Annotated in this window: 186 protein-coding genes, 2 pseudogenes and 2 riboswitches (1 of these 190 cut by a window edge); of the genes and pseudogenes, 92 read left to right on the plus strand and 96 right to left on the minus strand. The window is 69.7% G+C overall.

The features are described 5' to 3' along the window. The first annotated feature begins 20 nt into the window (after positions 1-20). The 8 genes from ACLQ28_RS16855 (at position 21) to ACLQ28_RS16890 (ending at position 17,771) form a co-directional block, all read left to right on the plus strand. The gene (locus ACLQ28_RS16855) at positions 21-4,925 is read left to right on the plus strand and encodes a hypothetical protein (protein ID WP_425687209.1); all 4,905 of its coding nucleotides are present in this window, start codon (positions 21-23) and stop codon (positions 4,923-4,925) included. Between the two features lie 149 nt (positions 4,926-5,074). Then, positions 5,075-6,220: a hypothetical protein gene (locus ACLQ28_RS16860; RefSeq protein ID WP_425687210.1), complete on the plus strand. Its 1,146-nt coding sequence runs from the start codon at positions 5,075-5,077 to the stop codon at positions 6,218-6,220. Positions 6,221-6,303: 83 nt separating this feature from the next. Continuing rightward, positions 6,304-7,977 (plus strand): hypothetical protein, encoded by a 1,674-nt coding sequence (locus ACLQ28_RS16865; RefSeq protein WP_425687211.1) that lies wholly within the window; start codon positions 6,304-6,306, stop codon positions 7,975-7,977. Between the two features lie 59 nt (positions 7,978-8,036). After that, positions 8,037-10,841 carry a hypothetical protein gene (locus tag ACLQ28_RS16870; RefSeq protein ID WP_425687212.1) on the plus strand — a complete coding sequence of 935 codons (2,805 nt, stop codon included), beginning with the start codon at positions 8,037-8,039 and terminating at the stop codon, positions 10,839-10,841. Continuing rightward, on the plus strand, positions 10,838-14,173 hold the full coding sequence (locus tag ACLQ28_RS16875; protein WP_425687213.1) for a right-handed parallel beta-helix repeat-containing protein: 3,336 nt from the start codon (positions 10,838-10,840) through the stop codon (positions 14,171-14,173). The genes ACLQ28_RS16870 and ACLQ28_RS16875 overlap by 4 nt, the downstream gene beginning before the upstream one ends. Positions 14,174-14,291: 118 nt before the next feature. Then, complete coding sequence (locus ACLQ28_RS16880; RefSeq protein ID WP_425687214.1) at positions 14,292-14,921, plus strand: sigma-70 family RNA polymerase sigma factor; 630 nt, start codon at positions 14,292-14,294, stop codon at positions 14,919-14,921. Between the two features lie 157 nt (positions 14,922-15,078). After that, a complete protein-coding gene (locus ACLQ28_RS16885) occupies positions 15,079-15,594 on the plus strand; it encodes a zf-HC2 domain-containing protein (protein ID WP_425687215.1) in 516 nt (171 codons plus the stop codon). A gap of 101 nt (positions 15,595-15,695) precedes the next feature. Then, on the plus strand, positions 15,696-17,771 hold the full coding sequence (locus tag ACLQ28_RS16890; RefSeq protein ID WP_425687216.1) for a hypothetical protein: 2,076 nt from the start codon (positions 15,696-15,698) through the stop codon (positions 17,769-17,771). On the opposite strand, the gene ACLQ28_RS16895 is transcribed toward ACLQ28_RS16890, so the two are convergent. Together ACLQ28_RS16895 and ACLQ28_RS16900 are read right to left on the minus strand one after the other, a co-directional pair. Next, positions 17,737-18,879 (minus strand): MinD/ParA family ATP-binding protein, encoded by a 1,143-nt coding sequence (locus tag ACLQ28_RS16895; protein ID WP_425687217.1) that lies wholly within the window; start codon positions 18,877-18,879, stop codon positions 17,737-17,739. The genes ACLQ28_RS16890 and ACLQ28_RS16895 overlap by 35 nt on opposite strands. A 72-nt stretch (positions 18,880-18,951) precedes the next feature. Further along, positions 18,952-20,784, minus strand: coding sequence for a ricin-type beta-trefoil lectin domain protein (locus ACLQ28_RS16900; RefSeq protein ID WP_425687218.1), 1,833 nt, complete (start codon positions 20,782-20,784; stop codon positions 18,952-18,954). Between the two features lie 282 nt (positions 20,785-21,066). Between ACLQ28_RS16900 and ACLQ28_RS16905 the strand changes: the two genes are divergently transcribed. Next, positions 21,067-30,312, plus strand: a complete 9,246-nt coding sequence (locus ACLQ28_RS16905; protein ID WP_425687219.1) for a hypothetical protein — start codon at positions 21,067-21,069, stop codon at positions 30,310-30,312. A 94-nt stretch (positions 30,313-30,406) separates the two neighbouring features. On the opposite strand, the gene ACLQ28_RS16910 is transcribed toward ACLQ28_RS16905, so the two are convergent. Next, positions 30,407-30,571 (minus strand): hypothetical protein, encoded by a 165-nt coding sequence (locus ACLQ28_RS16910; RefSeq protein WP_425687220.1) that lies wholly within the window; start codon positions 30,569-30,571, stop codon positions 30,407-30,409. A 652-nt stretch (positions 30,572-31,223) separates the two neighbouring features. Here ACLQ28_RS16910 and ACLQ28_RS16915 point away from each other — a divergent pair. Beyond that, complete coding sequence (locus ACLQ28_RS16915; protein WP_425687221.1) at positions 31,224-32,132, plus strand: alpha/beta fold hydrolase; 909 nt, start codon at positions 31,224-31,226, stop codon at positions 32,130-32,132. A gap of 224 nt (positions 32,133-32,356) precedes the next feature. After that, on the plus strand, positions 32,357-32,773 hold the full coding sequence (locus tag ACLQ28_RS16920; protein WP_425687222.1) for a glutaredoxin domain-containing protein: 417 nt from the start codon (positions 32,357-32,359) through the stop codon (positions 32,771-32,773). 30 nt (positions 32,774-32,803) lie between these two features. Here the strand turns inward: ACLQ28_RS16920 and ACLQ28_RS16925 are convergent, their stop codons facing one another. After that, positions 32,804-34,981 carry a HelD family protein gene (locus tag ACLQ28_RS16925; RefSeq protein WP_425687223.1) on the minus strand — a complete coding sequence of 726 codons (2,178 nt, stop codon included), beginning with the start codon at positions 34,979-34,981 and terminating at the stop codon, positions 32,804-32,806. A 324-nt stretch (positions 34,982-35,305) separates the two neighbouring features. Between ACLQ28_RS16925 and ACLQ28_RS16930 the strand changes: the two genes are divergently transcribed. The 4 genes and pseudogenes from ACLQ28_RS16930 (at position 35,306) to ACLQ28_RS16945 (ending at position 37,849) form a co-directional block, all read left to right on the plus strand. Then, complete coding sequence (locus ACLQ28_RS16930; protein WP_425687224.1) at positions 35,306-35,698, plus strand: YybH family protein; 393 nt, start codon at positions 35,306-35,308, stop codon at positions 35,696-35,698. Positions 35,699-35,764: 66 nt separating this feature from the next. Continuing rightward, the gene (locus tag ACLQ28_RS16935; protein WP_425687225.1) at positions 35,765-36,124 is read left to right on the plus strand and encodes an SDR family oxidoreductase; all 360 of its coding nucleotides are present in this window, start codon (positions 35,765-35,767) and stop codon (positions 36,122-36,124) included. A gap of 397 nt (positions 36,125-36,521) precedes the next feature. Next, positions 36,522-36,860: pseudogene (locus tag ACLQ28_RS16940) on the plus strand (transposase); the annotation flags it as partial. A gap of 59 nt (positions 36,861-36,919) precedes the next feature. Beyond that, a complete protein-coding gene (locus ACLQ28_RS16945) occupies positions 36,920-37,849 on the plus strand; it encodes a transposase (protein WP_425687226.1) in 930 nt (309 codons plus the stop codon). Positions 37,850-37,919: 70 nt separating this feature from the next. Here the strand turns inward: ACLQ28_RS16945 and ACLQ28_RS16950 are convergent, their stop codons facing one another. The 19 genes from ACLQ28_RS16950 to ACLQ28_RS17040 all read right to left on the minus strand — a co-directional run bounded on the left by ACLQ28_RS16950 (position 37,920) and on the right by ACLQ28_RS17040 (position 62,986). Then, positions 37,920-38,726 carry an MFS transporter gene (locus ACLQ28_RS16950; RefSeq protein ID WP_425687227.1) on the minus strand — a complete coding sequence of 269 codons (807 nt, stop codon included), beginning with the start codon at positions 38,724-38,726 and terminating at the stop codon, positions 37,920-37,922. A gap of 3 nt (positions 38,727-38,729) precedes the next feature. Continuing rightward, entirely contained in the window at positions 38,730-39,710 is a 981-nt protein-coding gene (locus ACLQ28_RS16955; protein WP_425687228.1) for a quinone oxidoreductase family protein, read from the minus strand. 44 nt (positions 39,711-39,754) lie between these two features. Continuing rightward, entirely contained in the window at positions 39,755-40,615 is an 861-nt protein-coding gene (locus ACLQ28_RS16960; protein WP_425687229.1) for a helix-turn-helix transcriptional regulator, read from the minus strand. 99 nt (positions 40,616-40,714) lie between these two features. After that, a complete protein-coding gene (locus tag ACLQ28_RS16965) occupies positions 40,715-41,722 on the minus strand; it encodes a zinc-dependent alcohol dehydrogenase family protein (protein ID WP_425687230.1) in 1,008 nt (335 codons plus the stop codon). A 126-nt stretch (positions 41,723-41,848) separates the two neighbouring features. Continuing rightward, positions 41,849-42,169 carry an ArsR/SmtB family transcription factor gene (locus ACLQ28_RS16970; RefSeq protein ID WP_425687231.1) on the minus strand — a complete coding sequence of 107 codons (321 nt, stop codon included), beginning with the start codon at positions 42,167-42,169 and terminating at the stop codon, positions 41,849-41,851. A 227-nt stretch (positions 42,170-42,396) separates the two neighbouring features. Beyond that, entirely contained in the window at positions 42,397-42,846 is a 450-nt protein-coding gene (locus tag ACLQ28_RS16975) for an NAD(P)-dependent oxidoreductase (protein WP_425687232.1), read from the minus strand. A gap of 119 nt (positions 42,847-42,965) precedes the next feature. Beyond that, the gene (locus tag ACLQ28_RS16980) at positions 42,966-43,988 is read right to left on the minus strand and encodes an SMP-30/gluconolactonase/LRE family protein (RefSeq protein ID WP_425687233.1); all 1,023 of its coding nucleotides are present in this window, start codon (positions 43,986-43,988) and stop codon (positions 42,966-42,968) included. 213 nt (positions 43,989-44,201) lie between these two features. After that, positions 44,202-45,245 carry an NAD-dependent epimerase/dehydratase family protein gene (locus ACLQ28_RS16985; RefSeq protein ID WP_425687234.1) on the minus strand — a complete coding sequence of 348 codons (1,044 nt, stop codon included), beginning with the start codon at positions 45,243-45,245 and terminating at the stop codon, positions 44,202-44,204. Continuing rightward, on the minus strand, positions 45,242-47,212 hold the full coding sequence (gene asnB / locus ACLQ28_RS16990; protein ID WP_425687235.1) for an asparagine synthase (glutamine-hydrolyzing): 1,971 nt from the start codon (positions 47,210-47,212) through the stop codon (positions 45,242-45,244). Before asnB ends, ACLQ28_RS16985 begins: the two co-directional genes overlap by 4 nt. 11 nt (positions 47,213-47,223) lie before the next feature. Continuing rightward, on the minus strand, positions 47,224-49,248 hold the full coding sequence (locus tag ACLQ28_RS16995) for a 3-oxoacyl-[acyl-carrier-protein] synthase III C-terminal domain-containing protein (RefSeq protein ID WP_425687236.1): 2,025 nt from the start codon (positions 49,246-49,248) through the stop codon (positions 47,224-47,226). A gap of 38 nt (positions 49,249-49,286) precedes the next feature. Continuing rightward, positions 49,287-50,558 (minus strand): beta-ketoacyl-[acyl-carrier-protein] synthase family protein, encoded by a 1,272-nt coding sequence (locus ACLQ28_RS17000; protein WP_425687237.1) that lies wholly within the window; start codon positions 50,556-50,558, stop codon positions 49,287-49,289. After that, entirely contained in the window at positions 50,558-50,854 is a 297-nt protein-coding gene (locus ACLQ28_RS17005; protein WP_425687238.1) for an acyl carrier protein, read from the minus strand. Before ACLQ28_RS17005 ends, ACLQ28_RS17000 begins: the two co-directional genes overlap by 1 nt. Before the next feature lie 338 nt (positions 50,855-51,192). Then, entirely contained in the window at positions 51,193-52,521 is a 1,329-nt protein-coding gene (locus ACLQ28_RS17010) for a M1 family metallopeptidase (RefSeq protein ID WP_425687239.1), read from the minus strand. A gap of 64 nt (positions 52,522-52,585) precedes the next feature. Beyond that, positions 52,586-56,515, minus strand: coding sequence for a Pls/PosA family non-ribosomal peptide synthetase (locus tag ACLQ28_RS17015; RefSeq protein ID WP_425687406.1), 3,930 nt, complete (start codon positions 56,513-56,515; stop codon positions 52,586-52,588). 149 nt (positions 56,516-56,664) lie between these two features. Beyond that, positions 56,665-57,903, minus strand: a complete 1,239-nt coding sequence (locus ACLQ28_RS17020) for an MFS transporter (protein WP_425687240.1) — start codon at positions 57,901-57,903, stop codon at positions 56,665-56,667. A 176-nt stretch (positions 57,904-58,079) separates the two neighbouring features. Beyond that, positions 58,080-58,364 (minus strand): hypothetical protein, encoded by a 285-nt coding sequence (locus ACLQ28_RS17025; RefSeq protein WP_425687241.1) that lies wholly within the window; start codon positions 58,362-58,364, stop codon positions 58,080-58,082. A 1,083-nt stretch (positions 58,365-59,447) separates the two neighbouring features. Next, positions 59,448-60,077, minus strand: coding sequence for a GyrI-like domain-containing protein (locus ACLQ28_RS17030; protein WP_425687242.1), 630 nt, complete (start codon positions 60,075-60,077; stop codon positions 59,448-59,450). Then, positions 60,074-61,141, minus strand: coding sequence for a glycosyltransferase family 2 protein (locus ACLQ28_RS17035; RefSeq protein WP_425687243.1), 1,068 nt, complete (start codon positions 61,139-61,141; stop codon positions 60,074-60,076). The genes ACLQ28_RS17030 and ACLQ28_RS17035 overlap by 4 nt, the downstream gene beginning before the upstream one ends. Before the next feature lie 60 nt (positions 61,142-61,201). After that, positions 61,202-62,986, minus strand: a complete 1,785-nt coding sequence (locus tag ACLQ28_RS17040) for a hypothetical protein (RefSeq protein ID WP_425687244.1) — start codon at positions 62,984-62,986, stop codon at positions 61,202-61,204. A 187-nt stretch (positions 62,987-63,173) separates the two neighbouring features. Between ACLQ28_RS17040 and ACLQ28_RS17045 the strand changes: the two genes are divergently transcribed. Then, entirely contained in the window at positions 63,174-63,842 is a 669-nt protein-coding gene (locus tag ACLQ28_RS17045) for a hypothetical protein (RefSeq protein ID WP_425687245.1), read from the plus strand. Here ACLQ28_RS17045 and ACLQ28_RS17050 read toward each other — a convergent pair. Further along, positions 63,790-64,419, minus strand: a complete 630-nt coding sequence (locus tag ACLQ28_RS17050; RefSeq protein ID WP_425687246.1) for a haloacid dehalogenase-like hydrolase — start codon at positions 64,417-64,419, stop codon at positions 63,790-63,792. The genes ACLQ28_RS17045 and ACLQ28_RS17050 overlap by 53 nt on opposite strands. Positions 64,420-64,493: 74 nt before the next feature. On the opposite strand from ACLQ28_RS17050, the gene ACLQ28_RS17055 reads away from it, so the two are divergent. The 5 genes from ACLQ28_RS17055 (at position 64,494) to trpA (ending at position 67,988) form a co-directional block, all read left to right on the plus strand. Next, a complete protein-coding gene (locus ACLQ28_RS17055) occupies positions 64,494-64,685 on the plus strand; it encodes a DUF1737 domain-containing protein (protein ID WP_425687247.1) in 192 nt (63 codons plus the stop codon). Continuing rightward, positions 64,675-64,917 carry a DUF4287 domain-containing protein gene (locus ACLQ28_RS17060; RefSeq protein WP_425687248.1) on the plus strand — a complete coding sequence of 81 codons (243 nt, stop codon included), beginning with the start codon at positions 64,675-64,677 and terminating at the stop codon, positions 64,915-64,917. Before ACLQ28_RS17055 ends, ACLQ28_RS17060 begins: the two co-directional genes overlap by 11 nt. Positions 64,918-65,096: 179 nt before the next feature. Then, positions 65,097-65,876: a GntR family transcriptional regulator gene (locus ACLQ28_RS17065; RefSeq protein WP_425687249.1), complete on the plus strand. Its 780-nt coding sequence runs from the start codon at positions 65,097-65,099 to the stop codon at positions 65,874-65,876. A gap of 124 nt (positions 65,877-66,000) precedes the next feature. Continuing rightward, entirely contained in the window at positions 66,001-67,209 is a 1,209-nt protein-coding gene (gene trpB, locus ACLQ28_RS17070) for a tryptophan synthase subunit beta (RefSeq protein ID WP_425687250.1), read from the plus strand. Then, a complete protein-coding gene (gene trpA, locus ACLQ28_RS17075; RefSeq protein ID WP_425687251.1) occupies positions 67,206-67,988 on the plus strand; it encodes a tryptophan synthase subunit alpha in 783 nt (260 codons plus the stop codon). The genes trpB and trpA overlap by 4 nt, the downstream gene beginning before the upstream one ends. A gap of 27 nt (positions 67,989-68,015) precedes the next feature. Here the strand turns inward: trpA and ACLQ28_RS17080 are convergent, their stop codons facing one another. Next, entirely contained in the window at positions 68,016-68,486 is a 471-nt protein-coding gene (locus ACLQ28_RS17080) for a DUF1453 domain-containing protein (protein ID WP_425687252.1), read from the minus strand. Positions 68,487-68,554: 68 nt separating this feature from the next. Here ACLQ28_RS17080 and ACLQ28_RS17085 point away from each other — a divergent pair, with 68 nt between their 5' ends. From ACLQ28_RS17085 to ACLQ28_RS17100, 4 genes are all read left to right on the plus strand, one after another. Continuing rightward, positions 68,555-69,193, plus strand: a complete 639-nt coding sequence (locus ACLQ28_RS17085) for a TetR/AcrR family transcriptional regulator (protein WP_425687253.1) — start codon at positions 68,555-68,557, stop codon at positions 69,191-69,193. A gap of 81 nt (positions 69,194-69,274) precedes the next feature. Continuing rightward, positions 69,275-69,844: a hypothetical protein gene (locus tag ACLQ28_RS17090; protein WP_425687254.1), complete on the plus strand. Its 570-nt coding sequence runs from the start codon at positions 69,275-69,277 to the stop codon at positions 69,842-69,844. A gap of 251 nt (positions 69,845-70,095) precedes the next feature. Then, on the plus strand, positions 70,096-71,133 hold the full coding sequence (locus ACLQ28_RS17095; RefSeq protein ID WP_425687255.1) for a fatty acid desaturase family protein: 1,038 nt from the start codon (positions 70,096-70,098) through the stop codon (positions 71,131-71,133). 574 nt (positions 71,134-71,707) lie between these two features. Continuing rightward, positions 71,708-74,707, plus strand: a complete 3,000-nt coding sequence (locus ACLQ28_RS17100; RefSeq protein WP_425687256.1) for a glycoside hydrolase family 95 protein — start codon at positions 71,708-71,710, stop codon at positions 74,705-74,707. Between the two features lie 74 nt (positions 74,708-74,781). Here the strand turns inward: ACLQ28_RS17100 and ACLQ28_RS17105 are convergent, their stop codons facing one another. From ACLQ28_RS17105 to ACLQ28_RS17115, 3 genes are read right to left on the minus strand one after another with little or no spacing between them, the layout of a single operon-like run. Then, a complete protein-coding gene (locus tag ACLQ28_RS17105; protein WP_425687257.1) occupies positions 74,782-75,681 on the minus strand; it encodes an aminoglycoside phosphotransferase family protein in 900 nt (299 codons plus the stop codon). A gap of 60 nt (positions 75,682-75,741) precedes the next feature. After that, the gene (locus tag ACLQ28_RS17110) at positions 75,742-76,941 is read right to left on the minus strand and encodes an MFS transporter (RefSeq protein ID WP_425687258.1); all 1,200 of its coding nucleotides are present in this window, start codon (positions 76,939-76,941) and stop codon (positions 75,742-75,744) included. Positions 76,942-76,974: 33 nt separating this feature from the next. Further along, positions 76,975-77,757, minus strand: a complete 783-nt coding sequence (locus tag ACLQ28_RS17115; RefSeq protein ID WP_425687259.1) for an SDR family NAD(P)-dependent oxidoreductase — start codon at positions 77,755-77,757, stop codon at positions 76,975-76,977. Positions 77,758-77,814: 57 nt separating this feature from the next. On the opposite strand from ACLQ28_RS17115, the gene ACLQ28_RS17120 reads away from it, so the two are divergent. Next, positions 77,815-78,804 carry an ArsR family transcriptional regulator gene (locus tag ACLQ28_RS17120; RefSeq protein ID WP_425687260.1) on the plus strand — a complete coding sequence of 330 codons (990 nt, stop codon included), beginning with the start codon at positions 77,815-77,817 and terminating at the stop codon, positions 78,802-78,804. 83 nt (positions 78,805-78,887) lie between these two features. Further along, positions 78,888-79,826, plus strand: a complete 939-nt coding sequence (locus ACLQ28_RS17125) for a GNAT family N-acetyltransferase (RefSeq protein ID WP_363722184.1) — start codon at positions 78,888-78,890, stop codon at positions 79,824-79,826. A 338-nt stretch (positions 79,827-80,164) separates the two neighbouring features. Here ACLQ28_RS17125 and ACLQ28_RS17130 read toward each other — a convergent pair whose 3' ends face one another. The 3 genes from ACLQ28_RS17130 to ACLQ28_RS17140 all read right to left on the minus strand — a co-directional run bounded on the left by ACLQ28_RS17130 (position 80,165) and on the right by ACLQ28_RS17140 (position 85,323). Beyond that, on the minus strand, positions 80,165-80,326 hold the full coding sequence (locus tag ACLQ28_RS17130) for a hypothetical protein (protein ID WP_425687261.1): 162 nt from the start codon (positions 80,324-80,326) through the stop codon (positions 80,165-80,167). 309 nt (positions 80,327-80,635) lie between these two features. Next, on the minus strand, positions 80,636-84,091 hold the full coding sequence (locus tag ACLQ28_RS17135; protein WP_425687262.1) for an alpha-glucuronidase family glycosyl hydrolase: 3,456 nt from the start codon (positions 84,089-84,091) through the stop codon (positions 80,636-80,638). A 149-nt stretch (positions 84,092-84,240) separates the two neighbouring features. Continuing rightward, a complete protein-coding gene (locus ACLQ28_RS17140; RefSeq protein WP_425687263.1) occupies positions 84,241-85,323 on the minus strand; it encodes a LacI family DNA-binding transcriptional regulator in 1,083 nt (360 codons plus the stop codon). A gap of 240 nt (positions 85,324-85,563) precedes the next feature. On the opposite strand from ACLQ28_RS17140, the gene ACLQ28_RS17145 reads away from it, so the two are divergent. The 4 genes from ACLQ28_RS17145 to ACLQ28_RS17160 are packed head-to-tail and all read left to right on the plus strand — an operon-like array spanning position 85,564 to position 89,685. Then, positions 85,564-86,784, plus strand: coding sequence for an extracellular solute-binding protein (locus ACLQ28_RS17145; protein WP_425687264.1), 1,221 nt, complete (start codon positions 85,564-85,566; stop codon positions 86,782-86,784). Beyond that, positions 86,781-87,905 (plus strand): ABC transporter ATP-binding protein, encoded by a 1,125-nt coding sequence (locus ACLQ28_RS17150; RefSeq protein WP_425687265.1) that lies wholly within the window; start codon positions 86,781-86,783, stop codon positions 87,903-87,905. Before ACLQ28_RS17145 ends, ACLQ28_RS17150 begins: the two co-directional genes overlap by 4 nt. Next, on the plus strand, positions 87,902-88,801 hold the full coding sequence (locus tag ACLQ28_RS17155; RefSeq protein ID WP_425687266.1) for an ABC transporter permease: 900 nt from the start codon (positions 87,902-87,904) through the stop codon (positions 88,799-88,801). The genes ACLQ28_RS17150 and ACLQ28_RS17155 overlap by 4 nt, the downstream gene beginning before the upstream one ends. After that, entirely contained in the window at positions 88,801-89,685 is an 885-nt protein-coding gene (locus tag ACLQ28_RS17160) for an ABC transporter permease (RefSeq protein WP_425687267.1), read from the plus strand. The genes ACLQ28_RS17155 and ACLQ28_RS17160 overlap by 1 nt, the downstream gene beginning before the upstream one ends. A gap of 66 nt (positions 89,686-89,751) precedes the next feature. Here the strand turns inward: ACLQ28_RS17160 and ACLQ28_RS17165 are convergent, their stop codons facing one another. The 4 genes from ACLQ28_RS17165 to ACLQ28_RS17180 form a co-directional block, all read right to left on the minus strand. Further along, positions 89,752-91,296: a gluconokinase gene (locus ACLQ28_RS17165; protein ID WP_425687268.1), complete on the minus strand. Its 1,545-nt coding sequence runs from the start codon at positions 91,294-91,296 to the stop codon at positions 89,752-89,754. Between the two features lie 75 nt (positions 91,297-91,371). Further along, positions 91,372-92,085 (minus strand): hypothetical protein, encoded by a 714-nt coding sequence (locus tag ACLQ28_RS17170; protein ID WP_425687269.1) that lies wholly within the window; start codon positions 92,083-92,085, stop codon positions 91,372-91,374. Between the two features lie 108 nt (positions 92,086-92,193). Then, positions 92,194-92,856 (minus strand): response regulator, encoded by a 663-nt coding sequence (locus tag ACLQ28_RS17175; protein ID WP_425687270.1) that lies wholly within the window; start codon positions 92,854-92,856, stop codon positions 92,194-92,196. Positions 92,857-92,893: 37 nt separating this feature from the next. Beyond that, positions 92,894-94,024 (minus strand): sensor histidine kinase, encoded by a 1,131-nt coding sequence (locus ACLQ28_RS17180; RefSeq protein WP_425687271.1) that lies wholly within the window; start codon positions 94,022-94,024, stop codon positions 92,894-92,896. A 143-nt stretch (positions 94,025-94,167) separates the two neighbouring features. On the opposite strand from ACLQ28_RS17180, the gene ACLQ28_RS17185 reads away from it, so the two are divergent. From ACLQ28_RS17185 to ACLQ28_RS17225, 9 genes are all read left to right on the plus strand, one after another. Continuing rightward, positions 94,168-95,157, plus strand: coding sequence for a carboxymuconolactone decarboxylase family protein (locus tag ACLQ28_RS17185; RefSeq protein ID WP_425687272.1), 990 nt, complete (start codon positions 94,168-94,170; stop codon positions 95,155-95,157). Between the two features lie 9 nt (positions 95,158-95,166). Beyond that, on the plus strand, positions 95,167-95,619 hold the full coding sequence (locus ACLQ28_RS17190) for a DUF6220 domain-containing protein (protein ID WP_425687273.1): 453 nt from the start codon (positions 95,167-95,169) through the stop codon (positions 95,617-95,619). Further along, complete coding sequence (locus ACLQ28_RS17195; protein WP_425687274.1) at positions 95,616-97,361, plus strand: multicopper oxidase family protein; 1,746 nt, start codon at positions 95,616-95,618, stop codon at positions 97,359-97,361. Before ACLQ28_RS17190 ends, ACLQ28_RS17195 begins: the two co-directional genes overlap by 4 nt. A 122-nt stretch (positions 97,362-97,483) precedes the next feature. Continuing rightward, positions 97,484-98,929, plus strand: a complete 1,446-nt coding sequence (locus ACLQ28_RS17200; RefSeq protein ID WP_425687275.1) for a non-reducing end alpha-L-arabinofuranosidase family hydrolase — start codon at positions 97,484-97,486, stop codon at positions 98,927-98,929. A gap of 168 nt (positions 98,930-99,097) precedes the next feature. Beyond that, entirely contained in the window at positions 99,098-99,481 is a 384-nt protein-coding gene (locus ACLQ28_RS17205; protein ID WP_425687276.1) for a hypothetical protein, read from the plus strand. A gap of 165 nt (positions 99,482-99,646) precedes the next feature. Continuing rightward, positions 99,647-100,261, plus strand: coding sequence for a dihydrofolate reductase family protein (locus ACLQ28_RS17210; RefSeq protein ID WP_425687277.1), 615 nt, complete (start codon positions 99,647-99,649; stop codon positions 100,259-100,261). A 101-nt stretch (positions 100,262-100,362) separates the two neighbouring features. Beyond that, positions 100,363-101,688 carry an IS701 family transposase gene (locus ACLQ28_RS17215; RefSeq protein WP_425687278.1) on the plus strand — a complete coding sequence of 442 codons (1,326 nt, stop codon included), beginning with the start codon at positions 100,363-100,365 and terminating at the stop codon, positions 101,686-101,688. A 151-nt stretch (positions 101,689-101,839) separates the two neighbouring features. Continuing rightward, entirely contained in the window at positions 101,840-102,733 is an 894-nt protein-coding gene (locus ACLQ28_RS17220; protein WP_425687279.1) for an SGNH/GDSL hydrolase family protein, read from the plus strand. Positions 102,734-102,831: 98 nt separating this feature from the next. Next, positions 102,832-104,235 (plus strand): protein kinase domain-containing protein, encoded by a 1,404-nt coding sequence (locus ACLQ28_RS17225; RefSeq protein ID WP_425687280.1) that lies wholly within the window; start codon positions 102,832-102,834, stop codon positions 104,233-104,235. A 16-nt stretch (positions 104,236-104,251) separates the two neighbouring features. On the opposite strand, the gene ACLQ28_RS17230 is transcribed toward ACLQ28_RS17225, so the two are convergent. Next, positions 104,252-105,238, minus strand: coding sequence for a glycoside hydrolase family 11 protein (locus ACLQ28_RS17230; protein WP_425687281.1), 987 nt, complete (start codon positions 105,236-105,238; stop codon positions 104,252-104,254). A gap of 540 nt (positions 105,239-105,778) precedes the next feature. Here ACLQ28_RS17230 and ACLQ28_RS17235 point away from each other — a divergent pair. Next, positions 105,779-106,462 (plus strand): GNAT family N-acetyltransferase, encoded by a 684-nt coding sequence (locus ACLQ28_RS17235; RefSeq protein ID WP_425687282.1) that lies wholly within the window; start codon positions 105,779-105,781, stop codon positions 106,460-106,462. A 234-nt stretch (positions 106,463-106,696) separates the two neighbouring features. Here the strand turns inward: ACLQ28_RS17235 and ACLQ28_RS17240 are convergent, their stop codons facing one another. Next, the gene (locus tag ACLQ28_RS17240) at positions 106,697-107,125 is read right to left on the minus strand and encodes a GNAT family N-acetyltransferase (RefSeq protein ID WP_425687283.1); all 429 of its coding nucleotides are present in this window, start codon (positions 107,123-107,125) and stop codon (positions 106,697-106,699) included. A 206-nt stretch (positions 107,126-107,331) separates the two neighbouring features. Here ACLQ28_RS17240 and ACLQ28_RS17245 point away from each other — a divergent pair, with 206 nt between their 5' ends. The 4 genes from ACLQ28_RS17245 to ACLQ28_RS17260 all read left to right on the plus strand — a co-directional run bounded on the left by ACLQ28_RS17245 (position 107,332) and on the right by ACLQ28_RS17260 (position 111,584). After that, positions 107,332-108,099 carry an ABC transporter permease gene (locus ACLQ28_RS17245; protein ID WP_425687284.1) on the plus strand — a complete coding sequence of 256 codons (768 nt, stop codon included), beginning with the start codon at positions 107,332-107,334 and terminating at the stop codon, positions 108,097-108,099. A gap of 192 nt (positions 108,100-108,291) precedes the next feature. Next, on the plus strand, positions 108,292-109,401 hold the full coding sequence (locus ACLQ28_RS17250) for a sensor histidine kinase (RefSeq protein ID WP_425687285.1): 1,110 nt from the start codon (positions 108,292-108,294) through the stop codon (positions 109,399-109,401). Then, positions 109,398-110,063, plus strand: a complete 666-nt coding sequence (locus tag ACLQ28_RS17255) for a response regulator (protein WP_425687286.1) — start codon at positions 109,398-109,400, stop codon at positions 110,061-110,063. Before ACLQ28_RS17250 ends, ACLQ28_RS17255 begins: the two co-directional genes overlap by 4 nt. Positions 110,064-110,129: 66 nt before the next feature. Continuing rightward, positions 110,130-111,584: a hypothetical protein gene (locus ACLQ28_RS17260; protein ID WP_425687287.1), complete on the plus strand. Its 1,455-nt coding sequence runs from the start codon at positions 110,130-110,132 to the stop codon at positions 111,582-111,584. Between the two features lie 77 nt (positions 111,585-111,661). Here the strand turns inward: ACLQ28_RS17260 and ACLQ28_RS17265 are convergent, their stop codons facing one another. Beyond that, positions 111,662-112,030, minus strand: coding sequence for a YciI family protein (locus ACLQ28_RS17265; RefSeq protein ID WP_425687288.1), 369 nt, complete (start codon positions 112,028-112,030; stop codon positions 111,662-111,664). A gap of 327 nt (positions 112,031-112,357) precedes the next feature. Between ACLQ28_RS17265 and wrbA the strand changes: the two genes are divergently transcribed. Next, positions 112,358-112,957: an NAD(P)H:quinone oxidoreductase gene (gene wrbA / locus ACLQ28_RS17270; RefSeq protein WP_425687289.1), complete on the plus strand. Its 600-nt coding sequence runs from the start codon at positions 112,358-112,360 to the stop codon at positions 112,955-112,957. A gap of 198 nt (positions 112,958-113,155) precedes the next feature. On the opposite strand, the gene ACLQ28_RS17275 is transcribed toward wrbA, so the two are convergent. Then, the gene (locus ACLQ28_RS17275) at positions 113,156-113,683 is read right to left on the minus strand and encodes a helix-turn-helix transcriptional regulator (protein WP_425687290.1); all 528 of its coding nucleotides are present in this window, start codon (positions 113,681-113,683) and stop codon (positions 113,156-113,158) included. 62 nt (positions 113,684-113,745) lie between these two features. On the opposite strand from ACLQ28_RS17275, the gene ACLQ28_RS17280 reads away from it, so the two are divergent. Beyond that, entirely contained in the window at positions 113,746-114,498 is a 753-nt protein-coding gene (locus tag ACLQ28_RS17280; RefSeq protein ID WP_425687291.1) for an alpha/beta fold hydrolase, read from the plus strand. Between the two features lie 46 nt (positions 114,499-114,544). On the opposite strand, the gene ACLQ28_RS17285 is transcribed toward ACLQ28_RS17280, so the two are convergent. After that, positions 114,545-114,994, minus strand: a complete 450-nt coding sequence (locus ACLQ28_RS17285) for a pyridoxamine 5'-phosphate oxidase family protein (protein WP_425687407.1) — start codon at positions 114,992-114,994, stop codon at positions 114,545-114,547. Positions 114,995-115,169: 175 nt separating this feature from the next. Here ACLQ28_RS17285 and ACLQ28_RS17290 point away from each other — a divergent pair, with 175 nt between their 5' ends. From ACLQ28_RS17290 to ACLQ28_RS17345, 12 genes are all read left to right on the plus strand, one after another. Further along, positions 115,170-115,427: a hypothetical protein gene (locus ACLQ28_RS17290; RefSeq protein ID WP_425687292.1), complete on the plus strand. Its 258-nt coding sequence runs from the start codon at positions 115,170-115,172 to the stop codon at positions 115,425-115,427. 411 nt (positions 115,428-115,838) lie between these two features. Continuing rightward, on the plus strand, positions 115,839-116,294 hold the full coding sequence (locus ACLQ28_RS17295; RefSeq protein WP_425687293.1) for a Fur family transcriptional regulator: 456 nt from the start codon (positions 115,839-115,841) through the stop codon (positions 116,292-116,294). Further along, positions 116,291-118,567: a catalase/peroxidase HPI gene (gene katG, locus ACLQ28_RS17300; RefSeq protein WP_425687294.1), complete on the plus strand. Its 2,277-nt coding sequence runs from the start codon at positions 116,291-116,293 to the stop codon at positions 118,565-118,567. The genes ACLQ28_RS17295 and katG overlap by 4 nt, the downstream gene beginning before the upstream one ends. A 229-nt stretch (positions 118,568-118,796) precedes the next feature. Next, positions 118,797-119,615 carry a basic amino acid ABC transporter substrate-binding protein gene (locus ACLQ28_RS17305; RefSeq protein ID WP_425687295.1) on the plus strand — a complete coding sequence of 273 codons (819 nt, stop codon included), beginning with the start codon at positions 118,797-118,799 and terminating at the stop codon, positions 119,613-119,615. 76 nt (positions 119,616-119,691) lie between these two features. Next, entirely contained in the window at positions 119,692-120,486 is a 795-nt protein-coding gene (locus ACLQ28_RS17310; RefSeq protein WP_425687296.1) for an amino acid ABC transporter permease, read from the plus strand. 5 nt (positions 120,487-120,491) lie between these two features. Beyond that, positions 120,492-121,331 carry an amino acid ABC transporter ATP-binding protein gene (locus ACLQ28_RS17315; RefSeq protein ID WP_425687297.1) on the plus strand — a complete coding sequence of 280 codons (840 nt, stop codon included), beginning with the start codon at positions 120,492-120,494 and terminating at the stop codon, positions 121,329-121,331. 370 nt (positions 121,332-121,701) lie between these two features. Further along, entirely contained in the window at positions 121,702-122,706 is a 1,005-nt protein-coding gene (locus ACLQ28_RS17320; protein WP_425687298.1) for a multicopper oxidase domain-containing protein, read from the plus strand. 22 nt (positions 122,707-122,728) lie between these two features. Beyond that, positions 122,729-126,673: a ThuA domain-containing protein gene (locus tag ACLQ28_RS17325; RefSeq protein ID WP_425687299.1), complete on the plus strand. Its 3,945-nt coding sequence runs from the start codon at positions 122,729-122,731 to the stop codon at positions 126,671-126,673. An 8-nt stretch (positions 126,674-126,681) separates the two neighbouring features. After that, positions 126,682-128,211: an OmpL47-type beta-barrel domain-containing protein gene (locus ACLQ28_RS17330; protein WP_425687300.1), complete on the plus strand. Its 1,530-nt coding sequence runs from the start codon at positions 126,682-126,684 to the stop codon at positions 128,209-128,211. Positions 128,212-128,243: 32 nt separating this feature from the next. Next, positions 128,244-129,221 (plus strand): hypothetical protein, encoded by a 978-nt coding sequence (locus ACLQ28_RS17335; protein ID WP_425687301.1) that lies wholly within the window; start codon positions 128,244-128,246, stop codon positions 129,219-129,221. Positions 129,222-129,337: 116 nt separating this feature from the next. Beyond that, positions 129,338-129,970: a hypothetical protein gene (locus ACLQ28_RS17340; protein WP_425687302.1), complete on the plus strand. Its 633-nt coding sequence runs from the start codon at positions 129,338-129,340 to the stop codon at positions 129,968-129,970. A gap of 102 nt (positions 129,971-130,072) precedes the next feature. Continuing rightward, positions 130,073-130,606 (plus strand): GNAT family N-acetyltransferase, encoded by a 534-nt coding sequence (locus ACLQ28_RS17345; protein ID WP_425687303.1) that lies wholly within the window; start codon positions 130,073-130,075, stop codon positions 130,604-130,606. A gap of 244 nt (positions 130,607-130,850) precedes the next feature. On the opposite strand, the gene ACLQ28_RS17350 is transcribed toward ACLQ28_RS17345, so the two are convergent. After that, positions 130,851-132,293 carry an MFS transporter gene (locus ACLQ28_RS17350; RefSeq protein WP_425687304.1) on the minus strand — a complete coding sequence of 481 codons (1,443 nt, stop codon included), beginning with the start codon at positions 132,291-132,293 and terminating at the stop codon, positions 130,851-130,853. Between the two features lie 149 nt (positions 132,294-132,442). Between ACLQ28_RS17350 and ACLQ28_RS17355 the strand changes: the two genes are divergently transcribed. Further along, on the plus strand, positions 132,443-133,045 hold the full coding sequence (locus tag ACLQ28_RS17355; RefSeq protein ID WP_425687305.1) for a TetR/AcrR family transcriptional regulator: 603 nt from the start codon (positions 132,443-132,445) through the stop codon (positions 133,043-133,045). 112 nt (positions 133,046-133,157) lie between these two features. Here the strand turns inward: ACLQ28_RS17355 and ACLQ28_RS17360 are convergent, their stop codons facing one another. Further along, the gene (locus ACLQ28_RS17360) at positions 133,158-134,255 is read right to left on the minus strand and encodes an ROK family protein (RefSeq protein WP_425687306.1); all 1,098 of its coding nucleotides are present in this window, start codon (positions 134,253-134,255) and stop codon (positions 133,158-133,160) included. Positions 134,256-134,296: 41 nt separating this feature from the next. Here ACLQ28_RS17360 and ACLQ28_RS17365 point away from each other — a divergent pair, with 41 nt between their 5' ends. Beyond that, the gene (locus ACLQ28_RS17365; protein ID WP_425687307.1) at positions 134,297-135,523 is read left to right on the plus strand and encodes an MFS transporter; all 1,227 of its coding nucleotides are present in this window, start codon (positions 134,297-134,299) and stop codon (positions 135,521-135,523) included. Positions 135,524-135,547: 24 nt separating this feature from the next. Here ACLQ28_RS17365 and ACLQ28_RS17370 read toward each other — a convergent pair whose 3' ends face one another. Beyond that, on the minus strand, positions 135,548-136,933 hold the full coding sequence (locus tag ACLQ28_RS17370) for a serine hydrolase domain-containing protein (RefSeq protein ID WP_425687308.1): 1,386 nt from the start codon (positions 136,931-136,933) through the stop codon (positions 135,548-135,550). Positions 136,934-137,112: 179 nt separating this feature from the next. Here ACLQ28_RS17370 and ACLQ28_RS17375 point away from each other — a divergent pair, with 179 nt between their 5' ends. After that, positions 137,113-138,489: an FAD-dependent oxidoreductase gene (locus tag ACLQ28_RS17375; protein WP_425687309.1), complete on the plus strand. Its 1,377-nt coding sequence runs from the start codon at positions 137,113-137,115 to the stop codon at positions 138,487-138,489. Positions 138,490-138,557: 68 nt separating this feature from the next. Here the strand turns inward: ACLQ28_RS17375 and ACLQ28_RS17380 are convergent, their stop codons facing one another. Continuing rightward, the gene (locus ACLQ28_RS17380; protein WP_425687408.1) at positions 138,558-138,812 is read right to left on the minus strand and encodes a DUF7161 family protein; all 255 of its coding nucleotides are present in this window, start codon (positions 138,810-138,812) and stop codon (positions 138,558-138,560) included. Positions 138,813-138,912: 100 nt separating this feature from the next. Further along, positions 138,913-139,578: a GAD-like domain-containing protein gene (locus ACLQ28_RS17385; protein ID WP_425687310.1), complete on the minus strand. Its 666-nt coding sequence runs from the start codon at positions 139,576-139,578 to the stop codon at positions 138,913-138,915. 215 nt (positions 139,579-139,793) lie between these two features. Between ACLQ28_RS17385 and ACLQ28_RS17390 the strand changes: the two genes are divergently transcribed. Next, positions 139,794-141,362, plus strand: coding sequence for a mucoidy inhibitor MuiA family protein (locus ACLQ28_RS17390; protein WP_425687311.1), 1,569 nt, complete (start codon positions 139,794-139,796; stop codon positions 141,360-141,362). Positions 141,363-141,389: 27 nt separating this feature from the next. Here ACLQ28_RS17390 and ACLQ28_RS17395 read toward each other — a convergent pair whose 3' ends face one another. From ACLQ28_RS17395 to ACLQ28_RS17405, 3 genes and pseudogenes are all read right to left on the minus strand, one after another. Continuing rightward, entirely contained in the window at positions 141,390-141,866 is a 477-nt protein-coding gene (locus ACLQ28_RS17395; RefSeq protein WP_425687312.1) for a heme-degrading domain-containing protein, read from the minus strand. A gap of 33 nt (positions 141,867-141,899) precedes the next feature. Beyond that, on the minus strand, positions 141,900-143,360 hold the full coding sequence (locus tag ACLQ28_RS17400; RefSeq protein ID WP_425687313.1) for an SDR family NAD(P)-dependent oxidoreductase: 1,461 nt from the start codon (positions 143,358-143,360) through the stop codon (positions 141,900-141,902). A 140-nt stretch (positions 143,361-143,500) separates the two neighbouring features. After that, positions 143,501-143,989: pseudogene (locus ACLQ28_RS17405) on the minus strand (siderophore-interacting protein); the annotation flags it as partial. 53 nt (positions 143,990-144,042) lie between these two features. Between ACLQ28_RS17405 and ACLQ28_RS17410 the strand changes: the two are divergent. After that, a complete protein-coding gene (locus tag ACLQ28_RS17410) occupies positions 144,043-147,222 on the plus strand; it encodes a BTAD domain-containing putative transcriptional regulator (protein WP_425687314.1) in 3,180 nt (1,059 codons plus the stop codon). Between the two features lies 1 nt (position 147,223). On the opposite strand, the gene ACLQ28_RS17415 is transcribed toward ACLQ28_RS17410, so the two are convergent. The 3 genes from ACLQ28_RS17415 to ACLQ28_RS17425 all read right to left on the minus strand — a co-directional run bounded on the left by ACLQ28_RS17415 (position 147,224) and on the right by ACLQ28_RS17425 (position 150,884). Continuing rightward, positions 147,224-148,051 carry an ABC transporter permease gene (locus tag ACLQ28_RS17415; RefSeq protein WP_425687315.1) on the minus strand — a complete coding sequence of 276 codons (828 nt, stop codon included), beginning with the start codon at positions 148,049-148,051 and terminating at the stop codon, positions 147,224-147,226. After that, a complete protein-coding gene (locus ACLQ28_RS17420) occupies positions 148,048-149,028 on the minus strand; it encodes an ATP-binding cassette domain-containing protein (protein ID WP_425687316.1) in 981 nt (326 codons plus the stop codon). Before ACLQ28_RS17420 ends, ACLQ28_RS17415 begins: the two co-directional genes overlap by 4 nt. A gap of 233 nt (positions 149,029-149,261) precedes the next feature. Continuing rightward, positions 149,262-150,884 (minus strand): alkaline phosphatase D family protein, encoded by a 1,623-nt coding sequence (locus ACLQ28_RS17425; RefSeq protein ID WP_425687317.1) that lies wholly within the window; start codon positions 150,882-150,884, stop codon positions 149,262-149,264. Positions 150,885-151,187: 303 nt separating this feature from the next. On the opposite strand from ACLQ28_RS17425, the gene ACLQ28_RS17430 reads away from it, so the two are divergent. Further along, a complete protein-coding gene (locus ACLQ28_RS17430; RefSeq protein ID WP_425687318.1) occupies positions 151,188-151,778 on the plus strand; it encodes a dihydrofolate reductase family protein in 591 nt (196 codons plus the stop codon). Positions 151,779-151,950: 172 nt separating this feature from the next. Here ACLQ28_RS17430 and ACLQ28_RS17435 read toward each other — a convergent pair whose 3' ends face one another. The 10 genes from ACLQ28_RS17435 to ACLQ28_RS17480 form a co-directional block, all read right to left on the minus strand. Beyond that, a complete protein-coding gene (locus tag ACLQ28_RS17435; protein ID WP_425687319.1) occupies positions 151,951-152,754 on the minus strand; it encodes a class I SAM-dependent methyltransferase in 804 nt (267 codons plus the stop codon). A 32-nt stretch (positions 152,755-152,786) separates the two neighbouring features. Beyond that, a complete protein-coding gene (locus ACLQ28_RS17440) occupies positions 152,787-153,557 on the minus strand; it encodes an ABC transporter ATP-binding protein (RefSeq protein ID WP_425687320.1) in 771 nt (256 codons plus the stop codon). Then, entirely contained in the window at positions 153,557-154,300 is a 744-nt protein-coding gene (locus ACLQ28_RS17445) for an ABC transporter ATP-binding protein (protein ID WP_425687321.1), read from the minus strand. Before ACLQ28_RS17445 ends, ACLQ28_RS17440 begins: the two co-directional genes overlap by 1 nt. Continuing rightward, on the minus strand, positions 154,297-155,316 hold the full coding sequence (locus ACLQ28_RS17450) for a branched-chain amino acid ABC transporter permease (protein WP_425687322.1): 1,020 nt from the start codon (positions 155,314-155,316) through the stop codon (positions 154,297-154,299). The genes ACLQ28_RS17445 and ACLQ28_RS17450 overlap by 4 nt, the downstream gene beginning before the upstream one ends. Continuing rightward, complete coding sequence (locus ACLQ28_RS17455; protein ID WP_425687323.1) at positions 155,313-156,209, minus strand: branched-chain amino acid ABC transporter permease; 897 nt, start codon at positions 156,207-156,209, stop codon at positions 155,313-155,315. Before ACLQ28_RS17455 ends, ACLQ28_RS17450 begins: the two co-directional genes overlap by 4 nt. Continuing rightward, a complete protein-coding gene (locus tag ACLQ28_RS17460; protein ID WP_425687324.1) occupies positions 156,206-157,399 on the minus strand; it encodes an ABC transporter substrate-binding protein in 1,194 nt (397 codons plus the stop codon). The genes ACLQ28_RS17455 and ACLQ28_RS17460 overlap by 4 nt, the downstream gene beginning before the upstream one ends. A 52-nt stretch (positions 157,400-157,451) precedes the next feature. Continuing rightward, positions 157,452-157,856, minus strand: coding sequence for a roadblock/LC7 domain-containing protein (locus ACLQ28_RS17465; protein ID WP_184185936.1), 405 nt, complete (start codon positions 157,854-157,856; stop codon positions 157,452-157,454). A 16-nt stretch (positions 157,857-157,872) separates the two neighbouring features. Further along, on the minus strand, positions 157,873-160,254 hold the full coding sequence (locus tag ACLQ28_RS17470; protein WP_425687325.1) for a sensor histidine kinase: 2,382 nt from the start codon (positions 160,252-160,254) through the stop codon (positions 157,873-157,875). A 252-nt stretch (positions 160,255-160,506) separates the two neighbouring features. Next, positions 160,507-161,097 carry a helix-turn-helix transcriptional regulator gene (locus tag ACLQ28_RS17475; protein ID WP_425687326.1) on the minus strand — a complete coding sequence of 197 codons (591 nt, stop codon included), beginning with the start codon at positions 161,095-161,097 and terminating at the stop codon, positions 160,507-160,509. Between the two features lie 138 nt (positions 161,098-161,235). Beyond that, positions 161,236-162,528 carry a cytochrome P450 gene (locus tag ACLQ28_RS17480; RefSeq protein ID WP_425687327.1) on the minus strand — a complete coding sequence of 431 codons (1,293 nt, stop codon included), beginning with the start codon at positions 162,526-162,528 and terminating at the stop codon, positions 161,236-161,238. A gap of 885 nt (positions 162,529-163,413) precedes the next feature. Between ACLQ28_RS17480 and ACLQ28_RS17485 the strand changes: the two genes are divergently transcribed. From ACLQ28_RS17485 to pdxY, 3 genes are all read left to right on the plus strand, one after another. Then, positions 163,414-163,572, plus strand: a complete 159-nt coding sequence (locus ACLQ28_RS17485) for a hypothetical protein (RefSeq protein ID WP_425687328.1) — start codon at positions 163,414-163,416, stop codon at positions 163,570-163,572. Between the two features lie 422 nt (positions 163,573-163,994). After that, the gene (locus tag ACLQ28_RS17490; protein WP_425687329.1) at positions 163,995-164,789 is read left to right on the plus strand and encodes a S1 family peptidase; all 795 of its coding nucleotides are present in this window, start codon (positions 163,995-163,997) and stop codon (positions 164,787-164,789) included. A 143-nt stretch (positions 164,790-164,932) separates the two neighbouring features. Then, entirely contained in the window at positions 164,933-165,784 is an 852-nt protein-coding gene (pdxY, locus tag ACLQ28_RS17495) for a pyridoxal kinase PdxY (RefSeq protein ID WP_425687330.1), read from the plus strand. A 72-nt stretch (positions 165,785-165,856) separates the two neighbouring features. Here the strand turns inward: pdxY and ACLQ28_RS17500 are convergent, their stop codons facing one another. The 7 genes from ACLQ28_RS17500 to ACLQ28_RS17530 all read right to left on the minus strand — a co-directional run bounded on the left by ACLQ28_RS17500 (position 165,857) and on the right by ACLQ28_RS17530 (position 174,891). Further along, entirely contained in the window at positions 165,857-166,189 is a 333-nt protein-coding gene (locus ACLQ28_RS17500; RefSeq protein ID WP_425687331.1) for a putative quinol monooxygenase, read from the minus strand. A gap of 37 nt (positions 166,190-166,226) precedes the next feature. Continuing rightward, a complete protein-coding gene (locus ACLQ28_RS17505) occupies positions 166,227-169,463 on the minus strand; it encodes a helicase HerA domain-containing protein (protein WP_425687332.1) in 3,237 nt (1,078 codons plus the stop codon). Beyond that, on the minus strand, positions 169,460-170,137 hold the full coding sequence (locus ACLQ28_RS17510; protein ID WP_425687333.1) for a hypothetical protein: 678 nt from the start codon (positions 170,135-170,137) through the stop codon (positions 169,460-169,462). The genes ACLQ28_RS17505 and ACLQ28_RS17510 overlap by 4 nt, the downstream gene beginning before the upstream one ends. Continuing rightward, on the minus strand, positions 170,134-171,237 hold the full coding sequence (locus ACLQ28_RS17515; protein ID WP_425687334.1) for an endonuclease domain-containing protein: 1,104 nt from the start codon (positions 171,235-171,237) through the stop codon (positions 170,134-170,136). The genes ACLQ28_RS17510 and ACLQ28_RS17515 overlap by 4 nt, the downstream gene beginning before the upstream one ends. Positions 171,238-171,301: 64 nt before the next feature. Continuing rightward, complete coding sequence (locus tag ACLQ28_RS17520; protein ID WP_425687335.1) at positions 171,302-172,720, minus strand: PQQ-binding-like beta-propeller repeat protein; 1,419 nt, start codon at positions 172,718-172,720, stop codon at positions 171,302-171,304. Positions 172,721-172,829: 109 nt separating this feature from the next. Continuing rightward, the gene (locus tag ACLQ28_RS17525) at positions 172,830-173,768 is read right to left on the minus strand and encodes an acetamidase/formamidase family protein (RefSeq protein WP_425687336.1); all 939 of its coding nucleotides are present in this window, start codon (positions 173,766-173,768) and stop codon (positions 172,830-172,832) included. A gap of 94 nt (positions 173,769-173,862) precedes the next feature. Continuing rightward, positions 173,863-174,891, minus strand: a complete 1,029-nt coding sequence (locus ACLQ28_RS17530; protein WP_425687337.1) for a polysaccharide deacetylase family protein — start codon at positions 174,889-174,891, stop codon at positions 173,863-173,865. A gap of 692 nt (positions 174,892-175,583) precedes the next feature. Here ACLQ28_RS17530 and ACLQ28_RS17535 point away from each other — a divergent pair. Beyond that, positions 175,584-181,190: a GH92 family glycosyl hydrolase gene (locus ACLQ28_RS17535; RefSeq protein ID WP_425687338.1), complete on the plus strand. Its 5,607-nt coding sequence runs from the start codon at positions 175,584-175,586 to the stop codon at positions 181,188-181,190. 94 nt (positions 181,191-181,284) lie between these two features. After that, positions 181,285-181,944 (plus strand): phosphotransferase, encoded by a 660-nt coding sequence (locus ACLQ28_RS17540; RefSeq protein ID WP_425687339.1) that lies wholly within the window; start codon positions 181,285-181,287, stop codon positions 181,942-181,944. Between the two features lie 15 nt (positions 181,945-181,959). On the opposite strand, the gene ACLQ28_RS17545 is transcribed toward ACLQ28_RS17540, so the two are convergent. The 3 genes from ACLQ28_RS17545 to ACLQ28_RS17555 are packed head-to-tail and all read right to left on the minus strand — an operon-like array spanning position 181,960 to position 183,520. After that, positions 181,960-182,556, minus strand: a complete 597-nt coding sequence (locus ACLQ28_RS17545; protein WP_425687340.1) for a histidine phosphatase family protein — start codon at positions 182,554-182,556, stop codon at positions 181,960-181,962. Further along, the gene (locus ACLQ28_RS17550; RefSeq protein ID WP_425687341.1) at positions 182,553-183,326 is read right to left on the minus strand and encodes a CbtA family protein; all 774 of its coding nucleotides are present in this window, start codon (positions 183,324-183,326) and stop codon (positions 182,553-182,555) included. The genes ACLQ28_RS17545 and ACLQ28_RS17550 overlap by 4 nt, the downstream gene beginning before the upstream one ends. Then, positions 183,317-183,520 (minus strand): CbtB domain-containing protein, encoded by a 204-nt coding sequence (locus ACLQ28_RS17555; RefSeq protein WP_425687342.1) that lies wholly within the window; start codon positions 183,518-183,520, stop codon positions 183,317-183,319. Before ACLQ28_RS17555 ends, ACLQ28_RS17550 begins: the two co-directional genes overlap by 10 nt. Positions 183,521-183,553: 33 nt before the next feature. Further along, positions 183,554-183,706, minus strand: a riboswitch (cobalamin riboswitch). 232 nt (positions 183,707-183,938) lie between these two features. Between ACLQ28_RS17555 and ACLQ28_RS17560 the strand changes: the two genes are divergently transcribed. The 4 genes from ACLQ28_RS17560 (at position 183,939) to ACLQ28_RS17575 (ending at position 187,999) form a co-directional block, all read left to right on the plus strand. Continuing rightward, on the plus strand, positions 183,939-184,817 hold the full coding sequence (locus ACLQ28_RS17560) for an amidohydrolase family protein (protein WP_425687343.1): 879 nt from the start codon (positions 183,939-183,941) through the stop codon (positions 184,815-184,817). A gap of 263 nt (positions 184,818-185,080) precedes the next feature. Continuing rightward, complete coding sequence (locus ACLQ28_RS17565; protein ID WP_425687344.1) at positions 185,081-186,088, plus strand: ABC transporter permease; 1,008 nt, start codon at positions 185,081-185,083, stop codon at positions 186,086-186,088. 40 nt (positions 186,089-186,128) lie between these two features. Beyond that, complete coding sequence (locus ACLQ28_RS17570) at positions 186,129-187,181, plus strand: ABC transporter substrate-binding protein (RefSeq protein WP_425687345.1); 1,053 nt, start codon at positions 186,129-186,131, stop codon at positions 187,179-187,181. Continuing rightward, positions 187,181-187,999 carry an ATP-binding cassette domain-containing protein gene (locus ACLQ28_RS17575; RefSeq protein WP_425687346.1) on the plus strand — a complete coding sequence of 273 codons (819 nt, stop codon included), beginning with the start codon at positions 187,181-187,183 and terminating at the stop codon, positions 187,997-187,999. Before ACLQ28_RS17570 ends, ACLQ28_RS17575 begins: the two co-directional genes overlap by 1 nt. A gap of 7 nt (positions 188,000-188,006) precedes the next feature. Here the strand turns inward: ACLQ28_RS17575 and ACLQ28_RS17580 are convergent, their stop codons facing one another. Together ACLQ28_RS17580 and ACLQ28_RS17585 are read right to left on the minus strand one after the other, a co-directional pair. After that, positions 188,007-188,729, minus strand: a complete 723-nt coding sequence (locus ACLQ28_RS17580) for a FadR/GntR family transcriptional regulator (protein WP_425687347.1) — start codon at positions 188,727-188,729, stop codon at positions 188,007-188,009. Positions 188,730-188,737: 8 nt separating this feature from the next. Then, entirely contained in the window at positions 188,738-190,132 is a 1,395-nt protein-coding gene (locus ACLQ28_RS17585; RefSeq protein ID WP_425687348.1) for an enolase C-terminal domain-like protein, read from the minus strand. A 338-nt stretch (positions 190,133-190,470) separates the two neighbouring features. Beyond that, a riboswitch (cobalamin riboswitch) is annotated at positions 190,471-190,687 on the plus strand. Between the two features lie 196 nt (positions 190,688-190,883). Here ACLQ28_RS17585 and ACLQ28_RS17590 point away from each other — a divergent pair. Together ACLQ28_RS17590 and ACLQ28_RS17595 are read left to right on the plus strand one after the other, a co-directional pair. Next, positions 190,884-193,202 carry a ribonucleoside-diphosphate reductase subunit alpha gene (locus tag ACLQ28_RS17590; RefSeq protein WP_425687409.1) on the plus strand — a complete coding sequence of 773 codons (2,319 nt, stop codon included), beginning with the start codon at positions 190,884-190,886 and terminating at the stop codon, positions 193,200-193,202. Between the two features lie 47 nt (positions 193,203-193,249). Next, complete coding sequence (locus ACLQ28_RS17595) at positions 193,250-194,245, plus strand: ribonucleotide-diphosphate reductase subunit beta (protein WP_425687410.1); 996 nt, start codon at positions 193,250-193,252, stop codon at positions 194,243-194,245. Between the two features lie 219 nt (positions 194,246-194,464). Here the strand turns inward: ACLQ28_RS17595 and ACLQ28_RS17600 are convergent, their stop codons facing one another. Beyond that, on the minus strand, positions 194,465-195,379 hold the full coding sequence (locus ACLQ28_RS17600) for a MerR family transcriptional regulator (RefSeq protein ID WP_425687349.1): 915 nt from the start codon (positions 195,377-195,379) through the stop codon (positions 194,465-194,467). Between the two features lie 118 nt (positions 195,380-195,497). On the opposite strand from ACLQ28_RS17600, the gene eno reads away from it, so the two are divergent. Beyond that, positions 195,498-196,763 carry a phosphopyruvate hydratase gene (eno, locus tag ACLQ28_RS17605; RefSeq protein WP_425687350.1) on the plus strand — a complete coding sequence of 422 codons (1,266 nt, stop codon included), beginning with the start codon at positions 195,498-195,500 and terminating at the stop codon, positions 196,761-196,763. 32 nt (positions 196,764-196,795) lie between these two features. Here the strand turns inward: eno and ACLQ28_RS17610 are convergent, their stop codons facing one another. From ACLQ28_RS17610 to ACLQ28_RS17620, 3 genes are read right to left on the minus strand one after another with little or no spacing between them, the layout of a single operon-like run. Beyond that, positions 196,796-197,203, minus strand: coding sequence for an arsenate reductase ArsC (locus ACLQ28_RS17610; protein WP_425687351.1), 408 nt, complete (start codon positions 197,201-197,203; stop codon positions 196,796-196,798). Between the two features lie 15 nt (positions 197,204-197,218). Then, on the minus strand, positions 197,219-198,295 hold the full coding sequence (gene arsB, locus ACLQ28_RS17615) for an ACR3 family arsenite efflux transporter (protein ID WP_425687352.1): 1,077 nt from the start codon (positions 198,293-198,295) through the stop codon (positions 197,219-197,221). Next, a complete protein-coding gene (locus ACLQ28_RS17620; protein WP_425687353.1) occupies positions 198,292-198,639 on the minus strand; it encodes an ArsR/SmtB family transcription factor in 348 nt (115 codons plus the stop codon). The genes arsB and ACLQ28_RS17620 overlap by 4 nt, the downstream gene beginning before the upstream one ends. A 95-nt stretch (positions 198,640-198,734) precedes the next feature. On the opposite strand from ACLQ28_RS17620, the gene ACLQ28_RS17625 reads away from it, so the two are divergent. Further along, positions 198,735-199,232, plus strand: coding sequence for a GNAT family N-acetyltransferase (locus ACLQ28_RS17625; protein WP_425687354.1), 498 nt, complete (start codon positions 198,735-198,737; stop codon positions 199,230-199,232). Positions 199,233-199,306: 74 nt separating this feature from the next. Beyond that, a complete protein-coding gene (locus ACLQ28_RS17630) occupies positions 199,307-200,713 on the plus strand; it encodes an FAD-dependent oxidoreductase (RefSeq protein ID WP_425687355.1) in 1,407 nt (468 codons plus the stop codon). A gap of 41 nt (positions 200,714-200,754) precedes the next feature. Here ACLQ28_RS17630 and ACLQ28_RS17635 read toward each other — a convergent pair whose 3' ends face one another. After that, complete coding sequence (locus ACLQ28_RS17635) at positions 200,755-201,108, minus strand: TraR/DksA family transcriptional regulator (protein WP_425687356.1); 354 nt, start codon at positions 201,106-201,108, stop codon at positions 200,755-200,757. A gap of 117 nt (positions 201,109-201,225) precedes the next feature. Between ACLQ28_RS17635 and ACLQ28_RS17640 the strand changes: the two genes are divergently transcribed. Together ACLQ28_RS17640 and ACLQ28_RS17645 are read left to right on the plus strand one after the other, a co-directional pair. Continuing rightward, positions 201,226-201,816, plus strand: coding sequence for a TetR/AcrR family transcriptional regulator (locus ACLQ28_RS17640; RefSeq protein ID WP_425687357.1), 591 nt, complete (start codon positions 201,226-201,228; stop codon positions 201,814-201,816). Positions 201,817-201,936: 120 nt separating this feature from the next. Next, positions 201,937-202,287, plus strand: a complete 351-nt coding sequence (locus ACLQ28_RS17645) for a DUF1330 domain-containing protein (RefSeq protein ID WP_110562332.1) — start codon at positions 201,937-201,939, stop codon at positions 202,285-202,287. A 64-nt stretch (positions 202,288-202,351) separates the two neighbouring features. On the opposite strand, the gene ACLQ28_RS17650 is transcribed toward ACLQ28_RS17645, so the two are convergent. The 6 genes from ACLQ28_RS17650 to ACLQ28_RS17675 form a co-directional block, all read right to left on the minus strand. Continuing rightward, the gene (locus ACLQ28_RS17650) at positions 202,352-203,569 is read right to left on the minus strand and encodes a ferritin-like domain-containing protein (RefSeq protein WP_425687358.1); all 1,218 of its coding nucleotides are present in this window, start codon (positions 203,567-203,569) and stop codon (positions 202,352-202,354) included. After that, positions 203,566-204,411 (minus strand): phosphate/phosphite/phosphonate ABC transporter substrate-binding protein, encoded by an 846-nt coding sequence (locus tag ACLQ28_RS17655; protein ID WP_425687359.1) that lies wholly within the window; start codon positions 204,409-204,411, stop codon positions 203,566-203,568. Before ACLQ28_RS17655 ends, ACLQ28_RS17650 begins: the two co-directional genes overlap by 4 nt. Further along, positions 204,411-205,580 carry an acyl-CoA dehydrogenase family protein gene (locus tag ACLQ28_RS17660; protein ID WP_425687360.1) on the minus strand — a complete coding sequence of 390 codons (1,170 nt, stop codon included), beginning with the start codon at positions 205,578-205,580 and terminating at the stop codon, positions 204,411-204,413. The genes ACLQ28_RS17655 and ACLQ28_RS17660 overlap by 1 nt, the downstream gene beginning before the upstream one ends. A 78-nt stretch (positions 205,581-205,658) precedes the next feature. Beyond that, positions 205,659-206,606, minus strand: a complete 948-nt coding sequence (locus tag ACLQ28_RS17665; RefSeq protein ID WP_425687361.1) for an ion transporter — start codon at positions 206,604-206,606, stop codon at positions 205,659-205,661. 126 nt (positions 206,607-206,732) lie between these two features. Continuing rightward, positions 206,733-207,170 carry a DsbA family oxidoreductase gene (locus tag ACLQ28_RS17670; RefSeq protein WP_425687362.1) on the minus strand — a complete coding sequence of 146 codons (438 nt, stop codon included), beginning with the start codon at positions 207,168-207,170 and terminating at the stop codon, positions 206,733-206,735. 131 nt (positions 207,171-207,301) lie between these two features. Continuing rightward, positions 207,302-207,664 carry an antibiotic biosynthesis monooxygenase gene (locus ACLQ28_RS17675; protein ID WP_425687363.1) on the minus strand — a complete coding sequence of 121 codons (363 nt, stop codon included), beginning with the start codon at positions 207,662-207,664 and terminating at the stop codon, positions 207,302-207,304. A 474-nt stretch (positions 207,665-208,138) separates the two neighbouring features. On the opposite strand from ACLQ28_RS17675, the gene ACLQ28_RS17680 reads away from it, so the two are divergent. Beyond that, the gene (locus ACLQ28_RS17680) at positions 208,139-208,501 is read left to right on the plus strand and encodes a hypothetical protein (protein WP_425687364.1); all 363 of its coding nucleotides are present in this window, start codon (positions 208,139-208,141) and stop codon (positions 208,499-208,501) included. Between the two features lie 84 nt (positions 208,502-208,585). Here the strand turns inward: ACLQ28_RS17680 and ACLQ28_RS17685 are convergent, their stop codons facing one another. After that, entirely contained in the window at positions 208,586-209,443 is an 858-nt protein-coding gene (locus ACLQ28_RS17685) for an SDR family oxidoreductase (RefSeq protein WP_425687365.1), read from the minus strand. A 98-nt stretch (positions 209,444-209,541) separates the two neighbouring features. On the opposite strand from ACLQ28_RS17685, the gene ACLQ28_RS17690 reads away from it, so the two are divergent. Continuing rightward, positions 209,542-209,934 (plus strand): winged helix-turn-helix transcriptional regulator, encoded by a 393-nt coding sequence (locus ACLQ28_RS17690; RefSeq protein ID WP_425687411.1) that lies wholly within the window; start codon positions 209,542-209,544, stop codon positions 209,932-209,934. A gap of 57 nt (positions 209,935-209,991) precedes the next feature. On the opposite strand, the gene ACLQ28_RS17695 is transcribed toward ACLQ28_RS17690, so the two are convergent. Continuing rightward, the gene (locus ACLQ28_RS17695; protein ID WP_425687366.1) at positions 209,992-210,906 is read right to left on the minus strand and encodes a phosphotransferase; all 915 of its coding nucleotides are present in this window, start codon (positions 210,904-210,906) and stop codon (positions 209,992-209,994) included. Between the two features lie 225 nt (positions 210,907-211,131). Beyond that, the gene (locus ACLQ28_RS17700) at positions 211,132-212,094 is read right to left on the minus strand and encodes a helix-turn-helix transcriptional regulator (RefSeq protein WP_425687367.1); all 963 of its coding nucleotides are present in this window, start codon (positions 212,092-212,094) and stop codon (positions 211,132-211,134) included. A gap of 468 nt (positions 212,095-212,562) precedes the next feature. Here ACLQ28_RS17700 and ACLQ28_RS17705 point away from each other — a divergent pair, with 468 nt between their 5' ends. The 3 genes from ACLQ28_RS17705 to ACLQ28_RS17715 all read left to right on the plus strand — a co-directional run bounded on the left by ACLQ28_RS17705 (position 212,563) and on the right by ACLQ28_RS17715 (position 217,008). Beyond that, on the plus strand, positions 212,563-213,186 hold the full coding sequence (locus ACLQ28_RS17705; RefSeq protein WP_425687368.1) for a hypothetical protein: 624 nt from the start codon (positions 212,563-212,565) through the stop codon (positions 213,184-213,186). Positions 213,187-213,304: 118 nt separating this feature from the next. Continuing rightward, positions 213,305-215,302 carry a Xaa-Pro dipeptidyl-peptidase gene (locus ACLQ28_RS17710; RefSeq protein WP_425687369.1) on the plus strand — a complete coding sequence of 666 codons (1,998 nt, stop codon included), beginning with the start codon at positions 213,305-213,307 and terminating at the stop codon, positions 215,300-215,302. Positions 215,303-215,508: 206 nt separating this feature from the next. Continuing rightward, complete coding sequence (locus ACLQ28_RS17715) at positions 215,509-217,008, plus strand: phosphoesterase (protein ID WP_425687370.1); 1,500 nt, start codon at positions 215,509-215,511, stop codon at positions 217,006-217,008. Between the two features lie 113 nt (positions 217,009-217,121). On the opposite strand, the gene ACLQ28_RS17720 is transcribed toward ACLQ28_RS17715, so the two are convergent. Next, the gene (locus tag ACLQ28_RS17720) at positions 217,122-217,730 is read right to left on the minus strand and encodes a MarR family winged helix-turn-helix transcriptional regulator (protein ID WP_425687371.1); all 609 of its coding nucleotides are present in this window, start codon (positions 217,728-217,730) and stop codon (positions 217,122-217,124) included. Positions 217,731-217,844: 114 nt separating this feature from the next. On the opposite strand from ACLQ28_RS17720, the gene ACLQ28_RS17725 reads away from it, so the two are divergent. The 3 genes from ACLQ28_RS17725 to ACLQ28_RS17735 all read left to right on the plus strand — a co-directional run bounded on the left by ACLQ28_RS17725 (position 217,845) and on the right by ACLQ28_RS17735 (position 221,354). Further along, positions 217,845-219,440: an LLM class flavin-dependent oxidoreductase gene (locus ACLQ28_RS17725; RefSeq protein WP_425687372.1), complete on the plus strand. Its 1,596-nt coding sequence runs from the start codon at positions 217,845-217,847 to the stop codon at positions 219,438-219,440. A 64-nt stretch (positions 219,441-219,504) separates the two neighbouring features. Then, positions 219,505-220,101 carry an ArsR/SmtB family transcription factor gene (locus ACLQ28_RS17730; RefSeq protein ID WP_425687373.1) on the plus strand — a complete coding sequence of 199 codons (597 nt, stop codon included), beginning with the start codon at positions 219,505-219,507 and terminating at the stop codon, positions 220,099-220,101. After that, a complete protein-coding gene (locus ACLQ28_RS17735) occupies positions 220,098-221,354 on the plus strand; it encodes an MFS transporter (RefSeq protein ID WP_425687374.1) in 1,257 nt (418 codons plus the stop codon). Before ACLQ28_RS17730 ends, ACLQ28_RS17735 begins: the two co-directional genes overlap by 4 nt. Positions 221,355-221,400: 46 nt before the next feature. Here ACLQ28_RS17735 and ACLQ28_RS17740 read toward each other — a convergent pair whose 3' ends face one another. After that, positions 221,401-222,093, minus strand: a complete 693-nt coding sequence (locus tag ACLQ28_RS17740) for an alpha/beta fold hydrolase (protein ID WP_425687375.1) — start codon at positions 222,091-222,093, stop codon at positions 221,401-221,403. Positions 222,094-222,322: 229 nt separating this feature from the next. Here ACLQ28_RS17740 and ACLQ28_RS17745 point away from each other — a divergent pair, with 229 nt between their 5' ends. Continuing rightward, positions 222,323-222,550 carry a hypothetical protein gene (locus tag ACLQ28_RS17745; protein WP_425687376.1) on the plus strand — a complete coding sequence of 76 codons (228 nt, stop codon included), beginning with the start codon at positions 222,323-222,325 and terminating at the stop codon, positions 222,548-222,550. 28 nt (positions 222,551-222,578) lie between these two features. On the opposite strand, the gene ACLQ28_RS17750 is transcribed toward ACLQ28_RS17745, so the two are convergent. Both ACLQ28_RS17750 and ACLQ28_RS17755 read right to left on the minus strand, forming a co-directional pair. Further along, the gene (locus ACLQ28_RS17750; protein WP_425687377.1) at positions 222,579-223,001 is read right to left on the minus strand and encodes an MmcQ/YjbR family DNA-binding protein; all 423 of its coding nucleotides are present in this window, start codon (positions 222,999-223,001) and stop codon (positions 222,579-222,581) included. 97 nt (positions 223,002-223,098) lie between these two features. After that, positions 223,099-223,698, minus strand: a complete 600-nt coding sequence (locus tag ACLQ28_RS17755; RefSeq protein ID WP_425687378.1) for a DUF4291 domain-containing protein — start codon at positions 223,696-223,698, stop codon at positions 223,099-223,101. Positions 223,699-223,897: 199 nt separating this feature from the next. Here ACLQ28_RS17755 and ACLQ28_RS17760 point away from each other — a divergent pair, with 199 nt between their 5' ends. After that, a complete protein-coding gene (locus tag ACLQ28_RS17760) occupies positions 223,898-225,700 on the plus strand; it encodes an acyl-CoA dehydrogenase (protein ID WP_425687379.1) in 1,803 nt (600 codons plus the stop codon). A 12-nt stretch (positions 225,701-225,712) separates the two neighbouring features. On the opposite strand, the gene ACLQ28_RS17765 is transcribed toward ACLQ28_RS17760, so the two are convergent. Together ACLQ28_RS17765 and ACLQ28_RS17770 are read right to left on the minus strand one after the other, a co-directional pair. Further along, on the minus strand, positions 225,713-225,889 hold the full coding sequence (locus ACLQ28_RS17765; RefSeq protein WP_425687380.1) for a hypothetical protein: 177 nt from the start codon (positions 225,887-225,889) through the stop codon (positions 225,713-225,715). 108 nt (positions 225,890-225,997) lie between these two features. Further along, entirely contained in the window at positions 225,998-226,717 is a 720-nt protein-coding gene (locus tag ACLQ28_RS17770) for a spermidine synthase (protein ID WP_425687381.1), read from the minus strand. Positions 226,718-226,846: 129 nt separating this feature from the next. Between ACLQ28_RS17770 and eccB the strand changes: the two genes are divergently transcribed. Beyond that, the gene (gene eccB / locus ACLQ28_RS17775; RefSeq protein ID WP_425687382.1) at positions 226,847-228,232 is read left to right on the plus strand and encodes a type VII secretion protein EccB; all 1,386 of its coding nucleotides are present in this window, start codon (positions 226,847-226,849) and stop codon (positions 228,230-228,232) included. 22 nt (positions 228,233-228,254) lie between these two features. Here the strand turns inward: eccB and ACLQ28_RS17780 are convergent, their stop codons facing one another. The 3 genes in view from ACLQ28_RS17780 to ACLQ28_RS17790 are tightly spaced (at most 54 nt apart) and all read right to left on the minus strand, a layout consistent with a single transcriptional unit that may run on beyond the window. Beyond that, on the minus strand, positions 228,255-228,860 hold the full coding sequence (locus ACLQ28_RS17780; RefSeq protein WP_425687383.1) for a class I SAM-dependent methyltransferase: 606 nt from the start codon (positions 228,858-228,860) through the stop codon (positions 228,255-228,257). Between the two features lie 54 nt (positions 228,861-228,914). Beyond that, positions 228,915-229,781, minus strand: a complete 867-nt coding sequence (locus tag ACLQ28_RS17785; RefSeq protein WP_425687384.1) for a carbohydrate ABC transporter permease — start codon at positions 229,779-229,781, stop codon at positions 228,915-228,917. Then, positions 229,781-230,686, minus strand: partial view of a carbohydrate ABC transporter permease gene (locus ACLQ28_RS17790; RefSeq protein ID WP_425687385.1) — the 3' portion only. It continues 54 nt past the right edge of the window; 906 of the gene's 960 nt are visible here — the last part of the coding sequence; its start codon lies beyond the right edge, outside the window; it ends in the stop codon at positions 229,781-229,783. The genes ACLQ28_RS17785 and ACLQ28_RS17790 overlap by 1 nt, the downstream gene beginning before the upstream one ends.

The following is a 230,686-nucleotide window of genomic DNA, read 5'->3' on the forward strand; positions in this document are numbered from 1 at the left end:
CCACCGCTGGCGGCCCGCGATTGGCTGCCGGGGCGTCCGGCCGGGCGGGCACTGTCGCCGCGGCGATAGACCCGCAGCTCGACGAACGTCTGAAGGCAGCAGCACAACGCGTGGTTTCGCGTTGGGACATCGAAGAAAACAAAAAGGAGACTTACAGGCGGGAAGCCTACCAATGGTTGCGAAACACCTATGCCGAAGATGATCGGTTTTCGATCGACGATCGGGCAAGCATTGCCTCAGGGCTCCCGGAAGCATATTCCCGGATGCGTCGGAGGATGGGCCTCGCGGCGATAATGGGCCATCTGACCCGGCGTGAGGCGGAGGGAGGGCTGTCGCCCGATCAGTTTGCCATGCTTATCAAGGAGCCGAGGCTGCTCGGTCTGATGTTGGTACGGCCGAAGCTCGCGGTGACCTACGCCGAGAACTTCCCCAACCTTCTCGACAAGCTACTGCACTTCGAGGGGTACGAGCCAATCGACCTTGATCTGCTGCAGCATTTCGTCGATCGAAAAGGCGATATTGTCAATAGGCTTGAGAATAACTATCACCTTCGCCAGTTGTTCTTCTGGCCTGCCGGGCTGGAGGCCATGAGGCGTCTGGGTGACTGGTCGCACCTGGTCTTCCCTTATCGTGTGTCCTTCGAACTCTCGAGGCTGCTTGCGAAGTCGTCCCTCGCTGAGGCGATTATCAGTTCACCCGATCCGGCTGTGGCGCTCCGTGGTGTTACCCGCTCGCCCGGCCTGGTTGAAGAACTATCCGCCGCGTACGAGTCGGCGCCGTCTTCTTGGTCCAAAGAACAGTTTGGTCTTCTTTTCCAGGACCCTCGGTTTCTGGATGTGTTGCGGCGAAACCCGGCGGCGGTGGGGGCCGTTGTGCGAGTGCCGGGGATGCTTGCGGCGGCGGTCGCCAATCTTGATGTTGTTTCAGTGTTGAACGGGGACCCAGATCTTGCTGATGTGTTGATCGACAGCAGCCCGGTATTCGGCGAGCGTCTTGCGGGTTCGATTGAGCTGCTTCGCGAGGCTGCTGGGAACCGGTGGGTGGCCGCGCGGCTGTCGAGAAACCCGGCATACTTCGACACCAGGTCCTCCAAAGAACTGTTGGTCGCGTTGCGGGGCGCAACCGCCCCCCCTCAGGTCGCTCCACTGAAGAGGGAGGCCTCGTCTGCCGAGACCAAGGCGCTGGCCCAGAATTCGGTGCTGCGGGCTGCGGTGTTGGATCCGGAGTTGGCCGGGGAGGTCCGAAAGCGCCGGTGGAGTCTGTTGAAGGACAAGCCCGACCTTGCGAACTTCCTCGCCGCTAACCCGGACCTCTTGAGCCACCCTCATGAGTACGGGCGGTTGCTGGATGCCACCGACGGGCTGTGGCAGAAACTGCTGGACAAGCCGGACACAACGCGACCCCTGCTTCCCATTCTGCTGCGTAGTCGCTCCATGAGACGGCGTATCACTAATGCTGGAGTTGAGGATCTGTTCCTGCCGGTGGCCCAGGGGGTCAGGGATAATCCGGCATATCGGAGGGCGCTCCTGCTGAGCAGCGGCCTGCGCTTTCTGACGGCGGAATACCTCCGCCCGCTGGGTCTGCTGGTCCTCGAGATGCCGGCGCTGGTCGAATCGTTGGCGCGCGATGAGGGGTTGCTCGCTGTTGCGTCACTCGGCTACTCGGACGTCTGGCGGACACTGTTCCAAGACACGAAGCTTGGGTCAGTGGTTGCCAATGACGAGGGCATGCTGCGGCTGCTGGTGCAGAACCTTCCGCTTGCCCTGCTGGTTGCTGAAGTAACCAATCGTTTACGGGTCTCTGAGATGCTGCTCAGGAACCTGCAGGGGCGTGGCGAGCTTTCGGGGGTGCTCGCGACGAACTCGGATCTGCTGCCGACGAAGGCCCACTGGGAGGTCCTGCTGTCGGCGCCGGCGTTCTTTGACTATCTTGACTCCGATTCAGAGTTGCGGCTGGCTGGCATGCTCGTCGCGGCACCCGAGTTGTTGATCGAGATCGCGAGTCGACCCATCCCGCAGACGATGGTCGAGGTGGCGGCGAAGTTCGACGGGCCGATAAAGGAGAGCGCGGCGCTGCGTCGCGATGGGTCGAAGGACTGGTCCGTTCCGCTGCGGGTAGTTATTGAAGGTTTGGGTGCGCGGTTGGTGTCGCCGGAAGGCGTCTTCGTGAAACCCGAGGCCGTGCCGTTGGCTGACATTCTGCGGGAGCCCGCCGATGAGACGGCTGGGCAGGCGGCGACCAGGGCTGGCCTCTCGCCGGAGAAGTCGGCAGAGATTCTGGCCCAACGCACGAGGGTGCGGCAGCATCCTCGGTTGGTCGCCTCGATAGAACGTCACCCTGCTCTTGCGGCGATCTTGGTGGAAAATCCGCTGATGGTCGACGTGCTGGGGAAGTTGCCCGGGTTGCTTGGCCTCTTGGACGGGCCGGACGCGCTCGTCGTGTTCCGTAGTTTGCAGGCTGCGCCCAAATTCTTCGAAGCCATGCTCAAGTCCGACCCCTTGTACCACTTCTACCTGTCCGACGGAAACGTGCGCGGGGAAGTGTCCAGCGAGGGCGACAGAATGGCACGGCAAACGTCGATCTTCCAGATTCGGCGGAACTATAACGAATTCTCCCTAGAAATCGGCTCAAAAACGGCTGTCTACAAATTGATGTTCGATTTCCCGTCGGTGGCGGAGGTGCTTCTGGTTCATCGGAAGGGGGCGCTTGAGCTTTTGGCGCGGGAGGGTTTTGCTGGTGTGTTGGCTGCGCAGGGGGAGAGGGTTGTTGATGCGGCGGTGAGTCATCTGTCGTTGCTGCGTTTCCTGTCGGCTAATCCTGGTGAAGTGTCGACGCTTGGGTCGGTGCCGGCGTTGGCGGAGGCGTTCCTTGCGCACCGTTATGACTTGACTGATGGTGAGTTGGAGAGCATTTTCCGGGGTCCGTTGAAGGGTTTGTTGGTTGCGGATCCCGGGTTGGTGGAGGGGGTTTTCTCGTCGGTTGACGTGTTGCGTGTGGTGGTTGCGGCTCCGGTGTTGGCGTCGGCGTTGGCGGATCCGGCGGTGCACGAGTTGGTGCGGGATAGGAAGGACGTTCGGCGGTTGATCCGGCGGCAGCCTGCGGTGGCCGGCGTGCTGGCGGAGCGTCCCGGTGACTGGGTGCCGGCGTTGCGTGGCCGGGAGTTGGTGCGGGTCCTGACCGGGGAGCCGGCGGTGAGTGACCTGTTCCGTCAGCATCCGTTCCTCTTGTCTGCTGTCCGGGATAACCGTGCGCTCCTGCCGGCCGTTGCTGCTGACTCGCAGTTGCGGGAGGCGTTGGGTCGTAATGAGGTTCTGACGGGTGAGCTCGGATCCGGTAGGTTGAACCAACTTCGGGTGCGCCCTGGCCTGGTGGGCGTGTTGGCGGGGACGACGGCCGTGTTGGATTCCGGCACGTGGTCGAGGGTCTTGTCGGACGCCAACTTGCTGCAGCTGTTGAATGCGTGGCCGGGCTTTGCGCGGAGGTTCCTGACTGAGCCTCAGTTCGTGGAGTCGTATCGGAACGACTCGGACCGCTCAGACCGTTTTGTGGAGACCGCGCGGCGGTTGCAGTCGCTGGGGCGGGATGTTTCGACGCTGACGGTGCAGGATTTGGCGCCGGTGGTGGTGCCGGGTGCGCCGCCGCGGCCGGTGGTGGCGGGGGTGGGCACGTCACGGCCGGTGGAATCGGTGGGGGGCCCTGCTGGTCGGGGGTCGGTGGCGGGCGATGGTGGACCACGGGTTGCTGGGGCGTCGCCGGTGGGTTGGTTGGCGGGGCGGTTGAACGGGTCTGTGCAGGTGGGGAAGTTGTTGCGGGCTTCGGACCCCGTTCTGCTGGAGGTGGTGCTGGCGGATGAGTCGGTGGTGCCGTTGTTGCTGGCCCGGCCTGACGTCGCTGAGATGTTGGCGGAGCGCCCCGATGTGGTGGGTGACTATTCGTTCCGTACGTTCCTGACGTCGGTTGATGGTGTGCGTGATGTGCGGCAGTCTCGTCGGCTGCGCCCGTTCGCGCAGGAGTTTGAGCATTGGTTGGAGGCCACCGACCTGTGGTTCGACGAGGAGTCGAGGGCCGGGGTGCGGGCTGCGGCTCGTGCGGTGTGGTCGCGGTTGGATGCCGAGCAGGGTGAGCGGGATCGGCAGGTGGAGGCGGCACGTCGGGAGCGGTTGGCGCGGCTGGTGCCGAATGAGATGGGCACGTGGCAGTTCGCTGGGCGGGTGGAGTACGCCCGTTCGCTGGAGAATCATCCGTTCTCGGCGGACGACGTGGCGGTCCTGGAGCGTGCCGCTGAGGGCGGAGTCGGTATCCGGGAGGATCGTCCTCAGTTGCATGTCCCTCTGCATGTCCATCTCGCTGGTGGCAGCGGGGGTGCTGCACTCGTCCTCCTGGTGGACGAGAACGGGGAGGTCTTCCCGCTCGTTTATGCGGTCAGTGCGAGTCGGTCGGCTAACGCCTATCGGTGGTTCGGCGCTGGCAGTAGCTACATGAACGGTCCGCCGCCGATCGGGCCCGCGATCCGGGAGCACCCCGCCTTCGGCACCTCCGAGCGGGTGGTCGCGTCAGGGTCCGACGCCGTTGCTGCTGCCGAGCAGCGCGGGTCCGGGGCTGTGCCGGTGCGGCCGGGCCCGGAGGCCCGTTCCGGGGATCCCGACGCGGTGTTGCGGGCGGCGATCGGTGACTACTTCCAGGCCAAGCGGGCGTTCGATGAGCTCGCATCGGCCAACCCGCCCGCACCGCCCGTTGCCGGTAGTAAGAAGAGCAAGAAGAAGAACAAGGCCAAGAGCGGTCTGGTCCAGGCACAACCCGACGACGGGCGGATCGAAGACGCGCAGGGGCTGCGGACCGAACGCGAGCAGAGGCTGCAGGACGCGCGGAGAAAACTTGAGGACCTCGGCGTACGCCTGGACAACAAGGAGACCGATCACCGCTGATCGTGGTTGGTTGTGCGCAGACCGCGCAGGTCCGCCCAAGCTCGTCCGAGAGCGGTCACCGGCAATTTTGAACCGGATGGGCGCCCCAACCGTCGTCTGGACGACCACCCGAACAGCGGGACGGGCACGTGTACCAGGAGGGCGAGGTCATGACCCAGGCGGTAGCTGCGTCCAGTGATCAACTTGCCGCCTTCCATCACCTGCTGCTGCGGATGTCCGGTCGGCTGCCGGACGAGTTGATCACCGCCTGCCGCCGCTGGCTGGCCGACGGCGAACTCGTGGAGATCGCCCAGGCCGTGGTCTTCGCCGCGCTCGCCGGGCGGGTGCCGATGACCGACACCGACGCACTCCTGCTGGCGGACACCCTCGCCGACGCCGAAGAGGACACCGACGCGCTCTCCGAGATCGAGCGCGCGGACACCGACCCGCAACCGATGTACGGGCTGGCTCCGGTCAGCCCGCAGGAACTGGCCGAACACGGCGACACGGTGCCGTACAGCATCGACCTGACCGTGCCGTACGACGGACCCGGCGCCGCCGACGAGATCGACCAGGCGGCGGTTGCAGCGGTACGGGCACAGCGTGACGAAGGGGCACCGGTCAGGGCACTCTGGCGAGCCTGGCGGTTCCCGGCGCTGGACACGCAATGGCCGCCGCCGCGCCGGCTCTACCTGCTCCAAGCCGACGACGAGTCGGCGCTGCCCGCCCTGGGAGTCCGGGTGCAGGAGGCACTGGAGGACGCCGGAGAAACGGATCCACAGGTCGAGGCGTTCCTCGACACCGACGACCTGCCGGCGTACCAGCGCACCGCGCTCGGGTTCTCCACTCTGCTCTGGACCGCGGCCCCCGCGGTAGCCCCGCTCGTCGCCAGCGTGTACGACACCTTCGACCCGGAGCATGGACCAGGTTTCGACCCGGCTCATCCCCGGCTGGAGGGGGAGGAACGCGACCGGGTGCTGAGCTACCTGGCCGAGGGGGCGCCGCTACTGATCACGGCGACCCGCAGCCAGGACGTGGTTGATCCGGCCGCCGGCGAGGTGGTGCCGACCGGGTTCTTCACCGACGGCCAGTGGATCTGGACCGAGGCGGTCGCGTACTACCTGCGCGTACACGGGCTGGCCCCGGACCCGGACCTGCTGGACGCCATCCGCGCCCATGACTTCCTGCCGCCCGAGGTGGACACGGTGGCCATGCACCGCGCGTTGTCAGTTCTGTACGCGCCGCTCACCGAAAGTGCTGAGGCGGTCGACACGGACGGTGACGGTGACGCCGCCCTGGACAAAATTCGCCACTAATCGGCGGATTCGTTGAACCAGGCGGGCTCGGCGGCCGTCGTGTAACCGGACACGGCAGTTGAGGGAGATCAAAGGTGGCAACGATGCCCGGTGGTAGTGCCATGCAACGGTTGCGAGGCAGGATCACCGCATCGAAGTTCCTGCGCCGTTTGCGGCACGTTCCCCGGCATGCCCTCGACCGGTTGGACAGTCCGCTGCGGCGTTGGGTCGCCGCCGCCGTCCTCTTCGTGCTGCTGACCGCGGCCGGCGTCACCGCCAGCGCCGGGTTCGGGACCGCCACCGCCGAGGACAGCGGGCTCGCCGGACGACCGGTCCCCGCCGGCCAGGTGGAACTCATCGCGGCGGCGGCGCGCTCGTGTCCAGTTCTCACCCCGGCGCGGCTCTCCGGGCAGTTGATGGCCGCGTCCGGCTTCGACCTCAACGGCAAGTCCGACAGCGGCGGCTCGGGTCTGGCCGGGTTGACCGACGCCGCGTGGGACAAGTGGAAGCCAAGTCCGTCCTCCCAGCGCAACGACCCGGCCGCGAACATCACCGCCCTTGCTCACCTCACCTGCGATCAGGTGGGCCAGGTCCGTCAGGCCGGCCTCGGCGGCGACCTGTGGCGGCTCGCGCTGGCCGCCCACCACTCCGGCATCGCCGCGGTCACCTCCGCCAAGGGCATACCAGGGCCGGCGCGGGGATACGTCAACCGAGTCTCCGCCTACGCCACCTGGTACGCCCGCCAAGCCAGTGGCGGCTCCGAATCGGCCGAACCGACCGGACCGAGCGGTGTCGTGCCGGGCCGGGGGACCACCGCGAAGCCGGTGCCCGACGAGTACGTAGCAGCCGTGCTCGCAGCCGGCCGCACCTGCCCGGCGCTCTCGCCGGCCCGGGTCGCGGCACAGTTGATGGCCTCCTCCGGGTTCAACCCGAACCTGATCGGCCCCCACCGGGCACAGGGAATCGCCCAGTTCACCCCCCAGATCTGGGCCCGGTACGCCCCGTCGGCCGCCGCTACCTCACCCTGGGATCCAAGCTCGGCCGTGCCGGCTCTGGGACGGACGATGTGCACCCTGCTCGGCGAGGTGGCTGGGCTGGGCAAGGACCCGTACCCGGTGGCGTTGGCCGCGTTCCGGGACGGACCTGAGGCGGTACAGCAGGCGGGCGGCGTGCCGAACAGCGCCGAGCTGCGTGACTACATCAGCCTGGTGAACGGGTACGTCGCCTACTACGAGCAGGATGTGCGGCTGGGCGGCAAACCCACCACGCCGAAGCCGACCGGCACGCCGCAGCCGACCGCGACGTCAGCTCCGAGTGCCCAACCGACCAAGCCGGCGCCGCACACTTCGTCCGCCCCGCCACCGGCCGGGGGCAAGCCGACGGCCGGATCGTCCTCGCCGCCCCGACCCCAGCAGACCAAGCCCGCCGCGCCGTCGAAGCCGGACTGGCAGACCCGGGTGGTGGAGGGCACGTCGGTGCTGGAGCTCGGCCAGGCGTGGACCACCAACCGGCTGCAGCTCAAGCTGACCAACGACGGCAACGTGGTCCTCTACGACCAGGGCCGGCTGGTCTGGCAGACCGGCACCGGGGGCAAGGGCGGTCATTACCTGGTCTTCCAGGGCGACGGTCACCTGGTGCTCTACACCAAGCGCGAGGCCACCCTGTGGAGTTCGGGCACGGCCGGCAACAACGGGGCGATCCTGGTGTTGCAGGCCGACGGCAACGTGACCATTTCGTTGGGGGGCCGTGGGCTCTGGCACACCGGCACGGCGAGCTGAATATCGGTGTCCATCCGGGAAGTCGCGCATCACAGCACAGTGGGAACGAGGCCGAGCTGATGTCCTCCACGGGGACCGACCAATCGGTCCCGGGCCTCATCGTGGAGTCCTTCGGTGACGCGCTGGCTCTGCGTACGGAGGTGGACGGGGCCGCCCCAGTGTCGGCGCTGGTCACCGGCCTACTCACGGAGGCGGGACCGACGGTGGTGTTGAGTACACCCTCGGTCACCGCCAGGCCGGACCTTTTCGAGGTGCTGCCGACGGTGCTGTCCGAGCACCTGGGCGGTGCCGCGACCGGCATTCGGCTGGTGCCGCTCGGGCGGTACGCCCGGTCCGTCGATCCGGGGGTCGAGTTGCGACAACTGGCCGAGTGGATCGGCCAGGAAGTAACGTTCCCGATGGAGGAGCTCTTCGTTTCGGCTGATGCCGCGCTGCGTACCGCGCCGTGGGCGGTGTCGGCCACGAACGGCCAGGTCCGTCCCGACCGGCGATGGCCACAGCTCCCGGCGCCGTCCCCGATCACGGTCCCGGCACCGACGGCGGACACGCTGCCGCCGCCGGTGGTGGCGGCGGCGCAGATCGAGCCGATCGAGGCGGCCGCACCGATTGCGGTCGCGGCGACGCCGGTCGCGCTTGCGGGCGCGCCGACCCCAGCCCTGTTGCCCACGCCGGTCGCCGGTCAGCCAGCCCCGACCACGAACGACGCCGATCGCCCAGTTGTTCCGAGCGTGCCGGTTGTTCCGAGCGTGCCGGTTGTTCCGAGCGTGCCGGTTGCCCCCGGCGGGCCAGCCGCAGCGCAATGGCCGAACCTGGTGTCGCATCCGCTCCGCGGTTTCGTCGACCTGCCGGCGCAGCGCCCGCCCATCGCCTGGCGACCGAGCCCACCCATCGCCTGGCGACCGAATCGGCCCGCACCAGACCCGGCCCGCGCCGGGCTGCGGGCCCAGCCAGCTCCCGCTGCCCGGCCGACGGTCGCGGTGCCGGGAGTACGGACGCCGGCGGGCTGGTCGTTCCTGGACGCACCGGGGGTCGGCACCGAATCGATGCTGGCCGGGTTCGTGGTCGAGATCCGGGTGGACGTCACCGGCTTCCGGGTGGGCGGTCGGCTGGTCTCGGCCCGCGCACTGGCGAAGCTGATCCACGCCTGTCGCGAGGACGACGACACCCAGCCGGTGGTGTTCGTCGTGCACGGCGCGCCGGTCAGGGGAGCCGCCGCCGACGTGCTCTTCGGCGGTCTCGCCGACGCCCTGAAGGTGCCGGTGCACGCGGCCGACGCGGACGTGTCCCGTACCGCCACCGGGCTGCTCCAGACCTCCGGTGCGTTCCGTCGTTGGACCCCTCGCCAGCAGGGCGCGACACCCCGAACACGTCGGGTCCGGGTCCTCGGCCGGATGCTGCCGGCACTGCCCTCCGTATCCGTTCGCCGAGGCAGCCGCCCCGGCAGCAGAACGGTCCCACCGGCGACTCCCGAGCCGCCCACGGTCGGTCAGCGGGCTCCGGTCGGCCAGGTAGACGAGGAGCTGTCGCCCGCTCCGCTCGATGCTCAGGTTGCCGTTCTGCTCTCACCGGTTCGTTGGGCAGCGGCGTCGCGGGTGGCGCGGCTCGAAATGCCACCACTTCCGGTGTTGTTCGTTCCGCCGCCCGGCACCGGTACCAACCCGCCGGTCAGCGACCAGGGCATCGACGTACCGAGGCCGGCCGAGGAGCTGACCGGTCGGCAGCAGCGCCCAGGCGAGGCTCTCCCGTTCCCCGCCATGACCTCTCCCGCCGGTCCGGTCGACGGCGCGGGCGTTGCCGTGCTCGACGACCCCGACGCGGTGACGGTGGCCGCAGCCGGGCCGGAAGACCGGGACGAGGAAATCCCGCTGGTCATCTCGGGGTGGCGTCCGACGCCGTCCGCGCAGGCCGACGCCGTTGCCGGCGTGCCCGCGCTGTCGACGGCACCGCCGCTGCCCGATCCCACCTCCCCGGCCGGTCCGGCCCAGCCGGCTGCCACGGCCACCGACGGGCCCGGCCCGGTCCGGGCACCGCAGCCGGTCCTACCGCCCGGCCCGGAACCCCGCTGGCTTGCCGAGGCCGACATCGAGCGGGCGGTCGTGGACCGCACGGGGTTGCGGAACGCGCTCAGCGGCCGGTACGACGCACACGCCCGGGTGGTCGCCCGAACCCTGGCGCAGTCACCCGGACTGCGCGCCACGGCTGGAGCGTTCACGGAGCTGGCGACGGGGCTGGTCGCGATCCGGGCGTACTGCGACGGTGAACGTGAGCTGATGAACCAGGTTCTGCGCGGTGATGGTCCGGACTCTGACGTGGATCGCGCCTCGGTGGTGGCGTGCTGCGCCGCGTACGGGCTGCGTCGGTTGCCGTCGGTACTGGGTCCGGTCTTCCGGGCCGGGCCCGCCGATGTGCGCTTGGTCGACGGCTATCGGGCCGGTGACGTCCTGATCGAGCCCGCCTTCGTCGACGTCGACCTGGGCCCCGCGCCGGTCGACGAGAACCACGTGCGGTTCGCCATCTGGTCGGTCAGCGCGCACCGGCTGGACGGCCTGGACGGCACCAAACGAGCCTCCGCGATCTTCCCGCCGGGGAGTCGCTTCCAGGTGCTCGCCGTGGACGAGCAGACGGCGGACGAGCCGAGCCGGGTCTTCCTGCGCGACCTCGCCGGCTCGTACCAGGGTGGGCGCGACAGTGCCGACCGGATCCTGTCTCAACTGCGGACGGCCGACCGGGGTGCGACCTCGTTCGGTGGTACGGGCGGTTCCGTACCGATGGCCTTCGCACCCGGTCTGGACGACGCGGGCCGGCCTTTCCCGTTGCCGGCGGTTGCCGGTGCTGTGGCAGTCAACGAGGGTGGACGAGCGTGATCAAGAGCATGCTGTCGGTGTCCCAGACCGAACCGGGGTGCCTGCCGACCATCACCGCGGCGTTGGCGGCGGCCGCTCCCGGTGCCACGGTCGTCGTGCAGCCGGGGACGTACCCGGAGCAGTTGCGGCTGGCCGGGAATGTGACGGTGGTGGCCGAGGACGGGCCGGGCACGGTCACCATCGATGGTGGGGACGGCGTGGCCGTCTTCATTGCCGGCGGCAACGTGACGCTGCATGGGCTGACCGTGCGGGGCGGGGGCACCAACCTGCCCGCGATGCAGATCGGGCGCGGCACGTTGCAAGCGGCCGAGTGCACGGTCACCGGGCACGGGATCGTCGCGGTGCACGTGCCCGGCGGACGGCTGGAGATGCGTGACTGTGAGGTCAGCAACCCGGGCGGGGCCGGCTTGATGTTCGACGGGGGTGCGGCCGGCACGGTCACCGGCACCATGGTCCGGGACACGAGCAGCGCCGGGGCGGTGATCATGGGCGGTGCCGACCCGGTCCTGCGTGGCTGCACGTTCACCGACATCCGGGGCAGCGGGGTGCTGTCCACCCGGGGCGGGCGGGGCACCGTCGAGGGGTGCGACATCAGCGCCGTCGACGGCCCAGCGGTGGCGGTGGAGGAGGACGGCGCGATCCGGGTCCTCCGCAGCCAACTGCACGACCTGCCCGGCGCCGGGGTGGTCGTCACGGGTGGGCGACCGACGGTGGAGGAGTGCGAGATCCGGACCGTCGGGGGGCACGCGGTGGTGTTCTCCGGCACCGCCGACCCGGTGCTACGCGGTTGCCGCGTCCACGGGGCGGCGGGTCACGGGCTGCTCGTGCTCGACCAGGCCACCGGGCTGTTCGCCGACGGTGACATCGACGGTGCCGAGGCGGCCGCGGTTGCCGTCACCGGCTCGGCCGCGCCGGTGATCGAGGGCGGCCGGATCACCGCCGGGCCGGCCGGGGCGCTGCTGTTCCAGGCCGAGGCGACCGGCACGGTACGCGGAGTGACCGTGCACGGCGGGCCGACCGGGGTGGTGGTCGGTGGCTCGGCGGCCCCGTTGATCGAGGACTGCGTCATCGAGGACTCCCTTGAATACGGGGTACGCCTGCTCGACGAGGCCCGGCCCACCGTCCGGCATGCGCGGATCGAGCGTTGCGCGGCCGGGGGCTTCCTGGTCGAGACCGGTGCGTCCCTGACGGCGGAGCAGTCCACCGTGCAAGGCGGCGGCGTGGGCCTGCTCCTCAACGTCGGCGCTACGGCCATGGTCAGCGGTTGCGACCTCGGTGGCGCCCGGACGGCCGGTGTCCTGGTGCAGCGGGAGGCGAACCTGACCCTGCTGCGTACCCGGGTGCACGGCAGCGGCGGGCCGGGGGTGCGCTTCGCGGCCGGCTCGTCCGGGCGGGTGGACGGCTGTGAGCTGTTCGAGAACGTTGGGGAGGGTCTGCTTCGGGAGACGGTCGAGCCGGTCCAGGTGGAGGCGACGACCATGGCTGGCAACGGCGGCGGCTCGCTCCGTCCGGCCGCCAAGGGCGGCAACCAGCCGACCCGTACCGGCCCAGCGGCGCCTGCCGTCCCCGCTGCGAGAGTCGCCCCGGCAAAGGGTGATCAGGCACCGCCGTTCCGAGAGTTGGTGCCCGCCGGCGGTGGTCCGCCGGGTGAAGGTCCCTCCGACCTCGCCGCCCCGCTCCTGGCCGACCTCGACGCGCTGGTCGGGCTCGCCGGAGTCAAGCACGAGGTGGCGACCCTTGTCGGTCTGCACCGGGTCAGCCAGCGGCGGGCCGCGGCCGGCCTGCCGGCGCCGCCGATGTCCCGACACATGGTGTTCGCCGGCGCCCCGGGCACGGGCAAGACGACCGTGGCCCGGTTGTACGGGCGGATCCTCGCCGCGCTCGGCGTACTGAAGACCGGGCAGTTGGTCGAGGTTGCCCGGGCCGACCTGGTCGCCGAACACGTCGGTGGTACGGCGGTGAAGACCACCGAGAAGTTCAACGAGGCCCGGGGCGGAGTGCTCTTCGTCGATGAAGCGTATGCTCTGTCTCCTGTGGACAGTGGTGGGGGCGGGCACGACTTCGGTCGGGAGGCGATCGACACGCTGGTGAAGCTGATGGAGGATCACCGGGACGAGATCGTGGTTATCGTCGCCGGTTATTCGGCGCAGATGCGCGCGTTCCTGAGTTCCAACCCGGGTCTCGCCTCCCGGTTCTCCAAGACCGTGGAGTTCGAGAGCTACGCCACCGAGGAACTGGTCACCATTGTCGAACGGATGTGCAGCACGCACCACTATTCACTGGAGTACGACACCCGACTGGCACTGACCGAGTTGTTCGACGGGATGGCCCGGGACGCAAATTTCGGCAACGCACGAGTCGCTCGGAAGGTGTTCGAGGAGATGATCGGGCGGCAGGCGTTCCGGCTCTCGCAGGCGACCTCGTCGGACGGGGTGGAGCTGGCCCAGTTGCTGCCGCAGGATCTTGGCGTCCCGGCGGCGAGCGGCGTGCGCGCCGGCGAGGCCCGGGTCGACGAGGTCGACCAGTTGCTCGGCCGGCTGCACGGCATGATCGGGCTGAGTGGGGTGAAGCGCGAGGTGGCCGACATGATCGATCTCCTGGCGACGATTCGGACCCGGGTTCGGGCCGGGCTTCCCGCTCCGGTGATCTCCCGACACCTGGTCTTCTCCGGGCCGCCAGGTACGGGTAAGACCACCGTCGCCCGGCTGTACGGGCAGTTGTTGACCGCGCTCGGCGTACTCGCCGGGGGGCAGTTGGTCGAGGTGGCGCGGGCGGACCTGGTCGGGGAGTACATCGGCCACACCGCGCAGCGCACCCGGGAGGCGTTCGAACGGGCCCGTGGCGGGGTGCTGTTCATCGATGAGGCCTACACTCTGGCGCCGCCGGATGCCCGGCAGGACTTCGGTCGGGAGGCCATCGACACATTGGTCAAGCTGATGGAGGATCACCGGGACGAGGTGGTGGTGATCGCTGCCGGATACGAGAAGGAGATCGAAACGTTCCTCGCCGCGAACGCCGGTCTGGCCTCCCGCTTCTCCCGCCGGATCCACTTCGGGAACTACAGCGCCGACGAACTTGTCGCGATCTTCCAGGGAATCGCCTCGGCAAGCGGCTACGAGTGCCCGGGTGGCACGCTGATTGCGTTGCGGGAGCATTTCGAGCGCGTACCGAAGGGTCGCTCCTTTGGCAATGGGCGGTATGCCCGGCAACTGTTGGAGGACTCGATTACACGTCAGGCGGGCCGGCTGCGGACATTGAGCGCTCCAAACGTCGACCAATTGCGGACACTCTCGGTGGAGGACGTGTCACCGACAGTGGCCGCTGTGAGCTGATGTCCAGTCAACCTCCACCCGTTATGCCAAAAGTTGTTCCTCCTGGTTGCTTGATTGGTCTTGTCGCAACCGTATGCTTCACCGAGCCGTCGGCATGTGCGCACGGTGCTGTGCGCGCATGCTCGTCGACGAGGAACACGAAGCAGTCGGGTGGAGGCGTTCGATGCTCTTGGTGCCCAGGGTGGTCCTTGCGCAATGGCCCACTCTGGCGGTTGCCGATGGCATGCAGGAGTTAGCCAGGTCCGCGGCCAGCGCCCGGATGCGGGCGCTGCACGCCGACCACGCGGAACCGCTATCCCGTTTCCTGCTGCGCCTTACCTGGGGTGAGCGTCACCTGGCCGAGGACCTGTTGCAGGACACCATGCTGCAGGCGTGGCGTCACCTGGACCGGCTGCCGACCGAACCCGAGGCGGTGCGGCGGTGGCTGTTCACGGTCGCCCGGCGGATCGCTATCGACGCGGCGCGGGCACGGCAGGCCCGGCCGACCGAGGTGGGTATCGCCGACATTACGCAACTGCCGGAGGGCGCCGACACTGCGGAGGGTGTGGTGGCGGCGCAGACCGTCCGACGTGCTCTGCCCAAACTGACGCCGGCCCACCGGGCGGTGCTGATCGAGCTGTATTTCCTGGGCCGCTCCACCGACGAAGCCGCCGCCCGACTCGGCATTCCGGAAGGGACAGTCAAATCCCGTGCATTCTACGCATTGCGGGCGCTGCGTGCGGCGATCGGGCCGACCGACGCGGGCTGACCGACGGGGGTGGCGTCTTGGACCGCGAATGCTTGCGGTGAAATGGTGAACCATCCTCAGGTCCGACACGTCATACGAGTAAGGCTTGTTGCCTGGCCACTACGAGGCACACCCGATCGTTGGACGAGTCATGCCCTTTAGTAGATCTGACGCGACGATGAATGACGACGACGAACGCCGCCGTGCCGGGTGCGGGGACTGCGCGCCGTACCTTCTGGGTGCCCTCGACCAACAGCGGGCCGAAGCCTTCGAAGCGCACCTTGCCGGCTGCCCCAACTGCCAGGACGACTGTGATGACATCGGCCCGTCCGCGAGCGCCCTGGGCGGCCTGTCCGCCGCCGATATACGCGAGCTGCTCGACGAGACTGACCGGCTCGATCCGCCGACGGCACCACGTCTGCTGAGCAACCGGCTCTGGCCGCGCCGACCCGGGGCTCGGCTGCCGGCGACCGTGGCCGGGTCCGGACCGCCCGGCCGTGACCGCCGACGGCTTTGTCCAAGCAGGCTGGGCCGCGCTTCTGCCGCCGGTGAGAAACCGTCACTCCCGTGCCTGCTGATCCGGTGCTTGGCGCGGTTGGGTGGGCTGCTGCGGCTGCGGGTTCTCGCCACGCTGTACATGCTCGTCGTATTCCGCGCCGGTGCCGCCGTCGCACCCGCGTTCGACGGCGAGTAGCGACCGTCGCCCGACGTGCCAACTGCACCATCGTCGCCTACCCGTTGGACGAAGGCTGGCCCACCTCGCAGCCCGTCGGGGCCGTGCGTGAGGATGGCGTGATGCGCAACCGGATCGAGCAGCCGCGGGTTCATGGGTACGACCGGGTCACCCTCATCGTCCGAGGCGACGCGCTGCCACCCGAGCTCGCGCTCGCCCAGCTGCCCCGTGAGCAGGACCGGCACACCGTTGTCGTGGCCGCGGACCCACCACTGGACCTGCCGACCCTGATCGCGCTGCTCGGCCGCCACCTGCCCGTCAGCTGTGCGTCGATCAGGCTCGTGCTTTCCGAGGCTGGCAGACCAGATATCGGCCAGGTCATCGCGGACGAGCTGTGCTTCGAGGTGCTCGCCCCGGCCGGACCGGTGATGCTGCTGCCCAGCGGGTTGCTGTTCGTCACCAGCGGCCAATGGTGGCGGTTCCGGCCGGGCCATGCGGCGGAGCGGCAAGTTGCCCGGCAGCCCGCACCCGACTGGGAACGTCTGCTCCCGCTCAGCCTCCGGGCGCTGCCGCCCGAGGTGGGGGTGACCGCCGTACCGGCCGGGCTGTGGCTGCACGACACCAAACCGCCCGTGCCGTCGCTGACCGCCGAGGTGCTGGCCGTGCCGGTGGACCCGGAGCGGTTGACCGTGGTGATCGGCCGCCCTGCCGGTTCGCCACTGCCACCCGAGCCCGTCTACGCCATGCTCGAGGCGCTGCCCCGGACATTGCGGCGCCGGCTGCTCCTGGTCAGGCACGGCGTCGCGGACGGCACCGCTGACACCGTCGGGGAATGGCTGGCCGCGCGTACCGGCGGCACCGTCGAGGTGGTCACCGAGGCGGGCGACGCCGCTGAAGCGGAAGCCGACCTGGCCGTCCCCGACGAGCGGCGCGGCTGGCGCCCGTTCGTGCAGCGGCTGGTCTACCGCGCTGGTGCCGCACCGCAGGTGACGCAGTGGCGTGACCCGCTCTCAGGTGGTGCTCCTGGCACGGACGGATCGCAGCAGGTCGACCCGGACTGGGCGGTCGAGGTGATCCGGTCCGGGCTGTGGCTGCGGTCGGTGAGCGACGACTCCGAGCAGGACCTGGTCCGCCGGCTACCGATTGACGACCGTCATCCGCTACTGGTGCTCAGCGCGACGGCTGTCGCACAACCGGCCAGGGCGGCTGAGGTGCTCGCCACCGTGGTGAGCCGACTGCCGGTCGACACCGCCAGCGCGCTGCGCATAGTGGTGACCCGTCCACCGGCCGAGGCCGACGCCGGATTGTGGGAACCGCTGGTCGAACGGCACGGTCCGCTGCTTGCCGTGGTCGGCCCCGGCCACCTGGTCGAACTACCCGGCCGAGCAGCCGCCGAGCCCGAGCCCGCGCCGGTACGCGAGCCTGAGCCTGAGCCGGTACGTGAGCCTGAGCCTGAGCCGGCCCGTGAGCCTGAGCCTGAGCCGGCCCGTGAGCCTGAGCCTGAGCCGGCCCGTGAGCCTGAGCCTGAGCCGGCCCGCGAGCCTGAGCCCGCGCCGGCCCGCGAATCGGAGCCTGAGCTGGTAAGCGAGCCGGAGTCCGTGCCTGAGCTGGCGCCGGAACCCACATCCGTATCCGTGCCAAGGCCCCGCCCCAGCCTGGACCCGGAGCTGCCGTCCGGTCCTGAGGACGCGCACCAGCCGCTGGTGCCGGCCCGGCCTGCCGCTGGTGGGCGTTACCCGGGCGTCGTGTTCGCCGACTGGCGCTTCGAACCGACGCCGGACTGGCGAGCGGGACAGGAGGTGCGCGTGCCCGAGCCGCTCACCGGGACCACCGCGCCGTCCGAACCTGAAAGGTCCAGCGTGGACGGGCCGGTGCTGGTGATCTGGTCGGTCACCGGTCGGCGGACGGGCGACCCCGGCCCGTCGGTGGGGGAACGGGTACGGTTCGCGCCCGGCAGCCAACTGCGGGTGGTCGACGTCGAGCATCTCGGTCGCGACGAGCCGGTGCTGGTGCTGTTGCGCGACACCGCCCCGGAACGGGGTGACTCGCCCGCCACGGACGGGGACGCGGGGCGCGACGACGCCTTGGACCGGCGGGCCCGCACGACGTTGCGTCGGACGGTCGATGCGGTTCGGCGTACGAGCGCGACCGGTTCCTGGCCGCTCAGTCCTGGTCGCGGATACCGAGTGAGTCGATGATCGAGCTGCAGGCCATCAGCCACGCCCGGCGGGTCGGGAGTGCGAGTTGGTCGTACTCGATCCGGCCGCCGGACCGGACGAGCCGGTCGTATGGAATGACCGCCACGTCCCGGACCACCTGGCGGTAACGTTCGACGATGTCGTCGAGGAGCGCCGTGTCCGGCTTCGGGTCGGCGCAGGAGACGACCGCGACCGCGTTCTTGGCCAGGTCGGCCCGGCCGGTGCGGATCAGGTGGTCGAGCATCCAGAGCCCACTGTCGGCCACGTCCCGCTGCACCGTGGTCGGGACCACCAGACAGTCGGCGACCGCGGTCGCCGACTGCCAGTTCGCCGCGCGGACGTTGTTCCCGGTGTCGATCACGATGAGTCGGTAGAAGCGGCACAGGGCGGTCCAGAGTTTGCGGAACGCCTCGTCGTCGATGATTTCCATGCTGCCCGCCGCGTCGTCCGACGCGAGCACATCGAACCGGGCGCTCTGCGGGCGCAGGTACGCGGAGAGTTGCCCCACGCTGCCGGTGGTGGCCAGGAAGTCATCGATCTGATGCAGCAGGTCGACCACGGTCTGCTGGTGGGTGGACGCCTCCGCGCGCATCCCGAGGGTGCCTCGCGTCTCGTTGTTGTCCCAGGCCAGCGTGTATCCGCCACGGTAGAAGCCGAGCGTCGCCGCGGCGATCAACGCGGTCGGGGTCTTCGCGGCACCGCCTTTCGGATTCGCCACCACGACCGACATGGTTCGGCTGAACGAGCGCAGTAGCCGTCGTCGCGCCGCTCGGTGGACCAACTCCTCCCGGGTGGCGGTGAGCGTCAGCGTCCTGCCGGTGAGCCGGTTGGCCCGACCACGCCAGCCCCACTCCGCGGCCTCCTGCCCCGGGCCGCCCACCGGCTCGTCCACACCGGCCGGAGCGGACAGTTCGGCCGGGGCCGCCGCGGCGTCGCCCTCGGGGCTGGCCGGTTGACCGGTGATCTGTCGGGCCGGGCCGGCCGAGGGCAGCACGACCGGAACAGGTACGGGCGGCCCGTCGTTGCCGGTTCCCTGGCGGGACTCGGCGTTGGCGGTGCCGTTGGCGGGGGCCGCCGGGGCGGCCTTCTGCCCGGGGTGCGCGGTCATGATGGTTCTACTCCTGTCGACTAACGGCCGCCGTAGAGGGTACTGGGCGCGGCCGGGTCTCCGGCTTCGGCTTCACCGATGCCATTTCTGGTTGGGCGTGCCCCCGCAGTCCCACAGCTGCAACCGGGTGCCACTGCTGGTCTGCTCGTCCAGCGCGTCGACGCACTTGTCCGCACGCCGGTTGACCAGGTCGTGTGCCTTGTTCAGGTTAAACAGCTGGGAGCTGCTGCCCGAGCAGGTGCTCAGCACGATCTTCGCGCCGTTCGCGGTGGAGCCGCCCGCGACGGTCATGCACTTGCCGAACGCCCGGACCGTACCGTCGTTGTAGATCGTCCACTGCTGGTTGGGGCCGCCGTTGCAGGTCCAGATCTGCAACCGGGGATTGCTCTGATAGGCGCCGTCGGTCACGTCGATGCAGCGGCTGCTGCCGTACCCGATGATCGGCCCGGCCCCGCCGACCGGCTGCGGCTGCGGGTTCGCCGGGGGTTGCTGTGGCGGTGCTGCGCTGGTGGGAGCAGGCGCCGGAGCTGGTTGCCCCCCGGTGGCCGGTTGTCCCCCGGTGGCCGGTTGGCCCCCGGTGGCGGGTTGCCCACCGGCTGCTGGGGTCGAGCCCTGGTCTGCACCGGCACCCGGGCTGGCCGGCACGCCGGGCGTCGCGCTGCCGGACGGTGCGCGCGGCGGATCGCTGCGGCCAGGGCTGGGCTGCGGGGTGCCGCCGAGGCGCGGGTCGTGCTCGTAGACGGCGGTGTAGTTCTGCACCAGGCCGATGAAGTCGCGCATCGCCGGCGCGTCCGGGACGCCGCCGGCACGCTGCACCGCCTCCGGCCCCCACTGGAAGGCGGCGAGCGCCGCCGGGTACGGGTCGCCCTGCCCCACCCGGCTCTGCTCCTCCACCAGCGTGCACATCACGACGGCCAGCGCGGAGATGGCCTGCTGCGGATCCCAGGGTGATCCGGTGGCGGCGTCCGGTGCGTACTGGGCCCAGACCGTCGGGTTGAACTGGGCGATTCCCTGGGCGCCGCTGGTACCGCGCAGATTCGGGTTGAACGCCGACGAGGCCATCAACTGCGCGGCGATCCGGCCCGCCGGCACCGCCGGGCAGGTCTTCCCGGCCGCCAGGATCGCGGCCAGGTATTCGGCGGGTACCGGAGTGGCCGGGGTACCCGGGCGCGGTTCCACCCCGCCCACCGGTCCGGCTGACGCAGTCGGGCCAGTGGGGGAGAACTCGGGTCGGCGGGCGTACCAGGCCGCGTAGCCGGCCACGGTGGAGACGTACCGATCCGCGCTGGACGGCACCCGTTTGGCATCGCGTACGGCGTCCAGTCCGGAGTGGTACGTGGCCAGCGTCAGCCGCCACTGATCACCGCCCATTCCGGCCTTCCGGACCTGCCCGGACAGGTCACACATGTGGTGTGCCAGCGCGACGATGTTGGCCGTCGGGTCGCTGCGCTTCGCCGCCGAACCGGGCTTCCAGGTGTTCCACACACTCTCGGTCAAGCCGGCCAGGCCCTCGCCGCCGTTGTCCGAGCGTGCGGTCGGGTTGAAGCCGGAGGCGGCCATCAGTTGCCCGGCGAGCCGGGCCGGAGTGAGGATCGGGCAGGAGAGCGCGGCGGCGGCGATCGTCTGCACCTGACCGGGCGGGACCGGGCGGCCGGTGCGGATCGCGTCGTCGGCGGTGGCGATGCCGAGCCCGGATGCCGCCAGCACACCGCTCGCGCCGAGCAGGACCAGCAGGACTCCGGCTGCGACAGCCCGCCGCAGGGGACTGTCGAGTCGGTCCAGGCCCGCGCGGCGCAGGGACGCGACCCGGCGCAGCAGGGGGGACCGGCGTTGGGCCTGGGCGGACAGGTCGACGAGTCGCCTGCGCAGCTCCGACGCGGCACCGTGGCCGAACTTGAGTCGCATTCTGATTTTCTCCCTTGCGCACCGTCTCCGAAGTAGCACGACGGGCCACGACGGTCGCCGGTTCACCCGCTGGCCGGTTTCTTGACCGGTTCGCGACCGAAAGCCGACCGGCTTCGCGTGCAGGGGTGGTTCGGTGCTGGGTGCAACTCACTTTTTTACCGGCTCTTGCGCTCTCGTTCACTTTCGGACATGTAGTTGTTTTCCTCGCTCCGGTCAGCTTTCGGTCATGACCGTTGCCGGTTCCTCCCTCCGTTCGTACCGGGCGGGAGGTGGGCCCGGACCATGGCGATTCAGGTGTCGGACGACGTCGCGACGTTCCTGAAATGGCTCACCGGCGAGGAGTTGCCCGGGACGGACGAGGACCGGCTCCGTAACCTGGCGCAGGCGCAGATCGTGGCCGCGGACGGTTTGGACGACGTCGTGCCGATCCTCGTCAGCGCGGTCAACAGCATTCGTGACGGGGTGCAGGGCGCGTCCGAGAAGGCTTTCGTCGACGCGATGGGGGCCTACCTGCACGACCCCGGCTACATCACCCTCGCCGGCCGGTACGTCCGCCGCCTGGGGTCCGACCTTGAGGACACGGCGACCCAGGTCGAGTACACCAAGCTGATGATCATTGCGACGGTCATCGAATTGATGATCGAGCTTGCGATCGCGCTGGCCGTGGCATGGTTCTTCCCGGGTGCGTTGGACGCGGTGGCGATGCGGCTGACGACCGGCCAGATCAAGATCGCGCTCTGGCTGGCCCGGCTGATCGTCAATGTGGTGCTGGGTCAGGTCGTGGGTATCGGGATGCAGGTCCTGATGGACTTCATCGTCCAGGCAATCCAGATCCACAACGGCACCCGGGACCACTTCGACACGAAGCTGACCGCCGACGCGGCGGCCATCGGAGCCTGGGGCGGCGCGGTGGGTGTCGTGCTCGGTGCGGGCGCCGGGCCGGCGACCGGGCTGCTCAGGCGCGCGCGGGGCGCATTCCACGGAGCCGGAGCGGACGTGGCCACCGGTATCACCGGAGCTGGTGGCAAGAATGCTGCCGGGGCCGGGGGTAAGAGCAGCACTGGTGCGGGGGGCCGTGCGATCGCGCCGGACGAGCCGCCGACCATCGACGGATTCGTCAAGGATCTGGGCCACGAGGCGGTCAGCGAAGTGGTGACCGAGGGCACCTACGGGATGATGACCGGGACGGGCTGGCAGTGGGGTGCGATGCCCGCCACCGCGGTCTCCGGTGCGCTCTCCGGTGCCGCCGAGGGCGGCGGTTCGGCTCTCGGATACAGGCTGCGCCACCGTAACGACGGCATCAACGGTCCGGCCAACGGCCCGGACGACGATTTGCTGCCGACCAGATCGAACACGTCCGACTCCCCACCGCCGTCGGACTACGGACCCGCGCCGCCGTCCGAGGTGGGGGGAGGCACACCATCCGGTACGACCGGTCCCGCGCAACCCTCGACGAATACGGGTACCCCGGCCGTCGGGGCTTCCGAACCGGTCACCGGTGGTGGGGTAGGGGGTAGCGGCGGCGAAGCAACCAGCGGCGGTGGTGCGAATCCGGCCCGGCCGCCCCTCGGACCGGGGCACTGGTCCTCGCCTGCACCGGGCATCGCCCCTCATCCGGGAGCCTCGTCCGGTCCGGGCCCGGGCATTGCGCCTCATCCGGGAGCCTCGTCCGGTCCAGGACCGGGAACTGCGAATGCACAGGTGTCGCAGGCCCCGTCAACCCCACCCGGGTCGCCGCTCGCGCCGGATCACACGGCAGCGTTCCCCAACCAGGACCTGCTGGCGACGCCGTCCACCCCGCAACCGTTCACGGCCACCGGACCGGCACCGGTCCCGACCATTTCGCTCGGCCCGGCTGACCCGGTCACCCCGACCGTGCCGACCCCGAGTACGTCGGTCCCGACGCACACGCCGTCGCCGTCGCCGTCGCCGTCGCCGTCATCGTCGCCGTCGCCGTCGCCGTCGCCGTCGCCGTCGCCGTCGCCGTCGCCGTCGGCCGCGTCGAACGCCGCCCCCGGGCCGATCGTTCCGCGCACCGGTCCGACGCCGATCACCTCGGTGCCGGGAACCACGCCGGCCACTCCGTCGACCGGCCAACCTGTGGTGACGGGCCAGGACCGCTCTGGCGAGCCGACATCGCGTGGCGGGGCCGAATCGGGGCCGGTACGCCGGGACGCACAGGTCGGAGCAGACCGACCGACCCGGCCGGAGCCGGTGCACAACATGCCCGACGGCCGCCGATCCGACGGCCAGCGCCTGGACGGGAACCGCATCGACGGCCAGCGCCTGGACGGGAACCGCATCGACGGCCAGCGTCCGGACACCGGCCCGGAGCAGGTGCGGCGGGTGCCCACGACGCAGGACGCCCGGGTGACACCGCAGGATTCAGTCACGCTGCGGAAGGTGGCATCGGACCTCAGACGGGAGGAGGCCCTCGGAGAGGGGGGCCTGTTCGGGCGGGGCGACGCGCCGGTGTCCCGGACGGCACATGACGTGAGCGCCGGCCTGGGGTGGCTGCTCGCGGATTCCCGCCGACCGGTCTGGACCGGCGAGCCGGACTGCTACCCCGGCCTGCTCGCCTCGTACCTGGCCAAACACCGCCGGCTCGCCCGGCGCACGGTGGACGAGACGTTGTTGGGTCGGGGCGACCCCCGGGAGTTCGCGCACGCCGTCGACGGCTCATGGGAGCAGTTCGGGGGCGACGCTGACGCACTTCGGACCCTGTTGACCGATGCCGACGGCACACGGCGGGACGGCTGGAGCGCGTACGTGTGGGTGCGCCCTCCGGGTGGCGACGCGCACATGTTCGAGCTGCACGCGGACGCGACCGTACCGGCCGGGCAGCCGGGTGGACTGAAGTGGGTCGACCTTCAGCGTCCTACGGGCTGGCTGGACGCGACGTCTGACCAGGGACTCGCGGAGAACCTGCCACTGGCCAGGGTCATGCTGACCGACGCCGCTGGCCGCTGGGTGCCGCTGGCCGAGGCGGCCGGACTCCGGAACCGGCCGAGCAGGTCGCCCCTCGTCGAGGCGTTGGTGGACTCGCCGCGCAACCCCGGGCCCGGCATGCTCCGCCGGGCCGCTCTGGCGTCGAGTTCCCGGGCCAAGAACGACCGTTTCAACGAGGCGTCCGCGTCAACCGTCGTGCCGAAGCCGAGCGGCTCGCTCTACCAGGACCAGCCCGACCTGCTGTACGAGGTGGACGGTGCCACCGACCTCGACAAGCTGGTCGATGACCTGCGGACCGATGTCGAGGAACGGGTACGTGCCCGGATCGGGTCGATCGTGCACCGGCTCACCCGGGGCGGCCGGCAGGCGATCAGCGTCGACTTCAGCCGCATCGAGAGCGCGCTCCGCAATGACCTGCAGTCGTTCTTCACCAGTGGTGGGCGGACGTTCGACGTCCGCGACGGCACCGGCCGTTGGCACAGCGTCACCGTCTCCACGACCCGGCTGACCGACCAGCAGCAACGGCTGGACCAGAGTCATGACAAGGCCAAGTACGACACGAGGAACGACTTCAGTACGGCACTGAAGGAGACCGAGAGCTCCGGCGACAGCCTCGCCATCGGTGCCGGCTTCATTATCGGCGGTCGGGTCGGACCGGGCGGCGGGGTGTCGGGCGAGATGGCCCTGGCCCAGGCGGCGCAGACCAGCGAGAGCGGCGCAACCCTCTTCGACTCGCACAACATCCGCAGCGGCGGAGTGTCCCACCTGGTGTTGGCGCCGGTCCGGTTCACCGTGCACGTGGGCAAACCGGGGTCGGTGCTGCCCACCCCACCACCGGCGCACCAGTCGACGGCAGACGATGCGGACGCGGCACCGAACGTGGTCACCGCCCAGGTTGGTTTCCGTACGCTGGACGACATCGCCAGGGCGACCCCACGTACCGACGGTATGCAGCAGGGCAGCTTCGACGTGTCGACGCTGGTCCAGAACCTGAACGTGGTCCGGATCCTGGACGCCCGGACGGTGGCCGTCGCCCAGCCGGGCACCTTTGCCTCGAACGATGGAGCCGCGGGTGCCCTGACCACAGTGGAGGACGACGACACCACGGATTCGCAGACCTGGAACGAGGTCGTTGAGGACATTCTGCGCCAGTTCCAGCCGACCGGCACCGCCGACCAGGGCAGCCTCAGTCGGGAGCAGCTCCGGGCGCTGCTGAGTGAGCCCAGCGTGCTGGGGCAACTGCTCCCGGCGTTGGAGGGCGACGTGAACTCGCCGTTGATCGTCAGTCCGTCCCGTCGTCAGGCGGTGGCCCTCCAACTCAACGCGGAGGTCACCGGGATGCAGGTGGTCGCGGACGTCAAGAAGTCCTCGTTCCGATGGCAGCCCGGCTACACCGTCAACGGTCGGGAGCAGCACATCAGCGCGGTCGGCGGTAGCGGGAGTGTGGTGCCGATTCGCTGGGGCTTCGGGTGGGCGTACGTGCAACTGCGACTCAGCGCGGGTTTCCGGCGCAACACCACCACCAGTGCCCGGCAGAGCAGCACCACCCGGACCGGCACCGAGTTCAAGGACATCGAAAACGTTCTGGCCAAGGTGAACGTACGGCTCACCATCAACACCGCTACCCGGGTCAACGCCTTCCAGCAGCCGTTCCGCACCGGTGTACGCCCGATCGTGCTGGATCTGAGCGTGCTGTCCCGCCTGCCGAAGGCCAAGGCCGAGGAATTGGTCCGCGACGTGCGTCCGCCCGTGCTGCGAAGGGCCGGCACGCTGCCCCCGAGGACCAGCACCGGGTCGGCGAGGGAACACGGCACAACCAGCACCGATTCCGGCTCAGCGACCAGGGCGCAGCGTAGGACAAGCGCCACGTCGCCGGAACGGCCGAGGGCGTACCGCAGAACCAGCACGGTGTCCATCGAGCGGAACACCGATGGCGGAGAGCGCGATCCTCAGCAGGAGAGAGAGTTCCGCAGGACAAGCACTGTATCGATCGACCCGAACACCGTAGGCAAGATCCGTGAGCTGGGCTCGGAGCAGGGGCCGGGGAAGCATCCACCGCCGTTCGCCGAAAAGGGCGGGCATGCGATGCCGTACCAGATGAGCCAGTTCGCCGATCTGCAGCAGCAGACCGCGCGCCTGGTCCGGCGGTTCGGCGGTGGTTTCCTGCCCCGGTTCCGCCGCGAGGGCGTGGCCCAGCGGATGGCCTTCGCCAGCTCCGCCAGCGAACGCCAGCGCAACCAGGCGGCGTTGGACCGGGCGCTGTCGGTGCCGGCGCTGCGACAGAACTACACCACCCTGCTCAACGGCGGAATCGCGGTCCGGCTGACGCGGACCACGTGGTTCTCCAGCCGCCACGTGGTGGTTCACGTGACCGCCCGGCACCCGCAGGAGCTGGTGCACGCCGGTGTGGAACGCAACGTCGCCGTCCGCAATTTCCAGAGCCGAGGTGAGCAGGACAGCGCCGCCGGCGGTGCCCAGTGGCGGGCCGCGGTGGCCGTCGAGGGTGGGCCCATCCTCCGGTTCAACGACGCTGCGGTGAACACGGGTGTCAGCCCAGGGGTCTCGGCCGAGTTGCAGGGGCGCTGGGCGCAGCAGGGTGGTGTGGACGTGACCGGGCAGGACACCGCGCTGCACGGCGGCACGCCGAACTCGGAGCGTTACCACGGCGACCTGGAGCTGGTCGTGAGCATCTACCCGTACCAGGTGGGGATCGGCCGCGACCAGGGCTCCCGGATCGGCTTGGGCGTCCGGGCCAAGACCCTGCGGTACGTCGACGGCACGTCGTTCACGCGTAGCGACAACGCGGTGCAGGTCGGTGGGAAGGCGCTGCCCCGGTACAGCCTGCGCCAGAGGCACCCGGTCGACGTCCTCTACTCGGCCAGCGCCGCACCGAAGGAGCAGGTCAAACTCCCGGTGAATGTGACCAAGGGGCCGCGGGAGCCACTGGCCCGGCGAACCAGAACCGACCTCAACACCCTGCGTACGTTCGTCGACTATTCCCCAGCGCCCTCCGGTTCTCCCTCGGCCTCGGCCGAGGGAGAAGTCAAGGAGTGGCAGTTCGTCGAGTCGATGCCGGGCAGTGCCGATCTGCTCAAACTCGCCCGGGAAACGATCCAGGAGACGCAGCAGTACGAGGGCCGCGCGTCCCGGCGTCATCTCGGCGGTCTGCGTGGTGAGACGAGCCTGAAGGAGGGCATGCCGCTCTGGGCTGACCTCACCGACAGTCTCACCGCCGGTCAGCAGGCCACCAACCTCGGCGCCATGACCGAGAAGCAGTGGGATCTCGACCCGCTCACCACGGACATCGACGGTGGCCGGCTCGACGTGTCGATCGCCGGGAGGCTGGTCAATCCGCGCCTGGTGCCGGTCCAGGCAGAGATCACCACCGAGCACGCGCCGAGCGGCGGGGTGCAGGTGTGGAGCAGCCGTACCCGGGAGACCCAGCTCCTGGCCCGGGGCCAGGTCGGAGTCTCGCTGCGGGAGTCGGTGCGCCCCGGGGACAACTACGGCGGCGGTGGCACCGGGGCAGCCGGCTACCAGCGGACGTTGATGTACCGGATGACCCGTAAGCGGAGCAAGGTCAGCGGCGCCATCGAGCGCAACGTCAACAACCGCAAGGGGAAGAAGCGGACCTACCTGGTGGTGGCCGACCTGCGGGCGACGGTGGCCGCCGAGGTGACGAACTCCGCCGATCTACCCATGGCGCTGGTACCCAGACCGTTCCAACCGGACAGCTGGGAGCACCACAAGTCGGTGCGCCACAGTGCGGTCATCGAGAACGCTGTCTACCTGCGGGTCAGTGAGGAACAGGCGGTGGCGATGGGCCTGTTCGGTGACGTGCGGCCACCGATGGCGTCCGCCCTGGCCGGGCCGGCGTCCAACGGCGCTCCGGTTACCGACGGGGCGCGCAACGTCAAGCTGACCCTGCGGCCGGGCGGGTCAGCCGGGTTGGGACTGCAGACCTTCCATGACGTCCCCTCGCTGGTGGACCCGGCGATCGTGGCACTGCGTAACGCGGTGAACGGACCGAATCCGCAGCCGCTGGCCCAGCCGATCCTGAACGCGCTGACCGGTCGCGGGCTGGCGGACCCGATGCTCAACCGGCGCCGGATGCTGCACGCGCTGTCCCGCCCCGGGGTACGGCGGAACTGGGCGGCGCTGTTCGACGGCGGTGTTTCCCTGATCCACGCCGACATCGGGATCTTCAGCCAACGGCTCTACGACGTACGCCTCGAAGCGGTCCTCGACAAGGGGATCACGTTCGACCAGTTCGTCGCCAACCACGACGACATCGACGTGCGTACCGTTGGCATGCAGGGCCAGACCGACCTGCTCCGGACCGCCCACGGCGGGGGCCTCTACGTCAACACCGCCGCGTCGGCGGTGCTCAACCCGCAGGGTCAGCAGGCCGCGGTCGGCGGTGGCTACCAGTACAACACCAACAGCCTGACCTCGACCTCGACCACGACCGAGTCGGAGCAGCGGACCACCGAGATCAGTTCCGGCCGAGGGGTGAAGGCGCGGGTCACGCTCGATCTCCAGTTCCAGATCCGGATCTACCACCGGGGAGAGGCCGTGCCGAATGGCACGATCACCTTCCGGGCGCCGGTGACCGTCGACCGGTGGGCCGGCGACCTGCGACTTCCACCGCCGCGCCAGGGTGCCGTGCACCCGCCGAAGGCGTACCGGCCCGACCCGACGCCCGGCCCGGAACCGGGCTGGCAGGTGCGCAACGGTCTGCTGTTGCCGCCCCGGTACGCGCCGGAGGACCTCAGCGGCGCGGCCCACCTCCAGACGGCGGCCCAGGCGTTGTTGACCGGCGCCGCGGACCGTCTGCATGTCTCCGGTTACGTCGGGGCGCACCAGGTGCACCAGGGGTTGACCCCGGAATTGTTGCTTCCGAACATCAGGCAGGCCTTCGACCCAGACGGGCTGGAACTGCCGCCGGTACCGAGCGCCACCGTGTCGATGGCGGAGGCACTGATCACCCTTGGGCTCAAGCCGACGGCGGCCAGGCTTGGTGGCGTCGATTCGGCTGTGTACCGGGAGCACGCCGCGCAGCAGGCGGCCACCATCAGCAGCGGGTCGAACAAGCTCACCCAGTCGCTGCACGCTCCCCGGCTGCTGCTCGGCCGAGGCTACCTGGGCGACCCGTACCAGGCGTTGGAGAACAGCAACAGTGGTCCGAGCAGTGGCGAGACGGTCGCGTTGGCGGCAGGTGGGGAGGATTCGTCGGCCCGCTTCGGCAACGTCAAACCGGAGGGTCGGTCGGCCCTGATCGAGTACGTCTGCGAGCCGACCGTCGCGGTCACCCTGCCCCGCGCGGCGCAGGCCGACAGGCAGCACCGCGATGACCAGGTCCAGCCGGTGATCGTGGCGGTGCGGATGGGGCTGGACGACGCGCGCCGGGTGCTCGGCATCAACAGCGGCGCCCCGGACGACGTACGCCGCGAGTTCGAGGCGATCGTGACGCACGAGCAGCAGCTGGCCCGCCTCGGCGACGAGTTCGTCGCGATGGGGGAGGCGGAGGCGGCGGCGAAGTACGCGGCCCTGGGCAGCCAGATAACCAACCCGTCTCAGCCTGGGCCAGCGGGGTCACCGGGCAGCAGGCCAATCGACCCGGTCTTGCGCGAGCAGTGGCAGAAGGCGATCGGAAAGCGGGAGTTGGCCGAGGCCGCGTGGTGGAAGTCGATGCAGGACCACTACCGCCAGCTCGACGAGTTCAGTGCCAAGTACGAGGCCAGGCCGGACGCGCCGGTCAACCCGCCGCTGCTCACGGTGCCCGCGGTCAGTGTGCTTCCGGACAACGATCCGCCACCGGAGCAGAAGCGAGCGTCGATCAGGGAGCCGCTCGCGGCCGAGTCGCATCTGCGGCGGATCACCGAGGAGGCCGAGCACGGGGAGCCGGAGGGCAGGAGGGCACGTGCGGCCGTGACGACGGTGGTGCCGCCGCTGTCGTCGCGACGCGAGTGGGATCTGCCGGTGGTCGACCACGACGTGGTGGAGGAGGAACTGGCCCGTCGTACGGCGGCCGAGCGGCAGCGGATTCGGCGGTACGCCGACGCGCTCGAACGTTCGTCCCCGGTCCAGCTGCCGGCACCCACCCACGAGGTGCTCGACACGCGTTCCCGGACGACCGCGGCACTGCTCGGTGGTGCCGCCCCGTATGCCCTGGCGACGACTTCTGGCAGGGGTCGGCCGGCGGGTCCGCGCGAGGTGACTGTTCCGGCCGTTCCGGCACCCACCCCGCCGGTCCCGCAACAGCGCTCCGCCCCGCCGGTCCCACCGGCACCGGTGGTGGAGTCGACACGGTCGGTCCCCTCGCTGGCCGGGCCCGGGTCGACGAGTGGCACCCAGTCGGCTCAGTCCAACATGTTCCTGGTCGCTGAGGCTCTGGTCCGCCCGTACCGGGTGTTGCCGATCCGACCCTCGGATCCGGTGATCGACCGGCTCTGGCGGGTCGCGATCGCGGCGCTGTCCGGCGGTGCCGACCCTGCGGACGTTGCCCGGCGGGTGACCGACTTGGCGGCGTCGCTCGGCCGTACTGCCGCACCCCAACAGCCGCACCTGCCTCGCTGACCGACAGGCCGGGCGCCTGTCGCGGCACGGCTCGGGACCGTGCCGCGACCCGTCAGGAGGCGTGCGCCCCGGGAGGGGAACCGCCGCCACTGCGTCACGCCGTTGGGCTGCTGCCACCCGACGTGCCGAGGTGGATGTCGACGTCGGCGGGCTCCGTCATCTGGTCGTACGCCTTGGTTCTGAGCCGGTTGGTCTGCAGCTCGCCGTCGAGCAGCGCCGCCCGCAGCGCCTCCGCGTCCGCGATTCCATTGCTGGTCACCGAGTCGGCGACGTTCCATAGGCAGAATCCCCGTGCGCCCCGACCGTGCTCGGCTACCAACACGTCACCGCCGCTCGGCTCGCCGCAGAGACCCCGGCACCACCTGGTCCAATTACGCCCCCAGGCGACCACAGAGGATGAGATTCGGGCCTGCTCGTCAGATAACGTTGGTCCACTCGTGATCCGGGCTCAAGATCCGGCTCTTCCAGGACAACACCCCCGGTCGCGTCCGGATCGTCAGTTACGAGGAGCAGCTCGATCGTCTCGTGTCGACCGTAGGAGCGCAGGACCTCCTGGCGTCGGGGAACCCGGTGGAGCCACCCGACAGGAACGGGTAACCGCGGAGCTCGCCGTGGCCGTCCGCGTCACTGCCGTTGGCCGGGTTATGGCGTGAGGGCAACCGGGAAGTTGGGCCGATCGGCAACAGCGAGCCTTTGCTCTTGAGCTGGTCGACGATCTCCCGGCAGTGACACGGCTGGGGAACTCTTGTGCTGGCCGTCGTGGGCTTGTGCTGGGCGGATGTCGTTGATCGGCCGTCGCCGCGCGGGGCCCGCAGGCGCCCTCGGCCTCCCTCCATTATCTCATGAGTTCGATTTTCGGCTACAGCCGGTAGTGGGTTGTCGCTGATCCGGTGATCGCTACGGTGTCCGGCATGCTTAGTAGTGACGAGAAGTTCGTTCGTTCCGGGCGAGTGCGGCTGTGGGCACAGCGTTTCGGCCGGCCTGCTGACCCCACCGTTCTGCTGGTCATGGGCACGTCTACACAGGGCATCGGCTGGCCCGATGAGCTAGTGGAGGCGCTGGTGACCAGTGGCCGGCAGGTGATCCGGTTCGATCACCGCGACACCGGCCGTTCCGATTCCGTTGAGTTCGCCGCGCATCCGTATACGCTCGCCGACATGGCAGCCGACACGGTCGCCGTTCTAGATGGTTACGACGTCACAGCCGCGCACCTCGTGGGGATATCGCTGGGCGGGGCAGTCGGGCAGTGGCTTGCCGTGCATCAGGCAGCTCGGTTGCATACACTGACCTTGATGGCGTCGTCTCCGATGGGCAACAACCCCGGCCCGGCGTGGGCACGAGCCATGGCAGGAAAATCGGCTTTGACCGGCGAACTCCCGCCCCCGAGTGCACGGTTCCTCGACCACTTGATGTCGTCGGCGAAGGCGCCCCGGACGACGCCGTCGCAGCGCATGGACGCCGACGTTCAGACCTGGCGAGTGCTCAACGGTGATGTCCTGCCCTTCGACGAACCCGCCGCGCAGCGGTTCGTCGAACAGTGTTACGCCCGGGCCCACAACATTGCTGCTGCCTCGAATCACGATCTCGCCGGGCGGCGATGGGACGACGACCGGCGGGCCTCCTTGTCCGCCATCACCGCGCCGACCTTGGTCCTGCACGGAAGCGATGACCCGCTGTTCCCCCCAGCTCACGGCGAAGCGCTCGCGGCGCAGATCCCGGCGGCGCAGCTGGAGATCGTGCCTGGCATGGGCCACCACCCGTTCTTCTCGCCAGGGCTCACCGAGCGGATCGCCGACTTGATCATCCGCCACACGAGCTGACCTCGGGCCGCCCGGACCCGGGCCATAGCCGAGCACGAATCGCGCTCAACTGGCTATGGCCCGGCCGTGCGGCATCAGCGCCGGTGAGCCGAGCTCAGCATTGACGCGAGGCTGGCCGGGACGGTAGTTGGCCTGCGGATTGGTCGCCAGTTCCGGTCCCACCCCGATCGGGTGGATTCGAAGGTAGGCGCGGTAGTGTCCCCGGCGTGCTGCGGCGGTGGAGTATGACGATCCTGATGGCGACGTGTGGCGTGTTGGTGGCGGCGGCACAACTGCGCGCCGATTTGCCCGCCGTCGGCGCCATCGAGTTGCTGATCTTCTTGGCGCTGGCACTGTTGCTGTCGCCGTGGGCCTTTCCCCGCTCGGTGCAAGCCGCTGAAGCGCAGCGGGCCAGCGCGGTGGACGGCCGGCCGATCGTGTACTGGCGTCCTGGCTGTCGCTACTGCCTTCAGCTCAGGTTTAGCCTCGGCCGGCTCGCGCGGCGGGCGCACTGGGTTGACATTTGGCACGACCCGACGGGCGCTGCCGCCGTCCGAGCGGTAGCCGACGGCAACGAGACCGTTCCTACCGTCGTGCTCGGCGGTCAGGCTGTGGTGAACCCCGAACGGGCCTGGTTCCGCGAGCAACTCCGCTCATCCTGAAAGCGCCCGCTTTAGGCAACCGTATGAGCCTCAACGCGTGAGTATCAGCTGGCCGAGTTCCTGGGTGCATCGGGTGAGCGCGACGTAGAGGCCGTTCCAGCCGCGCGGCTCAGCGGCAATGCCCTGGGGGTCGATGAGTAGGGTTGCGTCCCACTCCAATCCCTTGGACTGGGTGGCGGTCAGCACCGCCACATCGCTCAGTACAGCTAGGAGTTCGGGGATGCGGCCGGCGGGGGCGACGACGCCGACCGTGCCACCTTGCCACCGTCGCCGCAGTTGGCGCACAGCCTGGGCTGCGGCGTCGGCAAGCTCGGCAGAGGTGACCGTGAGCTCCCAGGGGGCGATGCCGGCGGAGCGTACCGCCCGTGGCGGCGCGTTGTGGCTGCCAGCTGCTTTCAAGACCGGCCCGGTGAGGTCCATGACCTCGCGGGGGGTCCGGTAGCAGATGGTCAGTTCCGCGGCGGTCCAGCGGTCTCCGAAAACAGCGTGTACCGCCTGCGCCCAGCTGGTGTGTCGGTGCGCTGCCTCCGCCTGGTCGATGTCGCCGACCGCGGTGATGGAGCGACTGGGACAGCGACGCAGGACCATGTGCCACTGCATCTCGGACAGCTCCTGTGCCTCGTCGACAACGACGTGGCCGTACACCCAGCTGCGCTGCCGGCGCGCGCGGTCGGCGACGAACTCGCCCTGCGGTTGTGGGGCTTCGACTTCGCCGAGCAGATCGGCGAGGGCGTCGAGCAGGGGGATGTCGCTCGATGCCCACGGGGCGGGTTCGGCCGAGACGGCCGTGATTTCCTCTGGAGACAGCTGCGGGGCGATCCGGGCCAGCAGGGTGCGGTCGGTCAGGAGATCACGTAGCAGGGTTTCGGCGTCAACGGTGGGCCACCATGCCTCGATGAACCGGGCGATGGTGGCGTTCTCGGCAATACGGCAACGGAGGTCTTCGATCTCTTCGTCGGAGAACAATCCGTTGATGTCGCTGCCGGTGGGCGTCCTACCGGCGTGCTGGTCATGGCCCATGCTCTTGTCGACGCGGGCGAGGATGTCCTCGAAGCCCTCCTCCATCTCGTCCATCAGCGCCTCGCGCTGCTCGACGACGACTTCGGCAAGGAGGTGGTGCAGTTGCTCGGCGAACGCCGCGCGGGCGCGATGGTACGAGCGGCCCTGCACCGCCGAGGCGAATGCCTGTGCCACTGCTGCGGCCGTGATGACGTAGAACTCGCCCTCCCAGCGCAGCTTCAGCTCACGGGGCCGGGGGAGCAGCGACGTGACGTAGTTTTCGAGCGCGGGTTGCCAGAGGGCGCGGCCCTTGATTTCGGCGAGGAGCCGGCTCTCGTCGCGGCCTACCTGGATCTCGGCCAGCAGAGTGTCGCAGGTCGCCGAGACGACGGCGGTCTCACCGAGCGCGGGCAGCACCTGGGCGATGTATTCGAGGAACCGCGGGGAGGGGCCGAGGAGCAGGACCGCTTGGTCGGCCATGTTCCGGTGGGCGAACAGCAGGTAGGCGACGCGATGCAGCGCAACCACGGTCTTGCCGGTGCCGGGACCGCCCTGAACGATCAGCGGGCCAGTCGCCTCGGCCCGGATGATGTCGTCCTGTTCGCGTTGCAGTGTGGAGATCGCCGTCGACATGTGGCCGGTGCGTCGCTGGTCGAGGGCGGCCAGTAGAGCGCCTTCACCGACGAGCTCCGCCGTCATGGTCCCGTCAAGTGGCTCGTCGTCCACGCCGACGACGGTCGACCCCGTCGTGCGGATGTGACGGCGCCGCGCCTGACCTTGCGGGTCGACGGCCGTCGCGGTGTAGAACGGCCGAGCTGCGGGAGCGCGCCAGTCCACCAGCAGTGGCTCACTGTCCTCGCCGTCGTTGCGCAGACCGATACGGCCTACGTGTCGCACGGTGCCATCAAGGCCGTCGAGGCGGCCGAAGACCAACCCTTCCCGAGCCTGCCGTAGCTCTTCGTACTGCTGGCGGAGCATGCGCAGCCGGGCCCGTTCCAGCGCGTCCAGGGCTTCTGCCGAAAGCTCGGCCTGTAGGTGCTCGGCCAGCCTGTCGCGCCGAGCCGTGGCCAGGTCGAGAAACTCCTGTTCCTCGGCGACCGCGGATCGGCGCGCGACGCTCTCTGCGGTAGACGACGGTGGTTCGCCGTGTGGTGTTACGTCGCTGACGCCAGCAGTGCCGTTGTTGTTCAGGGCAGAATTCCGACGCATACGCAAATCCTTGTATTGCTGATTCCCCCAGCCCGGATGAGCCGTGGTCGATTCGGCGGCAAGCATAGAGTTGATTCCTCCTCATCGGCCAGCAACTTCGTGGGCAGAGATGGGAATCTCAATGCCTTGCAGTTCCCGTTCAACTGTGGCCCCACTAATCTTGTTCGCTTATTGACAGCTCGGTCCCTTGTCTGATCTGAATGCCGACAGTGGCACTGCCCGCGGCAGCGTACGGTGACCTGCGGCGCCGACGGGCAGGTTGTCTACCCCCGAGGCTGGCCGGTTCCCGCCGCCGGCCGCCCGTCGAATGGCAAGGTGATGCCCATGGACAGGAAGCACGTCGCCGATTGGCTCGCCGCCTACGAGCAGGTTTGGCGGACACCGGGCACGGACGGCCTGGTCACGCTCTTCACTGAGGATGCGAGCTACCAGCAGGGGCCGTACTGGACACCGGTCGTCGGCTTGCCAGCCATCGCCCGGATGTGGGAAAAGCAGCGCAAGGGCCCGGACGAGGTGTTCCAGATGACCAGCGAGATCGTCGCGGTCGAGGGCGACACGGCGGTGTCGCGCCAGGAGGTCCGCTACGGCGACCCGGTCGACCAGGAGTACCGCGACCTGTGGATTATGCGATTCGCCGACGATGGACGTTGTCGGTCGTTCGAGGAGTGGCCGTTCTGGCCGGGACAACAACCGGCCAACCCTCCGGACGGCTCCTGACGTCAGTACCACCCATCGGTTGTGTGGATGATGGCGCTGTGACCCACGTGCACTCCATGCGCTGCGGTGCTGCGCGACAACGGCCGCATCATCAACGTCTCCACCCTCAACACGGTGGTGCCGGCGCCCAGCCACTCCGTCTACTGCGCCAGCAAAGCAGCCCTCGAACAGTTCACTGCGGTCGCCGTACGTGAATTCGGTGGCCGTGGCATCACCGTGAACACGATCTCACCGGGTGCCACCGACACCGACCTGCTGCGCGCTGTCAATTGCCCGGAGGCCCTGGCCCGAACCGCCGCCTTGACCGCGTTGCAACGGCTCGGCCAGCCCGACGACATTGCCGCCGTGGTCGCCCTGTTCGTCGGGCCGGACGCCCAGTGGATCACTGGCCAGAACATCCGCGCAACCGGGGGCCTGCTCCTCTAAGCGTGGCGTCGACATGAGCCGGCGCACGCCGGGCCCGCGGCGAGTCCGTCACCTCATCGCCGCCGTGCCGTCCTCTGGACGGGGTAAGTCCTAACTCAAGACGGGGCTGCGAGCACAGCCAAGGACGCTCGCCATCCGTTTTGTCTGCCTGCCATGTCGATGTGCTGTTGAGCGATATACCTCAGAGGTATGAATACTTGCGTTTTAACGTGCGGGATTCGTTGGTGTGATGATCGTCGGCGTGTCGGCGTGACGTGAAGCGGCCACCGTCTCAATCTCGGTTCTGCGAAGAAATCGACAAGAGGCGGTGGCCGTGTCTGTGATTGTGCCTGGTTCGGTGGTGCTCTCGTGCGCCGCCATCCCGACGGTTGAGGATCTCTGGCGGTTTCGCGCTGCCGTGTACGGGTGTTTCACTCGCCGCGCAGACGCCTTGTTCGGGCTGGTGGACGCGGTGTTGTGTGCTCCTGGGCGGGTTCATACGCTGGCTGAGTTGAGTCTGGTGCCGGTGTTCGGCAGGGGGCACGGGTCGGCCTACGCGGCGCTTGCGGACGGTGTCATCGACGCCGACGCGGTCCAGGACGCGGTGATCAGGTGCCGGCCGCGGGACTGGCCGTTGTGGTTCGCGCTGGATTTGAGTTCGTGGGCGCGTCCGTATGCGAAGACCAGTCCGCAGCGGGGGTGGGTGCATCACAGCATGCGACACACCAACGGCAGGCCGTTCGTGCCTGGATGGCAGTACCAGTGGCTGGTGCAACTCAGTGGGCAACCGGACTCCGGACCGCACCGTTGCAGGCCATGCGGGTCCCGCCGGACGCGGACGTGGCCACCCAGGCGAGCGAGCAGATCCGCTCCTGCATCGACCGGCTCGGCCCCACCGACACGCCACCGCTGTTCGTTCTCGACGCGGGCTATGACCCGGTCGCGTTGTCCTGGCTGCTGTGGCAGCAGGACAACCCCGGCCCCCGAGCCACGCTGTTGGTCCGGCTACGCGGCGACCGGGTCTTCTACCGCGACCCGGGACCCCGCCCGCCCGGTAAACGCGGACCCACCGCCCGCCACGGTGCCAAGTTCACCCTCGCCGATCCCACCACCTGGGGTCCGCCCGACGCCGAACACCACACCCACGACCCGCACCACGGCCACGTGCGGGTCACCGCCTGGCACCGACTCCACCCCGCCCTCTACAGCCAGTCCGCCGGCGGACGCTACAAACACCTGCCCCGCACCCCGATCGTCGAAGCCACCATCATCCGCGTCGACATCGAGAACCCACCTCGGCGCAACGGCGCCACCAACACCCACACCCTCTGGCTCTGGCACACCGGACAACCCACCGACCTCGATACCTGCTGGCGGGCCTACCTACGCCGCTTCGACATCGAACACACCTTCAAACACGCCAAAACCCACCTCGGCTGGCTCGCCCCCACCATCCGCCACCCCGAACAAGCCGACCGCTGGACCTGGCTGATCCTCACCGCACTCACCCAACTACGCCTAGCCAAACCCCACACCACCGGCGCACGCCTACCCTGGCAACCCCACCAACCACCCCACCGACTCACCCCCAGCCGCGTCCGCAGCGGATTTCCTCACCTCCACGCGATCATCGGCACACCCGCCCAACCCAGGAAAAACACCCACCCCGGCCCCGGCCGCCCCAAAGGCACACCACGAGGCCCCGCACCACGACACCCCGTGATCAAAAAACCCCAAAAACGTTAAAACGCAAGTGAATATGACTCTGAGGTATATCGCTCAGCACCGCGTCCGCCCTGACGGAGGTGACCGACGGTCACCGCCGGCTGCGCTCACGGTCCGGGCCAGGGTTAGGACTTACTCGTCCAGGCCGTCGGGTGTGCTGCGGCGCTGACCCACCGGCGCGGCGCCGCCACGCGTCCACGGCGAGCAGCGTGAGGGCGATCAGCGTCAGTAGTCCGCCGACGAGTGCCAGCGGGCGTGCCCTCGAGGTGGGCAGGAGGGCACCGCCGAGCAGTGATCCGCCCGCAATGCCGGCGTTGAAAGCGGTGCTGACGCCGGCCGACGCGACGTCGGTGCTGCCCGGAGCCAGGTGCATTGTCCGGCTCTGCACGGCAGAGCCGAATGGCGCGTACGCGAGGCCGATCCCGGCGAGGAGTGCGACCGCGCCGGGCTGGAGCGCGCCGAGCGCGTACAGGCCGAACAGCAGCGGCGCCAGCACCGCGTCGGCGAAGCCGCTGACGTCGAGGAGGAACGGTGTGACGTAGGTCTGCAGGGTCATGAAGCCGCCGATGGCGAAGGCGGTCGCGATCAGCAACAGGGCGAAACGCCGCGCGTCTGGTGCGGTGCCCCGGGCGGCGCCGCCGGTGGCCGGGGGATAGGAAGGAAGGAGGACGAGCACCGCGGCGGCGATCGCCAGACCGACCCCGGCCAGCACCGCGAACGCCGCGCGCCAACCGGCCTCCTGCCCGAGCCAGGTGCCGAGGGGCACGCCGAACACCGGGGCGAGCGTCGCCCCCGTCGCGAACAGCGCCACCACCCGGCCGCGCACCGCGAGCGGGAAGTGCGCGGTCACCGTCGCCGTCGCGATGGACCAGAACAGCGCCTGGGCGAGGGCGGTCACGGCTCAACTCGCCACCTGAAGGACGAGCTTGCCGGTGGTCGTCCCGGACTCGATGCGGCGGTGGGCGTCGGCGACCCGGTCGAGGGGGAGCGTCTCTACCCGTACTCGTAGGTCGCCCTTCGCCGCGGCGACGACCGCGCGGCGCAGCGCCCGACCGACCTCATGGGGGTACGCGGCGGCGAAGGCGGCGAGATTGAAGCCGGAGACGGTCTTGTTGGTGAACCACAGTTCGTTCGCGGGGATCCCGACGTCGTCACCGCCGGAGGCGTTGCCCATGACGACCAGGCGTCCCATCGGAGCCAGTCGGTCCAGGCTGGCTCTGCGGGTAGCGCCGCCGACCATGTCGACCACGATGTCGAACTCGCCGACATCGCTGAGCCGGTCGCGGGGGATCACCTCGTCGTAACCGAAGCCCATGGCGGTTTCGATCTTGGCCGTGCTGCCGACCGTACCCACCACCCGGCCGGCGCCCAGCAGTCGCGCGACCTGGCCGAGTTGGCTGCCCACGCCGCCGGCGGCGGCGTGCACCAGCACCCGTTCGCCGGGCGCGATCCGGGCGACGCGGTCGAGCACCAGGAATGCGGTGGTGCTGTTGGACGGCAACGCCGCCGCGAGGTCAAGCCCGAGATTCAGGCCGTCCAGTGGGGCGACCAGTGCGGCGGCGGTCACGGCCACCTCGGCGTAGCCGCCGCTGTTGACGATCGTGAGCGCCGCCACCGGCTGGCCCACCGCCACGCTGTCCACGCCCTCGCCGACGGCCCGAATCCGGCCGGCGACCTCGATACCGGGCACGAACGGGAGTCGCACGTCGACCACGCCCCGCCGGTAGAGGACTTCGGCGAAGTTGGCACCCGCGTACGCCACGTCGATGCTCACCTCGCCCGGTCCTGGCTCGGGAACCGTCATTTCGTCGCGACGAAGTACGTCAGCCGTACCGAAACTGGGGATCGTCACTGCCGTCATTCGCATGGTGTCGCTGTTCATGACGACCATCCTGGGTTGCCGGCGCAGGGTCAGACAGTGTCGGCTTATCCGGGGTGTGCCACCACCAGGCTGCGCTCGCGCATCAGCTGTTCCAGCCGCTCCTCGGTGCCGCTGCCTGGGCGTGGATTGTGCAGGATCAGGTTATTTCCGGGGTGTTCAGGCAGCGGCAGCAGCGTGGCGTCGAACAGGAGCGTGCCTGCCTCGGGGTGGTCGACCGCCTTGACCGCGCTGGTGTGCTCGGCAACGTCGTGGCGCGCCCACAACTCGGCGAACTCCGGGCTCACCGTGGCCAGGTCGGCGGCGACGCGGGCGAACTCCGGATCGTCCGGGTAACGCGCGGCGTCGGCGCGGAAGCCGGCGGCCACCTCGGGTGCCGTCTGCGCCCAGTGCCGGTGCATCACCCGGTAGCGGTTGTTGGTGAAGAAGGAGACCAGGCAGTTGTGGTCGGTCTCGCCGTAGCCGAACACCGCCCGCGCCGCGTCGTTCACCGCGGTGAAGTTCCAGTGTCGGTCGCGGACGTAGGCGGGGCGCGGCGACCAGGCGTGCAGCAGCCGTAGCAGCTCGGGCGATGCGGGCACCGCCGGAGTGGGCGGCGTCTCGGGCGGATTGAGCCCAGCCAGACGGTAGAGGTGCGCGCGCTCGATCGCCTCCAGCCGCAGCGTGCGCCCGATCGCGTCGAGGACGTCCTCGGAAACCTTGATGTCGCGGCCCTGCTCCAGCCAGGTGTACCAGGACACCCCGACGCCGGCCAGCACGGCGACCTCCTCCCGGCGCAGCCCTGGCGTGCGTCGCCGGCCGCCACTTGGCATGCCGACGTCGGCGGGCGAGACCCGCTCTCGGCGGCTGCGCAGGAAGTCGCGCAACTCGGCGCGGCGGTAGTCGGCGGACGCGGACGCACTGGCCATGGCCGCAATCCTACGGAGCGCTAGCTCCGTGGCCGGAGTGGTGCGCGGGCAACGAGGGCGTCGACCAACTCGCCGACGCCCTCGCCGACCTGGTACGGGTCAGGCTGCGGCGTCGTCGTGGGTGACGGTGACGACGATCTTGCCGACGTGGCCGTTGGCCTCCATGTAGCGGTGGGCCTCGGCGATTTCGGTGAGGTCGAAGGTGCGGTCGACCACCGGGGTGAAGGCGCCTGAGGCGACTCCGGCGTTGACGAACGCGACGGCGCGGCGCAGGCGCTCCGGGTTCGAGGTGATCTCAAAGAGGGTGTAGGTGCTGGTGTTCAGCGCCGGGTAGGACTGGGCGTTGGGCAGCGGGGTGGTGCGCGGGTCGAGGGCTCCGTAGACCACCAGGAAACCGTCGGCGGCGATGCCCAGGGCGAGGGTCTCGACGCCAGGGCCAGCGATCGGGTCGAAGGCCAGGCGGACGCCTTCTCCGCCGGTGATCTCCTTGACCCGGGCCGGGAGGTCCTCGTCGCCGGTGACGATGACATGGGCCGCGCCGGCGTCCAGCAGGCGCTGCTTCTTGTCGGAGCCGCGCGTGGTGGCGATCGGGATCGCACCGATGTGGTTGGCGAGCTGGATGGCGGCCAGGCCGACGCTGCTGGAGGCTGCCGTGATCAGCACGTAGTCGCCGGGACGTACCTTTCCGGACTCGACCAGGGCGCCGTAGGCGGTGATGTAGGCCATCCAGACCGCTGCCGCCTTGGCGGGCTCGATGTGGGCGGGGCGAGGCACGACAGCCGAGGCCGGAACGATGACGTTGGTGCCGTACGTGCCGTACTTGCTCTGCAGGAACGCCGGTACGACTGCGACCGTGTCACCCTCGGCGAGGCCGTCCACGCCCTGACCGACCGCCTCGATCACGCCAGCGGCTTCGTAGCCGAGCGTGGAGGGGAACACGGGCTGGTCGAAGTAGACGCCGGCGCGGTACATGATTTCGGCCCGGTTCATGCCGATGGCGTCGACGCGGATCCGGACCTCGCCCGCACCCGGTGCGGGAACCTCGACGTCGCGCAGGGTCAGAACCTCGGCGCCACCGAGCCGGTCGAACTGTACGAGCTTTGCCATAGTGCATCATTCCTAGCAATAGGGATCACGGGAACGGCGCCGAACCGACTCGGCGCCGCCAATCACGCTACCCCCAATTTCGATTACGCTCAAACTTCGACCGGCATCGGAATAGTGGCCATGGACTCAGGCCGAACCTGCGCCCGTCTCGGTGTCAGCGGCGGCCACCACCGCCGAGAGCAGGCCCGGAAAACGGCGCTCGATCTCGTCCGCGCGTAGCGCGTTCATCTTGGTCGTCCCCACGTAGTACTGGCGGATCACGCCAGCCTCGCGCAGCGTATTGAAATGGTGTGTCAGCGTCGAAACCGACACGGGCGCCTCGAACGCGCCACACCTCATGTCCTCGCCCTTGCCGGCCAACTGGGACACCACCGCCCGTCGTACCGGATCCGCCAGCGCCTCCATGACCTGCTGCAAGGAAACGTCAGACACGTCGGGGTGCTCCACGGTCCGAGCTGCACTACGAGGGCGAGGCACGGCAACTCCTTGGAACGGGCGCATCACAACCCACCCATCGTACGACGCTGATCAAAGTTGACGCGGTCGGCAGAGGTCACACCATCCGTGTCGGGATCCCCCGCCAGGCCCCGCTCGCAATCTCCTCGGCGAGCGGGGCCCGGCCGACGCCGGTGGTCGGCGTGGTACGACGACAACAAGCGGTCTGGACGACCTGCTCAGTGGCCGAGGTTGACCTGTGCCCGGTGATGATCGTCTTTCTCGATCAGGTCGACGAACCCGAGCGCGTAGTCCGCGGCGGAGATTGCGCCGCCGTCCTCGGGCTGGACCGCGACATCGTCGCCGAGTCGATAACGGCCAAGTCGTTCGGCGGGCATACGTGCGCCGAACCTGAGCGCAGGGCTCACAAAGACCCAGTCGAGTGTCGGGGGCGTGGCCGGGAGGTCTTCGATGATGAGTGCCGCCCCGGCACGGATCTCGTCGTGGAGGTTCGCGGGGATGTGGCTGAGGTCGGAGACGAAACGATCTGCCCCGGGCGCAGGGCGCAGCGACGAGTAGCCGCCGACGACGAACAGGGGTACGCCGGCGGCATCGGCCAGACGCGCGATGGAGCGGTAGACGTCGCGGAAGGCGCCGGCCAGCGGGCCGCGTGGGGCGAGTGCGGCCACGACCGCGCGAATCGGCCACCTCCTGACGCGACGGATCGCGACAACTGAAGGTGCGGTTCGCGGCGACCCGCGCGCTCGGAAGCCCACGACACCGCGGACCGCCTCTTCAAGGCTCCTGATCAGTACGGGTAGCCAGGAATGTTGAGCCGCACGCTGTACAGGCCGGAGTCGTTCCTCGGGCCCGAGGTGATGTAGAGAGTCTGCCGGTCGGGACCGCCGAACGCCACGTTGGTCGTACCGGAGGTGCCGGCCCGGATCGTGCCGAGCTGGGTGCCCGTGGGGGAGTAGACGTGGACCAGCGCGTCCGAGCCCGACGCCCAGTACACGTTGCCGGCGCAGTCGATCGTGACGCCGTCTGGCCCGCCGAGGTAGCTCACGAAGACGCTGCGGGCGCCGGTGCTGCCGTCGGGCTGGACGGCGTACTTGTAAATCTTGTTCTCGGAGTAGGCGCCCACGTACAGCGCGGTCCCGTCCGGCGAGAGCGCGATGCCGTTGGGTTGGCGCAGCCGGTCGTCCACAAGTGACACCTGACCACCGGAGACGCGGAAGACGCTGGTGCGTCCGCTCATCTGGTCCGAGCGGTTGCCGCGCTGGAAGTTGGGGTCGGTGAAGTAGGCAACGCCATCCGAGCGGACCGCGACGTCGTTGGGCGAGTTGAACGCCCGGCCCTGATAGTTCGCTGCGACGGTGCTGCGGGCCAGATCGCTCAGCCGGTACGCAGACAGGCTTCGCTGGTCGTGAGTGGCCGCGATGATCTGCTGGGCGTCGGCGCTGAGCGCCAGGCCGTTGCTGCCAGCGTTGGCGAGGAACGTGTCGAAGGTCGCCGGCGGGGTGAACCGGCGGATTGTGGACGGCTGGACGTTGTACGGCCCGGTGCCGGCGGCCATGTCGGACATCAGCAGGTAGCCGCCGTCGGCGACCCAGACCGGCCCTTCGAGGAATGAGAAACCACTCCGGATTTTTGTGGCCAGCACCGAACTGCCCGGCAGTGGTGGCCCGTACCCGGCCCCCGCCGGACAGACGCCGGGCGGTGTGCCGGGCGGACCCGCGAGCACGCCACCGGCGGCACCGGCGGGGAATGTTGCGGTGCTCAGGGCGAGGCACATGCCGGCCAGCGCGGCAATGGTTGGACGCCACCTCATCGGATGCTCCAATCGGCGTCGGCGTTTGCGAAGACCGGCGGTCCTGCCCGGATGATTTCATCATGGATCCGGATGACATGCAAAGACGTCAATCGATATTTGAGCGTCCGACGAATTGGATCCGCGAGCCACCGCGGTCTCGCTCAGTGTGTCCAGCCGGCGGCGTGCAGACTGTTGTGCGGGGGGCGACCAGGGCGACGCCGCGTGAGGTCGTCAGGGGAGCAGGCCTTGGCTGCGGTACCACGCCACGGCGTTGGCCAGGCCGTCCGGCAAGCGGTATGCCGGTGTGAAGCCGAGGTCCGCCTGTGCACGATCGGTAGCGCACGTCCACGCCAGCTGCCGGATCTCGTGAGCGCGGTCCCGGTTCATCGTCAGCACCGGGCCGCGGCGGACCGGGCTCAGGTCGCACAGCCATCCGGTCGCCTGGACGAGCGGACCTGGCACCGGGATGAAGCGCGGGCGGGGGCGGCCGATCGCGGTGGCGAGCTGGCGGCAGAAGTCGCTCCAGCCGTACACCTGACCGTCGCTGATGAGGTACACGCCCGCGTCCCCGCCGTCCGGGGGCAGTGTCTCGCCGCGGACGACGGCCGCGATCAGGGCGGCGCAGAGGTCGTCCACATGGACGAACGAGTATTCGCGTTCCGGGCGGGCTGGACGCAGGTGGGTGCCCAGGCGGGCCATCGGCAGGAACGACGGCAGGAAATCGTGGTCGCCCGGGCCGTACACGATGGTCGGGCGGAGGACCACCGTGGGAACACCAGCGGCGCGGGCGATCTCCTCGGCGGCGAGCTTGCTGCGACCGTACTCGGAGACCGGCGCGACCGGCGTGGACTCGTCACGTGGCCGGCCAGGGCGGGATGGTCCGGCGGCGGCCAGGGACGAGCACAGCACCAGCCGGGGGACCGGGTCGGTGTCGGCGATGGCCGCGACCAGCCGGCCCGTGGAGTCGGTGTTTCCGCGCCGGAAGGCGCTCGGGCGGCGGGCCTTCACCTGGCCGGCCAGGTGCACGACGGTGTCGACGCCCGCGACGGCCGCTGGCACGCCCTCGCCGGTGTCGAGGTCGGCGACGGTGAAGCGCAGCCCGGGGATGCCGGCCAGGGCCGTGCGGTTGGAGGTCCGGCGGACCATCGCGATGACGGTGCAGCGCATCTCCGACAGCCGCCGGACGAGCCGGGCCCCGATGAAGCCGGTTGCCCCGGTGACCAGGATGGTGCGCGATTCGATGCCGGGCCAGGGATTCGTGTCGGTGGTCGTCATTGCCGCTCGGCGCGTTGCAGGGCTCTGGCGAGCTGCGCCGGAAGCGCGGCCGGTGCGGGCGCGGCGGCCGCGTTGTGGAACACCTCCAACAGCAGGTGGGTGGTGAGGACGGCCATGCTGGCCCATTCGGCGACCGTGCCCTCCCACGTGCGTCCGGCGCCCCGCAGTGCCGCTTGGTGCAGCGCGGTCACCTGTGCCGGGTCGAACAGCCCGCTGGCGCGTACCGCCGCCGGCCCGAGATAGGTCGCCGCGAGGTCCTCGCCCGGGCCGGTGAGGTACCACGGCGTGATGGGCGTGAAGAACGGCTTCTTCCGGCGGCGCCGGATCGGTGCTGGGAGCACGTCGCGAAGGGCCTCCTTGAGGATGTGCTTTTCGCTGGTACCCCGCATGAGCGCGCGAGGATCCAGGCGCGCCGACAGGTCCAGCAGAGCCCGGTCCATGAACGGCACGCGCACCTCGACGCCGTTGGCCATCGACAGTCGGTCGCTGAGCATCAGAACCCAGCTGGGCAGCCGGGTCTGGTACTCGTAGTGCAATGAGCGGTGCAGTGCCGTGTGCACCGGCGGGGCCGGCAGCGGCGACGGGGCGAGGGCACCGCTGGACGGGCGCAGCAGCGCGGGCGCGACCGCGTCCATCGCGGACCACAGGTAGAACCAGGCGGGTGCCCCGCCGCCGAAGCGATCCGCGGTGTCCGCGAGTTGCCTCGGCACGCTGGCCATGTGGGCGGCCGCGCCGGCGGGGGCGCCATTGTGGGCGAGCACCCGAGCCAGGATCAGCCGGCGCAGCGGATCCAGGCCCGCCCGGGTCAGCCGGCCGAGCCGCTGCTCCAGCCGCTGCAGGACATACCAGGAGTAGCCGCCGAGCAGCTCGTCGGCACCGTCGCCGGTCAGCGCGACCTTGGCGCCCTGGTCGGCCGCGATCTGGGTTACCTTCATGAACGGCGTGGCGACGCCGAACCACTGCGGCGACTCCAGGTGCCACAGCGTCTTCGCCAGGTGCTCGCACGCCTCGGCGCCGCTGAACTCGATCTCGACGTTGTCGACCCGCAATGCCTTTGCGGCGAGCCGGGAGTAGCGGCCCTCGTCGAGGTCCGAGCCGGGCAGCCGGATGCTGGCGGTCTGTACCGGTGTGCCGAGGACGGCCGAGATCGTCGCGACGACGGCGGTGCTGTCCAGGCCGCCGCTCAGCGTCGCGCCGAAGCCGACCTCGTCCGGCAGCCGTTTGCGGACCGCCTCGATGAACGTCGAGCGGAACTGTTCGACGGCGACTCGCCCGCTCAGCAGGTCGTGCGGGTCGCCGCTCAACGGGGTGAAGTACCGGCGCAGGTTGACCTCGGCCCCGTCGGCCACGAGCAGGTGCCCAGGCGGCAGGTCGTGAACGCCGGCCCAGAAGGTGCCCGGCGCGGTCGGCTGGCCGTAGCCGAAGACGTCGCGGAGCCCCTGCGGGTCGACGCGCGCCACGCACAACCCGGACGCGAACAGGGCCTTCACCTCGCTGGCGAACTGGAGCCGGCCGCCGGCGACGTGGTAATACAACGGCTTGACACCGACCGGGTCCCGGGCGAGCGCGAGCCGGCGAAGCCGGCCGTCCCACAGGGCGATGGCGAAGTCACCGTCGAGGTGGTCGACGAAGCCGAGGCCGTACTCCTCGTAGAGGTGAGCGATCACCGCACCGTCGCTGCCACTGGTGAGGGTGTGGCCGCGCTCGACGAGTCGCGCCCGCAGGGCACGATGGTTGTAGATCTCGCCGTTGAAGATGACCTGGATGTCGCCGCGCTCGTCGCTCAGTGGTTGCTGCCCACCGGCCACGTCGACGATCGCGAGCCGCCGGTACGCCAGCCCGATCCCCGCAGCGATGAAGTAGCCCTCGCCGTCGGGGCCGCGATGCGCCAGCGAATGTGCCATCCGGGCAAGCCGGTGCGGCTCGACAGCGGCGTCGAAGTCGAAGATGCCGGCGATCCCACACATACGCGCTCCCTTCAGATGCGGTACAGCGCGGCGCCGATCTCCATGCCGGTGCTCGCGCCGACGACCACCACGAGGTCGCCCGGCGAAACGCCGCCGCCAGCGGTCACGGCGCGCAGGCCGACCGGCATGGCCGAGGTGAACAGGTCCGTGCCGTCCGATGTCGACGGCAGCGTGGCCAGCCGTGCGCCGAGCACCGGCCAGGTGCCTCGCAGTCGGCGTTCGACCGGCGTTGGCAGCCAGGGCGGCACGACCGTGCGGATCGCGTCGGGCCGCACCTGCATGCGGTCCAGCAGTTCGGCGACGACCGCGGGCACGTGCTCGGCGTACGCCGAGGCGGACTCGGTGCGGCCGGTGGCGCGAATGAAGTTGAGCCCGCCGTCCTGCATGGCCCACGCACCCCGGTCGGGGGCGGGTACCGCGACGGAGCGGCTGTGGAAGCCCAGGAAGCCACTGGTCCGGTGCGGGTCGAGGCGCAGCAGCACCGCCGAGCCGTATCTGGCCACCGCAGGCCCGGTGGCGCCGGGTTCGCGCTGCTCGACCTCGGAGGCGACCACGACGGCGGTGCCGGCCGCGCCGGCCCGGATGAGTTCGGCGGCGATCCGGCAGCCGTCGAGCATGCCCAACGCGCCATTGGTGACGTCGAAGGCGAGGACTTCCCCGGTGGCGGTAGCGCTGCCGTCGAAGCCCAACTCGCCCGCGGCGATCGCCGCGATCGCCGGCTCGGCGATCATGCCGGTGCGGTACACGCCGGTGTGGATGAGCAGGTCGACGTCGGATGCGCGGGCGCCCGCCCGGCGCAGGCAGTCGCCGGTGGCGGCACCGATGAGCTCAAGGGTCGTCGCGCCGGCTGCGGCGCCGGCCTCCGTCCCGGGTTCGGCGAGGCCGATCGCGACGGCGCGCACCGGGTGCGGCCATGGCGTCGGGCGGCGGCGCGGGGGTGCGGTCCGCTGTGACCGAATTCCGCTGGCCAGCCGGTCCGGTAGCCCGTCCAACCGGTACGCGGCGGTGCCGACGTTGACGCCCGACGCGGCGACCTCGAAGAGCACCCGGTCGCCGGTCCGGATCCGCCCGTCGAGGCTCGCGTCACGTAACGCGACAGTGTGCGACGTGGTGGCGGTGTTGCCGCGCCTCGGCAGGTTGTTGATGACGTCGCGTTCGTCCAGGACCACACGGCCGTAGACCTTGTTCGTGCGGCGGACGGCGGCCTGGATCGCCAGCGCCGACGTCTGGTGCGGGATGAACCTGTCGAAGTCGACCGGTGACAGGCCCATCGCCTTGAGGGCCTGCTGGGTGTGCGCCACCATCTCTCGGATGCCGGCGGCAGCCAGACCCATCATGTCGGTCTTCATGATCACGCCGCCGTGCGGCCGATCAGTTGGCCCGGCCACGCACAGGGTGTGGTAGCGCCCGACGGTGCGGATGCCGATGTGATCGAAGCCCCCCGGTCCATCGTCGGCCCTGGTCAGCAGGACCGCCGCACCGGCATCGCCGAGCGTCAGGCAGGCGATGCGGGCGTCGAGCTCGTCGGCGATCTCCAGCTGAGCGGTGCGCATCAGATGGGAGATGTACTCGCCGCTGACGATCAGCGCCGAATCGATCTCGCCGGCCCGGATGAGTGCGTCGGCGAAGTAGATGCCGGTGAACTGGCCGGCGCACGCGTTTGTCACGTCGAACGCCCACGCCCGGTCACAGCCGAGCCGGTGCCGCAGCCCGGTGGCGGCCGCCGGCTCGTAGGTCGACCGGTCCGGGCTGTCGACCCGCGAGATGCTGGCGCTGATGAGCAGGTCGACGTCGCCAAGCCCGATCGACGAGCGGGATATGCAGTCCTCGGCGGCGCGGGTGGCCAGGTCGAGGGCGTACTCGACGTCACCAGCGACGCGCCGCGAGACGATGCCGGTGGTCTGCTCCAGTGGCAGTTCCAGTCGGCTCCGGCAGCCGTCAAGCACCTCGCGGGTGGTCATGACCCGGTCGGGCAGCGCGACGCCGATGCTGTCGATGACGCTGCCGGCTCCCGCCGTGGCGGCCTGGATGCTCACCCTCGACCACCTTGTCTCAGTTGGACGGTTCGACTGCTTCAGTTGGACCTGACGGCGTCCCCGCCGTCGTCGACGGAGGCGAGCACCAGCGAGGCGTTGTGCCCGCCGAAACCGAACGAGTTCGTCAGGATGGGGCCGGGACGGCCGGTGCGGGGGGCACCGGCGACGACGTCGATGGGAATGTCGGACCCGCGGGTGCGCAGGTTGGCGGTGGGCGGGATCTCGCCGTGCCGCAGAGCGAGCAGCGATGCGACGACCTCGACCGCTCCGGCGGCCCCGACCAGGTGCCCCAGCGAGCCCTTCGCCGAGGTGGTCGGCGGTGCGGCGCCACCGAACACGGTGTGGATGGCCTGGGCCTCGGCGGCGTCGTTGAGCATCGTCGAGGTGCCGTGCGCGTTGATGTGGCCGACGTCGGTCGGGTCGACGCCGGCGTCGCGCAGCGCCAGGCGCATGCAGTCGACGGCGCCGCGCCCCTCCGGGTGCGGCATCGTGGAGTGGTACGCGTCGCTGTTGAACCCGTAGCCAACGACCTCGCCGTGGATGCGGGCGCCCCGGGCCAGCGCTCGGTCGAGGCGCTCCAGCAGCACGAAGGCCGAGCCCTCGGCGAGGACGAAGCCGTCCCGTTCGCCGTCAAACGGGCGCGAGGCGGTCTCGGGCTCGGCGTTGCGGGTGCTCAGCGCGTGCATCCGAGCGAACCCGGCAACGACGATGGGGTTGACCGCCGCCTCAGCGCCGCCCGCCAGGACGACGTCGGCACTACCGTCGCGGATGAGCCGGACGCCTTCGCCGATCGCGTTCGCACCGGCGGTGCAAGCCGTGGAGATGCAGAAGTTGGGCCCTCGCCAGTGGAGTTGCCGCGCGATGAGGGACGCCGCCGCGTTCGGCATGATCATCGGGATCGCCCACGGGCTGATTCGGTCCGGTCCGTTCTCGATGAACGCGCGGACCTGCGTGTAGAAGCTCTCCGATCCGCCCATGCCGGTGCCGACCACGACCGCACACCGGTCCGGGTCGAGGTGGCCGGAATCGGCGTCGGTGAACGCGTCCATCGCCGCGGCGAAGGCGAGCTGGCAGACGCGATCGGTCTGCCGGACCATCTTCGCGCCGAGGTAGGCGGTCGGGTCGAAGCCCTGGATCTCGCCGGCGAAGCGGGTCGCCAACCCGGAGGCATCGAAGCTGCGGATCGGGCCGATGACCGAACGCCCGGACCGCAGCACCTGCCACAGCGCGTCGGGGGTGTCGCCGGCTGGCGTCCTGGCGCTCAGCCCGGTGACGGCAACCCGGTGCCGGACGGGACTGACACCCTCCATCAGGCGGGCGTCTTTCGCTCGGCCTCCACCGCCGCGGCGTCCTCGGCGACATCGGTGCCCCCGCCATCGAGCACCATGTCGAGCGCCTGCCCGACGGTGTTGATCCCGCGCAGCCCGTCCTCCGGGAGTCGGATCCCGAACCGGTCCTCCAGCGCCATCAGCAGCTCAACCAGGTCGAGACTTTCGGCGTTGAGATCCTTGCGAAAGTCGGCGTCCTCGGTCACCGCCTCCGGCTCAACCATCAGCACCTCGACCGCGACCTCACGTAAAACCGTAAGAGCCTGCAGTCTGTCCATGTGCCCTCCAACAATCACACGAGGCAATCGGTGCCGAACGGGGCTTCACCTGCAAGAAGTTGAGGCAGGCTAGCACGCAGAGTCGTTGGCCAGAAAGGTCTTCGTGACGCCTGCGTCGCGAATCCGACTCGGCTGCGCCATCGGTGGCGTGGCGGTCCAATTTCGACTCCCTCCATAACCGAGCATGAACGGAGGCTGGCCTTTAGTAGATCATTTTGGGTAAGTGCCGATACCGCTGCAAATGAGATAAGAATTCTCACGACAACGAGAGGCGGCCGATCATGACAAGTCGACATGCACGGCGGTCTGTGCTCAGCGCAGTTGGCGAAGTCGCGTCTTCAACGAGGTAGCGGGGGCAGCGCCGGGCTGTCGAGCCAGTCGGCGAACAGGCCGTCCAGAGGCTCGCGGGTAAAGCGTTGGGCGTGCAACCGGAACTGCTCGGTCGTCACGGTCGCGTGCTGGTGCTCAGCAACCCAAGCCCGCAGGAGCGCGAAGAACGACTCGTCGCCGATCCTCTTCCGCACGGCATGCACCGTGAGTGCACCACGCTTGTAGACCAGCGGGTCGAACATCCGGTCGATGCCGGGGTCCGCGACGATGACGTCTCTCGGGCGGGTCGCGATCTGTGCGTACCATTGCGCGGCCCGAGCGTCCGCCGGCAGATCGCCGGAGACGCCGGACCACAACCACTCGGCGTACGTGGCGAAGCCCTCGTTGAGCCAGATGTGCCGCCAATCCGCCACCGTGAGGCTGTTGCCGAACCACTGGTGGGCCAGTTCGTGCACGACAAGCCGCTCGTGCGTTCGCCGCCCGTCGACGTGGTTCCTGCCGAAGATGGCCATGCCCTGCGCTTCGACCGGATCGTCAAGATCGTCGTCGGCGACCACGACGACGTACTCCCGGAACGGGTACGGCCCGAAGAACCGCTGCAGCGCCGACATGATCTGCCCGTGCCGGCCGAAGTCGTGGGCGACGTCCCTGCGCAGTGCGGGCGGGATCGCGGCGCGCTGCACCACTGCGCCGACAGTCAGGTCCACCAACTCGTAGCGTCCGATCTGGACGCTCATCAGGTACGGCGAGGTGGGCTCGAGCCGCTCGTACACCCAGGTCGTGCTGCCCGCGCCCCGCTGCCGGAGAACGGGATCACCAGTCACCAGGACGGCGTACGGGGAGGAAGTCGTGACCGCCACCCGGAAGGTGGCCTTGGCGCTGGGCTGGTCATCGCACGGGAACCACGACGGTGCTCCATTTGGCTGGCTGGCCACGAGCGCCCCGTCGGTGAGCTCCTCCCACCCGAGGTCGCCCCAACGGCCGGAGATGGGCACCGGCTTCCCCGCGTACCGGATCTCCACCCGGAAGGTGTCCCCGGCGCCGATCGGTCGCTCGGGCTTGATCTGCAGTTTGTCTGGCCGGTGGAGGTATTTCGCTGGGCGCCCGTCCACCCGGACGTCCTGAACGCGAAGCCGACCGAGGTCGAGAGTGAACCGCGACAACGGCTGTACGGCCACTGCGGTGATGTCCGCCCGACCGCCGAGACGGTTCGACACGACCCGATAGTCGAGGTCGAGGTCGTAGTGCAGCACCCGATAGCCGCCGTTGCCGTGCTCGGGAAGGTACGAGTCACCCGAGTGGTCGGCACCGGGCGACGCTGACGGTTTCGGAGTCATGCCGGGACGGCCACGCCTGCGGCGGCGCGAGAACGTTCCGGCGTGTGCCGATCGGTGTGGGCGATCATGCTGGCCGCGAGACCGACGCCGGCCAGGTGGCGATCGGGTTGCCCAGCCACCGGCTGTCGCCCGGGACGGCGTCGCCACGGGTCACCAGCGAACCGGGCCCGACGGTGGTCCGCGCTCCGATGCTCGCGCCCGGCAGAACGATGCCATGCGGGCCAAGCGTGGCTCCCGCGCCCAGTGTCACCTCGTCCATGCTCATTACCCGATCATGGAACAGGTGGGTCTGCACCACACATCCGCGGTTCACCGTGGCACCGTCGCCGAGCCGCACCAGGTCGTACTCGGGTAGCCAGTAGGTGTCCAGCCAGACGCCCCGGCCAATCTTCGCACCGAGCGTACGCAGCCACGCCGTGAGCAGCGGGGTGCCGGTCGCGAAGCGGATCAGCCACGGCGCGGCGAGGACCTCGACGAACGTGTCGGCGAGCTCGTTGCGCCACACGAAGGAGGTCCACAGGGCGCGTTCGGTGACCCGGAACCGCCCGACCAGCAGCCACTTCGCAGCCGTGGCGATGGCGGCCGCGACGATCGCCGCAGTCAGCAGCACCGGCCCGGAGGCGAGCACCACTGCCCCCATCCCGGCGGTCCGCCACACCAACGCGAGCACAGCCAGGACGCCGACCGCCAACGCCGCGGCGAACATCACCGGGACGATCCGGCACAGCTCTATCGCTGCCCGGGCCAACTTCAGCCCGACCGGCGGGTCGAAGGTGCGGCTGGTGTCCGCCGTTTCCACGGTGCGGCGCAAGGGCATCGGCGGCGCGCCGAGCCACGACGAGTCCTTCTTCGCCTTGCGCGGCGCCGACGACAGCACACCCACGAGCCCACGTTTGGGCACCGACCTGCCGGGTGCCGCCATGCCGGAATTGCCGAGGAATGCCTGCTTGCCAATGCGGGCCGGAGCCACACGCAACCACCCGTGGCTCAGCTCGTAGGTGGCGACCATGGTGTCGTCGGCCAGGAAAGCCCCGTCGGCCACCGTGGTCATGGCGGGCAGGGCGAGAACCGTGGAGGCTTCCACCCCGCGCCCCACCTTGGCGCCCAGCAGTCGCAGCCACACCGGTGTGAAGAGGCTGGCGTAGAGCGGGAACAGCCCGACCCGCGCCATCCCCATCAGCCGTTCGGTCGTCCAGACCTGCCACGCCACCCGCCCCTGCACCGGGTGGTACCCGGCGCGCATGCCGATGCTGAGCGCCCGGACTGCCCCGAGCACCAGCAGCGCATAGCCCATGACGTAGGCGACGGCCGCCGCCGCGACGGCGGCCAGTACAGCGCCGACCGTCGGTCGGACGACGAGCGCCCAGCCGAGCAGAGCGAGGGCCGGGAGAGCGGCGGCGACCGGCACCAGCCCCAGCAACTGTGAGGTCACCCCGTACGCGATCGGCCAGAGGCGCGCCCCCACCCGCGATCGCGGGGGACGCTGCCCGGGCCACCCGGCCGAATCCTTGGCAGCGGGTGCGGCCGGGGAACCGGCCCAGAGCTGGTTCGCCGGTACGGCGCCGGCCACGGTCGAGCCGGCGGCGATACGTGCGCCCTTGCCGATCCGAGCGCCCGGCATCAGCGTGCTGCGGGACCCGACCCGGGCGCCGGCGCCGACGCGTACCTTGCCGATGCGGACGACATCGCCGTCGACCCAGTGCCCGGACAGATCGACCTCCGGCTCGATCGCCGCGCCGCGGCCGAGCTTCAGCAGACCGGTGACCGGTGGCGCGGAGTGCAGGTCGACGTCGGCGCCGATCTGCGCGCCGAGCGCCCTGGCGTAGGTGAGCATCCAGGATGCTCCGGCGACGCTTGTGGCGCCGGTCAGGTCGGCGAGCCGCTCGGCGGCCCACAGCCGCAGGTGCACGCTGCCTCCGCGCGGGTAGCTGCCCGGGCGTACCCCGCGAAGCAGCAGTCGCGCTCCTCCGGCGGCCAGGGCGATCCGGCCGAGCGGGCTGAACAGCAACGCCCAGCCCAGCGCCACCCACCACCAGGACACGGCCGGCGCCCAGGGTGCCGGGGCGAACAGATGCAGGACGTTGCCGAGGGCGGCCAGGACAGTCAGCCAGCGGAGCCCGACCAGCGCGAGCATCGGCACCATCAGTACGGCCTGGATCAGCCCGGCGCGACGTGGCGTCGGCCGGACCTCCCGGCGCGTCGCCGCCGTGGCGTCGAGCGCGTCGATCACGGCTGCGAGCCGCGACAGCCTCGGGTGCAGGTAGATGTCAGCCACCGAGACCTGCGGGTGCTGGCGTCGGATCCACGCCACCAGTTGCGCCGCGTTCAGGCTGCCGCCGCCGTTGTTGAAGAAGTCCGCGTCCGCCTCGGTGGGGCGTACGCCCAGAACCTCCGCCCAGCCGCCAGCGAGCCAGTCCTCGGTCGCGGTCAGCTCACCCGCCGCATCGTCGGCGGTGGCTAGCGGCCATGGCAGCGCCGCCCGGTCCACCTTGCCGGACGTCCGGGTGGGCAGCGCATCCACCACGGCCAGCATCGGGACGAGCGCGGCCGGCAGTTGCTCACGGATCCGCAGCGCCGCCGTGGCGGCGTCGAACGCGACGCCGTCGTGCGGGACCACGTACCCCACCAGCAGTTGGTTGCCCGCAGCGGTCCGCTGCACCGCGGCGGCAGCGCCGGCGACCCCGGGCAGTGCCTGCAGTGCGGCGTCGATCTCACCCAGCTCGATCCGGCGTCCGCCGAGCTTGACCTGCTCGTCGCCGCGACCGATGAACAACAGTCCCTCGGGCTCGGCCCGGACGATGTCCCCGCTGCGGTAGGCCCGCTGCCAGCCGAGCGCCGGCAGCGTGGCGAACTTCTCTGCGTCCTTGACCGGGTCCAGGTAGCGAGCGAGTCCCACCCCACCGATCACCAGCTCGCCGGTCTCGCCCATCGCGACCGGGACGCCGGAGCCGTCGACCACCGCGAGCTCCCAGCCGGCCAGCGGCAACCCGATGCGTACCGGCCCAACGCCCGTCATCTGCGCCGCGCAGGCGACCACGGTCGCCTCGGTCGGCCCGTAGGTGTTCCAGACCTCGCGGCCCTCGACGGCCAGGCGCTGCGCAAGCTCCGGCGGGCAGGCCTCCCCGCCGAAAATCAGCAGCCGGACCTCCTCCAGCGCCTCGACCGGCCACAACGCGGCTAGCGTCGGCACGGTCGACACCACGGAGATGCGCTGCTCGGCCAGCCACGGACCGAGGTCGACGCCGCTGCGGACGAGCGACCGCGCGGCCGGCACCAGACAGGCGCCGTGCCGCCACGCCAGCCACATCTCTTCGCAGGACGCGTCGAACGCCACCGACAGCCCGGCCAGGACCCGGTCCTGCGGGCCGATCGCCTCGTTGGCCTCGCTGGCGAGAAACAGTTGCGCCTCGGCGTCCACGAAAGCCGCCGCCGCGCCGTGGCTGACCGCGACGCCCTTCGGGGTGCCCGTCGAGCCGGAGGTGAAGATGATCCAGGCGTCGTCGTCCGGGCCGGGCCGGCCGGTCTCGGACGCGGGGGTACGGCGCAGCGACACCGTCAGCCCGTCACCGAGCACCGCGGCGACGCCAGCCTCGGCGAAGACGAGTTCGGCGCGTTCCTCGGGATCGTCGGCGTCGACCGGCACGTAGGCGGCGCCCGCCGCCAGTACACCGAGGATCGCCAGGTACAGCTCGGCCGTACCCGAGGAGATCCGTACGCCCACCCGGTCGCCGCGGCCGATCCCGTGCTGGGCGAGCGACATCCGTACGGCCTCGACCTCGTCGGCCAACTCGCGGTACGTCAGCGTCGTGGCACCGTTGTCGAGAGCACCGGCGGCAGGGTGTGCGCGCACGGTGTCGTCGAGAATGTCGATCAGCGTGCGGCGGGCCGGGGTCGAGGAGGAGCGGAAAACCGCGGCGACCGTCGGCGTGGTGACCAGCGGCGGAAGCGCACCCGGCCGCAGATCAGTCGTCCTGGTCGCCGGGGCGTGCACCATCTTCACCTCACGGGTCAGCGTCAACCAGGCGTGCGGCATGCGGACCCGCCCTGGGCAGCCCTCAACGCTACGTCGCACCATCGGGAAATCGACGGCATCACAGCGGATTCGTGTCCACCACCACACTCAAACCGCTTGGGAATACCGGCTCACACCCGGGCTTCTGCGGGCTTCGGAGCGGCGTCGAGCGGCAGGTCGCGCATCCGGCGGATCGGGGTCGACAGATAGATGATGGGCGACAGCGCGGTGAGCGCGCCGAAGATCAGCAGGGTGGTGCGAGCACCGATCGCCCCGGCCAGGACGCCGCCAAGCAGGCCGCCGAGCGGGATGGCGCCCCAGGAGACGAACTTGACCGTGGCGATCACCCGCGACAGGAGGTCTGGCGGGCTGACGAGCATCCGGTACGTGCGGGTGGTCACGCTGAGCACCACCGTGGAGCCGGCGAAGATGAGGTTGCCGGCGGCGAAGGCGAAAAAGGCGGCGGTGCCGGTGCCCAGCGGGATGATGAGCGCGCCGGCCACGCCGACGAAGGCCGCGATGATCAGACCACGTGCGGTGCCCACCCGATCGGTGAAGCGGGTTGTCAGCGCGGCGCCAATGATCGTGCCGAGGCCGTCGGCGGCGAACAGCAGCCCGCCCAGGAGCGGCGATGCGTGCAGCTCGCGGAACAGATAGAACGGGAAGAGCGCCAGCATCGCGCCGCAGACGAAGTTCGTCGCGGTGGCGTCCCACATGGAGGGCCCGATGACTGGGTGCCGGACAACGAAGTGCCAGCCCTCGCGGATCATCGTGACCATCGGTGGCCGCTCGTCCGGTCGCTGCACCCGCCGGGCGGGCAGGGTGCGCAGCAGCACGGCGGAGGCCAGATAGCTGACGGCTTCCACGAGCAGCGTCGGCACCGCACCCAACAGTTGCACCGCGAGGCCGCCCAGGGACGGCCCGCCCAGTTGGGTGGCGGCATAGGTGCCGGAGTTGAGACTGTTGCGGGCCTGCAACTGCGCGGCCGGCACGATCTCCGGGAGGAAGGTCTGGTTCGCCACGTCGAACAGCACGTTGGCGAAGCTCACCACCAGGGCGACCGCGGCCAGTTGGGCCACCGTCAGGGTGTCGTACCACCACGCCAGGGGGACGGACGCGATGGCGAGGGCCCGGATCAGATCCAGGGCGACCTGCATGCCGCGCAGCGGCACGCGCTGCACGATCACCCCCGCCGGCAGGCTGATCAGAAGGTACGCGAGATAGCCGGCCGCCGTGATCAGGCCCATCTCGAAGGCCGATGCCTCCAGCACGTTCAGCGCGGTTAGCGGCAGGGCCAGTCCGCCGATCGCCGAGCCGAGGTGACTGGTCGTGCCGGCAGCCCACCAGCGCCAGAAGGCAGTAAGTCTCATAATGGAACTGACTGTAGTGATGGGTGCGAGAAAAGTCGACCTCGCCGAGCGCCTCGCCGCTCCCATCGAGCACGGCGTGCCACACCGCCGGTCTCCCTGACGAACTGCTCGATGTCCGGAGAGCGGGCCAGATCGACGAAGCGCCCCGTCCGCAATGGACGGGGCGCTGGGTCATGTCAGTCGAATTGTGCTTCGGGAACCGCTCGGTTCTCGTCAGCCGTCGATGCCGGGGCGGTGGCTACCTCGATCCGGGGTGACCGGTCCGGCGGAAGGTGGGCGAGATCAGCGATCACGACCACGTCCACCTCGCCGTCGATCATTGTCTGCTCGATTGTCTCCCACGGTGCCCGGACGATTCCTCCCAATCGATAGGCGTGTCGGCGAAGGTGGGTAAGACACACCGCGACGGCGGGCTCCGACGGCTCAATGTCGGCGGGAATCCAGATGACGGCTATCTCCATGAGTTCTCCTGATCAACGTCGTGGACGCGGGTGGGTGATCAGGAGTTGCCGTGGCGGCGGAGGGCCCCGCTCTACCGGCCGGCTGGCAATGCGCATGTCGACGACGGTGACTGTGAGCCCTCGGCGCAGCGGCGAGATGAGCGGCGGACCTTCCGCTGCGGACGTCGGCGGATCGACACCGCCGGTGCCGGCGCCGGAAGGTGCGGACGCGAGTGCCAGCACGAGCACCGGTAGCCCCGACACGGGACGGGCGGGCTGGCTGGGCGTCGGCGCTGTGACAGGGGTTGTCTCCGCCTGCGCCCGATCCGATGCCCGGCCGTCGGTAGCGCCGTGGAAGTCGTCACGAGACGCCGTCACCGGCACGGGGCTCGACGGTGATGGCCGCGACGGCACGATCGTAAGGCGTGCGGCCGGGGAAGCCGAGGCGGGTGCGGAGGGCGACGAGGACGGCGGCCGCGTACGCGGGGGCCGAGTTGGCGCGGCAGTGGAAGGTTTGGCCGACGGCAAAGGCAGGAGGATGGCCGACGGCAGCGGCAGGGGGATGGCCGACGGCAGGGGCAGGGGGATGGCCGACGACAGGGGCAGAGGGATGGCCGACGGCACCTCGACCACGTCGGGCAGCAGAGCCTCAATGGTCTTCGGCGACCTGCCAGTTTCCAGCGGCTGGTGACTGGTTGGCGACGGCGACGGCGGGTCGGCGCGGGCGGGGTCAACGCCGAGGGCTGCGCCGAGCGCCACCGCCCCGAGTGCCACCGCGGGCAGCATGTGCCTCAGCCGCATCGCACCGGGATTGCCGACAGTCGGGTCGCCAGCCTGGCCCGGTCCGATTCACCAGTCCGCTGTCGTTGGCGGGGTGGATGCTCCTTGCCCCCTGCTGTCCCTTTCATGTGCCGGTTCTTGCCCCTGGGAGACTCGGGCTACACCTTCCGTCGATATCTCAGTGGGCGACGCGACAGCCGAGGTCCCACTCGTAGAGCCCCACCCACTCGTCGTGAAGGATGCTCGACGGTGTTCGGCACCGGGTGGACCGTAGGTCGTTCAGCTCACCTGCCGCTGCCCTCGGTGAAAGCCAGCCGCTCACGCTCAGCTCTCGCTGGTGATCGGCTGCCGGAGGATGGTGCGCCGCCTGTCGGGTGCGACCTTCCGAAAGTCGCTGAGATAGATCTCGTGGTGGGTGCCGGCCATGCGAAGGCAGTGTCCAGGGATGAACTCTTGATGCAGCCGTGCGAGCACGTCGGCCTCCTCGTCGAAGGAACCGACGTGCAGCGTCTGCACACACCGCCCCTCGGTCAGCGTCTGGAGGCGGACGTCGTCCAGGCGCGCTGGTCGGTGCTTCGCCCCGGTCTGCTCGACGGCGGCGGCGAACATGGTCTGGTCGATCCAGACCGGAACCATGAGCATCAGCGTCCAGTCCCACTGGGACTTGTCCCGGGCCGTGGTGAAGGAGGCCATGTCCTCGGCCCACCACAGGCCCTCCAACGGCGGGACGACGTAGTCCCGCATAAGGGTGCGCTTGCTGGCAAACTTCAGCTTGTACGCCACCGGGTAGAGCGCCTCGATCGCCTCGGTGAAGGCGGGCGAGGTATTCGGATCGCCGTGGCCGTCGACCATGAGGTATTGCAGATCGGGTACGTCGACCATCCGGAACTGGCCTCGATGCGCTTGGTAGGCGTCGAGAGTCCTCCTGAAGTCGATCTTCTCGTCGCTGGTCACGAGGTCTCCGGCCGCCGGGCGCCGGGGGGACGCCGGGGTGGGTCCTCCCGGGTTGGCACCGCCTGCTGGCCCCGCTCGGTCGATCGTGCCCCGGGCCGGGTCGGCATCGGTGGCGCCTCGCCGGTCTCCGTGGCCAGGTGCTCGGTCTCCTGTACCAGATAGTGCGGTCGGCGCTTGGTCTCGTAGTAGATCCGGCCGATGTACTCCCCGATCACTCCCAGGATCGTCATCTGGATGCCGCCGAGCCCGATGACGCTGACGATGATGGTGGTGTAGCCGGGAACGTCGATGCCTTTTTCGATGGCGTCCGCGACAACCCAGGCCATGTAGACCAGGGCGATGAGGGTGAGGAACAGGCCGCCGTAGATCGCCAAACGCAGTGGCCGGTTGTTGAACGACAGCAGGCCGTCGAACGCGTAGTTGAAGAGCTTGCTGAAACTCCACCGGCTCTGCCCCGTCTGCCGGGTCTCGTTGTGGTGGGCCACCACCACCGTCCGGAAGCCGATCCAGGAGAACAATCCCTTGGAGAACCGGTTGTATTCCGGCATCGCCAGGATCGCGTCCACCGCGAGTCGGGACAGCAGCCGGAAGTCACCTGCCCCGTCCAGCAGGCGCACGTCGATCCACCAGTTGATCATTCGGTAGAAGGACCGCGAAGCGATCATCCGTACGAACCGGTCACCACGGCGGTCCCGGCGGGCGATCACCTGGTCGAAGCCCTGCCGGTACAGCGTCACCATCTCGGGCAGCATCCGCGGTGGGTGCTGCAGGTCGGCGTCCATGATGACGACAGCGTCGCCGGTGGCCCGCTGCAGACCCGCGAGCATCGCCGCCTCCTTGCCGAAGTTGCGGCTCAGCGACGTGTAGCAGACAGTGGGGTCGGCGGCGGCGAGCCGGCGCAGCGCTGCGAGGGTGCCGTCCTCACTGCCGTCGTCGACGTACACCACCTCGACGTCCACGTCGGGCAGCTCTGCGAGCGCGGCGCTCACGGTCTCGTGCAACCGCTCTACCGACGCTTCCTCGTTGTAGCAGGGCACCACGACGGACAATCGCACTGTCGTCACCCCGCCCGGCCCGGACCCGGGCATCCGCCGCTGACGCCGGCACGCCCGGCGCACCCCTGGTCAGAGGTGGTAGACCAGCACGCCATCGAGATCCTCCCGGGTGATGCCCAGTCCGTCGATGGGCCGGGCCGCGATGCCCTCCCACGGCGTCCCCGCGGCGCGGTCCGGCACGGCAACCACCGACCGCACGCCGATCCCACGCAGGTAGGCCACGCTGCCCGGGTCCGGGAACGACGCGATGGCGGTCCGGGTCTGCGCCTGGCTGACCGGCTCGAAACCGGCCAGCCCGTTGGTCACCCGTGGGAACCCGTCGGTCGTCCACAGCATGTACGTCAGGTCGCCCACCCCGCCGGCGGGCAGCACCAGCATCGGTTCCTGCGCCGCCCGCATCGCAGCCGGTGGCGGTGGCACGGTCGGGTGGGGTGTCCGATTGACGCCCTCCAGAGTGACCATGGTCAGCGGCACCAGCAGGACCAGCGGCATGATGATCCGCGTCCAGCGGCGGGTCGGGCTCTGGCCCGACGATTCGGCAAGCGCCGTCACCGCTCCGGCGGCCAGCAACGCCAGCAGCAGGCTGGTCCAGTGCATCATCCGGCCCGGCGTGCGCAACGCGTCCCAGCCCGGCAGGTGCATCGACAGTGTCAGATAGCCGGGATCCCCGTCACCACCGAGGGTGGCACCCAGGCCCAGCAGCACCGTGCCGAGCACGCCGAGCCCCAGCGCGACCCGGTGCCGGAGCGCGAACACCGTGAAGAACAGCCCCGCCGCGGCCAGGCCGATCAGCGTCATCCCTGGCAACAGCGCCATCTCCGGCGGCCAGGACAGCTGCTCGCGTGCGGCGGCGTGCGGCTCGCCCCACAACCACGAGTCCGCCGGCGCGGTGACGAACCCGATCAGCGGAGGGGAGAACATCTTCGTCCAGTCCAGCGTCCGCTCGGCCTGCGGGTTGAGGTCGACAACGCGCAGGTAGATCAGGCCGAGTAGCAGCGTCACCGCGCCGAACACGGCCCCACCGGCCAGATCCGCGAGCAGTAGCCGCCGCCCGAAGGGTGGGCGTTCCCGCCGCCGCCACCAGGACCAGCCGTAGCAACCGGCTGCCACCAGCACCGCCGCCAGCAGGAAATACACCAGCGGCAATCCGATGCCGAAGCCGAGGGTGATCTGCCAGGCGGCGACAAGCCACCCGGCCAACGCCCAGCCGGGCCGCCCTCGCTCCGGCCGGTATCCGTGGCGCAGCGACCAGCCATGCCCACGGGCCAGCATCGCCAGGGACAGCGCGATTCCTGCGCTGGACAGGATGTTCAGGTGACCGGAGTGCGCCAACCGCCAGGGCGCGTACGCCCACGCGATTCCTGCGAGCGCCCCGCCCCACCGGTTCGCGCCGAGTTGCCGGGCCAGCGCGTACGCCCCGAAGGCCGCCAGCGCGTGCAGCAGCACGTACAGCACGTTGTATCGGACCACGGCGGCCTCGAAGCCGGAACCGATCATCCCGATCGGGGCGTAGCCGAGAAGTGTGTCGCTGTAGGCGTACGTGTATTTCTCGGGGTAGAACGTGTTCGAGTGCCAGAGGTCGAGCGGATTGCTGAGGAGAGCGTGCCCCGACCAGGCGACCTGCCACGCCTGCAACGTCGGGTCGCCGAGGTCGCCGGGGATCGTGCTCGCCGGGTGCCGCAGCGTCGGCCAGGTCAGCAGCACCGCCAGCAGGAGGCTGGCAAGTGCTGCCAAGGTCCATTCGTGAAGCGCCCAGCGCCACCAACCCCGCCCGGCCGGTGTCCGGTCGTCGGAGGTCTGTTCGGGACTCGCGCTTTCAGCGGTTCGCCCAGCGGCGGTCGAGCGGGTATTCACGGAATAGATCTTCCCGAATTCTTTAGGCCTTGTCCAACAGCTGTCCGAAGTGTGTTGACGTTACCCGCCAGAGCCGAGACGTCCGCCCGCGGGGGAGTCGCCGTGGCCTCCGCCGGCCCTGATCCTGATCGCCGACCCCGGCATTGTGGCCCTGACCGTTGCCGCAGCGAAGCGGCCCAATCTCCTCTTGCTCGACGAGCCGGTGGCGGCACTCGACCCGCTCGCCCGGCGCACCTTCCTGCAGGGGCTGATGGAGCTGGCCGCCGAGCAGGGCATGAGCATCGTGATGTCCTCGCACCTGGTCGCCGACCTGGAACGGGTCTGCGACTACCTGATCGTGCTGGTCGCCTCTCGGGTACGGGTGGCCGGCGACGTCGACGACCTGCTCGCCGCCCACCACCGCTTGGTCGGGCATCGGCGCGACACCACCGACCTGGGCGCGGGGCGAGCCCTGGTGGACCAGAGCCACACCGACGTGCAGTCGACCCTGGTGGTGCGCAGCACCGCGCCGATCGACGACCCCTCCTGGCAAGTCGGCCGGCTGGACCTGGAGGACATCGTGCTGGCGTACATGAGCGGAATTGCCGGAAATGGCTCCCCGGCACCGCGAGACGTGCCCGAAGTGGCTGGAGAAGCAGAATCTCAGTCAGGAGGTGACCTACGTGCCCGGTTCGAAATTCTGGCTCCTGCAATGGCGCGAGTTCGGCGTGCTGTTCGCGTTGACCGCCGTATGGTCCCTGTTCTCCCTCTGGTGGATCAGGCGTCGGCTGGTCTGAGGTGGCCACCGATCCAGGTCACGGTGGTCAGCCGGGCACCGAGCAGCCGTTGTGCCCGGCCTGACGCGCGCTCGCGTTGACCAGCACCGCCTGCTCCGCAGTGGCCAGGACGGGCAGATCCGACAGCGAGTCGCTGTAGGCCATCCGCCAGGGCGGCGTCACCCCCTGGGCGGCGAGCCGCACCATCTTGGTCGCACCGTAGTTGTGCACGATCAGCCTCGTACCCTGGATGTGCGAGGCCACGAGTTCGACCTCACCGAGGCCGACCGCGTCGAGCACCGCCCGCGCCAGGGTGTGCTCGCACGCGGTGGCCACGACGACCCGGTCGCCCTCGTCGAGGTGGGCACGGATCACCCGCAGGCCAGGCGCGATGATCCGCTCGGGCTCTGCACCGAGGTCCGCGCCGAAACGCCCGAGCTCCGCCTGCAACTGTTCCGCGCTTCGGCCCAACAGGCCGATCCGGCTCATCCACCGCGCCGCCCGCGGACGGAAGGCGGGAATGACGACCAAAGGGGCGAGGAAAACCGCCAGGACGACGGCGAGTGGCAGCCGAGTGCCCGCGAAAACACTGCGTCGCATGAAGAGCCCGAAGGCATCCCCGCGCAGCAGTACGCCGTCGAAATCGAAGATGACGGTGTCGGCGGACCGCGCGCTCATGGGTCTAACGGTTCCGGTGCCACAGGCGGTCCGACATGATGCGACTGTACGGGGGCCCTGGGCACAATGGGACGGTGTCAGACCTTCGTGAACCTCTCGGCTACCGGCTCATTACCGGACCCGATGACGCCGACTTCTGCGCCCGCATCAGTGGCCTCCTCGACCAGGGCTATCGGCTGTACGGATCCCCAGCGCTGACCTTCAACGGTGAGCGGGTCATCGCCGCTCAGGCGTTGGTGCTGCCAAACTCGCCCGGTGAGCAATGAGCATCGAGCCGTTGCCTGCCGTACGACCGGCTACGGTCCGCAGACCAAGGCCGCAATCGTGGTGGACTGGCTCAAGGAGGAGTACGGCGTCGGCCGTGGACACGCCATGGCCTTCTACGGCGTACTGAAGAACGGGTCGACCATTTCCGAGAAGCATGTGGGATCGTCGGGCAGTCATCGCGACGAGTCGCAGACGTTGTGCCTGGACGGTGTCGCGAGTCGCTCCTCCTGAAAACCAGGGCCCGGCTGCGGGTTGAGGCCGTCCGACGGCAAACTGCCTGCGCCACGACACCCGTGCGTAGGTCGGGGCGGAGGCCAGCCATACGCTGGCACCCAGAAGAAGGACGTGGAGCTCCGCACTCATCGGGCGGCGCGACCCGCTCCGTTCCGACTCTCAGGGCTGGGCCGAGCATGCGCGACATTCCGGGCAGGACTCCGAAGTACATGGTCATCCGCGACGACCTGATCAGACGGATCAGGAGTGGCGAGTTCGCTCCCGGTGACGCGCTGCCCGGCCAGCGGCACCTGAGCGAGGAGTACGGCGTCAGCCTCATGACGCTGCGGCAGGCCCTGGACGAGCTCTGTGGTCGGGGAGTGGTCGAGCAGCTTCCCGGCAGGGGCACCTACGTCCGGGCGGTGCCGGTCCCATACTCGATGGGTAACCTGCGCAGCCTGGCCGACGACCTGCGCGCGCATGGCATCGAGGTGCTGACCCGGGTGCTCAGCCACGAGATCATTCCCGTGCCCGAGGATCTCGTCATGCGGTTGGGGATCCCCTCGGACGCCGAAGTGCTCAAGCTGGAGCGGATCCGGGTCGTCCGGGGCACACCGTTGATCCACCAGCTGTCGTACCTTCCGCAGCCCTTCGCTGGCCTGCTCAGGGACGTCGACTTCGAGAAGCAGGAGCTGTACGCCCTGCTTGCCGAGCGGGCGGACGCGGTGGCCGTACAGGCTGAGGAGAGGATCTCGCCGGTGCTCATGCCCGAGCACATCGGCGACCTGCTCGGACTGCCCGCAGGCGTTCCGGCGATGCGTAGCGAGCGGATCACCCGCGACGCGAACCGGCGCACGCTTGTCGTCGACGTCGCCATCCTGGCCGGAAACAGCGTCGTGATCATGAATACCCGCGAGGTCAGCGGCCATCAGGTCAGCTATGCGATGGGCGACGGCACCGGGCTGTCGCCCGGCTGACGTCAGCGCGTCGTGTCGGCCCGCCGCTGGATGGAGACTGTTCTAGAACTTTTTTCTCGGAGGTCTAGAACTCCGTCTGCCTGCCCTGCTATAAAAGCCTTGCCGTTATAGAACTGTGGGAGGAATGCCCGTGGATCAGCTGCAGCGCACCGGCTACCAAGCCGGCCCGGTCGACTCTCGCCGGCCCTCGGGGCTCGGCAGGTTCGGCGAATACGGCGGACGCTTCGTTCCGGAATCGCTGGTTCCGGCCTGTGAGGAGGTCGAGCGCGCCTTCGTCGAGGCGTGGGACGACCCGCTGTTCCGGGCCGAACTGAACCACCTGCTCTCCGTGTATGTCGGCCGGCCTACACCGTTGACTCCCACGGCGCGACTGTCCGCGGAACTGGGCATCAACCTGCTGCTCAAGCGGGAGGACCTCGCCCACACCGGCTCCCACAAGATCAACAATGTGCTGGGGCAGGCCCTGCTGGCGCGGCGGATGGGCAAACGGCGGCTGCTCGCCGAGACCGGTGCGGGCCAGCACGGCGTTGCGACCGCAACCGCCGGGGCCCTGCTCGGCATGGCGACCACCGTCCTGATGGGCGAGAAGGACATCGAGCGGCAGCAGCTCAATGTCTTCCGGATGAAGATGCTCGGTGCCGAGGTGATACCGGTGACCTCTGGCAGCCGCACCCTCAAGGACGCCTGCAATGAGGCCCAGCGCCACTGGGTCACCTCCGTCGACGACACCTACTACTGCCTCGGCTCGGTGATGGGCCCGCACCCGTACCCCTGGATGGTCCGCCAGTTCCAGCGGGTGATCGGTGACGAGGCCCGCGTGCAGTGCGCGGCCGACCTCGTCACCGGCACGCCCGACTACGTCGTAGCCTGCGTCGGCGGCGGATCCAACGCGGCCGGCACGTTCGCCGGCTTCGTCGACACGCCGGCCCGGTTGGTCGGCGTCGAGGCGGCCGGTGGCGCCGCGATCAGCGCCGGCACAACCGGCGTGCTGCACGGCTTCCGTTCCAAGGTCCTCCAGGACGAGCACGGGCAGATCAGCGAGGCCCACTCGATCGCCGCCGGCCTGGACTACCCGGGCGTCGGCCCGGAGCACGCGTACCTGGCCGAGTCGGGCCGGGCCACCTACGTGACAGTGGACGATGCCGAGGTGCTGGCCGCGACCCACCGACTGGCCAGCACCGAGGGCATCCTCTGCGCGCTGGAATCCGCCCACGCGGTCGCCTGGGTGATCTGCGCTGCCGGCGACGGCACGATCCCCCCGGGCTCGACGGTGATGCTGACGCTTTCCGGCCGGGGCGACAAGGACATGGCGACCCTGATGGAGATGTCGTGAACACAGTGGAAACCCGGGCCCGTGCGGCCAAGGCCGCCGGCCGCAAGGTGCTCGTGCCGTACGTGACAGGCGGTGTCACCGAGAACTGGACCGACCTGTTGCGAGCCGCCGTGGACGCGGGTGCCGACGCCATCGAGGTCGGTCTCCCGTTCTCCGACCCCACCATGGACGGGCCGGTCGTGCAGCAGTCGTCACACCAGGCGTTGAGCCGGGGTGCCACCACCCGGCAGATCCTCGACGAGGTCTCCCGGCTCGGACTGCCCGTGCCACTGATCGCGTTCACCTATGCCAATCTGGTCCTGCACGGTGGCGCCGATCGGTTCTGCGCCGCGCTCGCCGACGCCGGGATGGACGGCCTGATCGTGCCGGACATGCCGGTCGACGAGGTGGAGCCGGTCGGCACCGCGGCGGCGGACACCATGCTCGACCTCGTGCTGCTCGCATCCCCGGCAACTACGCCGCACCGCCGCGTCGAGATCGCCGAGCGCAGCCGAGGCTTCATCTACGCCGTCAGCGTCATGGCGACCACCGGCGAGCAGTCGCAGTTGGGGAAGGCCGGTCAGCAATTGGTGACGTCGCTGCGGCAGGCCACGGACCTGCCCGTGGTTCTCGGTTTCGGGATCTCCGGTCCTCAGCAGGCCGCCGAGGCCTGTGGGTATGCCGACGGCGTCGCGGTGGGCTCGGCGCTCATGCGTCGCGTGCTGGACGGGGCCGGGGCGGCGGAACTCGGCGGCTTCCTGGCACAGCTGCGAAAGGTGCTGGACGCGACCGCCCGGTGACGGCCCGCGGCGTCCGCTCTGCCGCCATCAACGTTGGGGTGCGAACGGCACCCGCAGGGCGAGCCCCTGGCGCGTCACGGCCAGGGCCTCGCCGAGAAAGCTGATGCCGATCGAGAGCTGGATCGGGCGTGCGCCCGGCTGCATGCCGAGCTTGTCGACGAGCAGACCGTAGCCGAACATCACGACCAGCGTGCCGACGACGGCCGCGAAGGTCCGCCCGCGGTAGCGCTGCCACAGGAAGCCGCGCTTCTCGTAGACCACGACGAGCGAGCCGCGCAGATAGCCGAGGGCGAGGCCCAGCACGGCACCGCCCACCAGCCAGCCGTAGTCGCGGGCGTGCAGACCGCCGCTCTTGCTCAGGCTGTAGAGGCCGATGGCGGTGAGGACGACCGGTGGTGCCCACAGGTCGCGCCTGTTCAGTGGCTCGCCGATCAGCCGCTTCACCACGACGACGATCAGCACGAGGGCGATGAGTGCCGCCAGGAACCACTTGTTCACGGCCGTACCTCCCGTATTTAGCATTGCTGTGTCAAATTATCATGGCATCTCTGTGCTATAAAAGCTGTGTGCCAAAGATCGTCGATCCCCAGGAGCGGCGTCGTGCGGTGGCCGACGCCGTGCACGCCGTCGTCGCGCGCCACGGCCTGGAAGCAGCCACGCTGCGCAATGTGGCCGACGAAGCGGGGCTGGCCGTCGGGTCGGTTCGGCACTACTTCACCGACCACGACGAGCTGATGATCTTCGTCGTGCAGGAGCTCGGGCGCCGAGTCGGCGAGAGGGTCTGGGCGCACGCCGAGCGCCTGCTCAGCGAGTCCGGTGGCAGCCGTGAGGATCGGCGCCACCGCACCGAGGAGTTGCTGGCCGAATTCCTGCCGCTCGACGACGTACGCCGCGACGAGGTGCTCCTCCGGCACACGTTCACCATGGCCGCCCGAGTTCGTCCGCCACTGCTCCCGCACGCCGAGGCGATCCAGCAGACCCTGTACGACCTGGTCCATCGCACGCTGCAGGGCGCTCAGGCGGCCGGCGGCCTGCCAGCGGAGGTCAACGTCGAGGTGGAGAGCGTCCGCCTCCGCGCCCTGCTCGACGGGCTGGGGCTGCAGGCGGTGATGTTCCCGCGGCGTTTCCCGCCGGACCTGCTGCGCGAGGTCCTGCACCGCCACCTGGACTCGCTGGTCGCCGCGCTGGATCGCGATCCGGGGTAGACATCCGGCTTCGGCGTGGTACCGGCCCGCGATGATGGGAAGCCGAGATGGTGCGAGCCGGCGAAGGTGGATCTTGTCGTGATGGCAGCCGCGGATGACATGAGCGACGCCGACAACTGGACGGGCGGGTTCTACGAGGTGATCCTCGTCCTTGGCGCAGCCGACGATGCCAGACTCGACCGAGCCGTGCGTTCTCTGTGGCGAGCCGCCGGTGTCCGCGAGTGCCGCGTAGGGCCCGGACTTGTCGACGTCGAGCCCGGTGCGGCCGCGTTCGAGGTGGATGGGCATCTGCTCGGGACGCTGACCCTGCCGTCCGGCGAGCGCGTGGTCTGTGGCGGCTACTCAATGCGGTACGAGGACGTCGTCACCCTGGAGCTCTACCTACCGCTCGGTGCGCTGGCCCGGCTCGACGAGAGGATCGGCGGGTATCCCTTCGACAAACGCAGCGGTGTCGAGTCACTCGTCTGGCGAGCGCCGCTCGATCGGTGGCTCGCCGAGGTTGCCGTCGCCGTGCACGCTGACGTGCCCTTCCAGCGTGCCGTCATCGGCTTCGAGGTCGATGAGGACACCGACATCGCCGCCGAGGTGAGGTGGGCCGCTGTCCTGCTGCCCGGTCCGGAAGGCATGGACTACCGGCCGGCAACCCGATGACCATCTGACCAGCCCGCCCAGCCGTGATCCAGTGAGGCTGCACGGCCACGCTCTGGCGGCGCAGCTGTTCGCAGGGTGGCCATGAGCCGCCGTTTCCTCCTGCGAGGACCCCGGCCGTGAGGAAGACTGGAACTGTCAGCGGCGGTCCGCGTTCGATCTCCGTGGTAGCACGATCGGATCGCGCGCCTCTCGGTTCAGGGCTGACGGCAGAGGCAGCGAGCTGATCGGCGGGCTTACAGGGAGTGTCGAGGGTGAGCAATACGGATCTTGGCGCACGCAGCGACCGGGGCAGTGAATACGCCGACCTTTCCCGCTTGGTCCGAGCCGCGGGCCTCCTCGACCGACGACCCCGCCACTACGCGGCGCGGGTGACGGTGGTGCTGGGATGCCTCGGGATCATGGGTGTGGTGTTCGTTCGGCTCGGACCGTCGTGGTGGCAGACGGCTACCGCCGCCGCGGTCGCGGTGCTGTTCGCGCAACTGGCGTTTCTCGGCCACGACGCCGGACATCGGCAGATCTTCCGGTCCCGCCGGGCGAACGACGCGCTTGGCCTGGTCTGTGGAAACCTGCTGACTGGGATCAGTTACGGCTGGTGGGTCGACAAGCACAACCGCCACCACGCACATCCGAACACCGAAGGCCGAGACCCCGATATCAAGGTGGTCCCGCTCTCCTTCACCCCCGGTCAAGCCGCGACGCAGCGTGGCCTGCGAGCGTTGTTCGTCCGCCACCAGGCGGCGCTGTTCTTTCCCCTGCTGATGGTCGAGGGTCTGCATCTGCACGCCGCGAGCGTCCGGGCGATCGTCACCCGCAGCGGGCTCAGGCACCGATCAGCCGAGGCGGGCCTGCTCGTCCTGCACCTCGCCGGCTACCTCACGGCCGTCTTCCTGTTCCTGAGCGTTCCGCAGGCGATCGTGTTCATCCTGGTCAATCAGGCTCTCTTCGGCCTCTACCTGGGCAGCTCCTTCGCCCCGAACCACAAGGGGATGCCCATCCTGACCGAGGCCGACGACCTGGACTACCTCCGCCGACAGGTCCTCACCTCCCGCAACGTACGCGGCGGCCGGCTTGTCGACGCCCTGCTCGGTGGGCTCAACTACCAGATTGAACACCACCTCTTCCCCAGCATGCCGCGGCCGAACCTGCGCGACGCCCAACCGCTGATCCGCCAGTTCTGCGCCGAACACGGCATCGCCTACCACGAAACCACCCTGATCCAGTCCTGGGCGCAGGGTCTGGCACACCTGCGGGCGGTCGGGACCGGAGCGCCCCGACCAGGTGACGACTGACTGCGACGCGATCATCGGGTCCGGTCCGCAAGGGGCGGCTCGGCGGCTTCCTGCACGTACCCGAGGGTGGCGTGCACGGCTTCCGTACGACAGCGACGCCGAGGCCGTGATGCTGATCCTGGTCGCACCGGGCATCCCGCGCGAGGCCTACTTCCGCGAGCGCTCCCTCCCTCGGGTCTCCTGACGGCCTGGTAGGTGGAGCAGGCCATCGTCTGCCGCGCGCCGACCTCGCCTGCCCGACGCCGTACATCTGATGTTTGTGAATCTGGGCCGGTGCCGGCCGGCTGTTCTCCTGCGCGCCGCCCTGCTGGTCCGCGCCGGTCCACTGCCGACTTCCTGTCGATGATCTCCGCCGATCGGGCCAGATGGTGCGGATTCCGCCCATCGATCGATCATTGCCTATTCTGAGGCCCCGGAGTAACCTTCCCGAAACACATCGGATGTCTGACTGATTCAGGGCCGCGCGACGGCCCGCGCAGCGAGGGTCCCGGATGGCCCACCACGCGGATCCCATGTCGAGTTCCGTAGTTGTCACGCTTCGGGGTGGCCGGATCGGTCACCGTTTGGAGGATCGATGTCAGACCTGACCCGACGGCAAGCCCTCAAGATCGGCGCAGCCGGCGCGGGCGGTGCTCTCCTGCCGCTGCCTTGGACGGCCGTGGCCCGAGCAGACTCGGTGGCGCCGCCGCAGGTACTGGCCGCCGGGGACCTTGCGCTCTGGTACGACGAGGCTGCCGGCACCGACTGGCTACGGGCGCTGCCGATCGGCAACGGGCGACTCGGTGCCATGGTCTTCGGCAACGTCGACACCGAGCGCCTGCAGCTCAATGAGGACACCGTGTGGGCGGGCGGTCCCCACGATCCCAGCAACACCAGAGGCGCGGGAGCTCTGGCGGAGATCCGGCGGCTCGTCAACGCGAACCAGTGGACTCAGGCCCAGGATCTGATCAACCAGACCATGATGGGCAACCCCGGCGGCCAGTTGGCCTACCAGACTGTCGGCAACCTCCGGCTCGCCTTCGGTTCTGCCAGCGGAGCGTCTCAGTACAACCGGACGCTCGACCTCACCACCGCCACCGCCACCACGACGTACGTGCTGAACGGCGTTCGACACCAGCGGGAGGTGTTCGCCAGCGCACCGGACCAGGTCATCGCGATCCGGCTGACCGCCGACCGGACCGGCTCGATCAGCTTCACCGCCACCTTCGACAGCCCGCAGCGCACCACGGTGTCCAGCCCGGACGGCACCACGATCGGCCTCGACGGCGTCTCCGGAAACATGGAGGGCGTCACCGGCGCGGTCCGCTTCCTCGCCCTGGCCAACGCGACCGTCAGCGGCGGCAGCGTGTCCAGCTCCGGCGGCACCCTGCGGGTCACCAACGCCACCAGCGTGACCCTGCTGATCTCCATCGGCTCCAGCTACGTCAACTACCGCAACGTTGGCGGCGACTACCAGGGCATCGCCCGACAGCGCCTCTCCGCCGCGCGGGCCAGGAGCTATGACCAGCTGCGCAGCCGGCACGTGGCCGACTACCAGGCGTTGTTCGGTCGGGTCAGCCTCGACCTGGGCCGCACCTCCGCCGCCGACCAGACGACCGACGTCCGGATCGCCCAGCACAACAGCGTCGACGACCCACAGTTCTCGGCTCTGCTGTTCCAGTTCGGGCGATACCTGCTGATCTCGTCCTCGCGGCCCGGCACGCAGCCGGCCAACCTCCAAGGCATCTGGAACGACTCGCTGACCCCATCCTGGGACTCGAAGTACACGATCAACGCCAACCTGCCGATGAACTACTGGCCGGCCAACACCACAAACCTGGCCGAGTGCCACAACCCGGTCTTCGACCTGGTCCGGGACCTTGCCGTCACCGGAACGCGGACCGCCCAGGTGCAGTACGGTGCCGCCAGTGGCTGGGTCACCCACCACAACACCGACGCGTGGCGGGCCACCGCGGTGGTGGACGGCGCGTTCTGGGGCATGTGGCAGACCGGCGGCGCCTGGCTGTCCACGTTGATCTGGGACCACTACCTGTTCAACGGTGACATCGAGTTCCTGCAGACGAACTACCCGGCCATGAAGGGTGCCGCGCAGTTCTTCCTCAACACCCTGGTGACCGAACCGACCCTCGGTTACCTGGTGACAAACCCGTCGAACTCGCCGGAGCTCAGCCACCACGCGAACGCCAGCGTGTGCGCCGGCCCCACGATGGACAACCAGATCCTGCGGGACCTCTTCGACGCCTGCGCCCGGGCGAGCGAGATCCTCGACGTGGACAGCACCTTCCGGGCTCAGGTTCGCGCCACCCGGGATCGCCTCCCACCCATGAAGATCGGCTCGCGCGGCAACATCATGGAGTGGCTCTACGACTGGGTGGAGACCGAGCCCAACCACCGGCACATCTCGCACCTGTACGGCCTGGCCCCCAGCAACCAGATCACCAAGCGCGGCACCCCGCAGCTGTTCGAGGCGGCCCGCCGGACCCTGGCGCTGCGCGGCGACGACGGCACGGGCTGGTCGCTGGCCTGGAAAATCAACTTCTGGGCTCGGATGGAGGAGGGTAAGCGGGCCCACGACCTGATCCGCTACCTCGCCACCACCGCACGGCTCGCGCCCAACATGTTCGACCTGCACCCGCCGTTCCAGATCGACGGCAACTTCGGCGCCACCGCCGGCATCGCCGAGATGCTGTTGCAGAGCCACGCTGGCGAGCTGCACATCCTGCCCGCGCTGCCGCCGGCCTGGCCGAGCGGTCGGGTGACCGGCCTGCGCGGTCGGGGTGGGCACACGGTCGGCATCACGTGGGCGAGCGGTCAGGCCATCGAGGTGCTCATCCGACCGGACCGCGCCGGCACCGTCCGCCTGCGCGCCCGGATCCTCACCGGCACTGTCACCGTGGTCGACACCACCGACGGTACGGCTGCCCGGACCACCCGGATCGAGTCCGACCTGATCGAGGTCACCGTGCAGGCCGGACGCACCTACCGGGTCACCAGCACGGGCGTCGCCCTACCGACGCTGGAGCAGAGCTTCAGCAACGTCGGCATCACCAGCGACAGCAACACCAACGTCGGAAACTTCGACGGCGGCGGAGCGTCGCTCTCCGCGCAGGCCCTGGCGGCGGCCGGCGCGAGCCCAGGCGGCACGGTGAGCCGCAACGGAGTCAACTTCCGGTGGCCCAGCGTCAGCTCGGGCGCCGCCGACAACGCCATCGCCTCGGGCCAGACGATAAGCGTGACCGGCACGGGCCGGACCCTCGGCTTCCTCCTGACCGGTACCTACGGCGCCCCGTCGGGCACCGGCACGGTGGTCTACGCCGACGGCACCCGCCAGACGTTCACGCTGAGCACGCCCGACTGGTACGGCGGGCCGAGCTCCGCGGGGACCGCGGCCATCGTGTCCGCGTACCAGAACCGGCCCAACAACCAGCGGCAGAACACCGCGGCCTGCGTCTACTACGTGGGTGTCGCGTTGCAGAGCAAGGCGGTGGCCTCGGTCGTGTTGCCCAACATCAGCGCCCGGCCGGCGACGAACGTGTCGACGATGCACATCTTCGCCATCGCCATCGGGGGCTGACGGCGACAGATCCCGCTCGGGGGAGCGCGACCGGGCCCGTCCCACCTGGGGACGGGCCCGGTCGCGGTGCAGGCTCAGGCTGATGGCGGGTCGGCAATGATGCGCGCGAGAGTGCGTCGGCCCATCCGACTCATGGCGGCGTTGGTCTGGTGGTAGTACCACACCACCCCCATTGCCTGCTGGAAGGCCCACGCTTTGCCACGCTCCCATTCGAGAACGTCGCAGCCGAGTTGCTGCCGAAATGTCTGACGTGGCTCGCGTTCCAGCAGGTGCCAGGCGCTGACGAGGTCAAGGGCAGGGTCGGCAGGCCCCAGCCCGCCCACGTCGAGAACCCCGGCCAGCCGCCCGCCGGAGACGAGGACGTTTCCCGGAATGAGATCACCATGGTTCATCCTGTCCGGGGCCTCGCCCCGCGGCAGTTCCCTCATGACCTCCCAGATCCGGCGGAGCAGCGGGACGTCCAGCAGCGTCTCGCTGCGCCCGAAGCAGGTTTCCATCCACCCGTCGTGCGCTGGTAGCTCGCCACCGCGACCCTCGCCTGTGAACGTGCGTCCCCGTGTGTCGATGGCTCGCACGCCACTGACGAACTCGGCCAGATCGTGCGCGAACGCGACGGAGTTGCCTGGGTCCTCATCGGTGGCTACGACGCCGGGTACCCACGTCTGTACCGACCACGGAAGCGGGTAGCCGGCGCCGGGTTCACCGATGGCGACCGGCTCGGGGGTGGGAAATCGCGTACGACCCATCAGTTCTCGGGCCGCTTCCGCTTCGCGTTCCAGCCAGCCCTGCGCCGCGTCGACCTCACGAGGCTGAAGGGGGAACCGGGCCGTGAACCCTCTCCCGATACGGAAGATGGCATTGACCGTCCCCTGCGAAGCGACGCGACTGAGAGGCAGGCTCTGCCACTCGGGGAACTGCCCGTCCACCAGCTCACGCACCGCGTTGAGTGAGACTGTGAGCTGGCCGTCATGCATCGGCACATCCGGCGATGGGGATGGGCGGTGGGTAGAGGCTGGCACGACAATCATCCTTAGTCAGGTGTTCTGGGCGGCGACTGTGGTTCGAGGGTGACTGGTGGCAGGGCTTGACGCCAGGTGGCGGGCAAGAGCGATCGCGGCGAGGAGCGCCAAGACCGCGCATACGCCCAACCACCCGAAGTGGGCGTAGGCGCGGGCTCCGAGCCAGGAGCCGAGGCCGCCGCCGAGGTAGGCGCAGGTCATGTAGGCGGTGTTGAGTCTGCTCCGGGCTTCGGGCCGCAGGGCGTAGATGCGTACCTGGTTGGCGACCATGCCGGACTGCATCCCGACGTCGAGCAGTAATGTGCCGAGCGCCAGTGCCGCGAGGCCTCCCGCCCCGCCGAGACTCGCGAACGCGAGAACGACGGCCGAGGCGATGACCCCGAGCAGGCAGGCCAGATTCACCGCGTCGCTGCCCCTACGGTCCACCTGCCGTCCAGCGACCGGGGTGCACAGCATTGTCGCCGCGTTGACCAGTGCGAGCGTTCCGACCGCCGGTGCGCCCAAGTCGTATGTGGGGCCGGTAAGCAGCAGCGCGACGGCGGTCCAGACCGCGGAGAAACCGGCGAAGACCGTCGCCTGGTAGAAGCAGGAGCGGCGCAGGTCGGCCTCGGTGCGCAGCAGTCGCAGCGACTCGGCCAGCAGCGCCGGGTATCGGTGTCCGGACGGCGGTCGTGTCGTCGGCAGTACGCGGGCCATGACCACGGCGATGAACAGCACGGACGCCGCCGCCGTCAGGTAGGGGGCCCGCCATCCGAACCAGTCGCCGATGGTGCCCGCGACGGTGCGGGACAGCAGCATGCCAGCGATGGAGCCGCTCAGCAGGGTGCCGCTGACCACGCCGCGCTGGTCGTCGGCAACGAGGCCGGCTGCCATGGGGCCGATGATCGGCGCGACAACGGTCGTGACCCCGACGAGGGCGCTCGCGCCGACGAACGGCGGCAGCGCGGGTGCGGCGCCCGCGGCGAGCAGCCCCAGCCCGGTGAGGCCGAGCAGGGTGACGATCAGCGGGCGATGCGGGAGCCGGTCGCCGAGGGGCACCAACAGGAAGATCCCGGCGGCATAGCCGAACTGCACCGCGGTCACCACCAGGGCGGCCGAGTCAGCGCTGACGTGCAGGCTGGCGGCGACCAGCGGGCTGATCGTCTGGGGGAAGTAGATGTTTCCGACGGCGACCCCGCAGGTGAGGGCGAGGAGCACCAGCAGCCTGCGACTCATCTGCGAACCGGCTGTGCGAGAGCGTCGATCACGTCAGTCCACCGGCCCGCCGGCGACGTAGATGACCTGGCCGGAGACGAACCCGGCTTCGGGGCTGACCAGGTACGACGCGGTGTGCGCGATGTCCTCGGGCTGGCCGACCCGGCGCACCGGGATGGTCTGCGCCACGATCCGCTGGTGCTCCTCGAAGCTGCGGCCCCGCCGCTGGGCCCCGACCCTGGTCATGTCACTGACCACGAAGCCCGGCCCGATGGCGTTCGCCGTCACGCCGTGCTGCCCGAGCCGCAGCGCGAGCGATTTGGTGAAGCCGATCAGACCGGCCTTCGCGGCGGCGTAGTCAACGCGGCCGGAATCGCCGAGCGCGGAAATGCTCGACATGTTGACGATCCGTCCCCAGCCGGCCGCCATCATGTAGGGGGTCACGGCCCGGGTGAGGAAGAACGCGCCGCGCAGGCTGACCCCGGTGACCGCGTCCCACTGCTCGGTGCTCGTCTCCTCGACGCCGGCGTTGGGGCCGCCGATGCCGGCGTTGTTGATCAGCACCGTCGGTGATCCCAACTCGGTCGCGATCCGAGCGACAGCGGCGGTCACGGCCGACTCGTCGTTGACGTCGGCGGCGAACGCCGCCGCTGTTCCGCCGTCGCGGGTGATGGCATCCACGGTGCCGGCGCAGTCTTCCTCGACCAGGTCGACCACGGCAACCGCGAGGCCATCGCGCGCCAAACGCCCGGCCACCCCGGCGCCGATGCCGCGTGCCGCGCCCGTGACGATCGCCGTGCGCCGAATGGCCTGGTTTGTCATGTTGATCGGTGTCATGCCGGATAGTCCACGGCACGTTGGCGGCGATCCCCAAGCGATGTAGCGTGCAGCTTAATGATCAGCTTCATGCTCAGCGTCGAGGACCTCGCGGACACCCGCTTCGCGATCTCACCGATCTACCAGACCGTGCTCAGCCTGCGGGTGTTGCGCGAGCCCGGCTTGTACGCGCTGCACCTGCCGTGGCGCAGGTCGGTTCTCGGCAGACTCGATGCGCCCGGTGCCGACCTGCTGATGTCCCTGGTCGGGCCAGACCGCGCCGTTGCGGATTTCCTGACGCCCCGCCCGACGGAATTCGCCGTGACCTTCGAAGAAGAGTTGGCCGCAGTACGCCGGACGCCTCCGGATGTCGTTCGCCGCGACGTGTTGGCCGTGTACGGACATGGCCGGCTTCCGGACATCTTGCAGGAGATCACTGCGGACGACGACGCTCCTGTCCTCGCACTCCGCGATGCCATCTGCGACCACCTGCAGCGTTACTGGGAGATCGCGATCAAGCCGACTTGGCCGCAGATGCGACTCGTCCTGGAGGCGGACACGACCTACCGCGCCCGACAACTGGCCGTAGGAGGCGCGCGCCTGCTCTTCGCCGACATGCACCCGAATCTGCGCTGGCAGGACGGCGTCCTGCACATCGACAAGATGATCGGCAGGCACCATGTCGCGGCAGCCGGCCGAGGACTTCTGCTGGTGCCGTCCGTGTTCTCGTATAAGCCCGCCCCGCCAGTCAGCCCGCAGGAACCGCCAGTGCTGGCATACCCCTGCCGTGGAGTAGCAACGCTCTGGGCGCCGACACCGACCGTCGACGCGGCCGCCGTCACGTCGCTCCTCGGCGTGCCCAGAGCGCGACTGCTCCACCTCCTTGCCGAACCGCTACCGACCGTGGAAATGGCCCGCCGGCTCACAGTCACACCCAGCGCCGTGTCACAACACCTACAGGTCCTCCACGCGACAGGTCTGATCACTCGCGCCCGCGACGGACGGCACGTGCTGTACCGGCGCAGCCCTCTTGGTGACCAGGTGGTCGGCCAGTCGGCGGAGCAGTAATCCCACTGGACCAAGACGCTGCCCTTCGGCCGCCAGCAGGAAATGCATTGCTCTGGCATTTTCCATTGGTGATCATGTGCCAAATGAAATTCTTTCCCGCTACTGCGGACTCCACCGCCCTGGACCGTGCCGCCGCGTACCCGGCCGACGGTCCCATCACCGCCCTGACCGCTGAGAAGATCCGCGAGGAACTCGGTGCCAACCAGTTCCGCCCGGAATGGGTCTGGCTTGCCGAGGACGAGAACGGGTACGTCCTTGCCCGTGCGCTGTGGTGGGGCCGTGCCGACAGCGAGCGCCCCGTAGCGCTCGATTGCCTCCAGGTCCGTTCCACCGTTGCCGATCCGGTCGCCGTCGCCACCAGGCTCCTTGACGCCGCGCATGCCGCCTTCGGCGCGCGGCCGCTGTACAACATCTCCCTCCCACGAGACTGGAGCAGCCGACCGGAACTGAGCGAGGCGGTGGCCTGGCGTCGCGAGGCGGGCCTGCGCACAGGGCTGAGCCGGGAGATTCAGCGCCTGCGCTACGAGTGGACTCCGGCGGCGGGACTGCCCGAGGCCGGCGGTCGGCTGACGTTCCGCGAGGGCAGCGACGAGGAGTTCCTGGAGGCCTTCGTCCGGGTGTCGGGCGACAGTCTCGACGAGGCCACCCGTGACGAGCTGCGCACCAAGAGCGCCAGGCAGGTGGCCGAAGAGGACATGAGGTTCTACCTCGACTGCCCGGGTGAGCGCTCCTGGTGGAGGCTTGCGGAGCTGCCCGACGGCACTCTCGCCGGCCTGGCCGTCCCGTCAGCGACCCCGTACAACCGCAACGTCGGATATCTCGGTGTCGTACCCGAGCAGCGGGGCAAGGGACTGATCGACGAGATCCTCGCCGAGATCACCCGCTTCCACGCGAACGAACGCGCCGAGCGCATCACCGCGACCACAGACACTACGAACATCCCGATGGCCGCCGCCTTCGACCGCGCCAACTACGAGGTGACGGAGATCCGTATGGTTCTGGAGGCCTCGGGGGCCGTATGACGCTCACATCTTCGCCATCGCGATCGGGGCCTGACGGCAACGGATCGCGCCTCGGGGGAGCGTGTCCGGCGGAGGTGGTCCGCGCTCTGGCCGGACGAGCAGCCGGAGAACCCGCCCAAGGCCCTGCAGATCCTTGTCTCCCGGGCACGTAGAGCCGCTTCGCCCACACGTACCCGACCAGCGCGATCACGGCGCACCAGCCGAGCGCGATCACCACGCTGTTGCCCATCGGAGTACCGAGGAGCAGGCCGCGCAGTGTCTCCATGATCGGGGTGAACGGCTGGTACTCGGCGAACCACCGCAGCCCGACCGGCAACGAGGCGGTGGTCACGAACCCGCTACCGAACATGGACAGCCAGCCACACCAGGGCGAACGTCGTCGCGGTGAGGACCCCGGCCGCAGCCAGCCACTCGATCGCGGTCGCGTTGGTCCGGAAGCCGACGAGCACGGCCACTCCGAGAACGACGCCGAGCTGGAACAGGGTTGACGTAGATGCCATGACCGCCCGACCCGCCGCCAAGGCCGACGCCGAGCGTGCCGCCGAGCAGGTAGACGAACAGCAGCAAGATGATGATCGGCCTGAACCGTACGCCCCGCATTTCAGGACCCTGGCTGGGGCGGTGCGCGCAGCCGGCGGCCGGCGGTGACTGTCGGTCACCTCGGTGGGCAAGGATGCGGTAATGAGCGGTATACCTCAGAGTCATATTCATACCTCTGAGGTATACCGCTCAACAGCACATCGACATGGCGGGCAGCCAAGGCGGATGGCGAGCGCCTTTCGCTACGCCCCCAGCCCGTCTTGAGGGATCTAGCGGATGCGCTCCCCTCGGCTCTCGATCCGGTAGTAGTCGAAGGCGACGTCGAGGTCGGTGGAGGTGCCGGCCCGGTTGAAGGCCATCAGCCCGGCCTTCGTCGGCTCGACGTTCAGCGTCGTGGAGCCGATGTAGCGGTAGACGCTTCCGTCGCGGGAGTAGTAGGCGCGGTAGCTGTCACCGATCTTGGTGAGCCGGAGCCAGATGGCGCCGTCGGCCCCGACGATCCGTTGGGCGTCGGCGCCGGTGATCTCCAGCGTCGATGTCGCACCGTTCTGCTCCCGGAGGAGGACGAGCCGGACCTTGTTGGCGGCGGTCGCGTTGCCCATCTCCCAGGCGAGCTTCACGTAGTTGTTGTCGTCGGCGTACCCGATGACACCGCCCTGCTCGTTGTTGTTGGCGAGTGGTCGGGAGAAGACGATCCTGGATTCGGCCGTCCAGTCGCCGTCGACGTTCTGAAGGGCCAGGTTCTTCGCGGTGTTGGTGTTGCCCTGCAGGTCACCCTGCTGGGCGGTGATGACCAACGATCCGTCGGCCAGCCGCCGGGCGCTCTCGTCCGGCCGGACCCACTGCCATTGGGAGCCGAGTTGGGTGGACTCGAACTCGTCGCTGCCGGTGATGGTGGTGTTCAGGTCCACCGTGTAGACCGACGATGCCTCGCCGTTCGTGACGGTGACCCGCGCCTGCCCGGTGGCGCTGGTCGCCTGCTCGATGGTGACCGAGGCCGCGGGGTCGGCGGCGCTGGCGGTGACCGTCGGCACGGTCGTGGTGCCGGCCGGCGCGAGGGCGTTGTAGCGCAGCACCGTCGGCGAGAAGGACGCCAGGGGCTTGCCGTCGACGCTCAAGCTCGTCAGCGTCGTGTCGGGCACCAGGTTGAAGACGTAGTTCTTCACGAGAGGGCCGAAGAAGCTCTCCGCCGTTACCTTGACGACCGCCTGTCCGGGCACGCTGACGGCCTGGGAGATGATCTCGTAGCGAGCCTTCCGGTCGGCCGTCCGCACCTTCGTGATGGTGGGCGACGCCCCGGCCGGGACCGGGATGGTGTACGAGTTGTCGGACAGGTTGAAGCCGCCGAACTCCTTGCCGTTCACGACGATCTTCGCCGAGAGCGGCGCGTCGTCGACCGGGATGTCCCGCCCGCTGAACTCCTTCCAGTAGTTCACCGAGGTGTCCCGCCAGTCGGCGGCATCCGTCTCGTGAACGGCCAGCTTGGCGCGGACCTCCGCGAACCGTCGTGCGTCGATGTCGGGCTGGAGCGCGTCCCAGGTCTCCCGCATCCAGGTCACGTACTGGACGCCCATCTGGTAGCGGTAGACCAACTCGTCCCAGAAGGTCCGGCCGTTGTCCATCCGATGGCCCCATGGCACATGGTGGAACCACATCAGCAGGTTTTCCGGGACCGATCCGATGTCCCCGTAGCGTTGCTGAAGCCGGGGGAAGTACTGGGCGGCCAGGTTGCTGCCGGTGGGGGAGCGGTCGAAGCCGAGGCCGACGCTGTCGGCCTGGTTGTAGTAGATCGGGCTCCAGTCGTCGCGGCCCGCCCAGTCGGCGGGGTCGGGACGGTAGTGGGCGCCCTCGGCGAACTGGTGGCCGATGCCCAGCGGCGTCTGATAGCTGACCAGCGCCTCCCACGAGCCCATCATCATCTTCCGGATGGTGTCGACGACACGCTTGTCGTTGCCCCAGGTCATCCGGACCCAGTCGGTCGCGATGTCCGCCGAGCTGAGCGACCAGTTCCAGGCCTGGCGGCCGAAGGCGAAGAGGTTCGCCTGGGAGAAGTGGTGCCCGGTCAGGTTGTCGGCGTTGCCGAGGTTGGCGACACCGACGATGGCGGTGTCCGGATGGTGCTGGGCGCTCCCGTCGACAACGTCGCCGACCAGGCGCTTCTTCAGCAGCTTGCCCGCTGCGTCGGTGGCGTACGTGTCGGTCTTGAGGATCTCCTCGTACATCGGGCCGAGGTAGCTCAGCATCCAGTTCTGGCCCGTGTATTCCTGGGTGATCTGGAGTTCCAGGGCCTGGTTGGTGTTCTCCATCCGGCCGAACATCGGGTGGATGGGCTCCCGGGCCTGGAAGTCCAGCGGCCCGTTCTTGGTCTGTAGGAACACGTTGTCAGCGAAGCGTCCCTTGGTGCCGTCGGGCTGGGCCTCGTCGTCGATCGGCCCGAACTCCAGGTAGGCCCGCTTGAGTCGGTCGTTGTCCACCTCGGCGTTGTAGACGAACGTCCGCCAGTGCACGGTCATCCCGAGCGGCGCGACGGCGGCGCCGATGGCGTTGGCGCCGTCGCCGTGGTCGTACCCGAAGTCCTGCGGCCCGGGCTGGCCCTCCGAGTTGGCCTTCACGGTGAAGCCCATGAAGTCCGGGATGGCGGTCTTGACCATCTGGGCTCTGCGGTTCCACCAGCCCCGGAAGTCGGCACCGTAGGGGTCGAGTTGGCTGTTGGTCAGCGTGTCCGGCGCGAATCGGCTGTCCGTGGGCGCGGTGTAACGGATCGACAGGCCCAGCTTGATGCCGTACGGGCGCAGGGCGTCGGCGAGGGCGGCCTCCTGCGCGATGCGGGTGCTCGTCAGGTACGCGTTGTCGGCGTTGACGTTGTTGATGGTGATGCCGTTGATGCCGAGCGACGCCAACGCCCGTGCCACGACGATGTAGCGGTCGAGGATGACGGGCAGGTTCTTACCGGCACTTGCTCCGGTTGCGGCGAAGTTGAAGATCGCCCCGTTCTCTCCGTTCAACCCGCCCAGTCCGGAGGCGTTGTTGCCGGCGTAGAGGCGCTCGGTCTCCCAGTTGTTCAGCAACCGATGCTTGATCTTCGGTGACTCCGAGATGCGGAGGTGGTCGATCGGTTTCTGCGTCTGCATCAGCCGCAGGAAGGCGAAGGTCCCGTAGAGAGCGCCGAGGTCGGTGTTGCCGGCGATGACGGTGAACCTGTCCTTACCGCGGGACAGGGAGCGCACGAGGTAACCCTCGTCGCCGACCGCGGCCAGATCGCGGGTCGAGATGGCGTGGCGCACCAGCGGCGAGCTTGCCGGCGTACCCACCACGACCGAACCGTCCGGGATCTTGTCGCCGATCTTCGTCGTTACGGGTGCCGACTGACCGAGGAGCCCGCTCAGGCCGCGCACCAACTCGTCCCGGGCGGCTCCGAGCGTGGTCTCGGCCAGCTTCTCGGTGGAACCGGGCGCCATGGCGAGGTCTGGCGTGTGCCGGTGGACCTGATCGGCGTCGGCGTTCTCGACCACGATCGCCGTGGCCGTCCGACGGTAGTCGCGGAGCAGTTTCGCGTCGCTGACCGGCACGTACCGCAGCCACAGGTCGGAGCCGCTGTAGTCGTCTGGCGACTGGGCTGCGGCGACGGGTGTCGTGGCGACCGTGAGGGTGGCCGCGACCGTGGCGAGCGCCGTGCCCAGCACGATGAGTGTTCGCCGCAGCCTGGGCACCGAACCTCGGTTCATTGCCTTCTCCTCCTTCGTCCGCTTGAGACGTCGATGGGTCCGTCTCGCAGACGCAGTGATGTGCATGGATGGGCGGGTGTGCCGATACTGTCCGGCGCTGCCCGGCCTCGGCAACGAGTTGTCGTTTCTTGTCGCGGGGCTTTCCGACCTCACGACAGGTGCGCCGCCGGCTGGGTCGCGGGCCGTTGCCGTACCCATGGTGGTCGGGCCCGACCCGGGCTCAGGTTGCGCGTGGACGTCGAGTGGCGGACCACGAGGCGTACCGGCAGGACCATTGGCCGGCCGGTGTGCCCAGGGGCCCCCTCGATCATCGTGAGCAGGTGCCGGGCCGCCGCCGAGCCCGCCGCGTAGAACGGTGCCGCGACCGTGGTCAGCCCGGGTGTGACGAGGTCGGCGGCCAGGATGTTGTCGAAACCCACGATGCTGACGTCGCCCGGAACGTTGACGCCCCTGCGGTTGAGACCGCGGATGAGGCCGATCGCCATCTGGTCGTTGAAGGCGAGGACCGCCGTCGCCGGACGCGCGCACAACTCCTCGGCGGCCCGCTCACCACCCTCGATGGTCGGACTGAACGGGCCGATCTGGCGTACCTTGATCTCCAGCTCCATGCCCGCTTCGAGCAACGACCGCCAGCGGATGCCGTTCGGCCAGGACGCCTCCGGCCCCGCGACGTACGTGATGTGGTCGTGGCCCAACTCGCCGAGGTGCTCGGCGGCCCGCCGGACCCCCCGGGGGTTGTCCGTCACGAGGCAGGGCACGTCCGCGATGGCGCGGTTGAGGACCACCACCGGCCGCTGCTTGGCGAACATCCGGATGGCCGAGTCGGACATCCGGCTGCTGGCCAGCACGATGCCGTCGACTGTCGACATGGCGCGTTCGATCGCCGCCCGTTCCAACCGGTCGGACTCCTGGGCATCGATCAGCACGGTGGTGTATTCGTCGCCGATCACCGCCTCCTGCGCACCGCGGACGATCTCGGCGTACACCGGGTTGGTGATGTCGGCGATGACGAGCGCGATCATGTGCGTGCGTGCGGTGGTGAGGGCGCGTGCCAGAGGGTTGGTCCGGTAGCCCAGCCGCTCGGCGACCTGCCGGATCCGCTCGGCGGTCTCGGAATTGACGCGGCTCGGTCTGGAGAAGGCCCTCGACACCGTGGACGGTGAGACGGCGGCGGCATCCGCGACGTCGTAGATCGTGATCCTCTTGTCGGGCGGCCTGGTGTGGTCGGGCATCTTCATGCTCCTCCCGGGCTACGCGCCGTGATCATGGTATGACGTCGGTGAGTACCCGGCAATGCCCGCGCAACAATTCGTCCGCTCGGACACATTCGCGCGAGGCAATACATGGCAACCCGTTGCCGTGACGCCGCGCCGGCTGTCTCAATGCTTCACGGACGGCGCAGGGGGCGACCCCGCCTGAGCGCAGCGTGGACCTACCTGGCCGGCCCGGGTAGTCGATGAAGGGAACGACTCATGGGTATGACGCGGCGCGGCGCTCTCATGGTCACGGCATCGTCGCTCTTCGTGGGCGCCGTCGGGTGTGGGGCGCCGGACAGCCCCGGCAAATCCTCGGGCGACACCACGGGCGAGGTGCCGCAGCGGCCCGGTAAGGCCGTCACGCTCAACGTTCTCGACGTTGCCGGCAACCTGCAACTGACACAGGGGATGATCGACGACTTCGTCTCCAAGAACTCCGACGTGATCTCCCGGGTGACCTATACGAAGGCGCCCGCACCTGAGCTGGCCGGCAAGATCAAGGCTCAGCAGGGCGCGAACCGGGTGGACATCGGTCTCGTGCTGACCGGCGTCGACGGTCTGGCGGCGGGAATCGAACAGGGTCTCTGGATCGACGTGTTGCCGAAGTTCCAGGACCGCCTCGGCGGCATGCGGAACTACCTGGAACCGGCCGCCGCGATGCAGCAGCTCGCCGGCAACGCCGGCGTCACGGTCACCTACTACCCGTCCGGCCCGCTACTCGAATACCTGCCGTCCCGCCTGCCGGCGCCGCCGACCAGCGCGGAAGCCCTGCTCGCCTGGGCCAAGGGCAACCCCAAGAAGTTCCAGTACGCCCGGCCGGCCAACTCCGGCCCCGGCCGAACGTTCCTGATGGGTCTGCCCTACATCCTGGGCGACACGAACCCCAAGGATCCAACGACGGGGTGGGACAAGACGTGGGCCTTCCTCAAGGAACTGGGCCAGTACGTCGACTACTACCCGTCCGGCACCGCCGAGACGATGAAGAACCTCGCCAACGGCACGGCTCACGTGATCGTCAGCACGACCGGCTGGGACATCAACCCCCGGGTGCTGGGCACAGTGCCCAAGGAGGCCAGGATCGCCACGCTCGACGGCTTCCACTGGGTCACCGACGCGCACTACGCCGTGCTACCCAAGGGCGTCTCGACCGACACGCAGGCCGCGGTGCTCGCCCTGCTCGCGTTCATGCTCACACCCGAGCAGCAGGCGAAGGCGTACGACGAGGGCTACTTCTACCCGGGGCCGGCGGTCAAGGACGTGGGGCTCTCGTCGGCGCCGCAGAAGAGCCAGGATGCGATCCGGGAGTTCGGCCGCCCCGAATACGACGCGCTGATCGCCGGGAACCCGACCGAGGTCCCGCTCGACGCGAAGAGCCTCGTGGCGGCCTTCAACCGCTGGGACCGCGAAATCGGCGGCGGGAAGGTCAAGCAGGGATGAGCACCTTCTCCCAGCTGCGGTTGGACGGTGTGTCCCGACGGTTCGGCGGCCAGGACGCGCTCACCGAGCTGGACCTGACGATCGAGTCGGGCGAGTTCATCGCCCTGCTCGGCCCGTCCGGCTGCGGCAAGTCGACCGCATTGAACTGCCTGGCTGGGCTCCTGCCGTTGACCCAGGGGAGCATCTGGCAGGACGAGCGCCGGATCGACACGCTGCCACCGGAGCGCCGCGGCTTCGGCATGGTGTTCCAGAGCTACGCCCTCTTTCCCCACCTGACGGTCCGGGCGAACATCGCCTTCGGGCTGCGCATGCGGCGGCTGCCGAAGGAGGAGACGCGTCGGCGTACGGACGAGGCGGTGCGTCTGGTGCGGCTTGAGGACCACGTCGACAAACTGCCCGGCCAGCTCTCAGGTGGTCAGCAGCAACGCGTCGCCATCGCCCGTGCCGTCGTGTTCGAGCCGTCCCTCGTGCTGATGGACGAGCCGTTGAGCAACCTCGACGCCAAGCTGCGTCTGGAGATGCGTACCGAGATCCGCCGGCTGCACCAGTCGCTGGGGCTCACCACCGTCTACGTCACCCACGACCAGGAGGAGGCGCTCTCCCTGGCTGACCGGCTGGTGGTGCTGCGGGAGGGACGGGTGCAGCAGATCGGGTCACCGCGCGAGTTGCACACCCGGCCGGCAAACTGGCACGTCGCCGACTTCATGGGCTACCGCAACCTGTGGCGGGGACAGGTGGAGCAGGCGGCCGGCACCAGGGCCACCGTCGAGTCGTCCGGCCACCGCCTGCTCGGCGAGGCCATCGGCGACCTACCGGCCCGGTCGGACGTGGTGGTCGTGGTACGCCCCGAGGACATCCGCGTCGACGGCCCCGGCGAGACCGCCAACGCCATGTCGGCGACCGTCGAGGTGGTGGAGTATCAGGGCCGGGAGTTGGCGGCCGAGGCCCGTACCGACAGGGGCCAGCTGGTGCACCTGCGTACCGAGCAGCGGATCGCACCAGGCGACCAGGTCAAGCTCTCCATCGATCCGCAGCGGCTCCTCGTCTATCCCGCCGGAGCGGCGCAGGAGACCGACCGCCGGCCCGACCGGCTCGCGGACGCCTCGGGGGCGGTGCGGTGAGCGGCGCCGGCCCCGGCAGACCGTTGGCGCACTGGCAGCACCGTCTCGCCGAGCGGGGGGTCGATCGCCAGCTCCTGTTGCTGGTGCCGGCCCTGGTCTTCGTCATCGCCCTGTTCCTCTACCCGTTCTTCTACGGGCTGACGCTCTCGTTCCAGCCGACCAACGGCGGGCCGTTCAGCGACTACGCCCGGTTCTTCTCCGACGCCTACGAGCGGGGCACGATCTGGATCACGCTGCGGATCGCGTTGCCCGCCGCGCTCCTGAACGTCCTCGCCGCCGTGCCGATCGCCTACCGAATGCGCGGCCGGTTCCGGGGCAAGCGGCTGGTCACCACACTGCTGGTCGTGCCGATCACGCTCGGCACGGTCCTCACCGCCCAAGGGCTGCTGAACTTCCTCGGCCCGACCGGTTGGTTCAACCGGATCCTGCTCGCCACGAACCTCGTCGACGAGCCGGTGCGGCTGACCCACAACTACTGGGGTGTGTTCTTCTCGCTGGTGATCACCGGTTTTCCGTTCGCGTTCCTGCTGGTGCTCTCCTACCTCTCCGGGATCGACCCCACCCTGGAACGGGCGGCGGCGACGTTGGGAGCGGACTGGCGTCGCCGGTTCACGCACATCACCCTCCCGCTGCTGATGCCGGGCCTGGCCACGACCTTCTGCCTGACGTTCGTGCTGGCGTTCAGCGTGTTCCCGTCGGCCGTCCTGGTCGGAAACCCGGCCGGTGAGACGCGGGTCATCTCCCTCGCCGCGTACCAGGCGGCGTACGAGCAGTACGACTACCCGTACGCGTCGGCCATCGCAATGATCATGGGCTTCGTGGAGCTGGTCATCATCGCGCTGGTCCTGGCCGCTCGCAGCCGTTTCTACACAGGCTCCACCGGAGGCAAGGGCTGATGGCAACGATCACCCAGGCGCCACCAGAGCAGCACCCCGCGACCACCGGTCGGCGGCGCATCACCGCGCGCCCGGCCGCCTGGATCGTGTGGGGCGTCGTCATCTTCTTCTTCCTCAACCTGCTGGGCGTCGTGGCGTCCGTGCTGGTCAGCTCTTTCGGCCAGCGCTGGTTCGACACCTGGTTGCCCGACGGCTACACCACCAGTTGGTACGGCCGGGCCTGGGACGAGTTCGCACTCCTTCAGGTCATCGTCGTGACCCTGGAAGTCTCCGTACTCGTCGTGGGCCTCTCCCTGCTGATCGGCGTGCCGGCGGCCTATGTCCTCGCGCGGCGGTCGTTCCCCGGCAAGCGGCTGATCTTCCTCGTGTTCCTGCTGCCCATCCTCATGCCGCCGATCACGTACGGCATCCCGCTGGCGACCGTCCTCTACAAGTTCGGCCTGGCCGGGAACATGTCCGGGGTCGTGCTCGCCAATCTCGTACCCTCGGTGCCCTTCGTCATCCTGACCATGACCCCCTTCATCGAGCAGATCGACCCGCGGATCGAGAGCGCCGCGCGCATGTGCGGCGCGGGCCTGCGGACGGTGTTCCTCCGGGTCCTCACACCGTTGCTCGTGCCGGGCATCCTCGCGTCCGCGATCCTCGTTCTCGTTCGGACCGTCGGCATGTTCGAGCTCACCTTCCTGACCGCAGGCCCGGACTCACAGACCCTCGTCGTGGCGCTCTACTACTCGATGTCCGCGTCCGGGATCAGGGCCCAGCAGTCGGTCGACGCGATGGCGGTCATCTACACCTCGATGATGCTCGTCCTGCTCGTCATCGCGCTGCGCTACGTCAACCCGACTCAGCTCGTGGCCCAGGTCAAGGAGGATCCCGAGCACTGAAGCCCGGCACCCGGTGGGTCGACCTGGTCAACCGCCCGTGGCGGCCGGGGTCGGCGCGATGGCCCGTCAGTCAATGCCCGGGCCGGTCGCCACCTCGTCGAGGATCTCGCCCAGGCGGCCCACGACCGTGACGAGCGTGGGCAGCTTCGCTCGCAGGCCGCGATAGGCCGTGGCAAGGGTCGGGTCGACCGCAATCGGCTCGCTGCGGGCACCCTCGGGATCGAGCAGGGCGACAGCCCCCGTGAGATCGGGTGCGAGGCCGATCGCGAAGAGCCCGAGAGCGGCCGCACCGAGAGCGGCGTCATCGGCCTCGCCCGCAACCTGCGCCGGACAATCCAGGACCGCGGCCATCACCTCGCGCCACAACGGCGCACGGAAGGCGTCGCCGGTCAGCCGTACGCTGCTGATCGGCGTCAGCTCGGCCAAGCGGTCACGGACGCCGCCGAGTTGCAGGCATACGCCCTCGACGGCCGCCCGCACCAGGTGGCCGCGGGTGTGTCCGCTGCGCAATCCCAGATACGCGCCCGGCGGGCCGGATCCCCCTGCCGCTGCGCGGTCGGCCAGCAGATAGGGCAGCATCACGAGACCGTCGCTTCCCGGGGGGACCCGCTCGGCGAGGCGTAGGAGTGCGGGTGCGGCATGATCATCATCGGACACTGGGTGAAGGTCGGGGGCGAGGGCGCACCCCGCCCAACGCACGACGTTGCCACCGTTGCTGACCGCCTCGCCGACCACCCAGGCATCCGAGGTCAGCGCAGCGCAGGAGAGCGACTCCGCCGGGTCGACGAGGGGAGCCGCGACGACCGTGCGCAGCGCCCCGGAAGCCCCGAGCGTCAGGACCCCGACGGTGCTGTCGATCGCCGCCGCGCCCAGGATGCCCAACGGACCGTCCCCCGCACCCACGACGACGGGTGTGCCGGACGGTAGGCCGACCGCCCGTCCGGCTGTCGCCGACAGCCGCAGCAACGCCGTCGTGGGTAGGACCGGGGGCAGTTGGCTCTCCGACACCCCGACGAGGTTGAGCACGGCCGGACTCCATACCCGACGGTGCACGTCGAACATCCCGGTGCCGGACGCCGAGGACAGTTCGGTCACCAGCTTTCCGGTGAGCCGATAGAGCACGTAGTCCTTGAGGCCGATCCACCACCGTGCCGTCGTGCACAGATACGGCTCGTGGTGGGCAAACCACATGAGCTTGCAGAGAGGGCTCATCGGGTGCACAGGTGTGCCCGTCAACCGGTGCAGCTCCCGGCTCTGACCGGAGATCCGCAGGTCGCGAGCCGCCTCCGACGACCGTGAGTCTAGACGGGTCAGCATCGGCGTCATCGGTGTCATCGCCGCGTCCAGCCCAATCAGGCCGTACCTGGCGGAACTCAGCGCGAGAGCGACCACCTCCGGCCCGGCGGTGTCGGCGACACAGGCCGCGATCGCCTCCAGAGTGGCCGCCACGAGCACATCCGGATCCTGAACCCTCCAACCGGGCACCGGCTGAAGAAGCGGGTACGTCCGTGTCGCGACGTGTCGCACGGTGCCGTCCAGCGCGAAAGCGGCCGCCCGGACAGCCGTGGGGCCCACGTTGACCCCGAGAATGACACGACGTTCTCGCCCCATGCGCACATGTTCAAGCCGCATTCGGCGGGCCGGCAAGCGGTTGCGCGCAGTTGTCGTCGCGGCCGTCTGGCGCCCTCAGACCAGGAAATTCTCCCGCATCTTCGCGCCCAGATTGATCCCACCCACCACCCGAGGGCCCGCCGGGTCGTGCACGGGGACGGTGTTGTTGCGGCGCATCAGCTCACGGACCGCAGGTGGCAGTCGGGGAGGATCGTCGAGGGCCGCGAGGACCTGCCCGGCGCTCGTGATCAGTTGATCGGCCAGGGCGGCGGCGTCGGTGTCCACCCGCACCCGGCCGTACTCCCAGCCGGCGGTGGTGAGGTCGAGCACCTCGAACACCCGGGTCAGGAGGGGGTTCGGGTCGGTCACCCGGTTGAGGCGGTGCGCTCGGCTGCCGACCACCGCGACGGCGGCGGCCACCTGCGCGTACGGATGGAAGCCCGAGGGCAGCCCGAACAGCGGCCACCGCAGGGCAGGGCCGGCCTCCTTCCACAGCGGCCGGTAGTTGCGGCGGTGCACCAGCAGCCGCCGACCCGTCCGTCGGTGGATCTCCTGGGCCTGGGTCTGCAGGTCCACGTGGGCCTCATCGGCGACCTGACCCACGACCTGGGCCGCCACCACCAAGCCATCGTCGCTGTTCAGCGTCGCGGTGAGCGTTTCGACCTGCTCGGTGAACCGGATCTGCGCATGGGCACCGTATCGGTGCTGAACGTCCCGCAGCAGCGCCTGCTGTCGTCCCGGATCGAGCTGGACCCGCCTACCGCCCAGCAACCGACGGAGCCAACGCATGTCGCCTCGTTTCAGCAGAGCCGTCGCGGACGGCGGCAATGTTAGTGCGTCAGACCTCCCCCGTGTGCTGACGGGGGTGGCTCAGCGACCGACGGACCTTGATGGCGGTCACCGGCGACGCGGTGTGACCAGCCCCGACTCGTACGCCCACACGACCAGTTGGGCGCGGTCGCGGCAGTGCAGCTTCATCATCGCGCGATTCACGTGGGTCTTGGCGGTCAACGGGCTGATCACCATGCGCACGGCGATCTCGTCGTTACTGAGCCCGTTGGCGACCAGCTCGACAATCTCCTGCTCACGCGCGGTCAGCACGTCACGTCCGGCCGTTGGCTCGGCCGGCGGTGGGCCGGACACGAATTCGCTGATGAGCGTACGCGTGACGGCCGGCGCGAGCAGTGCGTCGCCACGAGCCACGACGGCTATGGCCTGAAGCAGGTCGGCGGGGTCGGCGTCCTTCAGGAGGAAACCGCTGGCACCCGCGCGGAGGGCGGCGAAGACGTAGGAGTCGAGCCCGTAGTTGGTGAGGATGAGGACGTGGGTCGCGGTGAGTTCGGGATCAGCGGCGATGCGCCTCGTGGCTTCGATGCCGTCGAGCCCTGGCATCTGCACGTCCATCAGCACGACGTCCGGGCGCAGCCGTCGCGACAGTTGCACCGCCGAGGTGCCGTCGGTGGCCTCGCCGACGACCTCCAGATCGTCCTCGGCGTCGAGCAACGCCCGGAACCCGGCTCGCATCAAAGCCTGGTCGTCGGCGAGCAGGACCCGAATCATGACGGCTCCGACCGGAGGGAGGAGCCGCCACGATCCGTCATGCCGGGCCGTCCAGTGGGAAGGTGGCTCGTACCGTGAACCCGTGGTCGTCGCGGGCGGCGGCCCGCAGCGTGCCGCCCAGTCCGGTTACCCGTTCCCGCATGCCGCGCAGGCCCACACCCGGTGCCATCGGCCGGGCCGGCGACGCCTGGCCGTCGTCGGTGACCGAGACGGTGAGCTGTGCCGGGGCGTACTCGACGCAGATGTGCGCGGTGGCGAGGCCGGCGTGGCGGGCCACGTTGGTCAGAGCCTCCTGGACGACGCGATACCCGGCCTGGTCGATCTCGGCGGGTAGGTCCCGGGGCTGACCGCTGACGGCCACGTGCACCGGTACGCCGGCCGCCCGGGTCCGCTCGGCGAGTTCGTCCACCTGGGCCAGCCCGACGCGGTCTTCGTCGGCAGGTGAACGCAGGACGTCGAGCGTCGTGCGCAGCTCCCGCATCGCGGCGCCGCTGGCCTCCTGGATCGCCAGCAGTGTGGCCGATGGCTCCTCGCCGTGTTTGCGAGCCAGGTGCACGGCGATCCCGGCCTGCACCTTGATCACGGAGATGCTGTGGGTCAAGGAGTCGTGCAGGTCGCGGGCGATGCGCAGGCGCTCCTCCCCGGCGCGACGCAACGCCATCTCCTCGCGGGTGCGTTCGGCCTCGATCGCCCGCTGTTCGACCTGTTCCAGGTATGCCCGGCGCTGCCGCGCGACGAGCCCGGCGACGTTGGCCGCCACGAACCAGCCCAGCAGCAGGTTCGTCCGCTCGACGACCAGCTGGCCTGCCTGGCCGGCCGGCGCCACCGAGACGTCACGAGCCAGGAATCCACCGAGGAAGGCGAGGCTGGCCACAGCGGCGGCCGCTCGGTGGCCCCGCCAGGCGGCGACGTAGACCGCGCCGAGCACAGGGAACGCGGCGGACACCCCGGGGTGTACCCGGACGTGGAGGGCCAGCATGGCGGCGGTCACCACGCTTAGCGCCATCACCGGGAACCGCCGGCACACCGCCACCGCCACGGTCGTGGCGAGGACCAGTGCGACGTCGACCGCCCCAACCGTTGCGGCGTCCGGTGCGAGCGCGGCGTTGCCGAGCAGGAGGGCGCCGAGGGCGAGGCCGCTGAGGGCGTACGGCAGGTCGGGACGCATGGTCGAACTGTAGAGCGGGCCGTCATCGGTCAGCATCCACCGCCTGCGGTAGGCGGGCGTACTGCGGACGCGGTATCGGCGGCCGACCGAGTGCCTGCGGCGGCACGACGTTTTTCCGGATCGTCGAAGCAAGCATCGAGTCCATGACATACCGCTTCTTCACCCCCGCGAAAGCGGCGGCTGCGACCGGCCTGACCGCGGAGGTCTACCGGCAACTGTCGGACGACTTCCTCGGGCCGTTGCCCACCTTCCAAGCGCTCTCGGTCGTGCCGGAGGTGCTGGCCGCGACCTGGGCGCTGATGCGCGAGGCCCTGCTCGCCGGGGACGCCCCTCGGGTCGACCGCGAACTCGTCGCGTCGGCGGTGTCCCGGGCCAACCGCTGTCAGTTCTGCGTCGACGCCCACGTGATGCTGCTCCACGCGCTGGGCGAACCGCGACTGGCCGAGGTCATCGCCCGGGGCGGGACACCATCCGAACCGAGGCACGCCGAGCTCGTCGGCTGGGCGCAGGCAAGCCGCAATCCCGAAGCCACCGACTGGGCCAGCTCGTACCACCCCGAGGTAACCGGCACCCTGCTCGCCTTCCACTTCATCAACCGGATCGTGTCGGCGCTGCTCGATCCTGATCTGCTCCCCGGCGGCCTGCAACGCTCCCCGTTGGTGCGGTCGGTCGGGGGCCGGCTCTACGCCAGGGCGGCCCGGGAGCCGAAGGAGCCCGGCCGAAGCCTCCCGCTCCTCCCAGCCGGCACGACCGCACCACCCGGCTGGGCGGGGGACAGCCCGGTCGGCGTCGCGTACGCGTCGTTGAAGGACGCCGCCACGCAGGGCGGGGACCTCCTGGGCGACGTGGCGCGCCAGACCGTTACGGCGACTGTGCGCTGGGAGGACGGGCGGTTCCCGGGCAGGCCTGCGGACTGGGCCGTCGACCTGGTCCGGGACGTGCCCGGCAGGGATCGCGTCGGTACGCGCATCGCGCTGCTGGCGGCATTCGCGCCCAGCGCGATCACCGTGGGCGACGTCGCTCTGTGGCGGCTCTCCCATCCGGCCGACGCCGACCTCGTGCGGCTTGTCGCGTACGGAGCGATCACCGCAACCGATCACGTCGCCGGAGCCCTGTCTTCGGCGCACCTCTAGGAGGTCACCATGCGCAAGGCATTCGTCATCGTCAGCATTCTGTCGCTCGTCGCGTTCGCCCTGCAGTTCGTCCTCGCCGCTGTCGGCGCGTTTACGAAGCCAGCGGGCGACGACTCGTACGCCCTGCACAGCGTCAACGGGATGATGATCATCCCGGTCCTCAGCCTGTTCACGATTCTGTTCGCCGCGCTGGCGGGGGCGCCGGGCCGGCTCATCGGGCTGACGGTCCTGCCGATCGGCCTCGTCGTCGTGCAGGCGCTCACCGCCATGCTCGCCAACGGGTCCACCGACGCCGCGGGCGTCAGCGGTCCGTTCGGCCTGACCATCGCCGGGCTGCACGCGGTCAACGGAATCATCGCGGTGCACGTCGTCGTCGGCATCCTCCGGGCCGCGCGACAGCTGGCCAACCCGGCACCGGCCGACACCATCGGTGTGACCGTCCGCGAAGGGGAGCCGGTATGACGACGGGCTCGCTGCTCGCGGCCGACCTGGTGATCGCGGTCCTCGCGGCCGCTGGTTGGCTGGGCGGCGGTGCCGCCTCGGCCGCCCGGCGTCGCCCGCTCACACTGGGGCTGGCCGCCTTCGCGCTGCTCGCCACGCTCGCCCGCGCGATCACGATCATCGCGCTGGCCCGCGCCGGCTGGTGGTTCGCGGCGGAGAAGGTCCTCATCGCCGCCCCACTGTCGCTCGCGGCGGTGGGCGTCGCCGTGCCGCGGTTGCTGCGGGCCTCGGGCGACATCCGGTCCGTCGCGGTCCCGCTCCTCTTCGCCGGGTACGCCACGAGCAGTGCCCTCCTCGTGACGATCCTGCACGGCTATCCGGCGTCGGCAGGAGTGGGGCTGCTCGCGGTCGCCGGGGTCGTCGCGGCGACGGCGGTCTCGTGGCGTGCCCTCGGCGCGCGTCCGTCGCGGACGGTGTCCCGGGCGACCCTCGTGGTGGCGGTCGCGGCGCTGGTCACCGGAACCGGGCTGACCGTCGCCCCGGACGGCGCGCCCGCCGTACCCCATGATCATGGGTATCGGGATGCGCGGACCGTCGGCGTCGGCGAACCCACCAGGCGGTTCACCCTGACGGCCGGGACCGCCACGGTGAGTGTGAGTGGCCGTGACGTCGCGGCGTGGGCGTTCAACGCGCAGGTACCCGGGCCGGAGTTGACCGCCACCGTCGGCGACGTCGTAGAGGTGACGCTGCGCAACCGGGACATCGAGCGAGGCGTCACGCTGCACTGGCACGGGTACGACGTGCCGAACAGTCAGGACGGCGTGCCCGGCGTGACGCAGGCGGCGGTGCTACCCGGACAGGAATTCGTCTACCGGTTCCGCGCGGATCAGGCCGGGACGTACTGGTACCACACGCATTCGGTCTCCGACGTCGGCGTGCGGATGGGCCTCTACGGTGTCCTGGTGGTGCGCCCGGGGCCGATGACCGGTCTCGACGTCACGGTGCCGGTGCACACCCTGGGCGGCCGTCCGTTGCCCGCACCGAGAACCGAGCGCGTCGAGGCGGGCACCCCCGTGCGGCTACGGCTGATCAACACCGACAGCACGACGCACCGCTACGCCCTGGCCGGGACCGCGTTCCGGGTCGCCGCGATCGACGGCTTCGACCTGCGAGGCCCGACACCGCTCGTGGACACCGCCGTGCTGATCCCGGCCGGGGGTCGTTACGACCTGGTGTTCGACGCGCCCGCCACGCCGGTGGCGTTGCTCGTCGACGAACGGGCGGTCTACTCGACCGGGTCGGTCTCGACGGCGACGGGCGCCTGGCCGGTGCTGGATCCGCTCACCTACGGCGTCGCTTCTCCGGTGCCGTGGTCGCGATTCGACAGGAAGTTCACCCTCGTTCTCGATCGTGGCCTCGACCTGCACGAACTGCTTCCGCGGTACGCGCACACCGTCAATGGCGCGGCTGACCCGGACATCCCGCCGCAGGTCGTACGCCTCGGCGACGTCGTCAGGTTCACGATCGTCAACCGATCGCAGACCGTGCACCCGTGGCATCTGCACGGCCATCACGTCCTGGTGCTGTCCCGCGACGGAAAGCCGGCGGCCGGAAGTCCGTTGTGGCTGGATTCGTTCGACGTCCGACCCGGTGAGGTGTGGGAGGTGGCGTTCCGGGCCGACAACCCGGGAATGTGGGCCAACCATTGCCACAATCTGGCGCACGCCGACGCCGGGATGACGTTGCACCTGATGTATTCATGAGCTTGAGGGTATGGGAGCGCTCCCGTAACATGCTTGTCGCGGCCTGTTAACGCTCACAAAGGCGACCCCCACCAACGATCACCACCAATGTGTTGGCCGCCGTCCCGTCAGGAGAGTGTCGTATGAGCAGATCTAGAGCCACCAATGTCGGTTTGGTCTCGGCCGGCGTCGCTTTGCTGGTGTCGACGACCGTTGTCGTGGCGTTGCCGGCCGGTGCCGCCGCAGCGGGCTGCTCGGTGAACTATGCCGTGTCGTCGCAGTGGCAGGGCGGCTTCGGCGCCAACGTGGCGATCACGAACCTCGGTGATCCGTTGACGAGTTGGACGTTGACCTGGTCGTACAGCGCCGGGCAGACGGTGACGCAGGCGTGGAACACGTCGTTGACGCAGAGCGGCTCGGCGGTGACCGCGAGGAACGTCAGCTACAACGGCTCAGTCGCGACCAACGGCACGGTGTCGTTCGGTTTCAACGGTTCGTGGACGGGCAGCAATCCGGCACCGACGAGCTTCGCTCTGAACGGTGTGACGTGTACCGGTAGCACGACGCCGACGACCGCGCCCCCGACGACTGCGGCCCCGACGACCGCGCCTCCGACGACCGCGCCTCCGACGACCGCGCCTCCCACGACGCCACCGCCGACCACTGCGCCGCCGACCGAGACGTGCAACCTTCCGTCGACGTACCGCTGGTCATCGACCGGCCAGCTGGCAACCCCGAGGTCGGGGTGGGTTTCGCTCAAGGACTTCACCGTTGCCCCCTACAACGGCCGGCAGCTCGTCTACGCCACCACGCACGACACCGGGACCAGGTGGGGCTCGATGAACTTCAGCCTCTTCACCAACTACTCGGAGATGGGCTCGGCCAGCCAGAACGCGATGAACTCGGCCACTGTCGCGCCGTCACTGTTCTACTTCGCCCCGAAGAACATCTGGGTGCTGGCGTACCAGTGGGGTGGCACCGCGTTCTCCTACCGGACCTCAAGTGACCCCACCAACCCGAATGGCTGGTCGGCGGCGCAGACGCTGTTCACCGGAAGCATCACGGGTTCGGGTACGGGTCCGATCGACCAGGCGGTCATCGGTGACGGCACGAACATGTACCTGTTCTTCGCCGGGGACAATGGCAAGATCTACCGGGCCAGCATGCCGATCGGAAACTTCCCCGGCAACTTCGGCAGCAACTACACGACCATCATGAGCGACTCGACGAACAACCTGTTCGAAGCCGTTCAGGTCTACAAGCTCCAAAATCAGAACCGCTACCTCATGATCGTCGAGGCGATCGGCTCGCAGGGTCGCTACTTCCGCTCGTTCACCGCCACCAGCCTGGGCGGTTCGTGGACGCCGCAGGCCGCCAGCGAGAGCAACCCGTTCGCCGGCAAGGCTAACAGCGGTGCCACCTGGACCAACGACATCAGTCACGGCGAGCTGCTGCGCACGAGCGCCGACCAGACCATGACCATCAACCCCTGCAACCTGCAACTGCTCTACCAGGGTCGTTCCCCGCAATCCGGTGGCGACTACGGCCTCCTGCCGTACCGGCCGGGTCTGTTGACCCTGCAACGCTGAATGCGCGGGCGGGCTCGGCATCGTGCCGAGCCCGCCCGAGCCTTGATTGAGCCCGCGCACCACCCTCCACGAAGGGCGGCGGGGCGGCGTGACTGTCCTCGGGCGAGAGAAGATACGCCGAGGCCGGTGGCAGCGCCCGTCGAGCCGAGTCGAGCGTGGAGGTCACTGATGGACAGCACCAGCAAATATGCGGCGGCCCGCCTTCCCACCGACTTGGCGGCCCACGCCATCTGGGTCCCGACCGGCGCCGGCCCGGTTGGCGGCCGCATCGTGTTCGTCACCGAGCGCTCCCGCCGTCGGGTCGCCGTGCTGATTCTCCCCGTCGTGCTGCTGGGTCTGGTGCTCGTCATCGCCTACGCCCCGGGCGCCTGGCTGGTGGCGCTGCTCGTGGCGGCGCTCGCGGTCGCCGGCGCCGCGACTGATTACCACCGGGGCGGGCGGGCGGGTTTCTACCGTCTGGAGGACGACGGGCGGCTCGGTGAGTTCCTCGGTCGGCAGAATCCCGGTCTGTCCCAGCACCGGCGTGTCCGAGCTGCCTCCGCCGGGAGCTGATTGATCGGTGGGACCTGCTGGCTCAACGGCAGGTGTCCGGTCGGGCGGGCCACCCATCACGAATGCGAAACGCCGAATTTTTCCTCGGGACGGCTTGTGGCTGGTGAGTTTGGGATGATGCGCCGGTCTACCTACCGAAACCACCTGATTCGAAGGGACCCCGCGATGGCAAAGGTCATCTCCACGCTGTTCATCTCGGCCGACGGCGTGGCCGAGATCGATCCGGACTGGCACTTCCCGTACTTCGACGAGAACATGGGTCGGGCCGTCACCGAGGACTACGACGCCGCCGACGTGCTGCTGATCGGCCGTGAGACCTACGACAGTTTCGCCGGCGCCTGGCCCGACCGGGAGGCCGCCGGCGGGGAGGACGCAGGGTTCGCCAAGCAACTCGGGGATGTACGCAAGGTCGTCGTCTCGCGGCAGTCGCTGGAATTGCCCTGGCGCAACTCGGAGCTGATCACGGGTGATCTCCTCGGTGCCGTCACCGCGCTCAAGGCTGACACCAGCATCAGAGGCATCCTCATCCCCGGGTCGATCTCGGTGGTGCAGCAACTGCTCGCCGCGGGGCTGGTCGACGAGTTGCGCCTGCTGGTGCACCCGGTGGCGGCGCGTAAGGGCCGCAGGCTGTTCGACGAGGGCGACACGGCCTACCACCTGCGCGTAGTGGCGACGGAGGCGTTCCCCACGGGCGTGCTCCGCGTGATCTACGCGCCGGGGGAGGCACCCGGAAAGGCTGGTTACGACGACGTCAAGGACCAGGTGCCGGCCGGTAACTAGTACGGCAGCCGCCGTTCGTGAGGTGACCTCGGATCCCGCGGGAACGAGGACGGCCACCGCATGATCGTCTGTGTGTTGTGGACACAACATCAGACCTTGCGGTGGCCGAGAGCCACAGCGTAGAGCCTGTCCGGTGGCGACGAACCATCGACCTGGTGATCGACTCGTTCGCCGGCCGGTTCTGCCGGGTTGAGCCCCGCCGCGCGGCGGCCGGGTTCGTCACCGGGCTGTTGGCCGAGTTGGAGGTCAAGACCTGCTGGCAGGTGGCTGAGCAGGCCGGTCATGCCCGACCTGATGCGATGCAAAGGTTGCTGTTCAGGGCGAAGTGGGACGCCGACGCGGTGCGTGATGATGTGCGGAAGGTCGTCGTCGACCGGCTCGGCGAACCGGGTGGTGTCCTCGTGGTCGACGAGACCGGGGATCTGAAGAAGGGCGTGCACACCGTCGGCGTGCAACGTCAGTACACCGGTACCGCTGGGCGGATCGAGAACGCCCAGGTCGGCGTGTTCCTGGCCTACGCGAGCAGACACGGCCACACCCTGATCGACCGGCGGGTCTACCTGCCGAAGTCCTGGACCGACGACCGCCGACGGTGTGAGCAGGCCGGTGTCCCGGACGACGTCGTGTTCGCCACCCGATCCGAGCTGGCCGGCGACATGATCACCGCCGCCGTGAAGGCCCTGGTTCCGGCCCGGTGGGTCGCCGCGGACGAGGCCTACGGCAACAACACCCGGCTGCGGGGTGAACTGCGCACACTCCGCCTTGGTTACGTCCTGGCGGTCTCCTGTGATCACCTCGTGCTGATCGACGGCGGTAAGACCCGCTGGCGTGCTGACCGGCTGGCCGAGAACCTGCCCGCCACCGCCTGGACCCGGCGCAGTGCCGGCGACGGGTCGAAAGGGCCACGGTTCTACGACTGGGCCTGGCTGGCCGACGTCGGCGCTGACGGCGACCCTGACGACGACGGCCGGCACAGCCTGCTGATCCGCCGCAACAACACCACCGGTGAGCTGGCCTTCTACCGCTGCTGGACACCCGGACCGGTCACCCTCGCCCAACTCGTGCGAGTGGCCGGAGTTCGCTGGATCGTGGAGGAGTCTTTCCAAGCCGCAAAGGGCCAAGTCGGGCTTGACCAGCACCAGGTCCGCCTCTGGACGTCCTGGCACCGGTTCACCACCCTGGCCCTGGCCGCCCTCGCTATCCTCGCGATCTGCACCGCCGACGCCCGATCAGCACACCGCCCGGCTCAACCCGACATGATCGAGTTCACCGTCAACGAAATCCGCCGCCTGATCAACGTCCTGCTGATCCGGCCGACCCGCAGCATCGCCTACCGTTTGCGCTGGTCACGATGGCGACGCCGACACCAAGCACGAGCCAGACGAGCCCACTACGCCCGCCGGCTCACCGTCGAACTCCAACCATGATCACGAACGGCGGCTGCCGTACTAGTGTGCACCACCGGTTCATCCCACACCTCGAACCAGCATTTAGTGAGGCTCATCGATATTGACGTCTGGCGTCGGCAGCGACAGGATCTCGGCACCACCACCACCGTGATCCCCTCTGGGAGGCGTCATGACCCGTCCCCGCCTGCCCCGCCTACGGGCAGCCAGCCGGTTGGCCGCACTCGCCGTGGCCATCGCCGGCGTGCTGCTCACCGTCGCCACACCCGCCAGCGCCGCTGTGCCCGCCGGCCGATACGTCGCGTTGGGCGACTCGTACGCCGCCGGTCCGCTGATCCCCACCCAGGTCGACCTGAACTGCCTACGCTCCAACCGCAACTACCCATCGCTGGTGGCCGCCTCCGCGGGCTCGTCGTCGTTCGCCGACGTGAGCTGCTCGGGGGCCACCACGGACGACATCCTCTACGGTGGCAGCGGCCAGTTGGGCATCACGGTGCCACCGCAGCTCAACGCGGTCACGTCGACCACGGCGCTGGTGACGGTGCAGATCGGCGGCAACGACATCGGGTTCTCCGGGATCATCGGCGACTGTGCGGAGGCGAGCCTCAGCAGCCCGCTCGGGTCTCCGTGCAAGAACCGGTACACCGCGGGAGGTGTCGACCAGTTGCAGGCGAGGATCGTCGCCGCCACACCGAAGGTGACCGCAGTGGTGCAGGCGGTCCGCCAGGCAGCGCCGGGCGCGCGCGTCGTGGTGCTCGGGTATCCGGCGATCCTGCCGGACACCGGTTACGGCTGCTGGCCTGTCGTTCCGATCGCCTACCAGGACGTCCCGTACCTGCGGGGTATCGCGAAGTCACTCAACGCCATGCTGGCCAGCACCGCGGCCGCAAACGGTGCCACGTACGCCGACGTCTACACCCCCTCGATCGGCCGTGACGCGTGCAAGGGCAGCGGCACCCGGTGGGTCGAGGGCCTGGTGCCACAGAACTCGGCCGCCCCCTTCCACCCGAACGCCCGTGGTGAGCAGGGCATGGCATCCGCCCTGCTCGCCAGACTGAACAGCTGAGCGGGCCCGCAATCGGTCGAGCCGGCCCCGCCGTGCAGCGACGGGGCCGGCCACCGCAGGGTGCTTGAGATCGGCGGGTCCGGGGTACCGAAAGCTCCATGCCGAGTGTGGGGCAAGTCGTCGGAGACCGTTATCGCCTGGTCGAGAGCATCGCCAGCGGCGGTATGGGTGAGGTGTGGCGGGCGGTCGACGAGACGCTGGGCCGCCGCGTCGCTGTCAAGATGCTGCAAGCTCGGCTGGTCACCGACGCCGGCTTCGGTGAGCGGTTCCGCCGCGAGGCGCGCGCCATGGCGGCCCTGCGTCACCCGGGTATCGCCCAGGTCTACGACTACGGGGAAGTGTCCCGGTCCGGAGAGCCGGTCCTCGCCTACATCGTGATGGAATGTGTGCAGGGGCAGCCCTTGTCGGAGCGGATCGCCGAGGTCGGCCGGCTGGACGTGACCGAGACGATGTCGATCGCCGCGCAGACCGCCCATGCCCTGCAGGCCGCGCACGACGCCGGCGTCGTGCACCGCGACGTCAAACCCGCCAATCTGATCATCGAGCCCGACGGGCACGTCGTACTCGTTGATTTTGGGGTTGCCGTGACGCCGGAGGCGGCAAGCCTGACTGGAACGAACCAGGTCGTCGGCACCGCCCTGTACATGGCACCAGAGCAGGTCTCGAAGAACGAGACCTCACCGGCGATCGACATCTATGCGCTGGGTGCGGTCGTCTACCACTGCCTCGCCGGTGGACCACCGCACCAGGGCGAGAACGCCGTCGCGGTGGCGCTACGGCACCTCGAAGAGGAACCGCCACCGCTGCCCGAGGGCGTCCCGTCGACGGTGCGGCGGTTGGTCGCCACCGCGATGGCCAAGGATCCCCTCCACCGCTTCCCGACGGCGGGGGCCATGGCCGCCGCGGCGCAGGCACTCGCGGACTCGCCCGACCAGGCCACCGTGGCGACCTCGATTGGGGTACGAACCGAGCGCATTACTGCACGGCGGTCGGCGCTCGGCGGTGCGGTGGGTCGGGCGGTCCGCCCTGGGCCCAAAGCGCTCGCGGTGCTTCTCGGGTCGTTGGCCGCCGCGGCTGCCGTCCTGGTGTTCGCCGACCCCACCGGGATGATGCCGGGCCCGTCTGGGCGACCGACGGTGCCTCCCGCAGTGCCACCTGCGGGGTCGCCATCGGTGCCGCCGCAGCGAGGTCCTGGCCCTGGCGCCGGTGGCGGCGAACCGGCCACGCACAGTTCTGCGGGCACGCCGGTTCGAGCATCCGGATCCCCGACCCCGACGGCCTCGGTTTCACCAGGCGAAGGACCGACAGGTCAAGCCACGCCGTCCGGGGAGAGCAGTGTGGATGCACCCGCCCCCAGCGCCTCCGAGAGTGCCCCTTCGAAACCGACGGCAGCTCCGACGGGCGGATCGTCGGCACCGACCGTGGAGCCGACGGAGGAACCAGCGACCGACCCGACGGAGTCTGGCGTGGCAGCCGAGGCCGCCACGCCAGACGTGCCGTGACAGGAACTGGTCGGGGTCAGCCCGTGCGGCAGGTGACCGTCGGCCAAGTCCAGTTGCCGTTGGCCATGATCGTCACCCCGAAGTTGTTCCCGTTGCCGTTCGGTCTGGCGGTGACGGTGCCGCTCGTGCCGCTGACGGAGGCGTTCCAGCTGTTCTGAATGCTCTGGCCGCCGCCGAGGCCGAGGCTGACGACCCAGCTGTTGGTGCCGCTGACCGCGACGTTGAGATTGAACCGGTCGCCCCACTGCTGGCCGGCGGACAGCGTCGCATTGCAGTTGCCGGTCCCGGGGTTGCCGGTGGTGGGTCCGGAGGTCGGGTTACCGCCGCCGCCACCGCCCTCCCGGACGGTGATGTCGGAGCTCCCACTGCTCTGGTAGCCCTCGGTGGCCATGATCTGGTAGCTATGGTTGCTGCCAAGGTTCAAGCCGGCGCGGGCCCAGGCGTCGAAGTGGTTGGCGGTGGTGATGGTGCCACTCGAGCGCTTCTGTTGGCGGACGCTCCAGAACTGGTAGAACGTCTGGGTGCCGTCGATCGACGGGGCGTTGACCCGCTGGCTGCGGAGGATGTCGTAGGTGCCGCCGTCAGTGGTGACCGTGCCCATCCGGGTGGCGCCGCTGCTCGGGTTGTAGCTGCCGAAGTTCTCCACCACGTAGTACTCGATGAGCGGGTTGCGCGTCCATCCGTACAGGGCGAGGTAGGTGTTGTTGTTGCCCGGGTTGTAGCTGCCCGAGTAGGTGACCGTCCGTCGGTTGCCGGTGGCCCAACCCTTGCCGCCGACCCAGTTGTTGGTGCTCCTGTCCCAACTGCTGGTGTAACGGCCGTCGGCACGCAGCGTCATGCTGGCGTTGCCGCTGTCCTTCCAGAAAGAGAAGTAGTAGCCGTTGTGCGTGCCGGTGGTGCTCGAGCTGACCGTCCGATCGGCCTCGGCGTACGCGTTGGTGGCCGTCATCGTGCCGGCGACGACCAGTGCAGCGGCGCACGCGGCGCCGAGGAGCAACCGCATGCGGCCGCGCCTCCCCGGTCTGGTGGGGGTGTGTTTGTCGACCATGAACGTGTTCCTCCTCGTGGCGGCTGGCGGGGGCCAGCGGTGCGGTACGACCCAGCAGGCTGGCGGCGGCCGAATGAAGGCCACGGCGTCGTAGCGCGTGGTGGTGGTCTGCCGGTCGTCCTGCACGACGACCGGAGGAGTGGGTCGCGGTGACTGCATCGACGGTGATAGAACACCGTCGATGGCGACCGTATTAACCCGGCCGTCAACTTGTCAACAATTTTCGGAAACAACGCAGCATCCGCGCTCTGGCGATCGATCTCATGCACGAGGGCATCCATCCTGGTCAGTAGTCGATCAGAGTCCAGAGTGGTCACGTCGGTGCCGCAATGGGGGATCGCGGCCAGCCAGGCAGCCGCCGAAAACTTCCGGAGACTTTCCGGACCGCTGCCACTGCGGCTGTCGCGGGTCCGCCAGAAGGCGGGAACCTCCTGTCGCCGCTCTCCCATACAGAACGCCTCAAGGACGTTGACATGGGCGGCAAGGCGGCCTCTCATGCAACCGCATGAGAGCATCAAGATCATGGAGATCAGGACCGGAACCGCGCAGGACGCCTTACGTGTGGCGAGCATGCACACCGACAGTTGGCGGGCAGCGTATTCCGGCCTGATGCCGGCCAGCTACCTGGACGGCTCGCTGCGAGACCAGCAAGCAGACATGTGGAAGAGCCGGCTGACGCCCGCGACTCAGCGCGACGGCGACACGGATGGTGGCCACCTGCTGATCGCCGAGCACGGCATCGACCTACTCGGCTTCGCCTACCTCATCCCCGGCCCGGACGGGCGGATCCTGCTTGACAACCTGCACGTCAATCCGGCACACACCGGCGGCGGCATCGGACGCTGCTTGCTACGGCACGCCTTCACCTGGGCGGCTACCACCCACCCTGGCCAACCCGTGTATCTGGAAGTGCTACGCGACAACACCCGCGCGATAGCCTTCTACACCAAGGCCGGCGGCCACGCCACAGCAGCCCGCATGGCGCGCTTCCCCGCAGGGTTCGAGTTGCCCGAGATCGAGTACACCTGGGATGCAGACGCCATCAGTGCCTACGCTGCGGGGCACCGAGACGACCCGGACGCGGAGTCAACTGGCGCGCCCTCTTCTGCCGTGCTCCGCCCAGTTGCAGTTGCACGGTTGGGTCCAACTGGGTTGTGTTCGGGAGCCCGCTCATTCTGAGCGGGGTTCCCCGGAGCCTGGCCCGACTCGAACGGTGCTGCCACCCCTGGGCTCAGTGACGCGCGGTACCGGCGCCGCGCGTTGGGCAGGCCGGCCTCAAAGCGTAGTTCTCCCGGGGTCCGGCCAGGGGTGTCCGCACCCGCCGCTGACAGCGCGCGTCCGAGACGACCGGATCTGTCGATGAGCGGGCGGGGGTCTTGTCGTTGGATCCGGACAGAGCCGCGAGAAGGGCGCTCACCGCTGCCAGTTGTAGGGCGTCGTCTTGTAGGGCGTCGTCGTCGACACCTTGATCAGGCCGTAGCGTTCAAGGATCGGACGCGAGTACTCGGTCGAGTCGCTGTTGATGAGTGTCTTGCCCATACGGAGTGCTGAGCGGGCCCGCGCCGCGGTCAACGCGCGGTAGATCCCACGGCCGCGCCACTCCGCAAGGGTCGCGCCTCCCCAGATCCCGGCGAAGTCGGTCCCAGGCACCGGCTCCAGCCGGCCGGCACTGACGATCCGTCCCCCCGCCTCTGCAACCCACAATTCCATTCCGTCATCGCGGGCCAGGCGGCGCAGGAGGGCGTTCGCCATGTCATCGCTGACCGGGTTCTCAAAGGCTTCGTCTTGCATCGCACTCATCGCGCGGACGTCCGCTTCCTCGCTGACCCGACGCAGTGTCACGCCTTCGGGCAGCGGAACGTCAACGGCTAGGCCGCGCGTCGGTCAGCCGGACTCCAGCCAATCGAGTGCCAGTGCCGGCAAGCGCTCACCCAATGCGATGAGCACGAAACGTAGGATGGTCATTCGGCAGCGCCGGCATTTCCGCCACAACCGCCGGAGCCGGCAGCGCGTGCACCCCGGACCGGGCGGGGCAGGAAACTGATCGCATGTCCTCGACCATGCTCGTGGTTGGCCCGAAGCTCGGTGTTGCGCTGGTTGTGTTGACTCTCGTGGCGGCGGCCGTCGTGACCCTCGGAAAACTGGGTCATGGTCGGCAGGTCATGGTCGCCGCCGTTCGTGCCGCGATCCAGCTGGGTGCCGTGTCGCTGCTGATCGCGGGCATCGCGGTGTCGCTGTTCGCCACGGCTGCGTTTGTCGTTCTGATGTGTGCGGTGGCGGCGGGTACCTCCGGTCGGCGTGTCACGGGTGGCAGTCGGGGTTGGTGGGCTGGCGCGCCGATCGTGGTGGGCAGCATGCTGGTGGTGGCGGGGCTGCTGTTGGCGGGCCTGGTGCCGATGCGCGGCATCGCGATCATTCCCGTCGCGGGGATCTTGATCGGCGGGGCGATGACCGCGACTTCGCTGGCGGGCCGTCGCGCGGTCGACGAGCTGATCAGCCGGCGCGGTGAGGTGGAGGCCGGCCTGGCCCTGGGCATGCTGCCCCGCGACGCCGTGCTGCTGGTGTGCCGTCCGGCGGCCGGACAGGCGTTGGTCCCGGCACTCGACCAGACCCGGACGGTGGGCCTGGTGACCCTGCCCGGCGCGTTCGTCGGGGTGCTGCTCGGGGGAGCGAGCCCTCTCGCCGCCGGCGTGACGCAGTTGGTCGTCCTCGTCGGGCTCCTCGCCGTGGAGGCCGTCGCGGTTGTCCTCACCGTCGAGTTGGTGGCCCGCGGCCGTCTTCAACCCGCTGGGTCGGGGCTGCGGTCGCGCGACTGACGGAACCGGTGACGGTACGGTCGCCACCCTCGCCGCCTGTTCGTAGGAGATCCAGACCCAGCCCTGACCGAAGCCTGGCGCAGGCCAGGATCGCAGGTGAACGAAGCAGGTAGCCGAGAGAATGCAGCCCCCGATGTGTCGAGGCCGATGAGTGCCACGTCGGTTCGTGGGGCGCGGGTAGCGTGTGGCGGCATGGGCGACGGCTACACGGCACGGGCTCCGCGGTGGTTGCGTGTGGCGTTCACCGTCGCATCAGTGGCCGTGTCGGTGCCGGTGTTGACGTTGGATCCGGTGATCGGGGCGCCGGTCGTGGGGCGGTTGCTCGCGGCGGCGCTGATCGCGGTGCAGGCGGCGGCGTTGTGGCGGCTCGGTGCCCAGCCCCGGCTGGCAACTGTGGTGGTGCTGGTGGTGAGCGCCGGGTTGCAGGTGCTGTTTCCGGCGTTCGGCCCGGGGATCGCGTTCGTGGTGCTGTGTACGTACGCCTGGCTGCGCCCGGCCGTGGCAACTCTGTGGATCTTGGTGCCGGCGGTACTGGCGGTGTGCGGGCCGGCGGCGGCCCGGGGGCAGTGGGCTCTCGCCGCGCTGTGGTTGGGAGCGGTGCTGCTGGCCTGGAGCTGGGGTGCCTTGGCCCGGGCCCGCGGCGCACGCCGGCAGGCGGAGCGCCGGCAGGCGGTCTTGGAGGAGCGGGCCCGGATCGCCCGCGAGCTTCATGACGTGTTGTCGCACACCGTGTCGGTCATGGTGGTGCAGGCGGCCGCCGCCGACGACGTGTTCGACGCGAACCCCCAGCAGGCCCGCGAGGCGCTGCGGCGCACCGAGCAGGCTGGGCGACAGGCACTGACGGAGCTGCGCTGGTTCATGCGTACGGTCCGTGCGGACGCGGACGCGGACAGCGAAGGGAGCGGCGAGGCGGGTCCGCAGCCGACACTGGCCGATGTGGAGCGGCTTGCCGGCACGATGGGCGAGACGGGTCTGCGTGTGACGGTGCGGCACGAGGGCAGGGGTGAGGTCCCGTTGGGCGTGCAGTTGAGTGCGTACCGCATAGTTCAGGAGGCGCTGACGAACACGCTGCGCCACGCCCGAGCCTCCCAGGCCGAGGTGCTGCTACAGATCTGCGAGTCGGAGGTGTACGTGCGGATCCGCGACGACGGCACCAGCGGCGGCACGACGAACCGGGCCGGGCACGGTCTGCTGGGGATGCGGGAAAGGGCTGACCTGCTCGGCGGGACCCTGCGGGCGGGGCCGCGGCCGGACGGCGGGTTCGAGGTCGACGCGCGGCTTCCGCTGCGGGAGCCGGTGTGACAATCAAGGTGTTGATCGCCGACGATCAGGCGCTGGTCCGGTCCGGCTTCCGCATGATCCTGGAGGCGCGCGACGACCTCACCGTTGTCGGTGAGGCGAGCGATGGCGAGCAGGCGGTACGCCTGGCCGCCCAGACCCGCCCGGATGTCGTACTGATGGACGTGCGGATGCCCGGCACCGACGGCCTGGCAGCGACCGCACGGCTGACCAGTGCCCCGGGCGCGCCGAAGGTCATCATCCTGACGACGTACGACCTTGAGGAGCCGCTGTATGCGGCGCTGCGGGCGGGCGCGAGCGGCTTCCTGCTCAAGGATGTCCGGCCGGCCGATCTGGTCGAGGCGATCCGGGTGGTGGCACGCGGTGACGCCCTGCTCGCCCCGACGGCGACACGCCGGTTGTTGGACCGGTTCGTGGCGACCGAGGTGACACCGCAGGCACCGCCCGGAGGCCTGAGCCAGCTCACCGACCGCGAACGGGAGGTGCTGATGCTGCTGGCGAGGGGCGCCTCCAACGCCGAGATCGCCGCCCGGCTCGTGGTGTCCGAAGCCACCGTCAAGACCCACGTGTCGGCGATCCTACGCAAGCTGGAGGTCCGGGACCGAGTCCAGGCCGTCGTGCTCGCCTACGACCTCGGACTGGTCCGCCCCCGCCCCTCATCCTGAAGTCGTAGACGCAAGACCCGTCGATCGCCGGAGGTGGTGCCCTCACCACATTCCTACGGTCGAAGCATGATGACACCTCAGCAGCGCGGAGCGATCCGACTCGTCGTGATGCTGCTCATCGCCAGCCTCACCATGAGCGTCGGCTTCGCCGTTCTCACCCTCGTGTTCCGCACCGATGTGCTTGCCTACCAGCAGGCCAGGCAACCCGACGCCGACCCCGACGCCTTGGCCGCCACGTTGTGGACCCGACCGATCCCGATCTTCCTCGTCGCGGTGCTGTACATCTGGGTGGCCCGGCAACTACTCGCCGGCGCGCGGGGGGCGTACCGCCGGGTGCGCATCGTCTCGGCGCTCGGCTTCGTCGTTGTCGGCTGGTTGTTCATCTCGGCCGAGTACCCGGTCTGGCTGCGCGCCGTCCAAGCCGCCCAGCTCGCGGCGCTGGCCGCGCTGATCATCGCGGCCAACCGGCCGACGGTCCGGTCGGCGTTCCCCGCGGTACCGGATCTACGACCACGCAACCGGCGGGCCGCACTGCTACTGGCCGTCTTGGCGCCGATCGTCGCCGAGGTCAGCCTCGGCACCGTACCTCTGAACCAAGCCTGGGTGATGGTGATCTACGTGCCGATCTACGGCGCCGGCGCGCTGTTCATCCGGGAGGTGGTCCGGCGTAGCGGTGGTGGGGTAGCCAACCTGCTGATCATGGGTGTCGCCTATGGCCTCGTCGAAGAGGGCCTCGCCCTGCAGAGCCTTACGAGCCCGCACCTGTACGGTGCCGCCGACTGGGCGCCCCGGCTGCTCGGTGTGAACACCGCGTACACCGAGGTGACCCTCGTCTATCACGCCGTCTTCAGCGTCGCCGTTCCCATCGTCCTTGTCGAACTCCTCTTCGCCCGGCACGGCAACGCACCCTACCTACGTCGCGGTGGCCTGATCATGACCGGCGTCGTCGCCCTGCTCGGTGCCGCGCTGCTACGCGTCAGTGTCCCGCCGACGGAGGACCCGGGCTACGCCATGCCGCTGGTCGCCATCCTGATCATCACCGGTGCGGCCGCCGCACTCGTGGTGACCGCACTTCGGATCCGCGTCGGGCAGGCCCGCCCCGCCGAACCGCCGCGGGTCCTGGTTGTCGCCTGTGCCAGCGCCGTTGCCACCTTCGGGTTCCTCGCCATGCTCTGGCCATTCGCCGGGGCCCGGCAGCCGCTGTTCACCCACGGAGCCTGGGCGCTACTGCCCATGACCGGCGCCGCACTGATCATGGCCGTGACGATCTACGCGCTGCGGCGCTGGAGCGCCGACCCGGACTGGACGCCCCGGCACCGCTTCGCGGCGTGCCTCGGCGCTCTGGTCGCCCATACCGCCTTCGGCCTGGTCAGCAACGCCGAGGGCACAACCGATCGCGCGTTCCTCCTCGCCATCGGCGTCCTCACGGCGGTTGTCGGCTTCGTCGTGCTACACAAGACCGCTGCGGCAGGTGTCGACATCGCCAGAACCCACAGCACTGTCAGCCTCGGTCCTCGGTGAGAGACGTTGCCGCGCCCCGCAAGTCTTGCTCTGACGTGGCGAGTCTTCCTCGATCCGGCCTCGTCGGAACGTCATCATCACCTGTCAGCCCGGCGAAGCATCGCGTCTGTTTCGGGATCGGGCATGAGCTCCCGAACCTCTTGGGCGCAGCGGCAGGCGGCGGCAATCTTGGCAGCCCACGTCAGTGCCTCCTCGCGTGAGGTCACATCGACGATGACGAACCCTCCAGTGACCTCTTTGGTCTCCGGGTAAGGGCCGTCGGTGACCATCCCGTCCGTGGCCACGACGCTCGCCCTCTGGGATTCGAGCCCAGCGCCGAACACAAACACGCCGACGTCCACGGCCTCCTGGATCACCGCGTGCGAGGCCTTGCCCACGTCGGGCAGATCCGCGTCGGAAATGTGGTCCATCGCGCCGTCATTGAACGAGATCAAGTACCGCGTCATCTCATGACTCCCTTGTCCCGGCGGCCTCGTCCAGCCGCCTCTCGCCTGTTCTACGAACGACTCGCCCCGGATCCGACGCAATGTCCAGAAGAATTCTGCCGCGTGGTGTGCGTTCGCAGTCGAAGGCCCCGAAAGCGACGTCTGCGCACGCCACGGAGCCGTTGATCTTTGACCTCGAGTCCCGTCACGGCGATGTCGGCTCGCTGTTGCGACGCCCGGGCGGCCAGATCAAGCCCGGTGGCGGACGCCTCGCTGCTGTTGCTACAGTCAGGTTGTTGCTGAAGCAAATTTATCACCAGCAACTACTTTGTTGAAAGGACACCTTCGATGACCAAGCTCTCCGTCATCTACTACTCCTCGACCGGTACGGTCCACGCCATGGCCAAGCGGCTCGCCGAGGCTGGCGAGAAGGCCGGCGCCGAGGTGCGGCTGCGCCAGGTTCCGGAGCTTGCCCCCGAAGAGGCCATCGCCTCCAACGCCGCCTGGAGCCAGCACTTCGACGCTACGAAGAACGAGGCAAAGGCGACCGCCGACGACGTCGTCTGGGCAGACGCGGTGCTGTTCGGCACCCCCACCCGCTACGGCAACGTCTCAAGCCAGCTGAAGCAGTTCATTGACACCCTCGGCCCGCAGTGGGGCCAAGGCCTGCTGGCCGACAAGGTGTACGCCGGCTTCACCGCATCCATGACCGCCCACGGTGGCCAGGAGTCGACGCTCCTGGCGCTTTACAACACGATCCACCACTTCGGCGGTCTGGTCGTCGCCCCTGGCTACACCGACCCGCTGAAGTTCGGCGACGGCAACCCGTACGGCGTCTCGCACGTCACCGGCGGGAGCAACGACGCTCCGCTGGGCGACGCCCAGCTCAACGCCCTCGACCACATGGCTCAGCGGGTGGTCAAGATCGCCAGCAAGCTCAACGCCTGACGAGCCCCGATGGTGTCGGGCGGCCTGCCGAGCGGACGTGAACGATCAGTGGTCAGTGGTTCGCGTCGCTCGGAGCGCCCAGCAGGCCAAGGGCCGGTTTCCCACCATGGGAGACCGGCCCTGGTCCGCCTGAAGGAACTCGGAGCTGCCGCTCGACGAGGCGGCGGAGCGTCCGCCGACCGGACTCGGTCCGGGTGGTCATTCCGTGAGTGATGTCAGCATTTCCCGCAACCAGGCAATCTCGGTGCGGCTGGTGGCGGTGGCGATGCGGAACAACCCTTGGCGAAAGGGGTCGTGGGGGAAGTCGTCAGCGCGCAGCGGTCGGTCGCCGTCCCAGAAGAAGCTCGCCGGCTGGGTGAGGAAATCGAGCCGGCGGCGCAGGACGGCCGCTTGGGCTGCTGGGTCGTCGAGGTGGTGCAGGAAGGCCAGTAGCGTGAACCAGCGGTTCTCGTCGCTGATGAAGAGCTCGTCGGGTGTGCGGAGCTGACGCAGCAACTCGGCCTGCCCGTCCGGGCTCAGGATCAGCACGTGCCGTGGTGCCGCCACCTGGCCAGCCTGCACGTCCCGGCGAAGTAGACCCGCACGTTCCATGCGCTTGATCGTCGGGTACAGCGTCCCGTCCGCGATTGGCCGGACGTGGCCGGTGAGTGCGGCCACACGTCTGCGTAGCTCGTACCCGTGCAGCGGGGCGTCGGCCAGGAAGCCCAATATCGCGAAGTCCAACACCGTGTTAACTTACCTCGGCAACAGAATACCTCGGATGCGAGGTATCAGTCAGGAGGTACGTGATGCGCGGCGCCCAGGTGCGACCAGATGGCACGACGATCCGCTGGGTGGAACTCCCCGGCACCGAACCCACTCGGGTCTACCTGCACGGGCTCGGCGCGTCCTCTCCGACGTACTTCGCGGCCGTGGCCACCAACCCCGCCCTCGCCGGACGGCGCAGCCTGCTGATGGATCTGCTCGGGCACGGCATCAGCGACCGACCAGCCGACGCCTCGTACACGCTGGAGGAGCACGCCGACCTCGCCGCTGCCGCGCTGACAGCAGCCGGGGTCAGCGCCGCCGAGGTAATCGCACACAGCATGGGTGGCGCCGTCGCCATCGTCCTGGCCTCCCGCCACCCCCACCTGGTCTCCGCGCTGGTCCTCGTCGACGCCACCCTCGACCCGCAACCTCCGGGCGTCGGCATCGGCGCCCGCTACACCGAGGAGCAATTCGTGCTCGGCGACGGCCGATCCGAGACGCTTACCCGAGTCGGCCCGGCCTGGGCGGCGACGATGCGACTCGCGGGTCCGGAGGCGCTTTACCGCACGGCGGCACACCTCGGCCACGGCACCACCCCCACCATGCGGGAACTGCTGCTCGAACTGCCCGTGCCGCGCACATACCTCCACCCGGCAGACAACGAACCGATCGGTGCGCGCGCCCTGGCCGACGCCGGCGTGCGGGTGGTCGCCGTACCCGACTCCGGGCACAACATCATGCTGGACAACCCCGACGGCTTCGTCGCGGCCACAGTCGCGGCATTGCCGGCGTAGGTCAAGCGTTCCATCCGGACGCTGCGAGCGGTCGGCGAGCTGGTCGTCAGCCCAGCCAGCGACCAGCACGCATCAGGTCACGCCCGGCTAGCTCGTTCTCCTCCCGCCACGCCTGTATCCGGCGAGGTGTCACTCGAAAGTACGCGTAGCGGGTTGTGCCGACCCGCGCATCCCAGAGTTTCGTGGCGAATGCGTCGGCTAGATCGCCTGGCACGGTCTCGCGCGAGAACGTTTCGACAATGCCGTCGATGAGTACCACGTCGCGGGTCGGACCGACGGACATCCGTACTCGTCCAGAGGACCGCAGATTGCGCGCGGTCGGGGTGGATTCGGCTGTCGCCAGGATGAACACCGTGCTGTCCCAGAGGAAGGACAGCGGCACCAGGTAGGCATTGCCGGCCCGGTCCGCCGAGGCGACCCATGCGTCCAGGTCCTGGTTGAGGCGGGCGAGCGTGTCCTGCTTTCGTCGCTCGAGAGGTCCGCCGGGATCGGTCAGGGCGGATGCCCGTTCGACGGAGACGGCGCTGGCGGATCATCGGGATAGCGTCGCCCGTTGTCGGGAGTCGAACCATGCGCCCCCATGCCAGCCTTACGTTCACAAACTTCGATGTCATGGTCCCGGCTCGATGGTGAGTAGCGGTGCACTGTGGACGGTTGTGTGAGGAGGCTTCATGCGCGGACGCAGATGGGCGACCCTGGTAGCGGCGGTGACGCTCGCACTGGGCGGGCTGGTCGGGATTGGCGCCACTTCGGCTTCGGCGGACCCGCCGGGCGGCACGCTGCGCGGCGTCTACTCCGACGGCCAGTTCTGCAACAGTTGGGGCAGCGAGGGTGCCCGGACCGGCCTGTGGAGTTGGTACTACTGCGAGTACCGCCAGTACGGTCCCACCAGCCCCGGCTTCTACTTCCTCTGGACCTTCACCTATTAGGGCGAGTGAGACGCTCCTAATCCTCGCCCGGGCTGTGAGCGCAGCCTGCAGCCGGCGGTGACCGTCGGTCACCTCCGTCAGGGCGGATGCGGTAGTGAGCGGTATGCCTCAGAGTCATATTCATACCTCTGAGGTATACCGCTCACCAGCACATCGCCATGGCGGGCAGCCAAAGCGGATAGCGAGCGTCCTTCGCGTACTGCCACCGCGGATTTGCGGTGGCAGTACGTTTTTTTCGGGCACCTGCGGCTTGGCGTCCGTCATGCCTCGCGGGATCCGAGTATCGGCGCCTGTGGGTCGAAGGGTCGGGCGCGCTGCGGCTGGACGGCGGCTGGTGAACGTCCGCCTCGGCGACGCGCCGGATGGCGTAAAACTTGATCCGTTCCAGAAAAGTGAGCTAGTGTTCGTCAAGTGATGTCCGACTTCGAGGCGCAACTGCGGGCCGCCTCGCTGCGCGTGACCCGGCCCCGATTGGCGGTGCTCGCGGCGCTGCGCGACCATCCCCATATCGGCACTGACGCGGTGATCGCGCGGGTACGGGCGGATCATCCCACGGTCTCCCACCAAGCGGTGTATGACGTGCTGCGTGTGCTCACCGACGCTGGTCTGGTGCGGCGCATCCAGCCTGCCGGTGCGACCGCCCGCTACGAGTCCCGGGTCGCGGACAACCACCACCATGTCGTTTGCCGTTCCTGCGGCGTGATCGCCGACGTCGACTGCGCCGTCGGGCACGCCCCCTGTCTCACCGCCTCGGTCGACCACGGGTTCGTGATCGACGAGGCGGAGGTCGTCTATTGGGGCACCTGTCCCGACTGTGCGACCGAACGCATGCCCCAGAGATCCGCAAGCTCGGAAGGAAGCAAATGAGCGACACCCAGGACAATGGCCCCATCAGTGCGCAGGGCGTGGACCAGAAGGCAGCGGCCGGTTGCCCGGTCGCGCACGACTCGGTGACCGCGCACGGCAGCGAGAGCGAGAACCCGGCGATCGACTCGCCGACGCCGAAGACCGGTGGCCGTCCGCGCACCAACCGGGACTGGTGGCCCAACCAGCTCGACCTCTCGGTGTTGCACGCCCACTCCTCCAAGGGCAACCCGCTGGGGGAGAGCTTCAGCTACGCCAAGGAGTTCGCGAAGCTCGACGTCGATGCCCTCAAGCGGGACATCGTCGAGGTGCTCACCACCTCGCAGGACTGGTGGCCGGCGGACTTCGGCCACTACGGCGGCCTGATGATCCGGATGAGCTGGCACGCCGCTGGCACCTACCGCATCCAGGACGGTCGGGGTGGGGCCGGCGACGGCGGGCAGCGTTTCGCCCCGCTCAACAGCTGGCCCGACAACGCGAACCTCGACAAGGCCCGCCGACTGCTGTGGCCGGTCAAGCAGAAGTACGGCCAGCAGATCTCCTGGGCCGACCTGCTCGTGCTCGCCGGCAACGTCGCCCTGGAGTCGATGGGCTTCAAGACCTTCGGCTTCGGCTTCGGCCGCGAGGACGTGTGGGAGCCCGAGGAGATCTTCTGGGGTCCGGAGGACACCTGGCTCGGTGACGAGCGCTATGTCTCCGAGGCGCAGATGGCCGAGGGCGTCGGTTCGACGGAGATGGGCCTCATCTACGTCAACCCCGAGGGGCCTCGCGGCAGCGCGGACTTCCGGGCTGCGGCGCACTTCATCCGCGAGACCTTCGGCCGGATGGCGATGAACGACGAGGAGACCGTCGCCCTCATCGCCGGCGGCCACACCTTCGGTAAGACCCACGGCGCTGGTGTCGCTGACGACCACGTCGGCGCGGAGCCCGAGGGTGCCCCGCTGGAGTCGCAGGGCCTCGGCTGGCTGAGCACCCACGCCAGTGGCAAGGGCGCTGACACGATCACCAGTGGCCTCGAGGTGACGTGGACCGACCGGCCGACGCAGTGGAGCAACCGCTTCTTCGAGATCCTCTTCGGCTACGAGTGGGAACTCACCACGAGCCCCGGTGGCGCCAAGCAGTGGGTCGCCAAGGACGCCGAGGCGATCATCCCGGACGCCTTCGACCCGGCGAAGAAGCACAAGCCGACGATGCTCACGACGGACCTGTCGCTGCGCTTCGACCCGACCTACGAGAAGATCTCGCGCCGCTTCCTGGAGAACCCGGACGAGTTCGCGCTGGCCTTCGCGAAGGCCTGGTACAAGCTGCTGCACCGCGACATGGGCCCGGTCAGCCGCTTCCTCGGGCCGTGGGTCGCCGAGCCCCAGCTGTGGCAGGACCCGGTGCCGGCCGTCAGCGACGCGCTCGTTGGTGACGCCGACGTCGCCGCCCTCAAGGCGAAGGTCCTGGAGTCCGGCCTCACGACCGCCCAGTTGGTTTCCACCGCCTGGGCTTCCGCCGCCAGTTACCGGTCGACCGACAAGCGCGGTGGCGCCAACGGTGCCCGCCTCCGCCTTGAGCCGCAGCGCAGCTGGGAGGTCAACCAGCCCGAGCAGCTCGCGACTGTCCTGGACACCCTCGAGGGCATCCAGCGGGAGTTCAACGCTGCGGGTGGCGCGACGATCTCGCTCGCCGATCTGATCGTGCTGGCCGGCTCGGCCGCCGTTGAGAAGGCGGCGCGCGACGCCGGCGTCGAGGTGACCGTGCCGTTCCGGGCGGGCCGCACCGACGCCAGCGCGGAGCAGACCGACACCGATTCCTTCCGGGTCCTCGAGCCGCGCGCGGACGGGTTCCGCAACTACCTGCGTGCCGGCGAGAAGACCCAGCCGGAGGTGCTGCTGCTCGACCGCGCCTACATGCTCAGCCTGACCGCGCCCGAGATGACCGTCCTCGTCGGCGGTCTGCGCTCCCTCGGGGCCAACACCGGCGGCACCCAGCACGGCGTTCTCACCGACCGGCCCGGCGTGCTCACCAACGACTTCTTCGCCAACCTGCTGTCCCCGGGCACCCGGTGGAGCGCGTCGAAGTCCGACGAGCACGTGTACGAGATCCGCGACCTGGCAACCGATGAGGTGAAGTGGACCGCCACTGCGGTCGACCTCATCTTCGGCTCCAACTCGCAGCTGCGAGCCCTCGCGGAGGTCTACGCCAGCCAGGACGCTCGCGAGAAGTTCGTGGCCGACTTCGTGGCAGCCTGGACCAAGGTCATGGAGCTCGACCGGTTCGATCTCGCCTGACAGGTTCCAACTGACGAGCCCCGGTCATCCACCGCGATGATCGGGGCTCGTTGCCGTGCGTGGTTGCTCACCAAGTGTCGGGTTTGCCGACGGTGATGCTGCTCGCACCGGTCCACCGAACCACGGTGATCTAGGTGCGACTCGCTGGATCAGGTACCGTCGCCTGGCACAAAGTCTTTGCAGCAACTGGCTTCCTGCGATTGGGAAGCCGAACCGGAGGGACACAGCCGTGAGGTTCCAAAGCGCCGTCCGCCAGGCCGGTCTTGTCGTGGCGGTCGCCGCCCTCGCGGTGACCGCGGGCTGCGCCAAGAAGGATGACAGCGAGGTCCAGGCGAACGGGGTCAAGCTGGTCGCGGCGGGCAAGCTGACCGTCTGCACCCACCTGCCGTACGCGCCGTTCCAGTCCAAGGACGCCAGCGGCAAGGTGACCGGCTTCGACGTCGAGATCATGGACCTGGTGGCCAAGGACCTGGGCGTCGAGCAGACGATCATCGACACCCCGTTCGAGGGGATCAAGTCCGGCCAGGACCTCAACACTGGCAAGTGCGACGCGGCCGCCGCCGGCATGACGATCACCGAGGAACGGCAGAAGGTGATGAACTTCTCCGACCCGTACTTCGACGCCACCCAGGCGATGCTGGTGAAGACCGGCAAGCCGTACAAGTCGCTCGACGACCTCAGGGGCAAGAAGGTGGGCGTCCAGGCGGCCACCACGGGCCGTGACTACGCCAAGAAGTTCGAGAAGGAGAAGGGCCTGCAGATCGTCGAGTTCGAGGATCTCGCCGCCCAGCAGCAGGCCCTCGCCAACGGCCAGGTCGAGGCCGCCGTCAACGACCTGCCGGTCTGGACCGAGTACCTCAAGGCGAACCCGGGCGGGTTCCAGGTGGCCGCCGAGTTCGACACCGGCGAGCAGTACGGCTTCTCGGTGAAGAAGGACGGCAACCCGGAACTGCTCAAGAAGATCAACGAGGCGCTGGCCAAGGCCAAGCAGGACGGCACGTACGACACGATCTACGAGAAGTGGATCGGCAAGCGGCCGAGCGCCTGATCGACGCTCACAGCCGGAGGGCGCGCGTCTCGCGCGCCCTCCGCGTCGGTAATCTCTGGGAAGGCAACGACCGAACGTGAAGCTGCGACGCCGCCAACGGGAGCGGTTGTTCCTCGGGCTCCAGTACCTGGTCTTCATCGCCATCATCGCCACGGTGGCGTTTGCCGCGGACTGGGACAGGCTGAAGGACGCGTTTTTCCGCGTCGACATCATCAAGTCGATGTTCCCGACGATCATCACCGTCGCGCTGCGCAACACCCTCCTCTACACGTTGGGCGCGTTCGCCTTCGGCCTCCTGTTCGGCACCATCCTCGCGCTGATGAGGTTGTCCCGGGTGGCGCCGTACCGCTGGGTGGCGACGGCGTACATCGAGCTGTTCCGGGGTCTGCCCGCGCTGCTGGTGCTGTTCCTCGTCGGGTACGGCATCCCGATCGCGTTCCCGGAGCGCGAGATTCCGGGCGGCGTGTTCGGTTCGATCGCGATCGGTCTCGGGTTGACTGCCGCCGCCTACATGGCGGAGACCATCCGGGCTGGCATCCAGGCCGTCCCCAAGGGGCAGATGGAGGCGGCGCGCACCCTCGGCATGTCGCACTTCACCGCCATGCGCACGATCGTCATCCCGCAGGCGTTCCGGATCGTGATCCCGCCGCTGACGAACGAACTGATCCTGCTCACCAAGGACTCGTCGCTGGCCTACGTGCTGGGCGTGACGGCGCAGACCATCGAGATCACCAAGTTCGGTCGGGACATGCTGAACGACCGGGTGAACGCCACCCCGCTGCTGGTGGCCGGTCTTGCCTACCTGATCATCACCCTGCCCCTGTCCCAGGTGGTACGACGCCTCGAACTCCGCTACGCCAAGGCTCGGTGACCCGCATGACGACCGTCCAATCCCGCCCTGCCGTCGAGATCCGCGACCTGCACAAGTCCTTCGGGCAGCTTGAGGTGCTCAAGGGCATCGACTTCGAGGTTGGCCAGGGCGAGGTGGTCTGCGTCATCGGGCCGTCCGGGTCCGGTAAGTCGACGCTGCTGCGCTGCGTCGACCTGCTGGAGGAGCCGACGGCCGGCAAGATCTGGGTCAACGGGGTCGAGATGACCGACCCGGATGTCGAGATCGACGCGGCGCGCCGCGGCATCGGCATGGTCTTCCAGTCGTTCAACCTGTTTCCGCACCTGACCGTGCTGAACAACCTCACCATCGCCCAGCGGCGGGTGCTCCGGCGCAGCCGCGCCGACGCCGAGCGGATCGCGCGGGTCAACCTGGAGCGCGTCGGTCTGACCGACAAGGCTGACGCGTTCCCGGCGCAGCTGTCCGGTGGGCAGCAGCAGCGGGCGGCGATCGCCCGGTCACTGTCGATGGAGCCGAAGCTGATGCTCTTCGACGAGCCGACCTCCGCGCTCGACCCGGAACTGGTCGGTGACGTGCTCACCGTCATGCGCAAGCTGGCCGAGGACGGCATGACGATGATGGTGGTCACCCACGAGATGGCGTTTGCCCGCGACGTGGCCGACCGGGTCGTGTTCATGGATGGTGGCGTGGTGGTCGAGCAGGGGCCGCCGCAGGAGGTGCTCGGCGCGCCGAAGCACGAACGGACCCGCGCGTTCCTGTCCCGGGTCCTCGACCCGACCCATGTCGCGCAGCTCGGTCAGCCCACGGAGACGCCCGAGCCGCCGGAGGCATCCAGCCTCCCGGCCGACGACCGCCACGACCTCTGACCAACCACTTCCGTACGTCGGGCCGCCTCAGCGATGAGGCGGCCCGACGTCGTTCTGCGCGTCCGCCCGCCGACAGTCGAGGCGGATGAGCGGTCCGCCCGGGACTGAGCCGGCCAGGGTGCATGGCTGGTGGCCTGCGTGTCAGGTTCATGTCAATCGAAAGACGTCGTGATGTCAAGGTAATCTTCTTGCAATCAGACCTGGACTTTCGTCGATGGATTACATAAGTTGCTGTCATTCATCGAAAGTTCTGAGTCTTCCGAGCAGAGACCGCGACGAGCCTCACCTCAGTCGTGCTGCCGCCGCCTGTGCTCGGCGGTCGATGCACCCTGCCCTCGTCGCGTCTTCGCCCGGTTGGGAACGGAGACCCATGGACGATCACGCCGGTGGCTCCCACCGTCACCTGTCCCGCAGATCCCTGATCGCCACCGGGGCGCTCGCCGCCGGGGCGCTGGGCGCGTCCGCCCCGACGATCGGCACCGCGTTCGGAGGCAGCCCCGCACAGGCTGCCGCCGGTGTCACGAAGAAGGTCACCATCTACGCCGAGCAGCTGCCCGACGGCCTGTTCGGCTACGGCCTGGCGCCCGGCCAGGCCACCGTGCCGGGGCCGATCCTGGAGATCTACGAGGGTGACACCCTGGAGATCACCCTGGTCAACACCACCAACCAGAGGCTGTCCATCCATCCGCACGGGGTGGACTACAGCACCGAGTCGGACGGCAGCCCGTTGAACGCCTCGTTCAACAATCCCGGTGAGACGCGGACGTACGTCTGGCGCACGCGGGAGATGGTCGCCGCGGCCGGCCGGCGGTTCATGCCGGGCAGCGCCGGCTACTGGCACTACCACGATCACGCCATGGGCACCGACCACGGCACCGCCGGGGTGGCGAAGGGCCTCTATGGGGCGCTGATCGTCCGGCGGCGCGGCGACATCCTGCCGGAGAAGCAGTTCACCGTCGTGTTCCACGACATGACGATCAACAACCGGATGGCGCCGGCGACCCCGATGTTCGAGGCGAACCTGGGCCAGCGCGTGGAGTGGATCGCCATCGGGCACGGCAACCTGTTCCACACCTTCCACCTGCACGCGCACCGCTGGGCGGACAACCGCACCGGAATGCTGGAGGGACTGAGCGACCCAAGTCTGGTGATCGACAACAAGGACCTCAACCCGGGCAGCTCGTTCGGGTTCCAGGTGCTGGCCGGGGAGGGCGTCGGGCCCGGCGCGTGGATGTACCACTGCCACGTGCAGAACCACTCCGATGGCGGCATGGCGGGGATCTTCCTGGTGCGCAACGCCGACGGCAGCATGCCGCCGGGCGCCGAGGAGGCGATCCACCGGTTCCAGGGCCACACCCACACGCACGGAAGCTGACCGAACCGAAAGTAGGGACGGGATGACCAGAAAATCACGACGGGCACTTGCCGCGATAGCGGCCTTCGCGGCGCTGATCCCGGCAACGACGGCAGCGGCCGCGCCGAGCACGGCAGCCGCACCACGACCGGCAGCCGCAGCGCAGCCGCAGAAGACCGCGGTCCTGGTGTTCCACGGGCCGGTGGCCGAGCAGCAGGACCCGGTTTCTCGCGCGGTGGACACCATCAAGCAGCTTGGTGCCGCTCATGACATCGATGTCACAGCCACCACGGACCCGGCCGTCTTCACCACGGCCGGGCTGTCCGCGTACCGCAGCGTGGTCTTTCTTTCCGCGACGGGCGCCGCGCTCAACCGCGACCAGGAGTCGGCGCTGCAGAGCTACATGAAGGCCGGCGGCGGCTTCGTCGGCATCGCCGACGCCGCCCGCGCCCAGGTCGACTCGGCCTGGTTCACCGGCCTGATCGGCACCCGCCCGGCGGGCGCCATCCCGGTGGCCGAGCCGGTGGCCGCGGTGACCGCCAGCGGCGAGAACCCGCCGACCGAGTCCAAGGAGAAGCTGTCCGACGGCGACGCCAACACCAAGTGGCTGGTCCGCACCCCGACCGCGTGGGTGGCCTACCAACTGGCCGCGCCCAAGCGGATCACCGGGTACGCGCTGACGTCGGCCAACGACTTCGTCGGGCGGGACCCGAAGGACTGGACCCTGCAGGGCTCTAACGACGGCCAGAGCTGGTCCGATCTGGACCGGCGCACCAACCAGACCTTCGCGGAGCGGTTCCAGACCCGCCGCTTCGACATCGCCACGCCGCAGGAGTTCACCCGCTACCGGCTGAACATCACCGCCAACAGCGGTGAGCCGCTGATCCAGCTCGCCGACCTGCGCCTGTTCACCGGCACGGCCACCGCGCCGCCGCCGACCCCCGTGAACCGGGCGGTGGTCGACATCCTGGACCGCAAACATCCGGCGACCGCGTCGCTGCCCCTGACGATCACCCGGTCCGACCGCTGGGACAACTGGGACCCGAACCCGATCGGCACGGTGCACACTCTCGCCCAGGTCGAGGAGCGGCACTACAACCCGGGGGCGGCCGCGAACGGCGCGTTCCACCCGGTGTCCTGGTGCCGGGACTACGACGGTGGCCGGTCGTTCTACACCGGCATGGGCCACACCGAGGGCAGCTACGGCGAGGAGGCGTTCCGCACGCACCTCACCGGCGCTCTCAACTGGACCACCGGCCGCGTACGCGGCGACTGCCAGGCCACGATCGCCGCGAACTACAAGGTGGAGAGGCTCACCGCGGCCAACCAGACCGGGCAGTTGGACCAGATCGGCGAGCCGCACGGCCTCACCATCGCGCCGGACGGCACGGTCTTCTACGTCGGCAAGGCGGCCTGCCCGAGCGGCCCGATCGCCGACTGGAACGACCCGAACGTCGGCCTGGGCTGCGGCACCATCCACTCGTGGGACCCACGGACCAAGCAGGTCAAACTGCTCACCACCCTTGAGGTGATGGGCAACCGGGGCAGCGGCTCCGAGCTGGTGAAGAACGAGGAGGGCCTGCTCGGCATCGTGCCCGACCCCGCGTTCGCCGAGAACGGGTGGCTCTACGTCTACTGGATGCCACACGAGTCGGTCGACCGGGTACAGCGGGTCGGGCAACGGACCATCTCGCGGTTCACCTACGACCGCCAGGCGCAGACCATCGATCAGGCCACCCGCAAGGACCTGCTGCAGTTCCCGGTGCAGATCCACAGCTGCTGCCACGCCGGTGGCGGCATGGCGTTCGACGCCAAGGGCAACCTCTACGTCGGCTCCGGCGACAACAACTCCTCCGAGGGATCGCAGGGCTACTCCGGCAACAACTGGACCCAGGAGTACCAGGGGATCTCGTTCCAGGACGCCCGCCGCACGTCGGGCAACACCAACGACCTCGCCGGCAAGATCATCCGGATCCACCCGGAGGCGGACGGCACGTACACCATCCCGGAGGGCAACCTGTTCCCACCGGGCACCGAGAAGACCCGGCCGGAGATCTACGTGATGGGCGTACGCAACATCGCCCGCCTGCAGATCGACCCGGTGCACCAGTGGCTGACCGCCGGCTGGGTCGGCCCGGACGCCGCATCGCCCAGCCCCACCCTGGGCCCGGCCAAGTACGAGACCGCCACCATCATCACCTCGGCCGGTAACCAGGGCTGGCCGTACTGCATGGGCAACCGGCAGCCGTACCGGGATCGCAGCAGCACCGACGCGACAGTGCTGACCGGCTGGTACGACTGCGACAACCTGAAGAACACCTCCCCGCGTAACACCGGTCTGGTGGACATCCCCGCGGCCCGGGACAACATGATCTGGTATTCGCCGGACGGCGGCGGCCCGGTGTTCCCCAAGCGGACCGACGGCAGCGGCCTCCCGACCTACGTCGCGGCCGACGCCACCTACACGCAGCCGTACCTGCGGGGCGGCGGGCAGGCCATCATGTCCGGCCCGACGTACCACCGCGAGCTCGTCGACACCAACAGTGGCGTTGCCTGGCCGGAGCACTGGGACGGCAAGTGGTTCATCGGCGACCAGTCGAACGCGACCAACCGGGTCGCGGTCACCGTCGACCCGGCCGGCGTGCCGCAGGCCGCTCCGCCGGTGTACGCCGAGTCGCTGCGGGCCATCATCCCCGGCGGCAACGGTGACGCCCGGCTGCAGAGCTGGATGGACGCCAAGTTCGGCCCGGACGGCGCGCTCTACCTGCTCGACTACGGCGGCGGGTTCTTCAGCCTGCACGACAACCAGAAGCTGATCCGGGTCACCTACACCGGTGGTGCTCCCACCCCGGCGCCGGCCGCGACCTCGGTCGCCGTGCAGAACAAGCCGTTGACCATCGCCTTCAACGGCTCCCGCTCCGGCGGCGTCAGCCACCGGTGGGAGTTCGGCGACGGCGCCACGTCGACCGAGGCGAACCCCCGGCACACGTACGCCAAGGTCGGCACCTACACGGCGAAGCTGACCGTCACGTACGCCGACGGCGAGACGGCGACCGTGCAGACCACGGTCACGGTGGGCTGCGCGGTGCCGGACAGCCGGCAGAACGTGTGGCTCGGCGACACGGACACCGGGGTGCCCAGTCGTACGGTCGGGCAGGGCTGCACCATCAACGACCTGATCGACGACGAGAGCACCTGGGCCGACCACAACGGATTCGTCCGGCACGTGAGCACGGTGACCCGTGTGTTGCAGGACGACGGTCTGCTCAATGCCCGCGAATCCGGCACGCTGACCCGCCTGGCCGCCGCGTCCGATATCGGCCGGGACGGACACACCGGGTACGAGCCCCTCTACGACGGCACCCCGGAGTCGCTGCTCGGCTGGCAACAGGCGCCGACGGGATCGTTCAGCATCCAGCCGGACGGGGCGCTGCGCTCCAGCGGCGGCATGGGCATGCTCTGGCACACCAAGGAGTTCGGTGACTTCTCGGTGCGGCTGCAGTTCAAGGACATCGCACCGGGCACGAATCGGGCCAACACCGGCGTCTTCACCCGATTCCCGGACCCGCGGATCCCGCTGGAGCAGCGGCCCGAGGGCAGCTGCGGCACAGTCGGATCGGCTCGTACCTCCCAAGCCTGGGTGGCGATCTTCTGTGGACACGAGATTCAGATCTACGACGGCGAGACCGGTGAGCCGCAGAAGACCGGATCGGTCTACAACTTCGACTCCGTGCCGCTCGCCCAGGCCGGCGTGACTCCGAAGAACCAGTGGAACGACTACGAGATCCGCGTCGTCGGGCAGCACTACACGATGATCCGCAACGGTGTGGTGATCAACGAGTTCGACAACACCCCGGGCAAGCAGTCGTCCCGGGCCGGCGACCCGCCGACCGACCTGCGGCAGTTCCTCCGCGGCTTCATCGGCCTGCAGAACCACGGTGACAACGACCTGACCGAGTTCCGCAACGTCCGCGTGCGGGAGCTCTAGGAGTGACGATGACCCGACGACTGACGGCCGCGCTGGCGGCGCTCCTGCTCACGGTGATCCCGTTGGCAGCGACGCCCGCCTCCGCCGCCCCGCGCGTCGCCGCCGACCAGGTGTTGACCTGGACCGCCGACGACAACATCACCCGCTACAAGTCCGCACCCACCTCGGCCGTGGCCGGTGCCACCACCATCATCTGGGAGAACAGCGCGGCCACCGGCAACACCACCGGAATGCCGCACACGCTGACCTTCGACACCTCCACCGAGGGTTACAACCACGACGTCACGCTCAACATCCTGGCCAGCCCGTTCGACGCCAACGACGGCCGCCACCAGGCGACCGTCAACCTGACGCCGGGCCGGTACCGCTACTTCTGCTCGATCCCCGGCCACAGCCAGATGGTCGGTGAGCTGGTGGTCACCGAGGGCGGAGGCGGCGGCGACACCACACCGCCGACGGTCGCCGGCACCGTGGCCGGTGAGCGCGACCAAGACGGCAACTACCTCGGTGCGGCCACGGTGACCGTCACGGCCACCGACGCCGACTCCGGCGTGGACACCGTCGAGTACCAGGTCGACGACACCAGCTTCCTGCCGTACACGCAGCCGGTGCAGGTGACCGCGATCGGCGACCACTCGGTGCAGTTCCGGGCCACCGACCAGGCCGGCAACACCAGTGCCGTCGGCTCGGTGTCGTTCCGGATCGTCGAGCCGGGGGAGGAGGACACCACCGCGCCGGTGGTGACGGCGACCCTGGCCGGCGACCCGGACGGCGACGGCAACTACATCGGTACGGCGACGGCCACGCTGACCGCCACCGACACCGGGTCCGGCGTCGCCACCATCGAGTACTCGCTGGACGGGGCCGAATTCACCGCGTACGCGAACCCGATCGTCGTGACCGCGGTCGGGATGCACATGCTGCACTACCGGGCGACCGACGTCGCCGGGAACACGTCAGCCGAGCAGATGTCCCACTTCACTGTCGTCGCACCGCCGGCCGAGGACACCACGCCACCCGCAGCGGCTGCGACGGTCGCCGGCGAGCGCAACAGCGACGGCGCGTACGTCGGCGGCGCGACAGTCACCGTCACCGCGACCGACGACGACTCGGGTGTGGCGTCGATCGAGTACGCGCTCGACAGTGGTGGCTGGACCGCGTACACCGGCCCGGTCTCCGTCCGGACCGTCGGCGCCCACACCCTGCGGTACCGGGCGATCGACACCGCCGGGAACGCCTCCACCGAGCAGTCGACGACGTTCACGGTGGTGGCCGACGGCACCGACGGCTGCGCCGACTCGGACACCCGAGCCACGGTGATCATCGACGGCGACGACACCGGGGTGGCCAACGTCGACACCGGCGACGGCTGCACCATCAACGATCTGATCGACGAACACGCCGACTACCCAGGCCACGCCGATTTCGTCCGGCACGTCGAGGCGGTCACGACCGCGCTCGTGACCGGCGGCACGCTCAACCGGCGGCAGCAGGGCGCCATCGTCCGGGCTGCGGCCCGATCGGACGTCGGCGCATGAGTCCTCGAATCTCATCGACAGGGAGTACAACGATGCCCGGACGTACCGTCGTCAAGCTCGCCACCGTGAGCGCCGTCGTCGCCGCCTCGGTGTTGGCGGTGGCGCCCACCGCACACGCCGACCTGGTCACCCACTGCATCGGCACCGGCGGTGCCGTGACCGTGCCCAACGACCTGTTGGTGCCGGCGGGCCAGTCGTGCGCGCTGACCGGCACCACGATCACCGGCAACGTCACCGTCGCGGCCGGCGGCAACCTGGTGGTTGCCGGTGGCCGGGTCAGCGGCGAGATCCGCGTTGCCGCGGACGGCTACCTCGACGCCACCGAGACGACCATCGACGGCCAGGTGGTGCTGGCCGCCGGCGGCTACGGCGTCTTCCTCAAAGACGCCCGCAGCGGCAACGTGACCGTGCGGCCGAAGGGCTCCGCGACCATCGACAGCTTCCTGTTCGTGGAGGAGTCGACGATCGTCGGGACGGTCAACGCGGGCGCCGGTGAGGTGCGGCTCGACCGTGGCACCCAGGTGGAACGTAACGTCAGCAGCACCGGCACCTACTACACCGACGTGCACGACTCCTTCGTCGACGGCACGCTGTCGGTGCTGAACAGCGCCACCGGCAGTGTGGTGTGCGGCAGCGCGGTCCGTGGCCAGGCCACCTTCGCCGGCAACCTGGGTGGTGTGCAGCTCGGCCCGAACGGCACCCTCGACAGTTGCGCCTCCGGCGGCTACTGGGGCCGGGACGTCAGCATCACCAGCACCACCGGTGGCGTCAGCGTCGACGACAACATCATCGACGGCCAGCTGACCGTGACGTCCAACGACCCGGCCGCCCAGGTGGCCGCGAACAACCGGATCCGCGGCGGCGTGACCGGCGACCAGGCCGCCGCGACCACCAACCGGGCCGCCCGGATGGCCGCCCCGGACCGGGAGGACGCCGGCGATCAGCGGGCCGAGACCCGTCGTACCTCGGCGGTGCAGGAGGCCACCGCGGCCGGCGACGCCCGGCTCTAGCTGCTCGACGCGACGGCGGCCGGCCACCTCGGATCGAGGGTGACCGGCCGCCGCCGTCGTACCGCGTCGCGGCCCGTGCTTGCGTGTCGGTGCCGGCGTCGGCAGAATCCCCGGTCGTGACGGAAGATCACGAGCCGGAGCACGGCGAAGACGAGACGGTCATCGAGAACTACGTCGCCGAGTGCCCCATCGACGCGGAGCTGGCCGATCAGCTGATCGGCCTGGCCGACCTGCCGTGGAACGATCCGGACGCCACCAGCCGGGCGATGCGCGCTCTCGGCTGGACCGCCGACGCGGCGCCGACCGACGAAACTCGCATCGTCACCGCGGCCGGTCACGCCATCTACGGCGACTACTGCCTCTACATGCCCTTCGTCCACTACTACACGGTGGGTGGAGAGCTGTGGCCGGATGACTTCTGGGGCTCGCAGCCCGGCTGGTCGAGCCAGCGGGACGCCGGTCGCCAGGATTTCGAGGCGTGCGTCGACGCCGCGATCGACCGGTTCACCGAACGGCTCGGCCCCCCGGAGTGGGACGTCCGGACCGACGGCAGGAACATCTCCGTCGGCGGCTACTCCTGGCGGTACGCCGCCTGGCGGCGGGCCGGCAACATCCTTGTCGTCGGCCCGACCCTGGACGGCTACTCCTACTCCCAGGACGAGGAAGCCGTCGTCTACATCGGTCAGTTCGCGCAGGACCGCCCGTTCCCGGACGCTGCCGACTTCCGCAGCCTCATGCGTACGGGTTGATCGTCGACCCCGAGGCCGATACACGACGCCCTGACCAGGGGGTGCAGCTTCCCACCCGATAATCCATCGCGCCCGTGGGTGCCTGAGTGCTACGAAGGGAAAGTGCCTGACCTTGATGCCACGTCCCTGGAGACTCCGCGGTTGTTGTTGCGCCGCTGGCACAGCGATGATCTGGACGGGTTCGCCGCAGTCAACGCGCAGCCCGAGGTGATGCGTTACATCCACGACGGCCGCACCCTGGACCGGGCCGGGACCGCGGAGCGTCTAGCCACCTACCAGCGGCACTGGGACGAACAGGGCTTCGGCCTGTACGCGGTGCAGATCAAGGAGACCGGCGAGCTGGCCGGTTTCACCGGACTGGCGGTGCCGACCTTCCTGCCGGAGATCATGCCGGCGGTGGAGATCGGCTGGCGGCTCGGCCGCGCGTACTGGGGCCGGGGCCTGGCTACCGAGGCTGCCCAGGCCGTTGTCGCCCACACTCGTGCCGAGCTCGCCCTGCGGCGGCTGGTCAGCATCCACGTCGTCGGCAACGAGGCGTCCGCGCGGGTGATGGTCAAGCTGGGCATGTCGCTGGAGCGCGAAACCGTGCGGCCGGACACCGGCCGCCGGGTCCGGGTCTACGCGATGGACCTGTAGACAGATCTTCGCGGCCAGGCCCGAGGCCGCCGACACGAAGGGCGGCAAGAAGGGGACGTTCAGCACGAAGGCCAGCCAGAAAGGCGGCCGGCGGTGACCGTCGGTCACCTCGATGGCGGCGGATGCGGTGGTGAGCGGTATACCTCAGAGTCATATTCATACCTCTGAGGCATACCGCTCACCAGCACATCAACATGGCGGGCAGCCAAAGCGGATGGCGAGGGCCCTTCGCAGACCGGTGAGGTCAGTGGGCGTGCGGCAGCCCGCTCAACTCCGGCTTGCCGGGCGGGACCAGGGCCGGAACGAGGATGGCTGCCACAGTGGCGGCGATGGCCGTCGCGGTGTAGGCGTCGGTGAATCCGTCGATGGAGGGCGCACTGGTGAGCCCGGCTGCGGCGAGGGTGGAGGCCGTCGCGACGCCGATGGCGCCGCCCAGTTCGTGGAAGGTGTTGAGCACGCCCGAGGCGAGACCCTCCTCTCCGTGGTCGACGTGTGCCAACGCGGACGTGGCGGCGGTGACGAACACGGGGCCGACTCCGGCCGCGGCGATGACGATCCCGGGCAGCAGCCCGGTGTAGACCGTGCCGTCGGCAGAGAGTTGCGTGAGCAGTCCCGTGCCCACTGCGACCAGCGCGAGGCCGATGGCGGCGACTGGCCGCGTGCCGATGCTGGCGACCAGGCGGCCGGCCAGGTGCGCCCCAACTCCGGTGGCCAGTGCGGCGGGCAGGAACAGCAGTCCGGTCTCCATCGCGCTGAGGTGGCGTAGATGCTGCAGGTACAGCGAGCCGAGGAAGAACACTGAGATCAGCAGCCCAGATCCGATGAGCATCAGGAACGCGCCCGCGACCACGGGTCGGCGGGCCAGCATCCCTACGTGCATCAGCGGGTTACGGACTGTCCGTTCGATGACGACGAACACCGCGTACAGCAGGGCTGCGGCAGCCAGCGGCACCAGGGTTGCGGCGCTGCCCCAGCCGGCGTCGCCGGCGGTGACCAGCCCGTAGATGAGCGAGCCGGTGGCGGCGGTGACGGCCAGCGCTCCGAGGATGTCGATGCGCTGCTTGTCGCGGTGCGCTCGCAGGGTGGCGGGGACGGTCGCCGGGAGGAACGCCAGCACGGTGGCGCCGATCGGCACGTTGACGAAGAAGGCCCATCGCCAGCCGGGACCGGCGGTGAGGACGCCGCCTGCCAGTACCCCGGCGGCGAAACCGATGCCGCCGAGCCCTGCCCACACGCCGAGCGCCTTGTTGCGCTCGCGGCCATGGAAGGTGGCGGTGACGGTCGACAGCGCCGCGGGGGACAGCAGAGCCGCCCCGATACCCTGTGCGATGCGTCCGCCGATCAGCAGCGTCTCGTTCTGGGCAAAACCGGTGCCGAGCGAGGCGATGGTGAAGACCGTCAGCCCGATGAGCATCATCCGGCGGGCTCCGAAGAGATCGGCGAGCCGTCCGCCGAGCAGCATCAGCCCGCCGAAGAACAGTGTGTAGCTGGTGATTGCCCAGGTGAGCGCGGTGCGCTCCAGTCGCAGGTCAGCGCCGATCTCGGGGAGGGCGACGTTCACCACGGTCACGTCGAGGATCAACATGAACTGGGCCACGCTGATCAGCGCGAGCGCCGCCCAGCGGCGCGGATGTGCCGAGGCCTCGGTCGTCGGTGGGCTGTGCAGCGCAGGTGAGGGTTGAGGCATCGGGCGTTCCGTTCCTTGTGATTGGAGGGGCACCGCAGCGATCACGGTGTCCGGCCGGACGTAAGTCGTACAGGCCTGTTCGGCTTTGAAGGTACCCCACGGGGGTGGGAAGTTGAACAGTGGTGTTCGACTACTTGTATGATCTGGCCATGGCGCGCACCAGAGACCACGGAGACCGAGTGGCCGGGACGCCCAGGAGGGCCGACGCGGAACGCAACATCGCGGCGATCATCACCGCCGCCGCCGAGTGTTTCGCCCGTGACCCGGATGCCAGCATGACCACCATCGCCAAGGCTGCCGGTCTGGGCCGGGTCACCCTGTACGCGCATTTCCCGTCCAGGGAGCAACTACTGAGGACGGTGCTCGCCGAGACGATCGCCGAGAGCGCCGGCATCATCGAGGCCGTTTCACCTGATGAAGGGCCGCCCGCCGAGGTGTTCGCTCAGTTGATCCGATCCTGTTGGCCGCTGCTCAGCAGGTTCGGCAGCCTGCACGTCGCCGTGCAGCGTGCCCTGCCCGCCGACGAAGTGCGCCGCCGCCACGATCAGCCGTTGGCCCATGTCGAGCGGCTCGTCGCCCGTGGTCAGGCGGAGGGTGCCTTCCGTACGGACCTGCCGGTCGAATGGCTGGTCACGACCGTCTACACACTGCTGCACGCGGCCGCAGACGAGGCCGCCGCCGGGCGGCTGGCCACAGAGTCCGTCGGCGAGATCCTCGAAAAGACCCTGTTGGCCATGCTGAGGCCCGAGTAGAAGCATCGGGGTGTCGATCCGGCGCCGCCCTCGCAACCCAGATCATCCAGGCGCACCACGGCATCCACGTGTCTGTCCGCGTCGTGTCGCGTCCGTTGCCGGCGGATTCGGGTCAGATCGGGGCGAGTTCCGGGATGCCGTAGTGCTGGTCCAGCACCTGCATGGCGGCGCCCGCCGCGATGACGTCGGCACCCAGACTGGACAGGGTCACCTTCGTGGTGAGCCAGGCCGTGCGTCGCACGTCCGCCCGAACGGCGTCGGCGACTGCCGCGAGATAGGTCTCCGGGTGCCGGAGGAGATCCGCGCCCGCCAGCACCACGTGTGCGAGGTCGAGCGTCTGGAGCAGGTTGACGACGCCCACTGCCACGACGTGTGCGGCGCGTGCGACGTCTCCGGCCTCGGCGGCGTGGTTGTGCACGATCTCCAGGCAACCGTGGCGACCGCAGACGCAGCGGGGCCCGTTCAGGTCGACGACCGTGTGGCCGAATTCTCCGGCGTTGGTGTGCGCGCCCCGGTGGGCTGTGCCGCCCAGCCAGAAGCCGCCGCCGATGCCGGACTCGATCATGATGAGAGCCGCGTCGCCGAACGTCGCCCCGTGCCGCCAGGCCTCGGCCGTGATCCCGGCGGTGACGTCCTTGTCGAGGTGCACGGGCAGGCCCAGGTGTTTCTCGGCGATCTCACGCAACGGCACGTCGTGCCAGTGGCGCAGCCCGTGGGCGCCGCGGACCAGGCCGTGGGCGTGGTCCAGCGGGCCGATCATGCCGATGCCCACGCCGGTGAGTTGGCCGCCTCCGAGGTCGTCGACGCCGGTCATCGCCTTGATGCCGGATGCCAGGGCGTCGAGAAGCTGCGGTGGGGTGAAGTCGCCGGGTAGCGGACTGACCGCCGAGTGATGCACGGTGCCGGCGAGGTCGACCAGGACGAGCCGCAGCGTGCGCCGGGCGACGTGGGCGCCGATCGCGTACCGGCTGTGGGGGACGAGTTCGTAGACGACCGCGGGCTTGCCGACGCCGGGGCGGCGGACGCCGGTGGGACGGATCAGGCCGTCGACGGTCAGGCGGGCGATGACCTTGGAGACGGCCTGCGGCGTCAAGCCGGTGGCCTGGACCACGGTCGACCGCTCGAACGTTCCGACGGTACGCCCCACCGCCATGACCAGCGCTTGGTTGTAGCCGCGTAGGAAGTTGACGTCCGCAGTGATGCGAGTCATCTCACCACCCTATTACGCAACGCTGTTGCTAAATTCTCTCGGTGATCGAGTTGAGCAGAGGTCGACGGACGGCGGCGCTTGTCGCACTGGCACTGGGTGGCGTCGCGATCGGCCTGACCGAGTTCGTGGCGATGGGTCTGCTGCCCGACATCGCGCGCGATCTGCTCTCCCAGGAGTACGCCCGGTCGTCGTCGGGCGCGGTCGCCCAGGCCGGCTGGATGATCACCGCGTACGCGCTCGGCGTGGTCGTGGGCGCGCCCCTGATCGCCGCGCTGAGCGCGCGCCTGCCCCGCAAGAAGCTCGTCCTCGGGCTGCTGGTGCTCTTCGCTGTTGGCACTGTCGCGTCCGCGATCGCCCCCACCTTCGACCTGGTGCTGGTGGCTCGGTTCGCGGCGGCGCTGCCGCACGGCGCGTACTTCGGAGCGGCCGGCCTGCTCGCGGCGACGCTGATGGGCCCCGGTAACGAGGCCCGTGGTTTCGCCATCGTGCTCAGCGGCCTGACCGTGAGCAACGTGGTCGGCGTACCCCTCATCACCCGGCTCGGGCAGACGGCCGGCTGGCGTGCCGCGTACCTGATCATCGCCGGCGTCTTCGTGCTCACCCTGCTGGCGGTGCTGGCTGTCGTCCCGGAGGTCGCCGCCGCGGTCGACGGCTCGCCGGCCGCCGAGCTGCGGGCGCTGCGAACCTCGCAGGTCTGGCTGGTCGCCGCGACGGGCGCGGTCGGTTTCGCCGGGTTCTTCGCGGTGAACACCTACATCGCACCGGTCACCACCGACGTCGCCGGACTCTCCGCCGCGACGGTGCCGTGGGCGCTGGTCGCGGTCGGTCTCGGCATGACCGTCGGGAATGCCCTGGGCGGCTGGCTCGCGGACCGCGACCTGCGGCGCAGCATGATCATCGGATTCGTCGCGATGATCGTCAGTATCGCCGCGTTCAGCCTCGTCGCGTCGACCCGGGCCGGCCTGTTCGTGGGCGCGTTCCTGGTCGGCGCGACAAGCCTCTACCTCGGCCCGGTCCTGCAGGCACGCCTGATCACCGTCGCCCCGGGAGCGCAGCTGATGGGGGCGGCGGTCAACCAGTCGGCCATGAACATCGCGAACAGCCTGGGCGCCGCCCTGGGCAGCGTCGCCATCGCCGCCGGGTTCGGTTACCTCGCACCGGCCCGGGTCGGCGTCGTCCTGGGCATCCTCGGGCTGGCCCTGGGAGTGGTCAGCTTCGCCGCCGGGCGACGCGTGCAGGAGCGGGTTCCGGCCACCGTCGCGAGGTGAGGTGGCCTTGCTGCCGACTCTCGGTCAGTTCACCTCTCTGGCGAGCAGGTCGCCGACGGCGGCGCGGACCGGATCGGGGTTCGACCAGCTCCAGTTCGGGTGCGCACGGTTGGTGAGCAGGGCGAGGACGAGTTTGCGGTTGGGGTCGACCAGGAGCGAGGGGCCGGCGAAGCCGGTGTGGCCGAAGGTCCGGGTCGAGGCGAGCCGGCCCATGAACCAGGCCTGGTTGAGGACGACCCCGAGGCCGTGGGCCGACGTCCGGTTGGGCCGCTCGGGGTCGACGGCCGGTTTCCCGGCGTTCTGGTTGGTGAGCATCCGGCGCACCGTCGCCGCGGCGAGGATCCGCTTGCCCTGGTGGGTGCCCCCGGCCAGGAGCATCTGACCGATCGCGGCGAGATCGGTGGCGGACGCGAAGATCCCGGCGTGACCGGCGACGCCGCCGAGGTGGTTGGCGACATCGTCGTGGACGGTGCCACGGAGCAGGCCCCGGGACGAGCGGGCGTCGGTGGCGACGAGGCGGCTGGCCTTCGCGTTGCCGGACAGCCAGGTGTTGGGGCTGAAACCGGTGTCGCGTAGGCCGAGCGGGCCGGTGAGGTTGCTCTTGAGCGCCTGGTCGAGCCGCTGACCGGTGACCTTCTCGACGATCTTGCCGGCGACCATGAGCCCGACACTGGAATAGCGGAACGTGTCACCTGGCACGGCGCCGGAGACCAGCCCGGTGGTGAGCACGGCGTTCCAACGCGCCGCGTTGTCGGCAAGTCCGGTGACCTTGGCGCCGACGGGGAGGCCGCTGGTGTGGGTGAGCAGCATCTCGACGGTGATCCGTTCCTTGCCCGCTCCGGTGAAGGCAGGCAGGTAGTCGCGGACCGGTGCCCCCAGCTCGACACGCCCCTTGTCGACCTGCTGCAGCAGCAGGATGGCCGTGTACACCTTCGTGACCGAGGCGAGGTCGAAGATGGAGTCGGGGCGCATCGCGACCCGCTTGCTCGCCGTGAGGAGCTTCGGGCCAGCGGCGTAGCGCAGCGCCTCCCCGACGGCGGTGTGCACCGTCGTCTTCCCATCGACCAGGACGACAGCGACAGCACCGGGGAAGCCCTTGTGCGTGACGGCCTGCGGTGTGGCGGGCAGCTGCTTGCGAAGCAGTGCGGTCACGTCCTGCGCGTAGCCGGCCTGCCCGGCGGGCGCGGCACCGCCGCCCGGGGAGGCGGTGGCGCTCGGCGCGCCGGAGGGTGGCGTGGTGTTCCCGGCCGAGCCGAACCCCACCCGGTTCCCGGCGGCGTCGGTCGCGGTCACCGCGTCGCCGGGACCGGCCGCATCGGGCCCCAGCGCGTCGTTGTCACCGCAGCCGGTGAGGGCGGAGGCTGCGGCGGCCAGGCCGGCTCCGAGCAGGGTACGACGTGCAACGGGCATGCCGGAGATCGTGACAGTTGACATGCACGCGCGCCAATCGACCCGTCCGATCGTCGAACGCGTCCACCCCATCGGTCAACAGGTGGTCACCCGGCGGACACCGTCGGTTGGCGTTCGGCGGTTGTGCGACGATCGTCGGGCGTCACGTCGAACGACCATCCGCACCCTTGGAGAGCACGATGTCCCTCTCCCCATCCCGGGTCTTCGCCGAGCTGAACGCGGTGCGCCCCCCCGGGCAGCCGTCCCCGATGATGGGTACGGCAGTCGTGGTCGGCGGCAGTGTCGCCGGCTTGCTGGCCGCCCGCGTGCTGTCCGACTACGCCACCAGCGTCGTCATCATCGACCGGGACGACCCGCAGGTGACCGGAGCGCGTCCCGGCGTACCCCAGGGGACGCAGCTGCACGCGCTGCTGCCCGGCGGCCTCCTCCAACTGGAGCTCCTGTTCCCGGGATTCCGCGACCAGGCAGTGGCCCGCGGTGCGGTCGAGGCACCGCCTGCGGCCCGGCGAAACTACCTCGACGGCCGGCCGAAGGTCGTCGTCCCCGACGACGCCGACAGCCTGGCGGGCAGCAGGCCACTCCTGGAGGGCTTGATCCGCCAGCAGGTGCTTCGACTGCCCAACGTCAAGACGGTCACCGCCCGTGCCACCGGTCTGGTGTTCGACGGCAGCGCGGTCACCGGGGTCCGTTACGACGTCGGTGGGGCGCCCGGCGTCGAGAGCGGTGACCTGGTGGTGGACGCCATGGGGCGGTCGAGCAAACTGTCGGCCTGGCTGGAGCAGGCCGACTGGGACAGGCCGGGCACGCGGCGAGTGACCGTGCACCTGAACTATGCGACCGCCCTGTTCCGACGCCCGGACGTGGACCCGGCCTCGACGGTCGTCCTGGCACTGCACACCCCGAAGATGGCCTCGGACGTGGCCGGCGCCGCGTTCTTCGCGATCGAGGATGGCCGGTGGATGGCCATGATGGCCGGATACGGCGACAACCGTCCCGGCCAGACCGCGGAGGATTTCGTCCGCCGGCTACGGGAGCAGTTCCCACCCGAGTTCGGCGATGTCGCCGGCCAGGAGCTGCTCGGCGACGTTCAGACCTACCACCATGCCGACAGCCGGCGACGGGACTTCCACGCGCTGAAGAGGTTTCCGGCCGGGCTCGTCAGCGTCGGCGACGCCGTCGCGTCCTTCAACCCGGTGTACGGGCAGGGAATGACGGCGGCGGGCCTGCACGCGGCCTGCCTGTCGACGTACCTGCGGTCCGGCCCGGATCTGACCGTGCCCGCGCACCACTACCTGGCTCTGCAGAAGGTCGTGGTCGACGCCGCATGGTCGACGTCGACCTCCGCCGACCTCGCGCTTCCCCACGTCGACGGGCCCTACCCGCGCGGCTACCGGATCACCGGCTGGGCCAGCAGGCAGATCCTCAACGCGACCGTCACGGACGTGGCGACCGCCCGACGGTTCAACGAGGTCGTCTCCATGCGGGAGCACCCGCTCACGCTGGCCAGGCCCGGCGTGCTCCTGGGTGCCCTACGTGCCAACCGCCGCGCACGCTGACGGTTGGCACGTCCCGTGCACAGCCAGTCCGACGACCGTGATCTGAATGAGTCCCATCGACACCGCAGTTACCCTTCTACGAACGCATCGCGTACAGCGAGCTGGTCAAACCTGACCCGCGCATTCCTCGGCGCGGCGTCCCCGCTGGTCTGCACTTTCAGAGTTGCTGTCGGGCTCGGAGTGTCCTCGACGATGACCACTTCCGTCACACCGGCCGGCAGGTCGGCAGGCCATCCCGCATCGTCGGTCGGATCACTGGTCAAGAGGCGCGCGGCACGTCCAATCAGGCCCGTGTCGGTGGCCCGCACTGGCCGCCACACCATCAACGCTGGCCTGGTCGGCTGTATGACGGACACCCGCAAAGGCGCGGCCGTGCGCGGTGGTGCTCAGCTGCCGTCCGGTCGTCGGCAGCGCCTGGGCCGGTCACTGACCGATCCACATGTGCAGGAGGTCTTCTTTGTCCACGATGCGACGCTCGGAGAGCTCGGCGAGTAGCTCCAGATGGACGGGTCCGTCGAAGATCTCCGCCCGGTCGGGACGCAGCGCCCCGCCGAGACCCAAGGCCGGGACAAAGCCATAGATGGTGTCGGGGCCTACCGGGCCACGCAGTGCGAGTATCCGATCGAACAACGGCTTCTTATCGGCGCCGTGCAGGTCAACACTGCGGCGGTCCTGGCACATCAACAGCGCGTAGAGCCGGTCATCGCGGCGATCGTCTGACATCGCGCGGCCCGCCCGATCCGTATGGACCACCCACCCGTGCTGCGCAGTGATCGTCAACCGCGAGCCCGTCTGCTGTCCCCACACCTGCAAATCGCCGAACGCACTGCGGCTCACGGCAATCCATCGCTCTTCTCTCGGTAGGGCAAGGCCGCTTGTCCATGCGTCGACCGCCGGCTGCCACACCTCGGGATCACACAACCAGAACGATCCGTTACCGAAGCCGGCGAATCCATACCGACGCCAACACGCCAGCAGTAGATCGGGCACCACTCCTGCAAACTGAGCCAGCCGATCAGCGTGGACCGGAGCGGAATAGGTTGGAGGTCCCCATATCTCAGCCAACTCGGCTACATCATCATCCACCATCGGTGCGCCTCCCCCTCGTGCCACGAACCACCTGCCTGCCTGCCTGCCTGCCCGACCGAAGCGCCGCGGCCCGTTCGCCGAGTGTCGCGGCATCCCGCAACAGCCCGTGGCTGCCGCAGACGATGTCACACCATCCGGCGTTGTTGCGGGCCGCCGCCACCCGATCGTCCTCCAGCACGACGGGCAACCTGGCACGCTTGGACTACCCTCGCGCCGTGGAAAGCGCAGAGATTGATGCACCTATCGTCGGCGTCACCGTCTATCCGGACCGGGCTCGGGTCACCCGCCGGGGCAGTCCTCGGTTGACCGCCGGCGAGCACCGCGTACGCATCGCGCCACTCCCACTCGGCCTGCGGCGCGACTCCATCCGGGTCGGTGGTCGGGGCGCGGCCACGGTACTCGGTGTGGACGTGACCACCTGGCGGCAGGCCCGCAGCGCCGACGCGCAGATCGTCGGACTCGAGCAGCGACACCGGGAGCTGAACGACGAGTTGGCCGAGGTCGGGGACGCGGACGGAATCGAGGAACAGCGCGGGGAGTTCCTCACCCGGTTGGCCGAGCGCGCCGGTGGCACGTACGCCCGGGCGTTGGCCTCCGGCGACGCGGCGCCGACCGACGTGGCGGCCTTCACCGACTCGGTGGCGGGTCAGCTCGCCGAGTCACGCAGCCGGCGGCGCGGGCTGTCTCGGCGGCGCACCGAGTTGGCCGCGGAGTTGGCCGCGGTCGAGCGCGACCTGAACGCCGCGCGCGGCAAGCGGACGCCGGACCGGTTGGCCGCCGAGGTGACGGTCTCGGTGGCGGCCGACGGCGCGGAGTTGGAGCTGGAGCTGACCTACCTGGTCGACGGTGCGGTGTGGCGGCCCTCGTATGACCTGCGGCTGGTCGAGGACACCATGACCGTCACCTGGTTCGGGTTGGTCAGCCAGAGCACCGGAGAGGACTGGCCGGAGTGCGAGCTCCAGCTCTCGACCGCCCGGCCGGCCGCGACGACCGGCGTACCCGAATTGTCGCCCTGGTATCTCGACCGGTTTCGGCCGGCGTCAGCCGGGGCCGCGGCGGCGACCGTGCCGGTCGGGATGCCGCCCCCGGCACCGGGCGGGGCGCCGGCCCGGTCCGCAGCGCCCCGGCCGCGGTTGCAAGAGAGCGTCGCCCAGGTCGAGCAGGGCGTCAGCGCGGCCACCTATCGGCCGGCCCGGCCGGCCGCCGTGCCGGCCGATGGCAGCGCGCACCGAGCCACCATCGCCGTGCTGGAGCTGCCAGCCCGACTGGACCACGTGACCGTGCCGGTCCGCGCCGCCGAGGCGCACCTGCGTGCCACGGTACGCAACACGTCAGATCACACGATGCTGCCCGGTCCGGCGGCGGTGTTCCACGGCGCCGATTTCGTCGCGGCCACCGGGCTGCCGATGTGGGCGCCGGGCGAGGAGATCGAGCTGGGGCTCGGGGTCGACGACCGGCTGCGGGTGGAGCGGAAGCTGCACCGGCGCTCGGAGACCAAGGCCACGCTCGGGTCGACGCGGCGGCGGGAGGTGGACTACCGGATCACCGTCGCCAACCACACACCCCGGTCGGCGACGGTCGAGGTACGCGACCAGTTGCCGGTGTCCCGCGACGAGGCGGTGGTGGTGCGGGAGACGAACCTGACGCCGGCTCCGGCGGAGCGTACGGAGCTGGGAGAGCTGGCCTGGCGGCTGTCGCTCGCGCCGGGCGACAGCGGTGAGATCGCCATCGGCTTCCGCGTGGAGTTGGCCAAGGGGGTGGAACTGACCGGCTGGCGGGAGTAGGCACCGAGTGATGATTCAGGGTCGGGCCTAGCGGGGAAGCTTGCGCAGGATGTCGACGACGAAGCGGTGGTCGTCCAGCTGCGGAAGCCCGGAGACGCCGACCCAGCCCACCACGCCGGTGCCGCGAACGCGCAGGGGAAGCGCACCCCCGGCCGCCGCGTAGCGGGAGGCCGGCAGACCGAACCTCTCGGTCAGCGTCACCTGCTTGTCCTGGCACAGGCGGGCCATGTATAGCGACGAGTGCTCGAACCGCATCACCACTCGCCCCTTGCGGCGCAGCCAACCGTCGTTGTCCGCCGTCGACCCGGGCAGGCCACAGTGGAACAGCTGGCGGCCGGCCCGCCACACGCCAACCGAGACCGGCAGCCGCTGCTCACTCGCGGCGGCGACGGCGAGCATCCCCAGCTCGTACGCGTCCGTCTCGGACAGGCCGGCGAGCTCCAGCTCGGCCTCCTCGCGCAGCAACTCGTCAAGCGTCGGCCACGGGTCACGGTCAACTGACATGTGCTTCTCCTCGTTCGACGGTGGCAAAGTCGGTCACCAGGCGCAGGGCGCGTAGTCCTTCAGGAAACAGCCGTACAGGTCCTCGCCCAGCTCGCCGCGGACGATCGGGTCGTACACCCGGGCCGCACCGTCCACCAGGTCGAGCGGGGCGTGGAAACCTTCGTCGGCCAGCCGCATCTTCGTCGGGTGCGGTCGTTCGTCGGTGATCCAGCCCGTGTCGACGCTGGTCATCAGGATGCCGTCGGTCAGCATCTCCTGCGCGCTGGTGCGGGTCAGCATGTTCAGCGCGGCCTTGGCCATGTTGGTGTGCGGGTGCCCCGGGCCCTTGTAGCCGCGGCCGAACTGGCCCTCCATCGCCGACACGTTCACCACGTACTTGCGGCGGGCCGACGCTGCGGCCATCGCCGGGCGAAGCCGGCTGACCAGCACGAACGGCGCGGTGACGTTGCACAGCTGCACTTCGAGCAGCTCGACCGGGTCCACCTCCTGCACCCGCTGGACCCAGCTGTTGACCGAGTCGAGGTCCGGCACGAGACCTCCGGCGTCGATGGCCGTGGACGCGGCGATCCGTTCCGGCGAGGCGGAGCCGCTGGTGAGGGCCAGCGCGGTGAGCGCGTGCGGGGTGAGCGCGGTGGACTGTGGCCCGGCGGTCAGGCTGCCCACCGGGCCGCCCTGGCTGTCCGGCTTGGCGAACGTGATCAGCTCCGGCAGCGGGCCGTCCGGCAGGGCCGCGGCCTCCGCGGCGATGAGCTGCGCGTACGCCCCGGGGGAGCGGCGGACGGTCTGCGCCGCGTTGTTGATCAGGATGTCGAGAGGGCCCTGGCTGCTGACCGAGTCGGCGAGGGCGATCACCTGGGCGGGGTCGCGCAGGTCGATCCCGACGATGCGCAGGCGGTGCAGCCAGTCCCCGCTGTCGGGCATGGCAGCGAACCTGCGGACCGCGTCGTGCGGGAACCGCGTGGTCACCGTCGTGTGCGCGCCGTCGCGCAGCAACCGCAGCGCGATGTACATGCCGATCTTCGCCCGGCCGCCGGTGAGCAGTGCGCGCCGCCCGGTCAGGTCGGTACGGGCGTCGCGGCGCTCCCGGTTGAGCGCGGCGCAGGACGGGCAGAGCTGGTGGTAGAAGGCGTCCACCTCGCGGTAGCGCTGCTTGCAGACGTAGCAGCCGCGCGGATTGTGCAGGAAGCCCGCCGTCTCACCTGCGGCGGAGGACGCAAGCGGGATGCCCTGGGTCTCGTCGTCGATTCGCCCCGGTGCGCCGGTGGCGGTGGCCTCCGTCACTGCCCGGTCGGCGGCGAGGATGGCATCTCGCCGTTCCTCGCGTCGCCGCTGCTTGATCACCTTGTAGAGCCGGGCGGTGGCCCGCTGCACCCGCACCACGTCGGGGTGGTCGGGTGGCAGCTCCTCCAACGCCTCGAAGACGCTGAGGCAGGCCTCCAGCCGGTCTCGGTCAATGCCGTCTTGAGCGTTTTCGGTAATGTTGTCCACCGTCATGCGTCTGTGTCTCGTCCCGTATCCCGTGCCGGATCCAGCCGGCCCGCCCCAAGTCCGACCCAAAACTGTACGCACCGCGCGGTCCCCGATGCACCCCGCGTTCGTCGCGCGGTAGCGCGCAGCGTGAGCAGGGTCTGCGTTCAGTCGGTGTCGGCGCGGCCGAGACGCCAGTAGCCCATGAAGGCCACCGCCCGTCGGTCGAGACCTCGCTCGGCGACCAGATGCCGGCGCAGGTTACGGATGACGCCTGCTTCCCCGGCCAGCCACGCATACAGCCCTACCTCGGCCACCTCGTCGGGAACCTCCCACAGGATCTCGGTGTCCACGTCCACGTCCGACACCGGCCGGGCCGCCTTCGAGGTGCCAGGGGCCAGCAGTGCCTCCGCCGCAGCGGCGACGGCGGACACCAGGCGGCTGCCGTATCCGTCGGCGCCGCGAGGCGTCCAGCGGACGTCGATGCCCGGGGGAGCCACCAGTGGCAGCACGTCGTCGGCGTCGGGCACCTCCAGCACGACCGTGCCCCGGGCATCGAGGGGAAGCCGCTCGCAGATGGCGCTGATCGCCGGCACGGCCGTCTCGTCCCCGGCCAGCAGCAGGGTGGCCCCCGTCGGCGGTCGGAACTCGACCCCGCTGGCGGACCGGCGGTCGTAGGGTCCGTGCACGCGTGAGGGATGCTGGTTCCGTGCAGATCACGACCCTCGGCCCACTCGCCGTCGACGGCCAGCCCGTTCGGGGTGAACGGCTCGCGGCGGTGATCCGCGCGCTCGCTGACGCGCGTGGCCGGGCAGTCTCCACGAGCCTGCTCGTGGAAGCCGTGTGGGACGGCGCGCCGCCCGACGACGCGACCGGCGCCGTCCAGGCGCTCGTGTCCCGGGTGCGCCGTCTCGGGCTGCCCGTGGTCGCGGTGCCGGGCGGATACCGTCTGCCCACCGAGGACGTCACCATCGACGCGGTCGAGGCGCGGGCGCTCGTCGATCAGGCGCGGACCGGGTTCGGCAGCGGCGACGTCCGCACCGCCCGCAGCCTGGCCGATCAGGCGCGTGCCCTGTTCCCCGAGGTCCCGGAGCTCGTCACCACCGAGGACACACGCCTGTTCGCGGACGTCGCCGCGCTGCGCGCGCAGGCGGCACTCGCCGGTGCGGGCTCGTTCGACGAGGCCGACCTGCGCCGGCTCGTCGCGCGTACGCCCCCGGACGAGCCGTCCGCCGCCCTGCTCGTCCAGGTCCTCGCCGCCCAGGGCCGGGAGGCGGAGGCGCTGGAGGTGGTGGAGCGACTCCGGGCCGAACTGGCCGACCGGTACGGCACGGATCCGTCGCCCGTGATCGCGCAGGCGCACCTGTCGTTGCTGCGCGGGGAACTCACCGCACCGGCCGTCGCGACGCCACCCCGGCAGCCGGCGCGGATCGACCTGCCTCCCGCGTGGCGGCGACGGCTGACCGCCCTCGTCGGTCGGGAGCGCGACGTCGAGACCGTGGGCGAGGCGCTCACCGAGGCGGCCCTGGTGACGATCGTGGCGACCGGTGGTGCCGGCAAGACCCGCCTGGCCGCCGAGGTGGCCCGGCGCACGGCGGCGGCCGGGCGGGCGGTACGGGTTGTCGAACTCGCCGGCCTGCGCTCGTCCGACGAGGTGCTGCCCACGGTGCTCGCGGCACTCGGTGGCGCGGACACCGCGGTGGCCGGGGGCAACCTGGGCCTCGAACGGCGGGTCCTCAACCCCGAGGAACGGCTGCGCGCCGTGGTGCCGGATCTCGACGGACTGGTCGTGCTGGACAACTGCGAGCACGTCCTCGACGCGGTGGCCACCGTCGTCGCGGACCTCCTCGCGGTGACCTCGCCGGACGTCGCGGTGCTCGCCACGAGTCGGGCCCCGCTGGGCCTCGCCGGCGAGCAGGTCCACCGACTGACCGCGCTGCCCGACTCCGATGCGCTCGCGCTGATCGAGTCCCGGGCACGGGCCGGTGGTGCAGTGCCGACCTGGGACACCACCCGCGCCCTTGCGCTCTGTCACCGGCTCGACAACCTGCCACTGGCGCTCGAGTTGGCCGCCGCACGACTGCGGCACATGCCGATCGACGACGTGCTCGCCGGGCTGACCGACCGGTTCGCGCTGCTCGATGACGCACTGCGCGGTCTGCCGGACCGCCACGCGAGCCTGTGGGCGATGGTCGACTGGAGTCGGGAACTTCTCGCCCCCGACGACCGGGCGCTGTTGCAGCGGATCGCGGTCATTCCCGCGCCGTTCACCGCGGACCTCGCCGCCGCGGTCGCGCAGAGGGCGGACGTACGGCGCGGGCTTGCGATGCTCGTCGAACAGTCCCTGCTGACCCTGGTCGAGGGCGACGGGCCACCCCGCTACCGGATGCTCGAAACCGTCCGCGAGTACGGCGAAGCCCGCCTGGACGCCGCCGGCGACCGTGCTGCGGCGATGGCGGGTCTGGTCGGTTGGGCCCGGGATGAGGCCGCCGCGCTCGCCGGCAGCTTCGTCGGCCCCGGCCAGGTCGAGGCGCTCGACCGCTGCGCCGCCGAGCAGGACAACCTGCTCGCGGGCCTGCGGTGGGCACTGGGGCAGGACGACGAGCCGGCAGCCGTTGACGTCGCCACCGCGTTGTTCCACCTCTGGACCGTGCGTGGCCTGCACCTTGAGGTCCTCGCGTGGGCGCGAGGGCTGCTGAACGTCGACCACCCGCAGCGGCGACAGCGGTCGGCGATCCTGCAGGGCCGGGCCAGCGGCCGGCCACTGCCCGACGCCGATCGACTCGCCTGGACGGGCGTGGTGATCAGCGTGAACTCCGGCATCAGTGGCGAGCTGCGGCTCGCCGTGCTCGCCCGGCGGGCCCTGCGGACGCTCCTGGCCGAGCGGGCCGCCGAGGTGTCGCCCCGGCTGACCGCGCTCGCGTCGGCGTTGCCCGGCTTCGACACGTCCGATCTGGAACGGAGCATGAAGAGCGCGGACGAGATGATCGCGCATCCGGACCCGTACGTGCAGGGGCTCGGCCTGTTCGCGCGCGCAGCGGTACGGGAGAACAGCGGCATGTCGGAGGAATCGATCGGCGACGCCGAGCAGGCGTACCACCGCTTCGAGGTCGTCGGGGACCACTGGGGCATGGCGGTGGCGGCGCAGGCCGCCGGGCACTTCTTCGCCCCGCGCGGTGACGCCCGCTCGACCGACTGGTTGGCGCGCAGCGTGCGCCACATGGATCTCCTCGGCGCGACGCAGGACGCTCGGTCGGTCCGGGTGATGCTGGACGTGCAGCTCGCCCTCGCCGGCGACCCGGAGGCAGAGGGGCGCCTGGGTGAAACCGCCGCACCAGGCCACGCCGAGCTGACGGACGTCGCGCAGGCTCGTCTCGGTCTGGCCCAACTGGCGTGGCAGCGTGAACGGTACGACGACGCGCTCGCCCACGCCGACGAGGTGACCCGCACTCTCGCCGGGTGGACCGGGCCGCCGCCGCAGCCGCGCGTCATGCTCCGGGTCGCGGTGGCGGTCCTCTACCTGCGAGTGGCCGAGGCGCGGCGGGTGCAGGAAACCGAGGCCGCCGTCCAGGCCGCCGCGTTGCTGTCGCTCGCTGGCGACGAAGCGCTGGCCTCGAAGGACCTTCCGGTGATCGGGGCGTGGGCCTCGGGCGGCGCGGAACTCGCGGCGTGCCGGGAGGACGTCGGCACGGCCCGCGAGCTGTCCGCGCTCGCGACGCGGATCGGCACCCACATCGATATGTTCTTCCCCTCGGGGAAGGGCGAACGGCTCAACGCCACCCTCGGGGATGAGGAGCAGCGTGAGCCGTTGGTGGCCGCCTGGCGTGAGCGGCCGGTCGCCGCGGCCGTCACCCGGATCCGCGAGTTGATGGACGACCTACTCGCGTAGGTCAGATCTTCTTGCGGTACGCGCGCAGCGCCAGCGGCATGAATACCGCCACGAAGCCGGCGCACCAGGCGAGCGTCCACCACACGTGGTTGCCGACCGGGGTGCCGAGGAACAGTCCGCGTACCGACGCCACCAGGTGGGTCATCGGGTTGACGTCGACGAAGGCCTGCATCCAGCCCGGCAGGGTGTCGGCGCCGACGAACACGTTCGACGCGAAGCTCAGCGGCATGATCAGCGCGAACATCACACCCTGCACGGCGCCCGGGGTGCGCACCTTCATCGACACGAGCACCGGAAGCCAGCTGAGGCACAGCGCGAACAGCACCGCGAGCAGGCACCCGGCGATCGCCCGGAACGGGTCGGTATCGATCCGGAAGCCGAGCAGGTAGCCGATCGCGAGGGTCGAGACCGTGACGATCACGTACCGGACGACGTCGCCGAGGACCGCACCGACAAGTGGTGCGGAGCGCGGGATCGGCAGCGACCGGAACCGGTCGAAGATGCCCTTGGCGATGTCGGTGTTGAGGTTGACGCCGATCGCGATGGCGCCGGTGGCGATGGTCTGCGCCAGGATGCCGGGCAGCAGGAACTGCAGGTAGTCATGGGTGGATCCGGCGACCGCGCCGCCGAAGATGTACACGAAGATGATGAGGAACAGCACCGGCTGCAGCGTGACGTCGATGAGCGCCTCGGGCGTACGCCAGGTCTTGATGAGGCTGCGCTTGGCGAGCGCCAACGAGTGCCGGACCAGCCGGAACGGCCGTGGGTTCGGGACCGCCGCCGAGAGGACGGGGTTTTCCTTGGGTGCTGTTTCGACCAGGGTGCTCATGCCGCGACCTCCGTGGGGCGGGTGGTGTCGTCTTCGGACGCCGTACGCCCGGTGAGGGTGAAGAACACCTCGTCGAGGCTCGGCAGGTGCAGGGAGAGTTCGGTGACCGCGATGCCGGCGGTGGCGAACCGCGCCACGCTCTCGGTGAGGGCCGCGTCGTCGGTGACGGGCACCGCGAGCACGCCCTTGCGGATCTCGTCGGCCTGCGCACCGGAGCCGACCTGGGTCAGGATCGCCGCGGTTCGGGGCAGCTGCGCCGGGTCGGACGGACGGACCTCCAGGGTCTGCCCGCCGACCACCCGCTTGAGCCCTTCGGGTGTGTCGTGCGCGATGACCCGGCCATGGTCGATCACCGTGATCGCGTCAGCGAGCGCGTCGGCCTCCTCCAGGTACTGGGTGGTGAGCAGCACCGTCGAGCCGTTGGCGACCAGCGAGCGGACCACGTCCCACATGTCCTCGCGCTTGGCCGGGTCGAGTCCGGTGGTCGGCTCGTCCAGGAAGATCACGTCGGGGGATCCGACGAGGCTTGCGGCCAGGTCCAGCCGTCGCCGCATGCCACCGGAGTAGGTCTTGGCCTGCCGGTTCGCGGCGGCGGTCAGGTCGAACCAGTCGAGCAGTTCGGCGGCCCGCCGCCGGGCGCCCGTACGCCCCAGCTCCAGCAGGGTGCCGAACAGCTCCAGGTTCTGCCGCCCGGTCAGGTCCTCGTCGACCGAGGCGTACTGGCCGGTGAGGCCGATGCTCTGCCGGACCCGCTCGGCGTCGCGGACCACGTCGAAGCCACTGATCCGGGCGCTGCCGCCGTCCGGGGTCAGGAGCGTGGAGAGGATGCGCACGGCGGTGGTCTTGCCGGCGCCGTTGGGGCCGAGCACCCCGAGCACCGTCCCACGGGGCACGGCGAGGTCCACGCCCTGCAGCGCCCTCGTCTTCCCGAAGGTCTTGACGAGGCCCTCGGCCTCGATCACCAGATCAGCTGTCATGTCCCACAGCCTGCGCGGGCCGCCTGACACCGCCCCGACAGGCCACCGACACCGGCACCGACACCCGCTGACACCGCAACCGCCGGGCGGGCGACCGACGGCGGAGATCACCTCGTAGGTCGGGCCTCTACGGGCCGAACAACCCGCGCTCACCGACTGCAGTGGCGGACGGTGACCATCTCACCGGTCGAACCTCGGTTCGACCGGCGAGATCGGCGGCTGCCTGAGGCGGATCAGTTGGCAGCTCGGTCCACCAGGGCGGCGCGTCCCCGTGGAACGGTGAACGACCGGTCGAGTGCCTCCTGGTCGGTGGGCTGACCGACGAACGGCACCAGCCAGTATTCGGCTTCGACGCGCTTACGGTTGATGTCGAGAAGCAGATAGCCGTTGAGCCCGCTGCGGACGTACTTGAGGTGGGGGTTCGGGACCGCAGCCTCGGTGGTGGCTACCAGGCGCTCAGCGGGACGCCGTTCGTCTTCGGGCTCCGGGTCTCCGGCAGAGCTGATCGACGGTGCCACGAACTCGACGGCAACCGCTCCCTTACTCGTGGCCGGGTCGTAGGCCGCGGGGTTGTTGGGGTCGCGGGTGACCTCGAGGGCGAGCGACGCGTGGACGTCGCCGGTCACGATGACGACGTCATCGACGTGCTTGTTCTCGAGTACGTCGAATACCCGGTCACGGGCCGGGCCGTAGCCGTCCCACTGGTCCGGGTTGGTGTAGACGCTGGCATTGCTGGCGTTGGTCGCGCCGACAGCCTTCAGTTGGGAGAACATGACCTGGTTGCCGACGATGCGCCACGCAGCCTTGCTCTTGCGCAGCGAGTCGAGGAACCACCGTTCCTGCTCCTTTCCGAGGATCTGGCGCGCGGGGTCGGCGAAGACACCGGTCATCGTGAAGGCGTCCTCGCCCACGTTGCCCTCGCCCTGGCGATCCCGTCCAATCCGTCGGGTGTCGAGCATGATGAGATCGACGAGGTTGCCGAAGGCGAAGTTCCGGTAGATGCGTTCCGGGTTGCGGGGGTCGGGCAGCCGGATCGGCAGCCACTCGAATGCGGCCTGCCGGGCAGCGAGCTTGCGGGCCGAGAACGGGCCGTCCTCCGCCGGGTCGTGGTTCTTCGGGTCGGCGCCGTCGCGCCAGGTGCCGTCGCAGGTCTCGTGGTCGTCCCACACCCAGATCATCGGGTGGCGACGGTGCATCTTCGCCAGGTTCGCGTCCAGCCGGTATGACGCGTACCGACCGCGGTATTCGGCGAGCGTGCGCAGCTCCACGGCCGGAATGTGCGGACGTACCTTGTCCTGTTTGTCGCCCTCGTAGATGTAATCGCCGAGGTGGACGACGGCGTCGATGTCGTCGCGTTCGGCGAGGCGTCCGTAGGCGTTGAACAGGCCGCGGGTGTAGTCACCGCAGGTGACGACTGCTAGCCGTACGGCATCCGGTGAACCCACCACCGCGGTGCGGGTCCGCCCGACTTCTGATCTGGCCCCCTCCGCGGAGAAGGCGTAGTAGTAGGTGGTTCCGTGCTTGAGTCGGTCCGCGTCCACCTTGACGGTCCAGTCGCGTGACGCGTCGGTGTAGGTGCTGCCTTCGCGGACGACGTGCCGGAGTTCGGGATCCTTGGCGACGACCCAGGTGGCCCGCGCCCGCTCGGTGCGTCCCGCCGGCAGGGTCAGACGGGTCCACAGGATCACCCGGTCGGGGAGTGGGTCACCACTGGCCACCCCGTGCAGGAACGGAGTCGGACGACCGGCGGGGCGCTGGGGATCCTCGTGCTGGGCGAGTTGCTCTGCCGGCACCAGGGGCACGATGCCCGCCGCGACCGCGGACTTGAGTAGTTGCCGGCGATTGAGTTCAGCCACGGATTTCTCCTTATCGGGACGATGCCGCGCCGATTCAAGCGCTATAACGTGGCACTGGCGGCACTTATCCGTGAACGGCCACCGACCAGCTCATGATCATCTAGCCGGTGCAGTCCTCGATGATCTGCCACCAGGCACTGCCGCCCAGGTGGGCTGGTCGGCGCAGCCGCCGAGCGGCTGGCGAGATCCATAGCGCCGGGATACAACCCAGACCGGAAGTCGATCCGGAACGGTTGGCTCTCCGCACGGCATGACCCAAAAGTGACCGATGAGGAGAACCCGATGGGCCGCACAGTGTTGAGCATGAGCGTGTCGTTGGACGGCTTCGCCGCCGGACCTGACGTCACCACCAGACAACCGATGGGCAGAGGCGGCGAGCGGCTGCACGAGTGGCTGTTCCAGGCTGGCGAGGACCGCGCGGTGGCAGCCGACGGGGTCAACCCGGTCGGGGTGGACGCCGCGCAGGTACGAGAGCGTTATGCGACCACCGGCGCCGTGGTGATCGGCAAACGGACGTTCGATGTCGGCGTGGACCTGTGGCAGGACACTCCGTTCCCGGTGCCGTGCTTCGTGGTCACTCATGAGTCGCGCGACCCGTTGAGGATGAAGAGTGACGTCTTCACGTTCGTGAACGACGGACTGCACAGCACGCTGCGGCAGGCGCGACAAGCAGCCGACGACCGGAGCGTCCTCATCATGGGCGGGCCCACCACAGGGCAACAGTTCGTCAAGGCCGGGCTGGTGGACGAGATCCAACTCCAACTCGTACCGGTGTTCCTCGGTACCGGCACGCGCCTGTTCGACCACCTCGGCACGGACCACATCGAACTCGAACGAACCGCGGTGATCGAATCACCACACGTCACACACCTGCGCTTCGACGTCCCGAAGTGACCGCTTGCCGGTCTCTCGACTGGCCCGCCCACGGGACCGGCCGGGCTCCCTGGCGGGGAGCCCGGCCGGTGCGGTCGAGGCCGTCGTAGAGCTGCCCGGCGCAGCGGGGGCGTGCTGCGTCGGCGGAGGTACGGGCGGCGCGACCGCTCTTGACGCGGTGGCCCACCTCCTCTCAGCTTGGTAGACGGCCCCGCGTGGAAACGAAGTGGTACGACATGACGGCAAAGCCGGGGTCATTGACCAGCCGCCGGAAGGCGTTCAGTTGGTCGGGTGACAGCCCTGCGGCGAGCAGGTCCGGCTCCAACTGGCGGGAGTTCGTCTCGTAGAGCGACGCCCCGGTCGAACCACCGGCCCAGCTCTGCGAATGGGTGATGGTGTCCACGTCGGTCAGACCGGCGAGGGTCATCTCGGTGTGCACGTCCTGTGCCCACCCCAGGTCGGCTCCGTGCTCCTGCAGGACACCCATCATGGCGTCCATCACCTGCGCGAAGAGCTTCGCGGCGTCGTCGTTCGGTGCGGTCAGCACCCGCTGCGGCGCGGTGCAGTCGAACTCCTCGATCACCAGCCACCCATCGGGAGCCAGCGCGCCGGCGAGCGTGCGGAGCACCCGTCGTCGTTCGGGGAGGTGCAGCAGCACCAGCCGGGCGTGGATCAGATCGAACGCGTCCCCGGGTGGCGGTTCGGTGCGCACGTCGTGCCGGCGTACGTGCAGGTTGCCCTTCGCCACGAGGTGCGCGGGGTCGATGTCCGTGGCCAGCACCTGACCGGTGTCGCCGATCGCGCGGGCGATCCGCCGGGCGACCGAGCCGCCACCCGCCCCGACCTCCCAGCAGGTAGCCCCCGGTCGCAGCACCGGGTGGGCCAGGCGGCGCGTCGTGATGGGATCCAGGAAGGACTCCAGCGCGTGCATCTGGGGCACGGCGTCGGGTGCGCCGTTGTCGAACGTGTACGTGCTGTCGCTCGTAGCGGTTGCCATTGGTGTCCACCTCTCCGAGGGGGTTCGGGTGACTACGGGGTGTCGGCCCAGAGCCGAGGCGTCGGGCGGTTGGCCGGGGGTGGCGGGACGGCGGCGACGCTCAACATCGCCGCCAGTGGGGCCGGGTCGACGCGGGCCTCGCCGGTCGGTCGGTCGTAGACGACCCGGCCGTACTCCAGCACCGCCACCCGGTCCGCGATCTCGATCGCGTGCTGGAGCTGCTGCTCCACGAGCAGCACGGTCAGGCCGTCGGCGGCGAGGGCGCTGATCAGCCCTCGGACCCGCGCCGCCAGGTCGGGAGAGAGGCCCTCACACGGTTCGTCGAGCAGCAGCACCCGTGGCTGGCCGAGGAGCGCGCGGGCTATCGCCAGCATCTGCTGCTCGCCGCCGGAGAGCTCGCAGCCGCGGTGGCGCAGCCGCTCGGCCAGCCTCGGCAGCAGCTCGAGGATCCGGGCCACCGTCCAGCCCTCGCCGCCGGCGGTCGCGGCCCGCCAGGGTGCGGCTGCCAGGACCAGGTGTTCGGCCACGGTCAAGCGGGAGAAGACCCGCCGGCCCTGCGGAACGAGACCGACCCCGGACTGAGCGATCCGGTGCGGTTGCCGGCCCGCCACGTGCACGCCGCCGATCTCGATGCGACCACTGCTCGCTCGCACCAGCCCGGCGATCGTGTGCACGAGAGTGCTCTTGCCGGCACCGTTGCGGCCCACCACGGCCTGGATGTTGCCGGGCTGCACCTGGAAGCTGACCTCGTGCAGCACGATCCCCCCGGCGTAGCCGGCGCACAGGCGTTCCACACACAGCATCAGGCCACCCCGTCGGCGTAGGCCTGCCGTACCAACGGCGAGGTGCTGATCTCGTCCGGTGTGCCGGCGGCCAACGTCTGGCCGTCACGCAGCACGGTGACCGTGTCGGAGAGGGCGTACACCAGGTCCAGGCGATGTTCGACCAGCAGCACGGCGATCGCCCTGGGCAGCGCCCGGAGCAACTCGACCAGCCGGCCTACCTCGGTGGCGGACAGTCCCGCCGCGGGTTCGTCGAGCAGCAGCAGGCGGGGGCTACCGGCAAGGGCCATCGCGATCTCCAACTGGCGTCGTTGCCCATGTGCGAGGTGCCCGGCGGGCACCGCCGCGACGTCGGCGAGGCCCATCCGCTCCAGCAGCGGGCCTGCCCGGTGTTGCGCGGTGCGCCGGCGTCCGCCCGGCCACCACCTACGGCGCGGGTTGACCCGTGGCAGCGCGGCCACCACGATGTTCTCCGCCGCGGTGAGCGTCGCAAAGACCGCTGGTCGTTGGTGTATCCGGTTGATGCCTCGGCGGGCTCGCGCCGCCGTGCCGAGCCGACTGATGTCCCGTCCATCGAATCGCACCGTGCCACGCTGCGGCTTCGTGGCGCCGCCGATGACGTTGAGAAGGGTCGTCTTGCCGGCTCCGTTGGGGCCGATCAGGGCGTGCCGCTGGCCATCGTGAATGGACAGGTCGACGCCGGCGAGTGCGGTGAGCGAGCCGTAGCGAACGCTGACATCCTGGACGCTGAGCAGGGGGTTCATGCGCGTAGTTCCGGTACCGTCGCAGGGTCACGGGCGGGCGGTGCCTGCGGGTGGCTCGGCGCGGCGCTCGACGCGCGCAGCCGGACCCGTGCCCGGTTGACGCCGGTGGGCAGCAGGTAGACCGTCGCCACGAACAGCGCCCCCAGCACCAGCGGCGCGTGGCCGGGCAACACCCCGAACAGCCAGTCCCGAACGGCGATGACGAGCGCTGCGCCCACCAGGGCGCCGCCGACCGAGGCGGTGCCACCGATGACGACACCGAGCAACAGCAGCGCGGACGTCTCGAAGCCGAAGTCGGCGGGGGAGATGTACTGCTGGGCGACGACCAGCAGCGAACCGGCACCGCCGGCTATCGCCCCGGCGGCGATGTGTGCGCCGGACACGTGCAGCGGCACGCGGTGCCCGCTGGCCCGCAGCCGTGTCTCGTCGTCCCGACCGGCACGCAGCAGCAGCCCGGCCCGGGTCCGCAGCAGTAACAGCGCCGCGCCGACCAACGTGGCCACGACGACCAGGGTGTACACGTAACGCGCCTGGTCGCTGGCCAGGGGCGGGAGCCCCCAGAAGGGGCGGACCGCGGGCATGCCGGCCAACCCGTCCGTGCCACCGGTCACCGACCGCCAACGACCGAGAATGGTCACGACGAGTTCACCGATGGCCAGCGTGATCATCAGGACGATCACCCCCCGGGCGTGGACGACGAGCGGCACGGTCAGCGCGGCCAGCACCGCCCCGGCACCCGCCGCGACGGCGAACTGCACGACGCCGACGTCGGAGATCCGGCTGCCGACCACGACACAGGCGTAGGCGCCCGCCGCGTACGGTGCGGTCTGGCCGAGGGTGGGCATGCCGGCGACGCCGGTGAGCAGGGCCACGCTCACCCCGACCAGGGCCAGCGCCAGCGTCCGGGCGAGGATCGCCGTCGTGTAGTCGTCGACCACCCAGGGAGCCAGGACCAGACCGGCCAGGACGAGCGCCGCGACAGCGCCCCGTCCTCGGCGGATCACCTCGTCCCTCATGTCGCCCCCCATCTGCTGGCCAGGCCACGCGCCCGCACGGCCAGCACGGCCGCCATGGCGGCGAACAGCAGGAACGGCGCGGCGGACGGCAGCAGCGCCACTCCCAGCGTCTGGATCTCGCCGATCGCAAGCGCGGCCAGCAGGGTGCCGGCCATGGACCCGAGACCACCGAGGACCACGACCACCAGGGACAGCAGCAGCACGGTGTCGGCGGTGTCCGTGCCGGGGCCGATGATGGGCGCGCCCAGGACCCCGGCCGCCCCGGCCAGGGCACCGGCGGCGGCGAGCACGCCGGCTCGGATCCGCGCGGGACTCACGCCCAGACAGGCGACCATCTCCGCGTCGTCGACGGCCGCCCGGACCAGCATTCCGGCCCTGGTCCGCCGCACCACGAGGTAGAGCGCCGCGGCGATCACCGCGGCGACGACGATGAAGACCAAGCGGTACGCGGCGTAGCGGTGCCCGGCGACCACCACCGACCCCTCCAGGGCAGCGGGCACCCGGACCTGCGGATCGTCGGGCCCGAACCCGGCGACGAGCAGGCTGCCGCCGGCCAGCGCCACCCCGAACGTCAGCAGCGCCTGGGTCAAGTGGTTGCCGGTGGGGACCGGGGTGAGTAGGCCGGCCAGCAGCACACCCGCCGCGGCGGCTGCCAGCACACCGACCGCCAGCGCCAACGCCAGGCTCGCCCAGCCGCCGTCGAGCAGGGCCGCTGCGGTGTACCCGCCGATCGCGTAGAGCGTGCCGTGCGCCAGGTTGAGGATGTTGGCGACGCCGAAACAGAAGACCAGGCCCGACGCGGCGACGAACACGAGCAGCCCGTAGGCGACTCCGTCCAGCGCCGGAATCAGGTACGGGTCGATCCGGTTCGTGCCGGCCGCCACCGCCATCATCGACCGACGGTCGCGAGGTCACCCACGACGGTGTTGGACAGCGCCCGGCCGTCCTGGCGGACCTGCCGCAGGTACCACTTCTGCACGGGGGAGTGCGTGGTGGTGGAGAACTGCCAGGTGCCGCGTGGGCTGGCGATCTGGCCGAGCTGGCCGACGGCCGTGTTGATGGCCTCCGGAGTCGGGTCACTCCCGGCGGCGCCGATCGCCCGGTCCAGCACCGCGGCCGCGTCGTACGAGGCGAGAGCGTACGTGGTCGGTGAACCGTCGTGCTTGGCCTTCCATGCCGCGACGAAGGCGCGGTTCTCCGCGTTGTCGAGGTCGGGCGAGTAGTTGAGCACCGAGTAGATGTCGCGGGCTGCCTCGCCCTGCGCGTTGAGCACGCCGCCCTCGGTGAGGAAACCGGCCGCGTACAGCGGGACGTCCTTGATCTCGGACTGCGCGTACTGCTTCACGAAGTCGACGGCAGCGCTGCCGGCGTAGAAGGTGTAGACCGCCGCTGCGCCGGACGCCTTGATGCGGGCGAAGTAGGGCGTGAAGTTGGTGGTGGCCGGGAACGGGGTGAAGGTCGTCTTGCCGTCGGTGTTCGCGAGCTTCCCGCCGATCCTCCCGAACGTGTCGGTGAAACCACGCAGCTCGTCCCAGCCGCCCTGGTAGTCCGGGCCGATCGCGTACACGGAGCCCTGTACGTTGTCGCGGACGTGCTGGGCGATCGCCTTCCCCGGCTCGTCCGAGAGGTACGAGGTGTGCCAGACCCGGGAGACGTCCTTGAGCTCCGGCCGGCCGTTGGAACCGACGAGTGGCACCTTCGTCTCGTTGAGCAGGGGCGTGACTCCGGCGACCGAGCCACCACCGACGATGCCGGTGAGCGCGGCCACCCGGTCCTGCTTGAGCAGCTTGGTCGCCGCCGGGACGGCGGTCTGGGCTCCGTTGCCCTCGTCCGCGACGACGAGGTCGACCCGTCGACCGCCGAGTTTGCCGTCGTGGGTGTCCAGGTAGAGCTGGAAGCCGTCGCGGATCTCCGTGCCGACGGCCTGGTACGTCCCGGACAGCGACGCGAGTAGGCCGATCTTTATCGAGCCGCTGGCGCTCGTGCCCGGCCCGTCATCGCCGCAGGCCGTGCCGACGGTCAGCACGACCGCGAGCAGCGTGGCGCCGAGGGCACGGCTGTGCCTTGGCTTGGTGAGAGGCATGTCTTCTTCTCCAGGGGAAGTAAGGGTCTCCGGCGTGGGGGCGCCGGGGCTGTCAGCGGCTGCGGGCGAGTGCCGCTCGTGCCGCGGGGGTCAGGGCGTCCCCGATGCGGTTGGCCAGCTCGGTCATCTCGTAGGAGACCTTGCCGACGTCGCACTCGGGTGCGGCGAGCACCAGCAGCGAGGCGCCGTCGTTGAAGGCCATCGAGAACATGAACCCGCCCTCGAGTTGCGTGACGTTGGAGATCACCGCGCCGGCGTCGAAGAATGCCGCCGCCCCGCGCAGCAGGCTGACGAGCCCGCTGCCCGTCGCGGCCAGCTGGTCGGCCCGGTCCGGCGGCAGGTCGCGGGTGGCGGCCACCATCAGGCCGTCGCTGGAGATGGCGATCGCATGGCTGACCTCGCTCGCGCGCGCGGCGAAGCTGTCCAGCAGCCAGCCGAGATCCTGTTGGTCGCTCACGTACTCTCCTGTCGCGTCATTTGTTGCCGAGGTTGATCGGGGTGCGCCGTCGGTTCGCCACACCCCGCGCGTACGCGGCCATCGCCGTCGCCACCTGGGCCGGGTCGCGGTACTCGGAGCGTTGCTGCTGCTCGGGCACAGTCACACCGCCGGGCACGAGATGTCGTTGCGGTTGCCGTTTGGGCAGGCCGGCCGTGGTGGTGGTGGCGACCTCGGGGCTGGTCGCCTGGGCGGCCGTGCGCCAGGCGTCATCTGCGGGGCTGGACCACTCCCGGCCGTCGACGACATCCGCCTGGAACCAGTGGTTGACCTGTTCGAAGATGAGCAACTCCTCGGTGGGCGCGTCACCCCGATCCGGGGGTGGGGGAGCCGGTCGGAACACCGGCGCCGCCGGCAGGGTCCGTTCGGCCGGGGGGCGCCCGGCGCTGGGCTCAGGGCGTGGCTGGTACGGCGGCGGAGGGCTCGCCGTCCGCGCCGCCCGCCGCGACAGCCGGCCGGGTGCGAGCAGGAACTCCTCCGGTGGCATCGACCGGATGATCGCTGCGGGCAGCGTCGCCTCGGCGAGGGTGCCGCGACGGGGACCGCGTCGCAGTTGGACGGTGGCGCCCAGCCGAGTCGCGAGCTGACCCACGACGACCAGCCCCATCGCCCGCACGGCGGCCACGTCGATGGCCGGTGGGTGGGCCAGCAGCTCGTTGAGCTGCTGCATCCGTTGCGGGGAAAGCCCCACGCCCTCGTCACTGATCTGGACGATGACGCGGTCACCCAGACTCCGACCGCTCACCCACGTCTCGCTGCCCGGCGGCGAGTACGTCGTCGCGTTGTCCATGAGTTCGGCGAGCAGGTGCACGACCTCGTCGACGGTCTTGGCCGCCACGGCGACATCCCCGTCGATCATGCCGAGTCGGACCCGCGCATAGTGCTCGATCTGGGACAGCGCCGCCTGGAGCACCTGTTGCAGAGGCACGTCGCGCTGGCGTACGCGACCGACGCCGACGCCGCCGAGCACAAGCAGACTGGCGTTGATCCGGGCCATCCGGGTCGCCAGGTTGTCCAGCGTGTAGAGCTGGTGCAGACGGTCCGGGTCGGTCTCGTCCCGCTCGACCAGGTCGACCTGGGCCAGGACAGCGTCGACGAGTCGCTGTTCGCGGCGGCTCAGGTGGATGAAGATGTCGGCGGTGTTGGCCCGCATTACGGCCTGCTCGGCGGCGGTCCGCACGGCGGCCTGGTGCACGGCGCTGAACGCCTGGCCCAGCTCACCGATCTCGTCGTCGCTGGACGGCTCGAGGGCGGCGGTGGACTGCTGGCGGGCCAGCTGCTGCGGGTCGACCGCGGCGCTGCCCGGCTGCTGAAGTTGGGCCACCACGGCGGGGAGCTGTTCGAACGCCACAGCGTTGGCCGCATCCCGCAGACGACGCAGCCGCCGGGTGATCTGCCTGGCGACGGCCCAGGTCACCAGCGCGGTCAGCAACAGTGCCAGGAGGACGCCGACCGCCTCGGCCACGGCCCGGCGGCGCTGGTCGGCGTGCGCGGCCCGGACGTCGTCCAGGACCGCGACGTCGACCCGCCCTCGCAGGTCGGCCAGGCGGGCCGCGCGCGTCTGTGTGGTGGACACCCAGGCGGGGGTCTCCAGTTGCAGCTTCGACCCCGGTTGGGCCCGGGACACCTCGTCCTGCATTCGTTGCAGGGTGAGCGCCTCCTTGCCGGTGCCGGCCTGCTCCCACCAGATGCTCCAGTCGGGCGGAGCCAGTGCCAGGAACGACAGGCTCGACTCGGTGTAGCTGGTCCGGGCGGCGGTGATGTCCTGCTGCATGGCCGGGGTCAACTCGCCGCCCGCGACCGCGCGCAGCACGGCAACCTGCTGCTGACCGATCGCCTCCGCCGTCTTCGACAGCGCCGCCGAGGCCCGGATACCGTCGGCGAGTTGGGAGTCCACCACGCCGTGCGAGACGGTCTCCCGGAAGTTGATCAGATCGGCGATCGCGATGCGGTAACTGAAGGTCATCGCCGACACCGAGGCGTGCGCTGCGGTGCGTACCTGGGTGCGCAGCGGGGCCAGGCCGTTCAGAGCCTCGTCGATGCGGCGCAGCAGGGCCTGGTTGGCACCGCCGTCGGCGGGCAGCAGATCCCGCTGCCGGCGGTAGCGGGCGGCGGCTCCGTCGGTGGCGGCCATTTCCGTGCCGAAGGCGTCCTGCTGCGGTGCTGCGGGATAGGTGAGCAGGTCGGCCGCCGCGATGCGCTCGCGTTGCAGGCGGTAGGCAAGGTCACCGGCCTCGGCGGCGACCCGTGTCAGGACTTCCAGGTCGCTGGCGCGGGCTGTCTGGCGTGCGCTCTCGGTCAGCGCGAGGCCGGCGAAGCCGATCACGGCGACGAGCGGCGCCGCGACGATGAGGCGCATCCGACCGGCAATCTTCCAACCGCGTCGGCGGGGCGGGTAGGGTCGGGCCGCGTGGGACTTCGTGCTCGACGCCAAGATTGACTCCCACGACTCGTCGATGACGGTCTATTCGCACATTGCCAAATGCAAGTCCCATTCGGCCGGAAGCCGCGCTCATAGGCCAGACCTGACCGTGGTACAAACTGCCCGTACCAGCATCTGTACCCAGAGTCAGCGGCCGGTGACGCCGCGAGGGAGGCCGAGTCGTCGAGGTCAGCGCTGGTCGTCGAGGGGTCCGGCCGGTCGCTGCGGGTCGTCCGGGGCGGGTTGGCCGTTGAGCACCTGGCCGATCAGTTCGCGCAGCTCATCGATCGCGTCGACCACTGCAGCCGGGTCGCGCGCGTCGCGCCGACCACGCTGACGCGGCGCCAGCGGAGCCGGATCCGGGGCGCGGGGCCCTCGGCGACCGTCGGCGGCCAACTGCTCGGCCGCGACCTGCGGCCACAGCTCTGCCAGTCGGCCGCCGGTGCGGAGCGCGTCGTCGCACCGCAGCGCGAACTCGTGACTGCCGAACCGGCGGCCCGACTCGACCGCTGCGACCGTCTCTCGGCTGAACCGCACCAGATCTGCCAGGGCCCGCTGGGTCAGGCCCCGTCGGACGCGGCAACTTCGTAGTTCCCAACGGAACCGCTGACTGGCCGCAGGGTGAGCAGAGCTCGACGGGGACGTGTGCTCCATGCGCTCACCTTCATGGCAACGGAAATCAGCAGCGGACCGCAGATCGAAAGTGGACGATGCGCGTGACATTCGTAGAGGGCAATTCTTAACCCAGGATGCGATGGGTGTGAAGACGTTCATCGACATGGATCGCCCGGCAAGGCATGGACGGCGTGCGCCGGACCCGGTGCGGGCGCGGTGTTGTGGCACGTTCGGGACAGGCCGCGCTGCCCCGCCCAGGCGCGGATCGCGTGCAGGTCGGCCCCGTCAGGTGGGCGCTCACTGTCAGGCGACGTGCATCTCGGCAGTCGCCGTACCACGTGCCGCCGGGACCACGGCGGGCACCGTCGTATCGATTATCGCGCTCAAGGTGTGGTGCGCGCGAAACGCAACATTGGGTTTGTAGGAACGATGTTGCTGGGGCGTCAGTCGTAGGCCGGGAATGGCTGCGGCAAGTCGGGTGAGGGCAATCGCGGCCTCAAGTCGCGCCAATCCCGCCCCAATGCAGAAATGTGGACCGTGGCCGAACGACAGGTGATCAGCCACGTCGGACCGGTGCGGGTCGAATCGGTCCGGGTGGGCGAAGACCGCAGGGTCCCGGTTGGCCGCCCCAATCAACAGCAGGCAGCGCGCCCCCGCCGGAATGGTGGCCTTGCCCAGCGTGACATCTCGGCGGGTCACCCGGAGCCAGCCGTCGATGGCGGGCGCGAACCGGAGCGTCTCGGCCACGAACGCGGGGACGGCTCCCGGGTCCGCGGCGATCGTCGACCATTGCTGCGGGCTGGTAAGCGCCTGATCGAGGGCGTGGGCGAGCAGCCCGGCGGTGGTCTCGTGGCCGGCGACCAGGAGGTTGAAGGCCAGGCTCGCCACCTCGGGCACCGTCAGCACCGCGTCGTCGTCGTCGCGGTAGGACAGGGCGCGGCTGATGAAGTCGTCGCCCTGAGGGTCGCTCTCCACCCGTTGGCGGACAAGCGCCTCGCAGTAGTGCCAGAACTCCAGCAGGCCCTGCGCCAGACGCACCTGCTCAGCCGGGTCCGGCTGCCCCCAGATGAGAGCGATCTGACCGTCCGCCCAGCTCCGGACCTGCCCGATGTCGCTGTCCGGCACCCCGAGGATGTCGAGGACCACCAGCAGGGGTAGCTCGGTGGCGAACTCCGGGATCAGGTCGACCTCGTCGCCCTGACGAGCGACGAGCCGGGACACCAGTTGGTCTACCCGGCGCCGGACGATCGCGCCGTACTGGGCCTCGACCCGGTCGGGAGTGTTCGCGAAGGTCGCCCGTAGGGCTCGGCGGGTGCGTGGGTGCACCGGCGGGTCCGCGGCGGCCGTCGTGGGTGGCGCGTCGATCTGCGTGATCACGCTCATCGCCTGGGGGCACACCTCGTAGACCGGAACGAGGGTGAGGGCGTTGGCGAACGTCGCGGCGTCAGCGAGGGCGCGCCGAACGTGGGTGTGTCTGCTGATCAGCCACAGGTCCAGATCCTCGGCGTAGTGCACCCCTTCGGGGTCGTCGAGAATGTGCCGCCACATGCTCGCCGGATCGGTGAGATAGGCCCCGGTGAACGGATTCAACCGCATGGAACGCCTCCTGATACACGCGGCGCGAAACCGGCAGCGCCCCCATTAAGCGATCCACGTCAGTCGGGCCGATAATGGCGCGCATCTGCCACTTGCGCTTTACGGTGCGCCGACTGGCTGCACAAGTCAAGATAGGTCGGTGTCTATTTAGCGTGGTACATATTTGCGGAATGCAGTGGACGGGAGGACCTGGCCAGATGCAAGTTGCGGCCCGGTCCTTGCCGTCAGCCGCCACAACTCGCCACTTTTCCTCATGACCGGAGAAACGACCCCCGGGACGGCGGGTAACGCCGGCTGTCCCTGATGACAGGAGTCGCCCCCGCGACAACGCCCAGGCGCCGCGCGGGGGTCCCAGCCCAGGCCGGAACCCCCGCGTCGTCCTACCGTGACGAGCCTGCCACCTGAGCGGTCAGGGCGCCCACGGTGCGGTGACGTTCCAGGTGCTGTCGGCGGCCCACAACGTCGGCGTGTTGTACGCGTCGCCGCCGGTGCCGTTGCTGAGCCAGGCCATCCTGGTGGCGCAGGTACCGGTTGGTGTAGCCGGGCGTGGTCAGCTGCAACGACCGTCGGGTGTTGACCGGCAGGGCGACGGGCGTCGTGGAAGTACACCAAGCTACTGGAGCGGGTGGTGCTGGAAGCCGTAGCCGCATTCCTGACCGAGCGTGGCCTCGACACCGGCGACCTGGTGCGACGCGCGTCCGAGGTGCAGAACATCTTCGGCAACGTCAACAACATCTCCGGTGGTCAGCAGGCGATGGCCAGCAACCGCGCCACCTTCATTCAGTACAAGGGCCAGGCGATCTTGCCGAGAGGTTCGACGAGCTGCTGCGTACCCTCAAGGAGCATGTCGCCGACTTCGCGGACCCGGACCAGGCCGGTCGGGAGGTGGCGGTCATCGAGGCGGCCCGGACGCACCGGCAGCCGGACCGCACGCCGGTCCTGACCTCCCTGGAGGCGTTGGCCGCACTGGCCACGGTGGGTGGCACGTTGGCGGCGGCGGTCAGCGCGGCTACCGACCTGGTCTCCCAGCACTGGCCGCTCTGACCGTTCAGGCAGGGGTATGGCCGTTGTTGGCTGGCGCGGTCATAATGACGGTGGCGCCCGTCGATTGTCGTGGGGCCGGGGGGAGCCCTCCGCAGAGCGCGGACGGTGGGTCGGAACCCCGGAGGCCGCGATGGACCTTGTCCCAGACGCTACCGCCCTTTCCAGCCTCGTCGAGTTGCTCGGCGCCGTGCTGCAACTGATTGCCGCCGTGTGCAGTCTCCTGGCAGTCGCCGTTGCCCGTAGGCGTAGTGCGGGCCGTAGCGACGACGACCTCTAGTGTCGCGGCCCGCGAGATCGGGATCCATAACTCCGGGATAGGACCCAGAGAGGATGACCCGCTAGATCCATACGGCTCAATATGATGACCGCTATCTCGAATGAGGTGCGCTCACGAGGCGTGCCGTCCTGATGCGGAGGAATGCATGGTTCGCTGGCGTACCCTCACTGGCCTTCTGGCCACCGCGTTGGCCGCGGTGACCGCGGCCAGCCTCACTCTCGCCGCCCCGGCCGCAGCGGCCGACAACCCCATCACGCCGAACGTCGTCGGCGGGACCCGCGCCGCACAGGGCGAGTTCCCCTTCATGGTGCGGCTCTCGATGGGCTGCGGCGGGGCCCTGTACAGCTCCCGCCTGGTGCTCACCGCGGCACACTGCGTGGGCTCGACCGGCACCAACACCAGCATCACCGCGACGCTCGGGGTGGTCGACCTCCAGTCCTCCAGCCGGGTCACCGTCCGGTCCAACTACGTCTACCGTGCTCCCGGCTACAACGGCGCCGGCCGGGACTGGGCGCTCATCCGGTTGGCCACCCCCGTCACCGGGCTGAGCACGCTGAAGATCGCCGACACCACCGCCTACGACAGCGGCACCTTCACCATCGCCGGCTGGGGCGCCGCACGTGAGGGCGGCGGACAGCAGCGGTACCTGCTCAAAGCCACCGTCCCGTTCGTCAGCGACTCCACCTGCAACTCCAACTACGGCGGCGACCTCATCCCCGCCCAGGAGATCTGCGCCGGTTACGCCAGCGGCGGTACGGACACCTGCCAGGGTGACTCGGGTGGCCCGATGTTCCGCCGCGACGCCGCCAACGCGTGGATCCAGGTCGGCATCGTCAGCTGGGGCAACGGCTGCGCCCGGCCCAACTACCCGGGCGTCTACACCCAGGTGAGCTACTTCGCCTCGTCGATCGCCTCGGCCGCGGCGAGCCTCGGCGGCTGACCGTACGACCGCTCGGGCGGCCCGGACGACGATGTCCGGGCCGTCCGCTCGTGCCGTCACCGACGGGTGAGCGCCAAGTGGGCCACCCGACAGATTCGGCGGGCCGCGTGTGCGGCGCCTGCCGCAACGGCCATGATGAGCCGGTGAAGATCCTCTCCATCCAGTCGTCGGTCGCCTACGGTCACGTTGGCAACTCGGCGGCAGCATTCCCTCTGCAGCGGCTCGGACACGAGGTCTGGCCAGTCCTGACGGTGCACTTCTCCAACCACACCGGTTACGGCGCGTGGCGTGGGCCGATGCTGGCGGCGGCCGACGTGGCCGAGGTGATCGAAGGCATCGCCGACCGTGGGGTCCTCGGCAGCGCCGACGCGGTGCTGTCCGGCTACCAGGGCGACCCGGCCATGGGCGCGGTGATCCTCGATGCGGTGGAGAAGGTCAAGGCGACCAACCCGGCCGCGGTCTACTGCTGCGACCCGGTGATGGGCGACGCCGGTCGCGGCATGTTCGTCCGGCCGGGCATCCCGGAGTACCTGCGGGACACCGTCGTGCCGCGCGCCGACATCATCACGCCGAACCACTTCGAGCTCGACTTCCTCGCCGGCCGCACGACGAACTCGTTGGCCGAGGTGCTCGACGCGGTCGACGTCGTACGCGCGACCGGACCGCGGCACGTCCTGGTGACCAGTGTGCTGCACGGAGACCTGCCGCCGGACTCGCTGGAGGTGGTCGCCGTCTCCGACGAGGGCGCGTGGGCGGTGACCACACCGCTGCTGCCGATCAACCCGAACGGCGGGGGTGACGTCACCGCAGCGTTGTACCTCGCGCATCTGTGGACGACCGGCTCACCGGCGACCGCGCTGGAACGCACCATCGCGTCGGTCTTCGCAGTCCTCGAGGCGACCCTCGCGGCGGGCACCCGGGAGATCCAGCTGATCGCGGCGCAGGCCGTGATCGCCGACCCGCCGGCCCGGTTCACCGCCCGCCGGCTTCGCTGACGGCCGGTCGAGAGCCACCCGCTGGCGGGTCGAAGACACCCGCCAGCGGGATCGGTGCCAACGCGACGACGGTCAGCGGCCCTCGGGAACGGCCATCTCACCGAGCAGCGACCAGTCCTCCTGCGGCACGCTCGCATTCACGATGCGCGGCGTTTCGGCCAGGTACGGCGGCAGGGTCTCCTGCGCCGCGCGGAAGTGGGCGGACTGCACGTGAGCCCCGCCGGCCTGGTCGTCGCGGAACGCCTCGACGAGCACGTACTCGGTCGGGTCGTCCAGGCTGCGGGACCAGTCGAACCACAGGCAGCCCGGCTCGGCCCGGGTCGCCTCGGTGAACTCGGCGGCGATCTGCGGCCACCCGTCGGCGTGCTCGGGCAGGATCCGGAACTTGGCGGTAATAAAGATCATGCCCCCAGGCTACGTCCTGACGGAGCCCGGGAGCCGGCTACCCAGACCGGCCGCCGTTCGAGTGCGCGCGGGCAATGACCTCCTCGGGGCTCAACGGCGCCTTCGGATGGTGCGTGAGGCACAGCGGAGTACGCACCTTGACGAACGAGAACCCCTCCCCGGCGGCGTAGAACTCACCGCTGTTCAGCAGGCCGATGTCCGGAAGTCGCCCACCCTTGGCCTCAGCGAGCTGACGGGCCGCGTCAATCTGCGCGGGCGCGTTGAGGAGCCCGAAGAATTGCGTCGTCGCGTTGCCGGAGATCTGGTTGTGCAGACCCTTGGGCGCCTGGGTGGCGAAGACCAGCCCGAGCCCGTACTTACGGGCCTGTGCGGCGAGCGCGATCGAGCTGGCCGTGCAGGCTGTGGTGCCGGACGACGGCGCGAGCGTCTGCGCCTCATCCATCACGAACAGCCCACCCAGCGGTCGATCACCGGCGGGGTGCCGCTTGATCCAGGCGAAGAGCGCCATCTGCAACTGGTTGACGAAGCTCTGCCGCTCCTGATCGGACGTGAGGCCGACGAAGCTGATCACCGACACCCGAGCCCGCAGGCCCGGCGACGGTGTCAGCAGCAGCCCGGGGTCAGCCGGTGCACCGACCCCACCGAAGAGTGGATCGGTGACCATCGCCGCCTTGAGAGCCTCCGCCAACTCCTCGGCGAGCTTGCCGGCACGGGCCAGCCGACTGACCCCCTCGGGCAGGTCGGCGAGGAACTCGGTGAAGCCGGGCAGACCCACCATCCCGCTTCGTGCGTATGCCTGGAGGGCCTCGGTGAGGACGGCCTTGCCCTGCTGAGCGAGCCTGCTCGACCGGTCGACGCCGGCCCGTGGCGCGAGCGCCTCCACGGCGGAGCGGACAGCCTGGTCGAACTCGTCGGGCCAGTCCCGCAGCGAGGTGAAGTCGGGCAGCGGCTGGAAGCTCAACGGCCTGCCGGCGGTGACCCGGGGCGTCCACACCACCACCTCGGTGTGTGCGAGGTAGTCGGTGGCCCGTTCGGCGTCGCCGGGACCCCAGCCGCTCGGCGGCTCGGGCCACGCGTCCCCGAGCCGAGCGAGGTCGTTGTTGGGGTCGAGCACGATCGCGGAGACACCCTCCCGGGCGCACTCCTCGACCAACCGGCGGATGAGCACCGTCTTGCCCGAGCCGGACCCGGCGAACACGACGGCGTGCCGGCGCAGCGATTCCAGGTCCACCGTGAAGGGACGACCGCCGTCGACGATCCGCCCCAGCCCGATCGCCCGGCCGCCGGCGCCGACCACGAGATCGGCCGTCTCGGCGGTGCCGGGCACGGCGGCCGGACCGGTCGACGGTCCACCGTTGACGTCGACGGCCGGCGCGTACGTCGGGACGGGATCGGCACCGCCCGGCGCTGGGCCGGCGCCTTCTCGGGTCCGGTCGGGGCCGGGCAGGACCGCCCGGAACAGCTCGGTGCCGCTAGCCGGACGGCGGGCCACCAGCCACTCCTGCAACGCTGTGGACGGTTCGGCCGCCATCACCCGCAGCGCCGCGAAGACCCGAAGGTCCGCCTCCGTCACCCCACACCGCAGACCGCCGGCCGCGTCGAAGCCCGCCAACACCTCGGTCGTACGCTTCCCGGTCGGCCACGGACCGTTACGCAGCAGGATCAGCCGCCGTTGCGGCAGGTCCCGGTCCAACCCGGCCAGCGTGCAGGCGGCCTTGACGCGGGCGGTGACGGCGATGGCGTTGGGGTGCGCGATGGCCCGGAAGCACCAGTGCGCCTCGTTCTCGGTGGCCTCGTCGAGTACCTCGATCAGCCGCCCGTGCAGCGCGGGCTTGCGCCCGGGCGGCGGATCGTACTTGTAGGTGGCGCCGGTCGGGGCCTGCTCGGCGATCCAGGCGGCCAGGCCGGCGGCGAGCAGCGGCGGCATGTGCTCGTCCTCGCCCGAAGCGGCGACGGCGGCCGAAACGTCCGCGGCTGCTATCAGCTCGGCGAACCGTGCGTCCAGCTCGCGCAGGCGGCGCTCGTCTGTCGTCGGGTCGCCAGACACGCCGCGGACGGTGCCCGCCGTCGGCGTCGAATCGGTGCCGTCGATGAGCCGGTCGAGCTCGATCACCTCGTCGTGGTCGCGGCACCAGGCGACGTGGCGGTCCACTCGGCGCAGCAGGGCGCGAGGCGTCAGGGTGGATGCGTCGGCGAAGGCGGCAGGGGCGATCGGCCAGGTGGGGTGGGGTGGCACGAAGTGCGGACCCGCGAACGCGGCGGAGAGGCGCTTCGCCACGATCGCTTGACCGATCTCCGGGGTGGGGATCCGGTCCGGGAGGGTCGCCTCACGGAACCGGTCGCCGACGGGGGTGGGCGCGGTACGCGTCATCAGCACCCAGGTGTCCGGCAGGCACGAGACGACGACCAGCGTACGGCGGGTGACGTCGCGGAGCTTGAGCAGGCCGTCGGCGATCGGGCCGAACACCTTGGCCTGGCCGTCCTCCAGCCCGTTGTGGTGGTTGAGCAGTGACGTGCTGGTCTGGGCGAAGAGCGTGTCGAGCTGGTCCACGGCGATGACCGTGGGGTCCAGTGTCAAGGCCATCAGCCGGGAGATGTCCTGCACGATCTGTTGCGGGGTCCGGATCGTGGCGCTCAACCCCCACACCGCCCGCATGGCCGGGTCGCCCGGCTCGGAGATCAGGTGGGCGTAACCCACGTCCTGCGCCTCGAAGTCGATGGCGCCGTGCAGGACGAGCGCCCGAGCGGTGTCCTGGGCGTCCCGCCCGACCTCCCGATCGCGGGCGCGTAGCGCCCAGATGAAGGCGTCGAGCTGCTCACGGGTCACCGGCCGGGCGCCGGCGACCGCATCGCGGACCTCCACCGGCAGGCCGAGCTGGGGGGTGAGCCGACGAAGAAAGGTCTTTAGCTGGGTGCCCCAGCCGACGTGGGCGCGGCCCATGCCCTCCACGAGGGCCAGGGCGACGCTCTCCCAGAACGTCTTGCCGCTGACCATGTCGACCAGGAAGAAGTAGCCGCCGTCGCGCTGGATCTGCTCGCGGACCGCCCCGAGCAGGTGCGTCTTGCCGGCGCCCGCGCGGCCCTGCATGGCGACGCCGAGCGGCACCGTCGTGTCATCCGTGCGGGCCCGCGCCACCCCGCGCAGGATCTCCGCGACCACCTTCTCGTGCAGCTCGGGCACGTTGTGCGGGCTGGGTCGCCAGACGTCGTCCGGGGTGACTGCCGGGTTGAAACTCACCGCTTCCAGGGCGGCCCGCTGGGCGTCGGCGATCATGCTGGGCCGATCGCCAGGGCGTGGTTGTCCTCGTTCCCGATGCGAACGGCTGCGGCGCGGTCCCTCGGGGTCAGCGACTTGGTGTTCGCCACCGGAATGATGCGGACGTCCTCCCGGCCGAGCATCGCCCGCAGCGCCGCGTCCAGGGCGGCCCGGTCGGTGTCGGGGAGCCGCTCCCTGACGTCGGCGAGGCCGACCCAGGCGCCCGGCGCCGTGGCCAGGTCCCGGTACGCCGCGCGAACCAGCGCCTCCAGGTCCGCCGCCGTTGCCGGTGCGGCGTTCCGGGGCTCGCTGGAAGGCGGGGTCGTTGCGTCGGTCTGCTTGAAGAAGTCGCCATGGCTGACCCGGAGCCGGTCCAGCGAGCGGTGCAGGTTGGCTAGGACGACGAACAGGGACCGGGTCGTCGAGCCGCCCTGCTTCGGCGGCGCGGCGGTGTGCAGCTGACGGACCATCCGCCAGCCCTCGTCGGTCAGCTCGTGCGCGAACGGCCGGTGGGTCCGATCGGTCTCGACCAGGCCCAGCTCGATGAGCCTTCTGTTGTCTGGGCCGGTCAACGTGAACCCGGCCAGCTCGCGCAGCTCGACGTTGGTGAGTCGGCGCGCCTCGACCATCAGCACCACGAGGGCGTTGATCTGGTTCGGCGTCAGGTGCGGGACGTCCACCGGGCTCGTCATGATGTCTCATCTCCAGGGGGGTGCGTGCCGCCCGCGCGCCGCCGGGCCAGCAGCCGACGGATCCCGTCGACCACCGCCAGCGCATCGGACAACACCTGCTCATTGGTGAAGCGGAGCACGTCCAGCCCGAGGAGTTGCAGCTGCACGTCCCTCCGCCGATCGTGGGCGAAAGCGATTCGCCCACGATGCTCCGGGCCGTCCACCTCGACCGCAAGACCCACGACGGGCCAAAAAAGATCCAGCCGGTACGCCGCGCCCAGTACGTGCCACTCGTACGTCTGGTTCCACCGCCGACCCCGCGCCCAGTCGTGTGGTGCGAGCGCGCGTTCCAACGCCTGCTCGGCCGCGCTGTCGCCGCGTGGCACGCCCGCGATTGGCGGCCAGGCCAACACCGTCGACTCCGGCTCGGCGGCGGTGGCCGGAATCCGCTCGTTCGTGCTGGCCAGCTCGGCGAATCGTGCCGGCACCAGCACCGGGACCGAGCGCACCCGGTCGGCGTGGCGCAGCGGCCCACCGGCCAACCACACCGTGAAGCCGCCGTGCCGCACGAGCCACTCGGCGGCGGCCACCAGCGTCCGCTCCGCGTCCGCACCCAGGTCGGGCAGGGCGATGAGGAGTACGCAACCCTCCCGCTCGTACGCCTCGGCGATCACCCGGGCGAGCCCGGCGGCGCGTACCCCCGGGGCGAAGCGGTACCGGCCGGCGGGGCGGCGTGGACCGCGCAGCCCACGCTCGGCGAGGTCGGCGAGGAACGGCCCGAAGTGCCGGGAGCGGGCGGCGGTGCGGGCTGCGAGGGCGCGCACCGCCGCCACGCCGAGTGTGCCGTCCCTCTCGAGGCGGTCGGCTCCGGCCAGCCAGCGGGGGAACATCGCGAGCGCCGCGACGTCTAGTTGGTCGAGGAGCGCGTCCACGAGGTCGCCGAGCGGACCTATCAACGTGGGCCGGAAGTGCACGATCGCAGGCGCTGCCGGTGGCAACGGGTCGAGTGCCACCCGCAGCAGCTCCGGGTCGACGCCCGGCAGGTGACTCACTCGCCGCGTCGGCGGGGTAGCCCACCAGGCCCCGTTGGCGTCTCCGTTGGCCCGGACGGGGTGCGCCATGCCGGCACCCTACGACATGGGCGTGCGTGACCGGGACCCCTCGGCAGCGGATGCGATCGGCCGCTCAGCGCAGGCGGCGGATGTCGCCGAACGCCCGGTAGAACCCGCCACGGTTGGACTCGCGGACCTCGGTGACCAGGTAACGGGCGCCCGGCTCGCGGATGCCCTTGGGAAACTGCACCGACCAGTCCCGTCGGTAACCGTCGGACAGCACCTGAACCCGCAGCCGCCCCCGATCGCTCAGGCATTGCACGATCACGCCTGCGCCCGAGTCGCTGGTGACCTCGACGATCGTCGGCTCGACGGGCCGCGGTGCCTCACGAGGAGCCTTGACGTCGCGCACCTCGGGCACATCCCCCGCCTGGGCCGCACGGATCGCCGGCTCGCTCGCGTCGATGCAGGCCAGTTGGCCGCCGGTGGTGACGACGTAGAGCCGGTCGTCGTGGTACTGCATGGAGTACGCCGAGCCGCAGCCGGTGCCGAGCTTCCACAGGCGGGTGCCGGCCGCATCGAAGCAGTAGATCGAGGACTGGCTGTCACCGGCGAAAACGTACCGGCCGCCCTCGGCGGTGGCGCAGGAGAACACCGGGGCGTCGCAGAGATAGCTGCGCTCGAACCCACCGGTCTTGGACAGCCGCACCACCTCGCGGGTGCCAGTGCCGGCGAACACGCTGCCGTGCTCCTGCCAGCCGAAGAGCACCGAGCCGGTCCTGGTGTGCCACAGTTCGCGGCCGGTACGCCACTCGTAGCCGGTCACCCCCTGCGAATGACCGTGGTAGATCGCGTCGTTGTCGCATCGCACCATCCAGGCCGAGCGCCCTCGCCCGGGCCTACGCCACAGAAACTCGTCTTCATGGTCGACGGCGGTGATCCCGCCGTCGGCGTCAGAGACGCCCAGGACACCGTCGTGGATGTCCAGCCAGTAGATGTCGATCTCCGGAGCGATCGCGTATGCCACCCGGGGGATCTTGCCGGAGAGGTCGTAGACGTTGCCGTCATCGCAGCCGGCGTAGATCCACGCGTCGTCGGCGACGATGCACTTCACCCCGTCGGGGAGGCGGACCTGGCTGCGCACCTGGGCGTCGTGGTCGAGCGCGGTGATCACTCCGTGCTCGTTGCCGACCATGCAGTGCCGCCCATCGACGAAGATGCCGAAGGCGGGGGCACCGGAGTCGTAGCGCCAGAGCACCGGTGCGGTGCGGGCGGTGGAGCGGGTGCTGACGATCTGCCGTCGGGAGACGGTGCGCTTCTGGCGTACGCCCGCGACCGCCGGAGCGTAGCCCTTGCGGATCTTCTCCCCGATCTTCTTCGCCGCGGCTGCCCGGGCCCGGGCATTGTCCGGATAGGCGCTCGCCTTGACCTGCCCCTGGTCGCCGATCCGGCCGAAGCGCACGGTCAGAGTGGCGTTGTCGACGATGACCTCGTAGAACTTGTGCGCACCGTCCACTTCGGACAGTTCGAGGTAGGTCGTCTCCTGGGACATGAGGGGCCTCCGAGGGGTCAGCGACCGGCCCGAGGTGGCCGGCGCGGCGACAGTGACCACACGCTAACGGCGACCCCCGACAGAATCGGCTCGTCCGAGCGTCGGCACCTCAGTGCCCCGGCCAGCGCAGCGCGTCATCGCGGAGCACTGCGTGCGCGCCGACGGTCTGGTTGACGATCTGCGTCACCCGTACGTCGACCGCGACGCTGGCCAGCGCTACCGCGTCCGGTCGGCTGAGGCCGTGCATGCGCTGCATCAGGGTCAGCATCGAGTCCAGAGCCATGAACGTGGCGTCGTCGAGGGACGCGCCGACGCCCTGGGTCAGCCAGGCGTCCGCGATGCGGGCCACCGGCCCGGTGACCGGGAAGTCGTCGCGGACGTCGAAGGTCAACGTCACCTCGTCCATCGGACACTCGATGGCGGTGCCGCCCACCTCGCCGTCGCCCTGTGCGGCGTGCCCGTCCCCGACGGAGAACAGCGCGCCGTCGACCGGGATCGGCAGCAGCAGGGTGCTGCCAGTGGTGAGGTCCTTGCAGTCCAGGTTGCCACCGCAGGCGCGCGGAGGGATTGTCGAATGACGCCCCGGCTCGGCGGGCGGCATGCCGAGCACACCCATGAAGGGCCGGAGCGCGACCGTGTGGCCATGCTGGTTGCGGCCGGTCATCGTCACCGGGTCCAGTTCCCAGGAATGCACCACGCCTTCCTGCTCGACGCCGTACCGCTGGTTGAAGCTGCTGGGCCAGCCGCCGGCGACGGTGGTGCCCCAGCTCGCCGGGACGACCGCGTCGATGCGTACCGCGAGGGTCTGGCCAGCGCGAGCACCGCGGACCGCGACCGGACCGATCAGCGCGTGCCCGTGATCGGTCTGGTACTGCGGTGCCCGGGGCCGGTCCCGGTTGTGCCCGCCGGGATACGGGCCGGCCGACCACCAGCAGTCCAGGGTGCGGTAGGTGACGGTGTCGCCGGGGTCGATGGTGAGCACGGGCGCGAAGTCGGGGGAGAAGTGGCCGTGCAGGGTGTCGTCGCCAGGTGTGAGGGTGTGTCGCATCAACGCAGGTTAGTGGCACCTGATCCCCGCGACGGGTGCGGCGGGCGCCCGGGGGGCCGGGCACCCGCCGCACACCGAGTCAGTCCGAGTGGTGTCAGCCTGCGGTGCAGGAGCGGATCTGCGGACGAGCGCTGCTGTTGCCGTTGGTCATCGTGGTGAAGCCGAAGGTGTTGCCGCTGCCGTTGGACCGCATGGTCATGATGGTGCCGCTGCTGTCCCAGGTGGCGTTGCCGTTCCAGATGGTGGAGACCCGTTGCGGTGCGGTGATGGCCACCACCACGGTCCACGTGCTGGCGCCGCTGACCGTCACTGACGTGTTGTACCGGTCGCCCCAGACGTTCGGGGTCGTCGCCGTCGCGGTGCAGCTGCCACCACCGCCGGGGGGCGGGGTGCCGGTGCTGGGCGGTGGGGTCGTGCCGTCGGGCGCGACCGCGCGGCCGGTGGACGGCGAGATCATGCCGGGGCAGAGGTTACGGCTCGTGAGGTTGGCCATGATCTGACCGATGGCGTCGCGGGTGTTCTGGATCCCGTCGTGCATGAGGATGACCTGACCCGCTTGGAGGCGGCTCGCGTTGGACACGATCTGGCTGACGCTCGCGCCGTTCCAGTCCTGTGAGTCCACGTCCCAGATCACCTGGCGCATGCCGAGCGAGGACGCGACGGACTGAAGGGTGGAATTGGTCTCCCCGTACGGCGGCCGGAACAACTGTGGCCGGACGCCGGTGGCCGACTGGATCGCCGAACTGGTCTGGGACAGGTCGGACTGCATCTGCGCCTGGCTCATCGAGGTCATGTGGGCGTGGTTCCAGCTGTGGTTGGCGACCCACATGCCGGCGGCCACCTGCGCCTGTGCCGCCGACCGGTTGTTCTGGACGTTCTGCCCGACGTTGAACATCGTGGCCCGTACGCCGTTGGAGCGCAGGACGTTGAGGAGCGCGCTGGTGTTGCCGGTCGGGCCGTCATCGAAGGTGAGGCCGACGTAACCGTTGCAGGTGGCGGCGCTCGACGGGGTCGAGCTGGCCGCGAGGACGACGCCGCACATCGCAACGGCGGTGCTGAGGACGGCCAGTGCCGCGCGCAACGGCCTCGACCGCAGAGCCGTGCCGGGGGAGAGCCTGCTCATCTGGTGCCCCTTCTCGCAGGCCGGATGTGCCCGAGTATGCGGGCAGCACAGTCCGGACAGGTGTGGGTGAGTGGGGAGGCCAAACCGAATCCGTCACGACATCGATCGCATTGACCTCGATGGATCGGAGTATTACAGCGAGAATTCCAACGCGTCAACAACTTCCGGAACTTTCCGAAAGAAGCCGGATGGTGGCCGGGGCCGTCTGCCATGGCAGGTTGCGGGTGCGCGGCCGGCAGGTGCCAAGTCGATCGGCGTGTTCCGTCGCTTGATCCGGAAAACTACCGGAAGCTGCAGTCGTGGTGAACGTCTGATCCGACCGGGTGCCACTGTCCAGCGGCAGGAGGCCGCGGCCGTCCTGGCGAACGTGCGCCAGCCGGAGCCAATCTCTCCTGTTGATGAGCGGCCGGGCCTCGGCGTACGTCGCTGAGCGGCGTCGGGGCCCGGTAGCCGTCGCCCGTGCTGGCGCAGGCGCGCCGGTTTCGTCGTGATCAACCCGTTGACACGACCGCAGTCCGACCGGAACTATCAGCGACAGTCCACTGCCCCGACCTCCGTTGTTCACGAACCCAATGACAACGATGTCAGGGCCTAAGCCCCCAACACGCCCGACAGCACCACCACAGTTGCGGTCTTCCATGCCCAGACCTTCGACGTACTCGACCGGTTCGAGTCGAAAGGCCCCGTCTTTCATGTCGCATTCCCTCCATGCGCGTTCCCTGTCACCCCGCCTGATCGCGGCGACAACAGCCGCCCTGCTACCGCTGGGACTGCTCGTCGCCGCACCCCTGGCCCACGCCGCGCCCACCACGGCAACGCCTGGCAACTTCAGCTCCTCGTTCGAGCCGGCCGACCCGCAGCCCGCTACGAGCACTGTGGAACTCGGCGCGAACGGTAAGCCGGTTCAGGCGAACCTCAGCGGCCAGGTCAACACACTGCCCGGCAGCCTGCTCGGCCAGGTCAGCACCGTGACCGCGAGCGCCGAGCACCCGCCGAACGAGGTCGCCGCGAACCTCACCGACGCCGACCCGTCGACCAAGTGGCTCATGTTCCAGCCGAGCGGTTGGGTGACCTACCAGCTCACCAAACCCGCGACGGTGGTGCGCTACTCGCTGACCGCGGCCAACGACGAACCGACCCGGGACCCCAAGGACTTCGTCGTGCAGGGGTCCAACGACGGCAGCACGTGGACCGACCTGGACAAGCGCACCGGCGAGACGTTCAGCGGCCGGTTCACCACCAAGACGTACAGCTTCACCAACACGAGCGCCTACGGCTACTACCGGCTGAACATCACCGCGAACTCCGGTGACTCACTCGTGCAGCTCGCCGACTGGAACATCAGCGACGGCTCGAACGTCCGCCCGCCGATGGTCAGCGAAGCCACCGCCGGCCCGAACGGCGGCTACACCACGAAGCCGGGCGTCGGGTTCACCGGACTGGCCGCGTTGCGATACGCGGGTGGGGGCGATGGCGACGGCCGCTCGTACGCGACCAACAAATTGTTCGACGTCAACATCCCGGTCGGTCCGAAGACCCGCCTGTCGTACAAGCTCTTCCCCGAGTTCACAAGTGGGGACTCCCGGTACCCGTCCACCTACGCCGCCGTCGACCTGCACTTCACCGACGGCAGCTACCTCAGCGGACGCTCACCCGTCGACCAGCACGGCTACCCACTGACGGGCACCGGCCAGGGCACCTCGAAGGTGCTCTACGCCGACCAGTGGAACCTGGTGCAGGCCGACCTCGGCACCGTCGCACGCGGCAAGACGATCGACCGCATCCTGCTCGCGTACGACAACCCGCAGGCCACCGAGGAAACCCGGTTCCAGGGCTGGATCGACGACATCGAGCTGACCGCGGCACCGCCATCGATCGACGGATCGACGTTGACCAACTACGTCGACACCCGGCGCGGCACCAACTCGACGTCCGGTCTCTCGCGCGGCAACAACCTGCCGATCACGTCGGTGCCGAACGGCTTCAACTTCTTCACCCCGGTGACCGACGCGACCTCCGCCTCGTGGGAGTACGAGTACCACCGGATCAACAACGAGGCCAACCTGCCCATGCTGCAGGGCCTCGCGATCTCCCACGAGCCCAGCCCGTGGATGGGTGACCGCAACCAGATGTCGGTCATGCCGGTCGCCGGCGACGGACCCCTCACCGGTGCGCCCGCCAGCCGTGCGCTCGCCTTCAGCCACGACGACGAGACGGCACAGCCGGACCTCTACCGGGTCACGCTGCAGAATGGCCTGATCGCGGAGATGTCGCCCACCGACCACGCCGGGATCATGCGGTTCACCTTCCCGTCGGGGCAGGCGAGGGGAAGCCTCGTCTTCCACAACGGCACGTTCACCATCGGCGCGGACGGCACCTTCACCGGCTGGGTCGACAATGGCAGCGGCCTGTCGGCCGGTCGTAGCCGCATGTTCGTGTCCGGAGCTTTCGACCGGGCACCGACCGCCTCCGCCGCGACGTCCGCCACCTTCGCCCTCCCGGCGAACCGGGAGGTGACGATGCGCCTCGCGACGTCGTTCCTCTCCGTCGACCAGGCGCGCCGGAACCTCGACCTGGAGGTCACCGGTAAGAGCTTCGACCAGATCCACGCTGCCGCCACGGCCGCCTGGAAGGACCGTCTCGGTCGGGTCGAGGTGCGGGGCGCCACCGAGGCGCAGTTGGTCACGATGTACTCGAACCTGTACCGGCTGAACCTCTACCCGAACTCGCAGTCGGAGAACACCGGCACCTCCGCCGCCCCGCGCTGGCAGTACGCCAGCCCGGTCTCGGCGCCGGCCGGCACATCGACCCCCACCCACACCGGCGCGAAGATCGTCGACGGGCAGATCTACGTCAACAACGGCTTCTGGGACACCTACCGCACCGTGTGGCCCGCCTACTCGCTGCTGTACCCGGACATCGCCGCCAAGATCTCCGACGGGTTCATCCAGCACTACCGCGACGGTGGCTGGATCGCCCGTTGGTCGTCGCCCGGCTATGCCGACCTGATGACCGGCACCAGCGCGAACGTGGCCCTGGCCCAGGCGTACCTCACCGGGGTCAAGCTGCCCGACCCGCTCGCGGCGTACGACGCGGCCGTCAAGGACGCGACCGTCGCGTCCGGGCGCGGCGCGGTCGGACGCAAGGGCATCGAGACCTCCCTGTTCCTCGGCTACACGCCGACGTCCACGGCGGAGTCGGTGTCGTGGGCGCTGGAGGGCTACATCAACGACTACGGCATCGGCAACATGGGTGCGGCCCTCGCCAAGGACCCGGCCACGCCGAAGTCGGAGCGTGCCCGGCTCAAGGAGGAGTCGCGGTACTTCCTGGAGCGTGCCCAGAACTACGTCCACCTCTTCGACTCGAAGACGAAGCTCTTCCAGGGGCGCGATGCGGCCGGCAACTTCCTCGCCGGTAACCCGCTGGACTGGGGTGGCGTCTACACCGAGACCAACGGGTGGAACTTCGCGTTCACCGCACAGCAGGACGGCCAGGGCCTCGCCAACCTGTACGGCGGGCCGAAGGCACTGCAGGACAAGCTCGACGCGTTCTTCTCCACCCCGGAGAACGCCGACCGTCCCGGCGGGTACGGCGGCATCATCCACGAGATGATCGAGGCGCGTGCGGTGCGGATGGGTCAGCTCGGCATGAGCAACCAGCCGTCGCACCACATCCCGTACATGTACAACTTCGCCGGCGCGCCGGCCAAGACCCAGGCGACGGTACGGGAGATCCTGCGCCGCCTCTACGTCGGCAGCGAGATCGGCCAGGGCTACCTGGGCGATGAGGACAACGGCGAGATGTCGTCCTGGTACATCCTCAGCTCGCTGGGCATCTACCCCCTGCAGGCCGGGTCGACCGGGTGGGCCATCGGGTCGCCGCAGTTCACCAAGATGACCGTGCACCGCGCCAGCGGCGACATCGTCGTCAACGCGCCGAACAACAGCACGCGCAACGTCTACGTGCAGGACGTGTCGGTCAACGGCAAGAAGCAGCGCAGCCTGTCGGTGGATGTGGCCGCGCTCGCCAAGGGTGGCACCATCGACTTCCAGATGGGCCCCAACCCGTCGTCCTGGGGCAGCGGCAAGAACGACGCGCCGCCGTCGCTGACCAAGGGTGACAAGGTGCCGAAGCCGTTGCAGGACACCACCGGCCCCAGTCTCGGCACCGCGACCGCGACGGACGGCCAGGACGCGTCGAAGCTGTTCGACGACTCGTCGACCACGCAGCTGACCTTCACCTCGGCGACCCCGCAGATCAACTGGGCCTTCCGAACCGGAAAGCAGAAGCCGACGTACTACACGGTCACCTCCGGGGCGAGTGCCGGCGATCCGGCGGACTGGAGGTTGCAGGGTTCCAACGACGGCATCACCTGGACCACTGTGGACTCCCGCAAGGACCAGGCGTTCCCGTGGCGCAACCAGACCCGCCCGTACACGATCGACAAGCCCGGGCGGTTCGCGCAGTTCCGTCTCGCCGTGACGAAGACCGTCGGCGCCGCGCAGACCAACCTCGCCGAGATCGAGTTGCTCGCCGGGGGTGACGTCGACCTCGGGGGAGGCGACATCGCACTGACCGCCGCAGACAGCGTGCACGCGACGTCCGGCGTACCGGTCTCGGTGCCGCTGGCCACCGTCACCGGCGGCACCGCCACCGGTTACCAGGCCACGATCGACTGGGGTGACGGCACGCCGGTCACCGAGGGCACCCTGACGCTGAGCTCACGGGCCGTCTACCGCATCGGTGGGTCGCACACCTACGCCACGCCGGGCTACCACCAGGCGAACGTCACGGTGACCGACGGCGAAAGCCAGAGCTCCGCGACGGTCGGCGTCGAGGTGGGGTACGCCCCGACCTCCGGCCTCACCGCCGCTTTCGACACCGTCTGCATCGGGGACGAAGGGGTCCTCGCGGCGGACTGCGACGCCAAGTCGTGGGCCTACTCGCGGGCCGCCCTGGCGGCGGGCGGCGCGACCCAGGGCGGGCGGCAGCAGGTCCCGGGAACCGCGCTGCAGTTCACGCTGCCGGTGATCCCGGCCGGGCGGCCCGACAACGCCACCGGCAACGGTGCGACGCTCGTTCTCGACCTTCCGGACGACGCCCGGAGCATCTCCTTCGTCGGCGCCGGAACGCAGGGCAACCAGAGCACCACCGGCACGGCGACGTTCAGCGACGGCAGCACGGCCAGCATCCCGATCCAGCTGAGCGACTGGACGCTGGGCGGCAACCCCGACGGCACCCCGTCGTACGGCAACATCGTCGTTGCCAAGACGTCCTACCGCCTGTACGGCTCGAGCCGGGACGGTGCCCAGCCGTTCCTGTTCGCCACCGCGCCGTACCAGATCCCGGCGGGCAAGACGCTGGTGTCGGTGACCCTGCCGACGCAGACCGGCGATCCTCGCTCGGAAGGCCGGATCCACGTGTTCGCCGTCGCCAACGACGGCACACCGGCCCCCGCCCTGACGACCGTCGCCCCGAAGGACCAGTCGGCGAACGCCGGGCAGGTCCTCGCGGCGGACCTCGGTTCGGTGACTGGCGGCGTACCCGGGACGACGGGCTACCGCGCCCGCGTCCAATGGGGTGACGGCACTGCTCCGGACGACGTGACGATCGGTGCGTCCGGTGCGCTGAGCGGGCAGCACACCTATGCGCGGGAGGGCACCTACACGGTGCGCGTCACCGCGTGGGACACGCAGTCGAGCAGCATCAGGGCGTTCACCGTGACCGTGGTACGTGGCAGGTCCCAGCCGGCGATCGAACTGTCGGCCGCCAGCACCGTCACCACTGGTGAGGCGATCACCGTCGACGGCAGCGGGTTCGCCGCCGGCGAGCAGGTGACCGTCACTGTCGGCACCAACCCGGCACGGACCACGAAGGTCGAGGCTTCCGCGGCAGGCACGGTGCGGGCTTCGGTCGCGACGTCCGGTGACGCGCAGCCTGGCCGGTACGCCGTCACCGCAACGGGAGCGTCCTCCCGTATCCCGGCGACGGCCACCGTCCAGGTGACCGCGCCAACGGAGGTGCCGACCTACCAGCCGAGGGTGGCGCTGACGACCACCTCGGGGCCGCGCGCCAGGACGATCACGATCGACGGTTCCGGGTTCGCCCCGAACGAGGCGGTCACGATCACCTTCGGGAACGGTCTCGCGGTCAGCACCGTGCGCACGAATGGTGACGGTGTCATCTCCGGCGCGACGGTCAGCGTCCCGGGCGTGGCGAAGGCGGGCGCGACCAGCGTCACGCTGAACGGTGCTACGTCGGCGACGAAGGTGTCCCGACCGTTCACCGTAACCGGCTAGAACTGCTGCCCTAGTGCAGCCGTGTTGGGCGGGCCGTGCTCACGGCCCGCCCAACACGGGGGGCGGAAATGATTGCCTGTTAGCGTCGGCTGCCGTGGCCGATCTCGCACTGCTCGCGTCCGGGCGCGACGCCGATGTCTTCGCGCTCGACGAGTCGAGGGTGCTGCGCCACTACCGCCAGGGCGGGGACACCGCCCCGGAGGCGGAGGTGATGGCGTACGTCGCCGCCGCCGGTTACCCGGTCCCGGCCGTGTACGCCGTCGACGGCCCTGACCTGGTGCTCGAACGACTCGACGGCGAGACTCTCCTGGACGCGCTGCTCGCCGGCCACATGGACGTCGGCGCTGCCGCCGAGCTGCTCGTCGACCTGCACGACCGCCTCCACCGCCTGCCGGCTCGGTTCAGTGCCGAGCCGACGGACCGCGTCCTGCACCTGGACCTGCACCCGCAGAACGTCATGCTGACCTCGCACGGGCCTGTGGTGATCGATTGGCGCAACGCCGCCGAGGGGCCGGCTGACCTGGACGTTGCCATGACCGCCCTGATCTTTGCCGAGGTGGCGGTCAGCCTGGACGCGCAGCTCGCCGACTTCGCCCGGGAGGGCCTCGACGCCTTCCAACAGCGGGCGACGCCACCGCGTGCCAGCCAACTGCGAAGCGCGCTGGGCCTGCGCCGGGTCAACCCCACACTCTCCGTCGACGAGAAAACTGCCCTGGACCGCGCGGCTGCCCTGGTCCACACCCGCGCAGGCTGACCCGCAGGTAGCCGCTCAGCCTGCTCGCGGTGCGGTCAGTCGTAACTGCCACCGCGCGCCCTGGCTGGTGAGCCGGACCACCGCCAACGGCTCCACGTCGACCTGCCGGTACGTCGCGATCGGCAGGTCGAGAGCGTGGACGATCGCGACCCGGATCACCAGCGGGTGGGTGACCGTGATGATTCGCTGGCCTCGCGCGCGCTGCCCGTCCAGCCAGCGACCCACCCGGTCCCGCACCGCCGCGACGGATTCGCCTCCATGAGGCGCGGAGTCCGGCGTGGACAGCCACTCGTGCAAGGCCTGCGGCTGTTCGACGGCGATCTCCTCGAACGACCGTCCGGTCCAGTCGCCGTAGTCACAGTCGGCCAACGCGGCGTCGATGGTGGGCCGCAGACCGAAGGCGTAGGCGGTCTGGGTGGCCGCTGCCGCTGGACTCGACAGGCACGCATCGTCGACGGACAAATGCCCGCGTCGGCCCGACTCGACGCGCGCCTGGGCGAGGGCGGCCCGCAGGCCGCCCTCGTCCAAGCCGTCGTCCGTCCCGCCGAAACGGGCCCGCCGCAGGGCGGTGGTGTGACCGTGGGCGACCAGCCGGAGGCTGGTGGGGGTCACGTGCTCGGAAGCGCGGCGGCAGCCCGACGACGCCGGTCCTGGTGCATCAGCGCCGCGAACAGCAGGCCGATCCCAGTCCAGAGCACCACCTGGGTGCCGAGAGAGGCGAGCCGGAAATCCCACAGCAGAGTTGCGGGGAAGTCGGCCGGAACCTCCTGGAAGGACGGCATCACCACGTAGGACACCACGGTGACCAGCAGGAACCCTGCGGCGGCCGCAGCGGCGCGCTGCCACGTCGGCGCCTCGTTGCCGACCGCCCGATAGCCCAGCGAGCCCGCCCACACCGCCACCAGGCCGAGCACCACCATCAGCAGATAGGTGACGGTGCGCTGGTTGATGGTGGCCGGGTCGCCAACGGCCGGGGGATTCGCCGGATACTTCAAAAACGGCACGATCACTGCGCCGAGCAGTGCCGCGCCGGCCAGCAGCAGGCCCGACCGGCCGTCGTCGTAGGTCCGACGTCGACGGGACAGCAGGACGTACGCCGTAGCCAGCAGGCCGCCCATCGCGGCGCCGAACAGGCCGGTGGCGAGGAACAGACCACCGCGCTGACCAGTCCGGCTGACCAGGGCGTCCTCGTGATCGTGCCCACCGGCTGCGGGCTCGGAATGCGCCGCCGCCGCTTCCTCGATGGCGATGGCCGCCTCGACCTGTGGTTCGCCGGCGACGTACGCGAACGTCCCCGCGATCAGGCCGGCGATCAGGCCGGCGAGCAGCCCACGGACGAGGACGGTGACGAACGGGGGAGCAGTGGTGGATGTCAGTGGCACGGGACGCCCAGCAGGTGCCGACCGTCGTGCATCAGCTCGTGCAGGTACATGCCACTGCGCGAGACCGCCCCCTGATCGAAGGCGACGAGGTAGGCAAGCAGGCTGAGCGCAACGACGGTCGCCAGGACGATCCACAAGAGACGAGTGGTGTCAGCGGGACGCACCATCGGCTGGCTGGAAGTAGAACTAGACATGAAACACGAACCTCCCCGGGGATGACGCGTCCCCATTGCAAGGCTGCGGACGACCGAGTGTCCTGGCTCGCGGGCCCAATGAGCTGGGAAACCGCTTACAGTGGCGCGACCGCGCCGGATTCAAACCGGCTTCCCTCGCGTCGCCGCAGATAGTGGGTCGACGGTATCGGTGCCGCCTCAGGCGGTCAACCCAGCCCGGCAAGCCCGGACCTGCGATGCGGATACTATCGACAAGGCTGGATGTTAAAGATACGATGCTTGATTGCGCTGACGCACACATCCCGCGACCCATGGGCGGCCTGTTACCGCTAACATGGGCAATCTGCCGGGTCGGGTCTGAAACACCGGGCCGACCCGGACATCTGACCAATGAGTGGGCGGGGTGTGGGGTGTACGTGAGCGTGCCAGGGCGTGTCCGATGACGACCAACGAGCCGGCGCTGGGACCGGACATCGTTGACGCGCACCATCACCTCTGGGTCCGGGCACGGCACCCGCAGCCCTGGATCGATCCGCACACCATGGCCGCGATCGACGATGATTTCACGCCTCTCGATCTCGCCCCGGCGGCCCAGGCTGCCGGCGTCACCCAGACCGTCGTCGTGCAGTCCGTCGCTTCCCGGACGGAGACGCCCGAGTTGCTGGGCATCGCGGCCGACGATCCCCTCATCGCCGGGGTCGTCGGCTGGGTCGACCTCACCGCTGACGACGTCGGCGTTCGCCTCGACCGACTTCGGGCGGCACGGGGCGGAGACTGGTTGGTCGGGATCCGCCACCTCGTCCAATCCGAACCTGACCCGGCGTACCTCGACCGCCCGGACGTCCGGCGGGGCATCGCCGCGGTCGGCGCGGCCGGCCTCGCCTTCGACCTGCTGGTGCGCGACCACCAACTGCCGGCGGCGACTCGGCTCGTCCGCGATCTGCCCCAGATGCGGTTCGTCCTGGACCACCTCGGCAAACCGTCGCTCGGGCACGCAGGCCTCGGCACCTGGCCCCGTGACCTGCGTGCGCTCGCTGCCGAGCCCAACACCACGGCGAAGCTCTCCGGCCTGGTGACCGAGGTGGACGGCCCGTCCTGGTCGACGGCCGATCTGCGGCCCGCCGTCGAGCACGCGCTCGACGTGTTCGGCCCGGACCGGCTGATGTTCGGCTCGGACTGGCCGGTGTGTCTGCTCGCCACCTCGTACACCCGCTGGGTCGACGCCCTCACCGACCTGCTGGACCCGCTCCGCGACGACGAGCGTGCGGCGATCTGGCGAGAGACCGCCCGTGGGGCGTACCAGTTGAAGGCGTCGTGACGCCGCGGGGGCGCGCGGCCTGACGGGTCGGAAGCCCTCCCGCGCCTGGGCCTGCCGATCGGCTGAAGGTTGCGCCCGTTTGATCAGACGTATGGCCCTCATGGATGGTTCGGATCTCGATCACAAAACATGCCCGAAAGACCTTGGCAACATGTGTCGATGCGTGGCAAGGTAACGCCTGATCGAGGGAAACATCCGACCTATCTTGTACGGGCGGTGCGGGCATGTCTCTTACGGGCGGTGCGGGCATGAGAGGTCCGACGATGACTACCGTCGAGGCGACCGCCGGCACGCAGCGCGGTGATCTCAGCGATTGGTTCCGGGAACGGATCTCCCATGCCGTCTCCGAGCTGACCGCCGCGACCGCGCTCGTCGTCCTGTTCATCGCGTTGACGATCGCCAGTCCCTACTTCCTGACGGCGGACAACCTCTTCAACATCGGGGCGCAGACCGCGGTGATCGCCATCATCGCCACGGCGCAGACGATGGTGATCATCACGAAGGGCATCGACCTGTCCGTGGGGTCGGTCGCCGCGCTTGCCGGCGTCGCGGGGGCGATGGTCGTCCGCGACCTCGGCTTCTCGCTCTGGGCGGCGACGGCCGTCGCGATCGGCGTCGGCGCGCTGGCCGGGCTGCTGAACGGCCTGCTGGTGACGGTGGCCCGGATTCCGCCGTTCATCGCGACGCTGGGGACGATGTCCGTGGGTCGCGGTCTCGTCTTCATCATCACCGGAGCGGTCGGCGTCTACGGCCTGCCCCGCTCCTTCCAACTGCTCGGCAACGGGGAGATCGTCGGCATTCCGTTCGCCGTGGTGATCACCGTCCTCGTCGCCGTCGGGGTTGCCTTCCTGCTCTCCCAGACGCGCTTCGGCCAGCACACCTACGCGATGGGCTCCAACCTGGAGGCGGCCCGCCGCTCCGGCATCGGGGTGCGGCGTCACCTGACCGGGGTGTACGTGCTGGCGGGTGTGCTGGTCGGGCTGGGCGGCATGATCGCCGCGTCCCGGGTCAACTCCGGCCAGCCGAACTACGGGATCTCGCTGGAGCTCGATGTCATCGCCGCCGCGGTCATCGGTGGTGCCAGCCTCTTCGGGGGCCAGGGCCGGATCGTGGGGACCATCATCGGTGCGTTCCTCATCGCCCTGGTGCGCAACGGCGCGGTCCTGCTCGACATCAGCATCCACTACCAGCAGGTGATCGTCGGCCTGATCATCTGGGCCGCCGTCTACTTCGACCAGTACCGCCGTCGGCGGCTGGAAGCACGGGGTTGACATGCCATTCCGAGAGTCCGAACGAGGAAGGAGACGCACCATGGCGCACACCACCACCAGCCGGCGGGCGCGACGGCCCATCCTGCGCGCACAGGCCATTCTGGCCGCTGCCGCGGCGACCGCTCTTCTCAGCGCCTGCGGCGGGGTCGACGTCCGCGACGGAGGCGACGGCGCGACCAAGGACGCGAGCGGTCCGTTGAAGCTCGCCGTCGTCCCGAAGGCTGTCGGGGCTGACTACTGGAACACGGTGAAGGCGGGCGCTGAGTGCGCCGCGCAGCGCGCGGGGGACGTCACCGTCCAGTGGGACGGGGTGACCACCGAGACCGATGTCGAGGGCCAGGTCAACCTGATCCAGAACTTCGTCACCAAGAAGGTCGACGGCATCGTCTACGCGGCGACGGACTCCAGTGCGCTGGCACCCGCCACAGACAAGGCGCTCGCCGCGGACATCCCGGTCGCGATGATCGACTCTGGCACCAGCCCGCAGCCGTCGAACGTGCCGCTGTTCGCCACCGACAACCGCGCGTCGGCGACCGAGGCCGCGAAGCTACTCGCCACCGAGCTTGGCCCCGGCAACCACGAGGTGGCACTTGTCGAGTTCCAGCCCGGATCGCAGACCAACACCGAGCGAGTCGACGGCTTCAAGGCCGGCCTCGCCCAGTTCCCCAATCTGAAGCTGGTCGGCCAGCAGCCCAGCCGCAGTGACGTCAACGAGGCACGACGCGTCACCGAGAACATCCTCACGGCCAACCCCAACCTCGCCGGCATCTTCGCGGCCAACGAGCCGAGCGTGCTCGGTGCCGCGCAGGCCATCCAGGCGGCGAACAAGTCGGGCAAGGTGGTCATCATCGGTTGGGACGCCGCCCCGGACGAGGTCGCCGGCCTGCGCAGCGGTCAGATCTCGGCGCTGGTCGTGCAGAACCCGTTCAAGATGGGCTACTTCGGCGTCGACAAGATGGTCAAGCATCTCCGGGACAAGGCTCCGCTGGCGTCGGCGGACACCGGCGTCACCTTCGTCACGAAGGAGAACATCGACACCGCGGAGATCAAGGCGGTGCTCGAACCGAGTTGCGCCAACCCCCCGGTGCAGTGATGGGCACCACCCCGACGGCCACCGCCGGCAGCGATCAGCAGTCGACTGCCGGCGAACCACCGGTCCTCGAAGCCCGTGGCATCGTCAAGCGATTCGGGCACGTCGAGGCGCTGCGCGGCGCCGACTTCACGGTCCACCGGGGTGAGGTCGTCGCGCTGATCGGCGACAACGGCGCCGGAAAGAGCACCCTGATCAAGACGCTGTCCGGCGTGCACCCGCCCGACGAGGGCGAGATCCGGGTGGGCGGCCTTCCCGTCCAGTTCTCCACCCCGCTGGACGCGCGCCGCGCGGGGGTGGAGACCGTCTACCAGGATCTCGCCGTCGCCGACGACCTCAGCGTGGCCGCCAACCTGTATCTCGGGCGGGAGATCCTGCGCTCCGGGCCGCTCGGTCGGCTGGGGCTGCTCGACAAGCGCGCCATGCGGCAGGGTGCTGCCGCGGCCCTCGACGAGCTGGGCGTCCGGATCCCCCGGGTCAGCACCCCGATCGCGATGCTGTCCGGTGGGCAGCGGCAGTGCGTCGCGGTGGCTCGCGCCATCATCTGGGCGACCAGCGTGGTCATCCTCGACGAGCCCACCGCGGCGCTCGGCGTGATCCAGACTCAGCGGGTGCTCGACGTCGTCCGACGCGCCCGCGACGCCGGTATGTCGGTGGTGCTGGTGAGCCACAACATGCCTCAGGTGCTCGAGATCGCCGACCGGGTCGAGGTGCTGCGCCTCGGCCAGCGGGCGGCCCGGCTCCGCGCGGACGAGGTCACCACCGACGACCTGGTCGCGGCGATGACCGGAAGCACCAGCGTGGAACGGGACGAGCGCTGACGGAGGCTCAGAACCGTGCCGGCTCGGCGCCCGCGTCACCGTCGTCGGGTAGACCGTGCAACGACTCCTCCACCCCGATCAGGTGGTTGGCCATCCGGATGCGGGCCCGCTCCGGGTCGCGTGCCCGCAGGGCCTTCAGAATTGCGGCATGTTCGTCATGGGTACGCCGGTCCGCGCCCTCCTCGTGCAGGCTCCGCCAGAGCCGCCCGCGTAGGGTGCGCCCGGCGAAGGCCTCGATCAGGCCGACGAGCACCGGGTTCTCGGCGTGCACGGCGATGATCCGGTGGAAGGCAATGTCGATCTCCATGATCCGCTCGTGGTCCTGCGGTGACTGGCCGGCGATTCGGGCTGCCTCGTCGAGCAGCTCCCCGGCCTGAGCGAGAGCCTCGTCGGTGATCTTGGTCGCCGCCAACCGGGCGGCCTCGCACTCCAGCAGCCGCCGGACGGTGTGGATGTGCCGTGGGTCGCCCTGGCCCTGGAAGTCCACCACGAAGCCCATCGGGGCCAGCAGCTGCGGCGCGTCGAGGTTGGTGACGTAGGTGCCGTCACCCTGACGGATGTTGACGATGCCGAGGATCGACAGGGCCGACATCCCCTCGCGCAGCGATCCCCGCGAGACACCGAGCGACTCGGCGAGGTCCTTCTCGATGGGCAGCCGGTCCCCGGGCTTGAACCTTCCTTCGAGGATCATCCGCTTGATGCCGTTCACCACCTCGTCGGTGCGCGACATGACACCTCCTAGCGGCCGGCGGGGGTGGCCGTCCCACCCGCGATCACGTACGGCTCCGGAGATGACACGGTAGTCGGCTGGGCCGCGGCCCAGTAACCGCCGTCGGGGAACCGGTAGAGCGCGACCGATTCGGGGCGCATCTGCGTCGAGTAGCCGGGCTGGCTGGGCAGGACGTAGCCGCTGCCCGAGCCCGTGTCCCGGACGATGCACGGGTCGGTGAAGTGCTCGTGCAGGTGGTCGACGAACTCGGTGACACGGTCGGTGAGGTCCCCCGAGATCGAGACGTAGTCGAGCACCGACACGTGTTGGACCATTTCGCACAGCCCGACACCGCCAGCGTGGGGGCACACCGGGACGTCGAACTTCGCGGCGAGGAGCAGCACGGCGACGATCTCGTTGATGCTGGCCAGCCTGCCGGTGTCCAGTTGGCAGAAGTCGATGGCCTCGGCCTGGAACAGCTGCTTGAACATCACCCGGTTGTGGCAGTGTTCGCCGGTGGCGACTCCGATGGGAGCGACGGCGCGGCGGACGGCGGCGTGGCCCAGGATGTCGTCCGGGCTGGTCGGCTCCTCGATCCACAGTGGCTCGAACTGGGCGAGGGCCTTGACCCACTCGATGGCCTGTCCGACGTCCCACACCTGATTGGCGTCGATCATCAGGTTGCGGTGCGGCCCGAGGATCTCCCGGGCGATCCCGCACCGGCGGATGTCGTCGTCGAGGTTGGCGCCCACCTTGAGCTTGACATAGCCGTAGCCGGAGTCCACCGCCTCCTGACACAGCCGGCGAAGCTTGTCGTCGCCGTAGCCGAGCCAGCCGGCCGAGGTGGTGTAGGCGGGGTAGCCGGTCCGGTCGAGCTCGGCGAGACGGTCAGCCTTCGTGCTCTCCTTGGCGCGCAGGATGGCCAGTGCCTCGTCCCGGGTGAGCGCGTCGGACAGGTAGCGCAGGTCCGCGATGTCGACGAGTTGCTCGGGGGACATGTCGACGAGCAGCCGCCACAGCGGCTTTGCGGCGACCCGGGCGACCAGGTCCCACGACGCGTTCAGCACGGCGGCCAGCGACAGGTGGACGACGCCCTTCTCCGGCCCGAGCCACCGTATTTGGGAGTCCGAGGTGAGGAGGCGGTAGACCGCGCCCATGTCGGCTGCCATCGTCGCGACGTCCAGACCCACGAGGCGCTGGGCCTGATGGACAGCCGCCGCGACGACGATGTCGTTGCCTCGACCGATGGTGAAGGTCAGGCCGTGGCCCGCGAGCGGCGCACCCACGCTGTCGACGCCGTCGGTGTGCAGGACGACGTAGGCCGCCGAGTAGTCGCCGTCCTTGTTCATGGCGTCGGAGCCGTCAGCGGTCAGAGAGGTGGGGAAGCGGACGTCCTCGACGGTGACGGCAGTGATCTGCGGCATGCGCTCCTCGCCCGACTAGGCCAAACATCAGATGATCATCTGGAGTATACGGATGGGTGATCCGGCGAGTCAACGACGTCGATGACCCATCAACAGCGGAAATCTAATGCTTTCCCTGCTGGGCTAGGCGTCGGGTCCGTTGCGTCCATCGACTCGATACATCACACCTTTGTGAATTGTCGACACCTGCTCAGAGCCTCGTTGGTGTGGGCATCGGTTGCCGTGCATCGGGCCAGGGCTGGGCATGGCCGTCGAGGTTGGTGATGGTCGTCACCAGGCCGGCCACCGACACGCCCGGGACCGACATGTGGGGTGTGACAACGGCAGCGTCCCTATATATGGTGTCGAGCGCAGCTGGTTCGGCCGTTCATCCCGAGCGGTTGAGGCAAGAGGGAACCCGGTGAAAATCCGGGACTGTCCCGCAGCGGTGAGTGGGAACGACCGCCGTCATCAGCACTGGGCCACCAATCGGTCTGGGAAGCGACGGCCAGTAGGAGACCGGTGAACCCGGTCGCGCCCGCGAGTCCGAAGACCTGCCAGCGCGCCGCGTACCCGCACCCGGGTAGGCGGTGGTCCGAGGCCGCGTGGGACGGCTGACGCCACCCGACTCCACGCCTGCATGGCGTGGCGTCCGCCGGTGTCTGTCTCCACGCGTTCGAGGGCCATCAGGTCTCGAACTCGCGAGGAGTGAGTGGTGACAGTCACCGAGGTAGTCCCGGCCAGCGGCGACGCGGCCCTGCGGCGGACGCCGATGCAGGTCCGCAAGCGCAACGGCACCACCGAGCCCGTGGAACTGAACAAGATCGTCCGGGCGGTCGAGCGGTGGGCCGACGACCTGACCGACGTCGACCCGATGCGTGTCGCCACCCGCACGATCAGCGGCCTGTACGACGGCGCGACGACGGCAGAGCTGGACCGACTGTCCATCCAGACCGCGGCCGAGATGATCGGTGAGGAACCGCAGTACTCGCGCCTCGCCGCCCGGCTCCTGTCCGGCTACGCCGACAAGGAGGTGCGTCGGCAGGGCATCACCTCGTTCAGCGGGGCGATCCGGACCGGCCACGCCGAGGGACTGATCGGTGACGACACCGCCGCGTTCGTCGCCGCACACGCCGCGATGCTCGACGACGCCGTCGATCCGGACGGGGACCGGAGGTTCGAGTACTTCGGCCTGCGCACGGTGTACGACCGGTACCTGCTGCGCCACCCCACCAGCCGGCTGGTGCTGGAGACCCCGCAGTACTGGCTGCTGCGGGTGGCCTGCGGGCTGTCCCAGACACCGGACGAGGCGATCGACTTCTACCGACTGATGTCCAGCCTGGCTTATCTGCCCAGCTCACCGACGTTGTTCAACTCCGGGACCCGACACACCCAGATGTCCTCCTGCTATCTGGTCGACTCCCCGCTCGACGAGTTGGACTCGATCTACAAGCGGTACGCCCAGGTCGCCAACCTGTCCAAGTTCGCCGGCGGCATCGGCATCGCGTACTCCCGGGTCCGGTCCCGGGGGGCACTGATCCGCGGCACGAACGGGCAGTCCAACGGGATCGTGCCGTGGCTGCGCACGCTGGACGCGAGCGTCGCCGCGGTCAACCAGGGCGGCCGGCGCAAGGGCGCGGCGTGCGTCTACCTGGAGCCGTGGCACCCGGACATCGAGGAGTTCCTGCAACTGCGGGACAACACCGGCGAGGACGCCCGGCGCACCCACAACCTGAACCTGGCCAACTGGGTCCCGGACGAGTTCATGCGCCGGGTCGAGGCCGACGAGATGTGGTCGCTGTTCGACCCGCACGAGGTGCCCGAGCTGCCCGACCTGTGGGGGGAGCGCTTCGACGCCGCGTACCGGGAGGCCGAGGCGCAGGGTCGCTACGTGCGGCAGGTCCCGGCGCGGGACTTGTACGGGAAGATGATGCGGACCCTCGCCCAGACCGGCAACGGCTGGATGACCTTCAAGGACGCCGCCAACCGACTGTGCAACCAGACCGCCGAAGAAGGCAACGTGGTGCACCTGTCCAATCTCTGCACCGAGATCATCGAGGTGTCCAGTGACGCCGAGACCGCCGTCTGCAACCTCGGTTCGGTGAACCTCGCCGCCCACCTCACCGACGACGGCATCGACTGGGAGCGGCTGCGCGCCACGGTCCGCACCGCCGTGACCTTCCTCGACCGGGTCATCGACATCAACTACTACCCGACTCCGCAGGCGGCGGCGAGCAACCCCCGCTGGCGGCCGGTCGGGCTCGGCCTGATGGGCCTGCAGGACGTGTTCTTCGCACTGCGGCTGCCGTTCGACTCCCCGGTCGCGCGGGAGTTGTCCACCCGGATCAGCGAGGAGCTGTACCTGACCGCGCTGGAGACCTCCGCCGACCTGGCGCGCCGCTTCGGCGCGCATCCGGCGTACGGGCAGACCCGGGCCGCGCGGGGTCAGTTGCAGCCCGACCTGTGGGGCGTCGAGGGTACGCAGACCGCGCGCTGGGCCGTGTTGCGGGAGCGGGTCGAGGCGTACGGGCTGCGCAACTCGCTGCTGGTGGCGGTCGCCCCGACCGCGACCATCGCCTCGATCGCCGGGTGCTACGAGTGCATCGAGCCGCAGGTGTCCAACCTGTTCAAGCGCGAGACCCTGTCGGGGGAGTTCCTCCAGGTCAACACCGCTCTGGTACGCGAGCTGAAGGCCCGCGGTCTGTGGACCGACCGGATCCGGTCGGCGATCAAGCGGGCCGAGGGGTCGGTGCAGGACATTGCTGAGTTGCCGGCCGGCGTCCGGGAGTTGTTCCGCACCGCGTGGGAGCTGCCGCAGCGGGCGCTGATCGACCTGGCCGCCGCCCGTGCCCCGTTCATCGACCAGTCCCAGTCGCTCAACCTGTTCCTGGCCGCACCGACGATCGGCAAGCTCTCCTCGATGTACCTGTACGCCTGGAAGGCCGGGCTGAAGTCCACCTACTACCTGCGCTCGCGCCCCGCCACGCGGATCCAACAGGCCACCGTCGGTGTTGTCGCCCCGCCGGCGACCGACGCGGAGGCGCTGGCCTGCTCGCTGGAGAACCCCGAGTCGTGCGAGGCCTGCCAGTGACCACCGCCGAGCCCATCGCCGACACCGCCGACACGAGGACCACGCACATGCTGCTCGACCCCGGGATGGACCTCACCCTCCGCCCCATGCGCTACCCGCACTTCTTCGACCGGTTCCGCGACGCCATCCGCAACACCTGGACGGTCGAGGAGGTCGACCTGCACGCCGACCTCGCCGACCTCGACAAGCTGTCGCCGGCCGAGCGGCACCTGGTCAGCCGGCTGGTGGCGTTCTTCGCCACCGGCGACACGATCGTCGCGAACAACCTGGTGCTCAACCTCTACCAGCACGTCAACAGCCCCGAGGGTCGCCTCTATCTGTCTCGGCAGCTGTTCGAGGAGGCAGTGCACGTCCAGTTCTACCTCAACCTGCTCGACACGTACGTGCCGGACGAGACCGAGCGCTTCGAGGCGTTCGCGGCCATCGAGAACATCCCCTCGATCCGCCGTAAGGCCGAGTTCTGCTTCCGCTGGATCGACTCGCTGAACGACCTGCGGGAGCTGCGGACCCGAGACGACCGGCGGACGTTCCTGCTCAATCTGATCTGTTTCGCCGCCTGCATCGAGGGCCTGTTCTTCTACGGCGCGTTCGCGTACGTCTACTTCCTGCGCTCCCGTGGCCTGCTGCACGGGTTGGCCTCCGGCACCAACTGGGTGTTCCGCGACGAGTCCATGCACATGGCGTTCGCGTTCGACGTCGTCGACACCGTCCGCGGCGAGGAGCCGGACCTGTTCGACGACGACCTCGCCGACCAGGTTCGGCAGATGCTCACCGAGGCTGTCGAGTGTGAGGTGCAGTTCGCCGAGGACCTGTTGGGCCACGGCGTGCCCGGCCTGACGTTGACCGACATGCGGGAGTACCTCCAGCATGTCGCCGACCGCCGCCTCGCCCAGCTCGGCATCGCGCCGCACTACGGGTCGAGCAACCCGTTCGCCTTCATGGAGTTGCAGGACGTGCAGGAGCTGTCCAACTTCTTCGAGCGGCGGGTGTCGGCGTACCAGGTCGGGGTGACCGGCACGGTCGCCTTCGACGACGACTTCTAGGCGGCGACCTCGGCCCACGCGGTGCCTACGAGCAATGACCCTTCCCCGCGATCTTGCACTTTCGGTTGCTGATATGTGCGCAATGCTCTCTTATGTCGCGACAGGAACTGCAAGATCGCGGGGAAGGGGCGCGGTCAGCTCTGGGCTTCTGCGACGTAGACACCTTTGCCTGGATGGCCGTCGACCAACTGAGCAGTGCGGCGAGTTCGACGACGACTTCTAGGCGGCCACCGATCCGGATGCCGGGCGTCGCTTGGTGAGCCACCGCATCACGTGCAGAGGATGCGACGCCGGGTCCGGAATCGGGTGGAAGACGTGTTCGACCTCGCCGTCGGCGATGATCAGGGTCAGCCGCTCGTAGAGCGTCATGTCACCTGCGGTGCGGGTCGGCAGACGCAGTGCGTCGGCCAGGGTCAGCCTCGGGTCGGGGATCAGCGGGTAGGGCAGCCGCAGCCGGTGCGCGAGTTCACGCTGATAGCCGGTCGACTGCGCGGACAGGCCGTACACCCGGGCAGCGCCGGCCGCGCGGAGTTCCGCGTGGTGGTCGCGGAACCAGGCGGCCTGCTCGGTGCTGCCGCGCGCGCCGTGGATCTCCAGCAGCCCGTTGGGCAGGTCGACGCCCGGCCGTCCGGTCAGGGGGTAGACGAAGATGACGCTTCGCCCGGCGCCGAGCGCGCCGAGGTCGACCGGACGGCCATCGGTGCCGTAGAAGGACAGAGACGGCAATCTGGTGCCGATCAGCGCGGCCGGATCCGCGTCGACTGCGTGACCGCCGGGTACGACCTGAGTCGCGGCCGCGTCGAGGCGGGCGTCCAGCGCGTCCCGCTGGGCGGTCAACTTGCCGATCCGTTCCTGCAGGTTGGTGATGGTGCTGCGGTACGTGGCCACTGCTGCCGCACACACGTCGGAGTCGTCGGAACCATCGGCGATCGACTCCACGAACGGGCGGGTCTCCTCGACGGTGAGGCCGAGCGCCATCAGCTCGCGAATCTGTGCCACCAGCCGCACGGCGATCGCGTCGTACTCGCGGTAGCCGTTGCCCAGCCGCCGCGGCACGACCAGCCCGACCGATTCGTAGTACCGCAGTGCCCGGACCGTGGTCCCGGTCCGACGTGCCAACTCACCCACTCGCATCCTGCGACCCTAAACCCGCACCCTGGGGTACGGGTCAACGTGTTCATCGTCGCGGTGCCACGGCCGCCGTTTCCTGCCAGTCTGGTTTCGAAAAGGCATCCTGAGCAGGGAGTGTGTGATGACGGCAATCAGTCGGGTGCGCGGTCGGCAGATCCTCGACAGCAGGGGGAACCCGACCGTGGAGGCGGATGTGGTTCTCACGGACGGATCGGTCGGCCGGGCCGCCGTTCCGTCCGGCGCGTCGACGGGGGCGAACGAGGCGATCGAGCTGCGCGACGGAGATCGGACGCGCTTTCACGGCAAGGGCGTCGGTACGGCTGTCGCCGCTGTCAACGGCGAGATCGCCGATGCGGTGCTCGGCCTCGACGCGGAGGACCAGGCGCTGATCGACGAGACGATGATCGCCCTCGATGGTTCGAAGAACAAGGGCCGATTGGGCGCGAACGCGATCCTGGCGGTCTCCCTGGCGACTGCGAAGGCGGCGGCGCTGGCTCACCGGCAGCCGCTCTACCGCTACGTCGGTGGCGTCGGCGCCCGCCTGCTGCCGGTGCCGATGATGAACATCATCAATGGTGGCGCGCACGCCGACAATCCGCTCGACTTCCAGGAATTCATGATCGCCCCGGTCGGAGCGCAGACCTTCACCGAGGCGGTCCGGATGGGCTCGGAGGTCTTTCACACTCTGAAGGCGTCCCTGGCCGCCGCCGGTCACAACACCAGTGTCGGTGACGAGGGCGGCTTCGCGCCGAACTTCACGGGCGCCGACGAGGCACTGCGGTTCGTGGTGCGCGCCATCGAGGACACCGGCTACGAGCCCGGGACCGACATGCTGATCTGCCTCGACCCGGCCAGCTCGGAGTTCTTCCGCGAGGGCGTCTACGACTACGTCGGCGAGGGACGCAAGCGCACCGTCGAGGAGCACATCGACTACCTGCTCGACCTGGTGGCCCGGTACCCGATCAGCTCGATCGAGGACCCGATGGCGGAGGATGACTTCGATGGCTGGAAGCGACTGACCGCGTTGGCGGGGGAGCGCGTGCAGTTGGTCGGCGACGACGTCTTCTGCACCGATGTCGACCGGTTGCGCGACGGGATCGACGGCGGTTACGCCAATGCCATCCTGGTCAAGGTCAACCAGATCGGCACGCTCACCGAGACCCTCGCGACGGTGGACGCCGCCCACAAGGCGGGCTACCGGGTGGTGATGTCGCACCGATCCGGCGAGACCGAGGACACCACCATCGCCGACCTGGCCGTGGGTGTCGGCTGCGGCCAGATCAAGACCGGCTCGCTGTCGCGCTCCGACCGCACCGCCAAGTACAACCAGCTCATCCGCATCGAGGAGGAGCTCGGCGACCGCGCCATCTACGCCGGGAGTCGTTGAGGACACCCGGGCGCGCGGTGCGCCCCCACACGTCAGGTGGTGGGGCTCAACTCGGTGAGGAGTTTCTCCACCCGGGTGCGGATCTCGTCGCGGATCGGGCGGACGGCCTCGACGCCCTTGCCGGCGGGGTCCTCCAGCTGCCAGTCCTCGTAGCGCTTGCCGGGAAAGACCGGGCAGGCGTCACCGCAGCCCATCGTCACGATGACGTCGGAGGACTCCGCGGCCGCGTACTCCAGGAGCTTGGGGGTCTGGTCGGTGATGTCGATGCCGACTTCCCGCATGGCCGCCACTGCGGCGGGGTTGACCGTCTCGGCCGGCGCGGAGCCGGCCGAGCGGACCTCGACGGTGTCGCCGGCGAGGTGGCGTAGCCAGCCGGCGGCCATCTGGGAACGGCCGGCGTTGTGGACGCAGACGAACAGGACGCTGGGCTTGTCGCTCATGGTGATGTCTCTCAATCAAGCGGTGGTGAAGAACCGGCGACGCGCCCACAGGGAGACGTAGACGAGCCCGACGAGGACGGGCACTTCGATCAGTGGGCCGACGACCCCGGCGAGGGCTTGGCCGGAGGCGACGCCGAAGGTGCCGATCGCAACGGCGATGGCGAGTTCGAAGTTGTTGCCGGCGGCGGTGAAGGCGAGGGTGGTGGTGCGCTCGTAGCCCAGGCCGATGGCCCGGCCGAGGGTGTACGAGCCCGCCCACATCAGCGCGAAGTACACCAGCAGGGGCAGGGCGATGCGGACGACGTCCAGGGGGCGGCTGGTGATGGCGTCGCCCTGCAGGGCGAACAGGATCACGATGGTGAACAGCAGCCCGTAGAGAGCGGCGGGGCCGATCCTGGGCAGGAGGCGGGCCTCGTACCAGGCGCGGCCCTTGGCACGCTCGCCGAGACGGCGGGTGAGATAGCCGGCGAGCAGCGGGATGCCGAGGAAGATGAGCACGTTGCGGGCGATGTCCCAGGCCGAGATCGACAACTCTGCGCCGGACAGGCCCAGCCACTGCGGGAGCACGGAGAGGTAGAACCAGCCGAGCAGACCGAAGGCGACGACCTGGAAGACGGAGTTGAGCGCGACCAGGACGGCGGCGGCCTCCCGGTCGCCGCAGGCGAGGTCGTTCCAGATGATGACCATGGCGATGCAGCGGGCGAGGCCGACGATGATCAGGCCGGTGCGGTACGCGGGCTGGTCGGCCAGGAAGATCCAGGCCAGGGCGAACATCACCGCGGGGCCGACGAGCCAGTTGAGGACCAGCGAGGAGATCAGGAGTCGGCGGTCGCCGGTGACGGTGTCGAGCCGGTCGTAGCGAACCTTCGCCAACACCGGGTACATCATGATCAGCAGCCCGACCGCGATCGGCAGCGAGATCCCGCCGATCGTCACCGAGTCGAGCGCGCTGTTCAGGCCGGGGATCAGCCGGCCGAGGAGCAGCCCGGCAACCATCGCCAGCCCGATCCAGACTGGTAGGAACTGGTCGAGTCGGGAGAGGCGACCGACCACGGCACTCTCCGGCGAATCGCTCCGGATTGTGGTGCTCATGCGGCCGGCGCGACGGTGAGCAGGGCGGCGAGCTGGCGCAGGAGGGTCGGTCGGGCGCGGTAGTAGACCCAGGTGCCTCGGCGCTCGGCGTCGACGAGGCCCGCTTCGCGCAGCGTCCTGAGGTGGTGCGAGATGGTCGGACCGGTCAGGTCGAACGCGGGGGTCAGGTCGCAGACGCAGATCTCGCCGCTCTCGGCGGAGGCGATCATCGACATCAGTTGCAGCCGCACCGGGTCGCCGAGGGCCTTGAACGCGGACGCAAGCACCGCCGCGGCCTCGGCCGGCACCCGCCGATCGGCCAGAGAGGGGCAGCAGGACAGGTCCGGTGCCGCTTGATTAGACATTGCTCTAGGTTGACATTTATCTAAGCAGCATGCAACTGTCTGTTTCGACGGACGTCGAGTCAGGCGTCTGACGTCTTCCGGGAGGGAACCCTCTGATGGTCGACATCACCGTGCGTCCCATGGTCACCACCGACGCCGGCCGAGTCCTGGCGATCTACCAGGCTGGCCTGGACGCCGGCAACGCCAGCTTCGAGATCACCGCGCCGACCTGGGCGGCCTTCGACGCGGCGCGGCTGACCGCGCACCGCTTCGTGGCTGTCGACCGTGACGGCAGCGTCCTCGGCTGGATCGCCGTCTCGCCGACCTCGACCCGCGCGGTGTACGCCGGTGTGGTCGAACACTCCGTCTACGTGGACCCGGCTGCCCAGGGTCGCGGCGTCGCCCGGCTGCTGCTCGACGCGCTGATCGCCTCGACCGAGGCAGCCGGCATCTGGACGATCCAGTCGGGGATCTTCCCGGAGAACACCGCCAGCCTGACGCTGCACCAGCGAACCGGGTTCCGCGTCATCGGCGTACGCGAGCGGGTTGGTCGCCACCACGACCGCTGGCGCGACGTCGTCCTGCTCGAGCGACGCAGTCGCGTCATCACCTGACCGATCCTGGCCCGGAGACCGGGCCTCCGCCCACCTCTTTGCTTCGACAGTCTTCTAGATAGAGGAGTTGTGTGATGATTGCCCTGGACGAGCTTCCTGTCGTGGTGATTGGCGCAGGCCCGACCGGTCTCGCCGCGGCCGCGCACCTGCACGAGCGCGGCCTGACCTTCGCCGTCCTCGAAGCCGGCGACACCCCGGGTGCCGCCGTACGGCAGTGGGGGCACGTGCGCGTCTTCTCACCGTGGCGTTTCAACATCGACCCGGCCGCCCGCCGGCTCCTCGACGAGGCCGGCTGGGTCGCCCCCGATCCGGAGGCCCTGCCGACCGGCGCGGAACTGGTGGGCGACTACCTCCAGCCCCTCGCGGAGTTGCCGCAGCTCAAGCCGCACGTGCGGTACGGGGCACGCGTCGAGGCGATCAGTCGCCTCGGCCTCGACCGGCTGCGCACCGCCGGACGCGACACCGCACCGTTCCTGCTCCGCCTCGCCGACGGCGACGAACTGTTCGCCCGTGCCGTCATCGACGCCTCCGGCACCTGGCGTACGCCGAACGTCCTTGGTGCCTCCGGCCTGCCCGCGTGGGGTGAGGCGGACGCGACGAGGTACCTGGAGCACGCGCTGCCGGACGTGCTCGGTGTCGACCGGGACCGGTTCGTCGGCCGACACACCCTGGTCGTGGGCGCCGGCCACTCGGCTGCGAACACACTGCTGTCCCTGGCGGAACTGGCCGAAACCACACCGGGTACCGAGGTGACCTGGGCGATTCGGACCGCCTCGCCGGCGCGTACCTACGGGGGCGGGGACGCCGACGCGTTGCCCGCCCGCGGGGCCCTGGGCTCACGGCTGCGTGCGCACGTGGACGCCGGACGGATCCGGCTGCTCACCGGTTTCTCCGTGCATGCGCTCACCCCGGCCGACGACCGGGTACGCGTGGTCGTGCGGCACGCCGACGGCACCGACGAGTCGGTCACCGTCGACCGGGTTGTCGCTGCCACCGGTTTCCGCCCCGACCACTCCATCGCCGCTGAGCTGCGTCTGGACCTGGACCCGATCCTGGGCGCCACCCGTGCTCTGGCCCCGCTGATCGACCCCAACGAGCATTCCTGTGGCACCGTTCCGCCGCACGGTGTGGACGAACTGGCCCACCCGGAGAGCGGCTACTACGCCGTCGGCATGAAGGCCTATGGTCGGGCGCCGACGTTCCTCATGGCCACCGGCTACGAGCAGGTCCGCTCCGTCGTCGCCGCCCTCGCCGGGGACTGGGTGGCCGCTCGTGACGTCCAGCTCGACCTGCCCGCAACCGGCGTGTGCAACAGCAACGCCGGCTCGGCGAGCGGCGACGACTGCTGCGGGCCGGCGCCGACCGCCGTGTCGGCCGGACGTGGTCTCGCCACCGGTATTTCCGGCGGGCTGCTGTCCGCGCCGGTCAGCCTCGCCGCCGCGCCCGCCGACGGGCAGCTTGGCGGCTGTTGCGCCAGCTGATCACCGACGGTCCCCGTCACCTGCCCGGTCGGCGATCGCCGTCAGCGCCGGTCGGCGCAGGCGACACACGTACGCGCCGACGGGCGGGCGACGAGCCGCTCGGCGGGAATCGGACGGGAGCACCGTTCGCACACGCCGTAGCTGCCGTCGTCGACCCGTTGCAGTGCGACGTCCAGCTCGGCCAGGCGTCGGCGGGCCGCGTCCAGGACGGCGGTGAGCTGTGCGCGTTCGAAGGCGATCGTGCTGCCCTCGGGGTCGTGTTCGTCGTCGGCGTTGGACGCCCGGGAGGCCTCGAAAAGGCTCCGGAGGTCGCCGTCCAGGGCGGTGGCCTGAGTTTCGGTCTGCTCGCGCAGCCGCAGTAGTTCCTGACGGATCGCGCTGGAATCCCGGTTCATGGCCGTTCCACCGTACTGCGGGATGACGGTGGTCACAGCACTGGCATTCCGAGACGACTGGTCATATTGTGGTGTCTGTCAGCCAGCCGGAACCCCGGGCGAGAGGAGTGCCACGAGATGCCACGACCGAAGTCGCAAGCCTCCGTCGGGACCAGGCAACGGCTGTCCGATGCCGCGTTGGACCTGTTCCACCTGCGCGGCTACAACGGGACGAGCGTCCAGGACATCGTGGCCGCAGCCGGGGCCCCCAAGGGAACCTTCTACAACCACTTCGCCAGCAAGGAAGACCTCGCCCTCGACTCGGTGGCGAGATACTCCGTGGCGATGAGGCTGGAGATGCTCGACGAGAAGCAGGGTGGCACGCCGCTTGAGCGGATCACCAACCATCTCCGCTTCATCACGGGCCTCAGCGACACCATGGGTGACCGTGGTTGCCTGCTCGGCAACTTCGCCACCGAGATCCCGGCACACAGCGGCGTTCTGCGCGACGCGGTCGACGCCGGCTTCGGTCGCTGGGTCGCCGCTCTCGCGGTGGCAATCGAGCAGGCGCGCTCTGCCGGTGAGCTGCACGGAAACGAACCCGCCCGGGAACTCGCCGGCTTCGTCGTCTCCAGCTACGAGGGTGCGGCAGCGCGGGCGAAGGCGTCCGGTAATCCGGCGGCCGTCCAGGAGTTCTTCGCGATCACCACGGCGCGGATCCTTACGTGATCCGCGCCGTCTCCAACCCGTAATGATGTGCGTTGTCTCGTATGTCACGACGTGCATTCGTTATGAGACGACCGGTCGTACGCATGCGACCGGGCAACCATCACCCCAGAGGAGTGAGACATGAGCACGTACCTGATCAACCACCTGCGTATCCCGGGTGGAGTGCCGACCGAGGAGTCCCTGCGCTACCTGGAGCAGGTGGAGGCCACCACCAAGCCGTACGGCGCGAAGTGGCTCGTCCTGGACGCCCAGGTGCAGGTCATCGAGGGCTCCTGGGAGGGCTCGGCGGTCCTGATCGAGTTCCCGGACGCGGAGACCGCGAAGACCTGGTACAACTCCGCCGAGTACCAGGCGATCCTGCCGCTGCGCGTCAACCACACCATCAACGACCTGATCCTGGTGGACTCCGTCAGCCCCGACTTCACGGTGGCCGGCTACGCGCAGAAGATCCGTACCCTGCTCGGTCAGTGACCAGCGCTCGCTGAGCTGCCACACCTGGGGCCCCCGCGCACGCCAACGGCCTGCGCGGGGGCGCTCACATGAAGTTGCGGGTGTGCAGGGCGGACAGCGCCGCGGCCTCATCGGGCCGGAAACCCAGCCGTACCAGTCGGCGCTGGCGGCCCTGGTCCATCGCGTGTTGCAGAGCCTGCACCCGGTCGAAGCCGGCGGACACGTCGTCGGGGTGCCAGCCGCCCGCCGCGAGCACCACCAGCGCGTCGAAGACGTCCGCGTTGAGGCCCGCGGTGTCGACGAGCGCGTCGTGGCGGCGGTGGATTGCCGCCCGCAGCCGATCCCGCAGCAGCGGGTCGAGCTGCGCCTGATGCTCCAGGTGTGCCATGCCGAACACCACGTGCCGGCGCTCGTCCTGCATGGCGAGCCAACAAACTCGGCGCGTCACCGGGTCCGGGGCAAACTGGTGCAGGAACGACAGCAGATCGACGAAGCTGCCCTCACCGAGCACCGAGAGCAGAAACGAGGCAAGCGCGAAGTCGGACTCCGCGACGAGCGTGAAGAGTGACTGCCGGCCGCCCGCTGACGATGTGCCCAGCTCGGCGCCCCGCAGCAGCGCCCGCCGGCTGAACACTTCCATGTGCCGCGCCTCGTCGGCCATCTGCACGGCGAGAAGCTGCACCACCTCCCGGAAGTGCGGGTGGATGCGCCCCACGAAACGGGCCGGCACGACGAGCGCGGCCTGCTCGTTCTCGACCAGGTAGGTCATCACCTGCACCACCGCGGCCTCGACATCGGCCGGCAGCGCGAACGGGTCGTCCCACGGCACCGCGGTCTGCGGATCCCACTGTCGCGCGGCCGCCTGCGCGTACAGGTGCGGAGCGACATCGGCCCACACCAGGTCGCGATCGTCCAGGTCGAACCGGGCCTCGGGACCACCGGCTTCGAGCAACGCGCCCCGGGCGCCGAGCCCCCATCGTGCTGGCGGACGGCTGCTCAGTGCCGACGGAAGGGCCGGCCCAGCCCGCTCCGCGCCGAACCAGCGGTCGTCATCCGCCGTACCCCGCACGACCACGGCGACCCGCTCGCTGCGGTCGCCCGGGTCCGGCCATTCGACCCGATGCCCCCGGCCACGACACCACGCGGGCAGGTGCACCGGCAGCGCCGGGTCGCGGCCGGAAACCGCCAACCGGCCTCCGGGCGGCAGACCTGCCAGAGCACGTTGTACGAGAAGATGCGCTCCCCGGCCGAAGCCGAGGTCGCCGAGGTGGACCTCGACGTCGGCGGCCGGTGCCGCGCTCACGGCCGATAGTCCGTGGCCGTCACCCGCCCGTCGGGGGAGAAGAACCCGCTGTCGTCGACCGCCCTGGCGAGGAGGTCATACCCCGTGGTGCGGCCGTCCTTCCAGGCCGTCAGCCCCTCCAGGTCGAGCAGCGGGCGCACCTGCGGATCGGCGTACGACATGCCGAGCAGGAGCGTGCCGAAGAGCCGTACCCCGGCGGACTCCGGCTCGCGGACCGTCATGTTGCAGTGGTCGTACCGGGCGGTCTGCGCGATGATCCGGGTGCCCTCGGGTGGCAGCGTGCCTTCCTTGACGAACGCCAGGTGGTTGGCGTCGATCATGCAGGCGGCGTCGACCTCCCCGGCCACCAGGGCGCGGGCGGCGTCGCGCTCACCGCCGATGTGGTCGCCGTGCAGACCGACGCCGACGTCGAACCGGCGCACGTCGACCTCGACCCCGGCGGCCGCGAGGTGACCCAGCGGAATCAGCGTCGCCTGTGGACTGTCGACCGCGCCGACGGCGACCAGCATCCCTGCCAGGCTTGCGATATGGCGCACCGGCGAGTCGGCGCGAACCACCACGATCGAGGTGAGGTCCTGGTCGGTGTCACGCATCGTGAGCGCGCGCACGGCCGTGCCGTTGGCAGCCGCCAGTCGCTCGGCCCGTAGCCAGGCCAGGGGTGAGTTCCACGCCGCGTCGATCCGCCCGGCGACGAGGTCCTCGACCTGCCGCTCGTAGTGTGAGTAGAGGACGAAGTCGAAGTCCAGGCCTCGCCCGCGCAGCCAGGCGCGGAAGCCCTCCCAGATGGTCACCACCTTGGGGTCGTACGCCACTGCGCCCATCAGGACGGTTGGCGCCGCCATCAGCGGTTGGCCTCGTCGAGCAGGGGCAGCCCGGTGGCGACTCGACCGACGAAGTCGTGAAGGGCGTCGGTGGTCGGTGCCATCACCCGCGCTGCGCGCGAGTCGCGGAAGCGGCGCTCAAGGCCCAGCTCCTTGCGGAACGCGCTGCCGCCGCAGAGCTGCATCGCGCCATCGGTGACGTCTGCGACCGTTTCGCCGGCAAGCGCCTTGACCTGCAGCACCCGCAGCATCGCGTCGGCGCGGCCGGTCTCCAGCGCGGTGAGGGTGTCGCCCAGGAAGGCGCGCAGGGCGTCGGTGCGGATCATCAGCCGGGCGAGGTCGCGTCGTGTGACGGGCGCGTCGCGAAGGGCGGCCCCGGTGTGCGCGAGCGTCGTCCCGGTGAGGTGCCGGCCGGCCTCGGCGACCGCGCTGTCGGCGAGACCGAGACAGAACGCGCCGTTGAGCACCAGGAACCAGGGGAGGACCGCGCCGAGCGCGGTGTCGAGCCCGGCACCGTCGGCGGCCATCATCGCCGCCGACGGGACGGTGAGCCCGTCGGCGGTCATCGGCCGGGAGCCGTTGCCGCGCAGGCCGAGCCCGTCGAAATCGCCGACCACGCTCAGGCCGGCGCTACCGGCAGGAACGAGCCACAGCGTCATCGGACCAGCGTCGCCCGACAGCGGGAGGCTCGACCAGACGTAGCTGTCGGCCTCGCCGGCCGAGGTGACCCAGCTCTTGCGGGCGTCCAGGCGGATGCTGCCGTCGTCGGTGGCGCTCGCGGTGCCGGTCGGCGACCAGAAGTGGCTGCGCGAGCCGTACTCGGAGAACGCCAACGTGGTGAGATGACCGCCGGTGGCGATGGCCGTGCGGACCTCGCGCGGCCCGTGCGCCTCGATCACGGCGGTCGCCGCATAGTGCATGAGCACCACCATCGCCGTGGACCCACACTCAGCAGCCAGCCGCTCGATGACCTCGGCGACTGCCCGCATGCCCTGGCCGCCGCCGCCGATTTCGGTCGAGGAGGCCAGACCGAGCAGGCCGGCCGCGGCGAGAGCGTCGACACCCGGGCGGGGGAAGGCTCCTTCCCGGTCGACGTTCGCCGCCTGTGGGCGGATCACCTCGTCGATCACCGTGCCGAGCCGGTCGGAGACGCCGATGTCGGATTGGGCATTGTCGACAGTTGTCGTCATGATGGTGTCCCTTCGGCCAGCGCGGGTGGGACCGCCGTCGAGACTATCCGAACTGGAGGACGCTGCGCGAGGGTCGGATCACCGTCTGGTACGGGTGCCGTCCCGGTGCGGCCGTCCGTGCCCGTCCTCGCGGTCGATCCGCAGCTCCCGCTCCAACTCGGCGATGACCGCCCGCAGGTCGTCCAGCCGTTGGGTGATCGCGATACGGTCCACCTCGTCCGGTACGCCGTCGCCGTCCTCGTCGTAGCCGGGGGCCAGTCGCTCGGTCATCTCCAAGCGGCGTGCCTCCTCCATCGAGTTGACGATGACCGCGATGAGGATGTTGAGCAGCAGGTTGACGGTGATGAGCACGTAACTGACGTAGTAGAGCAGCGTCCACGGTGAGATCGCCATGCCCTGCTCGATGAGGTCTGGAAGCGTCTCCAGCGACAACAGCACGAACAACGTCAGCAGGGATCGGCCGATGTCGCCGTACTCTTCCGGATACCTGCTGCCGAAGATCAGCCAGCCGGCCATGCCGTACACGTAGAGCGTGACCACGGCCAGGGCGAGGAAGCCGGTGACGCCCGGCAGGCTGCGCCACAGCGCGGAGACGATGGTCCGCAGACCCGGCGAGAACCGCACCAACCGGACCATGCGAGCGACCCGTACGACGCGCAGCAGCGCCGGGTCGCCGTGCAGGCCCGGTATGAAGATCGCCGCGATCACCACGAAGTCGAAGACGTTCCAGCCGTGCCGGAAGAAGTCCTGCGGACGCTTGCCGTAGGCCGCCAGTCGGACGCCGATCTCGACGACGAAGACGGCGCGGAAGAACAGCTCCAGCCAGTGCAGTGCCGCGCCCGCCCGAATCAGGCCGTCGTACGTCTCCAGGCCGAGGACGACCCCGTTGGCGAGGATGACCACGACGATGACGATTTCGAAGGGCCGCGACCCGGCGAGCTGCGCGCAGCGAGCAGCCCATCCGGATCGATGGTGTGCGGACGGCGCCGGCTCGCCTCGTTGGGCGGGCACGGGGCTGGCGGGCATGCCCGCCAGCCTAGCCAAGATCAATGATCGGGGGCGACCGCTCGACTCGAGGGCTGCGTCGCAGTCGCCCCGGTGGACGGCTCGTCCGACGATGGCATGAATCCGAGGACGGTGCAGGTCATCGTCTTAATCAAGCGTTGAGGCGCGTTCTGGCGTCCCGTGCGGGGCGTTCAGGCCGGACTCCAGTAGTCGACGAAGCTGACTGGGAGGCTGGATGCCTGACACTGGACCCCCTCCGTTGATCACCAACGAGGGGACGCCGGTGACGCCGTGGGCGACCGCATGACGCCGATCGGCTCGGACGTCTTGGGCGTAGTCGTCGCCGGCCAGGACAGCGCGGACCTCGGCGTCAGCGAGTCCCGCATCGCCGCCGAGGCGGCGCAGAACCTTCGGGTCAGCAACGTTGAGCCCGTCGGCGTGGTAAGCACGCAGCACCTGTTCCACCATCTGCTCCGCTCGTCCTCGGTCGGCGGCGAGGTGGCACAGTCGGTGCGCGTCGAAGGTTGACCGGCCGAGCCCGACGCAGGTCGATCGACAGGCCTTCCGCAGCGCCCAGAGCCTCAATTGTGGCTATCCGAGCTGGTGCCCGGTCGCCCCACTCTCATGAACATCCTTCGGCGAGGTGGCTCTCGGCCACCGGTGTCCGCCTCGACTGGTCTTCTCCCATCGAGCGTCCGCCGGTGTGGGCCGGTCGGTCAGGCGTCGACACGCTGTGGTCCGGGACCGATCTCGCGCACGACGGTGTAGGTCGGAACGCCGCTCATGCGCGCTTCGGCCTTGCCGGACAGGCCTTCCAGAGCCTTGCGGATGGCGGTCATCCGGCCCTCGCTGTCCGAGGTATCCACGAAGTTGCGGTAGTCCGCCTCGCTAGCCCAACGCACGATGTTGTACACCCGGGTGCCGTCCGTGCTCACGTGGAAGCGGGCGGACTGGTAGCCAGGATAGAAGCGCACCCAGCGCTCCTGGATCTCCGAAAAGACTGCTACCAGCTCCTGTTGAGTACCGGGGCCGTCGACCGTGTAGTCGATTATCGAGTAGAAGGCGGAATCCCTGTCCACGTACACACTCCTCAAGATGCGGCAGGCCTGGTGCCATCCTGCAACCTCAACCAGGATTGAGATCAAGACGTTGCTGCGGCATCGCTGTAGTGGCGCGTGGACAGAGCGCAGCCACGGAACTCCATCGATCACCGACCGTAGGCAACTCCGATGATCAATGGACCCCGTGCCTATCGGCTGCCCAGGGGGCGCTACCACCCGGATCTTGGACCTATTGCCGGTCGCAACTTACTGACTAGCAGCCGGTAACACCCGCGCCCGCGCCCCGAACGGACTTCTTCGAGCGGGCCCTGAGCGGTCTGCTGCTCGCCGAGTCGTCCGAGGCGGACTGACGGGACCGGTGCCCAGGTGGTGTCGGCCGTACCGTCCTCCGGCGTGGCCCCGGCTGGTCTACCTTTCGATGGTGGGCGGGACCGGCCGGTGAGCGTCGACGGGCGACGAGAAGGTCGCGTGTGAACTGGTGAGAGGTGCGCGATGGCAGATTCTGATCTTGCCGGCCTGCGGGAACGGGCCGCGAACGGTGACCGGGACGCGGTCGACCAGCTCGTCGAGCTTGCCGGCGAACGGGGTGACCTGGCCGAGTTGCGCCAGCTCGCGGAGGATGGCAACGCCGACGCGGCGGCTCAACTGGTCGAGCTCGCCACCGAGCTTGGCGATATGAAAGAGCTGCGGCGTCTCGCCGACCGGGGCGACCGGGACGCGGCCGATCAGCTCGTCGAGTTGGCGGCGGAGCGGGCGGACGTGGGCGAGCTTCGACGGCTCGCCGACGGGGGCAACCGCGACGCGGCCGACGTGTTGGCCGAGCTCACCGAAGAGGAGGAGGAGGAGGGAGAGTAGTCGGCGCGTTACGGCCGACTGCCGGGCGGGCGACGGGACGTGGAACCTGCGGCCCACCCGGTGTCAGCGTGGTCGAAGGCCGGGTCAGGCCTGCGCGGCCCGGATGGCATCGCGCAGCGGGGTGCTCGGCCGGCCGAGCAGCCGGCTGAGGTCGTCGCTGTCGGTCACCAGCTCACCGATCGCGATCGAATGGTCGAGCGCGGCGACGAACCCGGCGGTGCCCGTGTCGAGCCCGACGCCCTCCAGGGCCGAGGCCAGCTCGGCGGCCGACAGGTCCTGGTGGACGACAGTGGTGCCGGTGACCTCCGTGACCGCATCGGCCAGCTCGTCGAAGGTGAATGCGGTGCCGCCCAGTTCGTAGACGGCGTTGCCGTCCTCCTCGCTGGTGAGCGCCACCGCGGCGGCCTGCGCGTAGTCGGCCCGGGTCGCGGCGGAGACCTTGCTGCCACCGGTGGCACCGAGGATGGTGCCGGACGTCAGGTACTGCGGAAGCTGGTCGGTGTAGTTCTCGGTGTACCAGCTGTTGCGCAGCACGGTGTAGGCCAACCCCGACGCGGCGAGGACCTCCTCGGTGGCCTTGTGCTCCGGGGCGAGCGGGTTCGTGGTGGTGTCGGCGTTCAGGATGCTCGTGTAGATCAGGCGCTCGACCCCGGCGAGCTTGGCCGCGTCGATGACCGCGGTGTGCTGCGCGACGCGCTGGCCGGGAGTGTCACCGGAGATGAGCAACAGGCGGCGTACGCCGGCCACGGCGCCGGGCAGCGTCGACGGGTCGTCGTAGGTGGCCTTGCGGATCTCGATCCCGCGCGCGGCCAGGTCGGCGGCCTTCTCCGGACTGCGGACGATGGCGGCGATCTCGGCGGCGGGTACGCCGGTGTCGAGCAGATGGTCGATCACCAGGCGGCCGAGCCGCCCGGTGGCGCCGGTGACGGCATAGGTGGGCATGGGAACCTCCGATAGCGCAGTGGCGAATCTGCAAGCACTTACTAATCTACAGCACAAGCAGTTAGGTAAGCGTGGGGTAGGCTGGTGAGGTGAGCGACATGCCGTCCCAGCACCCGGCGGGGCCTACCCAGGAACTCGTCAGCGATGTCTTCGCGCGGGGCTGCACCTCCCGCGCCGCCTTCGAGGACGTCACCTCGAAGTGGGCCTCGCTCGCCCTGCTGGCGCTCGGTGAGGGTCGCTACCGGTTCAACGCGCTGCGTCGCCGCATCGACGGGGTCAGCGAGCGAATGCTCTCCCAGACCCTGCAGACCCTCGAACGCGACGGAATGCTCACCCGCGAGGTGCTCACCGCGATCCCGCCGCGCGTCGAATACTCGCTGACCCCTCTCGGCACCCGGGTCGCCGAGCAGTTGCGCGGCCTCGCTGACCTGCTGGAAGCCTCAGTGCCCGAGTTGCAGACCGCCCGCGACACCCACGAGCGCGACCGCTAGTACCGCATCGAGCACCTCGTCGACCCACTCGACGCGCATGGCGGTCTGGTGATGGGGTCAGCGGGTCTTCTGGAACCAGGCGGCGACCAACTCCAGCGGGCGGCGGCGACCGGTGAACATGGTGACCGTGTTACGGAGGTCGTAGGTCTGGCGGGTATCCGTGGGCGTGGTGATGAGGCGGTTGAGCATCAGGGGGGCCAACCAGAAATACTTCGCGGCGCCGGTGAGTTGGATGGCGCGGCGGACGGTGGCGGCGTCCACCGCGCCAGCGAGGCCGCGAAGGTAGCCGGTGGTGACCAGTTCGACGACCTCGTCGATCAGGGCCAGGTCGACCAGGCCGTCGAAGAACGTGTCGAGGATGAGGTTGGCGGCGTCCTCGCCGAGTGGACCTGGGCCGACGAAGCTCCAGTCCAGCAGCACCGGCCCCGAGTCGTCGACGATCAGGTTCGTCGGCCAGACGTCGTGGTGGCAGAAGGTGCGGGGCAGCTCATCCGTGGCACGCAGCACGTCGTGCCGGCGTAGCCAAAGCTCTCGTAGGCTGGTCCGGAGGTCGTGCGGCCAGGCGGAGGCCGCGGTGGGATGGTCCCAGGGAATCGGTTCGGTGACAGGGCGGGTCGTGGTGTAGTCGCGCAGCCAGTCGCGGGACAACCATGGCTCGGTGGGGCGTCGGCCTAGCCAGAACGCGTGCCCAGCGCCGAGCCGCTCGGCGAAGTCGCCCAGCGTCGCGGGCGTTGCCGCGGTGCCGGGCACGCCGTCGACGTACTCCAGCCACAGCGCGACCGACCCGTCGGGCCGGTCCGTCCACTCCAGCAGGGCCGGAGCGCGGATGCCCGCCGCCGAATAGGCAGTCTTCGCCAACCCATCGCGGTAGGCCAGGGCTTCTCGCTGCCAGTAGTTCCAGTGGCCCTGGTCGCTGCTCGCCGCCCAGTGCGCGGGCACCCCGTTCCGGCCAGGCGGGGCCGCGATCTTCAAGATCGTATTCCGGCCCTCGTGGTTCACCCGCCAGATACCACCGGTCGCTCCGTTGAGTGAGTTATGAGTCAGCAGCTCGGCCTCCGACTGCCGCCCTATGAGATCACCAGGCGGGTTCATCGGCTCATCCTATGTACCGCAGTGGACCCTCGATCAGGGACAACACCTGCGCGTACCGGTAGAACTCGAGGCGGTGAAGGTCGAGGTCGACGGGGCGCACACGCCTCAGGCATTGAGTGTTTCGCGCGGCGGCACCCCGTAGCTGGCGTGGTAGCGGGCGGTGAACCTGCTGTGGCTGGCGAACCCCCATCGACTGGCGATCGCCGAGACAGTTTCCTGGCGAGGATCGGCCAGCACCAGGTCGTGGTGTGCCCGAGCGAGCCGGATCCGACGGAGGTACGCCATTGGGGTGGTGCCGCGATGACGGCGGAAGGCGAGTTGCACCGCCCGCAGGGAGACGCCGGCGGCACCGGCGATGTCGGAGGCGCTGATGTCGCGGTCGGCGTGCTCCTCCATGAAATTGATCGCTCGTCGCAACGTGGCGGTGCTGGCGTCGTTTCGATCCGCGGCGGTCGGCTCGGTGAACGCGGTGTTGGGGAAGGCCACGAGCGCCGCTGCGGCGAGCATCCGCGCGGCGTTGCCGATCACCAGCGGTTGCGCGCTGGCGGTCGGGTTGTTCAGCACGACACCGTTGACGTAGCTGGTGGTGTTGCGCCACTGCCGGGCGAGGGCCGCATCGACGGCACCCAGGTCGGTGAATCGGATCGGACCGGGCCGCCGGGTCGGCGCGGTGGTGGCCACCTGCTCCAGCACCGACAGGTCCAGCACGCAGATCTCCACCTCACCGGGTTGCCAGCGGGCGCTGCACGGCTCACCGGGCTTGGTGACGAGGTAGACATCGCCGGGGCCGAACCGGTTGGTCGATCCGCCGCAGGCGCGGTCGATTCGGGCGGTGCGGGTGTGGGTGATGACCAGCCCTTCGAGGTTGTTCGCTCCCATGTCGAGTTGCCCCGTGTGGTGGACGGTCGCCATGGTGAAGGGCCCGGTGTCCACGCTGTGATGGGTGAACCGGTATCTGGCCTTGCTGCGGATGCGCAGTTTCGGGTCGTACGCCGTGGACAGGAAGCCGTGGATCGCCGCCGGGTCCCAGCTGTCGAAGTGTCTGGTCTGCACTGTTGATGACGTCATCCGCTGTCTCCGTCCGGTGAAGGTGCCGCCGGGTGGTGGACCGGGCCCGTTGGCGAGATCGGGGCGTGCCGGGGTGTTCGGCGGTGACCCGGCATGTTGCTGGCCGGCAGTGCGGTGAGTGAAACGTCGCGAGCGGGACGGCAGCGACCGGTCGAGGTGGCGTCGTATCTGGCCTGATCGTCGACGGGAACAGGTACGCAATATCTGTCGATGGGATTGTCACAATACGACAACCATCGTCGGTCGTCCTACGAATCGCCGTGGTGTGTCGGCAGGTCGACTTCGCTTTCGGGCTAGCGCGTCGGCTGGTTCTGCGCCTGTGGTCCTAGCCACCTCCGTGGCCGACAGCGAAATCTTGTTCACGATTCCCCGGCGTCCTGGGGGCGACCCGGGCCGCCGTCGGGTGACTGGCCTACGGAGGGGTGAACCTTGGACAATAGTGATCCTGACCGCACCGTTCGACTGGCCGTGGCAGAGGCATTGGCCCGGGTCGCGGACGAGGACAGCTTGGGGCTGGGCGAGGGCGACGCATTGGAGCGGCTCGGTGCCGATTTGCGGGAGGTGCTGCGGCGCGCGCTCGACGACCAGGTTCCGCTGACCACACCGGACTTCGTCGACCTCTGTCGTGACCTTGGTCTGAACTGCGAGGCGTTCGACCTGCTGGGGCACTACCTGATGACCGCGCTGCTGGCCCACCACGTCGGGCCGGACGCTCTGATCCGCGTGGGAGTGCTGCTCGGCACCGTCGGGCGTTACCTGCCCGGTGCCCACCCGGTCCCGCATCGCGACGGTCGCCCCGTGTCGCGGCGACGCGACGTGCGCTCGGACAACAGCGTCGTCGGCCGGTACCGCCGCGTGAAGCTGCCCGAGCACCTTCCCAACGCACCAAGCTGGACCTGCACCGGATGTGGGGGCGAGTGGCCCTGCGCCACCAAGCAGAGTCAACTGCTCGCCGAATTCGGCGGAGCGCGCGCTGCTCTCGCGGTCTATCTGGGCTCCTGCCTTGTCGCCGCCGCTCAGGATCTGCCCACGCTGCCGCTGACCCGGGTCCGGCAACGATTCCTGGGTTGGCTGCCCCGGGCCCGGATCTGACCAGGCCGCCGTGCACCCCAGCCGGAGGCCCGTCAGTCGGCGCTGGGATCGGCACTAGGCAAGAAGGTCATCGATGCGATGGAATGGGATCCACGCGTCGCGCCCTGGGAGGACAACGATGACCTCTGCTCCGTCGTCCGCCGACACCCGCGCACAGGTCGCCAGCCTCCTGGTCGGCCTGCTGCTGGCGGCACTACCCGCAACCCCGGTGGCCGCGTCTCCCGCGACAGGGTCTCCGCCTCAGGCCGAGTCGGCAGAACGACATCGCCCGGTTCCGCCGCACGTCGTGGGCGACCACACGGTCCCTGCCTACTCCTACGCCAACGCGATCCGGGAGAGCGTCTGGGTCCAGACCCGCGCCGACAGCGATGGCGACGGCGTACGAGACCGGGTGGCCGTAGACATCGTCCGGCCACGGGAGGTCGCCGCCACCGGGGTCCGTGTGCCGGTCATCATGGACGCCTCGCCCTACTACCTCTGCTGCGGTCGGGGCAACGAGAGCGAGCTCAAGACGTACGACGCGACCGGCGTCATCGCCAAGGCGCCGCTCTTCTACGACAACTACTTCGTCCCGCGCGGGTACGCCTTCGCCGCCGTGGACCTCGCCGGCACCGCCCGCTCGACCGGATGCGAGGACGTCGGCGGCCCGGCCGAGGTGGGCAGCGCCAAAGCGGTGATCGACTGGCTCAACGGGCGGGCTCCTGCGTTCACCGCTGACGGCCGGCCGGTGAGCGCAGCCTGGAGCACCGGACAGGTCGGCATGATCGGCAAGTCGTGGGATGGCTCGGTCGCCAACGGGGTCGCCGCCACCGGGGTGCCGGGGTTGGCCACGATCGTGCCGATCTCAGCGATCTCCAGCTGGTACGACTACATGCGTTACCAGGGTGTCCTTCGCTCCGCCGACTACCCCGGTTATCTGCACTCGTACGTCAATGGCCGCACTGACGAGGCCTGCGCCGACGTGCTGGCCCGGCTGCGCGCGGACAGCGCCGAGGAGACCGGCGACTACAACAGGTTCTGGGCGTCTCGCGACTACCGGCCCTCGGCCGACCGGGTCCGGGCCAGCGTGTTCGTGGCGCACGGCGTCAACGACCTGAACGTCACGACCAACCAGTTCGCCCGCTGGTGGCAGGAGTTGGCCGACCAGGGCGTGCCCCGCAAGCTCTGGCTCTACCAGGCCGGCCACGAGGACCCGTTCGACGTTCGGCGCGCCGAGTGGGTAGCCGCCCTGCACCGCTGGTTCGACTACTGGTTGCAAGGTCTGCGCAACGGGGTGATGGACGAGCCGCGGGTCGACCTGGAGACCGATCCGGGCAGGTGGACGACACAGCGGGACTGGCCCGCCGCCGGCACCCGGGACGTCCGGATCGCCCTCGGCGTCGGCGACGGCGTGACCGGCACCCTCGGTGGTCGCGGCGCGCGGCCGGGCCAGGAGCGGGCGTACGTCGACGAGTCACTGACCGAGGCCGAGTTGGTTGCCGAGCCGAGCACAGCGACGTCCGGCCGCCTGGTCTTCCTCTCCGGTGCGCTGAGCACTGCACTGCGGATATCCGGCAGCCCTTCGGTGCGGCTGCGGGTCCGGGTGGATCGGCCCACCACCGAGCTCACCGCCCGGCTTGTCGACTACGGCGTCGCGGAGCGAATCCGGTACGGCAGCTCGGAAGGGGTGCGGACGTTGGACACCGAGTCCTGCTGGGGAGCGTCCACGGACGTCGACGACGCCTGCTACCGGGACACCGAGGAGATCACCGAGGTTTCCGACCACGCGGTGCTGACCCGGGGCTGGCTCGACGCCGCACACCACCGGTCGCTGCGCTTCAGCGCCCCGCTGCTGGCCGATCGCTGGTACACGGTGACCGTGCCGCTGAACGCGTACGACGCGGTGCTGCCCGCCGGGCACGTGCTCGGCCTGGTGCTCGGCCAGAGCGACCCGGAGTTCACCGAGACCGACGACCGGGACGCCACAGTTCAGGTCGACGTGGGCCGCAGCGAGCTGGTCCTCCCGGTCGCCGGCCGCGCTGGGCTGCCCGCGATCGATGTCGCACCGCCGGTGGTCACCGCACCGGCCGACCCGTCGGCCGCCCGGACGGCCCGCGACACCCGGCCGGTGCCCTGACCCGGGCCGGCCGGGTCAGGTCCGATCGGGCACTGCACGGGGTCGATGCGTGACCCGCTGCTGAACCGCACAGGTCCTTTGGCCGGACGGGGCGGGTTGTTCATCGTGGGCACGCGCCTCGTACCACGCGTGTTCACCACCTTCTTCAAGGCTCCTTGATCGAAAGAGCATTCGCTTGATCGAGGAGAGGCTCTCACGTGAGAGACATGCAACCCGAAGAGACCGAGCGCGCGCAGCTGTCGCGGCGCAAGCTGGTCAAGTACGCGGGCGTCGGCGCGACGCTGGCCGCAGCCAGCCCGCTGGTCGGCGCCAGCGCGGCGTGGGCCGATGAGGACCGTCGGCCGGGTGACGACAAGAGCGACCGGGGCAACTCCAAGAACCGCGTGTGGCGCGCTGGTGACCACCACGTCCACTCCGAGTACAGTGGCGAGTTCGACACCACGAAGTCGCCGATCGTCTTCCACAAGGGTGCGGACGCGGTCTACCCGATCGTCACCAACGCCATCATGGCGAAGAACTTCGGTCTGACCTGGGCGATGTGCACCGACCATGGTGGACCCACCCACTCCAAGGTGAACATCGAGCAGGCGTACCCCGACCTGCTGCGTTCGCGCAAGCTGGTCCCCGAGGTGCTGCAGTTCTGGGGCATGGAGTTCGACGCGCCGTCGCTGGACCACCACACGTTGATGATCCCGCGTCACGACGACGAGGCGAAGCAGCTCTTCGAGCTGGAGAGCCGGTTCGCCAAGTACGACGCATTCCCCACCGACCCGGCTCGGGACACCGAGGCCAAGATGGTGGAGTTCCTCAAGGTCGCCCGGGGCATGCCGCACAAGCCGCTGGTGATCGCCCACCACGCGTCGCGCTCGGCGCCCGGCCTCGGTGTCTACGGCCAGGACACTCCGCGCGAGTTCCGCAACGGCAACAACGCGGCGCCGGACGTCTACATCGGCTTCGAGGGTGCCCCCGGCCACCAGGCCGGCCCGCTCAACGGTGGCGCGCGGGGTGGGTACGGCAACCACCCCACCTACGGCGGCTTCGACCAGATGACCGCTCGGGTCGGCGGGCTGTGGGATTCGCTGCTCGGCGAGGGCCGGCGTTGGTGGATCACCGCGACCTCGGACTCGCACGTGCACTGGACCCGTGGCGGCTCCGACTTCTGGCCGGGCGAGTACAGCAAGACGTACGTGCACGCGCGCCAGGACTACGGCGACATCATGGACGGCCTGCGCAACGGTCGGATCTTCGTCACCACCGGTGACCTGATCCGCAACCTCGACGTCACCGCCAAGTCCCAGGGCAAGACCGCCGCGGTGGGCGAAACTGTCACGGTCAGCCGTCGCAGCCGTACCGATGTCGAGATCGAGATCAAGTTCCGTCCGTTGGGCGGTGTGAACGGCAACGGTGACCGTCCCGAGGTCCGCCGGGTCGACCTCATCGTCGGCCAGATCACCGGCCCGAGCGCCAATCTGGACGCCGACACCAACCCCACCACCAAGGTGGTGGCCCGGTTCGGCCCGCGTGACTGGCGTCGGCAGGGCGAGGACTACGTCATTCGGCACACCCTGCGCAATGTCGAGGCCGACACCTACGCGCGGGTGCGGGGCACCAGCACCGACGAGGCCGAGCCGCTCGCCGACGGGCTGGAGAGCCCGTGGGACGACCTGTGGTTCTACTCGAACCCCGTCTTCGTGCACGTGCGCTGATTTGGCGCGGTAGCGGCACAGCGGGTCCGTCCAGCTCCACTCGACGTACGGCGTCGGGCGGAGCGGGGCGGGCCCGCGTCGCGTTGCACACGTGTTGTGGCCGTCACCGGGGGTCAGTCGGTGCTGCTGCGGCGGCGGGCTCGGGGCGTGGCGGTGGACCCGCCACGGACGGCTGCGGCGCCGGTCCGGCTCGGGGCGGGCGCCGTCGGTGCCCGCCCCGAGGGTTGCACCTGCGCCACCACCTCGCAGAGGTCACGCAGCGGGTCCGCCGCCTGGGCCGAGCAGGCGACCCGCTGGAGCAGCGCCCGCAGCGTCGCGGACTCCGGCGGCGCGAGCGTCCCCAACAGGTGTGACTCGACGTGCCGCAGCGCCAGGCGCCGTTGCTCCCAGGCGGCGCGGCCGACGTCGGTGACGTCGACCAACCGGTTGCGCCGGTCGGCCGGGTCCGCCCGGCGGGCGACGAACCCGGGCCGTTCCAGGTCGTCGATCAGGTACGTGAGGACGGTGCGGTCGATGCCAAGCTCCTCGGCGATCGCACCCTGGTTTCGGGCCGGCCGGTTGACCGCTGCGGTGAGCACCTGGTAGCCGCGCGGACCGCCGGGGAAGTCGGCGAGCGCGTGCTCTGCCGCCCGGACGTAGCCACGAAAGACGATCCCGAGCATCCAGCCCAGGTCGTCGTCGAGCGGATCGGGCCGGTCCGGCCGGTGAGTGGCACCCGTCATTCCTCGACAATAGCGCAGCGACTCAGACCTTGTTGGCAGAAGATGTTCTGTATGACATAAGGTTTAGGCCATGACGCATCGTCCGAGGCGTCGCGTGAAGCGGGAGGCTCGCAGGTGAGTGACTACGGCCATGACCTGGTCTTCGGATCGTTCGTCACCCCCAGCGGTGGCAATCCCGACCGCACGGTCGGCGTCGCCGTCCTCGCCGAGCAGGTCGGGCTGGACCTGGTCACCTTCCAGGACCACCCGTACCAGCCGGCATTCCTCGACACCTGGACGTTGCTGAGCTTCGTCGCGGCCCGGACGAGCCACGTGCACGTGGCGGCGAACGTGACGAACCTGCCCCTGCGCCCACCGGCGGTGCTCGCCCGCAGCGTGGCCAGCCTGGACCTGCTCAGTGGTGGCCGGGTCAGCCTCGGCCTCGGTGCGGGAGCGTTCTGGGAGGCCATCGAGGCGATGGGTGGCCGGCGGTTGACCCCCGGGCAGGGCGTACGAGCGCTGGAGGAGGCCATCGAGGTCATCCGTCAGCTCTGGGACGCCGAGGCGCGCGGCGGGGTGCGGGTCGACGGCGAGTTCTACCGGGTGTGGGGCGCCAAGCGCGGGCCGGCTCCGGCACACGCGGTGCCGATCTGGTTGGGCGCGTACAAGCCTCGAATGCTCCAGCTGACCGGTCGCCGGGCCGATGGCTGGCTGCCCTCGCTGGGCTATCTCCAGCCGGGTGACCTGGCCAAGGGCAACGCGATCATCGACGACGCGGCGCAGCAGGCCGGCCGAGCCCCACAGGACGTGCGCCGGCTGCTCAACGTCGCCGGCACGTTCTCGGCTGCTGGGCGTGGCGCTCTCAACGGGCCGGCCGAGCAGTGGGTGCAGGAGCTGGCTGAGCTGGCGCTGGGCGAGGGCATCAGCGCCTTCATCCTGGCCAGCGACGACCCCGACGACCTGCGCCGGTTCGCCGGGGAGGTGGCCCCCGCAGTGCGGGAGCTGGTCGCGGCCGAGCGCGCCCGCGGCGCGGAGCCGGAGCGTGCGCCGGAGCCGGAGCGTGAGCCGGCGGCGGAGCCGGAGCCGGCGGCTACGCCGCTGGTACGGCCGAGCCGCGCGACCGTGACTGGCGGTGCCTTCGCCGTGGTGCCGACCCCCGACGATGGCGTGCGGCGCAGCGACCAGCAGGTCTGGGACGAGTCGACCCGGCCCACCGGGCCGGTGCCCGATCCGAACCGCATCTACACCCCGCACGAGCAGGCCACCGGTGCGCACCTGGTGCAGATTCACGACGGCCTGCGCGCCGAGCTGGCCCAGATTCACGATCTGATCGAGCAGGTCGCGGCGGGCGAGATCGACGCGGGGGCGGCTCGGTCCCACATCAACACGATGACCATGCGGCAGAACCGGTGGACGCTGGGCGTCTACTGCGAGTCGTACTGTCGCATCGTCACCACCCACCACACGATCGAGGACCAGTCGTTCTTCCCCCGGCTGCGGGCGCGTGACCCTCGACTTGGTCCGGTCGTCGACCGGCTGGAGCAGGAACACCACGTCATCCATGACGTGCTGGAAGGCGTCGATCGGGCCCTGGTCGCGTACGTCGGTTCTCCGGGCGGCCTCGCCGAGTTGCGGGCAGCGGTGGACCTGTTGACCGACGCCCTGCTGTCGCACCTCAGCTATGAGGAGCGTGAGCTGGTCGAGCCGTTGGCTCGGTTGGGTATCGCCTGATCAGCGCAGCGCCTCAGCGCGGTCCAGGGTTGCCTGACGCGATCTGAGAGACTACTTTCGAAACATGTCTCTCAAGAATCCGTACGGGGATTTCGAGATCACCGAGCCGCAGGCGCTGCGGGCGTTGGCCCACCCGGTCCGGCTGGCCATCCTCGACCGCCTTCAGCGGCACGGCCCGGCTACCGCCACTGGTCTCTCGCCGCACGTGGGCGCCACACCGTCGGTCGTCAGCTGGCACCTGCGGCACCTCGCCACGTTCGGCCTGGTCACCGACGCCGAGGGCACTGCCAGCAAGCGCGAGCGCTGGTGGCAGGCGGCCGCCCGGGGCTTCCGCTTCGAGTTGCCCGACGATGCCGAGGGGCAGGCCGCGGGCCGTCAGCTGCGTGGCGAGATGTTCGCCCGAGTCGCCGAGGCGCCGCAACAGTGGCTGCTGCACGACGAGCCTCGGCTCGACGCGCAGTGGCGCGGGCTGGCCGGGGTGGCCGACACCCAGTTCCTGGCCACTCCCGAGGAGCTGCGGCAGTTGGAGGTCGCGATCGAGGAGTTGCTCGCCCCGTACGTGCGGCGCAAGGAGGACGACGCCCCACCGTCCGGAGCGCAGGCCGTCCGAATGCTGCGCTACCTCCTGCCCGAACCCGGCGACGACCCGGCCGAGTCGTGACCGCCACCGACACCGTGCCCCCGCCGGCCCTGCATCGCGACCGGCGGTTCCGCACCTTCTGGATCGGCGAGACGATCTCCCAGTTCGGTGATCGGATCAGTGAGCTGGCCCTGCCGTTGATCGCCGTCACCCTGCTCGCCGCGACACCCGTGCAGGTCAGCGTCCTCACCGCGTTGATCTGGCTGCCCAACCTGCTGGGCCTCTTTCTGGGTGCCTGGGTGGACCAGCGCACCCACAAGCGGCGGCTCCTGATCATCGCGGACCTGATCCGCGCCGCGGTGCTGCTCAGCCTGCCGGTGGCCTACCTGTTCGACGCGATCACCCTCACCCAGCTCTACCTGGTGGCACTGCTCACCGGCGCCGGGGCGGTGCTGTTCGCCCTGGGGCATCAGGCGTTCTTCGTGGCCCTGGTGCCACGATCGGCGTACGTGGACGCGAACAGCAAACTGAGCCTGAGTCGCTCCCTCTCGTTTCTCGCCGGCCCCGCCGTCGGCGGCGGACTCGTCCAAGCGCTCAGCGCACCTGTCGCGATCGTCGTCGACGCGGTGTCCTTCCTCGGCTCCGCGCTGCTGCTCGGTCGCATTCCGGTGACCGAGTTACCTCCACCGCCGCGCCGGACGTCCACCCTCGGCCTGGTCCGCGAGGGGCTCGTGCTGGTGCTGCGGCACCCGGTGCTGCGTGCCGCGCTCGGCTGCACCAGCACGGTCAACTTCTTCACCTTCATCTCGACTGCCCTGCTGGTGCTCTACGCCAGCCGCAAACTCGAGCTGTCGGCCGGCGCGATCGGCGTCGCCTTCGGATTCGGAGCACTCGGCGGGCTCGCCGGCGCGGCACTCGCTCCACGGATCTCGCGCGCCATCGGGCTGGGCCGTACCGCCATGATCGGCGTGGTGCTCTTTCCCGCGCCGCTGGCGCTGACCGCGCTGGTGTCCGGATCCACCTGGACGAAGGTGGCCATGCTGGCGGCCATCGAGCTGGTCTCCAGCCTCGGGGTGATGCTGATGGACATCAACCTGAACGCCCTCATCACCGCCGTGACACCCGACGACGCGCGAGGACGGCGGGCTGGCGCCTACAGCGCCGTCAACTACGGGATCCGACCGCTCGGCGCGCTGGTCGGTGGTGCGTTGGGCACCACCCTCGGGCTGCGGCCGACCCTGGTCATCGCCGGCCTGGGTGGCGTGCTCGCCGTGCTCTGGTTGCTCGCGTCGCCAGTGCGCCACATCAGGACCCTCGACGAACCGGTCTCCTGACCAGTCCGCGACAAGCACCGCCGCGCCGACGCCTACCCGCCGAAGGTCAGGCGGCTTCCGACAACAGCAGCCGGGCCAGCTCGGTGGGCTGCGAGAACATCGGCCAGTGGCCGGTGTCCATCGTGATCAGTCGCCAGTGCTCGCTGGCCAGCAGCTTGGCCACCGTGTTGTTGGGCTCAGGCCCATCGAGCAGGCATTTGATGTACGTCGCTGGAAGCTCACCCAGTGGGCGGGTCGACACGGCAGGCTCGGTCAGCGTGGCACCCGGGTGCGGGGTCGAGCCGTCGATCAGGCGGGCGACCTGCTCGTCTGTGAGACCCTGACCGTCGAGGTCGGCCGCACCGAGCGGCGGCCAGGAACCGTCGTCGGCAATCATCGCCGCGAACGCCGCCTGGCCCTGCCACCACCCGGACGCGAACGACTCGCCGTCGACCGGCACCTCCGAGTCGACGAAGACCACCCTGGTCAACCGGTCGCCGATCCGCTCGGCGGCCTGACCCACCGGGATGCCCGCGTAGCTGTGCCCGACCAGCACCACGTCGCGCAGGTCGCGGCATTCGATCTCGCCGACAATGTCCTGCACGTGGGTCTGCTGCCCAGCGGGAACGCCCCGCTTGTCGGCGAGGCCGGAGAGGGTCAGCGGGTGGGTGCCGTGGCCGGCCGACCGCAGTGGCGGCACCACCTCGTCCCATGCCCACGACCCCAGCCACGCACCCGCCACCAGCACGAAATTTGCCATGGCAGGGACGCTAACGCCGACCTACGACAGCCCGACGGCGGTGCAGAAGCCAGGGCCCGTCACCTAGAGGAGTAAGTCCTCACTCAAGACGGGGCTGCGAGCGCAGCGAAGGACGCTCGCCATCCGTATTGGCTGCCTGCCCTGTCGATGTGCTGGTGAGCGATATACCTCAGAGGTATGAATATGACTCTGAGGTATATCGCTCACTACCGCATCCGCCCTGACGGAGGTGACCGACGGTCACCGCCGGCTGCCGGCTGCGCTCACAGCCCGGGCCAGGGATGTGATTCGGGTGCGCTATCTGCTGCCGGACAGGGCCGACTTCGAGCCCTGCTGGCCGGCCCTGCGTCGCGCCTTCGGCGAGATCCGGCCAGCCGCCACGATGCTCGTGCGCGGCCTCGCCGACCCTCGCATGAAGATCGAGATCGAGGTGTACGCACGGCGAGCCACCGGGTGAACCGACGTTCGCCGGGCGCCGCCAGCGCTCAGCCGATCGGTGGTGCCGGAGGGCCGAGCAGGGCGGCGAGCCGCTTCGGGGCCATGACGCAGTAGCTCTCGGTGAGCAACTCACCCACCTCCTCCCAGTCGGTGTCCTCGTCCAGGACCAGGCCCATCACGTTCGGACTCCAGTCCGGTTTGTAGAAGGGGCGCCCCGTGGCGAGGAGGCCGGCGATCTCGTCGAGTGGCGACCGGAAGGTCAGCAGGCAGGCGGGCTGGTCGAGTGCGGCGGCCCGTGCGTGCACCGGCTGGCGATCGGGGTCGACGGTGAGCACGTGCGCGATGGTCCGCTTGCGGATCCGCCAGCGGGTGCCCACCCAGGCGGGCTCCTCGTAGGTCTCCGGCAGCCCGAGACAGATCGGCCGCAGCCGGTCGAGGATCTCGGGTGCAACGTCTCCGGGTGCGCTCACGGGCAACGACGCTAGCCGGCCGGTGTGACAAGTTCCGCAACCCGGCCCGTCAGAGACCAGGGTCGCGCCCCTCGGCGCCCGCGGTCGGATCGTTGGTTCAGGGGCTGGCGTCGAGGCGGGCCGCGATCTGAGCCGGCAGTGGGTAGGTCCGTTCGACAGGTAGGAGGTCTGTCGCCGCTCGCACGTCGTTGGCCCGCAAGAGTTCCCGCATGCGGTGGACGGTGGGGGTGATGTCCGTGACGGCGACCAACCAGTCGTCGACGTACCGGGCGACAGCTTCGCCGGACAATCCGACCTGCAACGACCGGTACGGCAGCGCGTTCAGTTGCAGTGTCCGTTCTGGATCCCACTGCACCCGTACCGGGCTGGCCCTCAGCTGCCGCGACCACGTCGCCCTGTCGCCGTGCACGTCTTGGTCGTAGTGACTCAGGCAGGCTCGCTCCAGCGCCCACTCGAAGCCCTCCCGCGATATGTCGATGGACAGCACGCGCTCCTGCCCGGGCTTGGTGGCCCAGCCGCAGCGATACATCATCCAGAGGAAGGACGGCTTGATCCAGGTCATCCGGTCGCGTTTGAAGGGAGCCACGAAGCGACCGGCGGCCACCGCCGGCAGCGCGACCTCCGGTGGGTACGCCTGGTAAACGGTGATCGTGTCGGTCGAGTGGCGGGCACGGATCTGACGAGCGGGAACGGACACACCCTGATCTTCCCCAACCGGGCCTCGGCTTCTCCACCGGGTTTTCGCACCCAATCCGGTGCAAAGCCGGTGCGAACCGGCGACAAGTCTCCTCCCTCGTTCAGGTTGCCCTCCGGTTCCAGCGACTGCTGGAATGGGCCGTGGCGACCCCGGGCCGTCGTCCTGGCCCGACCCACCCCCGTGCCCGCTGAGGAGTGCCGTGCCGTCCACCCTGCTCTCCCGCCGCGACCTCGACTTCCTGCTGCACGACTGGCTTCGGGTGAGCCAACTCGTCGAGCGTCCCCGCTACGCCGAGCACTCCCGGGAGACCTTCGAGGACGCCCTGGACCTCGCCGAACGGGTGGCCACCGAGCAGTTCGCCCCGCACAATCGTGCCGCCGACCTCGCCGAACCCACCTTCGACGGGCAGCGGGTGCGACTGATCCCGCAGGTCCGTGCGGCGCTGGACAGCTTCGCCGAGACGGGCCTGCTCACCGCCGGGCTGGACGCCACAGTCGGTGGCCTGCAACTGCCGCACGCGGTCGCGGCGGCGTGCTTCACCTGGTTCCAGGCAGCCAACGTGGCCACCTCGGCGTACCCGTTCCTCACCCTGGGCAACGCCAACCTGCTGCTGGCGCACGGCAGCGCCGAACAGGTGGACACGTACGTCCGGCCCATGCTGGACGGCCGGTTCTTCGGCACGATGTGCCTGTCCGAGCCCCACGCCGGCAGTTCACTGGCCGACATCACCACCCGCGCCGAGCCCCAGGCGGACGGCACGTACCGGCTCTTCGGCACCAAGATGTGGATCTCCGGTGGCGATCACGAGTTGGCCGAGAACATCGTCCACCTCGTGCTGGCGCGGATCCCCGGCGGGCCGCCCGGGGTGAAGGGGATCTCGCTGTTCATCGTGCCCAAGGTGCTGGTCGGCACGGACGGGTCGCTCGGCGACCGCAACGACGTGGTCTTGGCCGGGCTCAACCACAAGATGGGCTTCCGGGGCACCACCAACACCCTGCTCAGCTTCGGCGACGGCGGGCACACCCCGGGCGGCCGCGCCGGTGCGGTCGGCCACCTGGTCGGCGCACCGCACCAGGGTCTGGCACAGATGTTCCACATGATGAACGAAGCCCGGATCGGGGTCGGGGCCGGCGCCACCGCGCTGGGCTACACCGGCTATCTCAAGAGCCTGGCCTACGCAAGGGAGAGGCCGCAGGGCCGGCCGGTCGGTGCGAAGGACCCGGCGGCGGCACAGGTGCCGATCATCGACCACCCCGACGTACGACGGATGCTGCTGGCACAGAAGAGCTACGTGGAGGGGGCGTTGGCGCTGGTGCTCTACTGCGCGCGACTGCTCGACGAGCAGAAGACCGCCCCCGCCGACGCGGACCGTGAGCGGGCGCATCTGCTGCTGGACGTGCTCACCCCGATCACGAAGAGCTGGCCGTCGCAGTGGTGCCTCGCCGCCAACGACCTGGCGATCCAGGTGCTCGGGGGTGCCGGCTACACCCGCGATCACGACGTGGAGCAGCACTACCGAGACAACCGGCTCAACCCGATCCACGAGGGCACCCACGGCATCCAGGCGCTGGATCTGCTGGGGCGCAAGATGACCATGCAGGGCGGCGCTGGTCTTGCCCTCCTCACTCAAACGATCGAGGGCACGATCGAGCGGGCCCGGCAGGCCGGGGGCGAGGAGGCTGATCTGGCGGACCGGCTGGCCGCTGCGGTGGACCGCGTAACCGCCGTCACCGGTCGACTCTGGGCCGACGGTGACCCGGTGCTCGCGTTGGCCAACGCCAGTGCCTACCTGGAGGCGGTCGGGCACGTGGTGATCGCGTGGATGTGGCTGGAGCAGGTGCTGGCGCTGCCGCCAGCGGGTGCCGGCGACGCGTTCCACGCCGGCAAGCGGCAGGCCGCACGCTACTTCTTCACTGTCGAGTTGCCCCGTACCGGGCCGCAGTTCGACCTGTTGGACCGCCGGGACCGGACCACCCTCGACATGCGGGCGGACTGGTTCTGAGCGGGCCCGACGTCACCGTCGGCGGGTCTGGTGGTGCATGGCCTGCCGTCCCTTGACCACGCCCAAGATGATCACGATGATCAGCGCGATCAAACCGATGATGATCAGCCAGCGGACCGCCTCGAGGATCAGCCCGAGCAGAATCAGCACGCCAGCGACCACGCCGACGACCCAGAGCAGTGCACGCATGTCCACCTCCGGTAACCGGCCGCGCCTGGTGCGGCGGGCACGGGGTCACCTTCCCGATCTGGCCGCCACCATGCCCCAGCGGCGCGATGAGCCGGCGTGCGGCGTGGCTCAGCCCTCGGCGCGCGCCACGTAGACCGTGTTCGCGGACTCACCGCCGGTGAGCGGGTTGGCGAACGGCACGACGTGCGCCCGTACGCTCGCGAACACCTCGGCGAGCGCCGCGGTGAACTCGGTGTCCGGCGGGTCGTCCGACCAGAGCGCGAACACCCCCTCGGGCCGCAGCAGGGCGGCCAGCCGGCGCAACCCGGCCGGTGGGTAGAACGCCGCGTGGCTGGGGTGCAGCACGTTGCGCGGGGAATGGTCGACGTCGAGCAGCACGGCGTCGAACCGCCGCCCGGGCACCTCGGCGTCGAAGCCGGTCTCACCGGCCACCGCCGCGAAGAAGTCGGCCTGCACGAACCGGGTCCGCGGGTCCTCGGCGAGCCCCGCCGCGAACGGCAGCAGCCCTCGTTGGTGCCAGTCGATCACGTCTTCGATCGCCTCCACCACGAGCAGTGAGCGCACCCGGGGGTCGCCCAGCGCCGCGCAGGCGGTGTAGCCCAGCCCGAGACCGCCGACCACCACGTCCAGCGAGTCACCGGCCACCTCGGCGAGACCGAGCCGGGCCAGCTCGATCTCCGCGACCGGGAACAGGCTGGACATCAGGTACTCGTCGTCGAGCTTGACCTCGTACACCTCGACCTGGAGTGCCGGGTCCCGGCGTCGGCGCAGACTGATCGCGCCGATCGGGGTCTCCCGCCAGGCCAGCTCTTCGAAACGCGCGCCCACGGATGCCCTCTCGCCGCCGGATTCGTCCACGGATGGTAGCGGTTGCCCCGTGACGGGCGGCCACGCAGGGTCCGCAGAAGATCGACGTAGCGCATATCCTGTGCCCGGCCGATCCACCGGAGGGGACTCATGCCGTCGCGGCAGGACCAGCTGCACTCCTACCAGTTCAGCGTCCAGCGGGCGGTCGCCGCCCTGGTGATGCGGGAGACCGACCCCGCACAGTCGCCGTTTCGGCGGCTGGCCGGAGCCGGCCTGGCCAGCGTCCTGGTCGCGGCGATCGGGCTCGGTGGTTCGGCGCTCTACGGACTGTTCGCCGGTGGCGGCAAAGCGTGGCGCGACCCGGGCGCGGTGATCGTGGAGAAGGAGTCCGGCGCCCGGTTCGTCTATCGCGAGCAGAAACTGCACCCGGTGCTCAACTATGCCTCGGCGCTGCTCATCGTCGGCGCGGACAAGTCGAAGACCGTGCTGGTGTCCCGACGCACGATCGACGGTGTGCCGCGCGGGCTGCCGCTGGGCATCGCCGACGCACCGGATTCGCTGCCCGCCCCCGGCCGGCTGGCCACCGCAGCCTGGACCGTCTGCTCGACGGTCCCCGTCGGCGCGGGCGGCGAGGCACCCCGTTCCGCGCTGCTGATCGGCACCGAGCCCGGTGGCGGTCGGCTGCTGGGCGACGAGGCGTTGCTGCTGCGCCACCCCGACGGCGGGCTGCACCTGGTCTGGCACCAACGGCGTTACCTCGTCCGCGATCCCAGCAGGGTGTTGGCGGCGCTCGCCACCACCCGGGCACAGGCGGTGCCGGTGGCACCCGCCCTGCTCAACTCGCTGCCCCCCGGCACCGACCTCGCCCCGCTCGACCTACCCGGGCTCGGCCAGCCCGCCACCCGGGTGCCGGACGCAACAATCGGCAGGGTCTACCTGGTGAGCAACTCCGGCGGCGGCCGGCAGTACGCGGTGGCCCTCGACGCCGGGTTGGCCGGCATCACCGAGCTGCAGGCCGGGCTGCTGCTGGCTCGCACCGGGCAGGGTGAGCCGGTGCCGATGACGTTGGGCCGGTTTGCCGCGCTGCCCACGGTGCCCGACCTCGCGCCGAGCGGCCCGAACGCCCCGCCGCCGACCCCGCCCCGGCTCGTGGCCGGCAAGGACGGGGCCCTCTGCACCCGCGTCGCCGACGACGGAGGGGTGGGTGAGGTGCGTTGGGGCGTACCGCTGGGGGACCTGGCAGCCGCGCCACGGACCGTGCCCGTCGGCAGCGCGGTGCTGGCCGACCACGTGGTGGTGGAGCCGGGTCGCGGCGCGGTGGTCGAGGCCGCCGCGGCGCCCGGCGCGTCCGGGGGCACGGTCTCCGTGGTGACCGACCTGGGCCGACGGTACGTGTTGGCCGACCGGGAGGTGCTCGGGATGCTCGGCTACCGCGATGTGCGCCCGTTGCGGCTGCCGGCCGGGCTGGTCAGCCTGGTGCCCGCCGGCGCCACCCTGGACCCGGCCGCCGCTCGGGCCGTCGCCGCCCCTGGCTGAGGGTGACGCGGCCCGCCCGGTGTCAGTCGGCCGGACGGCGCAGAATGGTGACCGCGAACGGCGCGTCGTCGCGCCACGGGCGCAGGTCCCACGTGGCGAAGCGCTGCTCCACCCGCAGCCCGGCGGCCACCGCGTCGGCGTCGAACGCGGCCAGCGGGTAACCACGCTCGGTGCCGAAGCCCACGGTCAGCACGCCGTCGGGCCGCAGGTGCCCGGCGACCCGGCGCAGCACCTCCGGTTCGGTGCCGACGGCGACGAAGGCGAGGACGTTTCCGGCCAGCACCGCCGCGTCGAACGGCTCTGCCTCACCCATCGCCGGAAGGTCCAGCTCGGCGAGGTCGGCGACCAGCCACGTCGGGCCGGGATAGTCGGCGCGGGCGGCAGCCACCAGCGCGGGGTCGGCGTCCACCCCGACCACGGTGTGCCCACGTTGGGCCAGCGCGGCACCGACGCGGCCGGTGCCGCTGCCGGCGTCGAGAATCCGCGAGCCGGGTGCGACCAGGGTGTCTACCAGGCGGGCCTCGCCGGCCAGGTCCGCGCCCTCGGCCGCGAGCTTCCGAAACCGGTCGATATACCACTGTGAGTGCTCGGGACCGGTGTCGGTCGCCCAGCGGGTCGGGTTGGCCATGTGGCCACCGTAACCGGGTCGGTGAGGGCGCGGCCGGAGACCCGGGGGAGACGATCATCCCTTCTCCGCGCCGCTGGTCAGCCCTTCGGTGAGCAGCCGCTCGCTGGCGAAGAAGAGGATCACGATGGGCAGGGTCAGGACGACCGACCCGGCCATCAGCACCGTCTTGGGCACCTCCACCCCGTCGGCGAGCAGGGACAGCCCCAACGACACCGTCCACCGGTCGGGTTTGTCGACCAGGAACAGCAGGGCGAAGAGAAACTCGTTCCAGGCGATCATGAAGTCGTAGAGCGCGACCGCCATGATCGACGGCATGGCGAGGGGCAGGCTGACGCGGCGGATGATGCCGAGCCGACCAGCGCCGTCGATGGCGGCCGACTCCTCCAGGCTGACCGGGATGGTCTCGAAGTAGTTCTTCAGCATGTAGACCGACACCGGCAGGGTCTGCGAGATGTAGACCAGCACCAGGCCGAACAACGAGCCGCGTAGCTCGGCAAGGCTGAAGACCACGAACAACGGGATCGCGATGACGATCGACGGGAACAGGTAGACCGCCAGGAACAGGAAGTCGACCTGCCGCCGGCCGAAGAACCGCAGCCGGGCCACCGCGTACGCGCCGGGGATCGCCACTGCCAGGGTCAGCACGGTCGCCGAGACCGCGACCACCCCACTGTTGCGGATGAAGGTGAGGAACCCCTGGCCACCGTCGTCGGTGGCCTTGAGGACCTCGGCGTACGTGGCCACGGTCAGCTCGCCGAAGCCGACCACCAGCGAGCCGGGGTCGAGCAGCAGCCGCTCGATGGGGCGTACCGAGAGCACCAGCATGTAGTAGAAGGGGAAGACGGTGACCACCAAGAACGCGGCGATCACCAGGCGGCGCAGCCAACGCAGGCTCACCGTCTCGACGAGGTCCCGGTCCATCAACCCACCCTCCGTCCGAAGAAGCGCAGGTAGATCAGCACGAACACGATGAGCACCACGGCCAGCACGACCGCCTGCGCGGAGGCCGCGCCGATGTCGGTACGGGCGGTGAGAAACTCGTACACCCGCACGCTCACCACCTCGGTGCCGGCCGCACCACCGGTGAGCAGGTAGACGTCGTCGAACTTGTTGAACGTCATGATGAAGCGCAGCACGCCCAGCAGCGCGATCACCGGCAGCAGTTGCGGCAGCAGGATGTGCCGGAAGCGTTGGGTGGGGGTGGCGCCGTCGACCCGGGCGGCCTCCTCCAACTCGCCGGGCACCGCTTGGAGCCGCGCCAGCAGAAACAGGAACGCGAACGGGAAGTACCGCCACGCCTCGAACACGATGACCGTGGTCAGGGCGGTCGACTCCTGGGACAGGAACGGCACCGGGGCGTCCCAGCCGAGCAGCCGTTGACCCCACGCGTTGACGATGCCGAGCTGGGGGTCGAGCATCACCTGCCAGACGAACGTCACCGCGACCACCGGTGCCACGTACGGCAGCAGCATGGACGCTCGGACCAGGGTGCGGCCCCGGAACGGCCGACGGACCACCAGGGCGGCCACCAGACCGAGCAGGATCGACCCGACGGTGCCGCCGACGCTGTAGACCAGGGTGACCCACAGCGTGTCGGCGAAGCCGGGGGTGTGCAGCACCCGGTCGATGTTGTCCATGGTGAACTCGCCGAACAGGCCGGTCTTTCGCAGCGTGGCGAGCCGGACCCGCTGGAAGGCCAGCACCACGGTCCACACGATCGGAATGCCGATGACGGCGATGGTGACGAGCAGGGTCGGTGCGACCAGCGCGAGCCCGGCGCGGGACTCACGGCGGCGCAGGGTCAGTGGGCCGCGTCGGCGGGCCCG

It is taken from the genome of Micromonospora sp. DT201 (assembly GCF_049841575.1).
Classification (GTDB): domain Bacteria; phylum Actinomycetota; class Actinomycetes; order Mycobacteriales; family Micromonosporaceae; genus Micromonospora.

Coding starts and splice junctions, on each gene's coding strand:
- ACLQ28_RS16860 (WP_425687210.1), top strand. CDS start 5,075: ATGACCCAGGCGGTAGCTGCGTCCAGTGATCAACTTGCCGCCTTCCAT.
- ACLQ28_RS16865 (WP_425687211.1), top strand. CDS start 6,304: ATGCCCGGTGGTAGTGCCATGCAACGGTTGCGAGGCAGGATCACCGCA.
- ACLQ28_RS16870 (WP_425687212.1), top strand. CDS start 8,037: ATGTCCTCCACGGGGACCGACCAATCGGTCCCGGGCCTCATCGTGGAG.
- ACLQ28_RS16880 (WP_425687214.1), top strand. CDS start 14,292: ATGCTCGTCGACGAGGAACACGAAGCAGTCGGGTGGAGGCGTTCGATG.
- ACLQ28_RS16885 (WP_425687215.1), top strand. CDS start 15,079: ATGAATGACGACGACGAACGCCGCCGTGCCGGGTGCGGGGACTGCGCG.
- ACLQ28_RS16890 (WP_425687216.1), top strand. CDS start 15,696: ATGCGCAACCGGATCGAGCAGCCGCGGGTTCATGGGTACGACCGGGTC.
- ACLQ28_RS16895 (WP_425687217.1), bottom strand. CDS start 18,879: ATGACCGCGCACCCCGGGCAGAAGGCCGCCCCGGCGGCCCCCGCCAAC.
- ACLQ28_RS16900 (WP_425687218.1), bottom strand. CDS start 20,784: ATGCGACTCAAGTTCGGCCACGGTGCCGCGTCGGAGCTGCGCAGGCGA.
- ACLQ28_RS16905 (WP_425687219.1), top strand. CDS start 21,067: ATGGCGATTCAGGTGTCGGACGACGTCGCGACGTTCCTGAAATGGCTC.
- ACLQ28_RS16915 (WP_425687221.1), top strand. CDS start 31,224: ATGCTTAGTAGTGACGAGAAGTTCGTTCGTTCCGGGCGAGTGCGGCTG.
- ACLQ28_RS16920 (WP_425687222.1), top strand. CDS start 32,357: ATGACGATCCTGATGGCGACGTGTGGCGTGTTGGTGGCGGCGGCACAA.
- ACLQ28_RS16925 (WP_425687223.1), bottom strand. CDS start 34,981: ATGCGTCGGAATTCTGCCCTGAACAACAACGGCACTGCTGGCGTCAGC.
- ACLQ28_RS16930 (WP_425687224.1), top strand. CDS start 35,306: ATGGACAGGAAGCACGTCGCCGATTGGCTCGCCGCCTACGAGCAGGTT.
- ACLQ28_RS16945 (WP_425687226.1), top strand. CDS start 36,920: ATGCGGGTCCCGCCGGACGCGGACGTGGCCACCCAGGCGAGCGAGCAG.
- ACLQ28_RS16955 (WP_425687228.1), bottom strand. CDS start 39,710: ATGAACAGCGACACCATGCGAATGACGGCAGTGACGATCCCCAGTTTC.
- ACLQ28_RS16960 (WP_425687229.1), bottom strand. CDS start 40,615: ATGGCCAGTGCGTCCGCGTCCGCCGACTACCGCCGCGCCGAGTTGCGC.
- ACLQ28_RS16965 (WP_425687230.1), bottom strand. CDS start 41,722: ATGGCAAAGCTCGTACAGTTCGACCGGCTCGGTGGCGCCGAGGTTCTG.
- ACLQ28_RS16980 (WP_425687233.1), bottom strand. CDS start 43,988: ATGAGGTGGCGTCCAACCATTGCCGCGCTGGCCGGCATGTGCCTCGCC.
- ACLQ28_RS16985 (WP_425687234.1), bottom strand. CDS start 45,245: ATGACGACCACCGACACGAATCCCTGGCCCGGCATCGAATCGCGCACC.
- asnB (WP_425687235.1), bottom strand. CDS start 47,212: ATGTGTGGGATCGCCGGCATCTTCGACTTCGACGCCGCTGTCGAGCCG.
- ACLQ28_RS17000 (WP_425687237.1), bottom strand. CDS start 50,558: ATGGAGGGTGTCAGTCCCGTCCGGCACCGGGTTGCCGTCACCGGGCTG.
- ACLQ28_RS17005 (WP_425687238.1), bottom strand. CDS start 50,854: ATGGACAGACTGCAGGCTCTTACGGTTTTACGTGAGGTCGCGGTCGAG.
- ACLQ28_RS17010 (WP_425687239.1), bottom strand. CDS start 52,521: ATGACTCCGAAACCGTCAGCGTCGCCCGGTGCCGACCACTCGGGTGAC.
- ACLQ28_RS17015 (WP_425687406.1), bottom strand. CDS start 56,515: ATGGTGCACGCCCCGGCGACCAGGACGACTGATCTGCGGCCGGGTGCG.
- ACLQ28_RS17020 (WP_425687240.1), bottom strand. CDS start 57,903: ATGAGACTTACTGCCTTCTGGCGCTGGTGGGCTGCCGGCACGACCAGT.
- ACLQ28_RS17025 (WP_425687241.1), bottom strand. CDS start 58,364: ATGGAGATAGCCGTCATCTGGATTCCCGCCGACATTGAGCCGTCGGAG.
- ACLQ28_RS17050 (WP_425687246.1), bottom strand. CDS start 64,419: ATGAGCGCGCGGTCCGCCGACACCGTCATCTTCGATTTCGACGGCGTA.
- ACLQ28_RS17065 (WP_425687249.1), top strand. CDS start 65,097: ATGCGCGACATTCCGGGCAGGACTCCGAAGTACATGGTCATCCGCGAC.
- trpB (WP_425687250.1), top strand. CDS start 66,001: ATGCCCGTGGATCAGCTGCAGCGCACCGGCTACCAAGCCGGCCCGGTC.
- ACLQ28_RS17090 (WP_425687254.1), top strand. CDS start 69,275: ATGGCAGCCGCGGATGACATGAGCGACGCCGACAACTGGACGGGCGGG.
- ACLQ28_RS17100 (WP_425687256.1), top strand. CDS start 71,708: ATGTCAGACCTGACCCGACGGCAAGCCCTCAAGATCGGCGCAGCCGGC.
- ACLQ28_RS17105 (WP_425687257.1), bottom strand. CDS start 75,681: ATGCATGACGGCCAGCTCACAGTCTCACTCAACGCGGTGCGTGAGCTG.
- ACLQ28_RS17110 (WP_425687258.1), bottom strand. CDS start 76,941: ATGAGTCGCAGGCTGCTGGTGCTCCTCGCCCTCACCTGCGGGGTCGCC.
- ACLQ28_RS17115 (WP_425687259.1), bottom strand. CDS start 77,757: ATGACACCGATCAACATGACAAACCAGGCCATTCGGCGCACGGCGATC.
- ACLQ28_RS17120 (WP_425687260.1), top strand. CDS start 77,815: ATGATCAGCTTCATGCTCAGCGTCGAGGACCTCGCGGACACCCGCTTC.
- ACLQ28_RS17125 (WP_363722184.1), top strand. CDS start 78,888: ATGAAATTCTTTCCCGCTACTGCGGACTCCACCGCCCTGGACCGTGCC.
- ACLQ28_RS17130 (WP_425687261.1), bottom strand. CDS start 80,326: ATGGCATCTACGTCAACCCTGTTCCAGCTCGGCGTCGTTCTCGGAGTG.
- ACLQ28_RS17135 (WP_425687262.1), bottom strand. CDS start 84,091: ATGAACCGAGGTTCGGTGCCCAGGCTGCGGCGAACACTCATCGTGCTG.
- ACLQ28_RS17140 (WP_425687263.1), bottom strand. CDS start 85,323: ATGCCCGACCACACCAGGCCGCCCGACAAGAGGATCACGATCTACGAC.
- ACLQ28_RS17145 (WP_425687264.1), top strand. CDS start 85,564: ATGGGTATGACGCGGCGCGGCGCTCTCATGGTCACGGCATCGTCGCTC.
- ACLQ28_RS17150 (WP_425687265.1), top strand. CDS start 86,781: ATGAGCACCTTCTCCCAGCTGCGGTTGGACGGTGTGTCCCGACGGTTC.
- ACLQ28_RS17160 (WP_425687267.1), top strand. CDS start 88,801: ATGGCAACGATCACCCAGGCGCCACCAGAGCAGCACCCCGCGACCACC.
- ACLQ28_RS17165 (WP_425687268.1), bottom strand. CDS start 91,296: ATGGGGCGAGAACGTCGTGTCATTCTCGGGGTCAACGTGGGCCCCACG.
- ACLQ28_RS17170 (WP_425687269.1), bottom strand. CDS start 92,085: ATGCGTTGGCTCCGTCGGTTGCTGGGCGGTAGGCGGGTCCAGCTCGAT.
- ACLQ28_RS17175 (WP_425687270.1), bottom strand. CDS start 92,856: ATGATTCGGGTCCTGCTCGCCGACGACCAGGCTTTGATGCGAGCCGGG.
- ACLQ28_RS17180 (WP_425687271.1), bottom strand. CDS start 94,024: ATGCGTCCCGACCTGCCGTACGCCCTCAGCGGCCTCGCCCTCGGCGCC.
- ACLQ28_RS17185 (WP_425687272.1), top strand. CDS start 94,168: ATGACATACCGCTTCTTCACCCCCGCGAAAGCGGCGGCTGCGACCGGC.
- ACLQ28_RS17190 (WP_425687273.1), top strand. CDS start 95,167: ATGCGCAAGGCATTCGTCATCGTCAGCATTCTGTCGCTCGTCGCGTTC.
- ACLQ28_RS17195 (WP_425687274.1), top strand. CDS start 95,616: ATGACGACGGGCTCGCTGCTCGCGGCCGACCTGGTGATCGCGGTCCTC.
- ACLQ28_RS17200 (WP_425687275.1), top strand. CDS start 97,484: ATGAGCAGATCTAGAGCCACCAATGTCGGTTTGGTCTCGGCCGGCGTC.
- ACLQ28_RS17205 (WP_425687276.1), top strand. CDS start 99,098: ATGGACAGCACCAGCAAATATGCGGCGGCCCGCCTTCCCACCGACTTG.
- ACLQ28_RS17210 (WP_425687277.1), top strand. CDS start 99,647: ATGGCAAAGGTCATCTCCACGCTGTTCATCTCGGCCGACGGCGTGGCC.
- ACLQ28_RS17220 (WP_425687279.1), top strand. CDS start 101,840: ATGACCCGTCCCCGCCTGCCCCGCCTACGGGCAGCCAGCCGGTTGGCC.
- ACLQ28_RS17225 (WP_425687280.1), top strand. CDS start 102,832: ATGCCGAGTGTGGGGCAAGTCGTCGGAGACCGTTATCGCCTGGTCGAG.
- ACLQ28_RS17230 (WP_425687281.1), bottom strand. CDS start 105,238: ATGCGGTTGCTCCTCGGCGCCGCGTGCGCCGCTGCACTGGTCGTCGCC.
- ACLQ28_RS17235 (WP_425687282.1), top strand. CDS start 105,779: ATGCAACCGCATGAGAGCATCAAGATCATGGAGATCAGGACCGGAACC.
- ACLQ28_RS17245 (WP_425687284.1), top strand. CDS start 107,332: ATGTCCTCGACCATGCTCGTGGTTGGCCCGAAGCTCGGTGTTGCGCTG.
- ACLQ28_RS17250 (WP_425687285.1), top strand. CDS start 108,292: ATGGGCGACGGCTACACGGCACGGGCTCCGCGGTGGTTGCGTGTGGCG.
- ACLQ28_RS17260 (WP_425687287.1), top strand. CDS start 110,130: ATGATGACACCTCAGCAGCGCGGAGCGATCCGACTCGTCGTGATGCTG.
- ACLQ28_RS17265 (WP_425687288.1), bottom strand. CDS start 112,030: ATGACGCGGTACTTGATCTCGTTCAATGACGGCGCGATGGACCACATT.
- wrbA (WP_425687289.1), top strand. CDS start 112,358: ATGACCAAGCTCTCCGTCATCTACTACTCCTCGACCGGTACGGTCCAC.
- ACLQ28_RS17280 (WP_425687291.1), top strand. CDS start 113,746: ATGCGCGGCGCCCAGGTGCGACCAGATGGCACGACGATCCGCTGGGTG.
- ACLQ28_RS17290 (WP_425687292.1), top strand. CDS start 115,170: ATGCGCGGACGCAGATGGGCGACCCTGGTAGCGGCGGTGACGCTCGCA.
- katG (WP_425687294.1), top strand. CDS start 116,291: ATGAGCGACACCCAGGACAATGGCCCCATCAGTGCGCAGGGCGTGGAC.
- ACLQ28_RS17315 (WP_425687297.1), top strand. CDS start 120,492: ATGACGACCGTCCAATCCCGCCCTGCCGTCGAGATCCGCGACCTGCAC.
- ACLQ28_RS17320 (WP_425687298.1), top strand. CDS start 121,702: ATGGACGATCACGCCGGTGGCTCCCACCGTCACCTGTCCCGCAGATCC.
- ACLQ28_RS17325 (WP_425687299.1), top strand. CDS start 122,729: ATGACCAGAAAATCACGACGGGCACTTGCCGCGATAGCGGCCTTCGCG.
- ACLQ28_RS17330 (WP_425687300.1), top strand. CDS start 126,682: ATGACCCGACGACTGACGGCCGCGCTGGCGGCGCTCCTGCTCACGGTG.
- ACLQ28_RS17335 (WP_425687301.1), top strand. CDS start 128,244: ATGCCCGGACGTACCGTCGTCAAGCTCGCCACCGTGAGCGCCGTCGTC.
- ACLQ28_RS17350 (WP_425687304.1), bottom strand. CDS start 132,293: ATGCCTCAACCCTCACCTGCGCTGCACAGCCCACCGACGACCGAGGCC.
- ACLQ28_RS17355 (WP_425687305.1), top strand. CDS start 132,443: ATGGCGCGCACCAGAGACCACGGAGACCGAGTGGCCGGGACGCCCAGG.
- ACLQ28_RS17360 (WP_425687306.1), bottom strand. CDS start 134,255: ATGACTCGCATCACTGCGGACGTCAACTTCCTACGCGGCTACAACCAA.
- ACLQ28_RS17370 (WP_425687308.1), bottom strand. CDS start 136,933: ATGCCCGTTGCACGTCGTACCCTGCTCGGAGCCGGCCTGGCCGCCGCA.
- ACLQ28_RS17375 (WP_425687309.1), top strand. CDS start 137,113: ATGTCCCTCTCCCCATCCCGGGTCTTCGCCGAGCTGAACGCGGTGCGC.
- ACLQ28_RS17380 (WP_425687408.1), bottom strand. CDS start 138,812: ATGGTGTGGCGGCCAGTGCGGGCCACCGACACGGGCCTGATTGGACGT.
- ACLQ28_RS17385 (WP_425687310.1), bottom strand. CDS start 139,578: ATGGTGGATGATGATGTAGCCGAGTTGGCTGAGATATGGGGACCTCCA.
- ACLQ28_RS17395 (WP_425687312.1), bottom strand. CDS start 141,866: ATGTCAGTTGACCGTGACCCGTGGCCGACGCTTGACGAGTTGCTGCGC.
- ACLQ28_RS17400 (WP_425687313.1), bottom strand. CDS start 143,360: ATGACGGTGGACAACATTACCGAAAACGCTCAAGACGGCATTGACCGA.
- ACLQ28_RS17415 (WP_425687315.1), bottom strand. CDS start 148,051: ATGAGCACCCTGGTCGAAACAGCACCCAAGGAAAACCCCGTCCTCTCG.
- ACLQ28_RS17420 (WP_425687316.1), bottom strand. CDS start 149,028: ATGACAGCTGATCTGGTGATCGAGGCCGAGGGCCTCGTCAAGACCTTC.
- ACLQ28_RS17430 (WP_425687318.1), top strand. CDS start 151,188: ATGAGCGTGTCGTTGGACGGCTTCGCCGCCGGACCTGACGTCACCACC.
- ACLQ28_RS17435 (WP_425687319.1), bottom strand. CDS start 152,754: ATGGCAACCGCTACGAGCGACAGCACGTACACGTTCGACAACGGCGCA.
- ACLQ28_RS17440 (WP_425687320.1), bottom strand. CDS start 153,557: ATGCTGTGTGTGGAACGCCTGTGCGCCGGCTACGCCGGGGGGATCGTG.
- ACLQ28_RS17445 (WP_425687321.1), bottom strand. CDS start 154,300: ATGAACCCCCTGCTCAGCGTCCAGGATGTCAGCGTTCGCTACGGCTCG.
- ACLQ28_RS17450 (WP_425687322.1), bottom strand. CDS start 155,316: ATGAGGGACGAGGTGATCCGCCGAGGACGGGGCGCTGTCGCGGCGCTC.
- ACLQ28_RS17455 (WP_425687323.1), bottom strand. CDS start 156,209: ATGATGGCGGTGGCGGCCGGCACGAACCGGATCGACCCGTACCTGATT.
- ACLQ28_RS17460 (WP_425687324.1), bottom strand. CDS start 157,399: ATGCCTCTCACCAAGCCAAGGCACAGCCGTGCCCTCGGCGCCACGCTG.
- ACLQ28_RS17470 (WP_425687325.1), bottom strand. CDS start 160,254: ATGCGCCTCATCGTCGCGGCGCCGCTCGTCGCCGTGATCGGCTTCGCC.
- ACLQ28_RS17475 (WP_425687326.1), bottom strand. CDS start 161,097: ATGTCGATGAACGTCTTCACACCCATCGCATCCTGGGTTAAGAATTGC.
- ACLQ28_RS17480 (WP_425687327.1), bottom strand. CDS start 162,528: ATGCGGTTGAATCCGTTCACCGGGGCCTATCTCACCGATCCGGCGAGC.
- ACLQ28_RS17490 (WP_425687329.1), top strand. CDS start 163,995: ATGGTTCGCTGGCGTACCCTCACTGGCCTTCTGGCCACCGCGTTGGCC.
- ACLQ28_RS17500 (WP_425687331.1), bottom strand. CDS start 166,189: ATGATCTTTATTACCGCCAAGTTCCGGATCCTGCCCGAGCACGCCGAC.
- ACLQ28_RS17505 (WP_425687332.1), bottom strand. CDS start 169,463: ATGATCGCCGACGCCCAGCGGGCCGCCCTGGAAGCGGTGAGTTTCAAC.
- ACLQ28_RS17510 (WP_425687333.1), bottom strand. CDS start 170,137: ATGACGAGCCCGGTGGACGTCCCGCACCTGACGCCGAACCAGATCAAC.
- ACLQ28_RS17515 (WP_425687334.1), bottom strand. CDS start 171,237: ATGGCGCACCCCGTCCGGGCCAACGGAGACGCCAACGGGGCCTGGTGG.
- ACLQ28_RS17520 (WP_425687335.1), bottom strand. CDS start 172,720: ATGTCCCAGGAGACGACCTACCTCGAACTGTCCGAAGTGGACGGTGCG.
- ACLQ28_RS17525 (WP_425687336.1), bottom strand. CDS start 173,768: ATGCGACACACCCTCACACCTGGCGACGACACCCTGCACGGCCACTTC.
- ACLQ28_RS17530 (WP_425687337.1), bottom strand. CDS start 174,891: ATGAGCAGGCTCTCCCCCGGCACGGCTCTGCGGTCGAGGCCGTTGCGC.
- ACLQ28_RS17535 (WP_425687338.1), top strand. CDS start 175,584: ATGTCGCATTCCCTCCATGCGCGTTCCCTGTCACCCCGCCTGATCGCG.
- ACLQ28_RS17555 (WP_425687342.1), bottom strand. CDS start 183,520: ATGTCTAGTTCTACTTCCAGCCAGCCGATGGTGCGTCCCGCTGACACC.
- ACLQ28_RS17560 (WP_425687343.1), top strand. CDS start 183,939: ATGACGACCAACGAGCCGGCGCTGGGACCGGACATCGTTGACGCGCAC.
- ACLQ28_RS17565 (WP_425687344.1), top strand. CDS start 185,081: ATGACTACCGTCGAGGCGACCGCCGGCACGCAGCGCGGTGATCTCAGC.
- ACLQ28_RS17570 (WP_425687345.1), top strand. CDS start 186,129: ATGGCGCACACCACCACCAGCCGGCGGGCGCGACGGCCCATCCTGCGC.
- ACLQ28_RS17575 (WP_425687346.1), top strand. CDS start 187,181: ATGGGCACCACCCCGACGGCCACCGCCGGCAGCGATCAGCAGTCGACT.
- ACLQ28_RS17580 (WP_425687347.1), bottom strand. CDS start 188,729: ATGTCGCGCACCGACGAGGTGGTGAACGGCATCAAGCGGATGATCCTC.
- ACLQ28_RS17585 (WP_425687348.1), bottom strand. CDS start 190,132: ATGCCGCAGATCACTGCCGTCACCGTCGAGGACGTCCGCTTCCCCACC.
- ACLQ28_RS17590 (WP_425687409.1), top strand. CDS start 190,884: ATGCAGGTCCGCAAGCGCAACGGCACCACCGAGCCCGTGGAACTGAAC.
- ACLQ28_RS17595 (WP_425687410.1), top strand. CDS start 193,250: ATGCTGCTCGACCCCGGGATGGACCTCACCCTCCGCCCCATGCGCTAC.
- ACLQ28_RS17600 (WP_425687349.1), bottom strand. CDS start 195,379: ATGCGAGTGGGTGAGTTGGCACGTCGGACCGGGACCACGGTCCGGGCA.
- eno (WP_425687350.1), top strand. CDS start 195,498: ATGACGGCAATCAGTCGGGTGCGCGGTCGGCAGATCCTCGACAGCAGG.
- ACLQ28_RS17610 (WP_425687351.1), bottom strand. CDS start 197,203: ATGAGCGACAAGCCCAGCGTCCTGTTCGTCTGCGTCCACAACGCCGGC.
- arsB (WP_425687352.1), bottom strand. CDS start 198,295: ATGAGCACCACAATCCGGAGCGATTCGCCGGAGAGTGCCGTGGTCGGT.
- ACLQ28_RS17620 (WP_425687353.1), bottom strand. CDS start 198,639: ATGTCTAATCAAGCGGCACCGGACCTGTCCTGCTGCCCCTCTCTGGCC.
- ACLQ28_RS17625 (WP_425687354.1), top strand. CDS start 198,735: ATGGTCGACATCACCGTGCGTCCCATGGTCACCACCGACGCCGGCCGA.
- ACLQ28_RS17630 (WP_425687355.1), top strand. CDS start 199,307: ATGATTGCCCTGGACGAGCTTCCTGTCGTGGTGATTGGCGCAGGCCCG.
- ACLQ28_RS17635 (WP_425687356.1), bottom strand. CDS start 201,108: ATGAACCGGGATTCCAGCGCGATCCGTCAGGAACTACTGCGGCTGCGC.
- ACLQ28_RS17640 (WP_425687357.1), top strand. CDS start 201,226: ATGCCACGACCGAAGTCGCAAGCCTCCGTCGGGACCAGGCAACGGCTG.
- ACLQ28_RS17645 (WP_110562332.1), top strand. CDS start 201,937: ATGAGCACGTACCTGATCAACCACCTGCGTATCCCGGGTGGAGTGCCG.
- ACLQ28_RS17655 (WP_425687359.1), bottom strand. CDS start 204,411: ATGGCGGCGCCAACCGTCCTGATGGGCGCAGTGGCGTACGACCCCAAG.
- ACLQ28_RS17660 (WP_425687360.1), bottom strand. CDS start 205,580: ATGACGACAACTGTCGACAATGCCCAATCCGACATCGGCGTCTCCGAC.
- ACLQ28_RS17665 (WP_425687361.1), bottom strand. CDS start 206,606: ATGCCCGCCAGCCCCGTGCCCGCCCAACGAGGCGAGCCGGCGCCGTCC.
- ACLQ28_RS17680 (WP_425687364.1), top strand. CDS start 208,139: ATGGCAGATTCTGATCTTGCCGGCCTGCGGGAACGGGCCGCGAACGGT.
- ACLQ28_RS17685 (WP_425687365.1), bottom strand. CDS start 209,443: ATGCCCACCTATGCCGTCACCGGCGCCACCGGGCGGCTCGGCCGCCTG.
- ACLQ28_RS17690 (WP_425687411.1), top strand. CDS start 209,542: ATGCCGTCCCAGCACCCGGCGGGGCCTACCCAGGAACTCGTCAGCGAT.
- ACLQ28_RS17700 (WP_425687367.1), bottom strand. CDS start 212,094: ATGACGTCATCAACAGTGCAGACCAGACACTTCGACAGCTGGGACCCG.
- ACLQ28_RS17710 (WP_425687369.1), top strand. CDS start 213,305: ATGACCTCTGCTCCGTCGTCCGCCGACACCCGCGCACAGGTCGCCAGC.
- ACLQ28_RS17715 (WP_425687370.1), top strand. CDS start 215,509: ATGCAACCCGAAGAGACCGAGCGCGCGCAGCTGTCGCGGCGCAAGCTG.
- ACLQ28_RS17720 (WP_425687371.1), bottom strand. CDS start 217,730: ATGACGGGTGCCACTCACCGGCCGGACCGGCCCGATCCGCTCGACGAC.
- ACLQ28_RS17730 (WP_425687373.1), top strand. CDS start 219,505: ATGTCTCTCAAGAATCCGTACGGGGATTTCGAGATCACCGAGCCGCAG.
- ACLQ28_RS17740 (WP_425687375.1), bottom strand. CDS start 222,093: ATGGCAAATTTCGTGCTGGTGGCGGGTGCGTGGCTGGGGTCGTGGGCA.
- ACLQ28_RS17765 (WP_425687380.1), bottom strand. CDS start 225,889: ATGCGTGCACTGCTCTGGGTCGTCGGCGTGGTCGCTGGCGTGCTGATT.
- eccB (WP_425687382.1), top strand. CDS start 226,847: ATGCCGTCGCGGCAGGACCAGCTGCACTCCTACCAGTTCAGCGTCCAG.
- ACLQ28_RS17780 (WP_425687383.1), bottom strand. CDS start 228,860: ATGGCCAACCCGACCCGCTGGGCGACCGACACCGGTCCCGAGCACTCA.
- ACLQ28_RS17785 (WP_425687384.1), bottom strand. CDS start 229,781: ATGGACCGGGACCTCGTCGAGACGGTGAGCCTGCGTTGGCTGCGCCGC.